223 protein-coding genes, 13 tRNA genes and 7 pseudogenes (2 of these 243 only partly in view) are annotated in these 220,702 nt (G+C 58.8%); 154 read left to right on the forward strand and 89 right to left on the reverse strand.

Features of this window, described 5'->3' with window-relative positions; all coding sequences use genetic code 11:
• On the reverse strand, positions 1-332 hold the beginning of the coding sequence (locus EV281_RS01635) for an NAD kinase (protein WP_132651225.1). Its footprint begins 442 nt before the window's first position; the window shows 332 of its 774 coding nt (coding positions 1-332); the start codon lies at positions 330-332; its stop codon lies off the left edge, out of view.
• 263 nt (positions 333-595) lie between these two features.
• Between EV281_RS01635 and EV281_RS01640 the strand changes: the two genes are divergently transcribed.
• A tRNA-Thr gene (locus tag EV281_RS01640) sits at positions 596-671 on the forward strand.
• A 107-nt stretch (positions 672-778) separates the two neighbouring features.
• A complete protein-coding gene (locus EV281_RS01645) occupies positions 779-1,126 on the forward strand; it encodes a hypothetical protein (protein WP_132651226.1) in 348 nt (115 codons plus the stop codon).
• A gap of 249 nt (positions 1,127-1,375) precedes the next feature.
• On the opposite strand, the gene EV281_RS30995 is transcribed toward EV281_RS01645, so the two are convergent.
• The 3 genes from EV281_RS30995 to rlmB form a co-directional block, all read right to left on the reverse strand.
• Positions 1,376-1,513 (reverse strand): hypothetical protein, encoded by a 138-nt coding sequence (locus EV281_RS30995; protein ID WP_165911821.1) that lies wholly within the window; start codon positions 1,511-1,513, stop codon positions 1,376-1,378.
• A 68-nt stretch (positions 1,514-1,581) separates the two neighbouring features.
• On the reverse strand, positions 1,582-1,737 hold the full coding sequence (locus tag EV281_RS31000) for a hypothetical protein (protein WP_165911822.1): 156 nt from the start codon (positions 1,735-1,737) through the stop codon (positions 1,582-1,584).
• A gap of 182 nt (positions 1,738-1,919) precedes the next feature.
• Positions 1,920-2,810, reverse strand: coding sequence for a 23S rRNA (guanosine(2251)-2'-O)-methyltransferase RlmB (gene rlmB / locus EV281_RS01655; protein WP_132651227.1), 891 nt, complete (start codon positions 2,808-2,810; stop codon positions 1,920-1,922).
• A gap of 204 nt (positions 2,811-3,014) precedes the next feature.
• Here rlmB and EV281_RS01660 point away from each other — a divergent pair.
• The 14 genes from EV281_RS01660 to rpoC all read left to right on the forward strand — a co-directional run bounded on the left by EV281_RS01660 (position 3,015) and on the right by rpoC (position 18,756).
• Positions 3,015-3,099, forward strand: a tRNA-Tyr gene (locus tag EV281_RS01660).
• A 24-nt stretch (positions 3,100-3,123) separates the two neighbouring features.
• Positions 3,124-3,197 (forward strand) — tRNA-Gly (locus EV281_RS01665).
• Positions 3,198-3,537: 340 nt separating this feature from the next.
• Positions 3,538-4,713, forward strand: coding sequence for an elongation factor Tu (gene tuf, locus EV281_RS01670; protein WP_112706399.1), 1,176 nt, complete (start codon positions 3,538-3,540; stop codon positions 4,711-4,713).
• Positions 4,714-4,917: 204 nt separating this feature from the next.
• Complete coding sequence (locus EV281_RS31980; protein WP_281026248.1) at positions 4,918-5,052, forward strand: hypothetical protein; 135 nt, start codon at positions 4,918-4,920, stop codon at positions 5,050-5,052.
• Positions 5,053-5,222: 170 nt separating this feature from the next.
• A complete protein-coding gene (locus tag EV281_RS01675; RefSeq protein ID WP_132651228.1) occupies positions 5,223-6,116 on the forward strand; it encodes an NAD(P)-dependent oxidoreductase in 894 nt (297 codons plus the stop codon).
• Positions 6,117-6,332: 216 nt separating this feature from the next.
• A tRNA-Trp gene (locus tag EV281_RS01680) sits at positions 6,333-6,408 on the forward strand.
• A 192-nt stretch (positions 6,409-6,600) separates the two neighbouring features.
• A complete protein-coding gene (gene secE, locus EV281_RS01685) occupies positions 6,601-6,801 on the forward strand; it encodes a preprotein translocase subunit SecE (protein WP_112571949.1) in 201 nt (66 codons plus the stop codon).
• A gap of 17 nt (positions 6,802-6,818) precedes the next feature.
• On the forward strand, positions 6,819-7,349 hold the full coding sequence (nusG, locus tag EV281_RS01690) for a transcription termination/antitermination protein NusG (protein WP_007817111.1): 531 nt from the start codon (positions 6,819-6,821) through the stop codon (positions 7,347-7,349).
• A 177-nt stretch (positions 7,350-7,526) separates the two neighbouring features.
• Positions 7,527-7,958: a 50S ribosomal protein L11 gene (gene rplK / locus EV281_RS01695; RefSeq protein WP_037110089.1), complete on the forward strand. Its 432-nt coding sequence runs from the start codon at positions 7,527-7,529 to the stop codon at positions 7,956-7,958.
• 4 nt (positions 7,959-7,962) lie between these two features.
• Positions 7,963-8,664 carry a 50S ribosomal protein L1 gene (rplA, locus tag EV281_RS01700; protein WP_132651229.1) on the forward strand — a complete coding sequence of 234 codons (702 nt, stop codon included), beginning with the start codon at positions 7,963-7,965 and terminating at the stop codon, positions 8,662-8,664.
• 331 nt (positions 8,665-8,995) lie between these two features.
• On the forward strand, positions 8,996-9,514 hold the full coding sequence (gene rplJ / locus EV281_RS01705; RefSeq protein WP_132651230.1) for a 50S ribosomal protein L10: 519 nt from the start codon (positions 8,996-8,998) through the stop codon (positions 9,512-9,514).
• 57 nt (positions 9,515-9,571) lie between these two features.
• Positions 9,572-9,955, forward strand: coding sequence for a 50S ribosomal protein L7/L12 (gene rplL, locus EV281_RS01710; RefSeq protein ID WP_112571942.1), 384 nt, complete (start codon positions 9,572-9,574; stop codon positions 9,953-9,955).
• Positions 9,956-10,214: 259 nt separating this feature from the next.
• The gene (gene rpoB, locus EV281_RS01715) at positions 10,215-14,354 is read left to right on the forward strand and encodes a DNA-directed RNA polymerase subunit beta (RefSeq protein WP_132651231.1); all 4,140 of its coding nucleotides are present in this window, start codon (positions 10,215-10,217) and stop codon (positions 14,352-14,354) included.
• Between the two features lie 190 nt (positions 14,355-14,544).
• On the forward strand, positions 14,545-18,756 hold the full coding sequence (gene rpoC / locus EV281_RS01720; protein ID WP_132651232.1) for a DNA-directed RNA polymerase subunit beta': 4,212 nt from the start codon (positions 14,545-14,547) through the stop codon (positions 18,754-18,756).
• A 248-nt stretch (positions 18,757-19,004) separates the two neighbouring features.
• Here rpoC and EV281_RS01725 read toward each other — a convergent pair whose 3' ends face one another.
• The gene (locus tag EV281_RS01725) at positions 19,005-19,298 is read right to left on the reverse strand and encodes a transcriptional regulator (protein WP_132651233.1); all 294 of its coding nucleotides are present in this window, start codon (positions 19,296-19,298) and stop codon (positions 19,005-19,007) included.
• A 495-nt stretch (positions 19,299-19,793) separates the two neighbouring features.
• Here EV281_RS01725 and rpsL point away from each other — a divergent pair, with 495 nt between their 5' ends.
• The 31 genes from rpsL to rplQ all read left to right on the forward strand — a co-directional run bounded on the left by rpsL (position 19,794) and on the right by rplQ (position 39,171).
• The gene (rpsL, locus tag EV281_RS01730) at positions 19,794-20,165 is read left to right on the forward strand and encodes a 30S ribosomal protein S12 (RefSeq protein ID WP_003547537.1); all 372 of its coding nucleotides are present in this window, start codon (positions 19,794-19,796) and stop codon (positions 20,163-20,165) included.
• A 106-nt stretch (positions 20,166-20,271) separates the two neighbouring features.
• A complete protein-coding gene (gene rpsG / locus EV281_RS01735) occupies positions 20,272-20,742 on the forward strand; it encodes a 30S ribosomal protein S7 (protein ID WP_112571934.1) in 471 nt (156 codons plus the stop codon).
• 29 nt (positions 20,743-20,771) lie between these two features.
• A complete protein-coding gene (fusA, locus tag EV281_RS01740; protein WP_132651234.1) occupies positions 20,772-22,871 on the forward strand; it encodes an elongation factor G in 2,100 nt (699 codons plus the stop codon).
• A 66-nt stretch (positions 22,872-22,937) separates the two neighbouring features.
• A complete protein-coding gene (gene tuf / locus EV281_RS01745) occupies positions 22,938-24,113 on the forward strand; it encodes an elongation factor Tu (protein WP_112706399.1) in 1,176 nt (391 codons plus the stop codon).
• Between the two features lie 305 nt (positions 24,114-24,418).
• Entirely contained in the window at positions 24,419-24,727 is a 309-nt protein-coding gene (gene rpsJ / locus EV281_RS01750; RefSeq protein WP_003547547.1) for a 30S ribosomal protein S10, read from the forward strand.
• 33 nt (positions 24,728-24,760) lie between these two features.
• Positions 24,761-25,402: a 50S ribosomal protein L3 gene (rplC, locus tag EV281_RS01755; RefSeq protein ID WP_132651235.1), complete on the forward strand. Its 642-nt coding sequence runs from the start codon at positions 24,761-24,763 to the stop codon at positions 25,400-25,402.
• 13 nt (positions 25,403-25,415) lie between these two features.
• Entirely contained in the window at positions 25,416-26,036 is a 621-nt protein-coding gene (rplD, locus tag EV281_RS01760; RefSeq protein WP_132651236.1) for a 50S ribosomal protein L4, read from the forward strand.
• A complete protein-coding gene (locus EV281_RS01765; protein ID WP_132651237.1) occupies positions 26,033-26,326 on the forward strand; it encodes a 50S ribosomal protein L23 in 294 nt (97 codons plus the stop codon). Before rplD ends, EV281_RS01765 begins: the two co-directional genes overlap by 4 nt.
• Positions 26,327-26,337: 11 nt before the next feature.
• Positions 26,338-27,174, forward strand: coding sequence for a 50S ribosomal protein L2 (gene rplB, locus EV281_RS01770; RefSeq protein WP_132651238.1), 837 nt, complete (start codon positions 26,338-26,340; stop codon positions 27,172-27,174).
• 15 nt (positions 27,175-27,189) lie between these two features.
• Entirely contained in the window at positions 27,190-27,468 is a 279-nt protein-coding gene (rpsS, locus tag EV281_RS01775) for a 30S ribosomal protein S19 (protein WP_007531666.1), read from the forward strand.
• A 2-nt stretch (positions 27,469-27,470) separates the two neighbouring features.
• Positions 27,471-27,860 carry a 50S ribosomal protein L22 gene (rplV, locus tag EV281_RS01780; RefSeq protein WP_112572307.1) on the forward strand — a complete coding sequence of 130 codons (390 nt, stop codon included), beginning with the start codon at positions 27,471-27,473 and terminating at the stop codon, positions 27,858-27,860.
• Positions 27,860-28,594, forward strand: a complete 735-nt coding sequence (gene rpsC / locus EV281_RS01785; RefSeq protein ID WP_132651239.1) for a 30S ribosomal protein S3 — start codon at positions 27,860-27,862, stop codon at positions 28,592-28,594. The genes rplV and rpsC overlap by 1 nt, the downstream gene beginning before the upstream one ends.
• Before the next feature lie 38 nt (positions 28,595-28,632).
• Positions 28,633-29,046: a 50S ribosomal protein L16 gene (gene rplP, locus EV281_RS01790; protein ID WP_003573792.1), complete on the forward strand. Its 414-nt coding sequence runs from the start codon at positions 28,633-28,635 to the stop codon at positions 29,044-29,046.
• A gap of 12 nt (positions 29,047-29,058) precedes the next feature.
• A complete protein-coding gene (gene rpmC, locus EV281_RS01795) occupies positions 29,059-29,259 on the forward strand; it encodes a 50S ribosomal protein L29 (RefSeq protein ID WP_007531673.1) in 201 nt (66 codons plus the stop codon).
• 12 nt (positions 29,260-29,271) lie between these two features.
• Positions 29,272-29,511, forward strand: a complete 240-nt coding sequence (gene rpsQ, locus EV281_RS01800) for a 30S ribosomal protein S17 (RefSeq protein ID WP_132651240.1) — start codon at positions 29,272-29,274, stop codon at positions 29,509-29,511.
• Between the two features lie 261 nt (positions 29,512-29,772).
• Positions 29,773-30,141: a 50S ribosomal protein L14 gene (rplN, locus tag EV281_RS01805; protein WP_003573790.1), complete on the forward strand. Its 369-nt coding sequence runs from the start codon at positions 29,773-29,775 to the stop codon at positions 30,139-30,141.
• Between the two features lie 12 nt (positions 30,142-30,153).
• On the forward strand, positions 30,154-30,462 hold the full coding sequence (rplX, locus tag EV281_RS01810) for a 50S ribosomal protein L24 (RefSeq protein ID WP_132651241.1): 309 nt from the start codon (positions 30,154-30,156) through the stop codon (positions 30,460-30,462).
• Positions 30,455-31,012: a 50S ribosomal protein L5 gene (gene rplE / locus EV281_RS01815; protein WP_132651242.1), complete on the forward strand. Its 558-nt coding sequence runs from the start codon at positions 30,455-30,457 to the stop codon at positions 31,010-31,012. Before rplX ends, rplE begins: the two co-directional genes overlap by 8 nt.
• 32 nt (positions 31,013-31,044) lie before the next feature.
• Positions 31,045-31,350: a 30S ribosomal protein S14 gene (rpsN, locus tag EV281_RS01820; protein WP_018115514.1), complete on the forward strand. Its 306-nt coding sequence runs from the start codon at positions 31,045-31,047 to the stop codon at positions 31,348-31,350.
• A gap of 12 nt (positions 31,351-31,362) precedes the next feature.
• On the forward strand, positions 31,363-31,761 hold the full coding sequence (gene rpsH / locus EV281_RS01825; RefSeq protein ID WP_112572299.1) for a 30S ribosomal protein S8: 399 nt from the start codon (positions 31,363-31,365) through the stop codon (positions 31,759-31,761).
• A gap of 41 nt (positions 31,762-31,802) precedes the next feature.
• The gene (gene rplF, locus EV281_RS01830; RefSeq protein WP_132651243.1) at positions 31,803-32,336 is read left to right on the forward strand and encodes a 50S ribosomal protein L6; all 534 of its coding nucleotides are present in this window, start codon (positions 31,803-31,805) and stop codon (positions 32,334-32,336) included.
• A gap of 12 nt (positions 32,337-32,348) precedes the next feature.
• Positions 32,349-32,711: a 50S ribosomal protein L18 gene (gene rplR / locus EV281_RS01835; RefSeq protein ID WP_132651244.1), complete on the forward strand. Its 363-nt coding sequence runs from the start codon at positions 32,349-32,351 to the stop codon at positions 32,709-32,711.
• A gap of 131 nt (positions 32,712-32,842) precedes the next feature.
• A complete protein-coding gene (rpsE, locus tag EV281_RS01840) occupies positions 32,843-33,412 on the forward strand; it encodes a 30S ribosomal protein S5 (RefSeq protein WP_112572295.1) in 570 nt (189 codons plus the stop codon).
• Between the two features lie 13 nt (positions 33,413-33,425).
• Positions 33,426-33,635 (forward strand): 50S ribosomal protein L30, encoded by a 210-nt coding sequence (rpmD, locus tag EV281_RS01845; RefSeq protein WP_007812887.1) that lies wholly within the window; start codon positions 33,426-33,428, stop codon positions 33,633-33,635.
• 16 nt (positions 33,636-33,651) lie between these two features.
• Positions 33,652-34,125 carry a 50S ribosomal protein L15 gene (rplO, locus tag EV281_RS01850; protein WP_132651245.1) on the forward strand — a complete coding sequence of 158 codons (474 nt, stop codon included), beginning with the start codon at positions 33,652-33,654 and terminating at the stop codon, positions 34,123-34,125.
• Positions 34,126-34,360: 235 nt separating this feature from the next.
• On the forward strand, positions 34,361-35,701 hold the full coding sequence (secY, locus tag EV281_RS01855; protein ID WP_132651246.1) for a preprotein translocase subunit SecY: 1,341 nt from the start codon (positions 34,361-34,363) through the stop codon (positions 35,699-35,701).
• On the forward strand, positions 35,698-36,348 hold the full coding sequence (locus EV281_RS01860) for an adenylate kinase (RefSeq protein WP_132651247.1): 651 nt from the start codon (positions 35,698-35,700) through the stop codon (positions 36,346-36,348). Before secY ends, EV281_RS01860 begins: the two co-directional genes overlap by 4 nt.
• Before the next feature lie 220 nt (positions 36,349-36,568).
• Positions 36,569-36,937, forward strand: a complete 369-nt coding sequence (gene rpsM, locus EV281_RS01865; protein WP_066875641.1) for a 30S ribosomal protein S13 — start codon at positions 36,569-36,571, stop codon at positions 36,935-36,937.
• 133 nt (positions 36,938-37,070) lie between these two features.
• Positions 37,071-37,460 carry a 30S ribosomal protein S11 gene (gene rpsK / locus EV281_RS01870; RefSeq protein WP_003547577.1) on the forward strand — a complete coding sequence of 130 codons (390 nt, stop codon included), beginning with the start codon at positions 37,071-37,073 and terminating at the stop codon, positions 37,458-37,460.
• Between the two features lie 97 nt (positions 37,461-37,557).
• Complete coding sequence (locus EV281_RS01875) at positions 37,558-38,568, forward strand: DNA-directed RNA polymerase subunit alpha (protein ID WP_018115507.1); 1,011 nt, start codon at positions 37,558-37,560, stop codon at positions 38,566-38,568.
• A 180-nt stretch (positions 38,569-38,748) separates the two neighbouring features.
• Entirely contained in the window at positions 38,749-39,171 is a 423-nt protein-coding gene (gene rplQ / locus EV281_RS01880; protein ID WP_112572283.1) for a 50S ribosomal protein L17, read from the forward strand.
• Positions 39,172-39,410: 239 nt separating this feature from the next.
• Here rplQ and EV281_RS01885 read toward each other — a convergent pair whose 3' ends face one another.
• Together EV281_RS01885 and EV281_RS01890 are read right to left on the reverse strand one after the other, a co-directional pair.
• Positions 39,411-39,758: a YciI family protein gene (locus EV281_RS01885; RefSeq protein WP_132651248.1), complete on the reverse strand. Its 348-nt coding sequence runs from the start codon at positions 39,756-39,758 to the stop codon at positions 39,411-39,413.
• A 778-nt stretch (positions 39,759-40,536) separates the two neighbouring features.
• Positions 40,537-41,406, reverse strand: coding sequence for a DUF817 domain-containing protein (locus tag EV281_RS01890; RefSeq protein WP_132651249.1), 870 nt, complete (start codon positions 41,404-41,406; stop codon positions 40,537-40,539).
• Positions 41,407-41,542: 136 nt separating this feature from the next.
• Here EV281_RS01890 and EV281_RS01895 point away from each other — a divergent pair, with 136 nt between their 5' ends.
• Positions 41,543-41,950, forward strand: a complete 408-nt coding sequence (locus tag EV281_RS01895; protein ID WP_184327090.1) for a DUF2809 domain-containing protein — start codon at positions 41,543-41,545, stop codon at positions 41,948-41,950.
• Here the strand turns inward: EV281_RS01895 and msrQ are convergent.
• Positions 41,936-42,598 carry a protein-methionine-sulfoxide reductase heme-binding subunit MsrQ gene (msrQ, locus tag EV281_RS01900; RefSeq protein WP_132651251.1) on the reverse strand — a complete coding sequence of 221 codons (663 nt, stop codon included), beginning with the start codon at positions 42,596-42,598 and terminating at the stop codon, positions 41,936-41,938. The genes EV281_RS01895 and msrQ overlap by 15 nt on opposite strands.
• Positions 42,598-43,545: a protein-methionine-sulfoxide reductase catalytic subunit MsrP gene (gene msrP, locus EV281_RS01905; RefSeq protein WP_132651252.1), complete on the reverse strand. Its 948-nt coding sequence runs from the start codon at positions 43,543-43,545 to the stop codon at positions 42,598-42,600. The genes msrQ and msrP overlap by 1 nt, the downstream gene beginning before the upstream one ends.
• Positions 43,546-43,868: 323 nt before the next feature.
• Here msrP and ilvD point away from each other — a divergent pair, with 323 nt between their 5' ends.
• Positions 43,869-45,707 (forward strand): dihydroxy-acid dehydratase, encoded by a 1,839-nt coding sequence (gene ilvD, locus EV281_RS01910; protein ID WP_132651253.1) that lies wholly within the window; start codon positions 43,869-43,871, stop codon positions 45,705-45,707.
• Positions 45,708-45,763: 56 nt separating this feature from the next.
• Here the strand turns inward: ilvD and EV281_RS01915 are convergent, their stop codons facing one another.
• Positions 45,764-46,168, reverse strand: a complete 405-nt coding sequence (locus EV281_RS01915; RefSeq protein ID WP_132651254.1) for a GFA family protein — start codon at positions 46,166-46,168, stop codon at positions 45,764-45,766.
• 75 nt (positions 46,169-46,243) lie between these two features.
• Between EV281_RS01915 and EV281_RS01920 the strand changes: the two genes are divergently transcribed.
• Entirely contained in the window at positions 46,244-46,696 is a 453-nt protein-coding gene (locus EV281_RS01920) for a MarR family winged helix-turn-helix transcriptional regulator (RefSeq protein WP_132651255.1), read from the forward strand.
• Positions 46,697-46,708: 12 nt separating this feature from the next.
• Here the strand turns inward: EV281_RS01920 and EV281_RS01925 are convergent, their stop codons facing one another.
• On the reverse strand, positions 46,709-47,023 hold the full coding sequence (locus EV281_RS01925) for a hypothetical protein (protein WP_245508226.1): 315 nt from the start codon (positions 47,021-47,023) through the stop codon (positions 46,709-46,711).
• Between the two features lie 313 nt (positions 47,024-47,336).
• On the opposite strand from EV281_RS01925, the gene EV281_RS01930 reads away from it, so the two are divergent.
• Positions 47,337-48,737, forward strand: coding sequence for a DegQ family serine endoprotease (locus EV281_RS01930; RefSeq protein ID WP_132651257.1), 1,401 nt, complete (start codon positions 47,337-47,339; stop codon positions 48,735-48,737).
• A complete protein-coding gene (locus EV281_RS01935; protein WP_132651258.1) occupies positions 48,734-50,050 on the forward strand; it encodes a replication-associated recombination protein A in 1,317 nt (438 codons plus the stop codon). The genes EV281_RS01930 and EV281_RS01935 overlap by 4 nt, the downstream gene beginning before the upstream one ends.
• Positions 50,051-50,067: 17 nt before the next feature.
• On the opposite strand, the gene EV281_RS01940 is transcribed toward EV281_RS01935, so the two are convergent.
• From EV281_RS01940 to EV281_RS01950, 3 genes are all read right to left on the reverse strand, one after another.
• Positions 50,068-50,370 carry a DUF1883 domain-containing protein gene (locus EV281_RS01940; RefSeq protein ID WP_132651259.1) on the reverse strand — a complete coding sequence of 101 codons (303 nt, stop codon included), beginning with the start codon at positions 50,368-50,370 and terminating at the stop codon, positions 50,068-50,070.
• 290 nt (positions 50,371-50,660) lie between these two features.
• Positions 50,661-51,665, reverse strand: coding sequence for a 2-dehydropantoate 2-reductase (locus tag EV281_RS01945; RefSeq protein WP_132651260.1), 1,005 nt, complete (start codon positions 51,663-51,665; stop codon positions 50,661-50,663).
• A gap of 152 nt (positions 51,666-51,817) precedes the next feature.
• A complete protein-coding gene (locus tag EV281_RS01950; protein ID WP_132651261.1) occupies positions 51,818-52,657 on the reverse strand; it encodes an oxidoreductase in 840 nt (279 codons plus the stop codon).
• A gap of 122 nt (positions 52,658-52,779) precedes the next feature.
• Here EV281_RS01950 and EV281_RS01955 point away from each other — a divergent pair, with 122 nt between their 5' ends.
• Together EV281_RS01955 and EV281_RS01960 are read left to right on the forward strand one after the other, a co-directional pair.
• On the forward strand, positions 52,780-53,667 hold the full coding sequence (locus tag EV281_RS01955) for a LysR family transcriptional regulator (RefSeq protein WP_132651262.1): 888 nt from the start codon (positions 52,780-52,782) through the stop codon (positions 53,665-53,667).
• A 303-nt stretch (positions 53,668-53,970) separates the two neighbouring features.
• A complete protein-coding gene (locus tag EV281_RS01960) occupies positions 53,971-54,942 on the forward strand; it encodes an alpha/beta hydrolase (RefSeq protein ID WP_245508227.1) in 972 nt (323 codons plus the stop codon).
• Positions 54,943-54,979: 37 nt separating this feature from the next.
• Here the strand turns inward: EV281_RS01960 and EV281_RS01965 are convergent.
• Positions 54,980-55,242 (reverse strand): annotated as a pseudogene (locus tag EV281_RS01965) (peroxidase); the annotation flags it as partial.
• Between the two features lie 103 nt (positions 55,243-55,345).
• Here EV281_RS01965 and EV281_RS31520 point away from each other — a divergent pair.
• The 3 genes from EV281_RS31520 (at position 55,346) to EV281_RS01980 (ending at position 57,776) form a co-directional block, all read left to right on the forward strand.
• Complete coding sequence (locus EV281_RS31520; protein ID WP_132651264.1) at positions 55,346-55,534, forward strand: hypothetical protein; 189 nt, start codon at positions 55,346-55,348, stop codon at positions 55,532-55,534.
• 280 nt (positions 55,535-55,814) lie between these two features.
• Complete coding sequence (locus EV281_RS01975; protein ID WP_132651978.1) at positions 55,815-56,804, forward strand: aldo/keto reductase; 990 nt, start codon at positions 55,815-55,817, stop codon at positions 56,802-56,804.
• Positions 56,805-57,092: 288 nt separating this feature from the next.
• Positions 57,093-57,776, forward strand: coding sequence for a DUF2270 domain-containing protein (locus EV281_RS01980; RefSeq protein ID WP_245508228.1), 684 nt, complete (start codon positions 57,093-57,095; stop codon positions 57,774-57,776).
• A 267-nt stretch (positions 57,777-58,043) separates the two neighbouring features.
• On the opposite strand, the gene EV281_RS01985 is transcribed toward EV281_RS01980, so the two are convergent.
• The 5 genes from EV281_RS01985 to EV281_RS02005 form a co-directional block, all read right to left on the reverse strand.
• Positions 58,044-61,856 carry a vitamin B12-dependent ribonucleotide reductase gene (locus tag EV281_RS01985; protein ID WP_132651266.1) on the reverse strand — a complete coding sequence of 1,271 codons (3,813 nt, stop codon included), beginning with the start codon at positions 61,854-61,856 and terminating at the stop codon, positions 58,044-58,046.
• A gap of 585 nt (positions 61,857-62,441) precedes the next feature.
• Positions 62,442-63,032: a hypothetical protein gene (locus EV281_RS01990; protein ID WP_132651267.1), complete on the reverse strand. Its 591-nt coding sequence runs from the start codon at positions 63,030-63,032 to the stop codon at positions 62,442-62,444.
• A gap of 138 nt (positions 63,033-63,170) precedes the next feature.
• Positions 63,171-63,668, reverse strand: a complete 498-nt coding sequence (gpt, locus tag EV281_RS01995) for a xanthine phosphoribosyltransferase (protein WP_132651268.1) — start codon at positions 63,666-63,668, stop codon at positions 63,171-63,173.
• A 167-nt stretch (positions 63,669-63,835) separates the two neighbouring features.
• Complete coding sequence (locus tag EV281_RS02000; protein WP_132651269.1) at positions 63,836-64,672, reverse strand: universal stress protein; 837 nt, start codon at positions 64,670-64,672, stop codon at positions 63,836-63,838.
• A gap of 105 nt (positions 64,673-64,777) precedes the next feature.
• Positions 64,778-65,533 (reverse strand): competence/damage-inducible protein A, encoded by a 756-nt coding sequence (locus EV281_RS02005; RefSeq protein WP_132651270.1) that lies wholly within the window; start codon positions 65,531-65,533, stop codon positions 64,778-64,780.
• Between the two features lie 220 nt (positions 65,534-65,753).
• Here EV281_RS02005 and wrbA point away from each other — a divergent pair, with 220 nt between their 5' ends.
• The 3 genes from wrbA to EV281_RS02020 all read left to right on the forward strand — a co-directional run bounded on the left by wrbA (position 65,754) and on the right by EV281_RS02020 (position 68,547).
• A complete protein-coding gene (gene wrbA, locus EV281_RS02010; RefSeq protein WP_132651271.1) occupies positions 65,754-66,350 on the forward strand; it encodes an NAD(P)H:quinone oxidoreductase type IV in 597 nt (198 codons plus the stop codon).
• A gap of 126 nt (positions 66,351-66,476) precedes the next feature.
• Positions 66,477-66,562: transfer RNA gene (locus EV281_RS02015), tRNA-Leu, on the forward strand.
• A 200-nt stretch (positions 66,563-66,762) separates the two neighbouring features.
• The gene (locus EV281_RS02020; protein ID WP_132651272.1) at positions 66,763-68,547 is read left to right on the forward strand and encodes an adenylate/guanylate cyclase domain-containing protein; all 1,785 of its coding nucleotides are present in this window, start codon (positions 66,763-66,765) and stop codon (positions 68,545-68,547) included.
• Positions 68,548-69,001: 454 nt separating this feature from the next.
• On the opposite strand, the pseudogene EV281_RS02025 reads toward EV281_RS02020, so the two are convergent.
• Positions 69,002-69,256 (reverse strand): annotated as a pseudogene (locus tag EV281_RS02025) (MGMT family protein); the annotation flags it as partial.
• Between the two features lie 215 nt (positions 69,257-69,471).
• Positions 69,472-69,849, reverse strand: coding sequence for a VanZ family protein (locus EV281_RS02030; protein WP_132651273.1), 378 nt, complete (start codon positions 69,847-69,849; stop codon positions 69,472-69,474).
• Positions 69,850-70,035: 186 nt separating this feature from the next.
• On the opposite strand from EV281_RS02030, the gene ilvA reads away from it, so the two are divergent.
• The 4 genes and pseudogenes from ilvA to EV281_RS32045 all read left to right on the forward strand — a co-directional run.
• Positions 70,036-71,286, forward strand: a complete 1,251-nt coding sequence (ilvA, locus tag EV281_RS02035) for a threonine ammonia-lyase (protein ID WP_132651274.1) — start codon at positions 70,036-70,038, stop codon at positions 71,284-71,286.
• A gap of 36 nt (positions 71,287-71,322) precedes the next feature.
• Positions 71,323-71,652, forward strand: coding sequence for an HlyU family transcriptional regulator (locus EV281_RS02040; RefSeq protein WP_132651275.1), 330 nt, complete (start codon positions 71,323-71,325; stop codon positions 71,650-71,652).
• Positions 71,653-71,886: 234 nt separating this feature from the next.
• Complete coding sequence (locus tag EV281_RS02045) at positions 71,887-73,158, forward strand: GGDEF domain-containing protein (RefSeq protein WP_132651276.1); 1,272 nt, start codon at positions 71,887-71,889, stop codon at positions 73,156-73,158.
• A gap of 61 nt (positions 73,159-73,219) precedes the next feature.
• Positions 73,220-73,324, forward strand: a pseudogene (locus tag EV281_RS32045) (TetR/AcrR family transcriptional regulator); the annotation flags it as partial.
• A 50-nt stretch (positions 73,325-73,374) separates the two neighbouring features.
• Here the strand turns inward: EV281_RS32045 and EV281_RS02055 are convergent.
• Positions 73,375-73,989: an FMN-dependent NADH-azoreductase gene (locus EV281_RS02055; protein WP_132651277.1), complete on the reverse strand. Its 615-nt coding sequence runs from the start codon at positions 73,987-73,989 to the stop codon at positions 73,375-73,377.
• 141 nt (positions 73,990-74,130) lie between these two features.
• Here EV281_RS02055 and EV281_RS02060 point away from each other — a divergent pair, with 141 nt between their 5' ends.
• A complete protein-coding gene (locus tag EV281_RS02060; protein ID WP_132651278.1) occupies positions 74,131-75,099 on the forward strand; it encodes a LysR family transcriptional regulator in 969 nt (322 codons plus the stop codon).
• A gap of 74 nt (positions 75,100-75,173) precedes the next feature.
• Here the strand turns inward: EV281_RS02060 and EV281_RS02065 are convergent, their stop codons facing one another.
• From EV281_RS02065 to EV281_RS02080, 4 genes and pseudogenes are all read right to left on the reverse strand, one after another.
• A complete protein-coding gene (locus EV281_RS02065; RefSeq protein ID WP_132651279.1) occupies positions 75,174-77,162 on the reverse strand; it encodes a bifunctional 2',3'-cyclic-nucleotide 2'-phosphodiesterase/3'-nucleotidase in 1,989 nt (662 codons plus the stop codon).
• Positions 77,163-77,301: 139 nt separating this feature from the next.
• Positions 77,302-77,616: pseudogene (locus tag EV281_RS02070) on the reverse strand (PilZ domain-containing protein); the annotation flags it as partial.
• 86 nt (positions 77,617-77,702) lie between these two features.
• Positions 77,703-78,584 (reverse strand): DMT family transporter, encoded by an 882-nt coding sequence (locus EV281_RS02075; RefSeq protein ID WP_132651281.1) that lies wholly within the window; start codon positions 78,582-78,584, stop codon positions 77,703-77,705.
• Positions 78,585-78,654: 70 nt separating this feature from the next.
• Positions 78,655-79,116: an Lrp/AsnC family transcriptional regulator gene (locus tag EV281_RS02080; protein WP_132651282.1), complete on the reverse strand. Its 462-nt coding sequence runs from the start codon at positions 79,114-79,116 to the stop codon at positions 78,655-78,657.
• A 159-nt stretch (positions 79,117-79,275) separates the two neighbouring features.
• On the opposite strand from EV281_RS02080, the gene ald reads away from it, so the two are divergent.
• The gene (ald, locus tag EV281_RS02085; protein ID WP_132651283.1) at positions 79,276-80,394 is read left to right on the forward strand and encodes an alanine dehydrogenase; all 1,119 of its coding nucleotides are present in this window, start codon (positions 79,276-79,278) and stop codon (positions 80,392-80,394) included.
• Positions 80,395-80,410: 16 nt separating this feature from the next.
• Here ald and EV281_RS02090 read toward each other — a convergent pair whose 3' ends face one another.
• From EV281_RS02090 to EV281_RS02110, 5 genes are all read right to left on the reverse strand, one after another.
• Complete coding sequence (locus EV281_RS02090; protein WP_132651284.1) at positions 80,411-80,920, reverse strand: DUF1203 domain-containing protein; 510 nt, start codon at positions 80,918-80,920, stop codon at positions 80,411-80,413.
• A 104-nt stretch (positions 80,921-81,024) separates the two neighbouring features.
• Positions 81,025-81,585 (reverse strand): GNAT family N-acetyltransferase, encoded by a 561-nt coding sequence (locus EV281_RS02095; RefSeq protein WP_132651285.1) that lies wholly within the window; start codon positions 81,583-81,585, stop codon positions 81,025-81,027.
• A 5-nt stretch (positions 81,586-81,590) separates the two neighbouring features.
• A complete protein-coding gene (gene sseA, locus EV281_RS02100; RefSeq protein WP_132651286.1) occupies positions 81,591-82,460 on the reverse strand; it encodes a 3-mercaptopyruvate sulfurtransferase in 870 nt (289 codons plus the stop codon).
• 17 nt (positions 82,461-82,477) lie between these two features.
• Complete coding sequence (locus EV281_RS02105; protein ID WP_132651287.1) at positions 82,478-83,215, reverse strand: alanyl-tRNA editing protein; 738 nt, start codon at positions 83,213-83,215, stop codon at positions 82,478-82,480.
• A 6-nt stretch (positions 83,216-83,221) separates the two neighbouring features.
• Positions 83,222-84,262 carry a cysteine synthase A gene (locus EV281_RS02110; RefSeq protein WP_132651288.1) on the reverse strand — a complete coding sequence of 347 codons (1,041 nt, stop codon included), beginning with the start codon at positions 84,260-84,262 and terminating at the stop codon, positions 83,222-83,224.
• Between the two features lie 195 nt (positions 84,263-84,457).
• Here EV281_RS02110 and EV281_RS02115 point away from each other — a divergent pair.
• Positions 84,458-84,607 (forward strand): annotated as a pseudogene (locus EV281_RS02115) (transcriptional regulator); the annotation flags it as partial.
• Positions 84,608-84,705: 98 nt separating this feature from the next.
• A complete protein-coding gene (locus tag EV281_RS02120) occupies positions 84,706-85,539 on the forward strand; it encodes an SDR family NAD(P)-dependent oxidoreductase (protein WP_132651289.1) in 834 nt (277 codons plus the stop codon).
• Positions 85,540-85,781: 242 nt separating this feature from the next.
• Here EV281_RS02120 and EV281_RS02125 read toward each other — a convergent pair whose 3' ends face one another.
• Positions 85,782-86,108, reverse strand: a complete 327-nt coding sequence (locus EV281_RS02125; RefSeq protein WP_132651290.1) for a hypothetical protein — start codon at positions 86,106-86,108, stop codon at positions 85,782-85,784.
• A gap of 232 nt (positions 86,109-86,340) precedes the next feature.
• Here EV281_RS02125 and EV281_RS02130 point away from each other — a divergent pair, with 232 nt between their 5' ends.
• From EV281_RS02130 to EV281_RS02140, 3 genes are all read left to right on the forward strand, one after another.
• Positions 86,341-86,928: an alpha/beta hydrolase gene (locus tag EV281_RS02130; protein WP_132651291.1), complete on the forward strand. Its 588-nt coding sequence runs from the start codon at positions 86,341-86,343 to the stop codon at positions 86,926-86,928.
• An 87-nt stretch (positions 86,929-87,015) separates the two neighbouring features.
• Positions 87,016-87,579 carry a methylated-DNA--[protein]-cysteine S-methyltransferase gene (locus EV281_RS02135; RefSeq protein WP_132651292.1) on the forward strand — a complete coding sequence of 188 codons (564 nt, stop codon included), beginning with the start codon at positions 87,016-87,018 and terminating at the stop codon, positions 87,577-87,579.
• 176 nt (positions 87,580-87,755) lie between these two features.
• Positions 87,756-88,415, forward strand: coding sequence for a peroxiredoxin (locus tag EV281_RS02140; protein ID WP_132651293.1), 660 nt, complete (start codon positions 87,756-87,758; stop codon positions 88,413-88,415).
• Positions 88,416-88,700: 285 nt separating this feature from the next.
• Here EV281_RS02140 and EV281_RS02145 read toward each other — a convergent pair whose 3' ends face one another.
• The 6 genes from EV281_RS02145 to EV281_RS02170 all read right to left on the reverse strand — a co-directional run bounded on the left by EV281_RS02145 (position 88,701) and on the right by EV281_RS02170 (position 92,646).
• Positions 88,701-89,243: a nuclear transport factor 2 family protein gene (locus EV281_RS02145; protein ID WP_132651294.1), complete on the reverse strand. Its 543-nt coding sequence runs from the start codon at positions 89,241-89,243 to the stop codon at positions 88,701-88,703.
• Between the two features lie 75 nt (positions 89,244-89,318).
• A complete protein-coding gene (locus tag EV281_RS02150; protein WP_132651295.1) occupies positions 89,319-90,122 on the reverse strand; it encodes an SDR family oxidoreductase in 804 nt (267 codons plus the stop codon).
• Between the two features lie 41 nt (positions 90,123-90,163).
• The gene (locus EV281_RS02155) at positions 90,164-90,565 is read right to left on the reverse strand and encodes a heme-binding protein (RefSeq protein ID WP_132651296.1); all 402 of its coding nucleotides are present in this window, start codon (positions 90,563-90,565) and stop codon (positions 90,164-90,166) included.
• A gap of 165 nt (positions 90,566-90,730) precedes the next feature.
• Positions 90,731-91,618, reverse strand: a complete 888-nt coding sequence (locus tag EV281_RS02160; RefSeq protein ID WP_132651297.1) for an AraC family transcriptional regulator — start codon at positions 91,616-91,618, stop codon at positions 90,731-90,733.
• Between the two features lie 413 nt (positions 91,619-92,031).
• A complete protein-coding gene (locus EV281_RS31525) occupies positions 92,032-92,259 on the reverse strand; it encodes a hypothetical protein (RefSeq protein WP_132651298.1) in 228 nt (75 codons plus the stop codon).
• Positions 92,260-92,571: 312 nt separating this feature from the next.
• Positions 92,572-92,646 (reverse strand) — tRNA-Asn (locus EV281_RS02170).
• A 118-nt stretch (positions 92,647-92,764) separates the two neighbouring features.
• On the opposite strand from EV281_RS02170, the gene EV281_RS31530 reads away from it, so the two are divergent.
• Complete coding sequence (locus EV281_RS31530; protein WP_132651299.1) at positions 92,765-93,058, forward strand: hypothetical protein; 294 nt, start codon at positions 92,765-92,767, stop codon at positions 93,056-93,058.
• A gap of 87 nt (positions 93,059-93,145) precedes the next feature.
• Here the strand turns inward: EV281_RS31530 and EV281_RS02180 are convergent, their stop codons facing one another.
• A complete protein-coding gene (locus tag EV281_RS02180) occupies positions 93,146-93,535 on the reverse strand; it encodes a KTSC domain-containing protein (RefSeq protein WP_132651300.1) in 390 nt (129 codons plus the stop codon).
• A gap of 448 nt (positions 93,536-93,983) precedes the next feature.
• Here EV281_RS02180 and EV281_RS02185 point away from each other — a divergent pair.
• Positions 93,984-94,057 (forward strand) — tRNA-Cys (locus EV281_RS02185).
• A 69-nt stretch (positions 94,058-94,126) separates the two neighbouring features.
• Here EV281_RS02185 and EV281_RS02190 read toward each other — a convergent pair.
• Complete coding sequence (locus EV281_RS02190; protein ID WP_132651301.1) at positions 94,127-94,417, reverse strand: hypothetical protein; 291 nt, start codon at positions 94,415-94,417, stop codon at positions 94,127-94,129.
• 434 nt (positions 94,418-94,851) lie between these two features.
• On the opposite strand from EV281_RS02190, the gene EV281_RS02195 reads away from it, so the two are divergent.
• The 6 genes from EV281_RS02195 to exoR all read left to right on the forward strand — a co-directional run bounded on the left by EV281_RS02195 (position 94,852) and on the right by exoR (position 102,773).
• Positions 94,852-95,517, forward strand: coding sequence for a protein-L-isoaspartate O-methyltransferase (locus tag EV281_RS02195; protein ID WP_184327088.1), 666 nt, complete (start codon positions 94,852-94,854; stop codon positions 95,515-95,517).
• Positions 95,518-95,749: 232 nt separating this feature from the next.
• Positions 95,750-96,649 carry a DUF2497 domain-containing protein gene (locus EV281_RS02200; protein WP_132651302.1) on the forward strand — a complete coding sequence of 300 codons (900 nt, stop codon included), beginning with the start codon at positions 95,750-95,752 and terminating at the stop codon, positions 96,647-96,649.
• Between the two features lie 119 nt (positions 96,650-96,768).
• Positions 96,769-99,612: a valine--tRNA ligase gene (locus EV281_RS02205; RefSeq protein ID WP_132651303.1), complete on the forward strand. Its 2,844-nt coding sequence runs from the start codon at positions 96,769-96,771 to the stop codon at positions 99,610-99,612.
• 388 nt (positions 99,613-100,000) lie between these two features.
• Positions 100,001-101,254 carry an OmpP1/FadL family transporter gene (locus EV281_RS02210; protein WP_132651304.1) on the forward strand — a complete coding sequence of 418 codons (1,254 nt, stop codon included), beginning with the start codon at positions 100,001-100,003 and terminating at the stop codon, positions 101,252-101,254.
• 231 nt (positions 101,255-101,485) lie between these two features.
• Positions 101,486-101,950, forward strand: coding sequence for a hypothetical protein (locus EV281_RS31535; RefSeq protein ID WP_245508203.1), 465 nt, complete (start codon positions 101,486-101,488; stop codon positions 101,948-101,950).
• A 19-nt stretch (positions 101,951-101,969) separates the two neighbouring features.
• Positions 101,970-102,773 (forward strand): exopolysaccharide production regulator ExoR, encoded by an 804-nt coding sequence (exoR, locus tag EV281_RS02220; protein WP_132651305.1) that lies wholly within the window; start codon positions 101,970-101,972, stop codon positions 102,771-102,773.
• 74 nt (positions 102,774-102,847) lie between these two features.
• On the opposite strand, the gene xth is transcribed toward exoR, so the two are convergent.
• Both xth and erpA read right to left on the reverse strand, forming a co-directional pair.
• Positions 102,848-103,639 (reverse strand): exodeoxyribonuclease III, encoded by a 792-nt coding sequence (xth, locus tag EV281_RS02225; RefSeq protein ID WP_132651306.1) that lies wholly within the window; start codon positions 103,637-103,639, stop codon positions 102,848-102,850.
• A gap of 124 nt (positions 103,640-103,763) precedes the next feature.
• Positions 103,764-104,096 (reverse strand): iron-sulfur cluster insertion protein ErpA, encoded by a 333-nt coding sequence (erpA, locus tag EV281_RS02230; protein ID WP_132651307.1) that lies wholly within the window; start codon positions 104,094-104,096, stop codon positions 103,764-103,766.
• Positions 104,097-104,316: 220 nt separating this feature from the next.
• Between erpA and EV281_RS02235 the strand changes: the two genes are divergently transcribed.
• The 13 genes from EV281_RS02235 (at position 104,317) to EV281_RS02295 (ending at position 119,947) form a co-directional block, all read left to right on the forward strand.
• On the forward strand, positions 104,317-105,534 hold the full coding sequence (locus tag EV281_RS02235) for a deoxyguanosinetriphosphate triphosphohydrolase (protein ID WP_132651308.1): 1,218 nt from the start codon (positions 104,317-104,319) through the stop codon (positions 105,532-105,534).
• A gap of 62 nt (positions 105,535-105,596) precedes the next feature.
• Positions 105,597-107,354, forward strand: a complete 1,758-nt coding sequence (argS, locus tag EV281_RS02240; protein ID WP_132651309.1) for an arginine--tRNA ligase — start codon at positions 105,597-105,599, stop codon at positions 107,352-107,354.
• A gap of 61 nt (positions 107,355-107,415) precedes the next feature.
• A complete protein-coding gene (locus tag EV281_RS02245; protein ID WP_132651310.1) occupies positions 107,416-110,694 on the forward strand; it encodes an SPOR domain-containing protein in 3,279 nt (1,092 codons plus the stop codon).
• 109 nt (positions 110,695-110,803) lie between these two features.
• Positions 110,804-111,817, forward strand: coding sequence for a beta-N-acetylhexosaminidase (nagZ, locus tag EV281_RS02250; protein WP_132651311.1), 1,014 nt, complete (start codon positions 110,804-110,806; stop codon positions 111,815-111,817).
• 25 nt (positions 111,818-111,842) lie between these two features.
• Positions 111,843-112,703, forward strand: coding sequence for a ScpA family protein (locus EV281_RS02255; protein ID WP_132651312.1), 861 nt, complete (start codon positions 111,843-111,845; stop codon positions 112,701-112,703).
• 20 nt (positions 112,704-112,723) lie between these two features.
• On the forward strand, positions 112,724-113,407 hold the full coding sequence (scpB, locus tag EV281_RS02260; RefSeq protein WP_132651981.1) for an SMC-Scp complex subunit ScpB: 684 nt from the start codon (positions 112,724-112,726) through the stop codon (positions 113,405-113,407).
• A 183-nt stretch (positions 113,408-113,590) separates the two neighbouring features.
• Positions 113,591-113,782 carry a twin-arginine translocase TatA/TatE family subunit gene (locus tag EV281_RS02265; protein WP_132651313.1) on the forward strand — a complete coding sequence of 64 codons (192 nt, stop codon included), beginning with the start codon at positions 113,591-113,593 and terminating at the stop codon, positions 113,780-113,782.
• Positions 113,783-113,833: 51 nt separating this feature from the next.
• Positions 113,834-114,460, forward strand: coding sequence for a Sec-independent protein translocase protein TatB (gene tatB, locus EV281_RS02270; RefSeq protein WP_132651314.1), 627 nt, complete (start codon positions 113,834-113,836; stop codon positions 114,458-114,460).
• Positions 114,457-115,284: a twin-arginine translocase subunit TatC gene (gene tatC, locus EV281_RS02275; protein WP_132651315.1), complete on the forward strand. Its 828-nt coding sequence runs from the start codon at positions 114,457-114,459 to the stop codon at positions 115,282-115,284. Before tatB ends, tatC begins: the two co-directional genes overlap by 4 nt.
• Positions 115,285-115,378: 94 nt before the next feature.
• Positions 115,379-116,662: a serine--tRNA ligase gene (gene serS, locus EV281_RS02280; RefSeq protein WP_132651316.1), complete on the forward strand. Its 1,284-nt coding sequence runs from the start codon at positions 115,379-115,381 to the stop codon at positions 116,660-116,662.
• 4 nt (positions 116,663-116,666) lie between these two features.
• A complete protein-coding gene (surE, locus tag EV281_RS02285; RefSeq protein WP_132651317.1) occupies positions 116,667-117,440 on the forward strand; it encodes a 5'/3'-nucleotidase SurE in 774 nt (257 codons plus the stop codon).
• Positions 117,437-118,090 (forward strand): protein-L-isoaspartate(D-aspartate) O-methyltransferase, encoded by a 654-nt coding sequence (locus EV281_RS02290; protein ID WP_132651318.1) that lies wholly within the window; start codon positions 117,437-117,439, stop codon positions 118,088-118,090. The genes surE and EV281_RS02290 overlap by 4 nt, the downstream gene beginning before the upstream one ends.
• A 243-nt stretch (positions 118,091-118,333) precedes the next feature.
• Positions 118,334-119,947, forward strand: a complete 1,614-nt coding sequence (locus EV281_RS02295; protein WP_132651319.1) for a peptidoglycan DD-metalloendopeptidase family protein — start codon at positions 118,334-118,336, stop codon at positions 119,945-119,947.
• A 130-nt stretch (positions 119,948-120,077) separates the two neighbouring features.
• Here the strand turns inward: EV281_RS02295 and EV281_RS02300 are convergent, their stop codons facing one another.
• Complete coding sequence (locus EV281_RS02300; protein WP_132651320.1) at positions 120,078-120,950, reverse strand: ATP-binding protein; 873 nt, start codon at positions 120,948-120,950, stop codon at positions 120,078-120,080.
• A 209-nt stretch (positions 120,951-121,159) separates the two neighbouring features.
• On the opposite strand from EV281_RS02300, the gene yajC reads away from it, so the two are divergent.
• The 5 genes from yajC to EV281_RS02325 all read left to right on the forward strand — a co-directional run bounded on the left by yajC (position 121,160) and on the right by EV281_RS02325 (position 125,849).
• Entirely contained in the window at positions 121,160-121,507 is a 348-nt protein-coding gene (gene yajC, locus EV281_RS02305; RefSeq protein WP_132651321.1) for a preprotein translocase subunit YajC, read from the forward strand.
• 43 nt (positions 121,508-121,550) lie between these two features.
• The gene (gene secDF / locus EV281_RS02310; protein ID WP_132651322.1) at positions 121,551-124,070 is read left to right on the forward strand and encodes a protein translocase subunit SecDF; all 2,520 of its coding nucleotides are present in this window, start codon (positions 121,551-121,553) and stop codon (positions 124,068-124,070) included.
• Positions 124,071-124,074: 4 nt separating this feature from the next.
• Entirely contained in the window at positions 124,075-124,461 is a 387-nt protein-coding gene (locus EV281_RS02315) for an Mth938-like domain-containing protein (RefSeq protein ID WP_132651323.1), read from the forward strand.
• A gap of 2 nt (positions 124,462-124,463) precedes the next feature.
• Positions 124,464-125,312, forward strand: a complete 849-nt coding sequence (locus EV281_RS02320) for a phytoene/squalene synthase family protein (RefSeq protein ID WP_132651324.1) — start codon at positions 124,464-124,466, stop codon at positions 125,310-125,312.
• Between the two features lie 69 nt (positions 125,313-125,381).
• Entirely contained in the window at positions 125,382-125,849 is a 468-nt protein-coding gene (locus EV281_RS02325) for a hypothetical protein (protein ID WP_132651325.1), read from the forward strand.
• A 41-nt stretch (positions 125,850-125,890) separates the two neighbouring features.
• Here EV281_RS02325 and trmFO read toward each other — a convergent pair whose 3' ends face one another.
• The 5 genes from trmFO to EV281_RS02350 all read right to left on the reverse strand — a co-directional run bounded on the left by trmFO (position 125,891) and on the right by EV281_RS02350 (position 128,669).
• Positions 125,891-127,324 carry a methylenetetrahydrofolate--tRNA-(uracil(54)-C(5))-methyltransferase (FADH(2)-oxidizing) TrmFO gene (trmFO, locus tag EV281_RS02330; protein WP_132651326.1) on the reverse strand — a complete coding sequence of 478 codons (1,434 nt, stop codon included), beginning with the start codon at positions 127,322-127,324 and terminating at the stop codon, positions 125,891-125,893.
• A 76-nt stretch (positions 127,325-127,400) separates the two neighbouring features.
• A complete protein-coding gene (locus EV281_RS02335) occupies positions 127,401-127,715 on the reverse strand; it encodes a hypothetical protein (protein WP_132651327.1) in 315 nt (104 codons plus the stop codon).
• Positions 127,716-127,719: 4 nt separating this feature from the next.
• On the reverse strand, positions 127,720-127,959 hold the full coding sequence (locus EV281_RS02340; protein WP_132651328.1) for a hypothetical protein: 240 nt from the start codon (positions 127,957-127,959) through the stop codon (positions 127,720-127,722).
• A gap of 124 nt (positions 127,960-128,083) precedes the next feature.
• Positions 128,084-128,227: a DUF1127 domain-containing protein gene (locus EV281_RS02345; protein WP_112568191.1), complete on the reverse strand. Its 144-nt coding sequence runs from the start codon at positions 128,225-128,227 to the stop codon at positions 128,084-128,086.
• A gap of 295 nt (positions 128,228-128,522) precedes the next feature.
• Entirely contained in the window at positions 128,523-128,669 is a 147-nt protein-coding gene (locus EV281_RS02350; protein ID WP_132651329.1) for a DUF1127 domain-containing protein, read from the reverse strand.
• Between the two features lie 853 nt (positions 128,670-129,522).
• Between EV281_RS02350 and EV281_RS02355 the strand changes: the two genes are divergently transcribed.
• The 4 genes from EV281_RS02355 (at position 129,523) to tig (ending at position 133,130) form a co-directional block, all read left to right on the forward strand.
• On the forward strand, positions 129,523-130,626 hold the full coding sequence (locus tag EV281_RS02355) for a DUF2157 domain-containing protein (protein ID WP_132651330.1): 1,104 nt from the start codon (positions 129,523-129,525) through the stop codon (positions 130,624-130,626).
• Entirely contained in the window at positions 130,623-131,213 is a 591-nt protein-coding gene (locus tag EV281_RS02360; protein WP_132651331.1) for a GDYXXLXY domain-containing protein, read from the forward strand. Before EV281_RS02355 ends, EV281_RS02360 begins: the two co-directional genes overlap by 4 nt.
• A 154-nt stretch (positions 131,214-131,367) precedes the next feature.
• Positions 131,368-131,452 (forward strand) — tRNA-Leu (locus EV281_RS02365).
• Between the two features lie 187 nt (positions 131,453-131,639).
• Positions 131,640-133,130 carry a trigger factor gene (gene tig / locus EV281_RS02370; RefSeq protein ID WP_132651332.1) on the forward strand — a complete coding sequence of 497 codons (1,491 nt, stop codon included), beginning with the start codon at positions 131,640-131,642 and terminating at the stop codon, positions 133,128-133,130.
• Between the two features lie 90 nt (positions 133,131-133,220).
• Here tig and EV281_RS02375 read toward each other — a convergent pair whose 3' ends face one another.
• The 4 genes from EV281_RS02375 to EV281_RS02390 form a co-directional block, all read right to left on the reverse strand.
• A complete protein-coding gene (locus EV281_RS02375; RefSeq protein ID WP_132651333.1) occupies positions 133,221-135,002 on the reverse strand; it encodes a radical SAM protein in 1,782 nt (593 codons plus the stop codon).
• A 290-nt stretch (positions 135,003-135,292) separates the two neighbouring features.
• Positions 135,293-136,699 carry a Si-specific NAD(P)(+) transhydrogenase gene (gene sthA / locus EV281_RS02380; RefSeq protein WP_132651334.1) on the reverse strand — a complete coding sequence of 469 codons (1,407 nt, stop codon included), beginning with the start codon at positions 136,697-136,699 and terminating at the stop codon, positions 135,293-135,295.
• Between the two features lie 97 nt (positions 136,700-136,796).
• A complete protein-coding gene (locus tag EV281_RS02385; RefSeq protein WP_245508204.1) occupies positions 136,797-137,336 on the reverse strand; it encodes a dual specificity protein phosphatase family protein in 540 nt (179 codons plus the stop codon).
• A 345-nt stretch (positions 137,337-137,681) separates the two neighbouring features.
• The gene (locus EV281_RS02390) at positions 137,682-138,641 is read right to left on the reverse strand and encodes an aldo/keto reductase (protein WP_132651336.1); all 960 of its coding nucleotides are present in this window, start codon (positions 138,639-138,641) and stop codon (positions 137,682-137,684) included.
• 171 nt (positions 138,642-138,812) lie between these two features.
• On the opposite strand from EV281_RS02390, the gene EV281_RS02395 reads away from it, so the two are divergent.
• Positions 138,813-139,712, forward strand: a complete 900-nt coding sequence (locus EV281_RS02395) for an AraC family transcriptional regulator (protein WP_132651337.1) — start codon at positions 138,813-138,815, stop codon at positions 139,710-139,712.
• 66 nt (positions 139,713-139,778) lie between these two features.
• Here the strand turns inward: EV281_RS02395 and radC are convergent.
• Together radC and map are read right to left on the reverse strand one after the other, a co-directional pair.
• Positions 139,779-140,553 (reverse strand): annotated as a pseudogene (radC, locus tag EV281_RS02400) (DNA repair protein RadC).
• 47 nt (positions 140,554-140,600) lie between these two features.
• Positions 140,601-141,437, reverse strand: a complete 837-nt coding sequence (map, locus tag EV281_RS02405) for a type I methionyl aminopeptidase (RefSeq protein ID WP_132651338.1) — start codon at positions 141,435-141,437, stop codon at positions 140,601-140,603.
• A 247-nt stretch (positions 141,438-141,684) separates the two neighbouring features.
• Between map and EV281_RS02410 the strand changes: the two genes are divergently transcribed.
• The 3 genes from EV281_RS02410 to EV281_RS02415 all read left to right on the forward strand — a co-directional run bounded on the left by EV281_RS02410 (position 141,685) and on the right by EV281_RS02415 (position 142,964).
• On the forward strand, positions 141,685-142,344 hold the full coding sequence (locus EV281_RS02410) for a TetR/AcrR family transcriptional regulator (RefSeq protein ID WP_132651339.1): 660 nt from the start codon (positions 141,685-141,687) through the stop codon (positions 142,342-142,344).
• Between the two features lie 120 nt (positions 142,345-142,464).
• Positions 142,465-142,638, forward strand: a complete 174-nt coding sequence (locus EV281_RS31005; RefSeq protein WP_165911824.1) for a hypothetical protein — start codon at positions 142,465-142,467, stop codon at positions 142,636-142,638.
• A complete protein-coding gene (locus tag EV281_RS02415) occupies positions 142,635-142,964 on the forward strand; it encodes a DUF6105 family protein (RefSeq protein WP_132651340.1) in 330 nt (109 codons plus the stop codon). Before EV281_RS31005 ends, EV281_RS02415 begins: the two co-directional genes overlap by 4 nt.
• Here EV281_RS02415 and ruvX read toward each other — a convergent pair.
• Positions 142,904-143,395: a Holliday junction resolvase RuvX gene (ruvX, locus tag EV281_RS02420; RefSeq protein ID WP_132651341.1), complete on the reverse strand. Its 492-nt coding sequence runs from the start codon at positions 143,393-143,395 to the stop codon at positions 142,904-142,906. The two genes, EV281_RS02415 and ruvX, sit on opposite strands and share 61 nt — an antisense overlap.
• Positions 143,396-143,570: 175 nt before the next feature.
• Here ruvX and EV281_RS02425 point away from each other — a divergent pair, with 175 nt between their 5' ends.
• From EV281_RS02425 to EV281_RS02440, 4 genes are all read left to right on the forward strand, one after another.
• Positions 143,571-144,275 (forward strand): metal-dependent hydrolase, encoded by a 705-nt coding sequence (locus EV281_RS02425; protein ID WP_132651342.1) that lies wholly within the window; start codon positions 143,571-143,573, stop codon positions 144,273-144,275.
• A gap of 125 nt (positions 144,276-144,400) precedes the next feature.
• Positions 144,401-144,688, forward strand: a complete 288-nt coding sequence (gene gatC, locus EV281_RS02430) for an Asp-tRNA(Asn)/Glu-tRNA(Gln) amidotransferase subunit GatC (RefSeq protein ID WP_132651343.1) — start codon at positions 144,401-144,403, stop codon at positions 144,686-144,688.
• Positions 144,689-144,747: 59 nt separating this feature from the next.
• Positions 144,748-146,229 carry an Asp-tRNA(Asn)/Glu-tRNA(Gln) amidotransferase subunit GatA gene (gene gatA / locus EV281_RS02435; RefSeq protein WP_132651344.1) on the forward strand — a complete coding sequence of 494 codons (1,482 nt, stop codon included), beginning with the start codon at positions 144,748-144,750 and terminating at the stop codon, positions 146,227-146,229.
• Positions 146,230-146,436: 207 nt separating this feature from the next.
• Positions 146,437-146,712: a hypothetical protein gene (locus tag EV281_RS02440; RefSeq protein WP_132651345.1), complete on the forward strand. Its 276-nt coding sequence runs from the start codon at positions 146,437-146,439 to the stop codon at positions 146,710-146,712.
• A gap of 51 nt (positions 146,713-146,763) precedes the next feature.
• Here EV281_RS02440 and EV281_RS02445 read toward each other — a convergent pair whose 3' ends face one another.
• Positions 146,764-147,021, reverse strand: coding sequence for a YjhX family toxin (locus EV281_RS02445; RefSeq protein ID WP_132651346.1), 258 nt, complete (start codon positions 147,019-147,021; stop codon positions 146,764-146,766).
• A gap of 319 nt (positions 147,022-147,340) precedes the next feature.
• On the opposite strand from EV281_RS02445, the gene EV281_RS02450 reads away from it, so the two are divergent.
• The 6 genes from EV281_RS02450 (at position 147,341) to EV281_RS02475 (ending at position 151,531) form a co-directional block, all read left to right on the forward strand.
• Entirely contained in the window at positions 147,341-147,850 is a 510-nt protein-coding gene (locus EV281_RS02450; RefSeq protein WP_132651347.1) for a GNAT family N-acetyltransferase, read from the forward strand.
• Between the two features lie 76 nt (positions 147,851-147,926).
• Positions 147,927-149,432, forward strand: a complete 1,506-nt coding sequence (gene gatB, locus EV281_RS02455) for an Asp-tRNA(Asn)/Glu-tRNA(Gln) amidotransferase subunit GatB (protein WP_132651348.1) — start codon at positions 147,927-147,929, stop codon at positions 149,430-149,432.
• Positions 149,433-149,497: 65 nt separating this feature from the next.
• Positions 149,498-150,004 (forward strand): GNAT family N-acetyltransferase, encoded by a 507-nt coding sequence (locus EV281_RS02460; RefSeq protein ID WP_132651349.1) that lies wholly within the window; start codon positions 149,498-149,500, stop codon positions 150,002-150,004.
• 1 nt (position 150,005) lies between these two features.
• Complete coding sequence (locus EV281_RS02465) at positions 150,006-150,473, forward strand: GNAT family N-acetyltransferase (RefSeq protein WP_132651350.1); 468 nt, start codon at positions 150,006-150,008, stop codon at positions 150,471-150,473.
• A 103-nt stretch (positions 150,474-150,576) separates the two neighbouring features.
• Entirely contained in the window at positions 150,577-150,972 is a 396-nt protein-coding gene (locus tag EV281_RS02470; RefSeq protein ID WP_132651351.1) for an NADH:ubiquinone oxidoreductase subunit NDUFA12, read from the forward strand.
• 118 nt (positions 150,973-151,090) lie between these two features.
• Positions 151,091-151,531, forward strand: a complete 441-nt coding sequence (locus EV281_RS02475; RefSeq protein ID WP_132651352.1) for a DUF2155 domain-containing protein — start codon at positions 151,091-151,093, stop codon at positions 151,529-151,531.
• 110 nt (positions 151,532-151,641) lie between these two features.
• Here the strand turns inward: EV281_RS02475 and EV281_RS02480 are convergent, their stop codons facing one another.
• The 5 genes from EV281_RS02480 to aroQ form a co-directional block, all read right to left on the reverse strand.
• Positions 151,642-152,571 carry a DUF2167 domain-containing protein gene (locus EV281_RS02480; RefSeq protein WP_132651353.1) on the reverse strand — a complete coding sequence of 310 codons (930 nt, stop codon included), beginning with the start codon at positions 152,569-152,571 and terminating at the stop codon, positions 151,642-151,644.
• Between the two features lie 74 nt (positions 152,572-152,645).
• Positions 152,646-153,263, reverse strand: a complete 618-nt coding sequence (gene aat, locus EV281_RS02485) for a leucyl/phenylalanyl-tRNA--protein transferase (RefSeq protein ID WP_132651354.1) — start codon at positions 153,261-153,263, stop codon at positions 152,646-152,648.
• Positions 153,264-153,270: 7 nt separating this feature from the next.
• A complete protein-coding gene (gene accC, locus EV281_RS02490; protein ID WP_132651355.1) occupies positions 153,271-154,623 on the reverse strand; it encodes an acetyl-CoA carboxylase biotin carboxylase subunit in 1,353 nt (450 codons plus the stop codon).
• Positions 154,624-154,633: 10 nt separating this feature from the next.
• The gene (gene accB / locus EV281_RS02495; RefSeq protein WP_132651356.1) at positions 154,634-155,110 is read right to left on the reverse strand and encodes an acetyl-CoA carboxylase biotin carboxyl carrier protein; all 477 of its coding nucleotides are present in this window, start codon (positions 155,108-155,110) and stop codon (positions 154,634-154,636) included.
• 21 nt (positions 155,111-155,131) lie between these two features.
• Positions 155,132-155,569, reverse strand: a complete 438-nt coding sequence (aroQ, locus tag EV281_RS02500) for a type II 3-dehydroquinate dehydratase (RefSeq protein WP_132651357.1) — start codon at positions 155,567-155,569, stop codon at positions 155,132-155,134.
• A 402-nt stretch (positions 155,570-155,971) separates the two neighbouring features.
• Here aroQ and EV281_RS02505 point away from each other — a divergent pair, with 402 nt between their 5' ends.
• Together EV281_RS02505 and EV281_RS02510 are read left to right on the forward strand one after the other, a co-directional pair.
• Positions 155,972-156,640, forward strand: a complete 669-nt coding sequence (locus EV281_RS02505) for a response regulator (RefSeq protein ID WP_132651358.1) — start codon at positions 155,972-155,974, stop codon at positions 156,638-156,640.
• Positions 156,630-158,030, forward strand: a complete 1,401-nt coding sequence (locus EV281_RS02510) for a sensor histidine kinase (RefSeq protein WP_132651359.1) — start codon at positions 156,630-156,632, stop codon at positions 158,028-158,030. The genes EV281_RS02505 and EV281_RS02510 overlap by 11 nt, the downstream gene beginning before the upstream one ends.
• A gap of 103 nt (positions 158,031-158,133) precedes the next feature.
• Here the strand turns inward: EV281_RS02510 and EV281_RS02515 are convergent, their stop codons facing one another.
• From EV281_RS02515 to EV281_RS02530, 4 genes are all read right to left on the reverse strand, one after another.
• Positions 158,134-159,015, reverse strand: coding sequence for an ABC transporter permease (locus EV281_RS02515; protein WP_132651360.1), 882 nt, complete (start codon positions 159,013-159,015; stop codon positions 158,134-158,136).
• Between the two features lie 12 nt (positions 159,016-159,027).
• Positions 159,028-159,846, reverse strand: coding sequence for an ABC transporter ATP-binding protein (locus EV281_RS02520; RefSeq protein WP_132651361.1), 819 nt, complete (start codon positions 159,844-159,846; stop codon positions 159,028-159,030).
• A gap of 96 nt (positions 159,847-159,942) precedes the next feature.
• Positions 159,943-160,956, reverse strand: coding sequence for an ABC transporter substrate-binding protein (locus EV281_RS02525; protein WP_132651362.1), 1,014 nt, complete (start codon positions 160,954-160,956; stop codon positions 159,943-159,945).
• A 288-nt stretch (positions 160,957-161,244) separates the two neighbouring features.
• Positions 161,245-162,003, reverse strand: a complete 759-nt coding sequence (locus EV281_RS02530; RefSeq protein ID WP_132651363.1) for a DsbA family protein — start codon at positions 162,001-162,003, stop codon at positions 161,245-161,247.
• Between the two features lie 205 nt (positions 162,004-162,208).
• Between EV281_RS02530 and EV281_RS02535 the strand changes: the two genes are divergently transcribed.
• Positions 162,209-163,366: an aminotransferase class I/II-fold pyridoxal phosphate-dependent enzyme gene (locus tag EV281_RS02535; protein ID WP_132651364.1), complete on the forward strand. Its 1,158-nt coding sequence runs from the start codon at positions 162,209-162,211 to the stop codon at positions 163,364-163,366.
• A 7-nt stretch (positions 163,367-163,373) separates the two neighbouring features.
• On the opposite strand, the gene EV281_RS02540 is transcribed toward EV281_RS02535, so the two are convergent.
• Both EV281_RS02540 and EV281_RS02545 read right to left on the reverse strand, forming a co-directional pair.
• Positions 163,374-164,165 (reverse strand): aldolase, encoded by a 792-nt coding sequence (locus tag EV281_RS02540; protein ID WP_132651365.1) that lies wholly within the window; start codon positions 164,163-164,165, stop codon positions 163,374-163,376.
• A 22-nt stretch (positions 164,166-164,187) separates the two neighbouring features.
• The gene (locus tag EV281_RS02545; RefSeq protein WP_132651366.1) at positions 164,188-164,889 is read right to left on the reverse strand and encodes a haloacid dehalogenase type II; all 702 of its coding nucleotides are present in this window, start codon (positions 164,887-164,889) and stop codon (positions 164,188-164,190) included.
• An 87-nt stretch (positions 164,890-164,976) separates the two neighbouring features.
• On the opposite strand from EV281_RS02545, the gene EV281_RS02550 reads away from it, so the two are divergent.
• Positions 164,977-165,828, forward strand: a complete 852-nt coding sequence (locus EV281_RS02550; protein WP_132651367.1) for a LysR family transcriptional regulator — start codon at positions 164,977-164,979, stop codon at positions 165,826-165,828.
• Here EV281_RS02550 and EV281_RS02555 read toward each other — a convergent pair.
• Positions 165,825-167,162, reverse strand: coding sequence for a tlde1 domain-containing protein (locus EV281_RS02555; protein WP_132651368.1), 1,338 nt, complete (start codon positions 167,160-167,162; stop codon positions 165,825-165,827). The two genes, EV281_RS02550 and EV281_RS02555, sit on opposite strands and share 4 nt — an antisense overlap.
• Before the next feature lie 273 nt (positions 167,163-167,435).
• On the reverse strand, positions 167,436-169,265 hold the full coding sequence (gene phaC / locus EV281_RS02560) for a class I poly(R)-hydroxyalkanoic acid synthase (RefSeq protein ID WP_132651369.1): 1,830 nt from the start codon (positions 169,263-169,265) through the stop codon (positions 167,436-167,438).
• 148 nt (positions 169,266-169,413) lie between these two features.
• On the opposite strand from phaC, the gene EV281_RS02565 reads away from it, so the two are divergent.
• The 4 genes from EV281_RS02565 (at position 169,414) to recJ (ending at position 174,904) form a co-directional block, all read left to right on the forward strand.
• Positions 169,414-169,836 carry a hypothetical protein gene (locus tag EV281_RS02565; protein WP_132651370.1) on the forward strand — a complete coding sequence of 141 codons (423 nt, stop codon included), beginning with the start codon at positions 169,414-169,416 and terminating at the stop codon, positions 169,834-169,836.
• 223 nt (positions 169,837-170,059) lie between these two features.
• Entirely contained in the window at positions 170,060-171,277 is a 1,218-nt protein-coding gene (locus EV281_RS02570) for an LL-diaminopimelate aminotransferase (RefSeq protein WP_132651371.1), read from the forward strand.
• A gap of 65 nt (positions 171,278-171,342) precedes the next feature.
• Entirely contained in the window at positions 171,343-172,668 is a 1,326-nt protein-coding gene (locus EV281_RS02575) for a homoserine dehydrogenase (RefSeq protein WP_132651372.1), read from the forward strand.
• A 433-nt stretch (positions 172,669-173,101) separates the two neighbouring features.
• Positions 173,102-174,904 (forward strand): single-stranded-DNA-specific exonuclease RecJ, encoded by a 1,803-nt coding sequence (recJ, locus tag EV281_RS02580; RefSeq protein WP_132651373.1) that lies wholly within the window; start codon positions 173,102-173,104, stop codon positions 174,902-174,904.
• Positions 174,905-175,159: 255 nt separating this feature from the next.
• Here the strand turns inward: recJ and EV281_RS02585 are convergent.
• From EV281_RS02585 to gloA, 5 genes are all read right to left on the reverse strand, one after another.
• Positions 175,160-175,234 (reverse strand) — tRNA-Glu (locus tag EV281_RS02585).
• A gap of 156 nt (positions 175,235-175,390) precedes the next feature.
• Positions 175,391-175,465: transfer RNA gene (locus EV281_RS02590), tRNA-Glu, on the reverse strand.
• Between the two features lie 75 nt (positions 175,466-175,540).
• A tRNA-Glu gene (locus EV281_RS02595) sits at positions 175,541-175,615 on the reverse strand.
• A gap of 195 nt (positions 175,616-175,810) precedes the next feature.
• Complete coding sequence (locus EV281_RS02600) at positions 175,811-176,902, reverse strand: D-Ala-D-Ala carboxypeptidase family metallohydrolase (protein WP_245508205.1); 1,092 nt, start codon at positions 176,900-176,902, stop codon at positions 175,811-175,813.
• Between the two features lie 96 nt (positions 176,903-176,998).
• Complete coding sequence (gene gloA, locus EV281_RS02605) at positions 176,999-177,439, reverse strand: lactoylglutathione lyase (protein WP_132651374.1); 441 nt, start codon at positions 177,437-177,439, stop codon at positions 176,999-177,001.
• Positions 177,440-177,632: 193 nt separating this feature from the next.
• Between gloA and EV281_RS02610 the strand changes: the two genes are divergently transcribed.
• The 5 genes from EV281_RS02610 to EV281_RS02630 all read left to right on the forward strand — a co-directional run bounded on the left by EV281_RS02610 (position 177,633) and on the right by EV281_RS02630 (position 179,922).
• Complete coding sequence (locus tag EV281_RS02610) at positions 177,633-178,211, forward strand: cold-shock protein (RefSeq protein ID WP_132651375.1); 579 nt, start codon at positions 177,633-177,635, stop codon at positions 178,209-178,211.
• Positions 178,211-178,699 (forward strand): DUF192 domain-containing protein, encoded by a 489-nt coding sequence (locus EV281_RS02615; protein WP_132651376.1) that lies wholly within the window; start codon positions 178,211-178,213, stop codon positions 178,697-178,699. Before EV281_RS02610 ends, EV281_RS02615 begins: the two co-directional genes overlap by 1 nt.
• 83 nt (positions 178,700-178,782) lie before the next feature.
• A tRNA-Pro gene (locus EV281_RS02620) sits at positions 178,783-178,859 on the forward strand.
• A gap of 624 nt (positions 178,860-179,483) precedes the next feature.
• The gene (locus EV281_RS02625; RefSeq protein ID WP_132651377.1) at positions 179,484-179,789 is read left to right on the forward strand and encodes an ETC complex I subunit; all 306 of its coding nucleotides are present in this window, start codon (positions 179,484-179,486) and stop codon (positions 179,787-179,789) included.
• A 56-nt stretch (positions 179,790-179,845) separates the two neighbouring features.
• Positions 179,846-179,922: transfer RNA gene (locus EV281_RS02630), tRNA-Arg, on the forward strand.
• A gap of 43 nt (positions 179,923-179,965) precedes the next feature.
• Here the strand turns inward: EV281_RS02630 and EV281_RS02635 are convergent.
• Both EV281_RS02635 and EV281_RS02640 read right to left on the reverse strand, forming a co-directional pair.
• Positions 179,966-181,142 (reverse strand): annotated as a pseudogene (locus EV281_RS02635) (IS481 family transposase).
• Positions 181,143-181,354: 212 nt separating this feature from the next.
• Complete coding sequence (locus tag EV281_RS02640; RefSeq protein WP_132651378.1) at positions 181,355-181,879, reverse strand: DUF992 domain-containing protein; 525 nt, start codon at positions 181,877-181,879, stop codon at positions 181,355-181,357.
• A gap of 186 nt (positions 181,880-182,065) precedes the next feature.
• Here EV281_RS02640 and EV281_RS31010 point away from each other — a divergent pair, with 186 nt between their 5' ends.
• A complete protein-coding gene (locus EV281_RS31010) occupies positions 182,066-182,239 on the forward strand; it encodes a hypothetical protein (RefSeq protein ID WP_165911825.1) in 174 nt (57 codons plus the stop codon).
• Positions 182,240-182,343: 104 nt separating this feature from the next.
• Here the strand turns inward: EV281_RS31010 and EV281_RS02645 are convergent, their stop codons facing one another.
• From EV281_RS02645 to EV281_RS02660, 4 genes are all read right to left on the reverse strand, one after another.
• The gene (locus tag EV281_RS02645) at positions 182,344-183,117 is read right to left on the reverse strand and encodes an amino acid ABC transporter ATP-binding protein (RefSeq protein ID WP_132651379.1); all 774 of its coding nucleotides are present in this window, start codon (positions 183,115-183,117) and stop codon (positions 182,344-182,346) included.
• A 15-nt stretch (positions 183,118-183,132) separates the two neighbouring features.
• Positions 183,133-184,278, reverse strand: coding sequence for an amino acid ABC transporter permease (locus EV281_RS02650; protein WP_132651380.1), 1,146 nt, complete (start codon positions 184,276-184,278; stop codon positions 183,133-183,135).
• Position 184,279: 1 nt separating this feature from the next.
• The gene (locus tag EV281_RS02655; protein ID WP_132651983.1) at positions 184,280-185,482 is read right to left on the reverse strand and encodes an amino acid ABC transporter permease; all 1,203 of its coding nucleotides are present in this window, start codon (positions 185,480-185,482) and stop codon (positions 184,280-184,282) included.
• Positions 185,483-185,582: 100 nt separating this feature from the next.
• Entirely contained in the window at positions 185,583-186,608 is a 1,026-nt protein-coding gene (locus EV281_RS02660) for an amino acid ABC transporter substrate-binding protein (RefSeq protein ID WP_132651381.1), read from the reverse strand.
• Between the two features lie 377 nt (positions 186,609-186,985).
• On the opposite strand from EV281_RS02660, the gene EV281_RS02665 reads away from it, so the two are divergent.
• Entirely contained in the window at positions 186,986-188,176 is a 1,191-nt protein-coding gene (locus tag EV281_RS02665) for a cystathionine beta-lyase (RefSeq protein ID WP_132651382.1), read from the forward strand.
• A gap of 15 nt (positions 188,177-188,191) precedes the next feature.
• On the opposite strand, the gene EV281_RS02670 is transcribed toward EV281_RS02665, so the two are convergent.
• Both EV281_RS02670 and EV281_RS02675 read right to left on the reverse strand, forming a co-directional pair.
• Complete coding sequence (locus EV281_RS02670) at positions 188,192-189,340, reverse strand: FAD-dependent monooxygenase (protein ID WP_132651383.1); 1,149 nt, start codon at positions 189,338-189,340, stop codon at positions 188,192-188,194.
• A 26-nt stretch (positions 189,341-189,366) separates the two neighbouring features.
• Positions 189,367-189,612 (reverse strand): zinc-finger domain-containing protein, encoded by a 246-nt coding sequence (locus tag EV281_RS02675; RefSeq protein ID WP_007827409.1) that lies wholly within the window; start codon positions 189,610-189,612, stop codon positions 189,367-189,369.
• Between the two features lie 146 nt (positions 189,613-189,758).
• On the opposite strand from EV281_RS02675, the gene EV281_RS02680 reads away from it, so the two are divergent.
• The 6 genes from EV281_RS02680 to clpA all read left to right on the forward strand — a co-directional run bounded on the left by EV281_RS02680 (position 189,759) and on the right by clpA (position 195,620).
• A complete protein-coding gene (locus tag EV281_RS02680; RefSeq protein ID WP_132651384.1) occupies positions 189,759-190,544 on the forward strand; it encodes an alpha/beta hydrolase in 786 nt (261 codons plus the stop codon).
• A 131-nt stretch (positions 190,545-190,675) separates the two neighbouring features.
• Positions 190,676-191,509: a serine O-acetyltransferase gene (cysE, locus tag EV281_RS02685; RefSeq protein WP_132651385.1), complete on the forward strand. Its 834-nt coding sequence runs from the start codon at positions 190,676-190,678 to the stop codon at positions 191,507-191,509.
• A gap of 136 nt (positions 191,510-191,645) precedes the next feature.
• Positions 191,646-191,849 (forward strand): DUF3126 family protein, encoded by a 204-nt coding sequence (locus tag EV281_RS02690; protein WP_132651386.1) that lies wholly within the window; start codon positions 191,646-191,648, stop codon positions 191,847-191,849.
• A gap of 289 nt (positions 191,850-192,138) precedes the next feature.
• Positions 192,139-192,507, forward strand: a complete 369-nt coding sequence (locus tag EV281_RS02695; protein WP_132651387.1) for a phasin family protein — start codon at positions 192,139-192,141, stop codon at positions 192,505-192,507.
• A gap of 262 nt (positions 192,508-192,769) precedes the next feature.
• Complete coding sequence (clpS, locus tag EV281_RS02700) at positions 192,770-193,123, forward strand: ATP-dependent Clp protease adapter ClpS (protein ID WP_112568291.1); 354 nt, start codon at positions 192,770-192,772, stop codon at positions 193,121-193,123.
• A 10-nt stretch (positions 193,124-193,133) separates the two neighbouring features.
• Positions 193,134-195,620: an ATP-dependent Clp protease ATP-binding subunit ClpA gene (clpA, locus tag EV281_RS02705; protein WP_132651388.1), complete on the forward strand. Its 2,487-nt coding sequence runs from the start codon at positions 193,134-193,136 to the stop codon at positions 195,618-195,620.
• Between the two features lie 90 nt (positions 195,621-195,710).
• Here clpA and EV281_RS02710 read toward each other — a convergent pair whose 3' ends face one another.
• The 4 genes from EV281_RS02710 to EV281_RS02725 all read right to left on the reverse strand — a co-directional run bounded on the left by EV281_RS02710 (position 195,711) and on the right by EV281_RS02725 (position 198,661).
• Positions 195,711-196,139 carry an HIT family protein gene (locus EV281_RS02710; RefSeq protein WP_132651389.1) on the reverse strand — a complete coding sequence of 143 codons (429 nt, stop codon included), beginning with the start codon at positions 196,137-196,139 and terminating at the stop codon, positions 195,711-195,713.
• Positions 196,140-196,193: 54 nt separating this feature from the next.
• Complete coding sequence (locus EV281_RS02715) at positions 196,194-197,396, reverse strand: GNAT family N-acetyltransferase (protein ID WP_132651390.1); 1,203 nt, start codon at positions 197,394-197,396, stop codon at positions 196,194-196,196.
• Positions 197,397-197,474: 78 nt separating this feature from the next.
• Positions 197,475-198,194 (reverse strand): glycerophosphodiester phosphodiesterase, encoded by a 720-nt coding sequence (locus EV281_RS02720; RefSeq protein ID WP_132651391.1) that lies wholly within the window; start codon positions 198,192-198,194, stop codon positions 197,475-197,477.
• Complete coding sequence (locus tag EV281_RS02725) at positions 198,194-198,661, reverse strand: RidA family protein (protein WP_132651392.1); 468 nt, start codon at positions 198,659-198,661, stop codon at positions 198,194-198,196. The genes EV281_RS02720 and EV281_RS02725 overlap by 1 nt, the downstream gene beginning before the upstream one ends.
• 150 nt (positions 198,662-198,811) lie before the next feature.
• Here EV281_RS02725 and EV281_RS02730 point away from each other — a divergent pair, with 150 nt between their 5' ends.
• The 14 genes from EV281_RS02730 to lpxB all read left to right on the forward strand — a co-directional run bounded on the left by EV281_RS02730 (position 198,812) and on the right by lpxB (position 213,290).
• A complete protein-coding gene (locus EV281_RS02730; RefSeq protein ID WP_132651393.1) occupies positions 198,812-199,651 on the forward strand; it encodes a cell envelope integrity EipB family protein in 840 nt (279 codons plus the stop codon).
• 528 nt (positions 199,652-200,179) lie between these two features.
• A complete protein-coding gene (gene rpsB / locus EV281_RS02735) occupies positions 200,180-200,947 on the forward strand; it encodes a 30S ribosomal protein S2 (protein ID WP_132651394.1) in 768 nt (255 codons plus the stop codon).
• 240 nt (positions 200,948-201,187) lie between these two features.
• On the forward strand, positions 201,188-202,114 hold the full coding sequence (tsf, locus tag EV281_RS02740) for a translation elongation factor Ts (RefSeq protein WP_132651395.1): 927 nt from the start codon (positions 201,188-201,190) through the stop codon (positions 202,112-202,114).
• A gap of 95 nt (positions 202,115-202,209) precedes the next feature.
• On the forward strand, positions 202,210-202,932 hold the full coding sequence (gene pyrH / locus EV281_RS02745) for a UMP kinase (protein WP_132651396.1): 723 nt from the start codon (positions 202,210-202,212) through the stop codon (positions 202,930-202,932).
• 51 nt (positions 202,933-202,983) lie between these two features.
• Positions 202,984-203,544, forward strand: a complete 561-nt coding sequence (gene frr / locus EV281_RS02750) for a ribosome recycling factor (RefSeq protein ID WP_132651397.1) — start codon at positions 202,984-202,986, stop codon at positions 203,542-203,544.
• A 37-nt stretch (positions 203,545-203,581) separates the two neighbouring features.
• Entirely contained in the window at positions 203,582-204,325 is a 744-nt protein-coding gene (locus EV281_RS02755) for an isoprenyl transferase (protein ID WP_132651398.1), read from the forward strand.
• Positions 204,325-205,155, forward strand: coding sequence for a phosphatidate cytidylyltransferase (locus EV281_RS02760; RefSeq protein WP_132651399.1), 831 nt, complete (start codon positions 204,325-204,327; stop codon positions 205,153-205,155). Before EV281_RS02755 ends, EV281_RS02760 begins: the two co-directional genes overlap by 1 nt.
• Positions 205,156-205,184: 29 nt before the next feature.
• Positions 205,185-206,318 (forward strand): RIP metalloprotease RseP, encoded by a 1,134-nt coding sequence (rseP, locus tag EV281_RS02765; protein ID WP_132651400.1) that lies wholly within the window; start codon positions 205,185-205,187, stop codon positions 206,316-206,318.
• Between the two features lie 197 nt (positions 206,319-206,515).
• Positions 206,516-208,852 (forward strand): outer membrane protein assembly factor BamA, encoded by a 2,337-nt coding sequence (bamA, locus tag EV281_RS02770; protein WP_132651984.1) that lies wholly within the window; start codon positions 206,516-206,518, stop codon positions 208,850-208,852.
• A gap of 50 nt (positions 208,853-208,902) precedes the next feature.
• A complete protein-coding gene (lpxD, locus tag EV281_RS02775) occupies positions 208,903-209,964 on the forward strand; it encodes a UDP-3-O-(3-hydroxymyristoyl)glucosamine N-acyltransferase (protein WP_132651401.1) in 1,062 nt (353 codons plus the stop codon).
• Positions 209,957-210,424 carry a 3-hydroxyacyl-ACP dehydratase FabZ gene (fabZ, locus tag EV281_RS02780; protein WP_132651402.1) on the forward strand — a complete coding sequence of 156 codons (468 nt, stop codon included), beginning with the start codon at positions 209,957-209,959 and terminating at the stop codon, positions 210,422-210,424. Before lpxD ends, fabZ begins: the two co-directional genes overlap by 8 nt.
• On the forward strand, positions 210,421-211,239 hold the full coding sequence (gene lpxA / locus EV281_RS02785; RefSeq protein WP_165911826.1) for an acyl-ACP--UDP-N-acetylglucosamine O-acyltransferase: 819 nt from the start codon (positions 210,421-210,423) through the stop codon (positions 211,237-211,239). Before fabZ ends, lpxA begins: the two co-directional genes overlap by 4 nt.
• 3 nt (positions 211,240-211,242) lie before the next feature.
• Positions 211,243-212,124 carry an LpxI family protein gene (locus EV281_RS02790; protein WP_132651403.1) on the forward strand — a complete coding sequence of 294 codons (882 nt, stop codon included), beginning with the start codon at positions 211,243-211,245 and terminating at the stop codon, positions 212,122-212,124.
• Positions 212,121-213,290 carry a lipid-A-disaccharide synthase gene (gene lpxB, locus EV281_RS02795; protein WP_132651404.1) on the forward strand — a complete coding sequence of 390 codons (1,170 nt, stop codon included), beginning with the start codon at positions 212,121-212,123 and terminating at the stop codon, positions 213,288-213,290. The genes EV281_RS02790 and lpxB overlap by 4 nt, the downstream gene beginning before the upstream one ends.
• 35 nt (positions 213,291-213,325) lie before the next feature.
• Here the strand turns inward: lpxB and gltA are convergent, their stop codons facing one another.
• Entirely contained in the window at positions 213,326-214,615 is a 1,290-nt protein-coding gene (gene gltA / locus EV281_RS02800; RefSeq protein WP_132651405.1) for a citrate synthase, read from the reverse strand.
• A gap of 343 nt (positions 214,616-214,958) precedes the next feature.
• Between gltA and EV281_RS02805 the strand changes: the two genes are divergently transcribed.
• Complete coding sequence (locus tag EV281_RS02805) at positions 214,959-217,334, forward strand: ComEC/Rec2 family competence protein (protein WP_245508206.1); 2,376 nt, start codon at positions 214,959-214,961, stop codon at positions 217,332-217,334.
• On the opposite strand, the gene lexA is transcribed toward EV281_RS02805, so the two are convergent.
• Positions 217,315-218,040, reverse strand: a complete 726-nt coding sequence (lexA, locus tag EV281_RS02810; protein WP_132651407.1) for a transcriptional repressor LexA — start codon at positions 218,038-218,040, stop codon at positions 217,315-217,317. The genes EV281_RS02805 and lexA overlap by 20 nt on opposite strands.
• A 196-nt stretch (positions 218,041-218,236) precedes the next feature.
• Between lexA and EV281_RS02815 the strand changes: the two genes are divergently transcribed.
• The 3 genes from EV281_RS02815 to eno all read left to right on the forward strand — a co-directional run.
• Positions 218,237-219,124, forward strand: a complete 888-nt coding sequence (locus tag EV281_RS02815) for a VOC family protein (protein WP_132651408.1) — start codon at positions 218,237-218,239, stop codon at positions 219,122-219,124.
• Positions 219,121-219,966: a 3-deoxy-8-phosphooctulonate synthase gene (gene kdsA / locus EV281_RS02820; protein ID WP_132651409.1), complete on the forward strand. Its 846-nt coding sequence runs from the start codon at positions 219,121-219,123 to the stop codon at positions 219,964-219,966. The genes EV281_RS02815 and kdsA overlap by 4 nt, the downstream gene beginning before the upstream one ends.
• 141 nt (positions 219,967-220,107) lie before the next feature.
• Positions 220,108-220,702: the 5' end (the start) of a phosphopyruvate hydratase gene (eno, locus tag EV281_RS02825; protein ID WP_132651410.1), read on the forward strand. 680 nt of this gene lie beyond the right edge of the window; 595 of the gene's 1,275 nt are visible here — the first part of the coding sequence; its start codon is at positions 220,108-220,110; the stop codon falls past the right edge of the window.

The raw sequence follows: 220,702 nt of genomic DNA on the forward strand, positions 1-220,702 counted from the left end.
GATGATTTGCTGCCGTCGGCATTGGTGGTCGTCATCTTCAGCGGATGAAACGCATTTTCCACAGCGGCACAGATGCGGTCCTGCAGATCTGTCGTCTTATAGTCATTCATCAGAAAGCCGACCGAGCCGCAATTCATGCCATAGACGAGCTTACCGCTGTTCATCGTGCTGTGCAGCGTCTGGAGCATGAAGCCGTCTCCACCGAGCGCGACGATCACATCGGCCTCATTGGCGGGGACATCGCCATAGAGGCGAATCAGTTCGTCCCGCGCGGCGAGGGCTTCTGCGGTCGGCGAGGCGATAAAAGAAAGCGTCTGAAATGAACGGCCCATGCAATGCCCTTTGTTATGCTGCTCTAGCTAAAGGATAAAGGGCTTGTACGACAAGACGTTTTGCGTTGCGATGAAGTTCGAACGATCTCCAGGCGCGGATAAATCTGCCGTCGATTTTGATCGGGAACAGGTCGGCGTGGGGCGAGGCATGTTTTAGCAGGCCGCAGCGCCAATTAATATCCGACTGTGGATAGCCTCATCGAGGCGCCGGATAAGCCAAATTTTCTTTACAAAAGATCAGAATCTGCTACTTCGCAGCCATTGCCCTTGTAGCTCAGTTGGTAGAGCACCTGATTTGTAATCAGGGGGTCGCGGGTTCGAACCCTGCCGGGGGCACCATCTTTCCAGGCAAACTTCATGATATGAACAGAGACTGAAGAGCCGATTCAGGGGCAATTCAGACGCGCTCGGCCATTCTCACTTCATCAGAAATGAGGAAGTGAGCCATGAGGATCTCCAGTTTTCTCCTAGCAGCCGTCCTTTCGGCCGGTACTTTGTTTTCCGCCGTCGCCCCGGCTGCGGCTGTCCCTCTCGACCGTCAAGCCATCTCGCTACATGGCGACGTAATCCAGACCCGCGGCGGTGATCGGGATTGGGGAGGCCGCGATCGTGATGATCGCGATTGGGATGATCGCTATGACTGGGGCGAGCGTCGCCATTGGCGTGAACGTCGCTACTGGCGCCCGGCCTGGGGCTATGAGCGCCGCTGGAGCCCGTGGCAGGAAGAGCGCTGGCGTGAACGTCAATATTGGCGGCGCCATCAGGGTGGACCCTATTGGCTCTATCGGGGCTGAGGGCTGACGCAGACTGGCCATTTTCGAATCCGAACAAATCCCGTCGCAAGCTTGACGTCTTGCGACGGGATTTTCGCGTGTTCTCCAATTGCCGTATGCAAATATTATTGACTGGTGGTCAGCCAATGAGCCGGAATCGTAAAAGAGGTAGGCAAGCAGGACTCCGGTGACTGGGAAGGCAAGCTAGCGATCGGGGCAAAAGCCTGCGCGTCCTTCGCCTCTTTCGATAAAGCGATCTGACATCAAGTTTCACTTCTGCGCGGCCTCGTTCACGCTCGATTCGATTTTGGTGCCGTTGCCGGTCTGTCCGGCACCGGACGGAGACATGATCGCGATGCTGAGCACCGAGACTATCATGACGGCAACGACGGCAATCATCAGACGCATGAACGTTCAAATCCCTGTTTGTCTTGAGGGGATTAAACGTCGGACGGCTTTTGAGGGTTCCGTGTTGGCTACTGGGCCGGCTGGGAGGTATTTGCTGGCGCCGTGGGTGCCAGCGGGTCCGGCTGCCGGATCGGGTGCGATTTGTCCACCCAGATGATACTCAGAATGATCAAGACGAAGACCGCGATGAAGAGAACTCCGAAGATCAGCGGCCGAAGTGCCATAATGCGGATTTCCTTCTTACCTGCGCCCCTGGAAAAGAAGTGTCGCCGAGCGCATTGATCGGCCGGCTTTTCCAAGGCAAATATGGACCATGAGTAGAGGCGTTCAACCGCAAGCGCGGGAATCCTTGCCTGTTTCCACGACATATTAGCGGTCGCTGCCTGAGAAAAGCCGGCGCTTGTACCTATGCCTTCAGATGCAGGCGTGCTGCATAGAGGGCTATCGCCGCGGCATTTGATACGTTCAGCGATTTGATGGCGCCAGGCATGTCGAGACGGGCGAGCGCATTGACGGTCTCGCGGGTTTTCTGCCGCAGGCCCTTGCCTTCCGAACCGAGCACCAAGGCAACCCGATCTCCCGAGAAAGTGCCTTCAAGCGGCGTCGGCCCTTCCGAATCGAGGCCGATGGTAAAGAAGCCAAGCTTGTGCAACTCACCGAGCGCATCGGAAAGATTGGTGATCTGTATATAAGGTATGAGTTCCAAGGCGCCGGATGCGGATTTTGCAAGCACGCCGGATTCGGTCGGACTATGTCTCTGGGTGGTGATAACCGCGCCGGCACTGAACGCCACTGCCGAGCGCATGATCGCGCCGACATTGTGCGGATCGGTCACCTGGTCGAGCACGAGAAGCAGCGGGCTGTCCTTCAGCGCTTCCAGCCGCCGGACGGGCAGCGGCCGCGTTTCCAGCATCACGCCCTGGTGAATTGCCTCCGGGTCGAGCACCTTGTCGATATCATGAGGCGAAACCACTTCGACAGGAATGCCGATTGCGTCCGGATTGATCTCCAGTCGCGCAAGCGCGTTTTGTGTCACCGACAGCTTGATGTTCTTGCGCTCGGGGTTTTCAAGCGCGGCGCGAACGGTATGAAGACCGTAAAGGAAAACCTGATCGGGCGCGAGCGCCGGCGGCCTCCAGTCGTCCGCTCCGCGCTTGCGCTTCTGTGGTGCGGGGGTCGGAATTTCACCGCGCTCGCGCTTGGCGTCGCGGTGCGCGCGCCGGAGCGTTGCGTAATGCGTGTCCTTTGCGGACTTGTCGGTGGCGGGCTTTCCGCCGGATTTGTTATCTTTGCTCATGCGGCTTTATAACGATGGCGCTTGTTGCCGCATAGGCCCTCTTTCGTATGCCGGCTTTCAACAGGCGTTGAAATTTTTCCTGTCTTTTCCATTGTCATCGTGTTGACAGACTGAAATCGTCCGGTCATATACGCGGCGCAGACGACGGGGCGGCAACGCTTCAACGTCTGACGAACTTGGTCTCACGATCCGGACGAAACGACTGGAGAGATGCCCGAGTGGTTAAAGGGGACGGACTGTAAATCCGTTGGCTCAGCCTACGTTGGTTCAAATCCAACTCTCTCCACCATTCGTCACTGGATCGGACCATCCCGCGGGTATAGCTCAATGGTAGAGCAGCAGCCTTCCAAGCTGAATACGCGGGTTCGATTCCCGCTACCCGCTCCATCTGTTTCCCTCTCGTCGAATACTTATCGTATCGGTTCGCACCCGAACCGGACGGTTTGCTTTGCCGGCATCCCGTGATGATAGCCAAAATGAGCACCGTCCGCTCGAGCTTGGATGAGATGCAAGCCCGGATCTTCTGTCGATTTCCCTTGGGATTTCAGTTGTTTTGGGAAGGCCGCGGCCGAATCACCTTGAGAGTTGCGAATTATCGCCCATATGCGCTGACAGGCCTAGAATGGCGTCTGCAATTAAGTCTTGCGCAATTTCGCCGAAAGCCTTAAACGGCGGCACTAAACCGGTTCGCCGGGGTCACCCATTTACGTCCACAGGAAGCATTCAAATGGCAAAGAGTAAGTTTGAGCGCAACAAGCCGCACGTCAACATTGGCACGATCGGCCACGTTGACCACGGCAAGACGTCTCTGACGGCAGCGATCACGAAGTACTTCGGTGAATTCAAGGCGTATGACCAGATCGACGCAGCGCCGGAAGAAAAGGCACGCGGCATCACCATTTCGACGGCTCACGTCGAGTATGAGACGGCCAACCGTCACTATGCGCACGTCGACTGCCCCGGCCACGCTGACTATGTGAAGAACATGATCACGGGTGCGGCGCAGATGGACGGCGCGATCCTGGTTTGCTCGGCTGCTGACGGCCCGATGCCGCAGACGCGCGAGCACATCCTGCTTGCCCGCCAGGTTGGCGTTCCGGCGATTGTCGTGTTCCTCAACAAGGTCGACCAGGTTGACGACGCCGAACTGCTCGAGCTCGTCGAACTGGAAGTTCGCGAACTCCTGTCGTCCTACGACTTCCCGGGCGACGACATCCCGGTCGTCAAGGGTTCGGCCCTTGCAGCTCTTGAAGACAGCGACAAGAAGATCGGCGAAGACGCGATCCGCGAGCTGATGGCTCAGGTTGACGCCTACATCCCGACGCCTGAGCGTCCGATCGACCAGCCGTTCCTGATGCCGATCGAAGACGTGTTCTCGATCTCCGGCCGTGGTACGGTTGTGACGGGCCGTGTCGAGCGTGGCATCATCAAGGTTGGTGAAGAAGTCGAGATCGTCGGCATCCGTCCGACGTCGAAGACGACGGTGACCGGCGTTGAAATGTTCCGCAAGCTGCTCGACCAGGGCCAGGCTGGCGACAACATCGGTGCTCTGGTTCGCGGTGTGAACCGTGACGGCGTCGAGCGTGGCCAGATTCTGTGCAAGCCGGGCTCTGTCAAGCCGCACAAGAAGTTCAAGGCCGAAGCCTATATCCTGACGAAGGAAGAAGGCGGCCGTCATACGCCGTTCTTCACGAACTACCGTCCGCAGTTCTACTTCCGCACGACGGACGTCACCGGCATCGTGACGCTTCCGGAAGGCACGGAAATGGTCATGCCTGGCGACAACGTCACGGTTGACGTCGAGCTGATCGTTCCGATCGCGATGGAAGAAAAGCTTCGCTTCGCCATCCGCGAAGGCGGCCGCACCGTCGGTGCAGGCATCGTCGCTGCTATCGTCGAGTAATCTCGGGATAACCCTGATTAAGGAAAAACCTCGCTGGAAACGGCGGGGTTTTTTCGTTTCTAATGACTGTCCGCCCGTTCATGAGATGTTGTAAAAATATCGTTAAAATTAGCTCACGCGACAATTTATTCATCTCACGTTCAGAAAGCGTTTTGTGATCCGGCATTTTTGGTTCAGACTCCTTCCTGTAGAAAGGAGAGTAGGATGATTCACAAAGCCACATTCGTTGCGACGATTTTCGCGATGTATGTTTTTACGATGTTTTTCATCGCTGCAATTCCACAGGAAGTAGTTCAGGCAGCTGGCGCGCAGATAGACGAAGTAAGCGTCATTAAGTAACTGCGTAGCAAATCGCCGGGGCGTCCGGCGATGATTGAAATGGCAGGACAGGTGCTTCCGGTGGGAGTGCCTGGCCGGGGTAGGTTTGAACCTGCCGACGAGACGCTCGCTTGCTCTTCACGCGGAAGAGTTTATCTATGCCTCCGATTTCATGACGCGGAGGATATTCCATGAAGAAGCGCATCCTATTCACCGGCGGTTCTGGCAAGGCCGGACGCCACGCCGTGCCGTGGCTCGTCAATGCCGGTTACGAGGTTCACAACGTCGATCTCGTGCCGCTGGAAAGCCCCGGCGTCACCAATCTCATCGCCGACATCACCGATAGCGGCCAGATGTTCAACGCGCTCTCCATGCATCGGGATTTTCCGGATCTGGATGCGGGGAAGGGCGTGCAGCCCTTCGATGCCGTCGTGCATTTCGCTGCGGTGCCGCGCATCCTCATCAGGCCCGACAATGAGACATTCCGCATCAACACGATGGGCACTTACAATGTCATCGAGGCGGCGGTGAAGCTCGGCATCAAGAAGATCATCGTCGCCTCGAGCGAGACTACCTACGGTGTCTGCTTTGCCGAAGGTCACCGGGACTTCCACCAGTTCCCGCTCGAGGAAGATTATGATGTCAACCCGATGGATTCCTACGGTCTCTCCAAGGTTTTGAACGAGAAGACGGCGCGCGCTTTTGCCGAACGTTCGGGTTTTGATATCTACGCTCTGCGCATCGGCAATGTCATCGAGCCGCATGAGTACGAGAAGTTCCCGACCTATTTCGCCAATCCCGAAATGCGCAAGCGCATCGCCTGGAGCTATATCGATGCGCGCGATCTCGGCCAGATCGTCCATCTCTGCATTCAGAAGGATGGGTTGGGTTTCCAGGTTTTCAACGCGGCCAACGACACTGTCTCTGCAAACACGCCATCGAAGGAACTCGCCAAGCGCTTCTTCCCGAACGTGCCTTTCGCCCGCGAGATCGGCGAATATGAAGGCCTGCTGTCTAATAGAAAGATTCGCGAAGTGCTCGGCTTCAAGGAAGAGCACGACTGGCGCAAATACGTGAAAGTTTGAGATTTCACTTGGAAAAGGCGTCGCGACCTGACGCGCTCAATTCGCGTCAGACCGCCAAATGCGCCATTGTTAGCCGCTTCTTCCGATTGCTCGCGGAGAATGGTTCTGAAAATCGAAAATCGCTCTTGCATATCCTGAGCCGCCGTCTTAAAGGGAGCGCCATGCTTTACACGGGGTTGACGGTCGCAAGGCCAAACGGCTGAATGCAAAGCGTAAAGGGGTATAGCTCAGTTGGTAGAGCGGCGGTCTCCAAAACCGCAGGTCGGGGGTTCGAGCCCCTCTGCCCCTGCCATTTTCCTTGAACGGACAGCGCGGACGTGAACGCAGCGTTCCGGCGGGGATTGCGTATATGGCAACAAATTTCGTTAAACGGCGGTTTCCCTCTTGTGTATTCGGAAATCGATGTTTATTTAGGGTTCAACAGACACGCGGTGCGTGGGGCTGATAGTTTCAGCTTTACGCGCCGTAATTGCGTGGGCAGTCGATGGCATCCAAATCCAATCCATTCGCGTTTCTGCAGCAGGTCCGCACGGAGACGTCTAAAGTTACTTGGCCGTCGCGCCGCGAGACCATGATCTCGACGGTCATGGTGCTTGTTATGGTTGTTTTTGCTGCGCTGTTTTTCTTTGCCGCCGACCAGCTCATTGGCTGGGCGCTGAGCTACGTGCTCAATACCGGCAACTGATACGGGTGGAGATGAAAATGGCGGCACGTTGGTACATCGTCCACGCATATTCCAATTTTGAAAAGAAGGTCGCTGAAGACATCGAGAACAAGGCTCGCCAGAAGGGGCTTGAGCATCTGTTCGAAAAGATCCTCGTGCCGACCGAAAAGGTGGTGGAAGTGCGCCGTGGCCGTAAGGTCGATTCCGAGCGCAAGTTCTTCCCGGGCTATGTCATGGTTCGCGCCAACCTGACGGATGAGGCCTATCACCTGATCAAGAATACGCCGAAGGTCACGGGCTTCCTTGGCTCTGACAATAAGCCGGTTCCGATTCCGGATTCTGAAGCCGAGCGCATCCTCGGTCAGGTTCAGGAAGGTGTCGAGCGTCCGAAGGCTTCCGTTACCTTCGAAATCGGCGAGCAGGTTCGCGTTTCCGATGGTCCGTTCGCATCGTTCAATGGCACGGTTCAGGATGTGGACGAAGAGCGTTCCCGCCTGAAAGTGGAAGTGTCGATCTTCGGTCGCGCTACCCCGGTTGAACTGGAATACGCTCAGGTCGAGAAGGTTTGATTTTTCGAGATCGGGCATCGGTAAGTGTTTGCTGATGTCCGGGCGGCAAATGCCGCATCGCGTGGAAGGTGAGGGGTCTTAGCCGGGCCTCAAGGATCCGAACCACGCAACCGCAGCCGCCGGAGCGATCCGGCATCAAGGGCCGGGCGACCGGCCGTCAGTGAAAGGCAGAGAGATATGGCTAAGAAAGTTGCAGGCCAGCTCAAGCTGCAGGTCAAGGCAGGATCGGCAAACCCGTCCCCGCCGATTGGCCCGGCACTTGGTCAGCGTGGCATTAACATCATGGAATTCTGCAAGTCGTTCAACGCGGCTACGCAGGAAATGGAAAAAGGTATGCCGATCCCGGTCGTCATCACCTATTACCAGGACAAGTCCTTCACCTTCGTCATGAAGCAGCCGCCGGTCAGCTACTTCCTGAAGAAGGAAGCCAAGATCCAGTCCGGTTCCAAGACGCCGGGCAAGGGCGCAAAGGCTGGTTCCCTCACCAAGGCTCAGATCAAGACGATCGCCGAAGCCAAGATGAAGGACCTGAACGCAGCAGATATCGAAGGTGCAATGGCGATGATCGAGGGCTCTGCCCGCGCCATGGGCCTGGAAGTGGTGGGTTAAGACCATGGCAGGCAAGCGCACTCAGAAGATCAACGAAGGTGTTGATCCGACCAAGCTCTACGCTCTGACGACCGCCATCGGCATGGTCAAGGAACGTGCCGTCGCGAAGTTCGACGAAACCGTAGAAATTTCGATGAACCTCGGTGTTGACCCGCGTCACGCAGACCAGATGGTCCGCGGCGTCGTCAACCTGCCGAATGGCACCGGCCGTACGGTTCGCGTCGCTGTTTTCGCCCGTGGCGTCAAGGCTGACGAAGCCAAGGCTGCCGGCGCAGACGTCGTTGGCGCAGAAGATCTCGTTGAAATCGTCCAGGGCGGCAAGATCGACTTCGATCGCTGCATCGCGACCCCGGACATGATGCCGCTCGTCGGCCGCCTCGGTAAGGTTCTCGGCCCGCGCGGCATGATGCCGAACCCGAAGGTCGGTACGGTTACGATGGATGTCGCTGGTGCCGTCAAGGCTTCCAAGGGCGGCGCCGTCGAGTTCCGCGTCGAAAAGGCTGGTATCGTTCACGCCGGCATCGGCAAGGCATCCTTCGATGCCAAGGCTCTGGAAGAAAACATCCGCGCCTTCGCTGACGCCGTCATCAAGGCAAAGCCGGCTGGCGCCAAGGGCAACTACGTCAAGCGCGTAGCGCTCTCCTCGACCATGGGTCCGGGCGTCAAGATCGAAGTCGGCTCGGTCACCGCAGCGCCGGCTGCTTAAGTTTCATCGGGCGTCAGTCCGATTGTAAAGAATTCCGGCCTCGTAAGGGGCCGGGATATTCCGGAGAAATCCGGAATCCTGTCCGAGATTGCAGGTGGTTATCCCTTAATCACTTTTGCCTGCATGAGACGGGTAAGACCCGAATTGCATGAAGTTCTGCTTCTAGGAAATCGGTTCGAGCCTTGGATGCCTTGTGTCTTCCTTGCCTTAAGTGGCGCGGAGCGCGAGGGGACAGGATCCTCAAGCGTCGCTTGGGATCGCTTCTGATCCCGGGAGGCAAAAGGCAACCCGGCGGGTCCGTTCAAATGGTCCCGCCAACTGGAGATAGGCAGTGGAAAGAGCGGAAAAACGCGAATTCGTCACGGAACTGAACGAAGTCTTCAAGGCTTCGGGCTCGGTTGTCGTGGCCCACTATGCTGGTGCTACAGTCGCGCAGATGAACGATTTTCGTTCCAAGATGCGCGCTGCTGGCGGCACCGTCAAAGTCGCGAAGAACCGCCTGGCCAAAATTGCCCTTCAGGGTACGGAAGCGGAAGGGATGTCCAATCTCTTCAAGGGTCAGACGCTCATTGCATACAGCGCCGATCCGGTCACCGCTCCGAAGGTCGTCATGGATTTCGCCAAGACCAACGACAAGATCGTGGTTCTCGGCGGCGCCATGGGCACGACAACGCTGAACGCCGAAGGTGTCAAGTCGCTTGCGACCCTGCCTTCGCTGGACGAACTGCGTGCGAAGCTGCTGGGCATGATCCAGACTCCGGCTACCCGCATTGCAGGCGTTGTTGCAGCACCGGCAAGCCAGCTTGCTCGCGTGTTCTCGGCCTACGCCAAGAAGGACGAAGCCGCTTAAGGCGGTTTTTCGCTGTACATACTCAACAGTTCGAACCGAACAAAAGGAACTAGAAAAATGGCTGATCTCGCAAAGATCGTTGAAGACCTCTCCTCGCTGACCGTCCTGGAAGCTGCTGAGCTTTCCAAGCTGCTCGAAGAAAAGTGGGGCGTTTCCGCCGCTGCTCCGGTAGCTGTCGCTGCCGTTGCCGGTGGTGCAGGCGGTGCAGCTGCTCCGGCTGAAGAAGAAAAGACCGAGTTCGACGTCATCCTCACGGATGCCGGCGCCAACAAGATCAACGTCATCAAGGAAGTCCGCGGCATCACCGGTCTCGGCCTCAAGGAAGCCAAGGACCTCGTCGAAGGTGCTCCGAAGGCTGTCAAGGAAGGCGTTTCCAAGGCTGAAGCCGCTGACATCAAGAAGAAGCTTGAAGACGCTGGCGCAAAGGCCGACGTCAAGTAATCTTGAACTGCACTTGGGAGGCGGTATTTACTGCCTCCCATTTGCCGTTTTTCTGAACGAATTACCCAAAAGCCGCGTGAAAACGGCTTTTGGGTAATGGGTTCTTCAAGAGCATGGTCTCGAACCGAGGCGCCAAGGCAATCCGGCCTGGCCGTCTCGGGAGGTGGGACGAGGTTGAACTACTCATTGATTGACGGGGTCGACTGGCCATCGGTTCCCGTCCGTTGCAGGCCCGGATGCAATTTTTGAAGGAGCGACGATGGCTCAGACCCTTTCGTTCAATGGTCGCAGGCGCGTACGCAAGTTTTTTGGTAAAATCCCCGAAGTCGCAGAAATGCCGAACCTCATCGAGGTTCAGAAGGCATCCTACGATCAGTTTCTAATGGTTGAAGAGCCCAAGGGCGGTCGTCCCGACGAGGGCCTTCAGGCTGTTTTCAAGTCCGTTTTCCCGATCACCGATTTCTCCGGCGCTTCCATGCTGGAGTTCGTGTCCTATGAATTCGAACCGCCGAAGTTCGACGTCGACGAATGCCGTCAGCGCGACCTGACCTATGCCGCGCCGCTGAAGGTTACTCTCCGTCTCATCGTGTTCGATATCGATGAGGATACCGGCGCGAAGTCGATCAAGGACATCAAGGAACAGTCCGTCTACATGGGCGACATGCCGCTTATGACGAACAACGGTACGTTCATCGTGAACGGCACTGAGCGCGTGATCGTGTCCCAGATGCACCGTTCGCCGGGCGTCTTTTTCGATCATGACAAGGGCAAGAGTCATTCTTCCGGCAAGCTGCTGTTTGCTGCCCGCGTGATCCCGTATCGCGGTTCCTGGCTCGATATCGAATTCGACGCCAAGGATATCGTCTATGCCCGCATCGACCGCCGTCGTAAGATTCCGGTGACGTCGCTGCTGATGGCCCTCGGCATGGATGGCGAGGAAATCCTCGATACCTTCTACACGAAGTCGCTCTACAAGCGCGACGGCGAAGGCTGGCGCATTCCCTTCAAGCCGGAAACGCTGAAGGGTGCAAAGGCGATCACCGAAATGGTCGACGCCGATACCGGCGAGGTCGTTGTCGAAGCCGGCAAGAAGCTGACCCCGCGTCTGCTCCGCCAGCTCTCCGACAAGGGTCTGAAGGCCCTCAAGGCGACCGACGACGATCTCTACGGCAACTACCTGGCCGAAGACGTCGTCAACTACCAGACGGGTGAGATCTATCTCGAAGCCGGCGATGAAATCGACGAGAAGACGCTGGCTATCATCCTCGCCAACCACTTCGACGAAATCCCGGTTCTCGGCATCGACCACATCAATGTCGGCGCCTACATCCGCAATACGCTCGCAGCAGACAAGAACGAGAACCGCCAGGACGCTCTGTTCGACATCTACCGCGTCATGCGTCCGGGTGAACCGCCGACCATGGAATCGGCCGAAGCCATGTTCAACTCGCTGTTCTTCGATGCGGAGCGTTACGACCTCTCCGCCGTCGGCCGCGTAAAGATGAACATGCGCCTCGACCTCAACGTCGAGGATACCGTTCGCATCCTGCGCAAGGACGACATCCTGGCCGTGGTCAAGATGCTCGTCGAACTGCGCGACGGCAAGGGCGAGATCGACGACATCGACAACCTCGGCAACCGCCGCGTCCGCTCGGTCGGCGAGCTGATGGAGAACCAGTACCGTCTCGGCCTGCTCCGCATGGAGCGTGCGATCAAGGAACGCATGTCCTCGATCGAAATCGACACGGTCATGCCGCAGGACCTGATCAACGCCAAGCCGGCTGCTGCGGCCGTCCGCGAATTCTTTGGCTCCTCGCAGCTGTCGCAGTTCATGGACCAGGTGAACCCGCTGTCGGAAATCACCCACAAGCGCCGTCTCTCGGCTCTTGGCCCGGGTGGTCTGACCCGCGAGCGCGCCGGCTTCGAAGTCCGCGACGTTCATCCGACGCACTACGGCCGTATTTGCCCGATTGAAACGCCGGAAGGCCCGAACATCGGCCTGATCAACTCGCTGGCAACCTTCGCACGCGTCAACAAGTACGGCTTCATCGAAAGCCCGTACCGCCGCATCGTCGATGGCAAAGTGACCAATGACGTGCTTTACCTCTCCGCCATGGAAGAGGCGAAGTACTACGTTGCCCAGGCCAACGCTGAATTGGCTTCGGACGGCTCCTTCGTCGACGAATTTGTCGTCTGCCGTCACGCCGGCGAAGTGATGCTCGCCCCGCGCGACAGCATGAACCTGATGGACGTCTCACCGAAGCAGGTCGTTTCGGTCGCTGCCGCCCTCATCCCGTTCCTGGAAAACGACGACGCCAACCGCGCTCTCATGGGCTCGAACATGCAGCGTCAGGCCGTTCCGCTGCTGCGCGCTGAAGCGCCGTTCGTCGGCACCGGCATGGAACCGGTCGTCGCCCGCGACTCCGGTGCTGCCATCGGTGCACGCCGCGGCGGTGTTGTCGACCAGGTCGATGCGACGCGTATTGTTATCCGCGCCACGGAAGACCTCGAAGCCGGCAAGTCCGGTGTCGATATCTACCGCCTGCAGAAGTTCCAGCGTTCGAACCAGAACACCTGCGTCAACCAGCGTCCGCTGGTCACCGTCGGTGACGTGGTCAACCGCGGCGACATCCTCGCCGACGGTCCGTCCACGGACCTGGGCGACTTGGCTCTCGGCCGCAACGCGCTCGTCGCGTTCATGCCTTGGAACGGCTACAACTACGAAGACTCGATCCTGATGTCGGAACGGATCGTTGCCGATGACGTGTTCACCTCCATCCACATCGAAGAATTCGAAGTGATGGCACGCGACACCAAGCTTGGTCCGGAAGAAATCACGCGCGACATTCCGAACGTTTCGGAAGAAGCGCTGAAGAATCTCGACGAAGCCGGTATTGTCTATATCGGCGCCGAAGTTCAGCCGGGCGATATCCTCGTCGGCAAGATCACGCCGAAGGGCGAAAGCCCGATGACGCCGGAAGAAAAGCTCCTGCGCGCCATTTTCGGTGAAAAGGCATCCGACGTACGCGACACGTCCATGCGCATGCCGCCCGGCACGTACGGCACGATCGTCGAAGTGCGCGTCTTCAACCGCCACGGTGTTGAAAAGGACGAGCGCGCGATGGCAATCGAGCGCGAAGAGATCGAGCGTCTTGCAAAGGACCGCGACGACGAACAGGCGATCCTCGACCGTAACGTCTACGGCCGTCTGATCGACATGCTGCGCGGTCAGACCTCCATTGCCGGCCCGAAGGGCTTCAAGAAGGGCACCGAGCTCTCGAACGCCGTCGTGTCCGAATATCCCCGCTCGCAGTGGTGGATGTTCGCCGTCGAAGACGAAAAGGTCCAGAGCGAACTCGAAGCACTCCGCGGCCAGTACGACGAATCCAAGTCGCGCCTCGAACAGCGCTTCATGGACAAGGTCGAAAAGGTCCAGCGCGGCGACGAAATGCCTCCGGGCGTCATGAAGATGGTCAAGGTCTTCGTCGCTGTTAAGCGCAAGATCCAGCCTGGCGACAAGATGGCAGGCCGTCACGGTAATAAGGGTGTCGTATCGCGCATCGTTCCGGTCGAAGACATGCCGTTCCTCGAAGACGGCACGCATGTCGATATCTGCTTGAACCCGCTCGGCGTGCCTTCTCGCATGAACGTTGGCCAGATCCTCGAGACCCATCTTGCATGGGCTTGCGCAGGCATGGGCAAGAAGATCGGCGAGCTGCTCGAAGAGTATCGCAAGACCATGGACATCACCGACCTGAAGCGCGAGCTGACGGACGTGTATGCTTCCCAGGCCAAGGACGAAGTCGCCAACTTCGATGATGCATCGCTCGTCAAGCTGGCTGAACAGTCCCGCAAGGGCGTCTCTATCGCAACGCCGGTCTTCGACGGTGCGCATGAGCCGGACGTTGCCTCGATGCTGAAGAAGGCAGGTCTGCACGAGTCCGGTCAGTCGGTTCTGTACGACGGCCGTACCGGCGAGCCCTTCGACCGTAAGGTTACTGTCGGCTACATGTATATGATCAAGCTGAACCACCTGGTCGACGACAAGATCCACGCTCGTTCGATCGGCCCATACTCGCTCGTTACCCAGCAGCCGCTGGGCGGCAAGGCACAGTTCGGCGGCCAGCGCTTCGGCGAAATGGAAGTCTGGGCGCTTGAAGCCTACGGCGCAGCTTACACGCTGCAGGAAATGCTGACGGTAAAGTCGGACGACGTGGCCGGCCGCACCAAGGTTTACGAAGCGATCGTCCGTGGCGACGACACCTTCGAGGCTGGTATTCCGGAAAGCTTCAACGTTCTCGTCAAGGAAATGCGCTCGCTGGGTCTCTCGGTCGAGCTCGAAAATTCCAAGGTCGAGGACGTGCAGCCCGCGAGCCAGCTGCCGGACGCTGCCGAATAACCAACTGATAGGGTGTGCGCTCTTTGGAAGAGCGCACACCGTTCCCGCCATGGCCCCGTAACGTGTCGGCCGGGCAGGGAACGCTCCGCCGCATTCTGCGGTTATTGTCGTTTAAGCGATGGCGCGGCTCCCGGGAATTTGCCGCCAACCTCGCAAGCTAAGGGCGCTTTCGCCCATGAAGGAGACAGGCATGAACCAAGAGGTCATGAATCTTTTCAATCCGCAGGTGCCTGCACAGAACTTCGATTCCATCCGGATTTCGATCGCTTCTCCGGAGAAGATTCTTTCCTGGTCTTACGGCGAGATCAAGAAGCCGGAAACCATCAACTACCGTACGTTCAAGCCGGAACGCGACGGTCTCTTCTGCGCGCGCATCTTCGGACCGATCAAGGACTATGAGTGCTTGTGCGGCAAGTACAAGCGCATGAAGTACAAGGGCATCATCTGCGAAAAGTGCGGCGTCGAAGTTACGCTGTCGCGCGTTCGCCGTGAGCGCATGGGCCATATCGAGCTCGCCGCTCCCGTTGCCCACATTTGGTTCCTGAAGTCGCTGCCATCACGCATTTCCACGCTGCTCGACATGACGCTGAAGGATGTCGAGCGCGTCCTCTACTTCGAACATTACATCGTCACTGAGCCGGGTCTCACCGCTCTCAAGGAGCACCAGCTCCTGACGGAAGAAGAGTACATGCTCGCCGTCGACGAATATGGTGAAGACCAGTTCACGGCCATGATCGGTGCGGAAGCCATCTACGAGATGCTGGCATCGATGAATCTCGAAAAGATCGCTGGCGATTTGCGCTCCGAGCTTGCCGACACCACGTCGGATCTCAAGCAGAAGAAGCTGATGAAGCGTCTGAAGATCGTCGAGAACTTCATGGAATCCGGCAATCGTCCGGAATGGATGATCATGAAGGTCGTTCCGGTGATCCCACCGGATCTGCGTCCGCTCGTTCCGCTGGACGGCGGTCGTTTCGCGACGTCTGATCTGAACGATCTCTATCGTCGTGTCATCAACCGTAACAATCGTCTGAAGCGCCTCATCGAACTGCGCGCACCGGGCATCATCATCCGTAACGAAAAGCGCATGCTGCAGGAATCTGTCGATGCGCTCTTCGACAACGGCCGTCGTGGTCGCGTCATCACCGGCGCCAACAAGCGTCCGCTGAAGTCGCTGTCCGACATGCTCAAGGGCAAGCAGGGCCGCTTCCGTCAGAACCTGCTCGGTAAGCGCGTCGATTATTCCGGCCGTTCGGTCATCGTGACCGGTCCGGAACTGAAGCTGCATCAGTGCGGTCTGCCGAAGAAGATGGCGCTCGAGCTCTTCAAGCCGTTTATCTACGCCCGCCTCGACGCCAAGGGTTACTCCTCGACCGTCAAGCAGGCCAAGAAGCTGGTTGAAAAGGAAAAGCCAGAAGTCTGGGATATCCTCGACGAGGTCATCCGCGAGCATCCGGTTCTGCTGAACCGTGCGCCGACGCTGCACCGCCTAGGCATCCAGGCCTTCGAACCCATCCTGGTCGAAGGCAAGGCTATCCAGCTGCACCCGCTCGTCTGCACCGCCTTCAACGCCGACTTCGACGGTGACCAGATGGCCGTTCACGTGCCGCTGTCGCTCGAAGCCCAGCTCGAAGCCCGCGTCCTGATGATGTCGACCAACAACATCCTGCACCCGGCAAACGGCGCGCCGATCATCGTCCCGTCGCAGGACATGGTTCTCGGCCTCTACTACCTCTCGATCGTGAACCAGAACGAGCCGGGCGAAGGCATGGCCTTCTCAGACCTCGGCGAGTTGCATCATGCGCTCGAAAACAAGGTCGTCACGCTGCATACCAAGATCCGCGGCCGCTTCAAGTCGATCGGTGAGGACGGCAAGCCCTACTCGAAGATCTATGAGACGACGCCGGGCCGCCTGCTCATCGGCGAACTTCTGCCGAAGAATGGCAAGGTGACCTTCGACATCTGCAACCAGGAAATGACTAAGAAGAACATTTCCAGGATGATCGACACGGTCTATCGTCACTGCGGCCAGAAGGACACGGTCATCTTCTGCGACCGCATCATGCAGCTCGGTTTCACCCATGCCTGCCGCGCCGGCATTTCGTTCGGCAAGGACGACATGGTCATTCCGGAAACGAAGGCGAAGATCGTTGCCGACACCGAAAACCTGGTGAAGGAATACGAGCAGCAGTACAACGACGGTCTGATCACCCAGGGCGAAAAGTACAACAAGGTCGTTGACGCTTGGGGCAAGGCCACGGAGAAGGTCGCCGAAGACATGATGGCCCGCATTAAGGCCGTCGAGTTCGACGATAAGACTGGTCGCCAGAAGCCGATGAACGCCATCTATATGATGTCGCACTCGGGTGCGCGTGGTTCTCCGAACCAGATGCGTCAGCTGGGCGGTATGCGCGGCCTCATGGCCAAGCCGTCGGGTGAAATCATCGAGACGCCGATCATCTCGAACTTCAAGGAAGGCCTGACCGTCAACGAGTACTTCAACTCGACGCACGGCGCCCGTAAGGGTCTGGCAGACACCGCCTTGAAGACTGCAAACTCCGGTTACCTGACTCGCCGTCTCGTGGACGTCGCGCAGGACTGCATCGTCACGCACATCGATTGCGGTACCGAATCCGGCCTCACCATGACCGCCATCGTCGATGCCGGTCAGGTCGTTGCTTCGCTCGGCGCTCGCATCCTCGGCCGTACGGCTCTCGACAACATCGACCATCCGGTCACCGGCGAACGTATCGTCGATGCCGGCAAGATGATCCTCGAGCCCGATGTCGCCGAGATCGAGAAGGCTGGTATCCAGTCGATCCGCATTCGTTCGGCACTGACCTGCGAAATCCAGACGGGCGTTTGCTCGGTCTGCTACGGCCGCGACCTTGCTCGCGGTACGCCGGTCAACATGGGTGAAGCTGTTGGCGTTATCGCCGCTCAGTCGATCGGCGAACCGGGCACGCAGCTTACCATGCGTACGTTCCACCTTGGTGGTACGGCAACCGTGGTCGACCAGTCATTCCTGGAAGCCTCGTACGAAGGTACGGTGCAGATCAAGAACCGCAACGTATTGCGCAACTCCGAAGGCAGCCTCGTTGCCATGGGCCGCAACATGACCGTCCAGATCCTGGACGAGCGTGGCGTGGAACGCTCTTCGCAGCGTGTCGCCTACGGTTCGAAGCTGCATGTCGACGAAGGCGACAAGGTCAAGCGCGGTCAGCGTCTGGCGGAGTGGGATCCTTACACCCGTCCGATGATGACGGAAGTGGCCGGTACGGTTCAGTTCGAAGACGTCATCGACGGTCTCTCGGTTCTCGAAGCGACCGACGAATCCACTGGCATCACCAAGCGTCAGGTTATCGACTGGCGCTCGACCCCGCGCGGTTCGGATCTGAAGCCGGCAATCGTCATCAAGGATGCCAGCGGCAATGTCGCGAAGCTGTCCCGCGGTGGTGAAGCCCGCTTCCTGCTCTCGGTCGATGCGATCCTCTCCGTCGAGCCGGGCCAGAAGGTCTCGCAGGGTGACGTTCTTGCCCGTTCTCCGCTGGAAAGCGCCAAGACCAAGGACATCACCGGTGGTCTGCCGCGCGTCGCAGAGCTGTTCGAAGCCCGTCGTCCGAAGGACCATGCCATCATCGCTGAGATCGATGGTACGATCCGCCTCGGTCGCGACTATAAGAACAAGCGCCGCGTCATCATCGAGCCGGCAGAAGACGGTGTCGAGCCTGTCGAGTACCTGATCCCGAAGGGCAAGCCCTTCCATCTTCAGGACGGCGACTATATCGAAAAGGGTGATTACATCCTCGACGGTAACCCGGCTCCGCACGACATCCTGGCGATCAAGGGCGTGGAAGCATTGGCTTCCTACCTCGTCAACGAAATCCAGGAAGTCTATCGTCTCCAGGGCGTTGTCATCAACGACAAGCACATCGAAGTGATTGTCCGTCAGATGCTGCAGAAGGTGGAAATCACCGATGCAGGCGACTCGACTTATATCGTCGGCGACAATGTCGACCGCATCGAACTGGAAGACGTCAACGACCAGCTCATCGAGGAAGGCAAGAAGCCTGCCCGTGGCGAGCCGGTTCTGCTCGGCATCACCAAGGCATCGCTGCAGACCCCGTCCTTCATCTCGGCCGCTTCCTTCCAGGAAACGACCAAGGTGCTGACGGAAGCTGCGATCGCCGGCAAGACCGACGGCCTGCAGGGCCTGAAGGAAAACGTCATCGTTGGCCGCCTGATCCCGGCCGGTACCGGTGGCACCATGACCCAGATCCGCCGCATCGCGACGGCTCGCGACGACCTAATCCTGGAAGAGCGCCGCAAGGGCTCGGGTGCAGGCGCCGCAACCCCGATGTTGCAGGATATGGCAAACGAAAACGCCCCGGCTGCCGAATAACAGGCAGCCCTGCATTTCGACATACGAAGCCGTCCGGAGAAATCCGGGCGGCTTTTCCTTATCCGGGAATGTCACTGAGAGTGGGACGTCAGGCAGTTGTGTGGCATGGCCCCAATGGTGGTCGGGACGAAATAGCCGAGGCAGATGAAGGGCTCGCCGCCCTCATTGATGTCGACCAGAATGGAGGGGTGAGGGCAGGAGGGCGAGGCCCCGCGCCGGTGCGCAGGCCCCCTTCTTTATATACAGGCTTAACTGAAGCGGATGATCGAGACTTCGCCTTCGAGTGCACCCTGATAGGCTGAGGCATGCGGTTCTTCGGAGGGCACTTCGGTCAGCATGCCGATCTGGTCGAGATCGGCTTCGATGAAGCCCTCTTCGGCGAGTGCGTTCAAGGCCTCGCGCACAGCGCTGTCATCATCGGGGGCCTTCAACATGACGTGCAGATCCACACCCTCGCTCGTATCGGATTCGTAGCCTTTACCGATGATGATGAAGATCATCGGCCCGTCGAAATTGTTATCGTTATCCGGTGTCCCGATCATCCTATTGTCCTTCGGCTCTCTGAGAATCGCACTATGCAGAATCCATATAGGGGCTTGATATCTGCAGTCACCGATTCCTATCTGTTTTTGCCGCAATGCCCAAGTTTATCTTGCCGGGCGGCCTCAATCCAACTAGAGAGCCTCGAAACAACGCGTTTCCAGGGCTTCTGGCGCCTTGGTGCCGGAGATTATTTCTTAACCGGCCTTGACGAGCAGGGCGGAAACCAGTAGTACGCCCGCCATCGGATCCCATGTGAGGTTTGGCTGTTCGGGGCGACGCGCCCTGAAGATCGCCTCAAACAAGGTTCTAAACGCACGTTGAAGTCATGATGCTGCACGCATGACGCACCTTTTGCGTCCTCTGCTCTATGTGGTCCATCTGCGGAAGCGGATCGGGCCATATTTTGCGCATTGAGGGAAAATATGTGTGGCAATGCCGGAAACGGCGAAGTTCGAGCCCGCAAGGGTACTGAGACAAACGTAAGGGATGGTTGAATGCCTACCGTAAACCAGCTGATCCGCAAGCCTCGTCAGGCGAACGTAAAGCGTAATAAGGTTCCCGCTCTCCAGGAGAACCCGCAGAAGCGCGGTGTTTGCACCCGCGTTTATACCACGACGCCGAAAAAGCCGAACTCGGCTCTGCGTAAGGTCGCAAAGATCCGCCTGACCAATGGCTTCGAAGTCATTGGTTACATTCCCGGCGAAGGTCATAACCTTCAGGAACACTCCGTCGTTATGATCCGTGGCGGCCGCGTCAAGGACCTTCCGGGTGTCCGTTACCACATCATCCGCGGCGTTCTCGATACCCAGGGTGTCAAGAACCGCAAGCAGCGCCGTTCCAAGTACGGTGCGAAGCGTCCGAAGTAATTTCGCCCCGGGCGATACCGCCCGGATAGGCTTGAACGTGAAATCCCGGCGCTGCGCGAGGTCCTCCGCGTGGTAGAGCGCCTTAACAGTTGAAGAGACGAGAAGTATGTCCCGACGTCATAAAGCAGAAAAGCGCGAGATCAATCCGGACCCGAAGTTCGGTGACCTCGTTGTTACGAAGTTCATGAATGCCATCATGCTGGACGGCAAGAAGTCTGTCGCTGAAAGCATCGTATACGGCGCATTTGACTCCGTGCAGAACAAGTCGAAGCAGGAACCGCTGACGGTTTTCCATTCCGCGCTCGACAACATTGCTCCGCACGTAGAAGTCCGTTCGCGCCGCGTCGGTGGTGCGACCTATCAGGTTCCGGTCGACGTTCGTCCGGAGCGCCGTCAGGCTCTTGCTATTCGCTGGCTGATCGCTGCCGCTCGCAAGCGCAATGAAACCACCATGATCGATCGTCTTTCGGGCGAACTTCTCGACGCATCCAACAATCGCGGTTCCGCGGTTAAGAAGCGCGAAGACACGCACAAGATGGCAGACGCCAACCGCGCGTTCTCGCATTATCGCTGGTAATCCCGAACGATATCGAAAGGCAGTCCATTATGGCTCGCGAATATAAGATCGAAGACTACCGCAATTTCGGTATCATGGCGCACATCGACGCCGGCAAGACCACGACGACCGAGCGTATCCTTTACTACACCGGCAAGTCGCACAAGATCGGTGAAGTCCACGATGGCGCAGCCACGATGGACTGGATGGAGCAGGAGCAGGAACGCGGCATCACGATTACGTCCGCTGCGACCACGACCTTCTGGAAGGGCCGTGACGGCAAGACCCGCCGCTTCAACATCATCGACACCCCCGGCCACGTCGACTTCACCATCGAAGTCGAGCGTTCGCTGCGCGTTCTCGACGGCGCCATCGCGTTGCTCGATGCCAACGCTGGTGTTGAGCCGCAGACCGAAACCGTCTGGCGCCAGGCTGAGAAGTATCATGTTCCGCGCATGATCTTCTGCAACAAGATGGACAAGACCGGTGCGGACTTCTACCGCTCTGTCGAAATGATCAAGACCCGTCTCGGCGCCACCGCCGTCGTCATGCAGCTGCCGATCGGCGCTGAAAGCGACTTCAAGGGCGTTGTCGATCTGGTCGAGATGAACGCTCTGATCTGGCGCGACGAATCTCTCGGCGCCCAGTGGGACGTCGTTGAGATCCCGGACGACCTGAAGGCCAAGGCTGAAGAATATCGCGAAAAGCTGATCGAGACGGTTGTCGAAATCGATGAAGCTGCGATGGAAGCCTACCTCGAAGGTGTCATGCCGGACAACGACAAGATCCGCGAACTCGTTCGTCGCGGCACGATCGACGTCAAGTTCCATCCGATGTTCTGCGGCACCGCCTTCAAGAACAAGGGCGTTCAGCCGCTGCTCGACGCCGTTGTCGACTACCTGCCATCGCCGCTCGACATTCCCGCGATCAAGGGCATCGACTTCAAGACCGAAGCCGAAATCGAGCGTCATGCAGATGACTCCGAGCCGCTCTCCATGCTCGCGTTCAAGATCATGAACGACCCCTTCGTCGGTTCGCTGACCTTCGCCCGCATCTATTCGGGCAAGCTCGAAAAGGGCGTTTCCGTTCTGAACACTGTCAAGGACAAGCGTGAGCGTGTCGGCCGCATGCTGCAGATGCACTCCAACTCGCGTGAAGATATCGAAGAAGCCTTTGCAGGCGACATCGTTGCTCTCGCAGGCCTCAAGGAAACCACTACGGGTGACACGCTGTGCGACCCGCTGAAGCCGGTTATCCTCGAGCGCATGGAGTTCCCGGAGCCGGTCATCCAGATCGCTATCGAGCCGAAGTCCAAGGGCGACCAGGAAAAGATGGGCCTCGCGCTCAACCGCTTGGCAGCCGAAGATCCGTCCTTCCGCGTGAAGACGGACCAGGAATCAGGTCAGACGATCATCGCCGGCATGGGCGAACTGCATCTCGACATCATCGTCGACCGCATGCGTCGTGAGTTCAAGGTTGAAGCAAACGTCGGTGCGCCGCAGGTTGCTTACCGCGAAACCATCACGCGCCAGACCGAAGAAGACTACACGCACAAGAAGCAGACCGGCGGTACCGGCCAGTTCGCGCGCGTCAAGATCATCTTCGAACCGAACCCGGATGGCGAAGATTTCAAGTTCGAATCCAAGATCGTCGGTGGTGCTGTTCCGAAGGAATACATCCCGGGCGTTCAGAAGGGTATCGAAAGCGTTCTGTCCTCCGGTCCGCTGGCTGGCTTCCCGATGCTCGGCGTCAAGGCGACGCTCGTCGACGGCGCCTTCCACGACGTTGACTCGTCGGTCCTGGCGTTCGAAATCGCAGCCCGCGCTTGCTTCCGTGAAGCGGCAAAGAAGGCCGGCGCTCAGCTCCTCGAGCCGATGATGAAGGTCGAAGTCGTCACCCCGGAAGATTACGTCGGTGACGTTATCGGCGACCTGAACTCGCGCCGTGGTCAGATCCAGGGTCAGGAACAGCGCGGCATCGCGATCGTCATCAGCGCCAACGTTCCGCTGGCGAACATGTTCAAGTACGTCGATAACCTGCGCTCCATGTCGCAGGGCCGCGCACAGTACACGATGACCTTCGACCACTACGCGCCGGTCCCGTCGAACGTCGCGACCGAAATCCAGGCAAAGTATTCCGGTCAGAAGTGACCGGAATACCAATTGACCGACAACAAGAATTAGCGCCCCTCGGGGCCAAAGAATGGAGAGCCGAAAATGGCAAAGAGTAAGTTTGAGCGCAACAAGCCGCACGTCAACATTGGCACGATCGGCCACGTTGACCACGGCAAGACGTCTCTGACGGCAGCGATCACGAAGTACTTCGGTGAATTCAAGGCGTATGACCAGATCGACGCAGCGCCGGAAGAAAAGGCACGCGGCATCACCATTTCGACGGCTCACGTCGAGTATGAGACGGCCAACCGTCACTATGCGCACGTCGACTGCCCCGGCCACGCTGACTATGTGAAGAACATGATCACGGGTGCGGCGCAGATGGACGGCGCGATCCTGGTTTGCTCGGCTGCTGACGGCCCGATGCCGCAGACGCGCGAGCACATCCTGCTTGCCCGCCAGGTTGGCGTTCCGGCGATTGTCGTGTTCCTCAACAAGGTCGACCAGGTTGACGACGCCGAACTGCTCGAGCTCGTCGAACTGGAAGTTCGCGAACTCCTGTCGTCCTACGACTTCCCGGGCGACGACATCCCGGTCGTCAAGGGTTCGGCCCTTGCAGCTCTTGAAGACAGCGACAAGAAGATCGGCGAAGACGCGATCCGCGAGCTGATGGCTCAGGTTGACGCCTACATCCCGACGCCTGAGCGTCCGATCGACCAGCCGTTCCTGATGCCGATCGAAGACGTGTTCTCGATCTCCGGCCGTGGTACGGTTGTGACGGGCCGTGTCGAGCGTGGCATCATCAAGGTTGGTGAAGAAGTCGAGATCGTCGGCATCCGTCCGACGTCGAAGACGACGGTGACCGGCGTTGAAATGTTCCGCAAGCTGCTCGACCAGGGCCAGGCTGGCGACAACATCGGTGCTCTGGTTCGCGGTGTGAACCGTGACGGCGTCGAGCGTGGCCAGATTCTGTGCAAGCCGGGCTCTGTCAAGCCGCACAAGAAGTTCAAGGCCGAAGCCTATATCCTGACGAAGGAAGAAGGCGGCCGTCATACGCCGTTCTTCACGAACTACCGTCCGCAGTTCTACTTCCGCACGACGGACGTCACCGGCATCGTGACGCTTCCGGAAGGCACGGAAATGGTCATGCCTGGCGACAACGTCACGGTTGACGTCGAGCTGATCGTTCCGATCGCGATGGAAGAAAAGCTTCGCTTCGCCATCCGCGAAGGCGGCCGCACCGTCGGTGCAGGCATCGTCGCTGCTATCGTCGAATAATTCCTTCGGCTGCTCCGGCGGGCAGCCGATTCGATGACATTATTATGATGCAAGCGGCGCAAGCCGCTTGCTTATTACACAGAAATGTTGCAAATGGCGCGCGAGCGCGATTTGCGTACCGCTTTGGATAACGAGGCGGCGACTACAACAACCAATAAGGTGGGCTAAAAGGCCCTGAAGACTGGATAGGGACGCCGCTGTCGGCGCCCTCTCGATCTTTGAAACCGGTGGTCCGCCTTAGGAAGAAAGAACAACCCGTGTCTTGTTGAGAGACATGAGGAAAACAAACACAAGGATAACGTCGAATGAACGGCCAAAATATCCGCATTCGCCTGAAGGCGTTCGATCACCGGATTCTCGATGCTTCCACGCGCGAGATCGTGTCGACGGCGAAGCGCACCGGTGCAAGCGTCCGGGGCCCCGTTCCGCTTCCGACCCGCATCGAGAAGTTTACGGTCAACCGGTCCCCGCACATCGACAAGAAGAGCCGCGAACAGTTCGAGATGCGCACGCATAAGCGCCTGCTCGACATCGTAGACCCGACCCCGCAGACGGTAGACGCGCTGATGAAGCTCGATCTCGCCGCCGGTGTCGATGTTGAGATCAAGCTCTGAGCTTGCTCGAGCTGAGTTGGAAGGATTGAACCGATGCGTTCAGGTGTGATTGCACAGAAGGTGGGAATGACCCGCGTCTACAACGACGCCGGCGAGCATGTCCCGGTAACGGTACTGCGTTTGGATGGCTGCCAGGTCGTAGCCCAGCGCACCGTAGAAAAGAATGGCTATACCGCGCTTCAGCTCGGTGCTGGCCAGGCCAAGGTAAAGAACACGTCCAAGGCCATGCGCGGCAACTTCGCCGTCGCAAACGTTGAGCCGAAGGCCAAGCTGCAGGAATTCCGTGTTTCGGAAGACAACCTGCTCGACATTGGCACTGAGCTCAAGGCTGGTCACTTTGCTGCTGGTCAGCTCGTCGATGTCACCGGCACGACGATCGGTAAGGGCTTTGCCGGCGCCATGAAGCGCCACGGCTTCGGCGGTCTGCGCGCCACGCACGGTGTGTCTGTTTCGCACCGCTCGCATGGTTCGACGGGTTCGCGCCAGGATCCGGGCAAGGTTTTCAAGAACAAGAAGATGGCTGGTCACATGGGCCAGACGCGCGTGACGACGCAGAACCTTGAAGTGGTTTCGACCGACGAAGATCGCGGTCTGATCCTGATCAAGGGTGCAGTACCCGGTTCCAAGGGTGCCTGGATCATCGTGCGCGACGCCGTCAAGTCGGCAGCGAAGTAAGGGAGCCAGACCAATGGAATTGAACGTCAAGACCCTCGAGGGAAAAGACGCTGGGAAGGTTTCCCTTTCTGATGCGATTTTCGGTCTCGAGCCCCGCGAAGACATCCTTGCCCGCGTAGTTCGCTGGCAGCTTGCGAAGAAGCAGCAGGGCACGCACCAGGCAAAGGGCCGCGCGGACGTTTCGCGCACCGGCGCCAAGATGTACAAGCAGAAGGGTACGGGCCGCGCTCGTCACCATTCGGCTCGCGCTCCGCAGTTCCGCGGCGGTGGTAAGGCCCACGGCCCGGTCGCTCGCAGCCACGAGCACGACCTTCCGAAGAAGGTTCGCGCACTCGGCCTGCGCCACGCGCTTTCTGCCAAGATCAAGGCTGACGAACTGATCATCATCGATGATCTCGTCGCCAAGGAAGCAAAGACCAAGGCTCTCGCCGGCGTATTCGCGTCGCTGGGCCTGACCAACGCCCTCTTCATTGGCGGCGCCGAGCTCGACGGCAACTTCAAGCTCGCGGCCCAGAACATCCCGAACGTGGATGTTCTGCCGATCCAGGGCATCAACGTTTACGACATCGTCCGCCGCGGCAAGCTCGTGCTTTCCAAGGCTGCCGTTGAAGCGCTAGAGGAGCGATTCAAGTGACCGATCTTCGCCACTACGATGTGATCGTTTCTCCTGCGATCACCGAAAAGTCCACGCTGGTATCGGAAAACAACCAGGTTGTTTTCAATGTCGCCAAGAAGGCGACGAAGCCGGAAATCAAGGCTGCAGTCGAGGCGCTCTTCGGCGTCAAGGTCACGGCCGTCAACACCCTGCTGCGCAAGGGCAAGACCCGTCGTTTCCGCGGTTTTGTCGGCAAGCAGCAGGACGTGAAGAAGGCTGTCGTGACGTTGGCTGAAGGCCAGTCGATCGACGTCTCCACCGGTCTCTGAGGAATAAAAAGATGGCATTGAAAACTTTCAATCCGACGACCCCGAGCCAGCGTCAGCTGGTCATCGTTGATCGCTCCTCGCTCTACAAGGGCAAGCCGGTTAAGGCACTGACCGAAGGTCTGACCAAGAGCGGCGGCCGTAACAACCTCGGCCGCATCACTGCCCGCTTCATCGGCGGCGGTCACAAGCGCAGCTACCGTCTGGTCGACTTCAAGCGTCGCAAGTTCGACGTTGAAGGCACGGTCGAGCGTATCGAATACGACCCGAACCGTACGGCATTCATCGCGCTCATCAGCTATGCCGATGGCGAGCAGGCCTACATCATTGCTCCGCAGCGTCTTGCTGCCGGCGACAAGGTCATCGCTTCCGACAAGGCTGTCGACGTCAAGCCTGGCAACACGATGCCGCTGCAGTACATTCCGGTCGGCTCCATCATCCATAACGTGGAAATGAAGCCGGGCAAGGGTGGCCAGATCGCTCGCTCCGCCGGTTCCTACGCACAGCTCGTCGGCCGTGACGCAGGTATGGCTATCCTTCGCCTGAACTCTGGCGAACAGCGCCTCGTGAATGGCATCTGCCTTGCTTCAATCGGTGCCGTTTCCAACCCCGATCATGCCAACATCAACGACGGCAAGGCCGGTCGTACCGTTTGGCGCGGCAAGCGTCCGCACAACCGCGGTGTCGTCATGAACCCTGTCGACCACCCGCACGGTGGTGGTGAAGGCCGTACCTCTGGTGGTCGCCATCCGGTGACCCCTTGGGGCAAGCCGACCAAGGGCAAGCGCACCCGGTCGAACAAGTCGACCGACAAGTTCATTATGCGTTCGCGTCATCAGCGCAAGAAGTAAGAGAGGAAGTCCTCAATGGCTCGTTCAGTATGGAAAGGTCCGTTTGTTGACGGCTATCTTCTCAAGAAGGCTGAGAAGGTTCGTGAAGGCGGACGTGCAGAAGTAATCAAGATCTGGAGCCGTCGCTCCACGATCCTGCCGCAGTTCGTCGGTCTCACCTTCGGCGTCTACAACGGCAGCAAGCATGTTCCGGTCAGCGTCAACGAAGACATGGTCGGCCACAAATTCGGTGAATTCTCTCCGACCCGTACCTACTACGGTCACGGCGCGGACAAGAAGGCAAAGAGGAAGTAACAATGGGCAAGGCAAAAGCCGAACGCCGGCTGAAGGACAACGAGGCGCAAGCAGTCGCCCGTACGCTCCGCGTCAGCCCACAGAAGCTCAACCTGGTTGCCGCGGCTATCCGCGGCAAGAAGGTCGATCGTGCACTCGCCGAGCTGGAATTCTCCCGCAAGCGCATCGCAGGCGCCGTCAAGAAGACGCTCGAATCTGCGATCGCCAACGCCGAGAACAACCATGACCTCGACGTCGACGCCCTCGTCGTCGCCGAAGCCTATGTCGGCAAGTCGATCGTCATGAAGCGCTTCCACGCTCGCGGCCGCGGCCGCGCATCGCGTATCGAACGTCCGTTCGCTCACCTGACGATCGTCGTTCGTGAAGTGCAGGCACAAGAGGAGGCCGCATAATGGGTCAGAAAATCAATCCGATTGGTTTCCGTCTTGGCATCAACCGTACCTGGGATAGCCGCTGGTTTGCGGACAATGCCGAGTACGGCCAGCTCCTGCACGAAGACCTGAAGATGCGTAAGTTCATCATGAGCGAACTGAAGCAGGCTGGTATCGCAAAGGTGGTCATCGAACGTCCGCACAAGAAGTGCCGCGTCACGATCCACTCGGCCCGTCCGGGCCTGATCATTGGCCGTAAGGGCGCCGACATCGACAAGCTCCGCAAGAAGCTGTCGGAAATGACGAACTCCGAAACGCACCTCAACATCGTTGAAGTGCGCAAGCCGGAAATCGACGCAACGCTCGTTGCTCAGTCGATCGCCCAGCAGCTCGAGCGCCGCGTGGCTTTCCGCCGCGCCATGAAGCGCGCCGTTCAGTCTGCGATGCGTCTTGGCGCCGAAGGCATCAAGATCACCTGCGCCGGCCGTCTCGGCGGTGCAGAAATCGCTCGTACGGAATGGTACCGCGAAGGCCGCGTTCCGCTGCACACCCTGCGCGCTGACATCGACTACGGTACGGCTGAAGCCGAAACCGCATTCGGTATCTGCGGCATCAAGGTCTGGATCTTCAAGGGCGAAATCCTTGAGCACGATCCGATGGCTTCCGAACGCCGCGCGCTGGAAGGCGACGCACAGGGCCCGGCAAGCCGCGAACGCGACCGTGGCGATCGTCGCCGCGAACGCGACAACGCGTAATTAGCGCTGGCGAAAGATAAGCTCGGAGAAGTTAGAAAATGTTGCAGCCAAAGCGTACTAAGTATCGCAAGCAGTTCAAGGGCCGCATCAAGGGCGTAGCCAAGGGCGGTTCTGACCTGGCCTTCGGCGAATTCGGCCTGAAGGCTCAGGAGCCGAACCGCGTTAACGCACGTGAGATCGAAGCGGCCCGCCGCGCGATCACGCGTTACATGAAGCGCGCCGGCCGTGTTTGGATCCGCGTGTTCCCGGACGTACCGGTAACCGCAAAGCCTACCGAAGTCCGTATGGGTAAGGGTAAGGGTTCCGTGGAATACTGGGCATGCAAGGTCAAGCCCGGTCGTATGATGTTCGAGATCGACGGTGTCTCCGAGGAAATCGCGCGTGAAGCGCTCCGCCTCGGCTCGGCCAAGCTCTCGGTCAAGACGCGCTTCGTTCAGCGCATCGCAGAGTAAGGAGAAGGCACGATGAAAGCCGAAGAAGTACGCGGCCTCACGGCCGACCAGCTCAAGGACAAGCTTGCTGACCTGAAGAAGGAGCAGTTCAACCTGCGCTTCCAGAAGGCAACCGGCCAGCTGGAAAAGTCCTCGCGCATCAACGAAGTCCGCAAGGACATCGCACGCGTCAAAACCATTGCCCGCCAGAAGGCGGCAGAAGCAAAGGCTTAAAGGAAGAAAAACATGCCGAAGCGCATTCTGCAGGGCGTCGTGGTTGGTGACAAGAACGAGAAGACTGTCGTAGTTCGTGTTGAGCGTCGTTTCGCTCATCCGCTGCTGCAGAAGACCGTTCGTCGCTCCAAGAAGTACAAGGCTCACGACGAAAACAACCAGTACAAGATCGGCGATATCGTCTCCATCGAGGAGTGCGCACCGATCTCCAAGGACAAGCGCTGGACGGTCGTTTCCGCCCAGGTGAAGTAAGAATTTCGCGCGAGGCCTTGCGTCTCGCGGAAATTTCTGTATGAAGCAGCGTCGGAACGCTCGAATGCCGGGCGTTCTTTTGCTTTGAGCGCACGGAAGGTCCCGTTTGGGAAACCACCCTGGCAACGATCTACCCCGCGCTATTCAAGCTATTGCCGTGTTTTCGCTGTCCTTGTGACGAGCGGCCGGCAGACATTTTTCATAAGCCGGAAGAGGGGGCTTTGCCCAACCATTCCGGTAAGAACAAGAAGGCGACCTGATATGATTCAGATGCAAACAAACCTCGACGTGGCGGATAATTCCGGCGCACGTCGTGTCATGTGCATCAAGGTGCTGGGCGGCTCGAAGCGCAAGTATGCCTCGATCGGCGACGTCATCGTCGTTTCGATCAAGGAAGCTATTCCGCGCGGCCGTGTGAAGAAGGGTGACGTGATGAAGGCGGTTGTCGTTCGCACCGCCAAGGACATCCGTCGTCCGGATGGCTCCGTCATCCGCTTCGACACCAACGCAGCAGTCCTCATCGACAACAAGAAAGAGCCGATCGGCACCCGTATCTTCGGACCGGTTCCGCGCGAACTGCGCGCTAAGAACCACATGAAGATCATCTCGCTGGCTCCCGAAGTACTGTAAGGAGCGAGAACGATGCAGAAGATTCGTAAGGGCGACAAGGTCGTCATGCTCGCAGGCAAGGACAAGGGCCGCACTGGCGAAGTGCTCCAGGTTCTGCCGAAGGAAGATCGCGCCGTCGTTCGCGGCGTTAACGTCGTGAAGCGCCACCAGCGCCAGACGCAGACCCAGGAAGCCGGTATCATTTCCAAGGAAGCTCCGGTCCACCTGTCCAACGTCGCAATCGTCGACAAGGACGGCAAGCCGACCCGCGTCGGTTTCAAGGTTGTTGACGGCAAGAAGGTCCGCGTGGCCAAGCGTTCGGGAGATGTGATCGATGGCTGAGGCAAAGTACGAGCCGCGGCTCAAGAAGGAATATGTTGAGCGGATCCGCAAGGCGCTGCAGGAGAAGTACTCCTACACGAACGAGATGATGATCCCGAAGCTCGACAAGATCGTAATCAACATGGGTGTTGGCGAAGCCACGGCTGACTCGAAGAAGCCGAGCGTTGCTGCTGCCGACCTGGCTGCCATCGCTGGCCAGAAGCCGGTCATCACCCGTGCACGCAACTCCATCGCAGGCTTCAAGGTCCGCGAAAACATGCCGATCGGCGCAAAGGTAACCCTGCGCGGCGCCCGCATGTACGAGTTCCTGGATCGCCTGGTCAACATCGCGCTTCCGCGCGTTCGCGACTTCCGCGGCCTGAACCCGAAGAGCTTTGACGGCCGTGGCAACTTCGCCATGGGCATCAAGGAGCACATTGTGTTCCCTGAAATCAACTACGACAAGGTTGATCAGATGTGGGGCATGGACATCATCGTTTGCACGACGGCCAAGACCGACGACGAAGCTCGCACGCTCCTCACGGAGTTCAGCTTCCCGTTCCGTCACTAACCGTAACGACGAGCGTAGAAAAGGAACCTGACATGGCGAAGACAAGCGCAGTTGAAAAGAACAAGCGCCGCCGTAATACGGTCGCAAACCAGGCTGCCAAGCGTGCAGCTCTGAAGGCGATCATCATGAACCAGGCTCTTCCGATCGAAGAGCGGTTCAAGGCCTCGATCAAGCTGGCATCCCTGCCGCGCGACGGATCGAAGACCCGCATTCGCAACCGTTGCGAAGTGTCCGGTCGTCCGCGCGCTTATTACCGTAAACTGCGTATGTCGCGTATCGCGCTGCGCGAACTGGGCAATCTCGGCAAGGTGCCGGGCATCGTCAAGTCGAGCTGGTAAGGAGCAGGTTAGATGACAATGACTGATCCGTTGGGCGATATGCTCACCCGCATCCGCAACGGTGCTTCGCGTCGCAAGTCGTCGGTTTCGACACCTGCTTCCAAGCTCCGTGCGCGTGTTCTCGATGTGCTCCAGGCCGAAGGCTACATCCGTGGCTACTCCGTCGTCGATTTCGGCAACGGCAAGTCCGAGCTCAACATCGAACTCAAGTACTATGAAGGCGCATCGGTGATCCGCGAGATCGGCCGTGTGTCCAAGCCGGGCCGCCGGGTTTATGTCTCGGTCAAGTCCATTCCGCAGGTCGCGAACGGCCTCGGCATCACCATCCTTTCGACCCCGAAGGGCGTGATGGCCGATCACCAGGCTCGCGAACAGAACGTTGGTGGCGAGGTTCTCTGCTCGGTCTTCTAAGACAGGGCAGGGTCTCCATAGCGAACAGACAGGATAGAAACATGTCTCGTATCGGTAAGAAGCCCGTTCAGGTGCCTGCTGGGATCACGGCTACGGTCGATGGCCAGAAGGTTTCCGCTAAGGGCCCGAAGGGCGAGCTGTTTTTCGTCGCGAATGATGAAATCAGCGTCAAGCTCGAAAACAATGCGGTCGTCGTAATGCCGCTTTCCCAGACGAAGGATGCTCGTTCGAAGTGGGGCATGTCCCGCACGATGATCGAAAACATCTTCAAGGGCGTCAAGGACGGCTACGAGCGCAAGCTCGAAATCAACGGCGTTGGTTACCGCGCCGCTATGCAGGGCAAGAACCTGCAACTGGCTCTCGGCTTCAGCCACGACGTGGTCTATGAGCCGCCGCAGGGCATCACGATCGCTGTGCCGAAGCCGACGGAAATCGTCGTCACCGGCATCAATAAGCAGCAGGTCGGTCAAGTTGCCGCCGAAATCCGCGAATACCGCGGTCCGGAACCCTACAAGGGCAAGGGCGTCAAGTATGCCGAAGAGCGGATTGTCCGCAAAGAAGGCAAGAAGAAGTAAGGATCACGCGAAATGGCTAGCAGGAAAGAAGCACTTGCACGTCGCGCCAACCGCGTGCGCCGTCATCTCAAGTCGGTGGCCAATGGCCGTCCGCGCCTGTCGGTTCATCGCTCGTCGAAGAACATCTACGCACAGGTCATCGACGATGTTGCCGGCAAGACGCTTGCCGCGGCATCGACCCTCGACAAGGATCTGCGCGGTTCTCTGAAGACCGGTGCCGACACCGCAGCAGCTGCCCTCGTCGGCAAGCTGGTTGCAGAGCGCGCCTCCAAGGCAGGCGTCACCGAGGTCGTATTTGACCGTGGCGCCTTCATCTATCACGGCCGTATCAAGGCCCTGGCAGAAGCAGCCCGCGAAGGCGGTCTGACCTTCTAATCAGTTTCCGGCCGAGACTTTCAAAAAGCCTCGGCCGGATTTCACGGACCGCAGATCGTTCCCTCTGGGAAGCCGATGCGGTCCTCGTTTTGTTTGCCGATTGCACCCGGAAAAGAAAAAGGAAGAGGACAATGGCACAGGAAAGAAGGCCGCAGCGGGAAGACCGCCAGAGCCGTGAAGAGCGCGATAGCGAATTCGTCGACAAGCTGGTCGCGATCAACCGCGTCGCAAAGGTCGTCAAGGGTGGCCGTCGCTTCGGTTTCGCCGCTCTCGTCGTCGTTGGCGACCAGAAGGGCCGCGTAGGCTTCGGTCATGGCAAGGCGCGCGAAGTGCCGGAAGCTATCCGCAAGGCTACGGAAAGCGCAAAGCGCGACATGATCTTCGTACCGCTGCGTGACGGCCGTACGCTGCATCACGACGTTCATGGCCGTCATGGCGCGGGCAAGGTTCTGCTGCGCTCGGCCAAGGTCGGTACCGGTATCATCGCCGGTGGTCCGATGCGCGCCGTTTTCGAAACGCTCGGCGTCCACGACGTCGTCGCCAAGTCGACCGGTTCGTCGAACCCCTACAACATGGTTCGCGCCACCTTCGACGCTCTGAAGCACCAGGTTCACCCGAAGGACATCGCAGCACAGCGCGGCATCAAGTATGCTACGCTCCAGGCTCGCCGTGCCGCTTCTGGCAACGCCTCTGAAGAATAAGAGGAGCTGACCAATGGCCAAGGCTACCAAGAAGGCTGAAGCGAAGACTGTCACGATCGAACAGATCGGCAGCCCGATTCGCCGTCCGGACGTCCAGCAGCGCACGCTGATCGGTCTCGGACTGAACAAGATGCACCGTCGTCGCACGCTGGAAGATACTCCGGCTGTTCGCGGGATGATCCGTGCAGTCCAGCATCTCGTTCGCGTTGTCGACGAGAAGTGAGACCGGAGTAACGCTCATGAAACTCAATGAAATCAAGGATAACGAAGGCTCTACCCACAGCCGCAAGCGCCTCGGCCGCGGTATCGGCTCGGGCTCCGGCAAGACCGGCGGTCGCGGTGTAAAGGGTCAGAAGTCCCGTTCGGGTGTCGCCATCAACGGCTTCGAAGGCGGTCAGATGCCCATCTACCGTCGCCTGCCGAAGCGCGGCTTCAACAACATCTTCGCAGCCGACTACGTTGTCGTATCGCTGGCACGCATCCAGGCTGCCGTCGATGCCGGAAAGCTCGACGCGAAGGCGACCGTTGATGCAGCTGCTCTGAAGGCCGCCGGCGTCATCCGCCGCGCCAAGGACGGCGTTCGCGTTCTCGCCGATGGCGATCTCAAGGCCAAGATCACGCTCGAAGTTGCAGGCGCTTCCAAGTCTGCCGTCGAGAAGATCGAAAAGGCTGGCGGCAAGGTAACGCTTCTTTCTGCCGCAGCGGCAGAATAATAAACTGATGATATATCGCCCGGGGTGCTTCACACCGGGCGATTTTGCTCCCATATGTGAGCCTCACAAAAACCTTCTTGAACGCATCCGCGTCGGGGCGGTAAGACTGGAAACGAGGGTGAGGCATCGGGTTGCGCCAGCGATCCATCCGAAGCCCGGTTTTTAAAAGAAATTCATACTGATTCTGGTGCCGGCCGACTCGAGAGCGCCCGGAATTGGTAGCGCGGAGAAACGCATGGCTTCTGCAGCGGAACAACTGGCTTCAAACCTCAATTTTTCTACCTTCGCCAAAGCCGAGGATCTTAAGAAGCGCCTGTGGTTCACACTGGCAGCTCTCCTCGTCTACCGGCTGGGCACCCATATCCCGCTTCCAGGCCTCAATCCGCAGGCCTATGCCCAGGCATTTCAGGGGCAGGCCGGCGGCATTCTCGGCCTCTTCAACATGTTCTCGGGCGGCGCCGTGCAGCGCATGGCGATCTTCGCGCTCGGCATCATGCCCTACATCTCCGCCTCGATCATCGTGCAGCTCATGACCTCGGTCGTGCCGGCGCTCGAAAACCTGAAGAAGGAAGGCGAGCAGGGGCGCAAGATCATCAACCAGTATACCCGCTACGGCACGGTAATCCTCGGCGCGCTGCAGGCCTACGGCATTGCCGTCGGTCTCGAGAGTGGCAATGGCCTTGTTGTCGATCCGGGCTGGTTCTTCCGCATTTCGACCGTTTTGACGCTGCTCGGCGGCACCATGTTCCTGATGTGGCTTGGTGAGCAGATCACCTCGCGCGGCATCGGCAACGGCATCTCGCTGATCATCTTCGCCGGCATCGCGGCAGGTCTGCCGACCGCTCTTGCCGGTACGCTGGAACTCGGCCGCACCGGTGCACTGTCGACGACGCTTATCCTGGCCGTCATCGTCGTTGCGATCGCCGTCATCGGCGTCATCGTCTTCGTCGAACGTGCGCAGCGCCGTCTGCTGATCCAGTATCCAAAGCGTCAGGTCGGCAACCGCATGTTCCAGGGCGACACGTCGCACCTGCCGCTGAAGCTGAACACTTCGGGCGTTATTCCGGCGATCTTCGCATCCTCGCTGCTGCTACTGCCGGCGACGGTTGCAGGCTTTGCCAGCACGACGGCGATGCCTGCCTGGGCAACATCGATTGTTGCTGCCCTCGGCCACGGTCAGCCGCTCTACATGGTGCTCTATGCGTGCCTCATCGCCTTCTTCGCCTTCTTCTATACGGCTATCGTCTTCAATCCGAAGGACACGGCCGATAACCTGAAGAAGCATGGCGGCTTCATCCCCGGCATCCGCCCGGGCGATCGTACCGCCGAATATATCGACTACGTGCTGACCCGTATCACGGTGCTCGGCGCAATCTATCTCGTCTTCGTCTGCATCCTTCCCGAGATTCTGGTGTCGCAAACCGGCATTCCATTATCCCTTGGTGGGACTTCGCTTTTGATCGTGGTTAGCGTAACTCTTGATACGGTGGCGCAGATCCAGGGCCATCTGATCGCACAGCAGTACGAAGGCCTGATCAAGAAATCGAAGTTGCGAGGAGGAAAGAGGGGGCGATGAGACTTATACTTTTGGGGCCGCCGGGCGCGGGTAAGGGGACCCAGGCTCAGCGGATCGTGGAAAAGTACGGTATTCCGCAGCTTTCCACGGGTGATATGCTGCGCGCCGCCGTCCAGGCCGGTACTGAAGTCGGCAAGCGCGCCAAGGCTGTCATGGACGCCGGAAATCTGGTCTCTGACGAGATTGTCAACGCCATCGTCTCCGAGCGAATCGATCAACCCGATTGCGCCAACGGTTTTATCCTCGATGGCTTCCCGCGCACGCTGGTGCAGGCGGATGCCACCGAGGCGATGCTGAAAGCCAAAGGTATCGATCTCTCGGTTGTCATTGAATTCCGTGTTGACGACAAGGAACTGGTCCGCCGCGTGGCAGGCCGTTACTCCTGCGCCCAGTGCGGCACCGTCTACCACGACACGGACAAGATCCCGGTCAAGGAAGGCGTTTGCGACAAGTGCGGTTCGACCCACTTCAAGCGTCGGCCCGATGACAATGCCGAGACCATGACCAAGCGTCTCGAGGTCTACTACAAGGAAACCTCGCCGCTGATCGGCTACTACTACGCCAAGGGCAAGCTCAAGTCCGTCGATGGTATGGCCGAGATCGATCAGGTTACGACCGAGATCGAAGGCATTCTTTCCAAGCTTTAAAGGCTTAGAAAATAAACTTGGCGGGGCCGGTTGCTTTTTTGCACTGATTCCGCTAAACCGCGCCAACTCGCGACATTCCCTGCGATCGGCGCGGATTTCCCGAAGGAAATCCGGGTTCGATCGTTTTGTGATGTTGAGAACCCGAATTTGAACGAGCGGCCCTAGGCTGCATAACGAAGCCCTATTGCCGGATGGCAACTGGAATGCAAGGAGAACAGGCGTGGCACGTATCGCTGGCGTCAACATCCCGACTGCAAAGCGCGTCGTCATCGCGCTGACCTACATTCACGGGATCGGTCCGAAATTCGCGCAGGAGATCATTGAAAAGGTCGGTATTCCGGCTGATCGCCGCGTTCATCAGCTGACGGATGCTGAAGTCCTTCAGATCCGCGAAACCATCGACCGTGACTATCAGGTCGAGGGCGATCTTCGTCGCGAAACCGCGATGAACATCAAGCGTCTGATGGACCTCGGCTGCTATCGCGGCCTGCGTCACCGTCGTGGCCTTCCGGTCCGCGGTCAGCGCACGCACACCAATGCCCGTACCCGCAAGGGTCCGGCAAAGGCGATCGCTGGTAAGAAGAAGTAATTTCCGGGAAACCGGAGAGGGGAGGCTGGCGGTCTGCGCCGGCCTCTTTTGAGTTTGGAGCGGCGCCATACAGGGGCCGTTCCGGTGTAGCCGCTGGGATTACGGCGGTGAAGAGATCCAAGAAAGGAATACTATGGCTAAGGAAGCCGTCCGCGTTCGCCGTCGCGAGCGTAAGAATATCTCGTCGGGTGTCGCTCACGTCAACTCGACCTTCAACAACACGATGATCACCATCACTGACGCGCAGGGCAATGCGATTGCCTGGTCGTCTGCTGGCGCCAAGGGCTTCAAGGGCTCGCGCAAGTCGACCCCGTTCGCTGCCCAGATCGCTGCCGAAGACTGCGCCAAGAAGGCTCAGGAACATGGCATGAAGTCGCTGGAAGTCGAAGTTTGCGGCCCGGGTTCCGGTCGTGAATCGGCTCTGCGCGCGCTCCAGGCTGCCGGTTTCATGATTACGTCCATCCGCGACGTGACCCCGATTCCGCACAATGGCTGCCGTCCGCGCAAGAAGCGCCGCGTCTGATCATCGCTATCGTCACCGGTGAGCGCCACAGCGCTCCCGGTGGTTTTCAAGCTCGGTTGCCACGATTGGATGGTGGCAACGAACGGAAGGCAAAATCATGATTCAGAAGAACTGGCAGGAATTGATCAAGCCGAACAAGGTGGAGTTCTCTTCGAGCTCGCGCACCAAGGCGACTCTCGTTGCAGAGCCGCTCGAGCGCGGTTTCGGCCTCACCCTCGGCAACGCGCTGCGTCGCGTTCTGCTCTCCTCTTTGCGCGGTGCCGCTGTTACGGCCGTGCAGATCGACGGCGTGCTGCATGAATTCTCCTCGATCCCGGGCGTCCGCGAAGACGTTACGGACATCGTGCTCAACATCAAGGAAATCGCCATCAAGATGGATGGCGACGATGCAAAGCGCATGGTCGTGCGCAAGCAAGGTCCAGGCGTTGTAACAGCTGGCGACATTCAGACGGTCGGCGATATCGAAATCCTCAACCCCGAGCATGTCATCTGCACGCTCGACGAGGGTGCAGAAATCCGCATGGAGTTCACCGTCAATAACGGCAAGGGCTATGTCCCGGCCGAGCGCAATCGTGCGGAAGATGCTCCGATCGGCCTCATCCCGGTCGATAGCCTCTATTCGCCGGTCAAGAAGGTGTCCTACAAGGTTGAAAACACCCGCGAAGGACAGGTTCTCGACTACGACAAGCTGACCATGACCATCGAAACCGATGGCTCTGTTTCCGGCGAAGATGCCGTCGCTTTCGCGGCTCGCATCCTGCAGGACCAGCTTGGCGTCTTCGTCAACTTCGACGAACCGCAGAAGGAAGCCGAAGAAGAAGCAGTCACCGAACTGGCCTTCAACCCGGCGCTCCTCAAGAAGGTGGACGAGCTCGAACTGTCTGTTCGTTCGGCAAACTGCCTGAAGAACGACAATATCGTCTACATCGGCGACCTTATTCAGAAGACCGAAGCAGAAATGCTCCGCACCCCGAACTTTGGTCGCAAGTCGCTGAACGAAATCAAGGAAGTTCTCGCTTCCATGGGCCTGCACCTCGGCATGGAAGTGCCGGCATGGCCGCCCGAGAACATTGAAGATCTCGCAAAGCGTTACGAAGACCAGTACTGAGCGGCGTGAGGAAAAGTGTGAAGCGGTTTCCCGCCCGCACGCCGATCGCAAGAACATAACAAAAAGGCAGGCTCTTTACGGCTGCCTTTCCCCGTCAAACAGCAGGCCTATCGCCTGCATGTGCCAGGAAACGGCAGGCCCGGTAACGAAGTAAGGGCACTGCATTAAAGGAGAATAGCAATGCGCCACGCAAAGGCCGGCCGCAAGCTGAATAGAACCGCAAGCCATCGCAAGGCAATGTTTGCCAACATGGCTGCTTCGCTCATTACCCATGAGCAGATCGTAACGACACTGCCGAAGGCGAAGGAAATCCGCCCGATCGTCGAGAAGCTCGTCACCCTCGGCAAGCGCGGCGACCTGCACGCTCGTCGTCAGGCGATCTCGCAGATCAAGGACGCTGCTGTCGTTTCGAAGCTCTTCGACACGATCGCTTCGCGCTACGCAACCCGCAATGGCGGTTACCTGCGTATCATGAAGGCCGGCTTCCGCCAGGGCGACAACGCTGCTCTTGCCGTCATCGAATTCGTTGATCGCGACACCTACGCGAAGGGCGCAGCCGACAAGGCCCGCGTCGCTGCTGAAGAGCAGTCTGTCGCCGCCTGATATTTTCCGTCTTCGGAAAGCAGAAAAGCCGGGCCCTGAGCCCGGCTTTTTCGTAGGCAATAGAATACTGGCAGACCGTTTTTCGCTCAGGTAGCACAACCGATCGATCGTCGCCGACCTGGCATCAAGGGCGGCTTAATGACATTGCGCATGCCGCAACGATCCCAGCCGCGCCATAGCGGCGTCTCATTTCAGAACTCGAACGACATAGCCTACAGAAGTAGCCGGGCGCTTCGAATCTAAAAACCAGCAGTCTCTCGCACCTCGATCGCCCCCATCCGAGCGAGTGGGTCCCGCTCTGCAATCTCCATTGCCTCCGCAAGGTTCTTCGCTTCAATGAGCAGGAAACCACCCAGATGCTCCTTGGTCTCTGCGAAGGGCCCGTCACTCCAACTGACCTTGCCGGCGCGAACGCGCAGTGTCTTTGCAGACTTTGGGTCGGCAAGCGCGTTGGAGGCGAGATAGTGGCCTGACCGTTTGAGGTCTTCATTGGAAGCCAGGGACGCCCGGTCGATCTCGGCCCATTCCTCCTTGCTGGCGGCATCAGCAAGAGTTTGATCGATATAGAAGAGGCAGAGGTAGCGCATTGGTTTCTCCATGGTGCTGTCGATGTTAGTCGCTTTGGGAGGCCACGCTTCGACAAAGGGCAAAAAAGAATCCTGCCACGGACTCACTTGGGCTCCGGCTCGCGTCTCCGGGGCTTTTGGCCCCAGCCCTCTGATCGTCTGGACAGAGAGCAAACCATTCTGCGGTTTTCCCGGTCGAGATTTCCGGGGACACCAAGCCGACGTCAAGGAGCAGACGAGCGTCAAACCGCGAAAGTTTGCTCAAGCTTCGGCGGTACCTTCGCTGATGCTTCAGCAGTATCCAAACGGCTTGCATGGTGCGCACGACACTGATGTGCTGCGACTGTAATTGGACTTGTTCGGAGTGCTCAACGGAAACCATAGTTGTCTCTCTTTCTTCGACTGGCTCACCCTTAGTCGAAGGCGACTGGCCGAAATCGACACGCCGCTTTCAGGAGCTTGATCCGCGCAGGCGACAAGACGGGTGCGCGGACCATAGGGCATCGTTTGATGCGTGACACGATCTTGAGGGAATAGAGTCGGCCGATCTGCAGGGCTTTGCTAAGGTGCTTCCCACAACGGCATTGCGTCCCCGACCAACGGTGCCCTTCAATGCCTTGCTGAAGATTTCAGACCGCGCCACTACGCCACCTGCGCACTCGACGACTGTCACCTCGCTGGAGGAGGTGTCCTGACCGTCGACTGTGGGCGAGCAGCGGCGACCTGCATATAGACGGGCTCTGCCCGGATTCGGCGGTTGCATCTACAGAGGCGCTGGCTCGTTGCCCATTTTTTGAGTTCATTCCGGCACGTGAATCTTGCTTTTGATGTGCTTAAGGTTTGCGACGATCGTAAACGTCATGATGACCAGCAGGCACCATGAACTCCATTTGCCGATATGGACGCTTGACCACGCGCCGATCTGGTTTGGATAGCGCCACACGCCGAAGAATGTGCTGATGTTTTCCGCAAGCCAGATGAAGAAGCCAATCAGGACGAAGGCGAGAAGCAGCGGCATCTTCCGATCCTGATCATACGGCCTGAAGACGACGGTGGTGCGCGCATAGAGACCAAGCGTGCATGCGGCGATGTACCAACGGTAGTCGCCGATATAGTGGTGGGTGAAGAAGTTGGCGTAGATCGCCAGTGCCATGAGCCCGGCCATCCAGTAGGATGGATGATGTCTCACGCGCAGATCGAAAAGGCGCCAGGCCTGAATGACATAGCTGCCGACGGCCGCATACATGAATCCGGAAAAGAGCGGGACGCCAAACAGCTTCGTATAGGCGAAATCCGGATAGCTCCACGACTGGATGCCGCTCGATGTCTTGAAGACCTCAAGCGCGAAACCAACCAGATGAAAGACCGAGATCGCCTTCAATTCGTCGATGGTTTCGAGCTTTGCCCAAACCATCCATACCTGGATCGCAAGAGCGATGACCAGCAGCAGATCATAGCGCGGGATACCAACGATACCGGCACGCGGAACCAGGAAGATCGACAGAAAAAAGAGGCCTGCAAAAAGGCAGGCCCGGGCTTCCTTGGCGACAAAATAGAAGAGTTCGACGACAAAGCGTTCGATCCCACTACATTTAAAATCGGCCGGTGGATCGATCAGGTGCTTGTCTAGTAAAGGAAGTAATCCTTGAAGCGTGGCGGCTTTTGGCATGTTCTGCGAGACCCCCAGACCGGTTGAAGCTATCAATCGCGGCTGCGCAAGGATGGCGCAGGCTTGATAACTTGCTGCTTCGCAATTAGCCGTTCAAATCAGTTGAGATTGTGGTGGTCAACCGGCGTTGCGCAGAATGATTCAAGGCTTACAGTTCCAGCGTTTTATGGCGCTGCTGCTCATCATCATTTGCGGCTTGACGCTAAGGCGTTTCGGTTATGCGGTCGATCTGCCGTTCTCCATCGTCAAATATGGGGGCTCACTGCTTTGGGGATCGATGGTTTATTTCCTGGTGGCCTTTGCAGTTGCAACTCTCGCAAGCGTTCGGCCCGCAGCAATTGCCGTCATGGCATTGCTCGTCGCCACAGGCGTTGAGCTGTTCCGGCTCTACCACACGCCTTGGCTCGACGGCTTTCGATTGACAATGACCGGTGCCTTGCTGCTCGGGCGGGTCTTCTCGCCCTGGAATATCGCAGCATATGCGATCGGGATCGCGGCCGCCTGCATGCTTGATCCGATCCGCAAGTCGTCACGAAGCCGATGATGCCACGGCGCGGCTGCCACGCGCCCGTCCTTGGCCATTCTTCCGGCTCCGCCCGATCGGCTTATAAGAACGGTAGAGAATCAGAGCGATGATCAGGCCAACATAGATATACTGCTCGAGATCGAGGATCTTCGTCGACAGGGCGAAGTGTACCGCAGCTGAGGCCGCGATGATGTAGACGAGGCGGTGCAGCCAGATCCAGTTCTTGCCGAGCCTGCGGATCGAATAATTGTTCGAGGTGACGGCAAGCGGAACGAGCATTGCCAACGCACCCATGCCGAACATGATGAACGGACGCTTCACCACGTCGTCGATGACGGCAGAAATATCCAGCGCTTGGTCTAGCACCATATAGACGGTGAAGTGCATCAGCGCGTAGTAAAAGGTCAGAAGACCAAGCGCGCGGCGATAGCGCAGGTAATTCCAGCCCAGAAGATCGCGGGCAGGAGTGATCGCAAGCGTCAGGATCAGGAAGCGGATGGTCCAGATGCCGAGAAAGAGCTCGAACGTTTTGACCGGATCGGCGCCAAGCCGGTCTGTCGCGCCGAGATAGAAATTCCAGGCCGCGGGCACGAGCCCAATCGCGTAGAGCAGCCAGACGGAAGCCGGCTGCCAGCGCTTCGGAATGGCAAGCGAAAACGCCGCCATCAGAAATTCGCCCTCAAATCCATGCCCGAGTAGAGGCTGGCAACTTCGTCGGCATAGCCGTTGAAGGGCAGGGTGGGATGACGGCTGGCACCGAAGAAGCCGCTTTCGCCGATCCGCCGTTCCGTAGCCTGACTCCAGCGCGGATGATCGACGTCAGGATTCACGTTGGCATAAAAGCCATATTCCTGAGCATTCGTCACCTGCCAGGTGTTCTTCGGCTGCTGCTCGACAAGCGAGATGCGGACGATCGACTTGATGCCCTTGAAACCGTATTTCCAGGGAACGACGAGGCGCACCGGCGCTCCGTTCTGGTTTGGCAGCGTTTCGCCGTAGAGGCCGACGGCAAGCAGCGTCAGCGGGTGACGGGCTTCGTCCATGCGCAGCCCCTCGACATAAGGCCAGTCGAGCGACTGGAAGAAGCCGCCCTGACCCGGCATTTCCTCCGGCCGCACAATGGTTTCGAAGGCAACATATTTGGCGCTGCCCTGCGGCTCCACCTTGTCGAGAAGCGCTGACAGAGGAAAGCCGTTCCACGGAATGACCATCGACCAGGCTTCCACGCAGCGCATGCGGTAGACGCGCTCCTCGATCGGGAATTCCTTCATCAGCGCTTCGATATCGAAGGTGCCAGGTTTGTTGACCAGGCCGTCGACCTTGATCGTCCATGGCAGCGGCTTGAACTTGTCGGAAAGCGCTGCGGGGTCGCCCTTGTCGAGGCCGAATTCGTAAAAATTGTTGTAGCTGGTCACGTCCTTGATCGGCGTGAGCTTATCATCGACCGTGTACTTGCTCTTGACGGTCGAAAGCGCGGCCGCGCTCGCCCTGCCGGCGCCGTAAAGCGATATGGCCCCAAGCGTTGCGGCACCGAGAAACTCCCGACGCTTCAGATAGACATTGCGCGGCGTGATATCCGACGAGCGGATCTTGGGTGGACGATAGGCTGCCATAGCGAGTTCCTCTTGGGCGGGGGTGGCCCGTGTGAATCCCTAAACGCAGATTACGCGTTTCGCATTAGTGTGTATGCCTTGAATCCTAGGCGCGAAAAGCCAATTTTTTGTGTTCGGCCGTGATGGAATAGACCGTAACAAATATGCGCTGGCATCCGTATACGACTGATGGCGCACCCGTACCGGTTTTGGCCATCCCGGTAGTGACAGGTTGAAACGATTGGATTAGGACAATTCCAAAAAGCGGCGATCGTCCGGCCTTCGCAAATCCTTTTGCCGCCCCGCATCGCCTGAAAATTCCTGGATATTGAGGGAAGACACCGATGCCAGCTTATCGTTCCAGAACCACGACCCACGGCCGTAACATGGCGGGCGCGCGCGGCCTTTGGCGCGCAACGGGCATGAAGGATTCGGATTTCGGCAAGCCGATCATCGCCGTGGTCAATTCCTTCACTCAGTTCGTGCCCGGCCACGTTCACCTCAAGGATCTCGGCCAGCTCGTCGCCCGCGAAATCGAGGCGGCCGGCGGCGTCGCCAAGGAGTTCAACACGATCGCCGTCGACGACGGTATCGCCATGGGCCATGACGGCATGCTCTATTCGCTGCCTTCGCGCGAACTGATCGCCGACAGCGTTGAATACATGGTCAATGCCCACTGTGCCGACGCCATGGTCTGCATCTCCAATTGCGACAAGATCACCCCCGGCATGTTGATGGCTTCGCTGCGCCTCAACATACCCACCGTCTTCGTCTCCGGCGGTCCGATGGAGGCCGGCAAGGTCGTCCTGCATGGCAAGACCCATGCGCTCGATCTCGTCGACGCCATGGTCGCTGCGGCCGATGACAAGATCTCCGACGACGACGTCAAGGTTATCGAGCGGTCGGCCTGTCCGACCTGCGGTTCGTGCTCCGGCATGTTTACCGCAAATTCCATGAACTGCCTGACCGAGGCCCTTGGCCTGTCGTTGCCCGGCAACGGCTCGACACTTGCCACCCATGCCGACCGCAAGCGCCTCTTCGTCGAAGCCGGCCACCTGATCGTCGATCTCGCTCGTCGTTATTACGAGCAGGAGGACGAGAAGGTCCTGCCGCGCGCAATTGCCTCCAAGCAGGCCTTCGAGAATGCCATGGCGCTCGATATTGCCATGGGCGGCTCCACCAACACGGTTCTGCATATTCTGGCGGCTGCCCATGAGGGCGAGGTGGATTTCACCATGGCCGACATCGATGCCTTGTCGCGCCGCGTTCCCTGCCTTTCCAAGGTCGCGCCGGCCAAGTCCGACGTCCACATGGAAGACGTCCATCGCGCGGGCGGCATCATGTCGATTCTCGGCGAACTGGATAAGGGCGGCCTTCTCAATCGCGACTGCCCGACCGTCCATGCCGAGACGCTGGGCGACGCGATCGACCGCTGGGACATCACCCGCACCAACAGCGAGACGGTCCGCAAATTCTATCGCGCTGCTCCGGGCGGCATCCCGACCCAGATTGCCTTCAGCCAGGAGGCACGCTGGGACGAACTCGATACCGACCGTGTTGGTGGCGTCATCCGCTCGGTCGAACATCCGTTCTCGAAGGATGGCGGCCTTGCCGTTCTCAAGGGCAATCTGGCCCTCGACGGCTGCATCGTGAAGACCGCCGGTGTGGATGAATCGATCCTGAAATTTTCCGGTCCGGCCAAGGTCTTCGAGAGCCAGGATGCGGCCGTCAAGGGCATCCTTGGCAATGAGGTCGTCGCCGGTGATGTTGTCGTCATTCGCTACGAAGGCCCGAAGGGTGGCCCCGGCATGCAGGAAATGCTCTATCCGACGAGCTACCTGAAGTCGAAGGGCCTCGGCAAGGCTTGCGCGCTGATCACCGATGGCCGCTTCTCGGGCGGTACCTCGGGCCTTTCCATCGGCCATGTCTCGCCGGAAGCGGCCAACGGCGGCACGATCGGTCTCGTGCGCCAGGGCGATATGATCGATATCGATATCCCGAACCGCACGATCAGCCTGCGCATCAGCGATACCGAACTTACCGCGCGCCGTGCCGAACAGGATCAGAAGGGCTGGCATCCGGCCGAAGCGCGCAAGCGCAACGTCTCGACAGCGCTCAAGGCCTATGCAGCCTTCGCAACCAGCGCCGACCGCGGCGCCGTTCGTGACCTGAACGCTCGCTGAGTCGAATAGCTGCTCAGATCTAAGACCCGCTGATTAAGTCAGCGGGTCTTTCGTTTTCAGAGATGCCGTGTTTCGGCCGGCACGGTCCACCAGCTGTTGTTCCGGCCGTCGAAATATTGCACCGGCGCTTCCGCAAGCTCGGCGGGATCGAGATCGTCAAGGCATGCGAGATTGATCGATACATAGGCGCCGCCAACCGCCTCGACATAACCATCGCCATAGGCCGCGACGCCGCAATTGGCGCAGAAGCGATGATGGCCGGAGAATGTGCCGAACTGATAGTCGCTGATGCCGGTCTCTTCGCAAAGCAGCCGGAAATCTTCGGGCTTGATATTGGCACCCCAATAGCGGCGCTTCCAGCAGATCGAGCAGTTGCACTTTCCCGTCCCGGCCTGAAGATCGATATCCGCCTCGTAGCGGATCCGGCCGCAATGGCAGCTTCCGTGATAGGTCTTCTTCATGCGCACCTCCTTGCGTATCGTTGCATCATATGACAACATATTGTCATTAACTATGAATGACAATATGTTGTCAATATGTCGAAAGAACGTACGCCTGAGGGCGATGCCTTTGCCGCACTGTCGATCGCAGTGCTCCGCCTTTCTGCCCATCTGCAGGCAGAAGGCGATGCGCTTGCCAAACCCGCTGGGCAGACCAGCGCGCGCTGGCAGGTGCTCGCTGCGGCTGACCACGCCCCCATGTCGGTTGCCGATGCAGCGCGTACCCTCGGCCTTGCGCGCCAAGGCGTGCAACGGATCGCCGATCTTCTTGAAGGCGAGGGGTTGATTGCCTATCGCGCCAACCCGGTCCATCAGCGCGCCAAGCTGATGGAATTGACTGATGCGGGAAAGAGAGTGCTTGCCGATATCTCCGCCCGTCAGGCGGTTTGGGCAAACGCACACGGTGCCGCTTGTGGCGAGGAGCGGCTGCGCCACGCCACCAGCCTCATCAACCAGATAATTGCCAGTTTCCAGGGCAGCAGAGATTAGGACCAAACGTCCTCAGAGCGGACGATTGATGTTCTTGTAGGTCTCGTCCAGCTGCTTCAACCGCTCCTGATAAGCGGCACCAATGCAGGCCGCATCGCCGCCGCACGCCTGCCGCTTCTTCAGCCATGCTGTCTGCTCGTCCTGCAGTGTACCGCGCGAGCCCATGGCCAGCAGGCCGGACAACAACTCGAAGGTCGTCACCATCTTTATATCGGCGTCGTTGAGCGATCGGTTCTCACAGATCACCTTCTCATCCGGCTGCAGCTCCTTTGCATCGCAGTCGAAGCTCGCTGCCAGCGCGCCGTGCGGCGCAAACGCGAGAAGCATCGCACAGACTGCGGCGGATTGAATGATGGTCTTCATGATCTCTCCCACTGCAAGGGCACTTCGTTTCCGCTTTACGGCAAAGATGATGCAGGTCGGTTCTGTGGCAAGGATCAAACCCATTCGCGGCCTTCAAGGCGGTGTCTCTGGTCGGTGACTGCTCGCTGCTTTTAGACTTAAATATCAGTAACCTACTTCACTTTCCTGATTCAGATTCCCATAGCCGTATTGCACGATCTTCCATGCTTCCGCCCTCTTTCCTTTCTAGCGTCGGGCGCTACAACGTTTTTCTAGAGAGCATTTCAAAAGGATTCCCATGCAAGGCCTGTTCAAACACGCCTCCGTTTCCCTTCTGGCATTGACGCTTCTGCTGCCGGCGGCAGCTTTGGCGCAGACAAAGACCGTGCCGGAAAGCCAGATGCAGATGCAGCTTTCCTTCGCGCCGCTGGTCAAACAGACCACGGGCGCCGTCGTGAATGTCTATGCTGAGAAGACCATTCAGCGACAGTCGCCTTTTGCCGGCGATCCCTTCTTCGAGCAGTTCTTCGGCCAGCAGATGCCGAACCGCTCCGAGAAGCAGTCTTCGCTCGGCTCCGGCGTCATCGTCGAGGCGAATGGCACTGTCGTGACCAACAACCACGTCATCGAAGGCGCCGACGATATCAAGGTGGCCCTGTCCGATGGCCGCGAGTTTCCCTGCAAGGTCGTTCTTCGCGACGATCGCGTCGATCTGGCCGTGCTGAAGATCGATAGCAAGGCCGATTTCCCGACGCTGCCGATCGGCAATTCCGATGCGGTGGAGGTCGGTGACCTCGTACTGGCGATCGGCAATCCCTTCGGTGTCGGCCAGACCGTGACGAGCGGCATTGTTTCTGCTCTTGCCCGCAATCAGGTCGTCAAGAACGAGTTCGGCTTCTTCATTCAGACGGATGCCTCGATCAATCCGGGCAATTCCGGCGGCGCGCTGATGAACATGAAGGGCGAGCTGATCGGCATCAACACGGCGATCTTCTCGCGAGGCGGTGGTTCGAACGGTATCGGCTTTGCCATTCCCGCCAACCTCGTGAAGGTCTTCCTCGCCTCGGCCGATTCCGGCGTCAAATCCTTCGAACGACCCTATATCGGCGCAAGCTTTGATCCGGTGACGTCGGAGGTTGCCGACGCACTTGGCCTTGATAAGGCGCGCGGCGCACTGATCGCCAAGGTTACGGCAAATAGCCCGGCAGCCAAGGCAGGCCTCAAGGTGGGCGAAATCGTTACCGCCGTTGACGGCATCGCCGTAGAGCATCCAGATGCGCTCCTCTACCGCCTGACGACGGCCGGCCTCGGTAAGACTGTCAATCTGACGGTCATGGAGAATGGGCGTGCGCAGCAGGTGGCCCTCGCTCTTGTCCGCGCGCCGGAGACCCAGCCTCGCGATCAGCGCACGATCGGTGGACGTACGCCCTTTACCGGCGCGGTCGTGGAAAACCTTTCGCCGCGTGTGGCCGACGAACTGAGGATGCCGCTCGATTCAACGGGTGTCGTCATTTCCGACGTTGCAGCGGATTCTCCCGCTGCCCGGCTCGGTTTCGAGCCGAAGGATATCATCGTTTCTATCAATGGGGCCGAAGTGAAAACCAGCCGTGACCTGCAGGAGATCGCCGATTCCGACCCCGGCCTCTGGCGGGTCGAGATCGAGCGCGATGGTCAGCGTATCAGGCAGTTCTTCCGATGAGTGACGATCTCTTCGCGCCGCGTGTTCCGGAAGAGGTCGCCAGTCGGCGGCCGCTTGCCGATCGCCTGCGGCCGAAGACGCTTGGAGAGGTCACCGGTCAGGAGCATCTGACCGGTGAGGACGGCGTTCTGCGCCGGATGATCGACAGCGGTTCGCTCGGCTCTATGATTTTTTGGGGCCCGCCCGGCACCGGCAAGACGACGGTCGCGCGGCTGCTGTCCGGAGAAGCCGGTCTGGCATTCGAACAGATCTCGGCGATCTTTTCCGGCGTCGCCGATCTGAAGAAAGTCTTCGAAGCAGCTCGCATGCGCCGCATGGATGGCCGCCAGACGCTGCTCTTCGTTGATGAGATTCATCGCTTCAACCGCGCTCAGCAGGATAGTTTCCTACCGGTCATGGAGGACGGCACCGTCATCCTCGTCGGCGCGACAACAGAGAACCCATCCTTCGAACTCAATGCCGCTCTGCTGTCGCGCGCCCGCGTGCTGACATTCAAGTCGCATGACGAGCAGAGCCTTGAGGAACTGCTGAAGCGCGCAGAGGCTGCCGAGAGCAGATCGTTGCCTTTGACCGAGGATGCGCGCGCCAGCCTGATCCGCATGGCCGACGGAGATGGTCGCGCCGTGCTGACGTTGGCCGAGGAAGTCTGGCGCGCTGCCCGCCAAGGCGAGACCTTCGATACCGAGGGCCTGACGCGCATCGTCCAGCGTCGCGCGCCCGTCTATGACAAGGCACAGGACGGTCACTACAATCTGATCTCTGCACTTCACAAATCGGTCCGCGGTTCCGATCCGGATGCCGCGCTCTATTATCTCGCCCGCATGTTCGATGCCGGCGAGGACCCGCTCTACCTTGGCCGACGGCTGGTACGCATGGCGGTGGAGGATATCGGTCTTGCCGATCCGCAGGCGCTGGTAATCTGCAATGCCGCCAAGGATGCCTATGACTATCTCGGTTCGCCGGAAGGTGAATTGGCACTGGCAGAAGCCTGCGTCTATCTCGCGACCGCACCGAAATCGAACGCGGTCTATACTGCCTTCAAGGCTGCGACCATGGCTGCGAAGCAGAATGGTTCGCTCCTGCCGCCGAAGCACATCCTGAACGCGCCGACAAAGCTGATGAAGGGCGAGGGATATGGCGAAGGCTACCGCTACGACCACGACGAGCCGGACGCCTTTTCAGGCCAGGATTATTTTCCGGAGAAAATGGGCCGCCAGACTTTCTACGATCCGCCCGAACGCGGTTTCGAACGCGAGATCCGCAAGCGGCTGGATTGGTGGGCGAAGCTTCGCAAGGAGCGCAATCCGCGCTGAGAGCGGACCGCGTGAATTCAGGCGCGTCTCTGCGCGCTGGGGGCGTTGATCAGCTTGACGGAGGAATCCGCCAACCCATGATGGCCTTCCATGTCGACGACGACATGCCAGTGACCGCTTTCGGGAATGGCGAGCTTGACGGGTGACTTGCGCGCGACACCGCCGATATACTTGAAATCGAGCACTTCGGTGAAGCGCTGGAAATTTGGCGCCGTCATCAGCCGCACATTGTTCACGGCGCTCAGCGACACCTCGATGATCGTTCCAGCGCGCTGTTCCTTAAGATCATAATGGGTGAAGCGGAAGTTTGGTTTCGGCATCGGTCTCGCGGCATATGAAGTCTCTGCAGGTGAGACTCTATCAGCGCGGCAGTTAAGGAAAGGTTGGAAACTCCCGTCGTGTTGCCGTTCCCGTTGTCTCAAAATGGCAGGAACGGCACCGTATTTAGTGGATGTTACCGGCGCTACGCGCAAGAGGTGCAAAATCGAGCACCATGCCTGCGGTCGCGCGGCAGATCTCATCCGGATTGTGGTCGCACTCTTCCGCAGTGAAATGGAGGGCCGCGGCTTCGTTGATGAAGAGACCGCCGAATCGCATAAAGAGGCGGCCATCAACCGCCGCGCTGGTTTTCCTTGTCGAGCTGTGTGACGAGCGCCATGATCACCTCGGAAACGGGTGTCGGCACGTTGGCAATGCGTCCGAGCGCGACAACCATGCCCACGAGCGGCACGATCTCCAAAGCCTTGCCGGCCAGCAGATCCTGCAGCATTGATGTGCGCACCGGGCCGATGTGGCGTGACTGCTGCAGTCTCTCTTCGATCGTGATGCTGAATGTTGCACCAAGGGCACCACCGACGGCGCGCACTTCGTTCATGATCTTGCCGACCATGTCGAACAGCGCGGGATCGGCCATGATATCGGTCATCAAGGCCCGCGTCAGGGCGCTGATCGGGTTGAATGCCGCATTGCCCATCAGCTTGCTCCAGATCTCATCGCGAATCCGCGGCGTGGTGGAGACATTGAGGCCGGCCTTGGCAAAGAGACTGGCAATGGTTTCGAGATCAGCCGACATGTCGCCGGAGGGTTCGCCAAGCACGAAGCGGCCGTTGTTGGAAAGGCGGATTTCACCGGGGTTGACGACCTCCGCGCCCTGCAGCGCCACGCAGCCGATCACCCGTTCCGGCCCAATCAGCCGCCACAGCTTGCCGCCGGGATCGAGTTCGTCGAACTGCAGCTCGGCTTGGCCGCTTTGCGTATCACGGTGGAAATACCACCAGGGTATTCCGTTCAGCACCATGACGACACGGGTGCCGTCCTTCAGCAGCGCCGCCATGCCTTCCGCTGCCGGGCCGAGCTGATGGCCCTTGAGGCCGGTGATGATGAGGTCCTGCGGCGGCAGCGTAGTGGGATCATCGGTTGCTGTAACCCTCACATTGATCGGTTTGTCAGCATCGGCTTCATGCAGAGAAAGCCCGTTCTTGCGGATCGCTTCCAGATGCGCGCCGCGCGCAACGACGGAAACAGTCGCGTCGTCGCCGAGCCGGCTTGCAAGCTTGACGGCAATCGCTCCTCCCAGGGCACCGGCCCCATAGATACAGATAGATGTGCTCGCCATGCCTGCCTCTTCCTGTTCGTGATGACGCGGTAGACATAGGCCATTGCGGTGCTAGGGGCGAATGAGAATCTTGCCATCTCGACAATCTTCACGCCAAAATGAAAACAAGCGCGCCGGCGCGCGCTTGTCGTTGCGGAGAGATCAGAGCTTCTTTAAGCGGTCGGCCCGAAGTCCGTGGAGACGGCGAGCGCGCGCCACTGGGCAAGTTCCTTTTCCACACTGGCATGTTCTTCCTCGATCTTGGCGACCGTATCGCTACCGAAAGGCATGCGCAGCGGCGGGTTGGCGGCGTTGACCATTTCGATGATTCCTGCGGTCAGCTTCGCCGGGTCGCCGGGCTGGGCATGGTTGGCGCTGGCTGCGAAGTCGCGCATGTTGCCGGCCGGCGTTCCAACATAATCGGGGATGGAGGCCGGGCTGATCGCCAGCGAGGTGTCATGCAGAAAGTCAGTGCGGAAGAAGCCGGGCTCGATGATCGTGACCTTGATGCCGAAAGGCTCGACTTCGGTCGCCAGCGATTCCGACAGGCCCTCGACGGCAAACTTCGTGGAGCCATAGACACCCCAGCCCGGGAAGCCGGCATAACCGCCGATCGACGAGAAGTTCAGGATATGGCCCGAACGCTGACGGCGCATGTAGGGCAGTACGGCGCGGGTGACCTTCAAGAGGCCGAAGACGTTGGTGGCGTAGATCTTCTCGATCTCCTCGGCCGTTGCCTCTTCGACGGCGCCGAGCAGGCCGTAGCCGGCATTGTTGGCGAGGATATCGATCCGACCGAAGCGGGCAACGGCTGCTGCTGCTGCTTCCCTGGCCTGTTCCTCATTGGTGACGTCCAGAGCGATGGCGAGCAGGTTCGGATGATCGCCGAACTGTTCGGTTATGGCCTTCGGATTGCGGGCGGTGGCAACGACAGCGTCGCCAGTAGCAAGAGCGTCTTTGGTCATCAGCGCGCCGAAACCGCGCGATGCACCTGTGATCAACCAGACTTTCATGACAATTCCCTTCCTTCGATTGTTTGTTTCAGCAGTTCGTTGCTGACAGGAGGAATTTGACGCAAATCTAGCTCATGTATAAGATTTGTTATTTATGAGATTATGATGAGCAGCATTCAGCAATGAGAGCGACCGAATTGTCCGAAATGGCAGCTTTCGCCGCTGTCGCCAGACACAAGAGCTTCCGCAAGGCGGGGGAGGAGAGGGGCGTTACCGCCTCTGCAATTAGCCACGCGGTCCTCAATCTGGAGGATCGCATCGGCATCCGTCTCTTGAACCGCACGACCCGCAGCGTCTCGCTGACGGAAGCCGGTGAACTTCTGCAGTCACATCTCGATCCGGCCTTCGGTGAGATCAACTCGGCGCTCGATGCGCTGAACCGCTATCGGGAAACGCCCTTCGGCCGGGTGCGCATCAATGTCGGCAATTCCATCGCGCCCTTCGTCGTCGGTCAGATCATCGGACCGCTTCTAATGAACAATCCCAACCTGCAGCTCGAAATCGCCGCAACGGACAGGCTGGTGGATATCGTCGAAGAAGGTTTCGATGGCGGCATCCGCTTCGGTGAGCGCGTCACGGAGGGCATGATCGCCGTTCGCATCAAGCCGCGCCTGCGCCTCGTCGTCGTCGGCGCACCCGCCTATTTCGAAACCCGGCCAAAGCCGCAGACGCCGCATGACCTGAAGCGGCATATCTGCATCCAGAATATGTTCCCTTCGGGCGCACGTTACCCCTGGGATTTCGAAAGGAATGGCCAGGCGATTACCTTCCATCCGACCGGTCCGCTCGCCCTCGACGACCACGAGCTGATGACTTCGGCAGCACTCAGCGGCGTCGCGCTCGCGTATGTCTGGGAGGGCAGGGTGGCGCCGCTGATTGCAAGCGGTCAGCTCATCCAGGTGCTGGACGAATGGTGTCAGCCGGAAGAGCCGCTGTATCTCTATTATCCGAGCCGCCGGCATATCTCCGCGGGCTTCCGCACGGTGATCGATGCGATCCGGGGCGACTGAGCGTCAAAGCGTCCGAAATTCCAGCGGGTAGATGACATCCTCTCCGATTGTCGGATCGGTGCGGCGCACGTCATTGGATTATGAACCCGGAGCCTTTCCTGGTCAGAATGCTTCAATCTGATCACGAAAAGGCTCCCGGTGATCTGTCAAAACTCCCTTTTGACTCTCGGTGGCGAACTGGCGAAGATGCGCCGCAGAAAAGCAAGATCAGCGCCGGAGGGGCGAATGAGAAAGCCGTATTTTTCCGCTTGGGATCGATGGAAAGCGGAATGTCGTATAGGACTGCTGTCGGCGCTTGCCGGCATGGTGCTGTCTGCTTTTCCGCTGGAAATATCGGCACAGGAAATGCCGGCACAATCGCCGACTTCCCAGGAGCAGGTCGAAAAGCTGCTTTCGCGCTGGAAAGAACATTTCAAGAATGCTGAGACGCTGCGGGACCGTCGCACCGCCTTTCGCGATTTAATGGATTCGCTGCCGGAGCCGACACGCATCCAGATCCGGCATGTCGATGCCGGCGGCGTCGATGCTGAACTCATGTGGCCGGCGCGCCTTCACCATCCGATCGGCCGCCGCGCGATCCTTTTTATCCATGGCGGTGGCTTCTACAGTGGCTCCATCCGCACCCACAGCCTGCTTGCCGGCTCACTCGCGAAGGCCGCTTCCAGCGATGTGCTGCTCATCGATTACCGGCGGGCGCCGGAATACAGCTATCCCGCGCAAGCCAATGATGCCTTGAGCGCCTACCGCTACCTGCTCGACAGCGGCTACAGCAACGGAAACATCATTATTGTCGGGGACGGCGCGGGCGGCAATCTCGCGCTCGAGACGGTGCTGCGGCAGATGCGCTCCAGACAGCCGCTGCCAGCAGCCGTCGTGGCGCTCAGCCCGATCACCGATCTGTCGCTATCGGGTGCATCTGTCACGGCCAATGCCGCCAAGGATCGGGTCGTGGACAAGACTGTGCTGGAGGCACTGCGCAAGGCGTATCTCGGCAACAATTCCGCGACGGATCCCGAGGTTTCACCGCTTTATGCCAGTCTCTCCGGTTTTCCGCCCTTGCTGCTGCAGGTCGGTTCCGACGAGTTGCTGCTCGACGATACGCTGAGGTTTGCCGACAAAGCGCAGAAGGCGGGCGTCGATGTGACGACGCAAGTCTGGCCAGGAATGCCGCATCAATGGCAACTTTTCCCATCCCTGCTTGAAGACGCCGACAAGGCGGGCCAGAAGATCGCCGAATTCGCGGTCGCGCATTTTGCGGATCCACCGGAGGAGTAGGCCGCGGGCGCACGTCCGGATAGTTCGCAACGCCTGCTCAGTGGCCTGAATTCAACCCTTCGATCGGCCGGCCGATGGTCAAACTTTGTCGCAACTTGGGATCGAGCCGTTCGGCATAGACGTGATCGGGCGCAGCCCCCAGTGCATCCAGCATCTTCGAGAAGAAACAGCGCGCCGCCGCCGCTGCGGTCACGTCGAAGATCTCGGCATCGCTCAAAAAACACCAGCCACTCCGCTGCCATCGCCCTGACATGAAATACCGGAAGTCTAATCTCTGCGGGCCTGTGCAAATGACGAAATCTTGATCGACAACGCCGTTCTCGGAGCGCCGGACTGGCCTATTTTATTAGCCGGAGCGGATATGCGCCGCGTTCCGGTCGCCGATTAGATGGGGGTGGATCAGATGTTCCAATTTCGAAAACTGTTGGCAGCAGGGGCGGCTGTCATCGTGCTGGCTACGATATCGTCCTGCACGACGAGCTCAGATAGTTCGATCCAGACCGGCTCTGTCGGTTACGGGCAAAGCGCCGACTTCGGGCTCCGACCGGCGTGCCTGGGCGGATTCGGCAACGATAGGCCCTGCAGTTATTGACAAATAGCTTGGCGGTCAGATGAGCTTCCGGAAATGATCGGGCGCTGGATCGGCGCGGAACCGGAAGCGGGACGGCGGATGTTGCCATCGAAGCCGTTGAAAATAATATGATATTGCCAGATGAGCAGAGACGATGCGAAAGGACGTAGTTTCCTTTCATGCGGAGCTTCGCATATCGTTGCCGATGACATATAGTGCAAGAAATCGATAATCACTCGATCACACGACGCCGACCTCGGTCCAGAGGCGGCACATTTTCATAACCTATGGGAGCTGCATGATGGATTATCGTCGTCTAGGGAAGTCGGGTCTGCAAGTGAGTGAATTCTCCTTCGGATCGTGGGTCACCTTCGGCAAGCAGGTCAATGGCGGCGACGCCATCGACCTCATGAGGCTTGCCTACGACAATGGGGTGAATTTCTTCGACAATGCGGAAGGATATGAAAGCGGCAAGTCCGAAATTGTCATGGGTGAGGCGCTGAAGTCGCTCGGCTGGAGCCGCGATAGCTACATCGTATCCAGCAAGGTGTTCTGGGGAGGACAGAAGCCGACGCAGCGGGGCCTGTCGCGCAAGCACGTGACAGACGCCTGCCACGCGGCTCTCAAAAGGCTTCAGGTCGATTATCTCGACCTCTACTTCTGCCACCGCCCGGATATCGATACGCCGATCGAGGAAACCGTCCGCGCGATGCACGATCTCGTCGCCCAGGGGAAGGTGCTCTATTGGGGAACGTCAGAATGGTCCGCGCAGCAGCTGACGGAAGCCTATGCCGTTGCCCGAGACCTCCGCGTCACGCCGCCGACCATGGAACAGCCGCAGTATAATATCTTCGAACGCCAGAAGGTCGAATCTGACTATCTGCCGCTCTACGATTTGATCGGCCTCGGCACAACCATCTGGTCGCCGCTCGCCTCAGGCGTGCTCACCGGCAAATATAATGATGGCATTCCGGCCGACAGCCGCATGAATCTGCCTGGCTATGAATGGCTGAAGGAACGGTGGTCCACCGACGCCGCCCGCGCCCAGCTCGCCCAGGTTCGCGAGCTGGCCAAGCTCGCGAACGAGATCGGTCTCTCGATCACCCATCTCGCGCTTCTGTGGTGCCTCGCCAACAAAAACGTCTCGACCGTCATTCTCGGGGCTTCGCGCGCGAGCCAATTGCAGGACAACCTCGCGGCCCTCTCGCACAAGGACAAGATAACGGCAGACGTGTTGGAGCGGATCGACAGCATCGTCGGAAACAAGCCGGAAGCACCGCGTCGTTTCTAATCCTCTTGGACGGGGCCAAGCTTATCCGGCCCCTTCAGTATTCCGATATGAAAATGGCCGGACCTTTCGGGTCCGGCCATTTCAATTTCCAGCACGCTTCAGTGACCGCGCTTGAAACGAGTGGCGGCTTAAGGCGCTTGAATGGCTTTTGCGATCGTTGGGTTGAAGGAGCAAGATATTTATTCCCAGCAGCGGCGGGCCATAAGACCGTTGCGAGAAAGAAGCATATGCGAGGAGGAAACGACGATGGCCACCGAGCTCACGACATCCCATCTCCTGGATAGTGCCATGGACATCAAACCGCCGCCGCTACCCACGACGACGGGGGAGATCACCAACACGCTGAACCATTATTATCGTGGCGAACTCGCGCGGATGACCAGTTGGCGGGACCGCATCGACCGAACGTCGAACTGGGCGATTACCGTCGTGGCGGCGCTGCTCTCCGTGTCCTTGTCGACACCAACGTCTCATCATGGCGTGTTGCTGTTTGGCATGATGCTGATCACATTGCTGCTGATGATCGAGGCGCGGCGTTATCGCTTCTTCGATGTTTATCGGGCGCGGGTGCGGCAACTGGAGCGCAGCTATTTTGCGCAGATTCTGATGCCCGAAGCCGAGCTCAATCCCGATTGGGCGCAATCGATTGCCAAGAGCCTGCGTGCACCGCGGCTTCTCCTCGGCTATTTCGAGGCTATGCAGCGGCGACTGCGGCGGAATTATTGCTGGATGTACGCGATCCTGCTGATGGCATGGATCTTGAAGATCTCGACGCCAAAGCTGCAGGCGGAAGGCGCGTCGCAAGAGCTGGCACATTCGTGGAGCTATATTGTCGACAATGCGGCACTCGGACCGATTCCCGGCTGGCCGGTGATCGCGATCGTGGTTATCTTCTATGCCGTTATTCTCTACGGCACATTACGCCGCAAGTTGGACGACGGTGATTTTCCCCATGGTGAAGCGCATGTCTGATTGTTTGGCAATGCCGGACTGATGCAGGATGAATTCTCCGTTCACCGCCCGCCATTCGGTCGCCGAAATCAGCCGGCGGTGAACATAGCTGCATCACCCTACAGTCATGTTTCTCGCTATGGTGATCGGTCGTCGCCCCCATGATGTTTGAGTGGGCACGACACCGATACGAAAATGGCCGGACTTTTTGGGTCCGGCCATTTCAATTTCTATCTCATTTCAATGACCGCGCTTCAAACCAGTGGCGGCCAAGGATTTCCGAAAAAATCAGCTGCAGCCGCTGGTCGCACCGCACGTGTCGCACTTCTCGCAGGTGCCGTTGCGCACCATCGTGAAGTTCTGGCACTCGCTGCACATATTGCCCGTGTAGCCCTGCATGATCGAGCGGGCGCGGCGTTCGGCTTCCACCTTCTTGGCTTCCGTCTTGGCGGTTGCAGCGTCGGCTGCAGCCTTGTCGGAGAAGAGGGCGGTTGCGTCGTTACCGGCTTCTTCGAGCACTTCTTCGGCAATCTCCTCGGCCAGTTCCTTGGCGCGCTCTTCATAATCGCGCTTGAAGGCGACGATTTCGGAGGTGGAGATGGCGGCTGTCGGCTCCAGCTTGCGGGCGGCTGCACCCGCAAACGAGGTTACCGAGCCGGTCGAGGAGGCGCGGGCAGGGGCTGCCGTTGCTGCACCCTTCGGCTCGCCGAGCTGACGGTCGCTGCCGGTGTTCGAGACCAGCGTCGGTTTGTAGCCGCGGGTCCAGCCAGTCGAGACGAGGTTCGTCTTGCCTTCCTGGATACCCTTGCCGAGCGCCGTATTGGAGAAGTCGGACGTATCGACATGGGCCAAATCGTGGCGGCCGAGATAGGAGACGGCGAGTTCGCGGAACACGTAGTCGAGGATCGACGTGGCGTTCTTGATCGCATCATTGCCGATAACGATGCCGGCCGGTTCGAACTTGGTGAAGGTGAAGGCCTCCACATATTCTTCCAGCGGCACGCCGTATTGCAGGCCGAGCGAGATGGCGATGGCGAAGTTGTTCATCATTGCACGGAAGGCCGCACCTTCTTTGTGCATATCGATGAAGATTTCGCCGAGGCGGCCGTCGCCGAATTCGCCGGTGCGGAGGTAAACCTTGTGACCCCCGACGGCAGCCTTCTGGGTGTAGCCCTGACGGCGATTCGGCAGCTTCTCGCGTTCGCGGGAAACACGCTCGATCACCTTCTCGATGATCTTCTCGGTGACCGTCACGGCCTGGGCAGCGAGCGGCTGCTGGATCAGATCTTCGAGCGCATCCTCGTCGTTGTCGTCCTCGATCAGCGATGCGTTGAGCGGCTGGGACAGCTTCGAACCGTCACGGTAGAGGGCATTCGCCTTCAGGCCGAGCTTCCAGGACAGCATGTAGGCATTCTTGCAATCCTCGACGGTTGCCTCGTTCGGCATGTTGATCGTCTTGGAGATTGCACCGGAGATAAAGGGCTGGGCAGCCGCCATCATGCGGATATGGCTTTCGACCGAGAGGTAACGCTTGCCGATCTTGCCGCAGGGATTGGCGCAATCGAAGACCGGCAGGTGTTCCTTCTTAAGGAAGGGTGCGCCTTCCAGCGTCATCGCACCGCAAACGTGGATGTTGGCGGCCTCGATGTCCTTCTTCGAGAAGCCGATATGCTCGAGCAGGCTGAAGCTCACGTCGGCGAGTTGCTCGTCGGAGACCTTCAGGATGGTCTTTAGGAAGTCGGCGCCGAGCGTCCACTGGTTGAAGACGAACTTGATGTCGAAGGCGCTCTTCAGAGCCGCATTGACGGCTTCCACTTTCTCGTCGGTGAAGCCCTTGGCCTTCAGCGTCGAGGGGTTGATGGCCGGCGCCTGGTTCAGGTTGCCGTGGCCGACAGCATAAGCTTCGATCTCGGCGATCTGGCTTTCGGAATAGCCGAGCGTGCGCAGCGCATCCGGAACGGCGCGGTTGATGATCTTGAAATAGCCGCCGCCGGCGAGCTTCTTGAACTTCACCAGCGCGAAGTCAGGCTCGATGCCGGTCGTGTCGCAATCCATGACGAGGCCGATCGTGCCGGTCGGGGCGATGACCGAGACCTGCGCGTTGCGGTAGCCGTGTTTCTCGCCGAGTTCGAGCGCCTTGTCCCAGGCCGACATGGCATGAGCCGCAAGATCCTGATCCGGGTTTTCCTGATGGATCAGCGCGACCGGGTTGACCGAGAGAGCCTCGTAACCAGTGTTCTCACCATGAGCGGCGCGGCGATGGTTGCGGATAACGCGCAGCATGTGCTCGCGGTTCGGCTCGTAGTTCGGGAACGGGCCAAGTTCGGCAGCCATTTCGGCCGAGGTTGCGTAGCAGATGCCGGTCATGATCGCCGTCAGCGAGCCCGCAATGGCGCGGCCTTCGGCGCTGTCATAGGGGATGCCTGAGGACATCAGCAGGCCGCCGATATTGGCGTAGCCGAGGCCGAGCGTACGATATTCGTAGGAGAGTTCGGCGATGCGCTTCGACGGGAACTGCGCCATCATGACAGAGATTTCGAGCACGACGGTCCACAGGCGAACGGCATGTTCATAATCGCCGATATTGATGCGCTTGGTGGCCTTGTCCTTGAACTGCAGGAGGTTCAGCGAGGCAAGGTTGCAGGCCGTGTCGTCGAGGAACATATATTCCGAGCACGGGTTCGAGCCGCGGATCGGGCCACCGGCCGGCGACGTGTGCCAGTCGTTCATCGTCGTGTTGAAGTGGATGCCCGGATCGGCCGATGCCCAGGCGGCGTAAGATATCGTTTCCCAGAGGTCGCGGGCCTTCAGCGTCTTCATCACCCTTCCGTCCTTGCGGGCGGTCAGGTTCCAGTCGCCATCTTCTTCGACGGCGCGCAGGAAGTCGTCCTTGATCGAGACGGAGTTGTTGGAGTTCTGGCCGGAGACGGTGAGATAGGCTTCCGAATCCCAGTCCGTGTCGTAGGTCTTGAACTCCATGTCCTTGTAGCCCTGGCGGGCGAACTGGATGACACGCTGGACGTAGTTCTCCGGAACCTGGTCCTTCTTGGCAGCGCGGATTTCGCGCTTCAGGGCCGGGTTCTTGGCCGGGTCGAAGCAATCGCCATTGTCGGCTTCGCAATTGACGCAGGCCCTCATGATCGCCTTCAGATGCTTGGCAACGACCTTGGAGCCGGTCACGAGAGCGGCGACCTTCTGCTCTTCCTTGACCTTCCAGTTGATATATTCCTCGATATCGGGATGGTCGATGTCGACGACGACCATCTTGGCCGCACGACGGGTCGTGCCGCCCGACTTGATGGCGCCGGCAGCGCGGTCGCCGATCTTCAGAAAGCTCATCAGGCCGGAGGAACGGCCGCCGCCGGAAAGCTTTTCGCCTTCGCCGCGCAGCATGGAGAAGTTGGAGCCGGTGCCCGAGCCGTACTTGAAGAGTCGGGCTTCACGCACCCAGAGGTCCATGATGCCGCCTTCGTTGACGAGGTCGTCTTCGACGGACTGGATGAAGCAGGCATGTGGCTGCGGATGTTCGTAGGCCGACTTGGACTTCGTGATCTTGCCGGTGAAGGGATCGACATAGAAATGGCCCTGGCCGGGGCCGTCGATGCCATAGGCCCAGTGCAGGCCGGTGTTGAACCATTGCGGGGAGTTCGGCGCGACGCGCTGGGTGGCGAGCATGTAGGCAAGCTCGTCCTTGAAGGCTGCTGCGTCTTCTTCGGAAGAGAAGTAGCCGCCCTTCCAGCCCCAGTAGGTCCAGGTGCCGGCAAGACGATCGAAAACCTGGCGGGCGTCGGTTTCCGAGCCGGTCTGTTCATCCTTCGGCAGGCCTTTCAACGCCGCGTCATCGGCAACGGAGCGCCACAGGAAAGAGGGGACATCATTCTCTTCGACCTTCTTCAGGCGGGCAGGGACGCCGGCCTTGCGGAAATACTTCTGCGCCAGAACGTCGGTTGCGACCTGCGAGAACTGCGCGGGCACGTCGATATTTTCGAGGCGGAAGACGATCGACCCATCCGGGTTCTTGATCTCACTCGTCGCCTTGCGGAATTCGATATCCGCATAGGCGCCTTGACCAGCCTTCGTAAACCGACGTTCGATGCGCATTTTCTCTAACCTCGTGTTGGCACCCGAAAGGGCGCAAAGTTCCCTTCCGGCTACACGTTGTCCCTTCGTGCAGCCGGTGCTCGTTCCGTCTTGTGACAGGATGTCATCCGGAGATCACTTTCCTGTATCTTGTGGTGAGGCTGGCTGCAAACGCTAAATATAGTGTTAACAGCTAATTTTTACCAGTCCCCGATGCCGCTTTTTGAGGCTGGAAAAAGGCGCAAAAGATCTATCCGGCGCGACCGCCCCCTGACGGCACAACACCCTGATTCCGCGTCCAATTTTCTTAAAGAGAACCGGGCTCGTTACTTCCGGTCCAGTCGCCGCCGCAACATCTTTGCCATTAAGTTTGAATCAGCTGATTCCGTCAAGGGGTGGAATGTAACCGAATGCTAACCACAACATCTTGTGGATGCGCGTGTGAAGACTGGGGAAAGTCCCAGTAAGCCAGAAAATACAAGGACTTGCGGGAACGGTCTGCCAAGGCGAAGGGCCGACTGTCAAAAAAATCGGCTGCGTCAAAAGTTAGGATGGCTTTTGCGATGGAATTGCGCATGCCGATTCGTTCAAGGAAATCAGCGCCTTCTAGAGGGCGTCAATGGCGATCGTGACGGTCGCCGTGCCGATCGGCTCGCCTCTTTCGTCGGTGACCACGAAGCTTGCCTGAGTCTCGAGGCGCTGAGTCGACTCGTTACGCTCAGCCTGGCTGATATAGATATCCCGCGAACCAACGGCGAAGGTTTTCAGAAACTTATCCTCGTCACCCTGCCAATAGTCAGTGGTGACGATGCTCTGGCCGACATTCAACCCGTGGCAGTCGGTGACGAAAAACTCGAGGATCGTCCCCTGCGAATCGTCCTGCTTCGACTTGAGGTAATGCGAGATGGGTTTCGCCATCAGTGCCTTGACCATCTGCAAGTCGCCCTGTGCGACCTCCGCCCGATAGGTCTCGTCGAGCACGAGCATGTCCATTTCGCTGACATCGCGGAATTTTGCGTTTTGTTCCTCGATCGCCTTTACAACGACAGGAGCCCCGACCATCGGCCGGATGAGCGTCTCCACATAGTCGTGCACGACACTGACATAGGCCGGCTCCGCCCCAGCGGGCACATGGGGAAACACACATCCGATAAGCCCGAGGGCGGCTGCCGTTCGAAACTTGCCCCAGCATGCCATTGCGCTTCCCCAACCGCATTCAGCTCAACCCTTGCCCAGTCTTTTGCGACCGGTAGTTGTCCGAACCTATGCTGATAAAATAAAGCGAACGTTACCGGCTGACTGCAGGATTATCCGTACAGCGTGTCTTCGAGTGACTTAACCGCGTGCGCCCTTGGCAATAGGTTCCTGGTAGGTGAAGCCCATATCCCATGGGAAATAGATCCAGGTGTCCTGGCTGACTTCGGTGATGAAAGTATCGATTGTTGGTACACCCTTCGGCTTGGCGTAGACACAGGCGAAATGCGCCTTCGGCAGCATGCCGCGAACCTGGGCGGCAGTCTTGCCGGTATCCGTCAGATCGTCGACGACAAGCACACCTTCGCCGCCATTATCAGCGAGTTCCGGCGCAATGCCCTTCAGTACCACCATGTCGCCCTGGTTGGTGTAATCATGATAGGAGGCAATGCAGACGGTTTCGATCAAACGGATATTCAGTTCTCGCGAAATGATCGCCGCCGGAACAAGGCCGCCGCGGGTAATGCAGACGATCGCCTTGAATTCCTGGTTGAGGCCGGCGAGCCGCCAGGCGAGTGCGCGCGCATCGCGGTGAAACTGATCCCAGGAAACGGGGAAGGCTTTATCAGGAAGGGACATCGGGCTGCTCCGCGGCATGAAAGAACACACGCCGTTTGCCGGCGACCGTATGAACGTCGACAGGCAGAACGCAAATCGCGCAGCCGGAACTGCGCGATGGATGCCGAAGCCAATGTCATCGGTCGCCGCAATTAGCGGAATTTCGGGGCAAAACGCAAGAGCAGCGTTTAACGCGACAGCAATGTGAGTGCCGTCATCGACTGCAGCAAGGTCTTTGTCGTGCCGCCGAAGATCGCCTGCCAGAGCCGGGAATGCGTATAGGCGCCCATGACCAGAAGATCGATGCTGTTGTCCGAAAGCCGGTTTTCGATCACATGAGAGGCGTGCCTGTCACCGCTTTCGGCCGTGGCGAGTGTCACGTTGACGCCATGGCGGGCAAGTGTGGCGGCAATATCGGCGCCCGTCGCCGAATGTTTTGCCGTCTCGACCGGATCGACGGAGAAAATCTCTACTGCTTCGGCAGTCCGAAGGATCGGCAGGGCATCGAAGGTGGCACGTGTGGCCTCCTTTGAGCCGTTCCAGGCAATCAGCACGCGCTTGATCGGTTTCGGCTGGCGGATGATGTAGGGGATCATCAGAACGGGCCTGCCGCTTTCGAACAGAAACTCGTCGACATCCACATGGCTGTCGGAAGGTCTTGCCGGGTCGGCCTGCGAGGCGATCAGCAGATCGGCGCTGCGAGCGGTTTCAATCAGCGGCGCCGAGCCGTATCCCGTCGATGTGGCAAAGGCACGCCATTCCAAGGACGCGCCGGAAGCGTTGCCACGGGCGCGGAAGATCCGCTCGACCTCGACAGTTTCGGAATGAGCCATATCCTGAAGCGCCTGGACGGCGACCGGATCGGGAATTTCCATCGGTGCTACCAGCGGCACAGCGGCAATCGTTTCGGCATGCAGGCCGATGACATGGGCGCTGCTTTCCGCGGCAAGGGCAAAAGCGAAGTCGGCGACAGCGCCGCTATTATCTGCTGTATCCAGAATGGCGAGAATGGTTTTATAAGACATATCAATTCTCCTTTGCGGCTGAAATGATGGCCGGCGAGGAATGAATGCGTCGGGCAGCGCGGCGGTTCCTTGACCGGGATCAAGACCGCTCACTGCCTGATGGTTCTAGGCAATGTCCTTTCTGCGTCTGATATCCTCGATCATGGCACGAACATCTGCACCGGCGGCCTCGACCACCTCCTGCGAGCGACCGCGCACCACGATTTCAGTGGAAAATGTCTGCCCAACATACCGCGGATAGGACCCGATGCTGGTTTCCGGATGCGCCTTCTGGATCGCCGCCAGCGGCGTGCCGATCTCGCCTTCGCCGTAGGGACAGGCGATGGCGAGCGAGACGACGGGCGTGCCGGTCCTTAGCGTCGGCAGCACATTGTCGACCATCGCCTGGAAGACCTGTGGGACACCGGCCATCACATAGACATTGCCGATGACAAAGCCGGGTGCAGTCGAGACCGGATTGGCGATATGTGCGGCACCGCGCGGCATGCGGGCCATGCGCTGGCGGGCCTCTGTGAATTCCATTTCGCGGCGCTTATACATTTCTGCAAGCAGCGCCATCGCCGCCGGATCGTGCTCGCAGGGCACGCCGAATGCCTTTGAGACCGCGTCCGCAGTGATGTCGTCATGCGTAGGCCCAATGCCGCCAGAGGTGAAGACATAGTCGTATTTGTCCCGAAGCGCATTCAGCGCCTCGACGATTGCATCCTCTTCGTCGGCGACTATGCGCACCTGCTTCAGGTCAATGCCGGAAATGGTCAGCATATCGGCGAGGTGGCCGATATTCTTGTCCTTGGTGCGGCCGGAAAGAAGCTCGTCGCCGATGGCTAGCATGGCGGCAGTAACGACGGTCTCATTGCTCATGGGGATATTCCGTGGTGTGAAGCTCGCAGATAGGTAGCGCCGTTTGACTGCTTTGCAAACGGCAAAGCGGAAAACCCGTCCAATCGAAAGCAAAACGGCAAGTGAAATTTCGTCTATAGACGGTGAACAGTGAGTTCTTCGACGCGGGACTATGTTGAACCGGATGCCCTGCTAGAACGGTCGTGGTCACGAAATTCAACCAGTCCTGATGGAGATAACAATGGCGAAGATTCTCGTCCTCTACTACTCGGCTTACGGTCACATCGAAACCATGGCTTACGCCGTAGCCGAAGGCGCAAGGTCCGCCGGCGCTGATGTCGTCGTTAAGCGCGTTCCGGAACTGGTTTCCGAAGAAGTCGCCAAGGCTTCCCACTACAAGCTCGATCAGGCAGCGCCGATCGCCACCGTCGACGAACTGCCCGACTACGACGCGATCATCGTCGGCGCCGGCACGCGTTTCGGCACGGTTGCATCGCAGATGCGCAACTTCTGGGACCAGACGGGCGGCCTGTGGTTCACCGGCAAGCTCGTCGGCAAGGTCGGCTCGATGTTCACTTCCTCCGCGACGCAGCACGGCGGCCAGGAATCGACGATCCTCGGCTTCGTTCCGACCTTCCTTCATCAGGGTATGGCTTATGTCGGCCTTCCCTATGCATTCCAGGGCCAGATGGGCACGGAAGAGGTCAAGGGCGGCTCGCCCTACGGCGCATCCACCATCACCAACGGCGACGGCTCTCGCCAGCCGTCGGCAATCGAGCTCGACGCGGCCAGGTATCAGGGCGCACACGTCGCCAAAATTGCTGCAAAGCTCGCTTAAGCTTAGCCAAAAATCGCTTTCTGAGACGGCGGTCCTCCAGGCCGCCGTTTTATTTCGAAGCAATGCAGGGATCGCCCGCAAAACAAAACTTGACGAATCCGCCTAAGTCGTTGATCTGGACGGCGCGCGAGCGTGGCGAAACTGGTAGACGCAAGGGACTTAAAATCCCTCGGCCTTAGGCTATACGGGTTCGATCCCCGTCGCTCGCACCACATTGAATTATCGTTCAAAAAGTAGCTTATCCTCCTTCGAACAGAAATCCCGCTATTTCCTCAGGGGGGCATCCGAAGCGCTGGCTGCTCATATCATCAGGGGACGCTAATTTAGATAGGCGATCGCAACGGCCTGCGGTAAAATGGCTTGAGGCCGCCAATTCCGGTCTGGTCACGGCGAACCCTTTGCTGGCAAATCTATGAAACAAAGACTAGCAGCAGTTCTGGCCGCCGACATGGCAGGCTATAGCCGACTGATGGAGGCGGACGAAGCAGGCACGCTCGCTCGCCTCAGAACCCATCGCATAGAGTTGATCGACCCTGCCGTCGCCAAAAATGAGGGCCGCATCATCAAGACGACGGGCGACGGCATGCTGGTCGAATTCCAGAGTGTGACCGACGCTGTCAGATGCGCCGTCGAAATCCAGCAGCGCATGAAACGGCGCAATTCCGACGTGCCGCAGGATCGACGGATCGAATTCCGGATCGGCATCAATGTCGGCGATATCATTTTCGACGACGATGACATTTTCGGCGACGGTGTGAACATAGCCGCGCGCGTCGAACAAATGGCCGATGTCGGAGGTATCTGCATCACGGCCGCGGTAGCGACGCAAATCGCCGACCGACTTGAAGTGGCCATCGAGGACCTTGGCGAGAAGGCACTGAAGAATATCAGCCGTCCGGTTCACCTTTATCGGGTCGGGGTCGACGACACCGTCCTGGCGGCCGCGGCGGATGCCGCGGACGGCAAGCGGACCGCTTCCAAACCCACGATCGTCGTTCTTCCCTTTAATAACATGAGCGGTGATCCCGAACAGGAGTTCTTTGCCGACGGTCTGACCGAGGATATCCTCACCGAACTGTCGCGCCGCCACGAGCTCTTCGTCATCTCGCGCAACTCCAGCTTCGTCTACAAGAACCAACCCGTCAATGTGCGCGAGGTGGCAGAGAAGCTCGGCGCCCAGTACTTGGTCGAAGGCAGCGTAAGGAAAATCGGCGACAGGGTGCGCGTCACGGTCCAGTTGATCGATGCTGTCAACGATGCTCATGTCTGGGCGGACAAATACGACCGCAGACTCGACGACATTTTCGCCATCCAGGACGAGGTGACTGCCGCGATCGCCGCCACGCTTCCCGGCCGCGTCGAAGCGGCCCAGCGAGACCAACTCGCCCGCACGAAGCCGGCAAACATGGCCGCCTACGAATGTGTGCTCGCGGCCAAGGTGCTGCACCATAGAAGCAGCGCCCCGGACAATGAGCAAGCCCAGACGCTGATCGGCAGGGCCATAGAGATCGACCCAGGCTATGCGCATGCTCATGCCTGGCGGGCTTGCATCCTCGGGCAGGCCTGGGTGAACGACTGGTGCAGTGACAAGGATGCGGTCTGGGCGCAAGTCAACTCCGAGCTGGAGCGGGCGCTTTCGCTCGACGACAACGACGCCGACGTGCATCGCATTCTCGCCGCGGTCAATGTCAACAACAACCAACTGACGACGGCACGCTATCATCAGGAGCGCGCCCTCTCGCTCAACCCCAATTACGACCTGGTGGTGGTTCAGCAGGGTGAGTTGCTGACCTGGCTCGGCCGGCCGGAAGAAGGAGTCGAATGGATCCGCAAGGCCATGCGGCTCAACCCGCATCATCCGGCACGTTTTTGGAGCCACCTCGGAAAGGCCCACTTCACCGCCCGGCAATATGGCGAGGCGATCGAGGCATTCATGCATCTTTCCGCCATGGACCACGTCCAGCACGCTTTCGTGGCGGCCTGCTATGGCTGGCTTGGCGACGATATTGCCGCATCTGCACATTTGAAGCAGGTCAAAGCGCTTGCGCCCGACTTCGGCATCAAGCCGTTCCTTGCTACGCTGCACTACACCCAAGAATCCGATACGCAGCATATTCGCGAGGGGCTCATCAAGGCGGGTGCCGGCGAGTTCGTTTCAGCGGCCAGCGACTTGGAAAAACGCAGGAACCTTGGCTGAATTCCACATCTACTGAGCGCTGACTTAAGTAGAGCCTCGCGCGTCTGTAATAACTCCATCAAGGCGGAGATGCCCCCGCATCAGGGACGATTGAAAACACCGGGGACCCGCTTAATCCGTCCGGTTCTATACCATGCTAACTTAAGATCCCTCAGCCTTAGGCTATACGGTTCGATCCCCGTCGCTTGCACTCTCTTTATAAATCCGTTCGAATATGCTTGTATAATGTGAATAAACCATAGGCAGCGCTTGTCTATGGCCTCAACGGTGCAAAAAATGTAGGCACTGTGCGGTTGAGTAAGTATTGTCTTAGTGGGAGTAAGGCGATGGTTTACGACTGGGATGGAGCAAGGACGCGGCGCATCAGACTTTTCAAGATGAGCGCGCTTCTACTCTTGGGAACAGCGGTGGCAGCGGTGCCCCTCTTCTTCTGGGCCTTGCAGTTGCGCGGATACTAAACAGATTTGAGGTGACTGAGCCGATGCTCACGCGCCAGCAGGTCGCGCTTTCGCTTGAAGCCCCAGCGGTAGCCGGAGGTCGAGCCGTCCTTCTTGATGACGCGGTGACATGGCACGAGAATGGCTATCGGGTTTGAAGCAATTGCTTCGGTTACGTCTCGGGCATCGCGCGTGCCCAAATTAGCCGCCAGCGCACCATAATTCGTCGTCTCACCCATGGGAATGGTACACAGCATCGACCAGACCTTGGTCTGGTACGGAGTCCCCGTTCAAACGAAAAAGAGGCCCGCACTGGAAGCGCGGACTCTAGTCCGGAGCGGAAAGTGGACAGCTGCCGCGCATGGAGTCGGCAAGCAGCAAAAGCTGCGGTCAGGCAGACTTGACGTCGATCGGATCGAGCTGGAGCAGAAACGCCGCGGTGCCGCTGGCCGTGCAACTGCGTAGGCTCAGACGTCCCTGTCTAGCTTTAGCGTCGAACAAACCCCGCAGCGGCATTCGCTACCGTTTTTGTCTCACGCCATTTATTGAAAGCCCAGCCGGCGAGCAGGCCGAGTGCGGCGCCCATGGCCTTGACGCCCGCATCGTGAAGGCGCGGATGCCGGGTCGGCGACAGATATTGCAGATATTCGATCGCCAGGGCGCCGAAGATCAGCAGCACTGCGACTGTTTTCCAGTGCTTCGGATAGGCCAAAGAAAAAGCAAGTCCGGCGGCCAAGTAAGCCGCGGCCCGATCGATATCGGGTGTCTCTATCGTGTTCGGCCGCAATTCGATCGGCGAAACTGTCACGAACAGGATGAAGGCGAGAAGAAGCCACGCCAGCGGCTTTACGATCTTGGGTGTCATTAGACGTTCATATTGGCGAATGCTATGTGCCATCAAGTTAAAAGCGGTTCACACCGGCGTAATCTGATGACTCGCTTAAGGAAGCCTTTCATCGAGCGAACGACAAAAGGCGCAAACGGGCTTCTTTCCGCTGGCTGGCTGTGTCATAGCGGCGGCTGGATTTTTTTGAAGAATGGACGAACGCCCGTGACGAAACACGATGTCGAAGGCGCCGAAGAGGCGATGCGCAGCCTTTTCCCCGCGACGCCGCTGCAGCTCAATGATCATCTGTCCGCGCGTTATGGAGCCGATATCTGGCTGAAGCGCGAGGATCTTTCGCCGGTGAGATCCTACAAGATCCGCGGCGCGTTCAATTTCTTCCGCAAGGCGATCGCCGAAGGGGCGGGCGACAAGACTTTCGTCTGCGCCTCCGCCGGCAATCACGCGCAGGGTTTTGCCTTCGTCTGCCGCCATTTCGGCGTTCCCGGCGTCGTTTTCATGCCGGTCACCACACCGCAGCAGAAGATCGACAAGACCCGCATGTTCGGCGCCGGCTTTATCACCATCGAACTCATCGGCGATTTCTTCGACCAGTGCTATCAGGCTGCCCGCGATCGCGTCGAGGCAATCGGTGGCGTCATGGTGCCGCCCTTCGACCATGCCGATATCATCGAGGGTCAGGCGACGGTCGCCGCGGAAATCATGCAGCAACTCCCCGAGGGCGTCGTACCCGATTTGGTCGTGCTGCCAGTCGGCGGCGGCGGTCTTGCTGCCGGTATCACCGGCTTTCTCGACGGCGTTGTGCTGCAATCCGGCTTCGTCTTTGCCGAGCCAGCCGGCGCGCCGAGCCTGCACCGCAGCCTTGAGGCAGGGCAGGTGGTCACGCTTCCCAAGGTCGACAATTTCGTCGATGGCGCAGCGGTCGCCCGCATTGGCGACCTGAATTTCGCAGCATTGAAAGACTTTTCGGTCGATCAGGTCAGGCTGATGCCCGAGAACGCCATCTGCGTCACCATCCAGGAGATGTTGAACGTTGAAGGCGTGGTGTTGGAGCCTGCCGGCGCTCTGTCTCTGACGGCAATCGCCGCGATGGATCGCGAGGCCATAAAGGGCAAGACGATCGTTGCAGTCGTCTCGGGCGGCAATTTCGATTTCGAGCGGCTGCCGGACGTCAAGGAAAGGGCCATGCGCCACGCCGGCTTGAAGAAATACTTCATCCTGCGCCTCGCCCAGCGTCCTGGCGCTCTGCGCGATTTCCTCAATCTTCTTGGACCGCATGACGATATCGCCCGCTTCGAATATCTCAAGAAATCGGCGCGCAATTTCGGTTCAATCCTGATCGGCATCGAGACGACGACTCCAGAGAATTTCACGACGCTGGTCGCGAATTTCGAAAGCGCCGGCATGGGCTTCGAGGACATCACCGAAAACGAGATCCTCGCAAATCTGATCATTTGACTTTGCGTCAACTGCACTGCGTGCTAAAGGCGGATCATGGCTTCGTTCCTTTCAAATATTCTCTCTGTCTTCACCGGGGGCAGCAAATCCTCGAGCGAGGCGGCTGCGGGTCCTTCCGGCGAGCCGCAGCTCTATGGCGATTGCACCATCTACGCGGAGCCGCAAAAGGAAGGCGGCCAGTATCGTTTGGCCGGTCGCATTGAAAAGAAAGTTGGCGAGGACGTTTTGGTGCGCAAGTTCATCCGCGCCGATCTCTTCTCTTCATCCGATGATGCAATCGAATGCACCGTGCGCAAGGCGCAGCAGATTATCGATCAGCATGGTCCATCGCTTTTCAGCGACGGCGAGAAGCTTCGGCAGGTCTGAGGATTAGCCGGACAAGCCCCGTCGGCCTGGCGTTTCCCATTGTTTTTCAAAACTATGACAGCATTTCCGTGACGGAAACCGCTGGCTTGCTCACCTAATCTTAAAGGATTGTAGCGAAGGTGGCGCCTGCAGGGTTTGCAGGGTGCCGCTTGTGTTTGAGCTTTCCGGACTATCGACCAGAAGACCCGCCGCGGCGGCTATGGCTCTTTGGCGCGGTCCTGTAGTCGGAGGGCCGTGATGGAGCTCTTCAACGCCGCTCTCTTCATCGTCCAAGCCGTCGGTTACTTCGTGCTGATGGTCAGCCTCCTGCATTTTCGCCTGCGCCTTGGATTGGGTGTTTTCCTGACGGCGCTCGGCGTCATGCATTTCATGGAAACTTACCTTGCCGCGGTCTTCTATGTTTCCCTGCCTTTCGGGGATGTCTCGCCGGGGTCTTCGATCTTCTTTTCCGGCAAGCTGATGATGATCCTCATGCTCTACCGGCAGGAGGATGCGGCGACGGTCCGTCAGCCGATCTACGGTCTCTTTATCGGCAATCTTCTAACCGTCGGCATTGCCTGGGTACTGCAGCTTCATCAGCCGCTGGAACTGTCGCCTGGTCATCCGGCAGACGTCAACTTCCTGAAAGATATGGGCTGGCTGATGGTCTGGGGTACGGCAATCCTATACCTCGACTCGCTCGGTATCATCCTGCTCTATGAGAAGCTCGGTGATTACATGCGTCGGCGGGTGGTGCTGCGCTTCATGATTGCAGGCCTCGTACTTCTGACGTTTGACCAGATCTGCTTCTTCAGTGGCCTCCATTATTTCGTAGGCGTGCCGACGACGGCCTTCTGGGCCGGTTGGAAAGCGAAGATGCTGGCGGTCTGCCTCTATTCTCTGATGTTTGCGATCTACGAATATCATGTCCGCCGGGACGGCGTTGCTGCCTCGGCCCGCTCGATCGGCGATCTCTTTGGTGATCTGACATTCCGAGAGCGCTACAATGATCTTCTGGAACGAACCGGCCGCGATATGCTGACCGGCGTCTATGATCGCAGCCGGATGGAGCTTGAGGCGCCGTTGATGGTGCAAGAAGCACTTCGGCAGGGTCAGTATGCGACGGTTCTCATCATCGATGCCGACCATTTCAAAGACGTCAATGACGGCTTCGGCCATCTGCAAGGTGACGAGGTTCTGAGGGCCATTGCCTCCAGGCTTGGAACGACGCTCCGCTCCAGCGATCGTGTCTTCCGCTTTGGCGGCGAAGAGTTCGTGGCCGTCTGCCCCGGCACAAACCATGAGGAAGCGCTGCTGCTTGCCGAACGCTTGCGGTGGACGATCGCGACCAGTGTAAAAACACCCAACGATGCGCCGATATCGGTCAGCATAGGGGTCGCAACCGCCGACGAAGATGGTGAGAGCTTCACGGCGCTGCTTTCGGCAGCGGATGGGCGCCTGTACGAGGCAAAGAAGAGCGGCCGTAATCGTGTCGTCGGTCGCTCTGGAGTGGTCAAAGTCAGCTAGCCGCGGTCACGCCGCGCGAAAGATCTTGGCGCCGGAGGGCGCGTTCGTCATGCCGCCATCTATGATCGGCGCAGTCGGCCTTGCGCGCATTGTCGATGACGAAAAATTCTCCGACGAAATCCTGGAGACGGTTCGTTCCTTCGTCGGTGACTTCGCGGCAAAATGAAAGGGCCGGCATTGCGCTGGCCCCTCGAGTGGAACTTTTGAATTTGTCGATTAGGCAGCGAGCGCGAGTTCTTCGACGCGCGACTTGGCAGCGCCGATCGCCTTTTCAGCTGCTTCCGCACCGAAAGCCAGACCTTCGACATAGATGGTTTCGATATCGGTGATGCCGAGGAAACCGAGAACCGACTTCAGGTAGGGAACGGCATGGTTCATGCCAGCAGCCGGACCTTCAGAGTAAACACCGCCCGAAGCAAGCACGATGTAGAGCTTCTTGCCGGTGGCCAGCCCAACCGGGCCGCTCTCCGTGTACTTGAAGGTCAGGCCGGCGCGGGCCACATTATCGATCCAGGTCTTGAGCGACGAATAGATATTGAAGTTGATGAGGCCGGTGCCGATGACGATGCTGTCGGATGCCAGGAGTTCGCTGACCAGTTCGTCGGAGGTCCTGACGGCGGCGGCTTCCTGGGCAGTGCGGGCTTCCGGCGGCTTACGGATGGCGGCGGTGAACAGGTCATCGATATGCGGCAGCGGATTTGCGGCGAGGTCGCGGCGAACGATGACGCTGCCCGGGTTCTGGCTCTTGAGTTTGTCGGCCAGTTCGGCAGCGATCTGAGTGGAAAGAGATTCCGACCGTGGGCTGGACGTCAGAAGAAGAATGGAAGACATGATTGAATTTCCTCTCGAATTGGGTTTCAGCGGCCGCTTGGGAGCGGCAAACCGCTGTGTTCGAGAGAACAAATAAGGCTGGCGTGATATCGAAAAAACTGGGATAATGTCGATCGAAACTATCGATGTATTGGATGGAAGATGCTTCCCAACCCGACACTGGATCAATTGCAGGTTTTCCTGATGGTCGCCGAAACCGGCAGCTTTTCGGCGGCATCGCGCGTGCTGAATCGCGCACAGTCGGTCATCAGCTATACGATCGCCAATCTGGAAGCCCAGCTCGAAGTGACGCTCTTCGAGCGTTCCGGCGCCCGCCAGCCGAAACTGACGGATGCCGGCAAGGCGATGCTGGAGGATGCCCGCCGGCTGATGGCTGACCTCGAAGTCATGCGCGCCCGCGTGAAGAGCATGAAGCAGGGGCTGGAAGCCGAGCTTTCTCTGGCGACCAGCACCATGGTGCCTGCCAATGCCGTCATGATGGTGTTGCGCGAATTTCGCGAAAAATTCCCGGGTGTTGCGCTGAACCTGAATGTCGGTGAGCTTGGCATGGTCATGGACATGGTCATGAACGACAAGGCCGATATCGGGATCGGCGGCGCGTTGCTGCGACAGGACGATTCGCTCATTGCCGAAAAGATCGGCTACTCGTTCATGGTGCCCGTGGTGGCCCCCGATCATCCGCTGGCGAGTATCGGCCGCCCGCTGATGCTCGCCGATGTGCGCGAAGAGATCCAGCTTGTGGTTTCGGATGCTTCAGGTCTGACCAACGGCAGGGATTTCAATGTCCTGTCTTATAGGACATGGCGCGTCAGCGATATAGCGACCAAGCATCAGCTCATCAAGGGTGGTCTCGGTTGGGGCGGCCTGCCGGTTGCGGTCGTTGGAGACGACATCATGAAGGGCAATCTGGTTGCCCTCAAGCTTGATGCCTACGAGCAGGGCGAATATCCGATCTACGCCATGCGCAAGGCCGCCAATCCCCCAGGCCCTGCCGGCCAATGGCTGATCGAGGCCTTCCGTCGCCGGCTTGCCATGTGCCCAAGCCATGGCGAAATGATCAACATGCTTGGTATCGACGGGGTGCACGCGATGCCGGAGGCTGCCGAATAGGGTCGCTTCGCCGGCTTTAGCGTTCGACAGATGGAAATGGAGCGCGGTTTCAGCCGAAGCCGCGCTCTTTCTGATTAGAGAACCAGCCTGAACTTCGCAAAACCTTCGGCACCTTCGCCGGCATCCTCTATCTTCACGCTCTTGACGTCGGCGAGGTACTGCTTGGCCTTGGGGCTGCTTTCGAACATGACGGTCGTACCGGGCAGGGGCTTGAAGGTCCAGTTGCCATCGGCAGAGGGATTGATCGTGCCCTGATCATGAACATAGCGGACGATGACATCGCGGTTGGTATCGGGTGCCTGAAAGATCACCTTGTCGGAGGCGATTTCCGGGAAGTTGCCGCCACCGCCGGCGCGGTAGTTGTTGGAGACGACGACGAATTTCTGCGCCGAATCGATCGGCTTGCCCTCGAAGGCGAGGCTCTGGATGCGGTTCGCGTTCGGATTGACCGCCTTGCCTGACGAATCATATTTCGCCGGCTGCGACAGGTCGATCTGATAGGTCACGCCATCGATCACATCGAAATTGTAGGACGGGAAATCATTGTTCAGGAGGGCTGCGTCCTTCGAGCCGGGTTCGATGTGATTGAACATGCCGGCCGACATTTCCAGCCACTCCTTCACCTGCGCGCCGGTAATGGCGACGGCCTGAACCGTGTTCGGATAGAGATAGAGGTCGGCGACATTCTTGATGGCGATATCGCCGGCGGGAACATCCGTATAATAGTCTGCACCGCCGCGGCCGCCGGCCTTGAACGGCGCTGCCGCCGACAGAACCGGCAAATCCTTGAACTGCGTATCGGCAAGCATCTGCTTGATGTACCAGGTCTGAGCCTGTGAAACGATCTGCACCGAGGGGTCGTCGGCGACCAGGGCAAAATAGGAATAGAGCGGTGCCGAGGTCTTGCCGACAGGCGTGCGGACATAGGCGAGTGTTGCCTCATGCTCGGCCTTGGCGGCGGCGACGACTTCCTTCTTGTCGGCAACATCGGCAACGACCTTCTTCTTGTCGTCGCGGTGGTAGATCGGCCGTGCTTCGGAGGTGAAGTCGACGATCTTCCAGCTGTTGCCGTCCTTCTCCAGCAGAAGATCGATCAGGCCGAGATGCGAGCCCCAGAAGCCAGCCATGACGGCGGGCTTGCCGTGCAGCGTGCCCTTGACCGGATCGGCATTGGCAATGCCATCCCAGGTCTTCGGACCGGGGAAGACGAGATGCTGGTGTCCGGTGAAGATCGCATCGATCCCCTCGACGGCGGCAAGGTGCAGCGAGGCATTTTCCATCTTCTCGGACGGGCCGGAGCCATCGATGCCAGAATGCGAAAGTGCGATGACGATATCGGCGCCGGCTTCCTTCATGGCCGGCACCCAGGCCTTGGCCGCCTCGACGATATCGCGGGTCTGCGCCTTGCCTTCGAGGTTCTTGATATCCCACAGCATGATCTGCGGCGGCACGAAACCGATGAAGCCGATCTTGACCGGGCTTTCATTGCCGGCGCCATCCTTGATCTGCTTTTCGACGATGATGTAGGGCTTGAAGAACAGGTCGTCCTGCCTCGGATTGGAGGCGAGCTGGCCCTTGGTCAGGTTGGCGCAGACGAAGGGGAAGTTCGCGCCGTTCAGCACCTTGAACATGAAGTCCAGGCCGTAATTGAATTCGTGGTTTCCGAGCGTGCCGACGGTATAACCGAGCGTGTTCATCGCCTTGACGACCGGATGGACGTCGCCGTCCTTCATGCCGTGCTGATAGGCCATGTAATCGCCCATCGGATTGCCCTGCAGCACGTCGCCATTGTCGATCAGCAGCGAGTTGATCGCTTCCGCGCGAATCGTGTCGATGATCGTTGCCGTACGCGACAGGCCCATCGTGTCGTTCGGTTTGTCGGCATAATAGTCATAAGGGAAGACGTTGACGTGAATGTCGGTCGTCTCCATCAGCCGCAAATGTGCCTGGTTGGCAGCAGCGCGGGCGCTGAACGGGTGCAGCAGAACAAGAGCGGAAGTGGCGGCGAGTCCGCCGAGCAGAGAACGGCGGCTCATTGCAGGCACATCGAAAATGGAAGACATGGAAACACTCCTTTGGACATCATGCATCATCCGGTTCGATGAACTTAGAACGATCGGCAAAGGAGTACATCGCGAAAATGACAGAAGAGCAACGGTGCCGCGAAAGCTGCACCGTTTGAGAGCCTTAGCGGACGCGCGGCACGTCGCGATGGAAGAAGCGGAAGTAGGAGGCTACGAGCGCACGTGCATTGGAATTGACGTCGAACTGAATGCCGACGCGGCCATTATGCGTCCAGCGGATGACGCCTTCGAGCAGGCCGAGATTCTCGGCTTCGATGCGCACCTTGCTGCCCGAGGCCGCATAAAGCGGCGCTTTGACCTCGAGTGCCGCACCGGTTGCGGAAATATCGAGGATGCGGGCATCCACTTGGTTGTTCAGATAACGGATCTTGCCGAAAACACGGCAGCTCCTTCGGTCGGCCTTCCGGGCAATGATCTTGAGATTGCGTGTCATGCTTATCCCTGTGACGAATTCGGGAAAAGCATAGGAGCGGAAGATTGAGATGCCTTTAGGCGCTTACTTAAAATTGCTGCGAAAACTCAATTCGGCACGGCCGCACGCCGCGCCACGACATGTTCACGCCAGACTGTAAAGATGCCGGCTGCGACAACGATCAGAGAACCCACGATCATGTTAAGGGTCAGCGTTTCCCCGTAGATCAGCACACCGAGGATGGAGGCATAGACGAGCTGGATATAGGTGAGCGGCTGAACTGCGGCGGCATCGAGCATGTCGTAGGCGCGGATCAGGAAATAGTGGCTCGACGTGCCGGTCAGGCAGACAGCGAGCATCCACATCCAGTCCCATCCATGTATTGGCGTCCAGTAAAAAGGGCCGGCAAGCGTCATGACCGCGGCACCGACGATACCTGTATAAAAGAAGCTCGTCATCGCCGAATCCTGCCGGCTCACAAAACGTGTTGCGATCACGTAGAGCGCGAAGTTGAAGCAGGAGATGACCGCGACTAGCAGATTCACATCGAAGAATCCGCCTTCCGGTTTCAGGATCAGCAGCACACCGAGAAGACCGACGCCAATAGCGGTCCAGCGGCGCCAGCCGACTCGCTCGCCAAGGAGCGGAATAGCAAGCAGCGCGACGATGATGGGGGTGGCGGCAAAGATCGCCTGCGAGTGAGCAAGGCCGATCAGCGCAAAGCAGGTGATTGCCAGCACCACCTGCGCGGCAAGCAGAACGCCGCGCGAAATCTGAAGAAAGGGGTGTTTTGTGCGGGAGGTGGCGGCGATTCCGCCACGCATCTTCGAAGCCAGAACCAGGGTGAAGAGGCCGAAGGCCCAATAGCGCACCATCGTCACGAAGATAGGCGAATAGGAGGAAGCCAGATGCTTCGAGATCGCATCCTGCGCCGAAAAGATCGTCAGCGCCAGGAGCAGAAAGATATAACCGTGGGTCTTGGATTTCATGTCTTGCCGTCGAAGCGGGAGAGGGCCGCAACATCAAGCTAGGGCAGGATTTCACGGGCTTTGCAAGGGCTCAGAGGCCAACATTCGGCCTGTCGATGATTTCGCGCAGCGCAAAGCTCGAATTGATCTTCACCACATGCGGCAGCGCCGAAAGCCAGTCGCGATGGATGCGCTCGTAGTCTTCAAGATCGCGGGCGGCAACCCGCAGGATATAATCGTACTCGCCTGACATCAAATAGCAGACGAGAACGTTCGGACAGCGTTTCACCGCCATCTCGAATTCCGATAGGGTCTTGGCGAACTGACCGGATAGCGATATGTGCACGATGGCGATCATCTTGTAGTCCAGCGCCTTGTGCGAAAGCCGAGCATGATAACCGCCGATGACGCCGCTCTTTTCAAGAATATCAAGCCGCCGCGAACAGGCAGAAGGCGATAGCCCCACCTTGTCCGCAAGCTCCGTATTGGTGATACGCGCATTGATCTGCAGCGCCCTCAGAATCGCAAGATCGATATTATCGAGGTCGGACATTCGAAGAACCTTCGAAAAATAGATAATCAACGCAATAATCTTCGAAATTTGGTTGTCGCGCAAATCCTATTTGCAAGGACATTTCGCGGCCGCGGTGGTTGGATCTCAGGGCCAAGAAAACGTTCCGCGCAATGCGGACATAAAATGAGAGGAACGCGAATGCGTGTCGGTTGCCCGAAGGAAATCAAGAACCATGAATATCGCGTCGGTCTGACGCCGGCTTCGGTGAGAGAATATGTCGCCCACGGCCATGAGGTCTGGGTGGAAAGCAAGGCTGGTGCCGGCATTGGTGCCGATGACGCCGCCTATGTGGCTGCTGGCGCGAAAATCGCCGCCTCCGCCAAAGATATCTTCGAAAAGTGCGATATGATCGTCAAGGTCAAGGAGCCCCAGCCTTCGGAATGGGCGCAGCTCCGTGACGGTCAGCTCCTTTACACCTACCTGCATCTTGCGCCGGATCCGGAACAGACCAAGGGCTTGCTCGCGTCGGGCGTTACGGCCATCGCTTACGAGACGGTGACCGACGACCGAGGCGGTCTGCCGCTGTTGGCACCGATGTCCGAAGTCGCCGGTCGTCTTTCGATCCAGGCCGGCGCGACCGCGCTGCAGAAGGCCAATGGTGGCCTTGGCATCCTGCTAGGCGGTGTGCCCGGCGTTCTCCCGGCCAGGGTCGCGATTATTGGCGGCGGTGTCGTCGGTCTGCATGCGGCCAAGATGGCCGCCGGTCTCGGCGCCGATGTCAGCATCCTCGATAAGTCGCTGCCGCGCCTGCGCCAGCTCGACGATATCTTCAACGGCCGCATCCACACGCGCTATTCAAGCATTCAGGCGTTGGAGGAAGAAGTATTCTCCGCCGATCTCGTCATCGGCGCTGTCCTGATCCCTGGTGCCGCCGCGCCGAAACTCGTCACCCGCGAAATGCTCTCCGGTATGAAGAAGGGGTCCGTCATTGTCGACGTCGCCATTGACCAGGGCGGCTGCTTCGAAACCTCGCATGCGACGACGCATTCGGAGCCGACTTATGTCGTCGAAGGCGTCGTACATTATTGCGTCGCCAACATGCCGGGCGCTGTCCCCGTTACCTCTGCCCATGCGCTGAACAATGCGACGCTGGTCCACGGTCTGGCGCTCGCCGATCGCGGTCTGCGCGCCATCGCCGAGGACAAGCACCTGCGCAATGGCCTCAACGTCCACCGGGGGCGCATCACCAACAAGCCGGTCGCCGATGCACTTGGTTATGAAGCCATCGCTCCGGAAAGCGCGCTCAACGTCGCGTAAGGCAACTAACTCAAGGTCAGGTGAGGGCGCCGGTTTCCACAAGGGCCGGCGCCATTACTTTGTCGATCCGGCACTGATAGCAATTGTTGCGCGCTGAGCGCACATGCACATAGGCAATGCCGGTCCGGGCGAGCAGATCAGCCGCATAGGCAGGAATTCTTTCGATTGGCGTGACCGCTCCGGTGCCGTAGACGATCCTGTCGTCTTCACCATAACCGCGGACGATGAAATCCGGGCTCGTGGTCAGCACGGGAGGCAGAATCTCGTCGGCGGAATAGCGCTGGCAAGGCTGCTTATGCAGGAAGATCGGTCCGGTCTCGGCATAGGGCTGCAGCTCTGAAAAGGGCCGATAGGCAAAGACGAGCAGTTCTTCTCCGGCGCCGATATTTCGCAGGCAGTGACGGCAGGGATGGCCCGGACCATCGGAGATCATGGTCTCCGGCAAACGATCATAGGCGTCGCGGCCGCCGCTCCAGAGCGTTTCTGCATCTGTTGTCGGCATTGCGGAAAACCGGATGCTGGTCATGGCAAATCTCCTTATGAGCTTTGCCATAGTGTCTGCGCTGAAACTCACCCGAGCCACCCGATTCTTGCCTGAATCGGCAAGGCCTGGGTTCGGGTGCAATGCAATCAGCCTCTTCTGGCTAGTTCCAGCAATTCCTTGTCGCTCAGCGGCCTGACGATTGCGGTCCCAGTGGAGACGGGAGAGAAGCCAAACATCTGATAGAGCTGCAATGCGCGCGGATGATCAAGATTATTGGTCGTCGTCGTGACCCTCTTCGGGTTCAACGTCCAGATGGCATAGAGTGCCTGGAGCAGGAACCATTTGCCGATGCCGAGGCCGAGCGCGTGCTCGATGAGCCCGAAATGCGAGAGCTCGATCGTATCCGCGTCCTCGCAAAGATATTCGTAGAAGCCGGCCGGTGCGCCATTGACGTAGAGGACGCTAATATTGTTGCGCTTATCATGCAGCGCTGCGGCCAGCTCTTCGTCGCTCATCCTCAGCCGATCGACCCATTGCCAGCGCGCACCGACTTGCCGATAGAGATAACGATAGAAGGCGAGCGGAATGCCCGGCGCCCGCATGATCGCAGTCTGGATGTTGACGGGCACAGGCAGGCTTGCCTTCGGCGGTGCAACCATTTCAAGCCGCGTGATATGGGCCTTGAGCGAGGCGGGCGTCTTTCCCATGGGCGTCAGGCTTTGACCGGTTCCGGCGGTCCGGTAACGACAGGCGTATCCTCTCGGCTGCCCCATTCGCTCCAGGAGCCGTCATAGAGCTTGTTGTCGGTATGCCCCAGCGATTCCAGCGCCAGCGTGATGATGGCAGCCGTAATGCCCGAACCACAGGAGGTGACGACTGGCTTGGAAAGGTCGATGCCAGCATCCTCGATCGTCTGCTTCAGTTCGGGCAGTGACTTGAAGCGGCCTTGATTGGCAAAGACGCCTGATGGCAGGCTGCGGGCGCCGGGCATATGACCGGAGCGCATGCCGGCACGCGGTTCCGGCTCGGTTGCTGCGAAACGGCCGGCGCTGCGGGCATCGGCGATCTGCAGGGCAGCGCTGGAAACGATATCGCGCATCTGGTCGAGATAGACGACGCGGCTTGCATCATAATTTGTCGTGAAGGTTGCCGGGACATAGTGCGGCACTTCTGTCTCGAGCGGCCGTCCCTCAGCTTTCCAGCCGTCGAGGCCGCCATCGAGCACGAAGACGTTTTTCGCGCCCATTACCCGGAACAGCCACCAGACGCGCGGCGAGGCGAACATGCCGATACCGTCATAGACGACGATGCGGTCGTTCTCGCTGATGCCGAGCTTGCCGACTTCCGCGGCGAAATAATCGGGCGAGGGGATCGTGTGCGGCAGGTTCGACGAGTGGTCGGCGATCTTGTCCTGATCGAAACGGATCGCGCCCGGAATATGGCCGGCGGCATATTCGGCATCGGCATCGCGTTTCTGCGCCGGAAGATAGAAGGATGCGTCGAGGACGCGCAGATCGGGCTTGCCGAGTTCAGCTTGCAGCCAGTCGGCAGCGACGACAAAACGGCTCTTGATCTCGCTCATGATGATCCCCCCAGATATCAAGCTTCATCGCCGGGTGTGCCGAAGCGAATGCGGAAGCGCCGGTTCTCTTTGCCCTTCTTCTCGATCTTGGCAATATGAATTTGACCAACTTCCTGTGTTTCAGAAACATGCGTGCCGCCGCAGGGCTGGCTGTCAACAGCGGAATTTTCGCCGATGCAAACGAGGCTGACACGGCCGAGGCCGACAGGCGGGCGCACATTCTTCGATTTGACGATACCAGGATTGGCGGCAAGTTCCTCATCCGTAATCCATTGAACATAGACCGGATGGTTCTGGTTGACGAGGTCCATCAGCTTGGCCGTCACTTCATCCTTATCGATCGTGTCGGTCATGTCAAAATCGACACGGCTTTCATCCTCGCCGACGGCAGCGCCGGTAATCGGATAGGGGCAGACGACGGAGAGCAGATGGCAGGCCGTGTGCATGCGCATCAGCTTGTAGCGGCGCGGCCAGTCGATATGCAACACCAGCTTTTCGCCGGTTTCCGGTCGCGCCTGGCCTTCCAGCGGTACATGAATGACCATGTCCTTGGTGGCGCCATGCTTTGCCAGAGTAAGCTCTATCTTAGAGCCGTCGGTGCGTTCGAAGAAGCCGGTATCACCCGGTTGTCCGCCAGATGTTGCGTAGAAGCACGTCTGATCCAGTTCGATGCCGCCGTCTTCATGAACGGCCGTGACGACCGCTTCACATGTGGAGAGATAGAAGTCGTCACGGTAGAGGGCATTGACTGGCATCGGTTCTCACGCTGCAGGTTCGTAGGGTATCTTGATGTCCGTCGAGCCCACCATCCATGCAGGAATGGGAAGACCCTTGGATAACAGGAAGTCCGGATTGAAGAGCTTGGACTGATAGCGATTGCCATAGTCGCAGAGGATCGTCACAACCGTATGGCCGGGACCGAGGTCCCGGGCAAGACGCACCGCGCCGGCAATGTTGATTGCGGTAGAGCCCCCAAGGCAAAGCCCCTCGTGCTCGACCAGATCGAAGAGGTAGGGAAGCGATTCAGCATCGGTGACGTGGTAGGAGAAATCGGGCGTGAAGCCTTCAAGATTGGCGGTAATGCGTCCCTGTCCGATGCCTTCGGTGATCGATGAGCCCTCGGATTTCAATGCGCCGTTTTTGTAGAACTCGTAGAGCGCCGCACCCTCGGGATCAGCGATGCCGATCTTGATGTCCTTGTTGAAGCTCCTCAGACCGGCCGCAACTCCGGCAAGCGTGCCGCCGGAGCCGACTGAGCAGATGAAGCCGTCGATCTTGCCGTCAGTATCTTTCCAGATTTCAGGTGCGGTGGTTTCGATATGCGCTTGGCGGTTGGCGACATTGTCGAACTGATTGGCCCAGATCGCGCCGTTCGGCTCGCTCTTGGCGAGCTGTTCGGCGAGGCGCCCCGAAACCTTCACATAATTGTTAGGGTTCTTGTAAGGCACGGCCGGAACTTCAACGAGCTCGGCGCCCAGCAGGCGCAGCGCGTCCTTCTTTTCCTGGCTCTGGGTCTCCGGAATAACGATGACGGTGCGATAGCCGAGCGCCTTTGCGACGACCGTCAGGCCGATGCCGGTGTTGCCCGCCGTGCCCTCGACGATGACGCCGCCGGGCTTGAGCAGCCCCTTCTTCTCCGCATCACGGATGATGTAGAGCGCCGCACGGTCCTTCACCGACTGTCCGGGGTTCAGGAACTCGGCCTTGCCGAGGATAGTGCAGCCGGTCGCCTCGGAAACACCCTTGAGCTTGATGAGGGGCGTATTGCCGATAGCCTCGATTACGGAGGGGTGGAAGGTCATGGAATCTGCCTCGTTTACGCATAGTTTAGGAACGGTCTTTTCCCTTCACAAGGCGGCATTGGCAAGAAATCCTATTCCATGCCTCTGGAGCCCGCGATAAAATTAGTCTTCCATTTCCAGCCTTTCGTCGTCTCCGCGCAAGCGGTGATCCGAAGATTGACTCCAGCCGCTCTTCCAACGCTGCCGTCACGTCGTGGGCCGGGAGATATCTCGGTTGCCGACGCGGCCGTCAACCATCGTCCTGTCGCGGAAAAGGAGCGGCCTTGCATTGCCTTTGCCGTTTCGGATGGACCGATCAACCTCACTGGCCCCTTCCGGCAGATCATCGGCGACCTCATCGGCTGAAAGCAGCCACAATGCTGTGATAGAGCCATGGTCCCGGGAGAGATGAGGAGCTTCCGGGCCTGTTTTCGAGCTCATATCGGCAGACCGGAGGAAGTGTCATGCGCAATTTTATCGCTCGCCCGGAACATGGCATCGTCTGGATTTCCGGTGCAAGCTCGGGAATAGGGCGCGCGCTGGCGCTAAAGCTTGCAGGCGAGGGATACAGGGTCGCGGCCACTGCCCGTAATCACGCAAAACTGGTGGAATTGCAAGTCGAGGCAGCCGGCTTGCCCGGCAGCATCATCGTTCTCGATGGCGATGTTACTGATGCCGAGGACATGGAACATGTCATGGCCTCGATCGAATACGAACAGGGTGCGCTCGCCATGGCGATCCTCTGTGCGGGCGTCTTTCGCCCTGTCCACGGCGAGGATCTGAACCGAGCCGATTTCGAACAGACATTCGCGGTCAACCTATCTGGTGTCGTCAATTGTCTGCTGCCGGCCATCAGCCATATGAAGGCGAAAGGGCAGGGGCAGATCGCCATCGTTTCCTCGGCGACCGGCTACACCGGATTACCGACCAGTGCAGCTTATGGCGCGACCAAAGCGGCTCTGATCAACATGGCCGAAAGCCTGAAGTTCGATCTCGACAAGATCGGCATCCGCATCCAGCTCATCAATCCGGGCTTCATTGACACGCCTGCGATACGAAAGAACGGCTTTCCGATGCCAGCACTGATCTCGCCGGAGACGGCCGCCGAGCGCATTGCAGCGGGTCTCAAATCTCAGGCTTTCGAGATCGCCTTCCCAAGGCGCTTCACCTATGTACTGAAGCTCCTGCGGATTTTGCCTTATGGTCTCTATTTCGCAATGGTGAACCGCTTCACCGGCTGGCGTGATCGGCCGTTGAACACTGGTCACCGAACGGTGACGGCGCATCCAGCGGAATGATCAGTTGCACGAAAAGAGCACCTGCCGCACATCGATATCGTGGGGCGCGGAACCCTGCCTTGCAATAGAACAGGTAGAATTCCCAGAGCCGCTTGAACCGGTCCTCGAACGACGAACGCTAGATTCATCCAGCGGCTTCTGTAAGCAGGCCGACGGTGGATCATCGGACCAGGAGTTTCATGAGGCGGACACGAAAAAGGCCGGTCGAGCCGGCCTCTCTCCAGGATCGGGTCTTTGCCCGATCAATTGTCGTGTTCACGGCATACCTCGCTGATCGAAGCGCCGCTTTCGCCGCCGCGCGTATCGACGCCCGTATTCTGCTGCGGCATTCCCGGGCATTCGATTGCCTGACCGCCGCCGATGCTCTGCGTAGTGGTCGGGTCTACCGGGCTGGTGGGAACCGGATGGATGCCATTGCTGTCACTCGTATAATCGGACGAGTAATTGCCCGAGCCCGGGTCCGTGGAACCGCCATTGGTCGGGCCGATAGTGTCCGGATTGGATTGGGCAAATGCCGATGACGCCATGCCGATGGCAAGCAGCGATGCGGCGATAAGAGATTTAGGCATGAGGACTATCCTCCTTCGATTTTCATCTTTTGGTGGCCTTTCCTTAACCCCTCAGGGAACTGCTTGTTCCGAAATTTGATCGGAGCGGTTGAGGCGATAGTGACTTCTGCGATGGATTTTCCAGCTTTGACGTGGGTTTTGGAGCTTTGTTCCTTTTAGTCTATAAAAACTATGGATAATTCTGGCGAGGATGCGAAGCGGCAGATTGCTGCGCTTTCGCCAGGAGAAAGCCATGACAAAAATCCTGATCGTGCCGGGCCTGTTCGGTTCCGGCGAGGGGCATTGGCAGCACTATTGGATGAGCGATGTGCCGCAGAGCCGGATGATCGGACAGGACGACTGGAACCACGCGCGCCTGGACCATTGGATGGACCGGCTGGAGCAGGCGCTGTTGGAGGCTGGAGAAGCCTATATCGTTGCCCATAGCCTCGGCTGCATCCTGACGGCGAGGCTCGCCGGCAGGCCGCTTGGTCATCGAGTAAAGGGAGCACTTCTGGTCGCCCCTTGTGATCTTCCGGCAACGGAGCGACTGCATCCCGGCTCGCTCGCCTTCGGCCCCATGCCGACAACCCCGCTTCCGTTTCCGAGCCTCACCGTCGGCAGTCTCGACGACAAATACATGTCGCTCGACCGCTTGAGCTTCTATGCCCGTCTCTGGAAAACCGAGGTCCGCAATATCGGTCTCGCAGGTCATATCAACATCGCCAGCGGTTTTGGCCGCTGGACCGGCGGCTATGCATTGCTCGATGCGGTAAAAGGCAAGGCGAAGGCAAAGAGGCCACAAATATACACGCTCGCTGCGACTGCCGCATCTGCGTGATGCTTTATCGAGACACGCGCAAGAAATGGGTTGAACTTAAGCTTCCGCGGTACGATTCTTGTATCCGACGGAATGCGAGGCTTCACCATGGCTCAGAAAGTGCACCAATATCTGATCTTCGAAACCGCCGGCGGCTTTTGCGGCATTGCCTGGAGCGATGGCGGCGTGACACGATTCCAGCTGCCGACGAAGAGCGCCGAGTCGACCGAACGCCTGTTGTTGCGCCGTTTGCCAGTTGCTGAACCTGGCGCACCGACGCCGCAAATTCTGGAAGCGGTTTCTGCGGTGAAGCGCTACTTCGAAGGCGAGGAAGTCGATTTCTCTAGCGTAGCCGTCGATCTCGACGGTCAGGACGCATTTTTCCGAGATATTTATGTAGCCGCACGCCGCCTCGGCTGGGGTCGCACGACGACTTACGGCACGCTGGCGAAGGAGCTAGGCGCAGGACCGGAAGCGGCGCGAGATGTGGGCCAGGCGATGGCGAAGAACCCCGTCGCGCTCATCATTCCCTGCCATCGCGTGCTTGCCGCCGGCGGCAAGATCGGTGGGTTTTCGGCACCCGGCGGTTCGACCTCCAAGCTTCGCATGTTGGAACTCGAAGGCGTGCATGTCGGCCCGCCGCCGTCTGCCCAGCAATCCCTGGATTTTTGAAAGTACTAATCCGATTGGGTTTCATGCGATTCTTGCCTGCAGGGAATAATATTCCAAGGCCGCCCGTTTCTGGGAAGGCTTTAGTTTGACCTGGGTAAGCACAGCTCTGTAGATAGTTGACAGCGCGCAGACTTGCCTGCGAGTGTTCAAATAACGCGCCAGCTGGAGGGCACACCATGAGCTTACGTATCAACGATATCGCTCCCGATTTCACCGCCGACACCACACAAGGCCCCATTCAGTTCCATGACTGGATAGGCAACGGCTGGGCCGTGCTCTTCTCGCATCCGAAGAACTTCACGCCGGTCTGCACGACCGAGCTTGGCACCATGGCTGGCCTCGAGGGCGAGTTCAAAAAGCGCGGTGTCAAGATCATCGGCATTTCCGTCGATCCAGTCGAAAGCCATGTTAAATGGAAAAACGACATCAGGACGGCGACCGGCTTCGACGTCGAATATCCGCTGATCGGCGACAAGGACCTCAAGGTCGCCAAGCTCTACGACATGCTGCCCGCCGGCGCTGGCGACAGCTCCGAAGGCCGCACGCCTGCCGACAACGCCACCGTGCGATCGGTCTTCGTCATCGGCCCGGACAAGAAGATCAAACTGATCCTCACTTACCCGATGACGACAGGTCGCAATTTCAATGAAATCCTGCGCGCCATCGATTCCATCCAGCTGACCGCCAAACACCAGGTTGCGACGCCGGCCAACTGGAACCAGGGCGACGATGTCATCATCACCGCAGCCGTCACCAACGAGGATGCGATTGCCCGCTTCGGTTCCTTTGATACGGTTCTGCCCTATCTCCGAAAGACCAAGCAGCCGTCTGCATGAGTTCGTTCCTGCGCTGATGCTATGATTGAATCAAAAGACGCCTCGGTTTCCGGGGCGTTTTTCGGCGCGCCGCTAAATCCATATTCGACCCGTACGGCTTTTTCATTCCCTGTTTGCTGGAAGTGATGCTTGCGTCGGCGAGACCGGCTGCGAAAAACGCAAATGCTGCAACACGCCGACCACGATGGTGATGATATCTGTAGGCAAGGTAATCTCCATTGATTCCCAATGGAGATTACGCCGTTTTTAATTCGTATCGTTCGAGCGAGATCAAGTTCTGCCGGCCTATTCAGACGGCGTCACGCGGGTCCAGAAATCGTTGAATGCGACCGAATCAAAGAAGGCCGAGGCTCGGATGATACGGTCGTCGCGCATGTCGAGGAACCAGGCGTAGGTATTGACGTAGGGTTTGCCGTCGCGGGCGATGCCGCGAGCGTCGAAAAAGACGATCACAGTGTCGCCGTCGGCATAGACGTTGCGGATCGCTGGCTTCAACGGCGCCTTCATGCGGGCATTGAACGGGCGGATCACCTCGCTCAGGAATGCCTCGCGGCTCGGGTAGGTTTTCGATGCCAGCGAATAACCTTCGATCGTCCAGCGGACATCGTCGGCGAGCAGGTCATAGGGGCTGCCTGTGCCGGCCGCCCAGGCTTCAAAGCCAGCCTCGACGGTCGCCTTGTTGCGGCGTTCGGTTTCGGTCGGCGTCTGCGACGCAGCGCGGGCTTCAAGCCCAAAAAGCGCGAGGATGGCGGCGGCGATGCCGAGGGTAGCGTTGAAGATGCGGCGGGCAGGAGATGCCGGGCTGCGGACGGTTGCGTTTGCGGTAATGGACTTGGCTTTCCTCCAGGAGTTGGATCGGTGTCACGGCACCCGGTGGTGGGGTGCCGTGCACGGTGCTCCGCTTCAGATCCGGTTTTCCCAGGCTTTCAGCTGGTGGTCCTTCAGCATGTCCTCGATGACCTTCGGAACGACGTTGCGGAACTTGCCGGTATCGGCAGGCACAATCTCGATCATCCGGTCGATCATTTCCTTCGGGTCCATCTTGCCTTCGGGAGTGGCGAAGAAGTCGTCGAAGCCCTTGCGCAGATCGGCTCGCTTGGTGAAGTTCTTACTGTCGTCCAGCCAGCGGAACGGATTATCGGCCATCGTCTCGTTATAGCCGGTGTAATAGGCGCCCGGATTGATCGTCTGGACCTTGATGCCGTAGGGGCCGAGTTCCTGCTGCAGCGCTTCTGCGATCGATTCCAGAGCGTGTTTGGTGGAGACATAGGTGCCCCAGTTGGCCGGGGTGAACAGGCCGCCCATCGACGAGGTGAAGACCACCTTGCCCTTCTTGCCCTGCCGCACCCATTTCTGCACGACGCCCTGGGTCAGCGTGAGCGGCAGGAAGAGGTTGACTTCGTAATTCTTGCGCACGAGCTCGACCGGAATTTCCCAGACCGGGCCGGCTTCACCCATACCGGCATTGTTCCACAGCACATCGAAGTCAAAGCCCTGCGCCTGTTTGATGTCGTAGGGATCGGTGAGGTCGAGGCGCTCGACGCGGAAATCCTTCAGGCCGAGGGCCGCAGCTTCTTCGCGCAGCGGCGTGACCTGCGACGAAACCTGCGTCGTCGCGATGATGTTATGGCCATTCTTGGCCATGCCGATGGCGGCCGCCTTGCCGAAGCCGGAGCCTGCGCCGGTGATGAGAATGGTCTTGGTCATAGTAACTTCCTTTCGATGTGCTTGGGGTTGAAAAAGGTCGTTCAGACCGCGAGGGCGGCCGCGGCAGCTTGGGCAATTTCGAGATCCTGAGCGACGGCTCCTCCGGACACGCCGACAGCCCCGATCACGATTTTGCGTCCATCGGTGAGAGGAATGCCGCCGGCAAAGACGACGAGGCCGCCATTGGTCTGCTCCAGGCCGAACGAAGTGCCGCCGGGTTTGCAGAATTCGCCGATTGTTTCGGTACGCATGGAAAACAGCGCAGCCGTCCGGGCCTTGCTGACGGCGATGTCGATGGAGCCGAGCAGGGCGCCATCCATGCGCACGAAAGCCTTCATGTGAGCGCCGGCATCGAGCACGGCGATATTGGCCGCAACGCCGATTTCTTTTGCCCGCGCCTCGCCTGCCGCGATCACGCTCCGGGCTTCTTCAGCGGTAATCATATCCCTGTCTCCTCCGTTCGTCCGGGGGCTCCCCCGTTCGGCGAGACAGGTGTAGGCCGTAAGGGGCGTTGCCGTATTTCCATCTCTTGCTGCACTATGCGCAGATCTTGCGCTCGGATGGACGCGCAGAGTGGATCGGCGAACGCGTCAGGAGGACGGATATCGCTAGGAGGTGAATAGCGTGCGGTACTGGCCAGGTGTCAGGCCGGTCATCTTGCGGAAGACGCGGGTGAAGTTGGCCTGCGAGCCGAAGCCTGTGTCGATAGCGATTTGTACAAGCGAAGACTGCGTGAGCCGCAGCTTCTGCTTAGCCGCCTCGACTCGTCGCTCGGTGACGTAGCGATGTGGGGCAAAGCCGGTGGCCGCGCGAAACACGCGGGAAAAGTGAAAGGGACTGAGGCAGGCCTCCGCTGCAAGATCATCGAGCGAGATTTCGGCCGCGATGCGCGCCTCTATGAAATCGAGGACGCGCCTCAGCCTTTTCGGATCGATGGTTGGCGTCCGCGTAGGCGGACGCCAGCGGACTGACGAATAGGTGCCGAGCAAATGCGCCGCCAGAGCCAGCTGGATCCCGTCGAGAAACATCCGGTCTGTCGCTTCGAGTTTTCGGTTCAGCACACCGCGAAAGAGCTCACCGAGCTGTAAAACCACCGGATCAGGAACTCCGCCTGCGTAGGCGAGGCGCACTCTCGCCGGATCGATGTCGAAATTCGAAAGCGCTGTCTCACCGACGAGTGACGGCGGCAGGAAGATGTGAAGGGACTCAGGCATGGTGCCAACGATTTCCACATCGCTCTCATTGACTCCCGCTGGACAGACCCATGCGATGCCCGGGCGGGCGATAGCCTCCCGACCGCGGCCGTCACCAGTCCACCTGATCTTCGACTGCCCGGAGAGGAGCACGGCTATTTCCGTGCATTCGAGTGTAAGGTCGATCTGCCAGCCCGGATCGAAACGCCGGAGCTCGACCTGCAGCCCCGAGCAGTCGACAAGCCCGCCCACTCGCTCACTGGTCCGATATTTTCTGTCCCCTTGCGATGCGTCGAAATCCATGTCGCATCCTCGCCTTGAAGATAGGCCTGAAAAATTTGAATTAATCAGTATCGGCGGCCGATTGCTGCCGCCACGCTGCATCAGCCTGAAGTTCTATAATGAATATTCTCCAGCGAAAGCTGTGGTTGCCAGGCGCTGGCATGCAGTCCGGATTTTGACAAAAAAAACCAAGCGAGTGCAAGTGTCGTAGCCCAAAGTGGTACTGCCAGCATCTTGGTGGCTTCAGCCCCTGCGGACAAGTGCTTCAACGTCACTGAAGGAAGTGCCAGGCGTCAGTGCTAGAGCACTTGAGGTCGCCGCATATCACCTGGTCGCCTTGTACCGAATAGTTTGGGAGGATAAGTCAACGCTCTAACAAATAAATTGAAGCGGCATTTGCCCGCAATAAGAGACCGGTCAAGCGATCAAGAGCGTCATGAATAGGCACCAAAAGCCAAGAGAAGTGCGCCGACTACTATGATCGCGAGGGCTTGCCAGTTTTGGGATATTCCTAGGAACCGGATGCCTTGGTGCCGCGGCTCTAGCGTGCTGCCGCCTCGGGACATTTGATGCGGCTCACTCGATCGTCGATGAAGCGTCGATGAAAAGAAAAAGAGTAGTCCGCCAATTATAAGAGCGGCACCGATCAAGACAGCCCACATCGTAGCCTCCGCTGGCGACAAGCCTTTGGGTTAAACCAGATTCGGACTTGTTGGTTCCGCCTTGGCCGAGGGCAGGTATCGGTACTGCTGCTCACGTAGCCGGACGCCAGGGCGGCCTGCCCCGAGTAATTGCCGTCGAAAAATCGGATGCCAGCGGCCTCAGGTGCAGGGTCGATGCCAGTAGATAGCGACCTAATGACTTATCTAGAGGAGCCAAGCCACGAAAAATGCGTTTCAAAAGCGGGATGGGAAGTGGGGAAGAAAGCGCCTGCTTCGGATTACTCAACGAAAACAGGCGCTTATCTGAGAAACTGGCTCCCCGGGCCGGATTCGAACCGGCGACCTGTCGATTAACAGTCGAATGCTCTACCGCTGAGCTACCAGGGATCACCGCTTGGCCGCGGCGTGAGCGGGGTAATACAAATGCTTTCCCGATTTGCCAAGCAGTTTTTTCAAAAAAATGAAATGAGCTTGTATTTGCGGCGCTTGCGCCCATCTCTTGTGGATGACTAGCAGGGAAAATAGGCCGAAAAAGGCCGGAAAAACGCATTTCGGGATCGATCACCAGCAGGGCAAGCTGGTTCTCGGCTCGTTGCGGATACCTATGCCGCGCTCGCGCATTGCACGCATGACAACCGGAACGCTGCTCATTTTCGGTGGCATTCTTGGCTTTTTGCCCGTTCTTGGCTTCTGGATGCTGCCGCTGGGCTTCCTCCTATTGTCGCACGACCTGCCGATCGCACGCAGATGGCGCCGACGTGCTGCCGTCTGGTGGCATCGCCGAAAGGACCCTGCCTGACGTCTTCAGAGAACGCCACAATCGCCAAGCCGGCGATGGGGCGTGCCGGCAGAATAACAGCGACCGGTCGTCCGGCATTTTGGTTCGTCACTGTGGAGAGACAACAGGGCCTTCGATAGAGGCAGGAGCGCCTGTTCCAGACGCCGTGATCTCAGACAGGTTGATTGGCAATTCGCCATTTTCCTCAAGTGCCGTTGCCGTGATCACGAGTGCGCCGATGATAAATATCAAGAGCTTCACCCTATGAGAACTGGAGGGGGCTTTCCTCCGCCAGCGGGATTGGACGCGCGACGGCTCCAGATAATACTTATAGTAAAATTCCGGATCGTCTGTTTCGACGAGATTGCCGTAGACATGAGGCAGCACCCCGTCATGCCGCACCGATCGGCCACCGGCAAATTTGATATGGAGGACTTGGGCTTCCGGGTCGTAGGATGCAGCCCGAATCTGTTTGGAATTCAAAGGCACCCAGTTCATTTCCGCTCCTATCTCTCCCAGGAGGAGGATGGGATGACGATGCTGAAAGTCAAGGTAAGAATTTTTTGATAACGCTTCAGAAGAATTTCCGAATTATCTAATATATTTCAAGAGAAATCGTCGCCATCACCGCAAGCGACGCTTGAAGAATAGTATAGGTGATAGGCTGCATTTCGCCTATTGCACAATCTGGAGCGCCGGGAAGCCCGCTCGAGCGAATTTTAGCCTAATTTTTGTTTCGACCGGCTCGAATACTCGGCGGAACGGGCCTTTTGCCATCAGATACGAGGGCGGCTGCGTCGCCACCTTCGGCGCTCAATTGACCCTCATTTGTACGAGCCCGATGTGGCCAGAGTTTGAAATTACAGAAAATGTTTTTGGAAAGCCCTCTTGCGATTTCGTTGCGATCATTCTAAACGCTCGCCACGGCTAGGTTGATAGCCTGTGAGGCCTCGTGGCGGAGTGGTGACGCAGAGGACTGCAAATCCTTGTACCCCGGTTCAATTCCGGGCGAGGCCTCCAAAATTTCCCAACGACAGAGAATTCTGCCGCGCTTCTCAATAAGACGCCGCAGCGGCCTCGCAATTCTATTTACCAGATGCCGGGGAGCTGGGTGAAATCGAATTGGGCTGGGTTGATACCGATCAGAGAATACAGCGCCCGCAATCCGCCGCTACGCAGCCCCGCCAGATAGCCCGTATCGTCACTGGCCATTTCATTTTCTATCCGCACTTCAGGCCCGAGCAGTCGCTGCAGCGACTGGACTGAGATACGCGTGAAATTGCGGATGTCGCCGCTTTTGAATTTCACAAGCAGCAACCGCGCTTCCGGATTGTAGTGAAGCGCTTCAATGTCTGGCGAGTGAATGGCGAATGTTTGCATGCTGCCAACCTAGCGAAAGCCAGGGCTGGCGCAACAATATGGTTGATATAAAGTTAATGACGCAATCGATTGTCCCGCCTGATCCGACGCGGCAAGCCGGGATTTATGCGGACTGTGCGGTCCGTTCAGGTCTTCCTGCCGTCCAGCAGCCCGCAGCAGAATATGCCGACAAGCGCTGCGACGATGAAAAAGTCGAACAGCGTGAAATATTCCAGAACGGCAGACATGGCCTGCTCCTCCTCATTTCCTCCAATCACAATAATATCATGGAGTCCCTGTTTGTTCCACGCAGAAGTTGCAGCTTCCGCTTTTCACCTGTTGCATGCGGGGAGGGGTCTGCGGGATTCTTCAGGCGGCGCTCCGGCAAGCCTTGAAAGCATCCGTGCCGGCGATTAAGAGACGAGAGACAGAACCGCTTTCATCGGCGAGAGGATATGATGGATTTCGAAGCAGCACGCGCAAAGATGGTCGACAACCAGATCCGCACCACGGACGTTACCTCGCATTCCGTGCTGACGGCCTTCCTTACCGTCCCGCGCGAGGCATTCGTCCCGGAAAAGGCGAAGGTGCTGGCCTATATCGACAATGATATCGAAATCGCACCGGCTTCTGCCGGAAATCCCGGCCGGTTCCTCATGGAGGCGTCTCCGCTCGCCAAGCTGCTGCAGCTTGCCGCCATCACCAAGGAAGATGCCGTTCTCGAAGTCGGTGCGGGCACGGGTTATGCCTCCGCGCTGCTGTCGCAGATCGCGGGCTCCGTCGTGGCGCTTGAATCGGACGAATCCCTCGCTGCTCAGGCCAAAGCAAATCTCGCTGGTTATCCCAATGTGCAGGTTGTGACCGGCGCGCTTGAAAAGGGCAATACCGCCGGCGCTCCGTATGATCTGATCTTCATCAACGGTTCGGTCGAAGAGGTCCCCGCGGCGCTGCTCAGCCAGTTGCAGGATGGCGGTCGCCTGGTCGCTGTACAGGGCTATGGCAATGCGGCCCGCGCCAAGGTCTTCGTCAGCGAGCGCGGTGCTGTTTCAGAAAACGTGTTCTTCAATGCTTCGGTCAAGCCGCTGCCCGGTTTCGCCAAAGCTCGCGAATTCGTATTTTAAGACGTTTCCACGGCGGTCTTATTGAGCGGGCGCCGTGGGCGCCCGTTTTTGTTTTCGGCAGTCAAAAAAGCCTTCACAGACTTCGCTTACACTTGGGTAACAAAACTGTGCATGGCTGCATTTGTTTGATTCGCGCTGATTTTTTTCCCCCTTGGGGTATTCTAAGGTCAGGGTGATTCGGATGCATGCTCCACGCCGTCCGGTCGTTGTTTAAGGGATAACGGGGATAGATATGGCTCAGCCAGGTGTAGCGCGTGAACCGTCCATGGAAGAGATACTGGCCTCCATTCGCCAGATCATCGAAAGCAATGAGCCAGGCGCTGGAAAGGCGATCTCCGCTTCGCTTCCTCCCGTTTACGGTGCGGAAGAAGAAAATGACTCTGAAATCCATCTAACGGTTGACGACGCCTATGCTGGTGTCGAGTTTCCGGAGCCGCCCGCACTGCGTCCCGATCCGCGATTTGTCGCTGCAAATTCTGCCGGAACGGCGCCTGAGCCGGAAATGCCAGCCCGTGCCATGTCGCTTGCCGATGTCGCAGCCCGAGTCCGCGCTGCTTCCGAGCGTAGCACAGTCCAGGCCGGTCAGGCTCTCCATGAGATACCCCAGCAGTTCCGTGAGCCGCAGCCGCAATTCGAGCGTCAGTCGGCCTACGAAGCGCCGCGCGCAGCTGCCGCCCCGCGCCCGGTCGAGCCGGCTCACGCTCCCCGCGTTGCCCCGATTGCTCCCGTCGCCCAATACGAATATGCACCGGAGTCTGCCCCGGTCTTTGCGGAGCCACGCCTGCCCGAGGTTCCGCAGCCTGAAATCGTCGAGGAGGCGCCTGCGCTTCCCGTTGTCGAGAAGCGCGTCGAGCCGGTATCTTTCGAGCCTGCCGAACTTGCGCCTGCGCGCGTCGCAGAAGAGGTTCAGCCGTCGCTTCTGTCACAAAACACAGGCCTGCAGGTCGCCCGCTCTTTTGAAGAGCTTGCTGCGGCCATCGATGGTGCCGCCGAGCGGCGCTCGCTCGATGAGATCGCCGAAGACATGCTGCGTCCTATGCTGCGCGAGTGGCTGGACGACAATCTGCCGACGCTCGTCGAACGCCTCGTGCGGGAGGAAATCGAACGGGTGGCGCGCGGCCCGCGCCGCTGATCGGAACCGCTTTTTCCAGACAAGAGCCGCTCCGGTCTCCGGGGCGGCTTTTTTATTGACTTGGCCGTAGCCATCCTATTTACAAAACGCCCATCCTCGAACCTCGAATTGGTCAGAAAATGCTCGAAAAGACCTACGATTCCGCCGCCGTCGAACCGAAAATCGCCGCGAAATGGGATGAGGCCGATGCCTTCCGCGCCGGCGCCAATGCAAAGCCGGGCGCCGAAAGCTTCACCATCGTCATTCCGCCGCCGAATGTCACCGGTTCGCTGCACATGGGCCACGCGCTCAACAATACGCTGCAGGACGTCATGGTGCGGTTCGAGCGCATGCGGGGCAAGGACGTGCTCTGGCAGCCGGGCATGGATCATGCCGGCATTGCCACGCAGATGGTCGTCGAGCGCAAGCTGATGGAGCAGCAGCTTCCCGGCCGCCGAGACATGGGCCGCGACGCCTTCATCGAAAAGGTCTGGGAGTGGAAGGGCGAATCGGGCGGCCTGATCTTCAATCAGCTGAAGCGTCTCGGCGCTTCCTGCGACTGGTCGCGTGAGCGCTTCACCATGGATGAGGGCTTGTCGCAGGCAGTACTCGAAGTCTTCGTCACGCTCTACAAGGAAGGGCTGATCTACAAGGACAAGCGCCTCGTCAACTGGGATCCCAAGCTCCTGACGGCGATCTCTGATCTTGAGGTCGAACAGCATGAGATCAAGGGCAATCTCTGGCACTTGCGCTATCCACTGGAGCCGGGAGTCACCTATCAGTATCCCATCGCTTTCGATGAAGAGGGCAAGCCGACCGAATGGGAAACCCGCGATTATCTGGTTGTCGCAACCACGCGTCCAGAGACGATGCTTGGCGACACCGGCGTTGCGGTCAATCCTGACGACGAGCGCTACAAGTCGATAGTTGGCAAGCATGTTATGCTGCCGATCGTCGGCCGCCGCATTCCGATCGTCGCTGATAACTACGCCGACCCCAATGCCGGTACCGGTGCTGTCAAGGTTACGCCTGCGCATGACTTCAACGACTTTGAAGTCGGTAAGCGGGCCGGCCTGCGCGCGATCAACATCATGAACATCGACGGTACAATCACCATCAAGGACAACGAAGATTTCCTCGAAGGACTCGATCATCCGGCCGCCCTGCACGGCGCCTGGGATCGCCTCGAAGGTCAAGATCGTTTCTATGCCCGCAAGATCATCGTCGAAATCTTCGAGGAAGCCGGCCTGCTCGACAAGATCGAGCCGCACAAGCACATGGTTCCGCATGGCGACCGTGGCGGCGTGCCGATCGAGCCGCGCTTGACCGAGCAATGGTACGTCGATGCCAAGACGCTGGCCGAGCCGGCGATCGCCTCCGTTCGCGAAGGCCGCACCAATTTCGTGCCGAAGAACTGGGAAAAGACCTATTACGAGTGGATGGAAAACATCCAGCCTTGGTGCGTCTCGCGCCAGCTCTGGTGGGGCCATCAGATCCCGGCCTGGTATGGTCCTGACGGTCAGGTCTTTGTCGAAAAGACCGAGGAAGAGGCGCTGCAGGCCGCCATTCAGCATTATCTCTCGCATGAAGGCCCGATGAAGGCCTTCGTTCAGGACAAGCTGGAGAATTTCCAGCCTGGAGAAATCCTGACGCGCGACGAAGACGTACTCGACACCTGGTTCTCTTCGGCCCTCTGGCCATTCTCGACGCTCGGCTGGCCAGACAAGACGCCGGAGCTCGAGCGCTACTATCCGACCAGCGTGCTCGTCACCGGCTTCGATATCATCTTCTTCTGGGTCGCCCGCATGATGATGATGTCGCTGCATTTCATGAAGGATGAAGAAGACAACCCGGTCGAGCCCTTCCACACCGTCTACGTCCATGCCCTGGTGCGCGACAAGAACGGGCAGAAGATGTCGAAGTCGAAGGGCAACGTCATCGACCCGCTCGAACTGATCGACGAATATGGTGCGGATGCGTTACGCTTCACGCTGGCGATCATGGCCGCACAGGGCCGTGACGTGAAGCTCGACCCGGCGCGCATCGCCGGTTACCGCAACTTTGGCACTAAGCTCTGGAACGCCACACGCTTTGCTGAAATGAACGGTGCCAAGAGCGATCCGCATTTCGTGCCGGAAGCCGCAGAGCTCACCATCAATCGCTGGATTCTGACGGAGCTTGCTCGAACGGAACGTGACGTTACGGAAGCTCTCGAAGCCTACCGCTTTAACGATGCCGCCAGTGCGCTCTATCGTTTCGTCTGGAACCAGTTTTGCGATTGGTATCTGGAGCTTCTGAAGCCGGTCTTCAGCGGTGAGGATGACGGCGCCAAGGCCGAAGCTCAGGCCTGCAGCGCCTACGTTCTGGAAGAGATCTACAAGCTGTTGCATCCCTTCATGCCCTTCATGACCGAGGAACTCTGGGCGCATACGGCGGGTGAGGGGGCAGAACGGGACGGTCTTCTCTGCCATGCCGAATGGCCGTCGCCCTCTTACGCCGACGATGCCTCGGCTGATGAGATCAATTGGCTGATCGACCTCGTTTCCGGCATCCGCTCTGTCCGCTCGGAAATGAACGTACCGCCGTCGGCCACCGCGCCGCTCGTAGTCGTTGGTGCCAACAGCCTGACCCGGGAACGGTTGTTCCGTCACGACGCAGCCATCAAGCGCCTAGCGCGTGTCGAGGCCATTTCGCTGGCGGAAACTGCACCGAAGGGTGCTGCCCAGATCATCGTCGCGGAGGCGACCGCCTGCCTGCCACTCGGTAATCTGATCGACCTTGCGGCGGAAAAGAGCCGTCTTGAAAAGGCGATCGCCAAGGCCGATGGCGAAATCGCGCGCATTGATGGCAAGCTGTCGAATGAGAGGTTCGTCGCCAATGCCAATCCGGAAGTGGTGGAAGCCGAGCGCGAACGCCACTCTGAACTGATGGGCCAGATCCAAAGTCTGAAGACTGCTTTAGCGCGAGTTAGCGAGGCGGGATAATCGCGGTTAACGGGTAAACCATCTCGAGGCGCGCTCCCATGGGGCGCGCCTTTTGCGTTCCAAAAGTATGATGATTCGTGAAAAATGAGCCGTTGTGGCAGCGCGGCCTGTGGATATCACCCGTTTGGAGGAGGTCAGACGCGAAAACTGCCACTGTTGTCAGTTTGATACAGCTTCTACCCTTGATGGAATGAGAATCTAATCGGCCCCTGAAAAATGACGGGTAGAAGAATAGAATTTTATCTATGTGATTTTTTGACGTGCCCGTCAATCATTTACGTAAATTAGCCATAACTCAACTTCGTGGCGCGCCGGGCCGTTTCGTTGCGATTTATTAAGTTCACTAGCACAGTGTGGTTAGATCAATTGCTGGAGTGGGGGAGACACGATGGCATCGCGTATGTTTTTCAAGGGCGTAACATCGCTCATCATTGTTTCGGCACTCGCTTCACCGTCCTTTGCAGGTGGTCTGGAGCGCGGCGGCTATAATATCGATCAGTTGTTTGATACGTCGCCATTTTCGTTTCAGTCGGGCGTCATCTATGTGATGCCGCAACGCAAGTTGAAGAACGCGCAGGACGTTGATCCCTCAAACGGATTGGGTAATAACGGCCTCGGCGGCGGCTCGACCTCTGCAGATGACACAGCCGACTACGCCATTCCTTATGTCGGGATCAAAGGCGGTTATGGGCCGGTGGACTGCCTTGTCGACTATTCACAGCCATTCGGCGGTCATTCCGATCCTGGCGCAGGCTGGGTTGGTGCACAGAACAACATCGAAACAAAAATTACCACTGACAACTACGGTGCAACCTGCTCCTACAGGTTTGATGTCGGTCAGGGTCAGTTGCGCATCATCGGCGGTGCGTTCTATCAGGAAGTGGAAGGCTTCAAGGAACGCTATGTCGTCAACCCGGCTCTCTTCGGTCTTCCCGGCAACGGAACCGGCCGCCTGGAACTGAGTGATGAAAGCTGGGGCTGGCGAGCAGGTGTCGCCTATGAGATCCCGGAATATGCCTTTCGCGCGAGCCTCGTCTATAATAGCCGTGTCGATTACGACAATTTGACCGGTACCGTCGATCTCCGTCAGGTTCCTGCCGCGCTCGTCCCGCTTTATGGTGGAGTCATTACCGATGTATCGGGTGCTGCCGAGGCTCCCGATTCCCTCGAGTTCAAGCTGCAATCAGGTATCGCTCCGGACTGGCTGGCATTCGGTTCGGTAAAATGGACGAACTGGAGCGTGCTGCAGTCCGTGCAATTCTGCCCGACCAATGCCCTCCTTCCATGCCCCGCAGGTGGTCTGGCTTCGCTGGATCTTCACTACCGTGATGGCTGGACGCTCACGGGGGGCGTTGGTCACAAGTTCAACGATCAGTGGGCCGGTGCCCTGAGCCTGACTTGGGATCGCGGCACAAGCCAAGGATACGGGTCTCAGACCGATAGCTGGACGATCGGTCTCGGCGCTGCCTACACTCCGACGGATAATATCGAATGGCGCGTGGCCGGCGCACTAGGCATTTTGACGAGCGGATCGTCCGGAACAGTTGTTTCCGATGGCATCACCTACGGCGACGATGTTCATTATTCCTTCGGCAACGATCTGGTTGCTGCGTTGTCGACTAGCATAAAGGTCAAGTTTTAATTCTCCAACTTGAAGAATTGAGGAACCCGGCAAGGCCGGGCTCTTCTTTGTCCGGCGTCATTAATCATTCCATCTTCTCGATCTCGTTTTGTGACGATTCAGCAACACTTTCTTACGACGGTTCGCATATGGTGTCTCCCGGGCGAATTTGTCCATTTCCCGCCACAAAGAGGGCGCAGCGATATTAGCGGGCGAGGAGATGACAAGCGTAGAGTGTGCGTAAGCAGTAGCATGGTTCGAATTTTTTCCGGTAACGCCAGACATTGCGACAGCAGGGGTGAAAAGCCAGCGGCAGCGACCGTTTTGCTTTCCGCCGAAGGCCTTTCCGGCCAGGAATCCGTATCCTCGGTAGTGTTGCAGATTCACGACTTTCGGTCATTTTCGTTCCCTCGGCATGACGCATTGTCCACTGCGGATGGTAGCGATACCGGTTTGGTCACATTTGCTGTTTACGAAGACGATAAAGGCGAACGGGCGGAGACCCGGGTCGCAGAGGGAGTACCGCAGGCATTGCATGCGGACCGTGTCGGAAGCCGGATGGTTCGCAAAGATGTGCTGGTTTTGAATAAGGGGCATGGGGCTGGAAGCGAAGCGGGTAAAGGGGCCATGGAGCCCGCCGCGGGATCGCTCGCCTGGAAGGAATGCATCCACGCGGGCAGAACGGCAAAAAAAGCCGCCGCCAGGCGTCTGGGATGAACGAAAGAAACCGGTAGAGATGGTAACGTCCGAGTTCAGATTGTTCAAATTCATGCTGGTCAGCATGTCGATGGCCGTTTCCCTGGCTTTAGCCTGTCCGGTCCTGGCATTCGATATCAAGACAGGCGTTACGAAGGAATCAGGACCCTTCGATCTCTTCAAATTCGGTTTCAAGGCATACAAGAACGGTCAGAAGGAAGAAGCGGTCGAGGCTTACAAATACGCCGCTGAAAAGGGCCATACCGGTTCGCGCTGGGCGCTCGCCAACATGTATGCCGACGGTGACGGCGTGGCGCAGGATGATTTCGAAGCCTTCAAGATCTACAGCGAGATCGCACAGCAGGGCGTGGAGCCTGGTTCGGAAGACACCGGCTTCTTCATCAATGCGCTACTGTCGCTTGCCAATTATTACAAGCACGGCATTGCCGGCAGCCCGGTGAAGATCGATCTCAATCAGGCCCGCCAGCTCTATTTCCAGGTTGCTTCCACGTTCGGCGTGCCCGAGGCGCAGTTCCAGCTTGCGCAGATGATGCTCGCAGGCGAGGGCGGCAGCGCCAACATCAATCAGGCCAAGAAATGGCTCAACCAGGCCCGCAAGAGTGGCCACCCCGGTGCCATGGCGGTGTTCGGCAACATCCTTTTCGATGAAGGCCAGTCTGCTCGCGGTCTTGCGCTGATGACGGCGGCTCTCGACCGTTGCAAGCCGAAGGATTGCAGTTGGATGCAGTCGCTGCAGGAAGATGCCTTCTCGGTCGCCAGCGAAGCGGATCGCCGCACGGCCATATCCTTGTCGCACTCCATCGCGACCGGTTCGGACGACTGAGCTTGCGGGCAACTCCAGCAAAAGTGCACAGCGCTTTTGCGTCCGAAATCTCGTAAAATCGAAACTCTTTGATCTCAGGCAGCGAAATCGAAGTGAGCCACGACAGGCACGTGGTCGGATGGTTTTTCCCAGGCGCGCACATGCTTTTCGATTGCCGCTGACGTCATGCGGTCGGCGGCTTCCGGCGACAGCATCAGATGGTCGATGCGGATACCATTGTTCTTCTGCCAGGCGCCAGCCTGATAGTCCCAGAAGGAATAGAGTGCCGTTGCATCGGTTGTAGAACGCACCGCGTCCACGAGCCCGAGATTTTCCAGCCGGCGGAAGGATGCACGTGTTTGCGGCAGGAACAGCGCGTCGCTTGCCCAGACCTTCGGGTCGAAGCAATCATGCGGCTCGGGAATGACGTTGTAGTCGCCGGCGAGAATAAAAATTTCCTCGAATTCGAGGCGTTCAACCGCGAATTTGCGCAGACGCTCCATCCAGGCGAGTTTGTAGGGATATTTTTCCGTTTCCGGTGGGTTGCCGTTTGGCAGATAGAGGCAGCAGACGCGGGCCACCTTATTGTCGGGCAGCGAGAACACGGCTTCGAGGAATCGCGCCTGCTCATCGAGCGGATCGCCCGGCAGTCCACGATTGACTTCGGATGGCGAGCTTTTGGAAAGAATGGCGACCCCGTTGAAGCCCTTCTGCCCATGCGTTTCCACATGGTAGCCCAGCGCCTCGATTTCGAGTCGCGGGAAGCCGTCGTCAACCGTCTTGATTTCCTGCAGGCAGACGATGTCAGGATTGGAATCCCTCAGCCATTGCGTGAGGTTGTCGATCCGCGCCTTGACGCCGTTGATGTTCCAGGTCGCGATCTTCATGGTTTCCATCCTGCTCACTGTCTTGACCGCTCTTGTATCGCGGTCCAGCGCTTGCGGACAAGACAGGAAACCGGTCGGAAGAAAATCTTCGACCGGTTATTATGTGGAAAGAAGGGACGTCGGATCAGATCGCGAAGCTGGTGCCGCAGCCGCAGCTTGCCACTGCATTCGGGTTCTTGATCTGGAAGGACTGGCCGAGCAAGTTGTCGACGAAATCGATCTCGGAGCCGGCCATATAGACCAGCGAGAGACTGTCGATCAGCACCTTGGCACTGTTTTTCTCAATGACGAGATCGTCGTCTGCGGCAGCATCCGCAAGATCGAACTTATAGGAAAAGCCGGAACAGCCGCCGCCTTCGACGGAGACGCGCAAGGCGCTCTTCCCGGGATCGCTGCCGACAATGGCGGCAATCCGCTTTGCCGCGGCATCGGAAACAGTTACATTCGCTTCAGTCATTTTTCCTCCTGCCGGGGTCAAGATCCGGAGAGAATCCATTTTAGACGTTTGATGTTCAAACGCATGATATCAAAGAGACTTATCATGTTCCTTCGGTAAAGAACAGGATCTAGCGAAGTGGCCGAAAAAGCGCCTCTTTGCCGTTTCTATGAGCTATAGGTATGAAGAGCGGAAGGCGGCGTCAATGGGCAAGGCCGCGAAGCGTTAGTGACGGTGAAGAATGACCTTCGACAGGCAGGCATTGGGTTTCGGCTATGGGGAACGAGCGGTCTATTCGGCGGACCCCTGGAATTCGCGTGGACGCCTCTATCCCGAGAGCGGCAGCCCGACACGCTCCGACTTCCAGCGAGACCGCGACCGCATCGTCCATACAACGGCTTTTCGCCGGCTGAAGCACAAGACGCAGGTCTTCATCGCCCAGGACGGCGACCATTACCGTACCCGCCTGACACACACGATCGAGGTGGCACAGATCGCGCGTGCACTTGCCCGCGCCTTGAAGATCGACGAGGACCTCGCCGAAGGTGTGGCGCTTGTCCACGATTTCGGCCATACACCCTTCGGCCATACCGGCGAGGATGCGCTGCACGAAGAGTTGCTGCCCTATGGCGGCTTCGACCACAACGCTCAATCCTTGCGCATCGTCACCAAACTCGAGCGGCGTTATGCCGAATTCGACGGCATTAACCTGACCTGGGAAAGCCTCGAAGGTCTCGTCAAGCACAATGGTCCGCTGTTGACAGCCGATGGCGTCGGCACGCGCGGGCCGGTACCGCAGCCGATCCTAGACTATTGCGAGTTGCACGATCTGGAGCTTGCGAGCTATGCAAGCCTGGAGGCCCAAGTGGCAGCGATCGCCGACGACATCGCTTACAATACGCATGATATCGATGACGGCCTGCGCTCGGGTTATCTGAATTTCGAAATGCTGGAGGAAATTCCGTTCCTCTCCGGGCTGATGGCCGAAGTGAGAGAGCGCTATCCGCATCTGGAGCCCAGCCGCTTCACGCATGAAATCATGCGCCGCCAGATTACACGCATGGTCGAGGACGTCATCGGCGTGGCGCAAAAGCGCCTCGCAGCACTGAAACCGCAGAGCGCCGACGATATCCGCAAAGCGGATCACGTGATCGCGACGTTTTCGGACGAGATGGCCGAAACCGACAGGCAGATCAAGGCGATGCTCTTCAAGCGTATCTATCGAAATCCCGACATCATGCGTATCCGCGCCGGTGCAGCCCAGATCGTCAAGGATCTCTTCGGTGCCTACATGGCCAATCCGAAGGAAATGCAAAGCCATTACTGGGTAGATCATATCGCCGGTCTGTCGGACGCACCGAAAGCGCGGCATGTGGGCGATTATCTGGCCGGCATGACAGACACCTATGCCATTAGTGCCCACAGGCGATTGTTTGACCACACTCCGGATTTGCGATAGGCAGCGGGCGCCCGGCAGCCGCCGGCAACCCTATTGGCACAGCCTGTGCATGGAAGAGTGCGATGAACCTTTTTACCGATTTTGAAGCCAGGATTAAAAACGCCCTTGAACAGCTCGATCTGGTCAAGGAAAAGCGATCCGAGCTCGATTTCGGCCGCATTGCTGTCGAGCCGCCGCGTGATGCGAGCCATGGTGATGTCGCGACCAACGCCGCCATGGTGCTTGCCAAGCCACTCGGTACCAATCCGCGTGCACTGGCTGAAATCATCATCGCCAAGCTGCAGGAAGACGTTGACGTCGCCGAGGTTTCGGTCGCCGGTCCGGGCTTCATCAATATCAGGCTTTCCGTCGGCTACTGGCAACGCCTGCTGGGCTCGATGATCCAGTCCGGCACCAACTATGGCCGTTCGGGTCTGGGGCAGGGGCGGAAGGTGAATGTCGAATATGTTTCGGCCAATCCGACCGGCCCGATGCACGTCGGCCATTGCCGTGGCGCCGTCGTCGGCGACGCGCTGGCGAACCTTCTTGCCTTTGCCGGCTACGATGTCGTCAAGGAGTACTACATCAACGACGCCGGCTCACAGATTGACGTGCTCGCGCGCTCGGTCTTCCTGCGCTACCGCGAAGCCCTGGGCGAGAAGATCGGCGAGATCCCGTCCGGCCTCTATCCCGGCGACTATCTGGTCCCAGTCGGCGAATCGCTTGCCTCGGAATATGGGGTGCGCCTTCACAATATGTCGGAAGAGCAGTGGATGCCGATCGTCAAAGATCGGGCCATCGAGATGATGATGGCGATGATCCGCGAGGATCTCGACGCCCTCAATGTTCATCATGACGTCTTTTTCTCCGAGCGCACGTTGCATGCCAACGGCGCGGCCGCGATCCGCACCGCCATCAATGACCTGACCTTCAAGGGCTATGTCTACAAGGGCACGCTGCCGCCGCCGAAGGGCCAGTTGCCCGAGGACTGGGAAGACCGCGAACAGACGCTCTTCCGTTCGACCGAGGTCGGTGACGATATCGATCGCGCGCTCATCAAGTCGGATGGCTCTTACACCTATTTCGCCGCCGACGTCGCCTACTTCAAGAACAAGTTCGACCGCCGCTTCGATGAGATGATCTACGTGCTTGGCGCCGACCATGGCGGCTACGTCAAGCGCCTCGAGGCGGTCGCGCGCGCTGTTTCTGACGGTAAGGCGAAGCTGACGGTGCTGCTTTGCCAGCTCGTCAAGCTTTACCGTGATGGCGAGCCGGTGAAGATGTCGAAGCGTTCGGGCGATTTTGTCACATTGCGCGATGTCGTCGAAGAAGTCGGACGTGATTCGGTCCGCTTCATGATGCTCTATCGCAAGAATTCCGAGCCGCTTGACTTCGATTTCGCCAAAGTAACGGAGCAGTCCAAAGATAATCCGGTCTTTTACGTGCAGTACGCCCACGCCCGCTGCATGTCTGTCTTCCGGCAGGCGAGGGAGGCGTTCCCCGATCTCGTGTCGACACCGGAGATTCTGGCACAATCCGTTGCAGGCATTACGGATTCGGCCGAATTGCAGCTAATCGCCAAGGCTGCGGAATTCCCGCGTATTGTTGAAAGTGCAGCCCAGTCTCAGGAGCCGCATCGTATCGCTTTTTACCTGTATGATCTTGCCAGCGCCTTCCATGCACACTGGAACAAAGGTAAAGATCAGACAGAATTACGATTTGTTAACGATAAGAACCGAGAATCGAGTATTGCCAGACTTGGGCTGGTGTACGCCGTCGCGTCGGTTTTGAAGTCGGGACTTGCCATTACAGGCACTGCCGCACCGGACGAAATGCGATAACGTCACCATTTCCCCACAATGCGCTGGCACTTGGGTGTTTGCGTTTTTGAGTGGGATGGGCATGGCTGATAAACGACTTGCGTATGACACGCGTGGAAAAGACGAAATGTTTGCCGACGATGATCCGTTGGCAGAACTCGCTCGAATCGTTGGCTTTGAACCCCGCGTCGCGGCCAATACGGTAAGCGAACCCGAACGGCAGGAGCCGGCTCTTGATCTCGAGGACGAGCTTCTCCGCGAATTTGAGCGTTATGATACGCCGCGTCCCCTGGCAGCCCTCGATCACCCGGCAGATCCAGTTGCCCAGGAAGTTGATACCTACGACTATGTTGAGCCCGTCCAGGATGAGGTACCCTCGATCGGCGAGGAACTCGATCGGTCCGTCGCGACCGATTTCGAGACGCCCATCGTCGAGCCGGAGCTTCCGGAAGCAGCTGCTGCCGCCCCTGAGGTGGAGGCGCCCGAGCCGGTTGCGCCCGCTTGGGACGTGCCTGTCGCAACCGATTGGACGCCCGCCCCGTCCAAGCCTGCCGCTGTTCCAGTGGAGCCTCCGGTTACTTTCACAGCCTATGGCGGCGCCCGCGATCTGATCGAGGAGCTGGAGCTTTCCATCGGCGGTGCTCTTCCTCCCGAGCCGGTCGTTCAGCCGCCGGCGAAGGCCCCGCAGTGGTCGGCTGCCAGCATTCGATTGCCGCTTGCCAATTTCCACGCGCCGCGCCGCGAGGAGCCGGTCGTTGAGGCGCCGGTTGTTGAGCCGGCTCCGGTTGAAGCTTTCGTAGCCGAGCCGGCATTCACGGTCGAGCCCGAAGTGGTTGCGCCCGATGTCGCAGAAGAGCCTCTGCCGATCGCCGCCGCCGAAGCTGCGGATTTCGAGCCGGCTGCGGCATCCTTCGGCTTTCCGGCCGAGATCGATCGCCATGAGATGGTCCCCCTCCCGGAGCAGCCCGTCGCATCGTTCGAAGAGGTTGCAGCCTTCGAAGAGCCGGCCGAGCCGGCTAACTCCGGTTTCGATCTGATCGCGGCTGCAGCCGAAGGTGATGTTCATCCGGATGCCGCGCTCACCGAAGCACCGCCGGAGCCTGCCTTCGATGCCGACGCCTTCGATCTTGATGATCTGTTGGCAGATGTTTCTCGTTATCCGGTACCGCAGCGCGCTTCGTCACCCGTCGGGTCTGAGCCTGTCGCCACTGTACCTGAGCCTGTCGTCGCGCCGCCGGCACAGCAGTCCGCGCCGGTTCCTGCTGCTCCCGTCTTCGAATCGCCAGTGTTCGAGGCCCCCGTATTTGAAGCGCCTGTCTTTGAGGCGCCCGCTGCTCGCGCTCCGGTGCAGCCGACAGTCATTGCGCCTGTGCCGATGAGCCGCGCGACGCCGGTTCTTCGCCAGCCCGAAGCGCCGAAGCCGGTGGTTCGGGCTCCGATGGAACCGATCTCGCCGCCCATCGCACCTGCGCCTGTCGTCGCCCGCCAGCCGGAACAGGAAACTGAAGATTCCTTCGCCGGTCATGATTTCGAGCTGGATCTTGCCGGTATCGAACTGGAGCTCGCCGATCTCGACTTCTCCGAGCCGCCGGCTCCGCAGCCGGAGGCCGCGGCCGAACCCGTTCGAGTTGCGCCTGTGGTCGCAGCCCAGCCTGCGCCGCGTCCTCAGCCGGCGCCGGTTTTCGTTCCGGAGCCGCAGCCTGCTCCAGTCAGCTATGCCAAGCCGGCACCGGCAGGTGAGTCCACCGACGATCTGCCCTTCGATCCGTCGATGATCTCCGATCCGGAAGATCGTCCCGAAACGGTCGAGGACATGCATGTTCCGACGCTGCCGCCAGTGGAGCACCCGGAACCGGTCGCTAAGACCGCCGACTTCGATTTCGATCTCGATGCGGAGATTGCGAGCTTCTTCGAGCCCGCCAAACGGCAGGAGAAGACGCCACCCACTCCGGCTTGGGCGCCCCCGGCCACTCCGGCTGCTGCCGCTGTCGCCAAGCCGGCAAACTCTGTCTTTGCCGACGGCCTTGATGATTTCGAACGTGCCCTGGAAGAAGACTTTCGCCGCAGCGTGCGTGAGCCGGTCGAGCGCCGTGAAAATGTTTCCGAAGTCCATATCGAGTCCGCAAGCCAGACGGCGGATTTCAACCGTGCGCGCTCTATGCGCCGTCTCTTGGCCGCAGCCGCCTTGCTGGTCGTTTTTGCCGGCGGCGCCTACGGTGTCTATAGTTGGGTCTCCAACGGTCCCGGCTTGAGCATCGTCAGCTCCGGCGAGCCGCGCGTCATCGCCGCCGACAAGGATCCGGTGAAGGTCGTTCCCGAGAATCCGGGCGGCAAGACCGTGCCGAACCAGGATAAGGCCGTCTACGACCGGGTCGCAGGTGCTGCCGAAGAGCCGAAGCAGAAGGCACTCGTCTCCTCCGATGAGGCGCCGGTTGATGTCGTCCAGCGTACGCTGACGCCCGAAGTCTCGCCCGATGACGATGAAGGCAGTGCTGACCCGATCATGCCGACTGCCGTCGGCGAAACGCAGGATCCGCGCCTGCTGCCCGATCACAGTGCGACTGCAGATGCCTCCGCTTCCGGTGACGATGCGGCGCCGTCCGTTTCGCCCCGCAAGGTCCGTACGATGATCGTCAAGCCGGACGGCACGCTGGTCGCCCGCGAAGAGCCGGCGCCCGCCGAAAAATCCGCCCCGGCTAATGAAGTGGCATCGGCGGCCAATCCCGCCCAGCCAGCTACGACGCCATCTGCCGCGAGCTTCCCGGCAAGCACCGGCAATCAGACCGCTTCCGCAGCGCTTCCGCCTGTCGGGACGCCGCCTGTAGGCCAGCCGGCTCAGACGGCGGCAAAGGTAGCCGAAGTGAACGCCGCCAATGCGAACCAGGTCGATCCCCCGGTTCGCCCGGTGAAAACGACGCCGGTCACCGACGCAGCCTCGGCTGCGACGACCGATACCGCGCCCGTTCCGACGGCCCGCCCGGTTGATCAGCCGGTCAATGTCGTCGGCACAGTGACCGAGAATGGCAACGTTCGCCCGACGGCTCAGCAGAAGCCGACACAGGTTGCTTCCGCAACGCCGCCAGCCGCCGCTGCACAGCCGGCTCCCGCCGTAGCAGCCGGCGGGTATGGCATCCAGATCGCATCGCTGCCGTCAGAGGATGAGGCGAAGAAATCCTATGCCAGCCTGTCGAAGAAGTTCGCCGGCGTACTCAGTGGCCGCGCGTACGAAATCCGTAAGGCGGATATCGCCGGCAAGGGCACCTTCTATCGCGTCCGCATCCCGGCCGGCTCGAAGGACGAAGCTGCAGCTCTTTGCGAGCAATATCGCTCCGCCGGTGGTAGCTGCCTGATCTCCAAATAAGCACTTTGGCTTTCTTCATCAGGACGGCGGGGTTGTCTCGCCGTTCTTTTTTTGTGGGGCCGCGCTTGACCTCGCTCGCATTTCGCCGAATGGCCCTTATGATTCGGGTATGACCGAATCAAAAGCAATGATCCTTGGCTGCAGCGGCCTCAAGCTGACCGAAGAAGAAAAGGCCTTTTACCGGGCCGAGCGGCCGTGGGGCTTCATCCTCTTCGGACGAAACATTTCCGAAGCACGACAGATCAGCGATCTCGTTGCCGAATTGCGCGACTGCGTCGGCTGGCACGCTCCCGTGCTGATCGATCAGGAGGGGGGGCGCGTCCAACGCATCCGTCCGCCGATCCTGCAGCACTATCCGCCTGGGCAGGCGCTTGGCGATCTCTATCGCCGCGACCGGGCTCTTGGCTTGCGCGCCGCATGGCTGATGTCGCGCCTGCATGCCTTCGATCTCCAGAGGTTCGGCATCAATATCGATTGTCTGCCGGTGCTCGATGTGCCGGTTGAGGGCAGCAGCAATGTCATCGGTAACAGGGCCTACGGCGGCGATCCGGCGACCGTTACGGAGATGGGCAGGTCGGCCGCCGAAGGGCTGAAAGCCGGCGGCCTGCTGCCGGTCATGAAGCACATGCCGGGCCACGGACGCGGCTTTGCGGATTCGCATCTTGAACTGCCCGTCGTCACGGTCTCTCGTGAAGAACTGGAAGCCCATGACTTCCCGCCCTTCATCGCGATGAAAGATGAGTTGATGGCAATGACCTGCCATGTCGTCTTCACGGCGATCGACCCGGACAACCCGGCAACAACCTCTCGCAAGGTGATTGATCAGGTAATCCGCGGCGAAATCGGCTTCAAGGGATTGTTGCTCTCTGACGATACTTCGATGAATGCGCTTTCGGGCACGATCGGCGAACGTGCGGCGAATATCATTGCGGGCGGGTGCGATATCGTGCTGCACTGCAATGGTGATATGGACGAGATGCGTCAGGTCGTGGCAAATGTGCCGCAGCTGGCAGGTCTTGCCCGCGAGCGTGCGCAGGCGGTCGAGGAAGGGTTCCCCACACCGGATGCAACCGACGAGGCGACGATAAGGGCAGAATTCGACGCCATGTTTGCGTCAGCTTGAGCAGAGGCCGGAGAGGCAGGGTAAGGTGAACACGATCAAGGGCACGGAGCGGTCTCAGGCGGCGTCAACGCCGATGGACAAACTGTGGCAGGAGAACGGTTCAGAGCGCGCCAGCCATGAGCCGGCGCTGGTGATCGACGTCGCTGGGTTCGAAGGTCCGCTCGACCTGCTGCTTTATCTGGCCCGCAACCAGAAGGTCGATCTATCGCGCATTTCGGTTCTGGCCCTTGCCGAACAATATCTGCAGTTCATCGAAAGCGCGAGGCGTATCCGCATCGAGCTTGCCGCCGACTATCTCGTCATGGCAGCTTGGCTTGCCTACCTGAAATCGCGGCTGCTGATCCCGCAGCAGGTCAAGGATGACGGCCCCTCGGGCGAGGAAATGGCCGCAACGCTTGCCTTCCGTCTGAAGCGGCTGGAGGCGATGCGTCAGGTGGCCGACGGTCTCGTCAATCGCAACCGGCTCGGCCGCGATATCTTCGCCCGTGGCGCACCCGAGCATATTCCGGACCGCCAGCAATCCGCCTATGACGCCAATCTCTACGATCTGTTGAGCGCCTATGCGGCCTTGCGTCAGCGCCATGCGATCACCCAGGTAACGATCGAGCGGCGCAATGTCTGGTCGCTCACCGATGCTCGCGAACTGCTGACCCAGATGATAGGCGATATCGTCGACTGGACGGCGCTTGAACAATATCTGCTGCGCTATCTCGCAAGTCCCGCCGAGCGCGTCACCGCCGTCGCCAGCGCCTTCGCCGCCTCACTGGAACTCGTGCGCGAAGGCAAGCTCGAAATACGTCAGGACGGCGCCTTCGAGCCGATCTATATGCGCCGAGGGGCGAAACATGCCACCCTGCGGGTGGTTGAACAGGAGCAGTCGGATTGATCGACGCGGAAGATGATGAGATGGAAGGCGAGGGCTCTGCCCGCGATCTGCAGGCAGAAATAGAGGCTGAACGCATAGCCGAGGCGCTGGTTTTCGCTTCCGCCCAGCCGGTATCCGAAGGTTTCATCACCGAGCGCTTGCCAAAAGGATTCAACGCGCATGAGATCATGCTGCGCCTGAAGGAGCAGTATGCTCCCCGTGGCGTCAATCTCGTACAGGTTGACAATGCATGGGCTTTCCGTACCGCCGCCGATCTCTCCTTCGTCATTCGTCGTGACGAGAACGAGGTGAAGAAGCTCTCGCGTGCTGCGCTGGAAGTGCTTGCCATAATCGCCTATCACCAGCCGGTGACGCGCGCCGAGATCGAGGATATCAGAGGCGTTCAGACCTCCCGCGGTACGCTTGATGTGCTGATGGAGGCGGGCTGGGTGCGTTTTCGTGGCCGCCGCCGCACGCCCGGCCGTCCGGTCACGCTTGGCACCACGCGAGATTTTCTCGACCATTTCGGCCTGGAGGAATTGCGCGACTTGCCGGGCCTGGAAGAGCTGAAAGGCGCCGGCCTGCTGTCCGGCCGCATCCCCGCCAATTTCAACATTCCTTCGCCGCTCATGAACGATGAACTGACTGAGGACGAGGATCCGATCACACAGATGGATCTCGAGGAACTCGGGCTGCTTGCGCCCGGCGGCGCCTCAGAGGAATAGCGAAGGTTGGTCTTGCTTTTGCCACGCCCGCGCAAAACAATGTCGATCACGACTTTTCGATAGACGAATGGCTTGTCACAAAGGCCGATACCGTGACATTAAGCTCAATCCAGAAGGATTGATGTTGGAAACCGGATCGGAAATTCTTACATCGAGGGAACACCGCAACAGGGAGTATGCGTAATGGGTTCTTTTAGCATGTGGCACTGGTTGATCGTTCTGGTCATCGTGCTGTTGTTGTTTGGTCGCGGCAAGATTCCGGAATTGATGGGCGACGTTGCCAAGGGCATCAAGAGCTTCAAGAAGGGCATGAACGACGAAGACGCGCCGGAAACCGCAAAGACCGTCGATCACAAGGCCGACGAAACGAAATAACCACGTACGGGAAAGGGCGCAGCCCCCGCGCCGCCCGTTCAGGAGCCTTGCATGTTCGATATTGGCTGGACCGAACTCTTGGTTATCGCGGTCGTACTGATCGTGGTCGTCGGTCCGAAGGATCTGCCGCCGATGCTGCGCGCTTTTGGCAAGATGACGGCCCGTGCCCGCAAGGTCGCGGGTGAATTTCGTGCCCAGTTCGACGAAGCGCTGCGCGAAGCCGAGCTTGACGATGTGCGCCGCACGATTAGCGACGCCCAGAAACTCAATCCGGTCAATAGCCTGCGCGAGGCGATGAACCCGCTGCGCCAGATGGGCAACGAGATCAAGGCCGACCTGCAGAACGCGACGAGGGTCGACACGCCGGCAGAGCAGGGTGCTGAGAACAAGACGGAAATGCCACTCTCAGACGTCTCTGCGCCGGCGCCGTCCCTGAGCCTGCCCGAAACGCCGCCGGTCGTCCCAGCACCGCAGCCGGTCGCTGCTGCGGCCGCGGCACCGGTCGCCGTGGTTGAAAAGCCGAAGGCGGTACGCAAGCCGCGCGTGAAGGCGGCAGACAAGGCCGATGCGGCTGCGTCGGCCGCAGCACCCGTCGAGAAGCCGAAGCGTGTCGCGGCAACCAAGAAGCCGACGGAAGTCAAAAAGCCGGCCGCCAAAAAGAAGAAGGATGAGGCATGAGCGGTGATATCGAAGACAAGCCGCAGCCGTTGATCGAACACCTGATGGAGCTGCGCACGCGGCTCATCTGGTCGATTGCTGCATTCTTCATCGCCTTCATCGTGTGCTTCATTTTCGCCAAGCACATCTTCAACTACCTCGTCTATCCCTACAAGCTAGCCGTCAGCTGGGCTCATCTCGATGTCGAGAAGGCGCAGCTTATCTATACCGCGCCGCAGGAGTTCTTCTTCACGCAGGTCAAGGTCGCCATGTTCGGCGGCCTCGTGATCGCTTTCCCGATCATCGCCGCGCAGATCTACAAATTTGTGGCTCCCGGCCTCTACAAGAACGAACGTCAGGCCTTCCTGCCGTTCCTGATCGCTTCGCCGATCCTGTTCCTCATGGGTGGCGCGCTGGTTTATTTCTTCTTCACACCGATGGTCATGTGGTTCTTCCTGTCGATGCAGCAGGCGCCGGGCCACGATGAAGTGGCGATCTCGCTTCTGCCGAAGGTTTCGGAATACCTGAGCCTCATCATGACGCTGGTCTTCTCCTTCGGCCTCGTCTTCCAGTTGCCGGTCATCACCACGCTTCTGGCTCGTGTCGGCCTTCTGACGTCGCAGTGGCTCGCCGAAAAGCGCAAATTCGCGATCGTGCTCGCTTTCGTGGTGGCGGCTGTCCTGACGCCGCCCGACCCGATGTCCCAGATCGGTCTTGCGCTGCCGACGATCCTTCTCTACGAGATTTCCATCTACGCGGCACGACTCGTGGAGCGTCAGCGTTCACAGCAGGCGCTTGAAGAGGCCAGCGAATCCTCTGATGTCGCCAAGACGGACAGCGTCTGAGCGGTTCGCGATCCTTTCTTGAGTTCTGCCGTTTCCCATCCGGTCGGGGTTTTCTCCGACCGGTTCATGTCTGTTGAAACGATCTGGAACGACGATGCTCGATATCAAATGGATCCGTGAGAATCCCGAGGCTCTCGATGCCGCTCTTGCCAAGCGCGGCGCGCAACCTCTGTCGCAATCTCTCATCGCCCTTGACGAGAAGCGCCGCTCCGCCGTGCAGAAGGCCCAGGACCTGCTTTCCCGCCGCAACGCCGCCTCCAAGGAGATCGGTGCTGCCATGGCGCAGAAGAATACCGAGCTTGCCGACAAGCTGAAGGCCGAGGTCGCCGAGATCAAGGAAACGCTGCCGGCTGCCGAAGAGGAAGAGCGTGCGCTTTCGGCCGAACTCAATGACCAGCTCTCGCGCATTCCGAATATCCCGCTTGACGACGTGCCTGTTGGCAAGGATGAGCACGACAATGTCGTCACCCGCATCGTCGGCGAAAAGCCGCGCTGGAACCATACGCCGAAGGAGCATTTCGAGATCGGCGAAGCCCTTGGCTATATGGATTTCGAACGTGCCGCCAAGCTTTCCGGTTCGCGCTTCACGGTCCTGACCAGCCAATTAGCCAAGCTTGAACGTGCGCTCGGTCAGTTCATGATCGATTTGCACACGACCGAACACGGCTATACCGAAGTATCCTCGCCGCTGATGGTCCGTGACGAAGCCGTCTATGGCACGGCTCAGCTGCCGAAATTCGCAGAAGACCTATTCCGCACCACCGATGGCCGCTGGCTGATCCCGACGGCGGAAGTGACGCTCACCAACCTGGTGCGCGAGGAAATCCTCGACCAGGAAAAACTGCCATTGCGGTTTACCGCGCTCACTCCCTCCTTCCGTTCGGAGGCGGGTTCGGCCGGCCGCGATACCCGCGGTATGCTGCGCCAGCACCAATTCTGGAAGTGCGAACTCGTTTCGATCACCGATGCCGAGAGCTCGATTGCCGAGCACGAGCGCATGACTGCCTGCGCTGAAGAAGTGCTGAAGCGCCTCGGCCTGCATTTCCGCACCATGACGCTCTGCACCGGCGATATGGGCTTCGGCTCGCGTAAGACCTACGACCTCGAAGTCTGGCTGCCCGGACAGAACACCTTCCGGGAGATCTCGTCTTGCTCTGTCTGCGGCGATTTCCAGGCACGGCGCATGAATGCCCGCTATCGTGGCAAGGACGACAAGGCGACGAAGTTCGTTCATACGCTGAACGGCTCCGGCACGGCGGTCGGCCGCTGCCTGATCGCAGTTCTCGAAAATTATCTGAACGAGGATGGCTCGGTCACGATTCCGGACGTTTTGCTGCCCTACATGGGCGGCCTGACGAAGATCGAACGGGCGGCCTGAAGCAATGCGCATCCTGCTGACGAATGACGATGGTATCCATGCCGAAGGCTTGGGTGTGCTGGAACGGATCGCAGGGGCGCTGTCGGACGATGTATGGATCGTCGCTCCCGAAACCGACCAGAGCGGCCTTGCTCATTCGCTCAGCCTTTCGGAGCCGCTCAGGCTCCGAAAGATTTCGGACAAGCATTATGCGTTGCGCGGCACACCGACCGATTGCGTCATCATGGGCATCAAGCAGGTGCTCGATATCAAGCCGGATCTCGTATTGTCGGGGGTCAATTCCGGCTCCAATGTCGCCGACGATGTGACCTATTCCGGCACGATTGCCGGTGCCATCGAGGGCACGATGCAGGGCGTGCGCTCCTTTGCGCTGAGCCAGGCCTACATCTATGATAACGGCACCCGCATCCTGCCCTGGGATGTGTGCGAGGCGCATGCCCCGGCGCTGCTCGAAAAGCTGCTGACGGTCGATCAGCCGGAGGGCACCTTCCTGAACCTCAACTTCCCGAACTGTCGTCCTGACGAAGTCGAGGGCGTTGAAGTGACCGCGCAGGGCAAGCTTGCCTTCAACCTGCAGGTTGATGCACGCACCGATGGCCGCGGATTTCCCTATTACTGGCTGAAATTCGGTGAACGCGCCGGTGCCTTTACCGAAGGAAGCGATATTCACGCTCTCAAGCATAAGAAGATTTCGGTAACACCTTTGAAACTGGATCTGACCGATTATTCCGTGATGGACCGCGTGGCGCGGGCCCTCGGACACGGAGGAAAGGGTTGACGGCAAAACTGGCCGAGAAGGAAGGCTTCGCAGCGCTCGTCTTGAGATTGCGCGCGGAAGGTATTTCCGACATTGATTTGCTGACGGCTGTCGAGCAGACGCCGCGCTCGCTCTTCGTGCCGCCGCAATTCGTCGAAAACGCCTATTCCAGCCGCACGATTCCCATCGAGTGCGGTTCCTTTCTCGAAGGTGTCGATTTCGCTGTCCGTCTTCTGCACCATCTGAAGGTTCGCCCCGGCCAGCGCGTCCTCGAAATCGGCACTGGGAGCGGCTTCACCGCGGCTATCATCGGTCGTATTGCGGAACGCGTGCTGACGGTCGATCGCTACAAGACACTGACGCTCTCGGCTCAGCGTCGCATGGAAGCCCTCAGCCTGCGTAGCGTCATCATCCGTCAGGCCGACGGCAGCAACGGTATGCAAGGCGAGGGCACTTTCGACCGCATCCTGGTCACGGCTGCCTTCAATTCCATGCCGCGCTTTTATGCCGATCAGCTTGTATCCGGCGGCTCCATGATTGCGCCGCTGATGATCTCCGAGAATGAATGCCGCATGGTGCGACTGACGAAGACCGGCAGCCGCTTTGAGCGGGAAGAGCTCTTCGATGCTCCCTATCTGCCGATCGTTCCCCGCCTCGCGTCGCAGCTTTAAGCACGCCGCCCAAAGGTGCAGCGATTTTGCGGTCAAACAAAGAAAGCGCAAGCGAATCCGAAGGATCGCGACATGCCTTAGACCTGCCGTCCGCAAAGCCCGGCAGGTTATAAGTTTTCGCCCGCAAACTTATGGTTATCAAGTTCTCAAAAATATAGCACTGATTCCAGCGCCTTAACCGCATGGTAACACTAACGCGCTTTAATAGATTCACAAATGGTTGCGTTCTAAGTGGGTCGAGTCATGCGTTTCAGTCTTTCGCCGAAGTTCGGGAAGTCGGCCGGTAATTTTCTGGTCGTCGCCTTGCTGGCGAGTGCAGCAACGGGCTGCAGCTCCGATGTCACACGTTTCGGCAGTCTGTTTTCCTCCTCCGGGCAGGATCAGATCACGACGAATTCGATCCCGCACAGGAGCTTCAACGGGCCGCAGGGCGATCCTGTGCCGCGCGCCGATCTTGGCGGCTCGGCCATGCAGCCCGCCTATGCTCAGAATAATGCGATAAATCAGCCTTATCAGGGGCGCCCGAGCTACAATCCGATCGCTACCCCAGGCTCCAGTGCACGCATGGCATCCGCGCCGATTTCCGTTCAGCGCACCGAACTTGCGCCGCCGAGCGCTGGACCTGTTTCTCCGCGGCAGCGGGAACGGGAGGTCGCTCTCGCCCAGCCCTTCCCCGCCGCGCCGAAGCCCGACCGTATTGCTCCGGCAGGCGCGAATGCGCCGAGAATTACTCCCGATACATTGACAACAGGCACGACGCCGAAGGTTTCCGGCTGGTCGGCAACCAATGCACCCTCGGTCACGCTGCGTCCGGGTGAAAACATCGCTGTCCTCTCCCGCCGTTATGGCGTCCCGGAAAAAGAAATCCTGCGCGTCAACAATCTGAAGACGGCTTCCGCCGCCCAGCCCGGCCAGGCGATCCTCATTCCGACCTTCAATGGCGGTAACAATCCCGCCAAGGCCTCGTCCCAGTCCGCCGATCTTTCCAAGCCCGGCAACTTGCCGCAGCCGACGAAGGGCCAGGAGCAGAAGGTTGCTGTTATTCCCGGCGCCAACTCTGCCCGCGACAAGACTGTCGCAAGTGCTGACCCGACAGGGAAAGCTCCTCCGGCAGGCGGCAAGAACCCGAATGGCGCTGTCGGCACCTATACCGTCAAGCAGGGTGACTCGCTTGCCAAGATCGCCAAGGCGACGGGCGCCAACATCGACGATATCAAGACGGCCAACAATCTGTCGGCAAGCTCGATCCGCATCGGCCAGGAACTGAAGATCCCGAACGGCCAGGGGTCTGCAGACACGATCAAGACCGCCTCTATCCCGGCACAGAAGGTCGAGCAGGCGAAGCCTGACCAACCGGCTGCCGCTCCGGTCCAGACGGCTTCCGTACAGCCGGCGCCCTATAAGGCTCCCGCCGCCACACAGACGGTCGATGACGTCGAGAAGAAGTCCGATGTCAGCGCAGCCGCTCCGGAAGCCACCGGTATCGGCAAGTATCGCTGGCCGGTTCGCGGCCAGGTGATCGCCGCCTACGGTGCCAACGTCAACGGCAGCCGCAACGACGGTATCGACATCTCGGTTCCGCAGGGCACGCCGATCAAGGCCGCCGAAAACGGCGTCGTCATCTATGCCGGCAACGGCCTGAAGGAACTCGGCAATACGGTTCTCGTCCGCCACGACGACGGCACCGTCACCGTCTACGGCAATGCCGACACGCTGAGCGTCGCCCGCGGCCAGAAGATCCAACGCGGCCAGACCGTCGCCGTGTCGGGCATGAGCGGCAACGTCAAGCAGCCACAGGTCCACTTCGAGGTCCGCAAGGATGCGTCTCCGGTCAACCCCATGACATTCCTCGAGTAGGGATTTTTCTTGAATAGCTGACATTTCCTGAGCAGGTAGAGCGTCTCAGGAAAGTGCAAAAGCCCGGTCATCAGCCGGGCTTTTGTCGTTTCGACGCAAATCGCGCACGGTTTGCCGCTCAGAGGGATGTTCAGGCGCGATCGAGATGAATGCGCAGACGACCGGCCAGATCCTGGATATATTGCCAGGCGACACGGCCGGAGCGGGCGCCTCGGGTCGTCGCCCATTCCAGCGCCTCGGCATGCATCTTTTCGCGCTCGAGGTCGAGCTTGAAATGCTCGGCATAACCGTCGACCATCGTCAGATAATCCTCTTGGCTGCACTTGTGGAAGCCGAGCCATAGCCCGAAGCGATCGGAGAGCGAGACCTTTTCCTCGACGGCTTCGGACGGATTGATCGCCGTCGACTGCTCGTTCTCCATCATGTGACGCGGCAGCAGGTGGCGCCGGTTGGAGGTGGCATAGAACAGCACATTGTCCGGACGGCCTTCGACACCGCCGTCGAGCGCCGCCTTGAGTGATTTATAGGCAGTATCATCGTGGTCGAAGGAGAGGTCGTCACAGAAGACGATGACCCGGTGGGGCGTGTCCTTGAGCAGGTCGAGAAGCGTCGGCAGGCTGGCAATATCCTCGCGATGCACTTCGACGAGCTTCAGCGACACGCCGCTCTCACGGCGTACGTCTTCGTGCACGGCCTTGACGAGAGAGGACTTGCCCATGCCGCGCGCGCCCCAGAGCAGGACGTTGTTGGCCGCGTAGCCCTCGGCAAAACGCACCGTATTTTCATGCAGAATGTCGCGCACATGATCGACGCCGCGAATGAGCTTCAGCGCCACGCGATTGGGGCGCTTGACGGGCTGCAGATGCTGGCGGGCAGGGGACCAGACGAAGCAGTCAGCGGCGTTCCAATCGTTGGCCGCAGGTGCGGGTCCGGCCAGCCGTTCGACTGCATCCGCAAGCCTCCTCAGCTCCTCAAACAGAAGACTATTGATTTCCTCGGCCATCGGGTGCCTCCTTCATAAATTGCAGCGATAATCCGCTTTCGTTTTTTTGATGCCGGGTAGCATGGCCTTTCCACAGCGGAAAGGTTATGAGGCAGCGGAATTGGTACGGTTTCCGGCTGTTTTTGTTGCATTCATCAGGGCTGCAACTATATTCCGGCGACTTGAAAAGAGAGGCGGGGTTCCGCCGCCCACAGCCTGAGGAGCTTAGCATGTTTATCACCCCGGCATTTGCCCAGAGCGCAACTGACGCCACGAGCGCTTTCGGCGGCTCAGGCTTTGAAATGATCATCCTTTTCGTGCCGCTCATGGTGGTCTGGTATTTCCTGCTCATCCGCCCGCAGCGTGCGCAGGCCAAGAGGCGTGAGGAAACCTTGAAGGCGATCCGCCGCGGCGACCAGATCGTCACCGGCGGTGGCCTCGTCGGCAAGGTCACGAAGGTCGTCGACGAAAAGGAAGTGGAAGTCGAAATCGCTGAAGGCGTGCGCGTGCGCATCGTTCGTACCGGCATTTCCGAAGTCCGCGTGAAGGGCGAGCCTGTGAAGGCTGACGCTGCGTAATATGCGATAGCAATCCCCGCCGGATCGGAAGATAGTCGAGAGAATGCACCATTTTTCGCGCTTGAAAACACTTCTGATCTGGCTGATCGCGATTGCCGCTATCGTCGTTGCTGCGCCGAATCTTCTGAGCCCGGCGCAGCCTTCCTCTTTGCCGGCCTGGCTCCGGCACGACCGCGTTACTCTCGGTCTCGATCTGCAGGGCGGTTCTCGTGTCGTACTGCGCCTCGAACGCTCGGACATTATCAGGAACCGACTGGAGGCAACGGTTGCCAGCGTTCGCGACAAGCTCCGTGGCGCCGACATCCGCTATACGGGTCTCACCGGAACCGCGCAGACAGTAACGGTCAAGGTCACCGATACGGCCCAGCTTCAGACTGCAGCCGATCTCCTGAAACCGCTGGCATCGGCAAATATCTTGCTGCAGCAGAGCAATGACGGCCAGTTGACGCTGCAGATCTCTGATAAGGCGATCGATGCCGATACCGCCGCAGCGCAGACCCGCTCGCTCGATATTGTCGGCCGCCGCATTGCCGGTTTCGGCAAGGAGAATTTCACCGTTCTTCCTGATGGGAACGATCGTGTTGCGGTGCAGGTGTTGGGCTCGGTCGATGCCGAACGGCTGAAAAACCTGCTGAATGAACCGGCTTCACTTTCCTTCCATCTGATCGATGAAAGCATGAGCGGCCAGCAGGCGCTTGCCGGTCGCTGGCCTGCGACATCGCAGGTGCTCTATTCGCTGGACGATCCGCCGGTCCCCTATCTCGTCGATCGCACGGTGATAGCGACAGGCGCCGATTTTGTCGAAGTCGATACGAAGACCGACCCGCAGACCCAGGACAGCGCAATCGTCTATCGTCTGAATGCCGAGGCGACGAAGCGTCTGGCGCAGGCAACGTCCGCCAATGTCGGAAAACACCTCGCCATCGTCTTCGATGATCAGGTCATGGCAAATCCGGTCATCGAGGCGCCGATTACAGACGGAGGCGGTGAGATATCGGCCAATTTCTCCGAGGAGGGCGTTCAGGACCTGGCCGTGATGCTTCGCGCCGGCGCGCTGCCGGCAACATTGACCTCAGTGGAAGAGCGTACCGTCAGCCCGGTCTTCGGCTCGGAATCTGTTGTCTCCGGCCTGATTGCCGGCATTGTCGCTGTCGTGCTGGTCGCGGCGCTGATGATTGCGCTCTACCGCATGCTCGGCATCATTGCTGTCGTGTCGCTCGCCTTCAATCTGGTGTTGATCGTCGCGGTGCTGAGTGTTGCCGGTGCAATACTGACTCTTCCGGGCATTGCCGGCCTTGTGCTGATTGTCGGCATGGCGGTGGATTCCAACGTTCTGATCTACGAACGCATCCGCGAAGAGGAGAGGGCGCCGCATACGACCTTTGCCCAGGCCGTTGAAAGAGGCTTCTCGCGCGCGTTCCATACCATCGTCGATGCCAATGTCACGATCTTCATTGCCGCCGTCATTTTGTTTTTCGTCGGCAGCGAATCTATCCGTGGTTTCGCCGTGACCCTGGCCGTCGGCATTCTCACGACGATCCTGACAGCCTTCACGCTGACGCGCGGCTTTGTGGCCGCATGGCTGGCGCAGCGCCATCCGCGCCACCTGCCGAAGAGCGCGCTCACCAGCCTGTTCGAACACGCCCATATTCGTTTCATGGGCATTCGCCGCTATGTCTTCACAGCATCGGCTGTGCTTTGCATCGCCGCTATGCTCGCCTTTGCGACGGTCGGACTGCAACTCGGTATCGACTTCACCGGCGGTTCGCTGATTGAGGTCAAGGCGAAGCAGGGCAACGCTGACATTGCTGATCTGAGTGCCCGCCTAAACGAGTTGAACCTTGGCGAAGTGCGCGTCGAGCGCACGGGCGATGCGACCAGTGCTCTGATCCGTGTCGGCTCGCAGGAAGGCGGAGAAAATGCCGAGCAATCGGTCGCGACCTTCATCCGTGGCGAGCTCGCCGAGGATTACGATTTCCGCCGCGTCGAAGTCGTCGGGCCGGCTGTTTCCGGCGAGCTGACGATGCTGGCAACGATTGGTATCCTCGCCTCGCTGTTTGCTATCCTGATCTATATCTGGATCCGCTTCGAATGGCAGTTTGCGATCGGCGCGATTGTCGCCACGCTGCACGATGTCATCATCATGCTCGGTCTCTTCGTGATAACAGGCATGGAATTCAATCTGACGAGTGTCGCAGCCCTTCTGACCGTCGTCGGCTACTCGCTGAATGATACCGTCGTCGTCTATGATCGCATGCGCGAAAACCTGAAGCGCTATAGGAAGATGCCGTTGCCGATCCTGATCGATGCGGCGATTAACCAGACGCTCTCACGCACCATTCTGACGGCCGCCACGACGCTGCTTGCGCTGCTTGCGCTCTATATCTTCGGCGGCGCTGTCATCCGCTCGTTCACATTCACCATGCTCTTCGGCGTTGCGCTCGGAACATTCTCCTCCATCTATATAGCAGCGCCCGTCCTCATCATCTTCCGGCTTCGTCGGAACATGAACGATGAGGATGAGGGCGATGTCAGCATGAAATCCGGCAAGCCGGCGGTATAGGCACATGGCAAAAGGCATTGAAATCCGCGACGCCCATTTCCCGGGGCGCGCACCCATCGACACCTATGGCAATGGCGGCTTCCGCTTTGCGGATATGTCGCATCGCGGCTCCATCCTCTGCTTGCCGTCGGGCATTCACGGCTGGGATATGGACATGGAAAAGCCGTTGTCGGTCGAGAATTTCCGCCGTGTGCTCGACGAAGCCGCCGATATCGAAGTGCTGTTGGTCGGTACCGGCACGGAACTTCGCCGCCTGCCAGAGGAACTGCGCACCGCCCTCAGGGCACGGGGTATCTCTTCCGATCCGATGAGCACGGGTGCCGCCGTGCGCACCTTCAACATCATGCTTGCTGAACAGCGTGCCGTCGCAGCCGCCCTCATTGCGGTCTGATCATGGCCGATCCGAAGACGAACCAGGATATCAGCCTGGCGATGCTGCGCGATACCGATCGTGACCGCTATCTTGCGTGCCTCCTATCGCCTGAAGACAAGCGCGGTGCGCTCGCCGCGCTCTATGCCTTCAATGCCGAGCTCGCTCGCATCCGTGATCTCGTCCACGAGCCGCTGCCAGGCGAAATCCGCATGCAGTACTGGCGCGATCTTCTGGAAGGCAATGCGCACGGCTCGACCGACGCCAATCCACTCGCCGCAGCCCTTCTTTCGGCCGTCGAGATGTATCGGCTTCCCCGGCAGACGCTCGTCCACATGATCGAAGCCCGGATCTTCGATCTCTATGACGATCCGATGGAAAGCCGCACGTCGCTGGAGGGCTACGCGGGCGAAACCGCCTCGGCACTCATCCAGCTTGCTGGTCTCATTCTTTCCCCGGAAGAGGCGATGAAATCCGCCGATGCCGCCGGTCACGCCGGAGTGGCGCAGGCGATCTCTGGCATGCTGCTCCTGATGCCGCTCCATCAGCGCCGCGGCCAAGTCTATATTCCACTCGAAATTCTCTCGGCGACAGGCCTCGACCGGGAGACTTTCCTCGCCGGCTCCGACAAGCCGCGCATATCTGCAGCGATCGAAGCCTTTGCGGGGCTCGGCCGCGATCATCTTGCAAAGGCGAGGGCGTCTGTCCTGCCGGCGTCGGTGCTCCCCGCTTTCCTGCCAGTGGCGCTTGCGGAGCCGGTGCTGATCAAAGCGCAGAAACGCGGCGCTGCCATTCTGGAGGCATCGTTGCAGGAGCCGCAATGGCGCCGCCAGATGCGGATGGCCTTTGCCGGCATGCGCAAGAAAATCTGACGGCGGTCAAACTCGCGCAAGTCTCGCGCGTTATGTCAGGCAAAACCCCATCTTGAACGGAGAAACCGCGTGGGCATTATCGTCTGGTGCGTTCTTTTCGCCATCGTCATCTTCATAGCCTTCGTGGCAACGCGCATGGCGGCCCAGAACAAGGAAGATGGTCTGCACGACACGGGCCTTGCCATTATCGAGTTCGGCCGCGCATTCCCGAATGAAGCGATCCGCCAGCTTCAGGCGACTGCGGACGGTCAGGCCGTCTTCGTGCGTCTGCACGACAATAAGGCGGGCTTCATGCGCAACATGTCGCGGCATTTTGCCTGCCATCTGATCGAGCCGGGCACGGTGCGGGTTTTGGCCTCTGAAACCGGCAGGGGGCTTAGCATCGAATTTGTAAACGCCTCTCATCACAACGGCACTTACGAGTTCGCCTCTGCCAAGGAGGCCTCAGAAGTTTCGCTCTGGCTGCTCGGCAACTATATTGCCGAGCCGGATAAGGAGCTGCCTGCGCCGAACACGTCGGCGGCGAACGGTCACTAAGCACATCCAGCTGCCTAGCAGTTTTTACTAAATCCTTTGTCTCAAGCGCTCTCTGCGAGCTTGATATCGTGGCCCAGCCAGGCGGCGCAATCTGCAAGCGCCCGCTTGGCAATCAGCTGCCGCTTCATGATTGTCTTGTCCTTGCCGCGAAAGCGCTTGACACCTTCGGGCTTGACGATCGAACCCGGCTGCAATTCCGGAAACAGCCCAAAATTGATATTCATTGGCTGGAACGAGCGCTTGCCGGGCTCCTCGTCAGTCACGAGATGGCCGCCCGTAATGTGGCCGAGCAGCGAGCCGAGCGCGGTCGTCGCAGGAGGGAGCGAAACCGTCTCGCCCTTGCGTTCGGCGGCTGCAAAGCGGCCAGCCATCAGGCCCACGCTTGCACTTTCGACGTAACCTTCGCAGCCGGTGATCTGGCCGGCAAAACGCAGGCCCGGGCGCGATTTCAGCATCAGCGAAGGATCGAGAAGAGTCGGGGAGTTGATATAGGTGTTGCGGTGCAGGCCGCCGAGCCGGGCGAATTCGGCATTCTCCAGGCCCGGGATCAGGCGGAAGATTTCGGCTTGCGCGCCATATTTCAACTTCGTCTGGAAGCCGACCATGTTGTAAAGCGTGCCGAGCGCATTGTCCTGGCGGAGCTGCACGACGGCATAGGCCTTCACGGCGGGATTATGCGCATTGGTAAGCCCCATCGGCTTCATCGGCCCATGGCGCAACGTCTCTCGTCCGCGCTCGGCCATCACCTCGATCGGCAGGCAGCCGTCGAAATAGGGCGTGCCCTCCCATTCCTTGAAGCCGACTGTGTCGCCCGCTATCAGCGCGTCGACGAAGCGATTGTACTGCTCCTCGGTCATCGGACAGTTGATATAGTCCTTGCCCGTGCCGCCGGGACCGACTTTGTCGTAGCGCGACTGATACCAACAGATATCCATGTCGATGCTGTCGCGATAGACGATCGGAGCAATGGCGTCGAAGAAGGCGAGCGAATCCTCGCCGGTTTCGGCCTGAATGGCGCTCGCCAGCGACGGCGCAGTCAGCGGGCCGGTGGCAATAATGGCCTGGTCCCATTCCTTCGGCGGCAGACCCGAAATCTCTTCGCGGACGACCGTGATCAGCGGATGGTCGTGGATCGCTTTTGTCACTGCCTCCGAAAAGCCATCGCGATCGACGGCGAGTGCGCCACCAGCAGGGACCTGGTGCTTGTCGGCGGAGGCCATGATCAGCGAGCCCGCCATGCGCATTTCCGCATGGATCACACCGACCGCATTGCTGGTCGCGTCGTCGGAGCGGAAGGAGTTTGAGCAAACGAGTTCAGCAAGACCGTCGGTCTTGTGCGCATCCGTGCCGCGTACGCCACGCATTTCATGCAGGATGACGGGCACGCCGGCGTTGGCGATCTGCCATGCGGCTTCCGAGCCGGCAAGCCCGCCGCCGATCACGTGAACAGGAGAGTAGGAGGAGTTCTGGGTCATTGGCGGCTGATATCACGCCGGGGAGCACGATCCAACAGCGGAATCGAAGACCGCGCCAGCCTGCGCCGCAACGTGATCAACTTTGTTCGCGCGTTCCAGGTGATGTTTCGCGCTGATCCGCATCTTCCAGATCGGCGTCGACAATGTAGGAATCACCGTGCTCTCGCGCCGCCTCACGCCGCGCGGCAAGGTTTGGAAGATCGTCCGGGGCGGTCTCTTCCGTATGTTCGTTGAAACGATCGATCTCACCTTTTGCCGACGGTGCACCCTTGCGCCTTGCGTTCAGGCGTCGAGAGGCTTCGTCCGCAATCTCGCGCCGACGCGCATCCGCTGCCGGACTGTCTTCTGCCCGGGCATCGTCAGTTGCTTCTTCCAAAATAGCTCTGGCCATGATGTCACCTCCAGAAACGGCGTGTATCGACGGATTGGCGTCCGAGCAGATAGCCGATGCCGAACGCAAGCACGCCGATGCCGACAACGACGGAGCTTGCAGTATGGGGATGGTCGGCGGCCCCCGTTGCGACGGCCTGCACCTCGCGCCTGACGGCAGACGCGGTGTTCGACGCCGCTTTTCGAATGCCCTCAGGCTTGTTCTCGGGGCGGCCAGTAAAACCGGCATTGAGTTTGATTGCCATGCTGGTCTCCTTTCGTGAAGGAGAACTGTCAGAACGCGGTAGGGTTCCGACGAAGATGCGGGCACACCCAAAAACGAAAACGGCGCCTGATGGCGCCGTCTTAGAAAACAATTCGTTCGCTGTATTAGCGGAACGAACGGGACGCGATGTTGCGGATGTCGTAACGGCTGACGCCGATATCGGCGAGCGTCTGGTTAGACAGGTTGCCAAGTTCGTTGAGCGTGCGGCGGTAGCTAATCCAGCTCTTTGCAATGCGGATCGGGTTCATAGTTTTTTCCTCGAATGTCTCTCTGCAGGCAGCGGGATCGCTGTCTCTGCGGTTGATATCTATATAATCGAGGTTCCCCGTATTGTGCAGTGCAAATAAAAGGCGTCTGCTATGCAATTGTGCAATCTGGTGCTCGCTAATTATGCAGAGCGCGATTTTTGAGCGAGGCAGATCAATTAATACATCCGCAACCTTTGCGGCACTTTCGCGGACGCGAAAAAGAAAACGCCCGCTGCAAGGGCAGCAGGCGTTTTGGGAAGGTAATCTGCTTGGGAGGAGCAGCGATTACCTGTACTTAGCGGGCGGCAGCTTCGCGAGCAACGCGATGGATGTCCGAGCGGTCGATACCGAGGTCATGCAATTCGCGGTTGGTCATGCGGCCGAGTTCAGTAACGGTCTGACGATACTTGCGCCAGTTGTTGAAAGAGCGAGTGAAGTTCATGTTAATCCCCTTTCCTAGGGCTTGGTCCTGCCAGCAGCCAACCCTTCGGCGCTGACCTCTATTTGATGACCAGAATATATGTTGCGCCGCGAAGAACTAACAGAGCCAAGATTTCAAGCCACCTATGCGCAATTCGCAGAGCTCAGGCTGGAATTTACACGCTTTGGCCATTTTCTGGTCAACGAATAGGCAGAATGATTTTTCCCGGTTCCCGCGTTTCGCGGATCGATATTTGGCCGGCCGTAATCGTCGTGATCGGCCTTTTCTCCCGATCGCGCCTTTTCCCTCATGCCCCGGCGATGGATGGCAAAGTGAGTTCAAAATCTGTCCTACCGGCTCCTTGGCCCGGCTTAACGATTGCCAAACCTCTTATGGCCTTGAGAGCCCTGGAGCGCAACGAGCTAATCGTTTAACCACCTGTTAAGCAAAACGCCCACCGGGGGAGGATCCGGCGGGCGTCATGATGGTGACTGGCAACTGGGAGGAGGAGTGTTGCCAGTCTATCGCAGGGCGCTGGGAGGAGGAGTGCGCGTCTGCGAATCTCGTCACGGACATATCGTCCGTAGGCAGCCGGAAAACCGGGCCGGGGCGCCATCCCCGTGCTTCGACATCAGGTAAATAGTATGACTTTTGATTGTTTTGCAGTGCAATATAATCATGAGGGCTATGCGATTCATGCATGCCTATCCTGCATTGATCATATAGTAGCGCCGACGCGGTTAGTGTTTCGTTAACGGCTGATCCAAGTTAGACCAATGAGGAATCTGCATATTTTAAATACCGGCGTTTCCGTGCGCCGATCCTGCGCTATAAATGCGTAAGCCGAAGATGGCGGATCATTGCGGGGGAGAGCATGTATCGCGGCAGGTTGGAGCGGGATCTTTCGCTCTGGGTGGAGAAGGGGCTTCTGCAGGAAGATACGGTAGGGACCCTGCTAGCCGAATATGATGCGCGTCCGGCAAGTTTCAGCCTCGGTCGCGTGCTCATGGGGCTGGCGGCTGTGTTGCTTGGCGCCGCCCTATTGCTGCTCGTCGCTTCAAACTGGGAGTATATACCGCGCCTTGTGCGCGTCGGCCTGATGCTGACGCTCATCTGGTCGGTCCATGTTGGTGCTGCACTTCTTCTTATGCGCGGCGCGCTCGCCACCGCCAACGGTCTGCTCATCATCGGTGCGCTGAGCTTCGGCGGCGCCATTTCCCTTGTCGGCCAGATGTATCATCTCTCGGGCGACGAACAGACGGTCATGTATCTCTGGTTTGGCGTGGCGACCGTTTCGGCGATTCTGTTCCGCTCGGCTGCGGTGACGGTTGTCGCCGGCTTCCTCTCATGGGGCTCCTTTGCAGTTTATCTCCAGAATTACGATACGCGTTGGTATGGAGTTGGCCCCTATGCGCCGCTTGTGATGGCCGCCGTAGTCATCGGGCTTGTGCGCTATACTGGCGCAGACAGGGCGCGCCATCTCGCTTATCTGCTGGTGGTCGGCTGGCTCGCCTGGCTCTATGTGGTGACTGACGAGGTCTCCGTTGCGATCAGCTTCGCGGTTCTCGGCATGGCGGCTTTCCTGCTGACCGCCTTGCCCGTCCACGCGATTTCCACACTGGTGCGAACGGCGGGTGCTGCGCCGGCATTCTATAGTTTTCTTGTCGCCATCATGGGATTGTTCCTGCTGCATGCTGAAATGGACGAGGGCAGTCGTATGGTCGTGATAGGCCTGCTGACGCTGGCGGCCGCTGTGGTGGCGATCGTCGTGCATGGCCGGGACAATGGTGCGGTTCGCTACCTGGCGTATGGCGCCTTCGCCGGCGAAATGCTGTATCTGGCCTCGGTGACGGTCGGCACAATTTTGGGCACGTCTAGCCTCTTCCTGTTCTCGGGCCTTGTGGTCGCGGCCGTCGCCTGGGTCGTCATCCGCCTTGAAAAACGCTTTGCATCGGGCCGCGTGGAGGAACGCGCATGAGTTTTACCTTCGCAAGACCACAAGGCGGTCGCTTCTATATTGTCGCTGCGATCCTCGTCGCCGGCTTGCAGACGCTTATCCTTGGTTACAGCATCCAGAGCCGCGCGTCGATCTTGGCAAATGGTACCGAGGTGCAGCTCAAGACGGCGCCTGTGGATCCGCGTGATTTCCTGCGCGGCGACTATGTGGTGCTGAACTACGACATATCCTCTGTGCCGGTTTCGACAGTGACAGGCGGTATTCCGGCGGACGCGGGCGAGCAGACCCTGTGGGTTCGCCTCAAACGCCAGCCGGACGGCTTCTGGGGTATCGTCGAATCGTCGTTCAAGGAATTGCCGGCAGCAGCAGAGACGGTCGTTCTGCGCAGCCTGCCTTTCTACAGCTACGGTCCCAACAACGGGGAAACCATACGCGTCGAATACGGAATCGAGCGCTGTTACGTACCGGAGGGCGAGGGCAAGCCGCTGGAGGAGGCCCGCAATGATGGCACCGTTTCGATTACCGTCAGCGTTTCATCGTCAGGTACTGCACAGATCCGCAGCCTGATGGTGGACGGTAAGCCGGCCTATGAAGAGCCGCTCTACTGAGAGGCGAGGCGGGTGATGGGAAGGGCGCGCTTTAGCCCGCAAATCCCTGTCATTTACTGTTCATTTTTCCTTTGCCTGTTCTAAATCGGGTGATATAGAGACGCCGCGCTCCGGAAGGCCTCATGCGCAGGCATATGCATGCGGTTTTGGGAACGCGGGTATGGTGAAATTGGTAGACACGCCAGATTTAGGTTCTGGTGCCGCAAGGCGTGGGAGTTCAAGTCTCTCTACCCGCACCAAGCTGCCTTGCAGGGCGGGAGGACTGGAACTTAGTTGTCCCGGATACCCGGAAAGCGAGTGCGGTTCCGTCTCGAACGGAACGAACAGGAATTGAGAAAAAGCCACGCGCGGCAGTTGGCCGGCGTCGTGCTCACCGAAACGAACGGCGTCTGGGCACGGCCGCCACGGAAATGAAGGTAGGAAGACATGCAGGTTATCGAAACGCTCGCTGAAGGGCTGAAGCGCGAAATCAAGGTCGTTATCCCGGCCAAGGACATGGAAAGCAAGCTGAACGAGCGCCTCGCCGACGTAAAGGACAAGGTTCGCATCAACGGCTTCCGTCCGGGCAAGGTTCCGGCCGCTCACCTCAAGAAGGTCTACGGCAAGTCCCTCATGGCCGATCTCGTCAACGAGATCGTTCGCGACCAACCGACCCAGATCCTGTCCAGCCGTGGCGAAAAGTCGGCTACTCAGCCGGAAATCAACATGACGGAAGACAAGGACGAGGCGGAAAAGATCCTCGCTGCCCAGCAGGATTTCGAATTCACCCTGTCCTATGAAGTTCTCCCGCCGATCGAACTGAAGTCCAACAAGGGCATCAAGGTCACGCGTGAAGTCGTCGATATCTCCGACGACGAAGTTAACGAGCAGGTTCTGAAGGTCGCTGAAAGCGCCCGCGACTACGCCGAAAAAAAGGGCAAGGCTGCCAACGGCGACCGCGTTAAGATGGATTATGTCGGCAAGGTCGATGGCGTTGCCTTCGACGGCGGCACCGATCAGGACGCCGAACTGGTTCTAGGCTCCGGCCGCTTCATCCCGGGCTTCGAAGACCAGCTCGTCGGCGTCAAGGCGGGCGACGAGAAAACCATCACCGTAACTTTCCCGGCCGACTACCCGGCCAAAAACCTCGCCGGCAAGGAAGCCACCTTCGATGTCACCGTCAAGGAAGTTGCTGCTCCGGCTGACGTCGAGATCAACGACGAACTCGCCAAGAAGCTCGGCCTCGAATCTGCCGACCGTTTGAAGGAAATCGTCCGCGGCCAGATCGAATCCCAGTACGGTTCGCTGACGCGCCAGAAGCTGAAGCGCCAGATCCTCGACCAGCTCGACGAGATGTACAAGTTCGAAACCCCGTCCAAGCTCGTCGAAGCCGAATATAACGGCATCTGGAGCCAGGTCAGCAACGACCTCGCCCAGTCCGGCAAGACCTTCGAAGATGAGGACACGACCGAAGAGCAGGCTCGCGAAGAGTACCAGAAGCTCGCCGAGCGCCGCGTGCGTCTCGGCCTCGTTCTCTCCGAAATCGGCGAAAAGGCTGGCGTCGAAGTTTCCGAAGACGAAATGCAGCGCGCGATTTATGAGCAGCTGCGCCAGTACCCGGGCCAGGAAAAGCAGATCCTCGAGTTCTTCCGCAGCCAGCCGGGTGCCGCCGCTTCGATCCGCGCTCCGATCTTCGAAGAAAAGGTCATCGACCACCTGCTGACCGAAATCGACGTCACCGACAAGAAGGTGACGAAGGAAGAACTGCTCGCCGATGAAGAAGGCGAAGCTTCTGAAAAGGCTGCCACCAAGAAGGCCGCTCCGAAGAAGAAGGCTGCCAAGGCTGAATCTTCTGCAGACGCTGCTGAAGGCGAAGAAGCTGCACCGAAGAAGAAGGCCGCTCCGAAGAAGAAGGCTTCCGAAGACAGCGCCGAATAATCGGCTCTTCCGGATTGAGATCAAAAAGCCCTGCCGCTTGCGGCAGGGCTTTTTTGTTGACCCTTTGAAACCAGGCAGGCGATCTACCGGTCAGATGGCTTTGTGAGCGTGAGTCAGTTCGGCAACTTTCTTGATGTGGCTGACGGCAGCAGTGCCGCCGGCGGTCTTGGTGAAGAGGTCGAGAACGTCCTCATCATCGTCACCAACCGGCGTCAGGGCCTTGTCTGCGTAGGTCTTGGCATCGGTTTTGCGCGCAATCAGGAAGGCCGAAACGCTGAGATTGATAATCGTGCCGGCGAGCGAGACGTGCTTGCGGATCGTGTCGAAGGTAAATCGCGGCCAGAACAGCAGCGGGTGCTCGCGCTTCAGGCCCGGGCGCCGCTCCGAAGGATGCTTCAGGCGCAGAAGGCCGCTCTGTAGCGGATGAACGTTTTCAAGCGGCACAGTGGTCGCAAACGAGACCAGGACTTTGACGAGGCTGCTCAGCCTGATGCCGGTTGCCGCGCCGCGGCGCAGCAGTGTCTTCATATGGTCAGGCGAGTAATAGAGCGACCAGGCCTCCTGATAGATGTCTTCCCACTCCTGCTTGCTCATCTTCGGATGGGCAGTGCAGACATGCTCGACATCGTAGATATTGAGATCGGGGTCCATCTCGACACCCTTTTTCCAGAGAACCTGATGGTCTTCCGAGCCGGGAAGGGGTGTCAGAACGAAGAATTCGATGACATCGAGCGGTAGTTCTTCCTGAATGATCCTGATGTCGCGGCGGATCGATTGCGGGGTGTCGGCCGGGAAGCCAAGAATGTAGCCGGCGAGCGTCATGATACCCTGCGCCTTCCAGGCCAGTAGCATCTTGCGGTATTCGGTGATCTTGTTCTGATTTTTCTTGGCAGCGGTCAGATTGTCCGGATTGACGTTTTCGAGGCCAATGAAAACACGAGTGACGCCGGCACGCTTCGATTTTTCGATGAAGTTCGGGATCTTGTGGCAAAGCGTATCCACCTGGATCATCAGACCGAGCGGAATGCCGTCCCTTTCCCGAAGCTCGATCAACCGATCGAAGATCGCTTCCCAATCCTTGTTGCGGGCGAAATTATCGTCGGTGATGAAGAACTTATGGATGCCCTGCGCCCAGTTCATGCGCACCAGCTTCTCGACGTCGTCGGCCGAGCGGAAACGGGATTTGCGGCCCTGTACGTTGATGATCGTGCAGAAGGAGCATTGATAAGGACAGCCACGGCCCGCGTCGAAACTGGTGCTGAGGCCGAGCGTGCGCTGGATATTGTCCTTCGGCAGGAAAGGCACCGGCGTGCCGCCGATCCCCGGAAGATCGTTCATGAAATTATAAAGCGGTTTCAATTCACCGGCGGCCGCATCGCGCAGCACGAGCTCCAGCCGTCCTTCGGCCTCGCCGGCAAACATCGAAACCCCCATCTTGCGGCATTCCTCGAGGCCGATCGCATCGCCGTCGAGCATCGACAGGCATCCCGAGATATGAAAGCCACCCATCGAGACAGGCAGTCCGGCATCGCGGAACGGCCGGGCGATATCGAGCGCGCGGGGATACTGGTTGGATTGAACGCCGACGAGCGCAACCATCCCGAAGTCGCCATGGCGCTTGAACCGGGAGAGCAGCGCCTCAAAATCGATGCGTGTATTGGTCTCGTCGATGACTGTGATGTCGATCGCGGTATCGGCGCCAAGAATTTGCCGTTCGGCACAGTCGGCGGCAATCCCATAAATGGCTGCCAGCGAATTGGAGGGAATCATCGCCCGCCACCAGCGGATCACATAGCCGTCGTCGTCATAGTGCGACGGCTTTATCAGGATGAGCTGGAACCGCCTGCGAGCAGCCGCTGAAATATCGGGCAAAATATCTATCTTTCGTTGTGGGCTGTGTACCCGCGGTACCGCAGACCGGTCAAAGACATCGACTGTCGAAAGGCGTGCACCCATACTTGGGAAGGCAATAACGAAAACGCAATAGAACGAAGCCGGGGTGCGGGTAGCCGGAGCTTACCAATATCTTTTGGCATAGGATATAGGTAGTTGGCACAGGCACACACAACAGTTGGCCAAAAGATCCACTGTTTTCTAATAAATATTATATATCAGGAATTTAATGTGTGTAAGCCGAGGGGCGAGGGTAAGCTCTTGCTCTCTCAGAGTTCAGATTTTATGTCGCCCATGCGGTTCCACGCGTCGAGGCCGGCAATCTTGTAGGCTTCGGCGAGCGTCGGGTAGTTGAAGGTATTCTCGACGAAATATTCGACGGTGCCCTTCAGGTTCAGCACGGCCTGGCCGATATGTACGAGCTCGGTGGCGCCTTCGCCGACGATGTGCACGCCGAGAAGGCGGCGCGTCTTCAGGGAGAAGATCAGCTTCAGCAGACCCGTGTCGAGGCCCATGATGTGGCCGCGCGATGTCTCCCGGAAACGGGCAATGCCGCATTCATAGGGGATGCCGCGCTCTTTCATTTCCTCTTCCGTCAGACCGCAGGTGGAAATTTCCGGCACGGCGTAGATACCGTAAGGGAAATATTTCTGGGGCTCCTTCGCAACCGCGCCGATGGCGACGCGGGCGGCAATCCGGCCCTGCTCCATCGAGGTCGAGGCAAGGCTCGGGAAGCCGACAACATCGCCGGCGGCATAGATGTTCGGAACCGAGGTCTGGAAAGTCTCAGGATTGACCTTCAGGCGTCCACGGCTGTCGGCTTCGATGCCGACCGCCTGGAGGTTCAGCGTATCGGTAGCGCCCATACGGCCGGCGGCAAAAAGCACCATGTCGGTCACGAGATGACGGCCATTATCGAGCGTCAGCTGGACCTTGCCGTTCTCGAGCCGCTCCACCTTTTCGGCTTTCGTACCGAGGAGCAGCTTCATGTTGCGGTCGCGCAGCTGATAGGTGAAATCCTCGACGATTTCCTTGTCGATGAAGTCGAGCATGGTCGACTTGGGATCGATCACAGTCACGGCCGTATCCAGAGCCGAAAAGATCGTTGCATATTCGATCCCGATGACGCCGGCGCCGATGACGACCATCGTGCGCGGCAGGTCCTCGATATCGAGCAATTCGTCGCTGTCGAGCACGGTCCTGTTGTCGAAAGGTATGTAATCCGGCCGGAAGGGCTTCGTGCCGACGGCAAGCAGAATGCTGGCGCCGCTCACCGTCATCGTTTCACCGTCGTCCTTGATCACTTGCAGCGTATTGGCGTCGATGAAACTTGCCTTGCCGCGGACGTGCTGGACGCGGTTGCGGGCGAACTGATGTTCAAGCACTTCGACTTCATGATCAAGCGTGATCAGCAGACGGCGGCGCAGGTCTTCGGCGCTGATTTCCTGCTTCACCCGGTAGCTGCGGCCGTAGAAGCCGCGCTCGCGCCAACCGGAAAGATTGAGCGCAGTCTCTCGTAGCGTTTTCGAAGGGATCGTGCCGGTGTGGACGGACACGCCGCCGACGCGTTTTCCCGCCTCGATGACCAGCACTTTCTTGCCGAGTTTTGCAGCCTGGATTGCGCCACGGCGCCCTGCCGGGCCGCTGCCCACTACCACGAGATCGTACTGGAACATCCTTTAGCCCCGAGTTGGAATTGGAATCATTTGCGACGCGAAATGTCGCGCGTTCATCGGTAGCCGGTCAATGTTACAGTTTGTACTCCGATGACGTTTACGAGTTCGAAAAGCCGAATAGTGGCTCAAGTCTTTCGAAGGTCTCGTCCATTGCATAGGCGCCGATAAAGAAGAGCGACAGATGACCGTAGGTCAGCGAAATCTGCGATTCCGCTGCCATCTCGCCACCCTTGGCAACGCCGGCAACATAAATGGCTGAAGCGAGGCCCGTCCGGTCCGCGCCAGCCTTGCAATGAATGAGCAGCGGCTTCGGCGCAGCCGCCATGATCGCCATGAGCTGGCGACCTTCCTCGACGCTGAGCTCTTTCGTGGCCGACATGCGGAAATCGATATGCTGGACATTGAGCCCCTTGGCTGCCGCAACTTCATCGTCGTACCAGGCCTTGCCGCTGCTGTCACCGCGCAGGTTCAATACGGACTTGATGCCATATTCCTTGACCAATTCGCCAAGCTTGGCAGGAGAGGGCTGGGCCGAGCGATAAACCTGGCCTTCGACGACTGCATGCACATTGGTGGAAAGCTGCAGATAGGCGAGATAGACACCGGTCACAGCCAGCAGCAGAAGCGTCAGCCGCATCAGCCCTCGCAGAGTTGGCCTGTATAAACGACCCGGAGAAAAGCCCATAATTGCCCCACGAGGTTGACTGTGATCCAGTTTGGAGAACGCCAAAAATGGCTTTTTCAAGCCTTAGCCGGATTCTTATATCAGATGCAGCCTTCTGAGGCTCGCCTGTCCGTTTTTGCCGATGATAATATGAGCATGGATCGGTGGATACGCCACTGCGGCAGCGTCTTGCTTACTTTAGAGACGCAAAGACCGTGCTGTCTTGCTGTTGCGGAAACCGATGACCTGAAATAGCGGCCGGGCAGCTTCCCACGGGAAGCGGCCAGATCCGCACCTGCCGAGAGCGGCGGTCGAGGCTTAGACTTGCATCTCTTGCTCCCATAAGCCGCGCGTATTCACGTTTGCGGCATCAGCAAGAGCTTCCAGTTCCGCGATGTCGTCGCTGGTGAGCGTAATGCTGATGGCTCGGACCATACCATCGACATGATGGGGCTTAGTGACGCCGATGATCGGCGTCGTGCCCTTGGCGATGGCCCATGCAGTCGCGACATCGGGTGCTGCTGCACCCTGGCTCTCGCCGATCGAAGTGAGTTTATCCGTCAGGGCCTTCAACTGAGCCAGCATTCCATTGTAAATCTTCCCTCGGCTGCTGCCTTCCGGCAGCGGGTTCTCGGTGCTATACTTGCCGGTCAGCGCGCCTTGTTCCAGCACCATATAGGCGAAGAACGGAATGCCGCGGTTGCGGCAGTAATCCAGGATTCCGGCCTGCTCAGAGCTGCGGTAGAGAAGGCTATAGTGGTTCTGGATGGCTTCGACCCGGAATCCGGCTTCGCCCAGGATCCGGTCGGCGAGCTTGATTTCGCTCAGATTGTGATTCGAGACGCCGACATGTTTGACCTTCCCGCTCTTCAGCAACGGAATCAGGTGCGGCGTCCACCGCGGCACATCCGCTGGATTGTGAATCCAGTAAAGGTCGATGTAATCGGTGCCGAGGTTGGCCAGACTCTGTTCCAGCATGTCCGCCACCGGATCGTCGCCGGTTCCCGCGATCCGCGGGTTGAACTTCGTGGAGAGCTGGTAGTCCCTGCGGGCATAGCGCTTCAGTAGGTCTCCGAGTACGGTTTCTGAACGGCCCATGCCGTACACGAGGGCGGTATCCCACAAGGTAAACCCGGCCGCATGTGCCTTGTCCGCGAGCTCCTGCAGGCCAGCCTGCGTGAGGTTGCTGCCAAAGTAGCCGTCGCCAGTCTCGCCGCTGTCGCCCCAGGCCCAGGTGCCTAGCGCAACCGTGGGGGTCTTCAGACTATCCGATGTCATGTTCGCTCCATACTTGTTCTGCTACCCGGTTTGCTGTGACCCAGGCGCCGCTGACATTGTGGTGCGCGGCGACGCCGAGCCGTTAGCCTGATGCGCCAGAATTCCTGCCCAATCCTCCAGAAGCCGCGGTTTGCATTGCCGTCCTGCCACGCGCGTGCGATGGTCCTATTCATGGAAAAGCTCACAGAAATCGCGGCCGCAATTGTCCGGCACGTCTCGAAGGATGGCTTCCACGCCACACCCATCGAACGCGTGACGCTTGTTCGATCCTCCACGGTTACGATGCCGATGCCGAATGTTTACAGGCCGCAACTGTGCCTCGTCGTGCAGGGGCACAAGCAGGTCACGCTAGGCGACCGCGTCTTCAGTTATTCACCGGGGCGCTATGGGATCGTGACCCACGACCTGCCGGCGATAGGCCATGTGATCGAGGCGACTCCAGACAAGCCATATCTGTGCCTGTATCTCGATTTCGATCCGGTCATGCTGGGGGAGTTGGCGTTGCGCGTGCCGCCGCCGCGGGGGGCGCCATCCCCGCCCATAGCCAAGACGGTGTCCGACGCCGGCACCGATCTGCTCGACGCGGTGCTACGCCTGCTGCGTCTGCTCGACAATCCAGCAGCGCTGCCTGTGCTCGGGCCGCTAGCCGAGCAAGAAATTCTCTATCATCTGCTCGCTGGCCCGGATGGCGCCAGAATGCGCCACATCACATCCGGCCAGGGCCGGGTGGCCCAAGTCGGCCGCGCCATCGCCTGGATCCAACAGAACTTCCGGAAACGGTTCAGCATCGAGCGGCTTGCCGCCGAAACAGGCATGAGTCCGTCGAGCCTGCATGAACATTTTCGTGCCGTGACGGCGATGACGCCGCTGCAATTCCAAAAGCAACTCAGGCTGCAGGACGCGCGCAGCCTTATGCTGGTTCAGGACTTCGACGTCACGACTGCCGCCTTCCACGTGGGTTACGAAAGCCCGTCGCAGTTCAGTCGCGAATATCGCCGCCATTTTGGAGAACCACCGGCGCGCGACATAGCCCGCTTGCGCGCTGCGCCGGGTTTGGCAGTGGTAGCTTGAATTCAGCCTCTCCGGATGAAGCTGGGGCAAACTCGGTGACAGTGCACGCGGTCCTCGCAACGTGTCTTACGAGAGCAGCCGCAGCGCCCTGAAGCTGACGTGGCCGTTCTTGCCGATGATAATGTGATCGTGAATGGCGATGCCCAGAGGCGCGGCCGTGTCGATGATCGTCTTCGTCATGTCGATATCGGCGCGCGACGGCGTCGGATCACCCGACGGGTGATTGTGGACCAGAATCAGCGCCGTCGCCGAAAGCTCGAGTGCCCGCTTCACCACCTCGCGCGGATAGACAGGTGTGGTCTACCGTTCCGCGCCCCTGCACCTCATCTGCAATCAGTGCGTTGCGCTTGTCGAGGAAGAGAATACGGAACTGCTCGCGCGCTTCATGCGCCATGGCCGCATGACAATATTGGATGACCGACGACCAGGAAGAAAGCACCTCCTTGCCCTTGAGCTCGCTCTTCAATGTACGGTGGGCGATTGTTGAGATCAGCTTCAGGTCGAGCGCCACGGTCTCTCCGACGCCCTTTACTTCCTGCAGCAGTGCTATCGGTGCGCCGAACACACCCGATAGCGAGCCGAAGCGCTCGATCAGTGCCTTGGCGATCGGTTTCGTGTCCCGGCGCGGGATCAGTCGGAAAAGCAGGAGTTCGAGGATTTCGTAATCGGCAAGCGCCGCATCACCGTGTTCGCGAAAGCGGCTGCGCAGCCTCTCGCGGTGGCCGTGATAATGCTCTTCCTTCGCAGGCTGCGCGGGCAGGGCGCTCTTCTTGCCGATGGCGGGTTTTGCGAAAAATGCCCGTTCGTCGATGACGACATCCTCATCCACGTTCAAAGGCAATTCATCATCGCCGGTCTGCGGAACGGGGCCTTTCGCCATTGATGATGTCACCTGTTGAGCGGCGGCAGGCCGGGCCGGTCGAGACCGGCAGGCGAAAGCGTAAAGATCTCGCAACCGTTCGCAGTGACGCCGACCGTGTGTTCGTACTGCGCCGAAAGCGAGCGGTCGCGCGTCACGGCGGTCCAGCCGTCTGCCAGCACCTTCACATGCGGCCGCCCGAGATTGATCATCGGCTCGATGGTAAAGATCATGCCTTCGCGCATTTCCGGCCCTTCATTGGCGCGGCCGTAATGCAGGATATTCGGCGAATCGTGGAAGAGGCGGCCGACACCATGGCCGCAGAAATCGCGCACGACCGAGCAACGCTCGGCTTCAGCATAGGTCTGGATCGCTTCGCCGATCGCACCGGTGCGTGCGCCAGGGTGGACTGCGGCGATCCCGCGCATCAGCGATTCATAGGTCACTTCCAGCAGACGTTCGGCAGCACGCTTGATCTGCCCGACCGGATACATCCGGCTCGAATCCCCATGCCAGCCATCGACGACGAAGGTCACATCGATGTTGACGATATCACCTTCGCGCAGCGGCTTGTCATCGGGAATGCCGTGACAGGCGACGTGGTTGATCGAAGTACACGTGGACTTCGTGTAGCCGCGATAGTTCAGCGTTGCCGGATAGGCGCCATGATCCATGCCGAATTCGAAAACGAAGCGGTCGATTTCATTGGTTGCGAGGCCGGGCTTGACGACATCGGCGAGCGCATCGAGGCAACGTGCGGTCAATTGGCACGCGTTGCGCATCCCCTCGAATGCTTCAGTTCCATAAAGCCTGATGGCGCCGGTATTTTTCGGTGGCGCGATTGCGGCTTCGATATAATTTACCATAGCAAGGCCTTAGCAGAAATTGTCGTCTCTTTTCATAATGCAGCTACGCCGGGTTCGTCCATCGCGATCAACCGCATGGGTAAGATTTCTCGGGCGCACTATACCGGATGAATAATGCCGCCAGGCCCCCGGCCAGCGTCAGCACAGTAGTGTACCATCAATATCCACAGTCTTCTCAATTAGATAGGATTGTAGGCGGAAAATTCCACTGGTACTCACCGATTGGTGACAGACCGGGGTTGACCGAATGCTGAATGAAACTGCCGTGGCCGCACTCGAACAGACGAATGCCGCTGAGCCCGAAAAGCGTATCCGTGACAGAAGCGCCACGGAACGTGCCATCCTGAAGGCCGCCAAGAACCTGCTGGCCGAAGAGGGTTTCCAGAATTTCGGCATCAATGCCGTTGCACGCCGCGCCGGCTGTGACAAGCAGCTCATCTACCGCTATTACGGTGGTCTTGATGGTCTCGTAGACGCGATAGGCACCGATCTCGGCAACTGGGTCAAGGACCGCATCCCCGAAGATACCGGCGGCATGTTCCTCTTGACCTATGGTGATCTCATGGAGCGCCTGTCGCTGCTTTTCCTGCAAGCGCTCCGCGACGATCCGCTGATGCGCCGCATCGTCGCCTGGGAGGTGTCCGAAAATACCGAACAGGTCAAGCGTCTTTCAGAAGCGCGTTCGAAGGCGCTGGGCCAGTGGCTCGATCGCATGCGTGGTTCGCTGACGCCGCCGAAGGGCGTCGATACCGCCGCCGTCAACGCGCTGATCTTCGCTTCTATACAGCATCTCGTGCTCGCCGCCGCAGCCGGCGGGCAATGCGCCGGTCTGGTCCTGAAGAACGGCAAGGACTGGGAGAAGGCGGCAGGTGCGTTGAAGCGGTTGGTGCGCGGCGTTTACGGCTGAACAATCCACAGCCGGCGTCTGCCTGTTAACCTTAACAAATGGTTTACATTGCGTGGTCAGGGGTAACCGGCCAGTGTGGTCCTCAGTAGAAATGTAACGAGTGTGGACCCGAGTTCAGCCATGGGAACCAAAATCGCCAGAACCGCGTTGCTTGTCGCGGCGATGATGTTTTTCGCTGTGCTGGCGCTGGATATTGCCGTGCCCGCGCTCGTTCTCTGCATCATGGCATCGTCGGTCTGGCTCGTTTCTCTTGATATGCCGGTCCTGCGCAAGCACGAAGGAGAGGCCGCATGAAGTGGTTTCTGATCTTCTGGGCCGGTCCGATCGTCTTCCTGGCGGGCTGGTATTGGCTTTCCTATTACGATCTGAACTTCGGCATCTTCATGCTGACGCGGCAGGTCCACGACCTGACCTTCCAGGTTTACGGCAAGGTGCTCGGCCTGCCGCCGGAGGAAATTCCGCCACTGGTTGCCCGCGCCATCGCCGTCGACAGCCTCGTCGTCTTCGCCATCATGGGCTTCCGCAAACGCCATCGGATTTCGGCATGGTGGAAGGCACGTCACGCCTCGGTGTCGTCCGCCGATCTCGCCAGCAAGGAAAGCCTGTCGAGCGCTCCTTGAAGAATGAAGCTCGCAGCCGCCGAATCGATACGTTCGGCGCGTTTTGCCCGCGAAACATCCATTTCCAGCAGGGCCCGTTCTGCCGCGACCGTCGATAGCCGCTCATCCCAATAGACAAAGGGAAGAGCGGTCTTCTGCTCCATGTTACGCACGAAGGCGCGCGTGGCCTGCACTCGCGGCCCCGCTGATCCATCCATGTTCATGGGCAGGCCGATCACGAAGGCCGCGACCTTCTCTTTCGCGGCGAAGGCCAGCAGGGTCTCGGCATCGATTGCGAATTTCTCGCGTCTGATGACCGGACGCGGTGTCGCGAAGCGGCGCCCGAGATCGGACATGGCAAGCCCGATGGTCTTCGTGCCGAGATCGAGGCCGGCGATTGCCTGTCCGGGGCCGAGCGTTCCGGCCAGTTCCTCGATCGTCAGCACCGTCATTACCGTGTCATCCCGTCAAAAGAAATTGAAGTTCCTGCCGCTTTTCTTTGCGGCCATATCGGCTATGTCCTTAGAGCAATTCCAGAAAAAGTGCGAAGCGGTTTCCGACCGGGACTGCTTTAAACCAGTCCGACCCCGAAATCGTCTTTTGCATCACGTAATAAAGGAGACTTTCATGAAGATCACCTGGCTCGGCCATTCTGCTTTCCGTATCGAGACAAAAGCCGCCAAAATCCTGATCGATCCCTTCCTGACCCATAATTCGTCCTTTGCCGGTCAGGACATCAAGGATGTGACCAACGGCATCACCCATATCCTGCTTACTCATGGCCATGGCGATCATCTCGGTGATACGGTGCTGATCGCCAAAGAGACCGGCGCCGTCGTTCTCGCCAACGCCGATCTCGCTTCCTGGCTCGGCACCAAGGGTGTCGGGAAGCTGGAAATGGGCAATACCGGCGGCACGGTCTCGCTCGACAGCTTTACCGCGACCTTCACCAATGCGCTGCATTCCTCCGCTCAGATGACGGAGGATGGAGTCTCTCATTCGCTCGGCAACGCGAACGGCCTGATGCTGCATTTCGACGATGAACCGAGCCTTTTCCATATGGGCGATACAGATATCTTCTCCGACATGGCGCTGATCGACGAACTGCATCAGCCGGATATCGGTATCGTGCCGGTCGGCGACCGCTTCACCATGGGCGGCGCGGTGGCGGCTCTTGCCTGCCAGCGCTACTTCAACTTCAAGACCGCTGTTCCCTGCCACTACGGAACTTTCCCGATTATCGACCAGACGCCGGAAAAGTTCATAGCCGGCATGGAAGCATCGAAGACGCAAGTAAAGGCGCCGAAGCCCGGCGAAAGCCTGCTGCTCTGATGCGCAACTCCTCGAATCCAGGTCGATTTGAGGGGAGGAATTCTGCGCTGCCGAAAAGGCAAACCCGTTGCACAGGACGGACATGGTCTTTATAGCGATAGGAAAATTCCTATCCGGAGTATGCCATGTCCGTCGATCTCGCCACCGTTAAGCGCGTCGCGCGCCTTGCCCGCATTGCCGTCTCGGAAGAAGAGGCAAATCGCATGGTCGGTGAATTGAATGGCATCCTCGGCTTTGTCGAGCAGCTTTCCGAGGTAAATGTCGAAGGCGTCGAGGCCATGACCTCGGTGACGCCGATGGAAATGAAGAAGCGCGCCGATGTCGTCGATGACGGCAACAAGGCTGCCGATATCGTTGCCAATGCCCCCGTGAGCGACCACAATTTCTTCCTGGTGCCGAAAGTCGTCGAATAAGGCTTTGACCGCCTCTTTCCGACCCCTGTTGCCATTTCCAGATCTGAAGCGAAAACACGATGAGCGAACTTACCAGCCTGACCATTGCCGAAGCCCGCCAAAAGCTGCGCGCCAAGGAAATCACCGCAACCGAATTGACCGAAGCCTATATTTCGGCGATCGACGCGGCCAATGGCCAGCTCAACGCCTACATCAAGGTCACGCCGGACCTTGCGCGCGTCATGGCGAAGAATTCCGACGAGCGCATCGCGGCTGGCAAGGCAGGCGATCTCGAAGGCATTCCGCTGGGCATCAAGGACCTGTTCGCAACAGTCGGCGTGCATACCCAGGCCTGCAGCCATATTCTCGATGGTTTCGAGCCGCGCTACGAATCGACCGTGACCCAGAACCTCTGGGACGACGGCGCCGTCATGCTCGGCAAGCTGAACATGGACGAGTTTGCGATGGGCTCCTCTAACGAGACCTCGCATTATGGCGCTGTCATCAACCCCTGGCGTGCCGCTGGCTCGAACCAGCAGCTGGTACCTGGCGGTTCTTCCGGCGGTTCGGCTGCAGCCGTTGCCGCCCATCTCTGCGCCGGCGCCACCGCGACCGATACTGGCGGCTCGATCCGCCAGCCTGCAGCATTTACCGGGACCGTCGGCATCAAACCTACTTACGGTCGCTGCTCGCGCTGGGGCACGGTTGCCTTCGCTTCCTCGCTCGATCAGGCCGGCCCGATTGCCCGCGACGTTCGCGACGCAGCAATCCTGCTGAAATCGATGGCAAGCGTCGATGCCAAGGATACGACCTCGGTTGATCTGCCGGTTCCGGATTACGAAGCTGCCATCGGCCAGTCGCTGAAGGGCATGAAGATCGGTATTCCCAACGAATATCGCGTCGACGGCATGCCGGACGAGATCGAGGCCATCTGGCAGCAAGGCATTGCCTGGTTGAAGGATGCCGGCGCCGAAATCGTCAACATCTCGCTGCCGCACACCAAATATGCGCTGCCGGCCTATTATATCGTGGCACCCGCTGAGGCTTCTTCGAACCTCGCCCGTTATGACGGTGTTCGCTATGGTCTACGCGTCGACGGTAAGGACATCGTCGACATGTATGAGAAGACACGTGCCGCCGGCTTCGGCCAGGAAGTCAAGCGCCGTATCATGATCGGCACCTATGTTCTGTCCGCCGGTTACTACGACGCCTATTACCTGCGCGCCCAGAAGGTGCGCACCCTAATCAAGCGCGACTTCGAACTCGCCTTCGATGCCGGTGTCGACGCCATCCTGACTCCGGCGACCCCATCGTCTGCTTTCGGCGTTGCCGACGAGAACCTGGCTTCCGATCCGGTGAAGATGTACCTGAACGACATCTTCACAGTCACGGTCAACATGGCCGGGCTGCCCGGCATTGCCGTTCCCGCCGGCCTCGATCACAAGGGTCTGCCGCTCGGCTTGCAGCTCATCGGCAAGGCTTTCGACGAGGAGACGCTCTTCAAGACTGCCCATGTTATCGAACAGGCGGCTGGCAAGTTTACGCCGGCCAAGTGGTGGTAGCAAGCCTAACGATCCGTAGAGATTGCTGACGCCGACCAGAAGATGGTCGGCGTTGTTGATTCTGCTGATGAACGCTACGCGTTCGCTTCTCAACACGGCGGATTGATGAACGACATCATCAATCTCCGCGACTGAAGAAAAGCGGGCGCCGTCTCGGATTTCGAGGCGGCGACTGTTATAGAATGAGGACTTTGCAGGGAGGGCCTCATGCCGAAACAGGATCTTGCGCGGTTGATCGAGGCCTTTGATCGCCTCGCGGCCAAAGGTTTCAAAATGGGTGCGGAGTGGGAGGCAGTTCATGAGATCTGCCAGAACCACGAGGGCGAACAGCGGTTCGACTGGGGGCATGCACTCTGTCATCGGGTCGAAGGTGACGACTGGAATGCCGGCTACTGGTATCGCCGCGCCGGCAAGACGATCGGCACCGGCACGATCGCGGAAGAGTGGGCAGCGATGCGCACAGAACTTTCGGAAAAGCTTTGAAATCGCCTTGGCCGCGCAACGATTTCGTCACGCGGCCAGGTTCTTGTCATTCTATCGATTATCGAGTTGCGACCTGACCAGCTGCAGCCCTCTTTCGGTAATCCGATAAGGCTGGCCGGCAGATGACTTGATCGCCTTCAGCCGCTTCAGCCTGCGGAAAAGCTCCAGACCGAAGCCAGGATAGACCCAGCCATCACGGGTGAAGCAGCTCACCGTTTCAATCTTCTTGTTGTCGTCGCGGGTAATTTCGATACGGCCACCCTGGGCCATAAGGTGCAGGATGCGCTGTTCTGCGCGCGAGATGTCCATTGCTGTTGATCCGGAAACGCGCCTCCATGGAGGCGCACGAAAACGATTTGGCGATCGGGCTTAGCCGATACGCCGCGGCTTCGTTTTTCAGGCCCATGCACGCGAGGCTGTGCTCGCGGGCAGGGCCTTTACCGGGACTCAGACAGGTTAGACATAAAACACCTCTGGCGTGGTTTTTATCATCAGCCGCAGTCCGGTCAAGCGGAAGGCAGGATTTGAAAAGCCGCGGATAAATGCGCTTTGGCTCGATATCTCATTGGAGGGACTGGAAAGTTGCCCGACTCAATGGTCTACTCCCTGTTGTAGAGCGGAGATGCCATTGATCCACATTCGCAATGCCCGCGAAGGCGAAACGGAACTCTTGAGTGAAATCGGCTTGCGAGCCTGGCAAAGAGCGATGGCATTGATCGGTGAATCGGACGCCATGACGGACGGAGCCCGCAGCGCTTTCCGGACCTTTGTGGACAATAATTGGCTGACCGTCACCGTCATCGAGCAGAACGGACAGGTTGCCGGTTGGGCTGCGCGCGAAGGGCTGGACGAGACGATTTCCGATTTCTGGATCGACCCGACCTTCAACCGACAGGGGCTGGGCACTGCGCTGCTGGAGCGCATCGAGACCGATATTTTCGAGCAAGGTTTCGAGAAAGCGGCGATGCAGACCCATTCGGGAAATTCCGAGGCAATCGCCTTCTTCCAGAAGCATGGTTACGCGATCCACTGGCTCTCGGTCGCCTACAATCCGAAGCTGGACCGTGACGTGCCCTCTGTAGGGCTCACGAAACATCTCGGCCCGCAGGAACCGGAAGCCTATGGTCCCGGTTTCTAACCGCTGAAAGCCTTGCACCGGCAAGCCATTTCCTTTACCTCACCAGTTGAAAAGAACAGCCTTCGAAGAGCATCTCATGACCATTGTCGACGTTCGCACGCCTGATCCGAAACGTTATATCCCCGGCGCCACCGGCGATTGGGAAGTCATCATCGGTATGGAAGTCCATGCCCAGGTGCTCTCCAATTCCAAGCTGTTTTCCGGCGCTTCGACGGAATTCGGTCGGCCGCAGAATTCGAACGTATCGCTCGTCGACGCTGCCATGCCCGGCATGCTGCCCGTCATTAACGAGGAATGTGTCAAGCAGGCAGTGCGCACCGGCCTCGGTCTGAAGGCGCAGATCAACAAGCGCTCAGTCTTCGATCGTAAGAACTATTTCTATCCGGACCTGCCGCAGGGCTACCAGATCTCCCAGTATAAGGACCCGATCGTCGGCGAAGGCAAGATTGTGATCTCGCTCGGCCCGGATCGTCAGGGCCAGTTCGAGGATATCGAAATCGGCATCGAGCGCCTGCATCTGGAACAGGATGCCGGCAAGTCGATGCACGACCAGCATCCGACCATGTCATATGTGGATCTCAATCGTTCCGGCGTGGCACTGATGGAAATCGTCTCCAAGCCGGATATGCGCAGCTCCGACGAGGCCAAGGCCTACATGACGAAGCTGCGCTCCATCGTGCGGTATCTCGGCACCTGCGACGGTAACATGGACGAGGGCTCCATGCGCGCCGACGTCAACGTCTCGGTGCGCCGCCCGGGCGAGCCTTTCGGCACGCGCTGCGAAATCAAGAACGTCAACTCTATCCGCTTCATCGGTCAGGCGATCGAATTCGAAGCCCGTCGGCAGATTGGTATTCTCGAGGATGGGGGCACGATCGATCAGGAAACCCGCCTGTTCGACGCAAACAAGGGCGAGACGCGTTCCATGCGTACCAAGGAAGATGCGCATGACTATCGCTATTTCCCCGATCCGGACCTTCTGCCGCTCGAATTCGATGACGCCTTCATCAGCGATCTCGCCCAGCATCTGCCGGAACTGCCTGACGACAAGAAGGAGCGTTTCGTTCGCGAGCTCGGACTCTCGATCTACGATGCCTCCGTGCTCGTCTCGGAAAAGGCGATTGCCGATTACTTCGAGGCCGTTGCCGAAGGTCGCGACGGCAAGACGGCTGCCAACTGGGTCATCAACGATTTGCTCGGCGCCCTGAATCGAACCGGAAAGGATATCGAGGAAACGCCGGTTTCTCCGGCCCAGCTCGGTGCCATCATCGACCTCATCAAGGCCGAGACCATCTCCGGCAAGATCGCCAAAGATGTTTTCGAGATCATTCTCAACGAATGCGGTGACCCTGCGGAGATCGTCGAAAGCCGCGGCCTGAAGCAGGTGACGGATACAGGCGCGATCGAAAAGGCCGTCGACGAGATCATCGCGGCCAACCCGGATCAGGTCGCCAAGGTCAAGGCGAAACCGACGCTTGCCGGCTGGTTCGTCGGTCAGGTCATGAAGGCGACCGGCGGCAAGGCCAACCCGCAGGCGGTGCAGGCCCTCGTCAAGGCCAAGCTCGGTATCGAGGAAGAATAGTCGACGACCGCTCGGTTGAACGGCGCGAAGCGGTTTCGGGATACTGATGCCGCAAGGAGAAGGTCTTGGTTTATTTCGTCCGTACGGCCAGCGAGCGCGATCTGGAAAAAGTCCGCGCCCTGCTGGTCGAGAGTTTCCATGCTGTCTATGACGCCGGCCATGGCGTCGCAAAAGTTAACGAACTCGTTGCCAATCTCTTTTCGCCGGCGGCTCTGAAGGCGCGGCTCACGAAGAAAAATGCCGAATTCCTCGTTGCCGACGACGGCCGGGATATCGGCGGCATGGGTTATGCAGCGATGTCATCCGAGATGACGAAGACAGTCATGCTGCACCTTCTCTATGTGAAGCCGGATTTGCAGCGCCAGGGCATCGGCCGCGATATCTTCGCCGAGCTCGAAACCTGCTTTCCGGATGCCGAGATCATGCGGCTGGAAGTGGAGGTTCAGAATCACGAAGCCGTCCATTTCTACACACGGCTCGGTTTCGTCGAAGCCGGCCGCAACGAGAACAGCGGTCCCGGCCAATCCGGTATTCCGACGCTGGTTTTCGAAAAGGCGCTCGAGCTCCACTGATATGACATTCGGTGACATCATCATCCGCCAGGCGCGTGAAGCCGATCTGCAGGCTTTGATCGCCATGTTTGCTGCCGATCCGCTCGGTGGCCATGGGGATACGACCGATCCAGAGGCCTATCCGGAATACGCCCGCGCCTTTGCGGCGATCGCAGCCTCGCCCGATCAGATGCTTTATGTCGCCGAACGGGATGGTGATGTCGTCGGCACCTTTCAGACAATTGTCACCACCTCGCTCAACGCGCGCGGTTCATCCGCCATGATCATCGAGGCCGTGCAGACCCGGGCTGATATGCGGGGGCAGGGCATCGGTGCTCAGATGATCGAATTTGCCATTGCCGAGGCGAAAAGTCGCGGCGTGCGGCTCGTCCAGCTGACATCGAATGCAGTGCGTAAGGACGCCCATCGTTTCTATGAAAGGCTGGGTTTCAAACCGTCGCATCTCGGTTTCAAGATGGCTCTGAAATGACCCGAGTTTAGGCGGGAATCACTGGACAATTCGGCTTGGCGGCGGCATAAGCGGAAAAGCCTATCTGCTTTCGTCCGCGTCCTGCGGCCACGAGGATAAAGACATGATGAAGTTCCTTCTGCACACCTTCACCTGGTGGAACAACTACACTTTTGGCACGCTGTTCGCCCTTCGCGGTTTCAAGCGCGTCGGTGAAGACGAGTTCGGCAATGTCTATTATGAAGGCGGTCTTTCCTCTTACGGCCTGCCGAAGCGTTGGGTGATCTACAAGGGTTATGCGGAGGCCTCCGCCATTCCTCCGGGCTGGCATGGCTGGATGCATCACCGCACCGACGTTCCGCCGTCGAAGGAAAATTACGTTGCCAGGGAATGGCAGAAGCCGCACCGCGCGAACCCGACGGGTTCGCCGCAGGCTTACCGCCCTCCGGGTTCTCTGGCTGCGACCGGCGAACGTCCGCGCGTAACCGGCGACTACGACGCGTGGACGCCGGGCAACTGAGCATCAAGCATTGGATTGCGGGGGCCCGCCCCGCGCTTTGGCCACAATTGACCTTTACCCGCAGGGTGGCCGCAATTGCTGCGGCCATGAACCTGATACGTGCTGGAGACGGGTAGATATGAAGCTTTCCCTGCGAAACATGGTCCTGCCGGCTGCGGGAACTGTATCGCTGTTGGCGCTTTCCGCCGGGCTTCTTTCCACTCCGGCAAACGCGGCTCGCATCGACAATCCAGTCGCAGTCTTCTCCGGCCTGGACAAGATCACTGGGCGTATCACAACCTTCGACGTCTATGTCAACGAAACGGTCCAGTTCGGCGCCCTGCAGGTGACGCCGAAGGCCTGTTATTCGCGCGACCAGTCGGAAGCCCAGAAGATTGACGGTTTCGTCGAAGTCGATGAGATCACGCTGGACCGCAAGATCCGCCGAATCTTTACGGGCTGGATGTTTGCCGACAGCCCCGGCCTTAACGCCGTCGAGCATCCGATCTACGACGTGTGGCTGAAGGATTGCAAGCAGAACTCAGATGTCCCTCCGCCGGATAGCGCCGGCGTAAAGTAAAAGCGGAGGCGCGGCATCAGCCACTTTCGGCCCAAGATATTTCGGCGAGATGATCGGCGGGCCGCGTTTCGCACGACACCTGTTCAATGCGACACACCACAGGCTGTAATTTATGCGTTGGGCGTTTTCTTGCCCGTAAAGAGCCTCTTCACAAAGCTCACCGCGCCGCCGAATACCACAAATACCAGGATCCACGCCTTTTTGAGGAAGGCAGCAGCGATTGCCAGCAGACCGACCTTTGCTGCAACCTTGGCACCGGCGCCTGCTGCGATCATCCCCGCCATCCCGTAGGCAGCGATCTTGTCGCCATCCACGTGATCGTTATAGGCCATTCCCTTGTCAAACTGCACGAGCTTCGTCACGGAAGGAATGGCAGTCTCGATCTCTTTCAGCTGTTCGAGGCCCGCAACGAAATCGAACTGAAATACGCCTTCACGGCCCAGCGTGCGAACGGAATAGTTCAGCGTATGCTGCGCGTTTCCGTTCTCATTGAACAGCAGATCGCGCGCCCAGTGCAAGGCATGCGCGGACTGGTCGTAATGCGGGGCAGAGGCCCACCCGAAGAGGGTAACTGTGGGAAAGCCCTGCTTCTGTCGCTCGGCATTTTTCTCGGCGATCGAATCCTTGATGTTCTGCAGCAGCTCATCATAATCGATCGTCTGTGCGTCGGCATCCGACACGTAGCCATCTGCGCTGTATTCGATCACCGAACCCCATGCGCCAGCCTCAGTCGGGGCATATTGTGCAGGAAATAACATACCGAGCGCATCAGCAGCCGACCCCGGAGGGTTTCCCCAGATATCGACGAGCACCGTCTTCGTATCTTCGGAGCTGAGGTAATAAAAGCCAGCGGGGACGTTCAGTGTCGCCTTGGCAGCCGGCAGCCTGATCGCTCCTTGCTGGAAATCGAGCTTTCCCAGAACCTGCTTTTCCTCATCGGAAAAATCGGTCTTGTTCGGAAACATTTCCCGGTAGGGGCGGGCATTGGCCACGCTGGCAACCAGGGCGAAAAGCAGTGCTGCCGCAAAATATCGCTTCAAAATTCCATCCTCCAATGTATTTCGACCTTAATCAGTTCGACCGAAAAATCAACGTAAGGATGAAATATTCAACCTTAAAACTGCAGGTGCGGTGATTCCATCGCCTCGGCGAGCAGCAGAGCATAATCCGCCTTGGGCACGTCGATTGCTCCGAACGTCTTCAGATGCTCTGTCGTGAATTGCGTGTCGAGCAGCGTGAAGTGCTTTTCTCGCAGACGCTCTACCAGATGAACGAGACAGATCTTCGAAGCATCGGTTCGCCGTGAAAACATGCTCTCTCCGAAGAAAGCCGAACCAAGCGAAACGCCGTAGAGCCCGCCGACGAGTTCTTCATCGTCCCAGGCTTCGACCGAATGGGCGTGCCCCATTCGATGCAGGGCAGAATAGAGGGTCTTGATGGTTTCGTTGATCCAGGTGCTCGGACGATCGGATGTCTCCTGTGCGCAAGCAACAATGACAGCATCGAAATCGCTGTTGAAGCGGATATCGAATGGCTTCCGACGGATCGTCTTTCGAAGGCTTTTGGAAACGTGAAAACGCTCGTCGAGCGGCAAGACACCGCGGACATCAGGTTCGACCCAGAAGATCTCAGGGTCGTCTGCGGATTCGGCCATTGGGAAGAGGCCAATCGAATAGGCGCGCAGGAGAATCTCAGGGGTAATGCCCGGTGATTTCCTGCGCACTCCCGCCATTCCTGTCCTATGCCGCCGGCTTGCTGTCCTCGAGATACTTTTCCAGCCAATGGATATCGTAGTCGCCATTGGCGATATCTTGGTTGGAAACGAGATCCTGGAACAGTGGCAGCGTTGTCTTGATCCCGTCAACGACAAATTCATCGAGCGCACGGCGTAGTCGCATCATGCATTCGACGCGTGTACGACCATGGACGATCAGCTTGCCGATGAGGCTGTCGTAATAAGGCGGAATCTTATAGCCCTGATAGGCGCCCGAATCGATGCGTACGCCAAGGCCACCCGGTGCGTGGAAATGTGTGATCGTGCCGGGCGAGGGCACGAAGGTGCGTGCATCCTCGGCATTGATACGGCATTCGATGGCATGGCCATGGAAGTTTACTTCATCCTGCGTGACCGAAAGACCGCCGCCGGAGGCGACACGGATCTGCTCATGCACGAGATCGATGCCGGTGATCGCTTCCGTTACTGGATGCTCCACCTGCAGACGGGTGTTCATTTCGATGAAATAGAACTCGCCATTTTCATAGAGGAATTCGATAGTCCCGGCACCGCGATATTTCAATTTCTTCATGGCGTCGGCGCAGATCTGGCCAATCTTCATGCGCTGTTCAACATTGAGGGCAGGAGAATTTGCCTCTTCCCAGACCTTCTGGTGACGGCGCTGGAGCGAGCAGTCGCGTTCGCCGAGATGGATCGCATTGCCCTCGCCATCGCCGAATACCTGGATTTCGATATGGCGGGGCTTTTCGAGGTACTTTTCCATATACACGGCGTCATTGCCGAAAGCGGCAAGCGCTTCCGTGCGGGCCGTCGACCAGGCCACGATCAGATCTGCTTCGGTCTTGGCAACCTTCATGCCGCGCCCGCCACCGCCGGCCGTCGCCTTGATCAGCACCGGATAGCCGATCAGAGCAGCCGTCTTCAGCGCATCCTCCTCGGTCTTCACTTCACCGTCGGAGCCCGGAACGACTGGAATGCCGAGTTCCAACGCGGTGGTCTTGGCAGTGATTTTGTCGCCCATGATGCGGATATGTTCAGCCGTCGGGCCGATGAAGGTGATGCCGTGGGCTTCGAGAATATCGGCGAACTTGGCATTTTCCGACAGGAACCCGTAGCCCGGATGCACGGCGTCAGCGCCGGTGATTTCGCACGCCGCGACGATCTGATGGATGTTGAGATAGCTTTCGCGCGACGGCGGCGGGCCGATGCACACACTTTCGTCGGCAAGGCGCACATGCATGGCATCTGCATCGGCCGTCGAATGCACGGCCACGCTTGCAATGCCGAGCTCCTTGCAGGCGCGCAGCACGCGAAGGGCGATCTCGCCGCGGTTGGCTATGAGGATCTTCGAGATCATGGCTGAAGCCTTATTCGATGACGACGAGCGGCTGGCCGTATTCGACGGGCGAACCGTCTTCGACGAGGATTTCCGTGACCTTGCCGGACTTCGGCGAGGGGATCTGGTTCATCGTCTTCATCGCTTCGATGATGATCAGCGTCTGGCCCTCCTTGACCGTGGCGCCGACTTCGATGAACGGGCTCGCGCCGGGAGCCGGTGCCATATAGGCTGTGCCGACCATCGGCGCGTTGACCGTGTTCGCCGGGTTACGGCCTGCCGTCGCAGCCGGGGCAGCCGCCGTAGCCGGAGCTGCTGCAACCGCAGCCGGCGCTGCATAGGCAGGGCCTGCGATCGGCGCCTGGATATACTGGGTCGTGCCTGCACGCGAAACGCGGATACGCAGATCTTCCTGCTCGACCTCGATCTCAGTTAGATCCGTGTCCTTCAGGATGTTGGCAAGATCGCGGATCAGTGCCTGATCGATACCGGATTTCTTTTCAGCCATGAGTGTTGCCCTGTCTTCTTTTTATGCTGTGATGTTCTTCAGCGCGTTGAGCGCCAGGATGTAGCTGTAAGGCCCAAAGCCGCAGATTACGCCCTTGCACGCCGGCGCGATCATTGACTTGTGGCGGAATTCCTCCCGAGCATGCACGTTCGATATATGCAGCTCGATGACGGGAATGGAAATGGCGCGGATAGCATCATGTAGCGCGACCGACGTGTGCGTATAGGCGCCCGCATTGATGGCAACGCCGACGGCCTTTTCATCCGCTTCGTGGAACCAGTCCACAAGCGTGCCCTCGTGATTGCTTTGGCGGAAATCGATGTCGAAACCGAGTTCGCGGCCTGCGGCCTTGCAGTCCGTCTCAATGTCCTTGAGCGTCTTGCCGCCATATATGCCAGGTTCTCGTTTGCCCAGCATATTCAGGTTGGGCCCGTTCAGGACAAAAATCGTTTGCGTCATCGAATGTTCCGTTTGGCGCACCGGCTCTGGATCCTCTCTGGATCAGGCAACCGTCACGCGGTTCACTGTATTCATCGTGCCCTGTGGCAGCCTCTCGGCGGCAAAGGCACGGGAATGCGCGAGCGCCACCTATAGACTCCGCGCGGGCTTATTGAAAGCCCTTACAGAATCGGCAGCAAACCTCGGGCTATGTTTGTCCACATGGCTGAAACGCTTCGATTCAGGCGAATTGATGAGCGCTCCCCGAAGCGTTCGTTGGGAGAGGTTTGGCAATGCGATCTGTTGAACTGGGTGGGAGGGGCCATCGCCGGATACTTCCTGGCGGCGAGGCAATCGTGCATCCGGTTCGAACGGCGAAGCTCCGAGCTTCAGCACACTGCTTCCGCGTGCTAAGGAGAACGAATGAGACTGCTCGTGGTGGAGGACAACAAGGATCTTGCGGCCTGGCTGGGTAAAGCCCTGCGGCAGGCACAGTATGCGGTCGATATTGCCCATGACGGCGAGGACGCCGAGCATATGCTGAAGGTGGCCGAATACTCCGCGATGATCCTCGATCTTTCGCTGCCGAAGCTTGACGGACTGACGCTCTTGAAAAGGCTGAGGCAATCAGGCAGCAAGTTGCCGGTCATTATCCTCACGGCGAATGCGAGCCTGGATGGCCGTGTGAGTGGGTTGGACAGCGGCGCCGACGATTATCTCGCCAAGCCTTTCGAGATCGCGGAGCTTGAAGCACGGATCCGTGCGGTCGTACGCCGCGGGCAGGACCGGGCATCGTCCGAGATCGTCATCGGCGATTTGCTTTTCTCGGGAGGCACGCGGCAGTTTTTCGTCGCGGGCGAGCCTTTGCAACTGACGCCGCGGGAATATGGCGTCCTTGAACAGCTTGTGATGAAGGCAGGTACTACCGTTTCCAAAGCCGCTCTGTCCGAAGGCGTGTTCGGTTTCGATGATGAGGCTGACCCGAGCGCCATCGAGATATACGTCCATAGGCTTCGAAAAAAGCTTGAAGGCAGCTCGGTTCAGATCGCAACTTTGCGCGGGCTTGGTTACTTGCTCAGATATGTCCAGTAGCTTGCTCCAGAAGGTCGGTGCGACCGTCGTTCAACTCAGCAAAAGTCTTCGGGTGCAACTGCTCTGCTGGGTTCTGCTCACCTTGTTCGGAGCTATTGGTTTCAATCTCTACGACAGCTTCTGGACGGCGGATGCGACGGCAAAGCTCGTTACAGATCGGACGCTCCTGGCTTCGGCCCGCGCGATCGCAGAGGCTGTCCGTGTCGATGAGGGTGGTAACACGCAGGTGGACGTACCGCCTGCCGCGCTCGAAATGTTCGATACCGGCTTTGGCGATCGTGTTTTCTATCAGGTCATAACGCCATGGGGCAGCCTGGTGAGCGGCTTTCCCGACATGCCGTTGCCGGCTATCCAGCGTGTCGGCGAGGATCGAATATTCCACGGCGCCGACGTCCGTATCATGATGCTCGACCATCCGGTCGTCGGCCTGCCGGGCGATGGCGCAATCTCCGTTACGGTCGCGGTCACGCACAATAGCCAGTACGCCATGCGACGGCAGCTCTGGCTTTCCGATTTCTCGAAACAGTTCATCCTCGTCTTCGTCGCGAGCCTCGTCACCATACTCGGGCTTCAAAGGGGCCTTGCCCCGGCCCTCAGGCTAAGGGATGCCGTGCGCGAGCGCGGCCGCAATCGCCTTGATCCCCTGCCGCCCGAGATGGTGCAGACGGAGCTCCAACCGCTGGTCCACGCGTTGAACGATCATATGGAGCGCGTCCAGGGCCAAATGGCGGCGCAACGCCGGTTCGTGTCGAATGCCGCTCATCAGCTGCGTACACCTCTCGCGCTGATATCGACGCAGGCAAGTGTTGCCGCACGCGAGAAGGATGCCGATCGCCGCGATGAGGCGCTTGCCGCCCTGCGCGATAGCACCAGGCAGATTTCGCGTCTCGCAAGCCAGCTTCTGACCTTGTCGCGCGCAGAACCGGGAAGCCGCCGGCCGCGGGCCGACGCGACCGATTTGAGCAGGGCGGCTCGCGAAATCCTGGAGGTGTATGCCGAGGAGGCGCTGAGGCGTTATATCGATGTAGGTCTCGAAGCAGACGGCCCTGTCGTCGTTGAAGGCGACGGGACGATGTTGCGCGAAATGCTGGTCAACCTCATCGACAATGCGATCCGGTATACTCGCCCGAACGGCCGGGTCACCGTTGCGGTGAGACAGGCGGACGGGCAGGCGATCGTCACGGTCGAAGACAATGGACCGGGCATTCCGGAGGCCGAGCGTGCGCAGGTCTTCGAGCGATTCTACCGGATCATCGGGACAGAAGCCGAGGGGAGCGGTCTCGGTCTTTCCATCGTTCGCGAAGTTGTCGATGGTGCTGGCGGTAATGTCACGCTCTCGGAAGCCGACGGCGGCGGTCTCGTCGTTACCGTGCGACTCCCGATCAAATGAAGCCAAGCCTGAAAAACAACCGAGTCAGAAATGAAAGAAGGCCGGGCAACTACTAGCCCGGCCTTCGCTTCGTTCGATCTGCCTTGGGAGGACGACGATCGTTTTACTGCGTGTCTATGTGTTGTTGCGGACGCCATTTCGCAAGACGGTTCTCGATCAGCGTCATGATGAACTCGGCAAAGAGCGTGACGACCATGACAAGTAGGATCGCTGCGAACATGCCGGCCGCGTCGAACGTGCCCTTGGCGATCGAGATGAGCTGGCCGATGCCGAAGCGGGCACCGACGAATTCGCCGACGATTGCGCCGATGATGGCGAAGCCGAAAGAAACGTGCAGGCTTGCAAATATCCAGCTCATCGCCGAGGGAATGACGACCGTACGCGTGACCTGCCAGTCGGAAGCACCAAGGATTCGTGCATTGGCGATCATGTTGCGGTCGGCTTCTCGCACGCCCTGGAAGGCGTTCGCAAAGACGACGAAAAAGACCATGATGAAGGCGAGCGCCACCTTGGACGGCAGGCCCAGACCCATGATCATGATGAAAATCGGCGCAAGCACGACGCGCGGGATCGAGTTGATGGCCTTGATGTAGACGGAGAAGATATCCGACAGGAAACGGTTGCGGCCGAGGCCGATACCGACGAAGACGCCGGTGATCGAGCCCGCGAAGAAGCCGATCAGCGCCTCTTCCATCGTCACCCAAAGATTATACCAGAGTGAGCCTTCCGTCGTGCCTTCGGTCGCCCATTCGTAAAGGCGTTGAAGCACGCCGCTTGGGCTGGAATAGAAGAACGGATCGATCCACTGCATGTTGGAAGAGAGCTCCCACATGCCGATGACGAAGACCAGGATAGCGATCTGCCAGAAGCGCACGAGCGTGTTGCGCCGGCGTATCGCTTTCATTGCGGAGGCTTCGATCTCGGCATCTGAGGTGCCCGGGCGAAACAGGGTGGCCGAACCGGCCTCGAAAGTCGTGTGTGCCATGATATCCTCCCGTCAAGCCGCTTCGCTTGCGCGGCGGTAGCTGGTTTCGACCTCTTCGCGCAGGTCCTCCCAAATCGTCTTGCAGTAGTCGATGAAGCTCTGCTCGTAGCGGATCTCCGAAACGACGCGTGGGCGGGGAAGATCGATCGGGTAGACCGACTTGACCGTGGCAGGGCCAGCAGTGAGTACATAGACCTTGTCAGCAAGCGCCACGGCCTCTTCGAGGTCGTGGGTGACGAAGACCACGGAAGCCTTGCGTTCGGCCCAGAGCTTCAGCAGTTCTTCATGCATGACCGTGCGGGTCTGCACGTCGAGCGCCGAGAAGGGCTCGTCCATCAGTAGGATTTCCGGCTCATTGATAAAGGTCTGCGCCAGCGAGACCCGCTTGCGCATGCCGCCTGACAGCTGATGGGGGTAGTGATGGAGGAACTTCGAAAGACCGACGCGGGCGAGCCAATCGCGGGCGCTTTTTTCTGCCTCGGTGCGCGACTTGCCGCGAAACAGCGGGCCGGCCATGACGTTCTCGATGACGTTCTTCCAGGGAAAGAGCGCATCCGTCTGGAAGGCAAAGCCGACACGCGGGTCGATGCCGGTGATCGGTCCGCCCATGAGGCGAACTTCGCCGGCCGAGGGGCGGGCGAGGCCTGTCACGAGATTGAGCGTCGTCGATTTGCCGCAGCCGGTCGGGCCTACGACGGCGACGAACTCGCCACGGGCAACTGTCATGTTGAAATCACGCAAGGCTGTCAGCGACTTGCCGGTTGGCGAGACGAAACGACGGCTGACATTGATCAGCTCGATCGCCGGAATCTGGTTGTTGTCCTGTTGCATGGTGAAACCTGAGGCGTGCTTTCAGGGCGCGTGCACGCGATGCCCATGATCGAACGGACGCCGCTTCCGATTTGAGCCGGAAGCAGCGCGACGGCCTTACTTGACGTTCTTGACGAATTCCGTCGTATAGGTCTTGGAAAGGTCGATCTGCTTGCCTTTCACGTTCTTGGAGAACTCCGAGAGCACGGCAAGCACGGTCTTTGGACCATCTTCCGGCATGACGCCGTCTGGCGTGAACATGCCCTTGCCCTCGTCGAGAGCCTTGATATAGCCGTCCTTGTCACCGACGTAGAAATCTTTCGGCATCTTGTCGGCGATATCGGCGGCAGAATGCGTGTTGATGTATTTCAGTGTCTTGACGAAGGCATTGGCGAGTTTCTGAGCCTCGTCCTTATGCGCATCGACCCAGGCGGTTTCCATATAGAGCGAGGCGGCCGGGTAGGTGCCGCCGAGTGCCTGGCGGGTCGCTTCCACGGTGCGCATGTCGACGAGAACGTTTGCCTCGCCGGTCTTGACCATGCGCGAGATCGTCGGCTCGGTCGTCATGCCGGCCTGGATCTGGTCTTGCTGCATGGCGGCGATGAAGGTGCCGCCGGCGCCGACCGGGACGGTGACGACGTCGCCCGGCTGCAGGCCAGCCTTGGACGCCATGAAGAGAGTGAGAAAGTTGGTAGACGAGCCGAGACCGGTGACGCCGAGACTCTTGCCCTTGAAATCGGCCGGCGACTTGATCTCGGGATGCTTGCTCGAGACCATCTCTACTTCGCCCGGTGCCTGGCTGAACTGGACGATGGATTCGACGAACTTGCCCTTGGCCTGCAGGTCAACGCAATGATCGTAGAAGCCGACGACGCCCTGGACGGCGCCGGCCAGAAGCTGGTTTTCGGCATCGACGCCGGCCGCTTCGTTCAGCAGCTCGACATCGAGTCCTTCGTCCTTGAAGTAGCCGAGCGATTCGGCGAGCTTGGCGGGCAGATAGATCTGCTTCTCATAGCCGCCGACCATGATGGTGATCTTGTCGGCTGCGTTTGCGCCGCTCGCAACAAAGGATGACGCGGCAAGAAGAGCGGAAAAAGCGACGGTGTGAAAAAGGCTGCGTGAAGAACGCATGGAAATCTCCTCCTGATGATCCAAATGCATCGTCGTCTCGTCACCTTGACCGTGTCTCCTCCACGATGCTGCCTTTTTCTATGGGGTTGAAGCTTTCAACTAGCTTTCAGGCGATTACTTGTTTCAAAGCCCCAACCGAGTTGTGACCGAAAACCTCGGCCAGCTTTGGACAAGCCGAAGTCTTCCGTCCGCAGAACGTGAGAGTTCTGCGTAATGCCGTTCAGGAGGTTATACATACTGATCGGGTGCTGGCTGGAGCCGCAATTCACGCTCCGCGCGATCAGGCGGTTAGCAACTCGTCTTGCCGCAGGCCCGCATGTTCTTCACCTTGGCTTCGAGATCGTCGAGGCCGACGGCGCCGGGCACCATTTCGGTGCCGATCACATAGGACGGTGTGCCGCTGATGCCGAGATTCGCCGCAAGCTGATAGGTCGTCTGTACGATATCGTCGTTCGGGTTCTTTTTCATCTCAGCGCGGATCTTGTCTTCGCTGACGCCAAGGGAAGAGGCGACCTGCATTGCGGTGTCTTCGGAGGCGCGGCCATCGCTGCCGAGCAGTGCGACGTGGAAATCACCGTATTTTTCCGGCGCAAGCCGGCGGAAAGCATCGGCCACGCGGTGCGCGGCAACCGAATCCGGGCCGAGGATCGGGAATTCCTTCAGCACGAAGCGGACATTCTTGTCCTGCTTCAACAGCGCCTGCATGTCGGGCAGGGCGTGGCGGCAATAGGTGCAGTTATAATCGAAGAACTCGACGACCGTGACATCGCCCTTCGGGTTGCCGAGCGTCACGTCATATTTGGAATCGAAGATGCCGTCGGTGTTGTTCTCGATCGCCATGGTGGCCTTCACCTGCTGGGCCATCTGCTGCTTCTTCTGCAGCGCGTCCTGCACGTCGAGCATGATCTCCGGATTTTCGATCAGATACTGCTTGATGAATTCGCCAAGTTCCTTCTTCTGCTGATCATCGAATGCGAACGCTTGAGCTGGAAGGACGATGGAGGCTGCAAGCGCGAGCGCAGTGAGCGTTTTGGAGAAGAAGGCCATGGTATCCTCGTCGTCGGCTGATGGATTCTCGAAGCGGAAATACCATCGCCGGGTTAATGGGCTTGGATGCGTCGGATCAAAGTACGGCGCGTCGGGCCGCCATCAAACAGGAATTTTCCTCCGATCCAAGCCCTCGCGGGATTGTGATGAGCCGATTATTGCGGCAATTGTCTGGCCGTTAGTTTGAGCTACTCAGGAAGTGATCTTGTTTTCCATCTCGAAACGCAGCGAAGTCGAACCGTTCCACGCCATGGATGTTCTGGCCGAAGCGACGAAACGACGAGCGGCCGGTCACCCTGTCATTTCCATGGCAGTCGGCCAGCCCTCGCATCCAGCACCTCAAGCAGCCCTTGAAGCCGCCCGCGCCGCGCTTGTCGAAGGGAGGCTCGGTTACACGGATGCGCTCGGCACAGCCCAGTTGAAACACGGGCTTGCCAAGCACTATCGCGACCGCCACGGTCTTGAGATCGATCCTGCGCGTATTGCGATCACCACCGGTTCGTCGGCTGCTTTCAATCTCGCCTTCCTGTCGCTTTTCGACGCTGGCGATGCCGTCGCGATCGCCCGGCCGGGCTATCCCGCCTACCGCAACATCCTCGGTGCCCTTGGCCTTGATGTGGTCGAAGTGCCCGTCACATCAGAAACGCATTTCACATTGACGCCAGAAAGCCTCGAAGCGATCCAGGCGCAAAAGGGCGTCAAGCTGAAGGGCGTGCTGCTTGCAAGCCCGGCAAATCCCACCGGCACGGTGACCGGCCGCGAAGGCCTGAAAGCACTTGCTATCTACTGCGACGCCAACGACATCGCCTTCATCTCGGATGAGATTTATCACGGCCTGACCTTTGCCGGGGAAGAGACGAGCGCGCTGGAGCTGACGGATGAGGCGATCGTCATCAACTCATTCTCCAAATATTACTGCATGACCGGTTGGCGCATCGGTTGGATGGTGCTGCCTGAGCGGCTGTCGCGTCCGATCGAGCGTGTCGCCCAGAGCCTCTATATCTCTCCGCCGGAGCTTTCGCAGATCGCCGCTACCGCCGCGCTTGGTGCCAGCCACGAGCTGGATGGCGTCAAGGCAAGTTATGCCGCCAACCGCGACCTGCTGCTCGACCGCCTGCCGAAGATGGGCCTTGCGACCGCGTCACCGATGGACGGTGCATTCTACGCCTATGTCGATGTCTCGCGCTTCACCAATGACAGCATGGACTTCGCACGGCGCATGTTGGCGGAGATCAATGTCGCCGCCACGCCTGGCCTCGATTTCGACCCGGTTGAAGGGCCGCGCACCCTGCGTATGTCTTACGCTGGTTCGGAGGCCGAGATCGCCGAGGCGTTGGAGCGCATCGGCGCCTGGCTGAAATAGGCACGATTCAGGTCCGATATTCCGGCGCTTGCCGGTCGAGGACGCGTCTGACGCTTTCGAGATGCAGGCGCGCACTTTCAGGATCGCCTTCGCGCATCTGCCTGGCCGCCTGTTCGGCAATTTCGGTCGGCACGGAGATCAGCGACCGCCCGGTGCTCATCGCCTTAAGTTGAACCTCCGCGGCACGCTCCAGGTAGTAGAGGTCGTCCCAGGCCTCGGCGATATTGGGTGCGCAGACCATCACGCCATGGTTCTTCATGAACAGGATGTCCTTGTCACCGAGTACCGTGGCAATCCTGTCGCCTTCGCGCTCATCGAGCGCCAGTCCGTTATAGTTTTCATCGACGGCGACACGGCCGTAAAATTTCAGGGCCGTCTGTCCGGCCCAGACGAAGGGGTCACCTTCGACCATGCTGAGCGCTGTGGCATTCGGCATGTGGGTATGGAACGCTGCACCGACGCGTGGAGACATCTTGTGCAGGCGGGCATGAATGAAGAAGGCGGTTGCTTCAGGCACACCGTCGCCAGCGACGACATTGCCTTCGAAATCGCAGATCAACAGCGACGAGGCGGTGGCCTCCTGAAAGGCCCAGCCAAGCCTGTTGACCAGGAAGAGATCTGAATGGCCTGGCACGACGGCGGAGAAATGATTGCAGATGCCTTCCTCGAGCCCGAGCCGCGCAGCCATCCTGAGGCACGCTGCCAGCTCGACACGTGCCTGCCAGATTTCTTCCGTATCGAGCGGCAGGTTTCGCAGGGTCGTCTGATGTCCCGTCGCCAGGTTCAGTTCATGGGCCATGTCTTGTCTCCAATAGCGTCAATTACATCCAGCCGTTTGCGGCAAATAGGCCAGGTACCTTGTCGAGCGTCGGCACGATTTCGTTGGGGCGGTAGTCGCTGAGCGGCTTGCGGCCGGTGCCGCGATCCACCCAGATCGTACGAAAACCGAGTTCGCGCGCCGCGGCAAGGTCAAGATGCGGGCTCGCGCAGATATGCACGAGATCATCCATGCCAATGCCGAGCGTCTTCCAGGCATGCCGGAAGATCTGTGGCGACGGCTTGTAGGCTTCAGCCCGTTCCGCGGTGATCACCCGGTCAACAAAGCCGCCGAGCTGGGCGACATTGCCGGCAATGATCGCGTCGTCGGTATTGGAAATGATGGCAAGGCGGAAACCGGCCCCTTTCAACTTGCCGAGCGTAGCGACGACTTCGGGGAAGGGTGGCATCCCGCCAATCGAGGACGTCAAAAGATCGGCATCGGCAGGATCGAACGGCAGTCCGAATTCTCTCATTGCCAACTCGAGCGCAAGCGCTGCCACCTGCTTGAAGGACCGGTGCGGCTTCTGCTCTTCCAACTCGTGTTCATGGCGATCATAGACGGCGATGAAGGCGGTCTGGTCGATGTCGCCACCCTTGGCGGACAGGATCGCATCCATGGCGGCGAGCAGCCCTTCATCCCATTGGATCAGCGTACCGTAACAATCGAAGGTCAGCCAGGTCGGCCGGTTTCCGGGAAGTGTCATCTCTCGTCTCCATGATTTGCCTCATGTTGACAAAGATGCAGCTCATTGAGAAATTAAATGTCGAAATCATTGGCATTGGAAAATCGAATGAGCTTCGCTTTCGACCTCGATCTTCTTCGCACCTTCGCGGTCGTGGTCGACTCCGGCGGCTTTACGCGTGCGGCAGAGCGCATTCATCTGACCCAGTCCACTGTCAGTCAGCAGATCAAGAAACTTGAGGCTAATATCGGCCACAGCCTGCTCTTGCGGGACAAGTCGACCGGCGGCGTCCAGACGACGGAAGAGGGTGAAGTGCTCTTGAGTTATGCGCGGCGTCTGTTGGCGACGGCGGAAGAGGCGATGGACGTCATGCGTAAGCCCTCTGCACCCAAGACCGTGCGCCTTGGTGTTCCCGAGGACTTTGCCGGCCGCAGGCTTATCGATCTTCTCTCCGGCTTTTCGGCTGCCTCGCCGCACATAAGGCTCGACACCGTCAGCGGATGGAGCATAGCGCTTCGCCGCCTTCTCGACGCCGGTGACATCGATCTGGCACTGATCAAACGAGAACCTGGCGATGGCGCCTGTCTGGCCAGCTGGACGGAGGAGCTGGTCTGGGTCGAGAGCATGAGCCGGCCCATCAAGGATGCGACGGTGCCGCTTGCGGTTTTTCCTGTGGGATGCATCTATCGTGAACGGGCGATCCGCTTCATCGAGCGCAGTGGTCGGCGTTGGCGCATCGCCTATACGAGCCAGGGTTTGATGGGCGTTCAGGCCGCAGTTGCTTCCGGCCTTGGCATAAGCCTGCTGCCGTCGGATGCGGTCCTGCCGGAACATCGCCAGCTTGCCGCGGTCGACGGGTTCGATCCGCAACCGGCCTCCGAACTTGCGCTTGTCAGGGGAAAGCTGCGCCTCTCGGCGGAGAGCCGATCGCTTGCCGATTTCCTCGCGGACAATCTTTAGGAGCGCGAGGAGAAGAGCGAAGCGAGTGTCGAAGCCGGCTTGTTGTTCATCCGCGGCACAACGACGAGCTGGCGGATTTCGCCGCGCCTGTAGGCGGCGAGGAAGCGCTTATAATCCTTGAAGGAAACGCAGCCGTTGGAATCGCCGTTCTTGCCAAGCATGTAGGTGTGCGCCAACAGACCGACGCGGTTGAAGATCGCGTCCGAACCCTGCACCGGTGTTAGACGAATGGCCGCGACGCCATGGAACAGAGCTTCACGCATCGTCAGGTTATAGGTGTGCGGCGGCGTCGGTCCGCGCATCTTCTGATCAATATAGCGCGGATTGTCACGCATCTTTCCCAGACCAGAATGGGCCTCCAGCCGCTCGCCGTTCGGCAAATAGACGGTAGCGTTTTCGATGTCGTATATCGCGACACCGGCGCGCAGGCGCGGTGAAAAGACCGGCTTGTCATAGCGCGGCACGGCATCGTCGTCGTCATCCTCGATCGGCGAATTCGGCTTGGCATAGGCAAGCACAGGCTCAGCCGCGCGCTGAGAACCCCTGGAGGCCGGCGCCGGTTTGCCGACGAGGCCGTCAGGCCGCGCCATCGGCAGCGGTACGGAATCCTCATCGGGTGCAAGAACCAAATCGAAAGGCTGTGGACTGCCGTCTGCCTCGGCAACTTCCACCTCTGTCGGTTTATCGGCGGTAGGAGCGGCAGCGCGGTTGACCGGCGTCGGCTCGATGGGAGCAGGCATTACACGGGGTCCGGCTTCGGCAAGGGCGAGCATGGCCGGCATTTCTGCGGCAGCGACAGCTTCCTTGGACGGAATGATGATCCGGTCGGCATCATCGTCGGCAGAAGCGGTCTCGACGACGGTTGCCGGCGCCTTTAGCGTGTCTTCCTTGTGGAAGCGCGGATTATCGGAGACGGCAACCGGCTGAAGTTGCGCGACGGCAACGGGCAGACGGTTGGTCTTCGCAAGCGCCAGGGCTGCATTCGAGGCAGCCGATGTCTTCTCGGCATGCGACTGGATCAACTGTGCCGTCAGAGGCACAACCGGCTTGGCATCGAATGCCGCCAGGCGTGACGCTTTGTTCACGTGGATCAGGCGCTTATGCACGACGGCAACAGGTGTTGCCCTCGGTGCCGCCGTGACGCGAGCAATCTCCTTTTGTGAGGAGAACGGCACCGACACGGATTGCATCGTTGCAACAGTGCCGATAAGCCACGTGGAGGTCAAAAGTCCGGCGATTGCGATGCCGGTAAGAAAGCTGCGAGATCTGCCCAAACGAACAGCGGATCCGCCAAAAGGGGCGACGTCATTGAACGTCCCTACTGCAAACGCCATACTCTACTCGTCTTCCAGAACTCGCTACGCAGGCCGGCAACACTGACAACTGATCAATGCCGGAGCCGCTAACTGCCCAAAAAGGCCGAATTTGGGCCTTTCCGCGTCATGCGACCGTTTCTTAAGGATGACGAACTATGGTTTCCAATTGGTTTACAGGCGCGGCGTTCGGCTTCGATTGTCGCAAAAAGAGACGGAATATTTTAGCAAAAGCTATTTTTCAAAGGCGGGCAGCTGCCCGATTATCGTCGCTCGGTGAGAGGCGATTCGGTGTCAGCTCCGCGCCATCACATAGCTGCCGGGAGCTTCCTCGATGGCATTGAGCGCAGTGCCGCCGGGATTGCGCGCCGCAACGCGCTTGTTTTCCTGCGCTTCGATCCAGGCATGCCAGTGCGGCCACCAGGAGCCTGTCGTTTCCTTTGCCTTGGCAAGCCAGGCGTCATAGTCGCCCTTGGCCGGACCACCGGTCCAGAACTGGTACTTGTTCTTGTCGGGCGGGTTGACGACGCCTGCAATATGGCCGGAGCCAGCGACGACGAACTGCACCTTACCGCCGAAGAACTGGCTGCCGAGGAAGACAGACTTGGCCGGCGCAATATGATCCTCGCGCGTCGCAAGGTTGTAGATCGGGATTTTGACGTTTTTCAGCGAGATGGTCTTGCCGTCGAGGACCATCTCATCCCTTGTCAGCGCATTCCTGAGATAGCAGTTGCGCAGGTAGAAGGCATGATTGGCCGCTGCCATGCGCGTAGAATCGGCATTCCAAAACAGCAAGTCGAAGGGCAGGGGTTCCTGGCCCTTCAGATAATTGTTGACGAAATAGGGCCAGATGAGCTCGCTCGCCCGGAGCATATTGAAGGCCGTCGACATGCGCGACCCGTCGAGATAGCCGAGCTCTTGCATATGCGCTTCCAATGCCTGAAGCTGCTCCTCGTCGACGAAGACCTTGAGGTCGCCAGCATGGGTGAAATCGACCTGCGTGGTAAAGAGCGTCGCGCTCTTGATACGCTTGTTCTTCTCTTGCGCATGCAGGGCCAGCGTGGCAGCGAGTAGCGTGCCGCCGACGCAGTAGCCGATGGCGTTGACCTCTTTCTCACCGGTCGACTTCTCCACCGTCTCCAACGCGAAATCGACGCCTTCCCTTGCGTAAGCAGTCCAGTCTTTGAGAGCATGACGGCTATCGGGATTGACCCAGGAGATAACGAAGACGGTATGTCCCTGATCCACGCACCATTTGATGAAGGATTTCTCTGGGTTGAGATCGAGAATATAAAACTTGTTGATCCACGGCGGGCAGATCAGCAACGGCCGCTTCAGCACAGTTTCCGTTGACGGCTCATACTGGATGATCTGGCAGATCTCATTCTGAGCAATTACCTTGCCCGGCGTCAGCGCCATATCGCGGCCGACGGCAAATTTGGTCATATCGGTCTGGCGTAGCCGCAATTCGCCGTGGCCGGCAATGATATCTTCGGTCAGCATCTTCATGCCGCGCACGAGATTCTCGCCGCTGGTCGCTATGGTCTCGCGGTAGACCTGCGGATTGGTGATCACGAAATTCGTGGGCGAGAGCGCGGCTGTGATCTGTTTCACATAGAAGCCGGCCTTGTGCTTCGTGTGCTCGTCCAGTCCCTCGGTTTCGGCAACGAGCTTTTCAGCCCAGTCAGCGGTGACGAAATAAACCTGCTTTAGAAATTCGAAGAAGGGGTTCTTCTGCCAGTCCTCATCGGCAAAGCGCTTGTCCTTGCGCTCGACCTCCCGTTCGACCGTCTCGCCCTGGATGCGCTGCATCGAGCGCATCCAGATGCCGAAGAAGGAGGTCATGAGCTGCGTCTGCGCTTCGAACGTGCGGCGTGGATCGGAGATCCAGTATTCCGTCACCCTGGAGAGCGTCTTCACCATGTCGGTGACGGGCTCGACGACCGTATCGGAGATTTCGCCGCGCTCGCGTGGGGCGAGCCACGCCGAAGCTGCCTTGCCGAGGTTTTCGAGAGCGCGGGCGAAGTTCATTGCCATGGCCTCAGGATCCTTCAGGAGATAGGGATCGAGATCCTTGGCGTCGAAACCCAGCTTGGCACCATTCTCCTGTTTGCTGTCGGTCACGCATTTCCTCCGGCGGCAGCACCCATTGTTTATTCGTTGTACATCTGCTGCGTTGAAGAAAACAAGTTCCGCTCGCCCGCTCTCATGCTATTGCTTTGTCGCTGCGACGAATTTAACAGTCGAAGCAGGCAGGATTGGATCATCAGGCATGACGACGACAGGCATTGGGCAAATCGCGACCTTCACCCGCACCGCAGCAATCTGCGCGGCGGCCGCGGCCACGGCCTTCGCGCTTGCCGGGTGCAACAAGACCGCCGAGGAGAAGAAGGCTTTCGCCCAGCGTATGGCTGCGCCGACTGCAGTTGTCATGCCGGCCTCCAAGGGCGAACCCGTCGAAGGCGGTCTCAACAAGGCGCCGGATGGTTATCCGACATTCGGCGCTCCGCTGACGGCCGCCAACGTGCAGATGAGCGACGAGCAGGCGGCCGAACTTCAGCATCAGCTGACGGCCCTTAGCGCCAAGCGTCGGGCAGGCACCATCTCGGAAGCGGAATATCAGCGCCGCGTTGCCGAGATGCGAAAGCTGGCCGCCGAGCATGGGGCCGACACGCTCTCTGAAATCACCAAATAAGCCTTGCCTTTAAGGCGATTTGGACGCAAAGCCTTCCGGATGGATCGGAAGATTCAATTTTCCCGATAATGCGCTTCACGCGCGGCCTCTCCGTCAAAGATTTGCCGCGCAGCTTGAGTTCAAGAGGAATACGGCGCTGCGAGTCTGAAGCTCGTATCGCAGATGCCGGGAGACGGAACGAGCTTCGACGCGGTCGACTAGCCGCATTTCCATGGGGAAAGAGATGGAAGAGTTTCACAAAGTCCGGCGTTTGCCGCCTTACGTTTTCGAACAGGTCAACCGTTTGAAAGCGAGCGCGCGAGCGGGCGGGGCCGATATCATCGATCTCGGCATGGGGAACCCTGACCTTCCGACGCCCCAGGCGATCGTCGACAAGCTCTGCGAAGTCGTCCAGGACCCGCGCACCCATCGCTATTCGTCTTCCAAGGGCATTCCCGGCCTGCGCCGTGCCCAAGCTGCCTATTATGCCCGTCGATTCGGCGTGAAGCTGAATCCGGACACGCAGGTGGTCGCCACTCTCGGCTCCAAGGAAGGCTTCGCCAATATGGCGCAGGCGATCACCGCGCCGGGCGACGTCATTCTCTGCCCGAACCCGACCTATCCGATCCATGCCTTCGGCTTCCTGATGGCCGGCGGCGTGATCCGTTCGATGTCGGTCGAGCCGGACGAAAGCTTTTTCCCGCCGCTCGAGCGCGCCGTACGTCATTCGATCCCGAAGCCGCTGGCGCTCATCCTGAACTATCCGTCGAACCCGACGGCTTTCGTGGCAACCCTCGACTTCTACAAGGAGGTCGTGGCCTTCGCGAAGAAGCACGACATCATCGTGCTTTCGGACCTCGCTTACTCGGAAATCTATTTCGATGGCGAGCCGCCACCGTCGGTTCTGCAGGTTCCGGGCGCAATGGATGTGACGGTTGAATTCACCTCCATGTCCAAGACCTTCTCCATGCCCGGCTGGCGCATGGGCTTCGCAGTCGGCAACGAACGCTTGATTGCGGCGCTGACGCGCGTGAAGTCCTACCTCGATTATGGTGCCTTCACCCCGATTCAGGTTGCGGCGACCCACGCTCTGAACGGCGACGGATCCGACATTGCGGAAGTCCGCAACGTGTACAAGCGCCGTCGGGATGTCATGGTCGAAAGCTTCGGCAAGGCTGGTTTCGAAGTACCACCGCCGGCTGCCACCATGTTCGCCTGGGCGAAGATCCCGGAGAAGTTCCGTCATCTCGGCTCGCTGGAATTTTCGAAGCTCTTGGTCGAGAAGGCCGACGTCGCCGTGGCCCCCGGTATCGGCTTCGGCGAGCAGGGTGACGACTACGTCCGTCTGGCGCTTGTCGAGAACGAACACCGCATCCGTCAGGCTGCGCGCAACATCAAGAAGTTCATGTCGACGGCAGACGAGACGATGCACAACGTCATCTCGCTCAACGCCCACCGTTAATTCCAACCTTGAAGACAGCCGCAGAATCTGCGGCTGTCTCTCACCAGACATTTCAGGATCGATCCATGGCAGATGCCCTCAAAATCGGCATTGCGGGCTTGGGTACCGTTGGTGCCTCGCTTGTTCGCATCATCGAGCAGAAGAGCAACGAACTTGCAGTCACCTGCGGCCGCCCGATGATGATTACGGCAGTTTCGGCGCGCGACCGCACGAAGGACCGTGGCATCGATCTGACCGGCATCACCTGGTACGAGCGTCCTGAAGAACTGGCCGAGAAGGCCGATATCGACGTTTTCGTCGAGCTGATCGGCGGCGCTGAAGGTGCTGCCAACATCGCCGTTCGCACGGCTCTTTCCCGCGGTCTCCATGTGGTGACTGCCAACAAGGCGCTGCTTGCCTATCACGGCGTCGATCTCGCAACGATCGCCGAGGAAAAGGGTTCGCTCCTGAACTTCGAAGCGGCTGTCGCCGGCGGTATCCCTGTTATCAAGGCGCTGCGTGAATCGCTGACGGGCAACACGATCTCGCGCGTCTACGGTATCATGAACGGCACCTGCAACTACATCCTCACCAAGATGGAGAAGGAAGGCCTGTCTTTTGCCGATTGCCTGAAGGAAGCCCAGCGTCTCGGTTACGCCGAGGCTGATCCGGCCTTCGACATCGAAGGCAATGACACCGCCCACAAGCTTTCGATCCTCACGACGCTCGCCTTCGGCAACAGGATCGCTGCAGACGATATCTATCTCGAAGGCATCACCAATATTTCGATCGAGGATATCCGCGCGGCAGCTGATCTCGGCTACCGCATCAAGCTGCTTGGTGTTGCCCAGCGCACGGATACCGGCATCGAGCAGCGCGTGCATCCGACCATGGTGCCCGTCGATTCGGTCATCGCCCAGGTCGATGGTGTCACAAATGCGGTCGCAATCGAATCTGATATCCTCGGTGAACTCCTGATGGTTGGCCCGGGAGCCGGCGGCAATGCCACAGCATCCTCGGTGCTGGGTGATATCGCCGACATCGCCAAGAGCCAGCCCGGCGCCCAGCGCGTTCCCGCCCTCGGCCATCCGGCGAAATCGCTGGAGCCTTATCGCAAGGCACAGATCCAGAGCCACGAGGGAGGCTATTTCATCCGCCTGACCGTTCTCGACCGCACTGGCGTTTTCGCCAGTGTCGCCACGCGCATGGCGGAAAACCACATTTCGCTGGAATCGATCGTCCAGCGTTCCAAACAGCATCTGGCGCCGTCGCACCACCAGACGATCATCCTCGTCACCCATGCGACGATGGAGGATTCCGTGCGCAAGGCTGTCGCCGCAATCAAGGAAGAGGGCTACCTCGTTGGAGAGCCGCAGGTCATCCGCATCGAACGCCCGAAGGAAGAAACCTGACGCTTTGTTTCAGTGTGGAGCAGGTAAGCCCATCTGGAGTCGGCCGGACAGGTTTTCTGTTGTTAATCAAAGCACTTTGCCAAAAAATATATTAACAGCTGTGCAGATATAGATATATTCAACCTGGGAGCGGCTGGAGTCGTGGGTTGAGGAATATAGAGCATACGCATGATCATGTTCGAACGGAGATCGAGAGTCCGCGAGCCGGCTTGCCCACGGCTGATCCGGCGCTTAGAGCAGCCCTTGAGTGCGAGGGGCAGCGGGGGCGGAATTGGGCGACACTCCTGATCCTGCTCTCGATCGTCTTCGTCCAGGTGCTTATCATCGGCTTCGTCATCTGGGCCATTTTCTGGTAATCCACAGGCCTGAAATCACCGCTTTGCTATCCGGTCCGCATCTGTAAAAAGGGCAGATGATGAAAGCGGAGTTTGGCATGGCAGATCTGGTCGATCCGGTACCGCGCGCCTTTCTGGGGGTCGAAAAATCCGTACTCGACAATCGCTGGGTTTCACGTCTCGACCAGGCGGGGCAGAACCGGGCGCTCGCCATGTCGCAGATGCACGGACTGCCGGACCTGATCGCCCGCGTGCTCGCCGGGCGCGGCGTGACGGTGGATGAGGCTGTCGAATTCCTCGATCCGACGATCCGTAGCCTTATGCCCGATCCCCACAGGCTAACCGACTGCGAAAAGGCTGCGAGGCGCCTTGCAGAAGCGATCCGTGCGGGCGGACCTGTGGCGATTTTCGGTGATTACGACGTCGATGGCGCTGCATCCTCGGCGCTTATGTATCGCTTCCTGACGCATTTCGGCGTCAAGGCGCATATCTACATCCCCGACCGCATCTTCGAAGGTTATGGCCCCAATCCGACTGCCATCAATCAGCTGATCGATAACGGCGCGAGGCTGATCGTAACGGTCGATTGCGGCTCCACCAGTCATGAGGCGCTGGCGGCTGCCGCGGATCGCAGCATCGACGTCGTTGTCATTGATCACCACCAGGTGGCGCACGAGCTGCCGCCCTGCCATTCCCTCGTCAATCCAAACCGCGAAGACGATCTTTCCGGACTGGGGCATCTCTGCGCGGCGGGTGTCGTCTTCATGGTGCTCGTGGCGACGCTGCGCCTGCTGCGCGAAGCTGGCGACAAGCGCATTCTCGCGATCGATCTCCTTCAGTGGCTGGATATCGTTGCCCTCGCGACTGTCTGCGATGTCGTGCCTCTCAAAGGGCTCAACCGCGCCTATGTGGTCAAGGGGTTGGTCGCTGCGCGTCACCAGAGCAATGCCGGTCTTGCGGCACTCTTCCGCAAAGCGGGTCTGGCAGGGCCGGTGACACCCTATCATTTCGGCTTCCTGATCGGCCCGCGCATCAACGCCGGCGGGCGAATCGGCGACGCGGCACTCGGAAGCCGCCTGCTCACGCTGGATGACGCTGCGCAGGCCGAAGACATCGCCCAGCGTCTCGACGAGCTCAATCGCGAGCGCCAGGCTATGGAAGCCATCATGCTGCAGGAGGCTGAGGCCGAAGCGCTTGCCGAATATGGAGACGGCGAGGGCGCTTCCGTCATCGTCACCGCGCATGAGAAATGGCACCCTGGCATCGTTGGCCTGATTGCTGCGCGTCTCAAAGAGAAGTTCAAGCGTCCCGCGTTCGCCATCGCCTTCGATCCGTCGGGCAGGGGCACCGGTTCAGGCCGCTCGATCAATGGCTTCGACATGGGCAGGATGGTACGATCGGCAGTCGATGAAGGATTGCTCATCAAAGGCGGTGGCCATGCCATGGCGGCCGGCCTGACCGTTGAGCGTGGCAAGCTCGGCCTGCTACGGGCTTTCTTCACCGAGAAGGCGCAGAAGACGGTGGCCGCCCTTGTCGCCAACGAAACGCTGAAAATCGATGGTGCCATCGCCGCAAGCGGCGCAACGATCGAGCTCATCGACCGTCTGGAAACAGCCGGTCCCTATGGTTCTGGACATTCCCAGCCGGTCTTTGCCGTGCCGGCGCATCGTGTGCGTGATTCCCGCCTCGTCGGCGAGCGGCATGTGAAGGTGACCCTTGAAGCCATGGATGGCGCGCGTCTCGACGGCATCGCCTTCAGGGCCGCCGAAACCCCGCTCGGCAACCTGCTTCTCAATTCTCGCGGCGCCAACCTGCATGTTGCAGGCTCGCTCGGTGCCGAGCATTACCAGGGCTCGCGCCGCATCCAGCTGCGTATCAGCGACGGCGCCCCGGCCAAGTGACCGGCGAAGAATCCTTGGCCTGAACAGAGATCAGGCCGGTGGTGGCCGGGAAAGGGGCGCTTTTCTGCGAAGGCGAGTAACCAGCCCTCAAACCTGGACCTTCCGAAACGGTGCGGGGGAAGGTGCGGATTTTCGCGCTGCGGAAACGGTGCCTGATGTAGGTCGGCTCACGACCTCCGCTCATCTATTCGCATGGCACAATAATGGGCGCCACTAAACAACTTTATGAAAAGACAGGGATATAATGAAGGAGAGTGGCACGCCCTAGGGGAGTCGAACCCCTCTTTACAGAATGAAAATCTGTCGTCCTAACCGATAGACGAAGGGCGCGTGCTCTGTGGTGGCGCCCTTATAGTCAGCACCTTTGTGCGCCGCAAGCGGCAAAATGAGAATTTTTTATGGGATTATGCAGTTTTTTTCTGAGCTTGTGGAAAAGCCGAAGACAGTCGCCTTATTGTCCTTCACGGTGCCGTCAGCGGCTGATGTTGGTACGCCCTAGGGGAGTCGAACCCCTCTTTACAGAATGAGAATCTGTCGTCCTAACCGATAGACGAAGGGCGCACGCTCTAGCTCAGATAGGAACGAGAAGCATGGTCCGCAAGCCGCTGATATAACGTCTGACTGGATGGGAAGGAGTGGCACGCCCTAGGGGAGTCGAACCCCTCTTTACAGAATGAAAATCTGTCGTCCTAACCGATAGACGAAGGGCGCGTGCTGTGGTGGCGCCCTTATAGTCAGGCACTTCCGATCCCGCAAGCGGCAAATTCGAAATTTTTCAAAAAAATGACAGTCCGTTCTCGCTTGTGGAGAATAAAGATTATTGCAGCCAAATCAAAGGGCTGTGGCCACCATTGAAAATCAGGTGCCAGCCGTTTCCCTTACGTCATGCTGTTCAAGAGCTGAAAGTCAAATGGCCCTTGCCGAAGCAATCGGCGTGCTCTTGCGGCCGCAGCCCCAGTTCCAGTCGCGGACATTGCCGGTGTCCAGATGGACCGAATCCGTATGACAATAGGTGCCAACGCCGCCACGGTCCGGCAGGGAGCGAATATATTGGGCGATATCCCATTTGCTGACGCCGTCGATCTGGATATCGGCGGCTTCGCAGCTCTTGTGCATCGATTCTTCGGCGCCGCCGACTTCACGGTTATGCTGCGGATCGCGGTAGCCCGATGTCACGACGACCGGCTTGCCGAAATGAGTCTCGACTGTTTTGATGATCCGCATGAGGTCGGGCTTGAAGCAGCCAACCTGGACGCTGTCGTTCTGCACGTGCAGGCCATTCGGTGCAATACGTGTCATACCCGGCAGTGATGCCTTCTGCAGGAGCCCGGAAAGGCTGCTGAGCAGGTTCTGCTTGGGCGCGCTGTAGAGTGCATTCGTCGTCGATCCCGGAATGTTTTCGCCGGCAAGCGAGGCGGTCTGCAAGGGCGCAGCTTTCGTGCTTGTATTCTCTGATGATTGCTGCGGCGGCATCTCGCCTTGCTGTGGCTGTGGAGGCATGCTGAACACGCTCGATCTTGGGCCGGCACCCTGCGGTGCATAAGCACTCGGCTGAATGACCGTCGAGGTGGAATTGTTCTGCGGCATCGGCTGATGATCGGAAAAGATGCTCATCGCCTGCGCGTTGATTCGCGTCGACTGCATGACGAGTCCGCCGATATTGGCCGGCTGTTGCGGTTGCATGGCCGGATCGGCGGGCGCGGCCGCAGGAGCCGCATTCGGATCCTGCGCTGCGACCTGCGGATCGACACCGGAGACATTCGTCAGCATCGGGTCGCGATAGGGTTGTTTCGACATGGTGGAGGATGCGGCTGGCATTGCCGCTGCCAGGCGCGGCGCTGGCTGTTCCGCTGATGCGGCGGGCGTGGCGACCGCGGCCGAATCAAGTGCCTTCTTGTCGGAAACGCAACTGGAAAGCGCCAGGACAGAGCCGGCGATCAGCAAAGCACCGACAGCCTGCCGGCTCGGAAGGGCAATCCGCTTATTATTTCTGGTCAACCGAGAAATCTCCGGTGAATGCGGAAGGCGCAAGAATGCGCGCTTCCGTTAAGACAGAGCCGGAGAATGCCCTGTGAAGCTTGCCTGCAGCTTGGCTTACCAGGAGCCGGTATTGGCCATGGAGAGCCAGGGTTCGGCCGGAGCCAATTTCTCGCCCTTCTGCAGGATCTCGATCGAGATGCCATCAGGTGAGCGCACAAAAGCCATGTTGCCGTCGCGCGGAGGGCGGTTAATCGTAATACCGTTGTCCATCAACTTCTGACAGATCGCGTAGATATCATCCACCTCATAGGCGAGGTGACCGAAATTGCGTCCTCCAGTATAATCTTCCGCGTCCCAGTTGTAGGTGAGTTCGAGGCAGGGAGTCTTTTCGCTACGGGCACGGTCGATATCGTCCCGAGCAGCCAGGAAAACGAGCGTGAAGCGGCCCTTTTCGTTATCATGGCGGCGGATTTCCTCGAGACCGAACAGGGTGCAGTAAAAATGGAGGGAGGCGTCGAGATCTTTGACGCGAACCATGGTGTGGAGATAACGCATTTTGTTTCCTCTCTCTTTTCAGGCTAGCCCGTCTGGGTAATAGACGCCAGTTTCGGGCAAGTCATCGCGATAAAATGTACAGTTGGGAATAACCGAAAACTAGGACTTGCGCTTATCCGTTACCAAGATGTTAATCTTGATTTCAAGAATCAGTTAACCGTAACAGTGTGACGCGTATTGAGGGGCTGGCGACATGGCTGACAGGATTTCATCGAACGGCTTTACCGACCTTGAGGAATTGTCGGGGGAACCGGTCGACCTCGTTGAAATCACCGGCGTGGTGAAATGGTTCGATGTTGCCAAGGGTTTTGGCTTCATCGTTCCCGACAACGGCATGCAGGATGTCTTGCTGCACGTTACCTGCCTGCGCCGCGACGGCTACCAGACCATTCTCGAAGGCACCCGCATCGTCGCTCTTATCCAACGTCGTGAGCGCGGCTACCAGGCCTTCAAAATTCTTTCGATGGATCAGTCGACGGCCGTCCATCCCTCGCAGATGCCGCCGGTCCGCACCCATGTACAGGTCACGGCCACCAGTGGCCTCGAGCGCGCACTGGTGAAATGGTTCAACCGCACCAAGGGCTTCGGCTTTCTGACGCGCGGCGAGGGCACGGAAGATATCTTCGTACACATGGAAACGCTCCGCCGTTTCGGCCTTACCGAACTGCGCCCCGGGCAGGTGGTGCTGGTGCGCTTCGGCGATGGCGAAAAGGGCCTGATGGCCGCCGAGATTCATCCTGACGTTCCGAGTCCGGTGGGTCGGTCTCACTGATGAGCGGCCTATTCTCTGTTGCGATAATCAGAAGCGCCTTGATGGCGCTTTTTTTCATGGTCGCCCTGCCGGCATTCGCCCAGCAGGATATGCACTTCAATAGAGAGCCGCTGATTATCCAGACGGCTGCCGGCAGGATGCTGCATTTTAGCGTAGAGATCGCCGCCACGGATGACCAGCGAGCCCATGGCCTGATGTTTCGCAAGGCGATGGCCGAAGACGCCGGCATGATTTTCGATTTTGGCATATCGCGGCGCGTCACCATGTGGATGGAAAATACCGTACTGCCGCTCGATATGCTCTTTGCCGACGATCGAGGCGTTATCACCCATATCAAGGAAGACGCCACGCCCTTTTCCCGCGACATCATCGATTCGATGGGTGAGGTTCGCTATGTGGTCGAACTGAACGCCGGTATTGCCCGCAAGCTGAATATCCGCCCCGGTGATCGCATTGTTAGCGCCACCACGACAAAAAAGGCGAAATAAGCCTGTGAAAACTGCCGGCCAAGGTGGATTTATGGGGTTGCTAGGGCAGAGGGAAGCGTGTATTCCCGCTGCCATCAAAGGCTCGGAGTGTAGCGCAGTCTGGTAGCGCATCTGGTTTGGGACCAGAGGGTCGGGAGTTCGAATCTCTCCACTCCGACCATTTTCCCGATATCTTCCGCAATTTGAGATTGGCTTTGCCGCTCGTCGTGCCTTCTGCTTACGGGACGTTTTTTTGCTCAGGAAGCTTTTCGGTCAGGAAGATTCGTAGCCGTTCACGCCGCAAAACACGCCTGCAAAGGCGTGATTCAGCCTTGGGCAAGCAGGCCGAGATATTGAGCATAGCTGATCGCTGCGTAGAAAAACGCAGTGATGCTTGCTCCTATCATGATGGCATGGAATTCTGCAGAGGATCTCATAGCTTGCACCCGTGTCATAACGGTTGGCCGACACCCTAGTCGCCTATACCGGTCATAACAATTGGAAGGCAATCAAAACATGCAACAATCCGAAACATTTCGGAGTGTGCGACAGGATTGCCCGCTTATCCGCACCCGGCTGCGATAGGGCTGCGCCTTACGCGCTTTGCGTATAATAACGCGCGGTGCAGCATTCGGTTTCCCTATCGGCCGATGCTGCCTGAGTGGCGCTTTTTCCTTGAAAAAACGGGGATTCGCGGATAAGCAAAAATTCACTTCCCGCTGCCATCTTTGGTATGGAAGCAAGCCATACCCAGGCTGAGTATAGCACAAGCGGGCGTTGCCCGCATATCGGAGGCACTGCAGTCATGTCTGCTAAGATCTATCGTCCGGCCAAGACCGCAATGCAGTCCGGTAAGGCAAAGACCCATCTCTGGGTGCTGGAATTCGATCAGGAGCAGCCGCGAAAGATCGATCCCATCATGGGCTACACGTCTTCGGGCGATATGCGCCAGCAGCTGAAGCTGACCTTCGAATCGCAGGAACTTGCCGAAGCCTATGCCAAGCGCAACGGCATCGAATATCGCGTAATCGCACCGAAGGATCCCGCACGCCAGGTCGTCGCGTATCCAGACAATTTCCGCTATACCCGTACCCAGCCCTGGACGCACTAATCCGCCTGCGGATTCGAGATAGAAATACCGATGTCGCAATTAGGCGACATGCAGATGGCCCCTTAGCTCAACTGGATAGAGCAGCTGCCTTCTAAGCAGCAGGTCGCAGGTTCGAGTCCTGCAGGGGTCGCCACCGTTCCTCTGTCCGACCCGGAGACATAGGTAACAGATTGTCCCTAAGACATGGGTGACAACCTCGTGCCGAACGGGTTGTCGATGGTTTGCAATGTCCTCTGTTCCAGATCGATATATCCGAGATCATAGCGCAAGAAGCTGACGAGCCAAATGCCGTCGTCGACCTCCTTGAGGCCGAGCCTCTGACCGGCCATGACGGTTGAGATGTTGATCTTCTTGCGATGGATGCACAGACGGCCGCAGTTGGTGACGATGGCATCGCGGTCGTGGAAGGGATAGCTGGTCTCGGGCAGCCCCTCATAGGGTCGCGGCGAAGCCTTGTAGACGTCGGCCGGGACCTTCATCGACAGGGCCTCATGCGGTCTTTCGGTGTTGAATTCGCTGACGAACGCGTCGAAGCGCATTTGCTGCTGGAGAATATTGCGTCCTGGCGGACGGGTGGCTTCTTTCTTCAGCGTCAGATGCATGCGTTCATGGCGGCCATTCTCCTGCGGGTGGCCGGGGCGAATGCGTTCGAAGGCGACACCGAGCCTGAGCCACCAGACCGACAATTTCGAGAGATTGTAGAGCCCTTTGGGGCTGGCGAATGGCAGGCCGTTGTCGGAACGAATGGCAAGCGGAAGCCCACGCTCGGCAAAGACTCGCCGGAAGGCATCGAAGACGCCGCGTTCGTGGGTTGTCTCGAAGGCCTCGCAGCACAGGAGATAGCGCGAAGCCTGGTCGGTGATCGTCAGGGGGTAACAATATCTGCCGTCGCCCAGCTTGAACTCGCCCTTGAAGTCGGCGCACCAAAGATCGTTGGGGCCGACGGCTATCGAGAGCGTCGTGCGCCCGGTTCCTCTTGCGGGCCTGGCTCACAAGGCCGTATCGGTCGAGCACCGCGTGCACCGTGCTTCTGGCCGGGATGCGCACGTCGCCGGCCAGACGGCGGACCAGGAGCTCGCGGATCTTGCGCGCGCCTCAGTGCGGCTTGTCTTGTCTGCAGCGCACGATCATCGCCTCAACCGGCTCGGGCAATTGATTGGCATAGCGCACCGGTCGCCGCGACCGGTCCGTCAGGGCCTCCAGCCCGTCCTCCTTGTAGCGATTGAAGATCTTGTAGCCGGTCTTGCGCGAGATCCCGAACGACCGGCAAACCTCGCTCATCTCTTCGCCCTCCAGCAACCGGGCGACAAATCGAAGACGCTCATCCATGACCGAAGTCTCTCTCCACGGCATCAACACCTCCCGCAAAAAACGAAAAGTGTTACCCATGTCTCCGGTACAAATCGTCACCTATCTCTCAGGCCGGGCACTCAAAAGTTTGCAGTTTCCTGAATATGAGCTGCGGATTTCTCTTCGCGGCGGGAGACGATTTCGGGAATAAATGACGGCTGGCCGCACGATCACTATATCGTGCGGCCAGCCTGCGGTTCTCCAACCTTGCCGACTTAGCTTGCGGGTGTAAGCGTCAAGGACGTGCCTGTTGCGGCAACATTGACACCGAGCTGGCCGGTGACGCTGATGACCTGCAGATGGATCGATCCGGAGGTGCCGCCGAATAGCACGTTGGTGCCGATGCCGCCAACCAGCGTGGCTTCCGCGGTTGCGCCCTGGTAGAGACCGGCCAGCGAGCCGCGATGATAGCCGGCTGTCGGTGCAAAGACCGCCCAGAGCAGGCGACCACGCGTGGTGAAGCCGAGATCGACGCCAAACTTCCGCAGCGCGCCGGTGTAATGTTCAGGCGCTTCGCTATTGCTCGTCGGCTGAAAGACGCAATCGATCTGCTTGGCGGAGCCGAGCACATAACCGATGCCGCCGCCGATATCGCAAGCGAGGTAGCCGATCTTGACGCCCCCGCTCACATCAGGCTCGATAGGCGGGCTCCTCCGTACCAGATCCGCTGCACTGGCGCTCATCGCGAATGCCTGAAGCAACGAAGCTGCTGCGATTGTGGTCGCGATCATCTTTTTCATTTCCGTCTCCTTTGGATATGGCACGAAAGATATAGCGCCGGCTTTGTCATAACCAAGGCGGTAAATTATCTGCCTTCATTTTGGTTCCAGCTGTTGCCTGTGCGACGCTGCCGCTGGCATCTTTGATGGAACCGTATCCGCCTGCATCGGTTGTCCAGATGTCCATTTCAAACAATGGAGATCGGAATGAGCAAGACCAATGTAGACGACATCCGCAAGCGCTCGGAGCGGCAGGTGGAGAATACCAGTGCCGGAGGACACCTTGGCGGGACTTATTTCGGCCAGCAGCCGGACGGAAAAACAGCCTCTTCCAGTAGTACCGAGGCGCGGAAGTCCCGTGCGAATGACGGAAGCAACTGACAGAGATGCTTGTGACCGTCGCAGCCGCTTCAGGAAGCCGTAGCTGCCACGCTCTTAGCTTCCGCCGGCCATCAGCCGGCGGGCTTTATTCCATATATGTTCGATCAGTGCAGGATCTGGCTGAGGAATAGCTTTGTGCGTTCGTGCTGCGGATTGTCGAAGAACTCGGCCGGCGAATTCTGCTCGACGATCTGGCCCTGATCCATGAAGATAACCCGGTTCGCGACCTGACGGGCAAAGCCCATTTCGTGCGTGACGCAAAGCATGGTCATGCCTTCCTCGGCAAGGCCCACCATCGTGTCCAATACTTCCTTGATCATTTCCGGATCGAGTGCCGAGGTCGGCTCGTCGAACAGCATGATCTTCGGGTTCATACAGAGCGAGCGTGCAATCGCGACGCGCTGCTGCTGACCACCCGACAGCTGGCCCGGATATTTATTAGCCTGCTCGGGGATCTTGACGCGTTTCAGGAAATGCATGGCGATTTCTTCCGCCTGCTTCTTCGGCATCTTGCGCACCCAGATCGGCGCGAGCGTGCAGTTTTCCAGGATCGTCAGATGCGGGAAGAGGTTGAAGTGCTGGAACACCATGCCGACTTCGCGGCGCACTTCGTCGATCTTCTTGAGGTCGTTGGTAAGCTCCGTGCCGTCGACGATGATCTGGCCTTTCTGATGCTCTTCCAGACGGTTGATGCAGCGGATCATCGTCGACTTGCCCGAACCCGACGGACCGGCAATGACGATGCGCTCGCCGCGCATGACCTTCAGGTTGATGTCACGAAGAACGTGGAAATCCCCGTACCACTTGTTCATGTTGATGATCTCGACGGCAACTTCGGTCGTCGACACGGTCAACTTCTTTGTCTGGGCTTCTGCCATTGCGTGTTCCTGTTCTTATCGTTTGTGGCCGGTGTCGAGATGACGTTCCATGAATGCTGAATAGCGCGACATGCCGAAGCAGAAAAGCCAGAAGGTAAAGCCGGCGAAAATCAGCCCGGACAGCGGCGTCACAGCGGTTGCCCAGTTCGCATCAGTAAAATTGAGGCGAACGATGCCGAGCAGGTCGAACATGCTGATGATCGACACCAGCGAGGTGTCCTTGAACATGCCGATAAAGGTGTTGACGATGCCGGGGATGACCAGCTTGATCGCCTGCGGCATGATGATCAGCCGTATCTTCTGCCAGTAGCCGAGGCCGAGCGAATCTGCGCCCTCGAACTGACCCTTCGGAATGGCTTGAAGTCCGCCACGAATGACCTCGGCCATATAGGCGGAGGCGAAGATCGATACACCCACGATCGCACGCAGCAGCTTGTCCACCGTCCAGCCCGCCGGCAGGAACAGCGGCAGCACGACGCTTGCCATGAACAGTACGGTGATGAGCGGCACCCCGCGCACGACTTCGATGAAGATGACGCAGACCATGCGGATGACCGGCATTTTCGAGCGTCGTCCAAGCGCCAGCAAAATGCCGACCGGGAAGGACACGACGATCCCGACGAAGGAAAGCACCAGCGTTACCATTAGTCCGCCCCAGAGCGGGGTCTCCACGGTTTCGAGGCCAAAGCCGCCGTAGAGCAGGACGAAGGAGACGATCGGCAACACGATGAAAAGCAGGACGGCGTTCAGGCCCTTGCGCGGCACCGATGGGATGAGCATCGGCACGAGCAACAGCACAAAGAGAATGCCGACCAATGTCGGCCGCCAGCGCTCGTTGAGCGGATACCGCCCATACATGAATTGGTCGAACTTGGCGTTGACGAAGGCCCAACAGGCCCCGCTCCAGCCATCCGGTTGGATACCACCCTGTACAGTCGTGGCGCAGAAGGTGCGGTCCGGACCGCTCCAGACCGCCTGCACGAACAACCAGTTGATCGCATGCGGCAGCGCCCAGCCGAGGAAGGCCAGTGCCAAAATGGTGAAGATGATATCCTTCGGCGTCGCAAGCAGGTTGCGGCGTATCCAGGCGCCCGCTCCCTTTTCGCCCGGGGGAGGCGGTTCCTGTGCCAGCATGGTGGTTCTGACGAAACTGTCGCTCATCTTATCTCTCCACCAATGCCATCTTGGCGTTGAACCAGTTCATCAGCAGCGAGGTCACGATGCTGATGGCGAGATAGATGACCATCCAGATGAGAATCACTTCGACGGCCTGACCGGTCTGGTTCAGCGTCGTGCTGCCGACGGCAACGAGATCGGCAAAACCGATGGCGATCGCCAGCGACGAGTTCTTGGTGAGGTTCAGATACTGACTGCTCAGCGGCGGAATAATGATACGGAAGGCCTGCGGAATGACCACCAGCCGTGTGATCGATGAAGGATGCAGGCCAAGTGCGGCTGCTGCCTCCGTCTGGCCTTTCGGCACGCCTCGGATACCAGAGCGCACAATTTCGGCGATGAAGGCAGCCGTGTAGAAGGAAAGCGCCAGGAACAGCGACATGAATTCTGGGCCGACCACGGAACCGCCGCTCAGATTGAACTTGCCGGCGACTGGAAAATCGAAGGAAAGCGGCGCACCTGCGAGCAGGAAGGCAATGAGCGGCAGGCCGATGATGAGGCCGACCGAGGCCCAGATCGTGTGGAACGGCTGGCCGGTCGCAGCCTGCCGGCGATGTGCCCAGCGGGCAATCACGATTGTGGCGATGATCGCAATGATGAAGGCAATACCCACGAACCAGAAGTTCTCTCCGAAGATCGGTTTCGGGAAGGAAAGACCGCGATTGTTGAGGTACGAGCCGAAGGGCAGATGCAGCGATTCACGGGCATTGGGCAGGACCGCCAGAACGCCAGAATACCAGAAGAAAATCACAAGCAGCGGCGGAATATTGCGGAAGACCTCCACGTAAACGGTGCAGAGCTTGGCGATCAGCCAGTTCCGTGACAGGCGGCCGATACCGACGATGAAGCCGATGATCGTCGCAGTGATGATGCCGGTGACCGCGATCAGCAGCGTGTTCAGGAAGCCGACGAGAAGCGCGCGGCCATAGGTCGAATCGCTCGAATAGGCGATCAGCGACTGGCCGACTTCAAAACCGGCGCGGCCATTCAGAAAGCCGAAACCCGATGCGATGTTGGCGCGTGCAAGATTGACGGCCGTGTTGTGTGCAACAGACCAAATGAAGGCAACCAGCAATATGATGGTAAGAGCTTGGAAGAAGATGCCCCGAACGTTCGGGTCGTAAAGGGCGGACTGAAAACTCCAGCCGCTCTTGGGTATAGGTGTTCGATCCGCAACCTGATGCGTCATGCCTGGCCAATTCCCCACGTTATGCGCTCCTTTTCGGAGCTTTTTTATAGAGGAGGAAAGGCGGTCGCCCGCCTTTCCGGCTTTTCATGCGTCGCGCCGACTAGCGAACCGGCGGAGCGTACTGAATGCCGCCCTTATTCCAAAGAGCATTGAGGCCGCGTGCGATCTTCAGCGGGCTGCCCTGGCCGATGTTCTTCTCGAAGACTTCGCCATAGTTGCCGACGTTCTTGACGATATTGTAGGCCCAGTCGTTCGTCAGGCCGAGGTCGGTACCGATCTTCGTATCGGCTTCAACGCCGAGGAAGCGCTTGATATCCGGGTTGGGTGAGTTCTTCATCTCGTCGACATTGGCCTTTGTGATGCCGAACTCTTCGGCGTTGATCATCGCATAGCCGACCCAGCTGACAATATCGAACCACTGGTCGTCACCCTGGCGAACGGCCGGAGCGAGCGGCTCCTTGGAGATGATTTCCGGCAGGATCATGTGTTCGTCGGGGTTTTTCAGCGTCAGACGCAGCGAGTAGAGGCCCGACTGGTCGGTCGTGTAGACGTCGCAACGGCCGGAGTCGTAGGCGGCGTTGACTTCGTCAAGCTTCTCGAAGACCACCGGGTTGTACTGCAGGTTGTTGGCCTTGAAGTAGTCGGCGAGGTTGAGTTCGGTCGTGGTGCCCGACTGAACGCAGACGGATGCGCCGGAGAGTTCGAGCGCCGACTTCACGTTCAGGCTCTTGCGAACCATGAAGCCCTGGCCGTCATAGTAGTTGACGTAGCGGAAGTTCAGGCCGAGAGCGGTGTCGCGGTTGATTGACCACGTCGTGTTACGAGCGAGCACGTCGATTTCGCCCGACTGAAGGGCCGGGAAGCGGTTTGCAGCGCTGAGGGGGGTGAACTTCACCTTGTTGGGGTCACCGAAGACTGCAGCGGAAATTGCGCGGCAGAAATCGACGTCGAAGCCCGACCAGTTGCCGGACGCGTCAGGGGCAGCAAAGCCGGCGAGACCGGTGTTGACGCCGCATTGGATGAAACCTTTTGCCTTTACGTCTGCGAGAGTCGTGGCCGAAGCGGCCGAAGCGCCAAGAACGAAAACTGCTGCGCCGACTGCTGCGGACAGGAGCTTGTACTTCATTTTTCCCAACCTTTTTCCGTTGTCTTATCTTTATCTTTTCGGGGAGTGGCCGGCTTAAAATTACCCGCTTACCTCCCCGTTTCCCCGCAACCCTCCCGGCGCGAGTGGGTCTATCACAGTCGCAAATGTCACTATGGTCAAGTGTCGCGGCCGATAATTGCGGGAAATTTCAGCATTTTGGTAGATTACGCCGTACGCACGAGCATTTGGCTAGAAATTGAGCGCCAAGGTGACGAAAAATAGCGCGGAAATCCCGAAATAAAGGCCGCCGGTTTCATAGGGTGAAATATGACGTCAAGTTGTAGGGGTTGACCCCGATGGCGACGGGGTTCAAAAGTTCGGCCTTTGCATACCCTCGCCAAAAGGCCATTTCCCACATGAAAGATCTAGACAGTCTCCTGCCGGGCGCCGGCGTAAACACCCGTCTTTCCCACATCGGCTACGATCCCACCGATTACCACGGATTCGTCAACCCGCCGGTGGTGCGCGCTTCTACAGTGCTCTTTCCCAATGCCAAGTCCATGGAGACGCGCGACAAGAAGTATACCTACGGCACGCGCGGTACGCCGACGACCGATGCCCTTGCCGAAGCGATCAACGCGCTCGAAGGCTCTGCCGGCACGGTGCTGGTGCCCTCCGGCCTTGCCGCCGTCACGGTCGCAGTGCTTGCCTATGCGGCGACGGGCGATCATATGCTCGTGGTCGATTCCGTCTACGGCCCGACACGTCATTTCTGCGATACGATGTTGAAGCGTATGGGTGTCGAGGTTGACTACTTCGATCCGGCGATCGGCGCTTCAATCGAAACGCTGATCAAGCCGAATACCACGGTCGTGCTGACCGAGGCTCCTGGCTCCAATACCTTCGAAATGCAAGACATCCCGGCCATCGCGGCTGTGGCACACAAGCACAATGCCGTCGTGCTGATGGACAATACCTGGGCCACGCCTCTTTATTTCCGCCCGCTGGATCACGGCGTCGATGTCTCCATCCATGCCTCGACTAAATATCCATCGGGTCATTCCGACATTCTGATGGGGACCATCTCCGCCAACGCCGAACACTGGCCGCGACTGATCGACGCGCATGGCACGCTCGGCCTCTGTGGAGCGCCAGATGATTCCTACCAGATCCTGCGCGGCCTTCGCACCATGGGCATCCGGCTGGAGCGCCACTACGAAAGCGCACTGGCGATCGCTACCTGGCTGGAAAATCGCGAAGAAGTTGCCCGCGTCCTACATCCGGCCCTGCCGAGCTTCCCGTCGCACCACATCTGGAAGCGCGACTTCAAGGGTGCCAGCGGCATCTTCTCTTTCGTGCTCAAGGCCGGTGATGCGCAGAAGGCCAAGCCGAAGGCGCACGCCTTCCTCGATGCGCTTTCCTATTTTGGACTGGGCTATTCCTGGGGTGGCTATGAAAGCCTTGCCGTGCTGGTCAATCTCTCGGACCGGAAAATCGCCAAGGCGCCTGCCGAAGGTCCGGTTATTCGCCTGCAGATCGGGCTCGAAGATATCGTTGACCTCAAGGCCGATATCGAGCGCGGTTTTGCCGCCGCCAACGCCGTCTGATTAGCCGCCATCTGGTCAGCCGATCGGGCGGTAACCGTAGATCCAGTCGAGATCCGCCGCGAGGCTCTGCGGTGGTTTCAGCGACAGCACGATGTCACGGCCGAGACGGATCGGGCCGCGCGCATGATAGGCAAAGCGATTGAAGGCGCCCCGTTGACGCAGCTTCGTGATGCGCGGCGTGCGATGTCTTTCGAAGACAGAAATGGCTTCCGAAACCGGGCGGGTGGCAAGGAAGGCCGCAAGCTCGAAGGCATCCTCGATCGCCATCGCCGCGCCCTGCGCTGCAAAGGGCATCATTGCATGCGCAGCATCGCCGATCAGCACGGTTTTGTCTCCATCCTGCCATCTGCCTGGTGTCGCCTCGAAGAGCGGCCAGAAGGTAATGTCATTCCGGTCTCTCAATAACTCCACAATCGCTGGGTGCCAGCGCCGGAAGCGGGACTGCAGAAGCTCCTGCTGCGCCAGCGTCGGCTGACCCTGCCAGGCCTCCGGCGCGATATTGCCGGCGGTGATCGCCACCATATTGAAGCCGCCGGTTTCCTTGAGCGGGTAGCAGACCATATGCGCCGAGGAGCCGAGCAGCGCTGAAACGCTCGCCCTGTCGACAAGGCCCGGTGCCGCGGCCTCCGCGATAGTGAAGCGGAAGGCGATATTTCCGGAAAAGCGGGGGGCAGGGGCGCCCGCTATTGCCTGCCGTAATCTCGACCAGACGCCATCCGCACCGACAATCACATCGGCCGGGCGTCGACCCAACGGCAGATCCGATTCGAAACGCGTGCCGAGATGCAGCGTGCACAGCGGATTGGCGAAAACTGCATCCAAAAGGGCCTTCTGAAGCGTCTTACGGTGCAGGACGCCGTAGGGCGCTCCCCAGCGATTCCGGGCGAAACTTCCCACAGGCACTGCCGCGAGCTCACGCAGAGAGCTGCCGGACATCAGCCGGATGGATTGCGGCTCGAGCCAGAGACTCGTCAGCCCTTCGAGCACGCCAAGCTCGGAAAGCACGCGCGATGCGTTGGGGGAAATCTGCAAGCCGGCGCCGACTTCGGCAAGCTCAGGCGCCTGTTCAAAAATATCGGAGCTGATGCCGCGTCTTGCGAGCGCAAGAGCGGCCGTCAGGCCCGCAATTCCAGCGCCGATGATGGCGGCATGTTCGACCGGCATTGGACGTCCGATCTAACGAGGCGACTTTACGCTGCCTTGACGTGGAAGACGCAGCCGGGCGGGTTGGTCTGGTTGGACTTCAGCGAAGCATTGTAGCGATAAAGGGTCGAGCAGTAAGAGCAAACCTTCTCGTTGTCATCACCCATATCGATGAAGATATGTGGATGGTCGAAGGGAGCGGATGCGCCGGTGCACATGAATTCCTTGACACCGACTTCGATAACCCGGTGACCGCCGTCGTTCTGGAAGTGGGGAATGCTATGGCCGGCCATGTCTGTCTCCGAATGCTTTGAAATTCTGCGCGGACCTTATAGGCCTTCGAAGCAAAAGTGTAGTGCCAAAGCATGGCTCAGTTGCGAGTTTTTGGCTTCACGCTGAAAGGCCGCTCGACTATGGTCGCCGCAAAAAGGACGGCCCAATGAACCTTAATACGCCTGCATTTTCAAGCTTCACTCACGATGGATTAAAACTCGCCTTTTTCGATGAAGGCGATCCATCCGGCCCGCCGGTGTTGCTGATCCACGGTTTTGCCTCCTCGGCCAATGTCAACTGGGTTCATCCGGGCTGGCTGAAGACGCTCGGCGACGCCGGCTATCGCGTAATCGCCATCGACAACAGGGGGCATGGCGCCAGCGACAAGCCGCGCGACGCCGAAGCTTATAGGCCGTGGTTGATGGCAGGCGATGCGATCGCTCTGCTTGATCATCTCGGCATTCCCGAAGCCAATCTGATGGGTTATTCCATGGGCGCGCGCATCTCCGTCTTTGCAGCGCTCGCCCATCCGCATCGCGTTCGTTCGCTGGTGCTCGGCGGTCTCGGTATCGGCATGACGGACGGGGTGGGTGACTGGGACCCGATCGCCGATGCGCTGCTTGCGCCCTCGCTGGCCGACGTCACCCATCAGCGCGGCCAGATGTTCCGCGCCTTTGCCGACCAGACGAAGAGTGATCGCCAGGCGCTTGCCGCCTGCATCAAGGGTTCGCGCGATCTGGTTGCCCGCGCCGACATGGGCAAGATCGACGTGCCCACGCTGATCGGCGTTGGAACGAAAGACGACATTGCCGGTTCTCCTCAGGAGCTTGCGGCGCTGATGCCGGATGCCGAAGCGTTGGATATTCCGGGCCGTGACCACATGCTCGCCGTCGGTGACCGAGTATTCAAGAAGGCGGTGCTGGAGTTCTACGCCAGGGTTGCCGTTGGCTGATGTCACCGGCAGGTGACATAAACGTGATTTCAGGAAAAACGCGCTAAACTTGCGTGCCCGAGGCACCCATTTATGTTATCGGCGTTTTCCTCTATATAATCGCATTCCAACGGGAAATGAGGAGACCGGCAATGGTCGCGAAGACGGATATCCGCACGCTGGACGCAGCCCATCCGCTGAAGGTGATGGATCCCATCTGGGATAGCCTGCGCGAAGAAGCGCGCCTTGCCGCGGAAAGCGATCCGGTGCTGGCCGCCTTCCTCTATTCGACGGTGATCAATCATCGCTCGCTCGAAGAATGCGTCATTCACCGCATATGCGAGCGTCTCGACCATCCCGATATGCAGGCAAATCTCCTGCGCCAGACCTTCGAGGAAATGCTTGAGGATTGGCCGGAATGGGGCTCGATCCTGCGCGTGGACATCCAAGCAGTTTATGACCGCGACCCCGCCTGCTTGCGCTTCATGGAAGCCGTTCTCTACTTCAAGGGTTTCCACGCGCTGCAAACGCATCGGCTGGCACATTGGTTGCTGAACCGCGGCCGTCGCGATTTTGCACTTTACTTGCAGAGCCGTTCCTCCAGCGTCTTCCAGACGGACATCAACCCCGCCGCCCGCATCGGCAAGGGCATCTTCCTCGACCACGCGACCGGCCTCGTCGTCGGCGAAACGGCCGTCATTGGCGACAATGTGTCCATCCTGCACGGCGTGACGCTCGGCGGTACCGGTAAGGAAGGCGCTGACCGTCATCCGAAGATCGGCACGGGCGTGCTGATTGGCGCAGGCGCAAAGATACTTGGCAATATCGAGATCGGCTTCTGCTCGCGCGTTGCCGCCGGTTCCGTCGTGCTGAAGCCGGTTCCTCCGAAGACCACGGTAGCAGGCGTGCCTGCCAAGGTCGTCGGTGAGGCGGGCTGCTCAGAACCAGCGCGCATCATGGATCAGGTAATCGGCGCCGATATCTGAACTTTCATTGGAAAAATGGGAAAAACTGCCTAAATCCTGGCAGGGAGCGTGGTTGCTAATACGATCTCGCAACCTTTACAGCGCTGCTTTACCTGTGCAAGAAGCGGCCAACGAGATCGCTTACGGAGATGAAAGAGTGAAGCCTGAAGAAATCAAGAAACTCGACGCCTATTTCAAACGCACGCTGAACCCGCAGATGGTGGTGAAGGCGCGTCCGCGCAAAAATGACTCCGCGGAAGTCTATCTCGGCGAAGAATTTCTCGGCGTCATCTATATCGATGATGAAGACGGCGACCGGTCCTACAATTTCTCGATGGCTATCCTCGACGTCGATCTCTGACCATTTATGACCTCATCGAAAAGCCGGGCATCGCTAGCTGATGTCCGGCTTTTTTAGCGTTATGGAATGCTAATCCATCCCGGTGTTAAAATTTCTGATAATCTTCTGGTTGCAGCCACCTGATATATTTTAGCAAAATCAATAAAAGACGAACGTGCCCGGAAAACCGGTCTTTCACGCCGATGCTTGGCGCAACTACTGGATGTTTTGCGTCGCACAAGACTACTTGACTCTTTGTGCGTTGCAGCTACCCTTTGCTCACAACAGCCAACTGGAGGATGGTGTGGCCATGTTCAATTTCGAAGACGCAAACCGGAAGAGCAAGGAAGCAGTGGATACCATGCTCAAAACCTATTCTGATACCGCCAAGGGGTTCCAGGCGATCGCCTCTGAGGCCGCCGATTATTCCAAGAAGTCCTTCCAGGATGCTGTCACCCATTTCGAGACGCTGTCGGGCGTAAAGAGCTTCGAGGCTGCCTTCGAACTGCAGAGCAACTATGCAAAGTCGTCCTATGAGGCTTTCGTTGCCGAGGCGACCAAGCTCGGCGAAATGTATGCCGACCTTGCCAAAAATGCTTATAAGCCCTACGAAGCACCGATGGCCGCTGCTGCGGCAAAAGTTTCGAAGGCCGCTCCGGTAACCCCCGCAGCCGCATAAATCTTGTGGCGCACTGCGCGCCGCCTATTGAAAATCAAAGACCGGCACCGCATTTGCGGCCGGTCTTTTTTGTTTCCTGAAGCACTCCCGGTTTTTACGCAGACTTTTTTGGCCTTTGCGTCAAGTCCTGCGGAATTGTGATTGCAGTCAAAAACAAGGGGCTTAAAATCGCTCCATTATGAACTACCTTAGTGTTTCAGATATTCGGCGGGAAAGCACACCTCCCATGCTGCCTGCCGGATTGATTGAGGAATGAATGACAATGATCGCCAGACCGATCCGGATGCAGAACGATAGCGAAAGGAACGGGGACAACGGAAATCGCGGAACCTCGGTCATCACACGCACCAAGCCGAAGACCAAGAAACCTAATCTCTATCGCGTACTGCTCTTGAATGACGACTACACCCCAATGGAATTCGTCATCCATATCCTGGAGCGTTTTTTTCAGAAGGATCGAGAAAGTGCCACCCGCATCATGCTGCATGTCCACAACCACGGCGTCGGCGAATGCGGAATATTCACATACGAGGTAGCGGAAACAAAGGTGAGTCAGGTGATGGATTTTGCCAGGCAGCACCAGCATCCGCTGCAATGCGTCATGGAAAAGAAGTGAGGAACTGAACGTGCCAACATTTTCGCCTAGTCTTGAGAAGGCGCTCCATCAGGCACTGACTTTTGCCAACGAGCGGCATCACGAATATGCGACGCTCGAGCATCTGCTGCTCGCCCTGATCGACGATGCCGATGCGGCCGCGGTCATGGGTGCTTGCAATGTCGACCTCGACGCACTCCGTAAAACACTCCTGGAATACGTCGATAACGAACTCTCCAACCTGGTCACCGGTTATGACGAGGACTCCAAGCCGACTTCCGGCTTCCAGCGCGTCATCCAGCGCGCGGTGATCCACGTCCAGTCTTCCGGCCGCGAGGAAGTGACCGGCGCCAACGTGCTCGTCGCGATCTTCGCCGAGCGCGAAAGCCATGCTGCTTATTTCCTGCAGGAGCAGGAAATGACCCGCTACGACGCGGTCAACTACATCTCCCACGGCATCGGCAAGCGCCCCGGCGCCTCCGAAAGTCGTCCGCCGCGCGGTGCGGAAGAAGAGTCCGAATCCAAGCCGACCGCACGTGGCAACGAGGAGGAAGGCGGGTCGAAGAAGCAGCAGGATGCGCTGAAGGCTTACTGCGTGAACCTCAACGAAAAGGCCAAAGGCGGCAAGATCGACCCGCTGATCGGCCGCAACGCAGAGGTGAACCGTACCATCCAGATCCTGTGCCGCCGCTCCAAGAACAACCCGCTTTATGTTGGTGATCCCGGCGTCGGCAAGACGGCTATTGCCGAAGGCCTCGCCAAGCGCATTGTCGAAGGCAAGGTACCCGAGGCTTTGGCCGACGCAACGATCTTCTCGCTCGACATGGGCACGCTGCTCGCTGGCACCCGCTATCGCGGTGACTTCGAAGAGCGTCTGAAGCAGGTCGTCAAGGAACTGGAAGAATATCCGGGTGCCGTGCTCTTCATCGACGAGATCCACACCGTCATCGGTGCCGGAGCGACGTCTGGCGGCGCAATGGATGCCTCGAACCTGTTGAAGCCGGCTCTGTCTTCGGGTGCGATCCGCTGCATCGGTTCGACCACCTATAAGGAATACCGCCAGTTCTTCGAGAAGGACCGGGCTCTGGTCCGCCGCTTCCAGAAGATCGACGTCAACGAGCCGTCCATCGATGATGCGATCGAGATTATGAAGGGCCTGAAGCCCTATTTCGAAGAATACCATCATCTGCGCTACTCGAACGAGGCGATCAAGACTGCCGTCGAGCTTTCGGCCCGTTACATTTCGGACCGCAAGCTCCCGGACAAGGCCATCGACGTCATCGATGAGACCGGTGCCGCCCAGATGCTGCTCCCGCCGTCCAGGCGCCGCAAGCTGATCACCGAAAAGGAGATCGAAGCGACGATCGCGACGATGGCGCGCATTCCGGCGAAAACCGTCTCGAAGGACGACGAAGCCGTTCTTGCCAATCTCGAGCAGGAATTGCGCTCGGTGGTCTATGGTCAGGATGTGGCAATCGAAGCCCTGTCCACCTCGATCAAGCTGGCGCGTGCGGGTCTTCGCGAGCCGAACAAGCCGATCGGCGCCTATGTCTTCTCCGGCCCGACCGGCGTCGGCAAGACGGAGGTCGCCAAGCAGCTTGCTGCCTCGCTCGGAGTCGAAATACTCCGCTTCGATATGTCGGAATACATGGAGCGGCATACGGTTTCCCGTCTGCTCGGTGCACCTCCCGGCTATGTCGGCTTCGACCAGGGCGGCCTCTTGACCGATGGCGTCGACCAGCATCCGCATTGCGTGGTCCTGCTCGACGAAATCGAGAAAGCGCATCCGGATATTTATAATATCCTGCTGCAGGTTATGGACCATGGCACGCTGACCGACCACAATGGCAAGAAGATCGATTTCCGTAACGTCATCCTGATCATGACGACCAACGCGGGTGCTTCGGAAATGGCTAAGGCCGCCATCGGCTTCGGTTCGTCCAAGCGCACCGGTGAGGACGAAGAGGCTCTGACTCGCCTGTTCACACCGGAGTTCCGCAACCGCCTCGACGCGATCATCCCGTTCGCGGCGCTGCCGACGGCCGTCATCCACAAGGTCGTGCAGAAGTTCATCATGCAGCTGGAAGCTCAGCTTTCCGAACGCAACGTCACCTTCGACCTGCACGAGGATGCGATCGCCTGGCTGTCTGAAAAGGGTTACGACGAGAAGATGGGCGCCCGCCCGCTATCCCGTGTGATCCAGGAAAACATCAAGAAGCCGCTGGCGAACGAAATCCTCTTTGGCAAGCTGAAGAAGGGCGGCGTCGTCAACGTCACCGTTGGTCCGAAGGAAGACGGCAAGCCTGGCCTCATCCTGGAAGCGATTCCGGATACGGCGCCTATCAAGCCGAAGCCGGAAGCCGAACTGGTTCATCCGGAAGCGGTCGATGAAGATGGTGAGCTGAAGACCAAGCCGGTCAAGAAGACAAAGGCCAAGACCGTGCCACGGCCTGAACCGGAAGTTCGCGACGCCCCCAAGAAGGGCTCGACGGTTCCGAAGGTCCCGCGCAAGAAGTAAGCCTTCGACGCTAGAGAATAAAAAAGGCCGTTGAAAGCGGCCTTTTTTATTTGCGTTAAAACATATCGCGCAAATCTGGCGGTATCTGCGTTACGCGAGTTCGGCCTTGATCTTCTCGGCATTGGCCGCCAGCACTGCGCCATCTTCCATCCTGCCGGAATGAGGCTTCAGCGCCACGCCCTCATGCCGTGGAATGACATGGAAGTGCAGATGGAAGACTGTCTGACCTGCTGCCGGCTCGTTGAATTGTGCGATGAAGACGCCATCGGCGTCGAAGGCGTCCTTCACCGCATTCGCGACTTTCTGGACGACCGTGATCGTATGGGAAAGGGAGGCCGGGTCGGCATCGAAGATATTGCGGGAAGGCGCCTTCGGCAGCACCAGAACATGGCCCGGCGCCTGCGGCATCACATCCATGAAGACAAGGGTCTTGTCGTCTTCGTAGACGCGATGCGACGGGATCTCGCCGCGCAGAATCTTGGCGAAGATGTTGTTGTCGTCATAGGCGGCGCTGGTCATGGCGAAATCTCCTCGTGTTTGCCTTGATCGCGTAGCGCGGCGGGGGCAATCGCGTCAATCCTCCTGCAGACGCTTGCCCTTGCGGAAAGGTGTATGCTCGCTCAGCATCTCATTCATATATTCGACATCCTCGCGCTCACGCTTAAGATAGTCGGCAACTGCGCGGCGCAACCCCGCATGGGCAATATAGTGCGCCGAATGTGTTGTCACCGGCAGGTAACCACGCGCAAGCTTATGTTCGCCCTGCGCCCCCGCCTCCACCCTCTTCAGGCCTTTTTCAAGGGCGAAATCGATCGCCTGATGGTAGCAGACCTCGAAATGCAGGAAAGGGTGATCCTCGATGCAGCCCCAGTGCCGTCCGTAGAGCGTATCGCCGCCGATGAAGTTAATGGCGCCGGCTATATAACGGCCATCGCGTTTAGCCATCACCAGCAGGACGTCGTCGGCCATGCGTTCGCCGATCAGCGAATAGAATTTACGCGTCAGATACGGCCGGCCCCATTTGCGGCCTCCCGTATCCATGTAGAAGGCGAAGAACTGGTCCCAGATGCCTTCAGTCAAATCCTTGCCCGTCAACCAATCGATGGTAATGCCGTTTTCGACGGCTGCCCGCCGCTCCTTGCGCAGCGCCTTGCGCTTGCGGGAGGCCAGCGTTTCCAGGAACGCGTCGTGATTAGCGTACCCTTCATTGATGAAATGGAACTGCTTGTCCGTGCGATGCAGATAGCCGTCGGTTTCGAAGACCGACATCTCCTCCTTGGGCACGAAGGTGATATGGGCCGAGGAAATATCGAGGCGGCGCACGACCTCCTTAAGGCTTTCCGCCATGGCATTCTGAAGCGGAAGGCGCGCAAAGCCTTCTGCCACGAGCAGGCGAGGGCCGGTTGCGGGCGTGAAGGGGATCGAGCATTGCAGCTTCGGATAATAGCTGCCGCCGGCGCGTTCAAAGGCGTCGGCCCAGCCGTGGTCGAAGACATATTCGCCCTGGCTGTGGTTCTTGAGATAGCCGGGCAGGGCACCGACCAGTTCACCCTTGCCCGTCTCCAGAAGCATATGATGGCCGAGCCAGCCGGTCTGCGCAGTGGCCGAGCCGGATTCTTCCAGCGACGAGAGAAAGGCATGCGAAACGAAGGGGTTATACGCGATGGTATCGCAGCCCCTCGACGCCCCCGAAAGCCTGGACCAGCGCTCGGGAGAGATTTCGGTGAATGATCGCTCGATGCGAATGGAAAGTTCGTCTGACGATTCGTCTGTCATGAAGCAATGCGAAGCCGTTGGGAGGAGGGAGCGGGCTCCCTCCCTAGTCTGCGCATGATCTTGTCGAAAAAGCGAGCGTCAAACTGCCGCGCGCGGATCGAAGCCTTCGAAAGTCATCTGGTCGGCGTGGTCGAAAGTCCGCTTGCGTGCCTCTTCGTCGCGCACCGTCCATGTGATAACCGGAACGCCGCAATCGCGCTGAGTGGTGATGAACGGGTTCGGCAGGTCGCCATAGTAATAGGAGATGAAGTCGAGACCGAGCCTCATCGCCTTCTCATGCGTGGCATATTCCTCCGGCGTATTGCCGTTGGCCGTCAGACCGACCGGGTAGGGCGCGTTGAGATCCTTGAGGTCCTTCAGCAGCCAATGGTCGAAGCTCATCAGCGCGACTTTGCCTTCATAGCCCTCAAGCACTTCCAAAACGGTTTCGGCAAAGCCTTCATCGTCGGCATCACGCCCCTTGAGTTCCAGCACCAGCGGGACCTTGCCCTGGACGAGATCGAGGAGCTGCTTCAGCGTCGGCACCTTGTCCTTGGTGCCGCCGACGGCGATCAGTCCGAGCTCCCCAGAAGTCCGCTCACGTACGTCCCCCTTGAGATTGCAGAGACGTTCCAAATCTTCATCGTGAAAAATGACCGGAACGCCGTCAGAGGCGTAATGCAAGTCGCATTCGATGGCAAAGCCCGCTTCGACGGCGCGTGAAAAAGCCGACAGCGTATTTTCCCAGATGGCATTGTTGAGGTCGTGGTAGCCGCGATGTGCAATCGGCAGCTCTTTGATCCATGCGGCATTCGTCATTATGCGATTTCCATGATAGCATCGATTTCGACTGCGGCACCGAGCGGCAGGGCTGCCATGCCGACCGCGGCGCGGGCATGTTTGCCGGCTTCGCCGAGCACGCCGGCGATCAGGTTCGAGGCACCGTTGATGACAAGGTGCTGCTCGATGAATTCAGGCGCCGAGGCGACGAAGCCGTTGAGCTTGATAACGCGGCGGATGCGGCCGAGGTCGCCGCCAAGCGCTGCCTTTGCCTGCGCGAGAATGTTGATGGCGCAAAGCTCGGCGGCGCGTTGGCCGGCAGCAACATCGACATCCTTGCCGAGATGGCCCGACACGGCGACCTTGCCGGCTTCGAGCGGCAGCTGGCCGGAAATGGTCAGAAGATTGCCGCTGATGACATAGGGGACATAGTTGGCGGCAGGTGCTGCAGCTTCGGGCAGGGTTATCCCCATTTCCGACAGTCGCGCGGCGATTTGATCGGACATTTTCGTCTCCGCTTTTGTTGTCAATTCTTCAAAAATTAGGCATCAAGACTAGAATCTTTAATGTGACAGTTTCGAGCCTCGACTTGGCCGCCTCGATTTGGCCGAAACAGTTCTTATAACATCGCGGACGAGTTCAACAGGAGTTAATGAATGTTCCGATCGTCACTTGCCGCTCTTCTCCTCGCAAGCGTTTACGCCAATGCATCGGCGGCCGCGCCGGCGACGAGTGCTGCGATCGCGACCGGGCTCGTCGCTCACCGCGCCGTCTATGACCTGGAGCTGAAGGACGCTTCGGAGCGCTCCGGCATTTCCGCCATGTACGGCCGCATGGTCTATGAGTTCGACGGCAACTACTGCGAAGGCTTCACCACCAATTTCCGCTTCGTCACCCAAATTGACACCGGCGATAGCGTGCGCGTCAGTGATCAGCAGACAAAGACTTTCGAAAGCCTGAAGGATGGCAAGTTCACCTTCGATACCAAGTCCTTCACCGACGACCAACTCGACAAGGAAGTCAACGGCGCAGCCGAGGACAAGCCGGAGGGTGTGAAGGTCGATCTCACGCAGCCGGCCAATCGCGAACTGCAGCTCGCCGAAAGCCGCTTTCCGACGGAGCACATGCTCGATGTCATCCAGAACGCCAAGGACGGCAAGCGCTTCTTCGAGGCTCGCGTTTTCGACGGTTCCGACGATGGCGACAAATCCCTGGTGACCACGACCATCGTCGGCAAGCTGGAAACCCCGGTTACGGATGAGGCCGATGCCGGCAATGCCGGCCAGTTCTCCAAGACGGCATTCTGGCCGGTGACGATTTCCTATTTCAACGAGAACGCCAAATCCGATACGCTGCCCGTCTACCGCATGTCTTTCAAGCTCTATGAGAATGGCATTACGCGGGATCTGACGATGGATTACGGCGATTTCGTCTTGACTGGCAAGCTCTCGAAACTCGAGCTCCTCGACAAAAAGCCCGCGCCGACCTGCCAGTAAGGCAGCTTCTGCGATAAGCTTAAGCACCTGTTATAAAACAGTATTTCTAGGTCAGCTAAGCTGTCGCCCCGCAGATGAGTCTTCGCGGGCCGGCCTTTGTGGAAATCTGCCTTTCCGGTCCTGCATAGTGGAAGGCCCATTTGCTCCGACAATGGGTTTGTAATTCGTTAGACTAATTGCGCCACAAGCCGAGAAAGACGAGCGGTACCGATCTCGCAACTGTCCAGAATGCTTCCCTGCCGGTCGAGATCGATGCCGTGCTGCCGATTCCGGATGTAGGCGTGATGCTGTCGCTATTGAACATGCTGGCAAGTTGAGGCGCTAGCGTCTATATAGTTGCCACACGGATCCAGGCAGATTTTTTGCCGCAAGCCTTGCTTTTGCAGAAAATCGAATGTAAGGCCACGCGCATTCCACACGTAAGGCATGGGATCGTCCGGGAGAAATCCGGCTTTTCCGCCCGGTGGCATCTTCGAAGAGGATGCTGTTCGCCTTGCGGAGGTTCAACCGGAAAAGGAGTAACAAGGCATGGCATTGCCTGATTTTTCTATGCGCCAGCTGCTTGAGGCAGGCGTCCACTTCGGTCACCAGACGCACCGCTGGAACCCGAAGATGAAGCCGTACATTTTCGGCGATCGTAACAACATCCACATCATCGACCTGGCTCAGACCGTTCCGATGCTGTCGCGCGCCCTGCAGGTCGTCTCCGACACCGTTGCCCGTGGCGGCCGCGTTCTTTTCGTCGGCACCAAGCGCCAGGCTTCCGAGCTGATCGCTGACTCGGCCAAGCGTTCTGCCCAGTACTACGTCAACTCGCGTTGGCTCGGCGGCATGATGACGAACTGGAAGACGATCTCCAACTCGATCCAGCGCTTGCGCAAACTCGACGAAATCCTCGCCTCCGAGCAGTCCGGCTACTCCAAGAAGGAGCGCCTGAACCTCGAGCGCGAGCGCGAAAAGCTCGACAAGGCTCTCGGCGGTATCAAGGACATGGGCGGCACGCCGGACCTGATGTTCATCATCGACACCAACAAGGAAAAGATCGCGATCGACGAAGCCAAGCGCCTCGGCATCCCGGTCGTCGCCATCATCGACTCGAACTGCGATCCGGACCTGATCGACTATCCGATCCCGGGCAACGACGACGCTTCGCGCGCCATCGCTCTCTACTGCGATCTCATCGCCCGCGCTGCGATCGATGGTATTGCTCGTCAGCAGAGCGGATCTGGCCGCGACCTCGGCGCATCGACGGAAGTTCCGTTCGAGCCGGCGCTCGATGAGGCAGCCGAAGCCTGATAAAAGCGGGTGGAGCAAAGCTCCGCCCAAGCTTGCAGAGATTGGGGAAGGCCGCTCGCGACTCTCAGAAGTTCGGCGGCCTTGCCTGTTTCAGGCGGAAGCTGTGACTGCTTTTGCCGACGTGAGTTCTGTTATGACGCGTCTTCATAACGCTGTCATACATACAGGTACATTTCGTGCCTCAATCCGGTGCCGCACCGCGTTCTGCGGGCCACCGTATAAACCGACAAGAGGAAGCTTATGACCGAGATTACGGCTGCACTGGTGAAGGAACTGCGCGAAAAGTCCGGCGCAGGTATGATGGACTGCAAGAAGGCGCTGACCGAAACGAACGGCGATATCGAAGCAGCGATCGACTGGCTGCGCGCCAAGGGGATCTCCAAGGCCGACAAGAAATCCGGCCGCGCCGCCGCTGAAGGCCTGGTTGCCATCGCCGGCGCCGGTCACAAGGCTGTTGTCATCGAACTCAACTCCGAAACCGACTTCGTTGCCCGTAACGATGCCTTCCAGGATCTCGCTCGCGGCATTGCCGAAGTTGCGCTCTCCACCGACGGCACGGTCGAAGCCATTTCGGCTGCGACCTATCCGGCATCCGGCAAGCCGGTCGCCGACACCATCAAGGAAGCGATCGCAACCATTGGCGAGAACATGACGCTTCGTCGCGCGGCCAAGCTGGAAGTCGAGCACGGCGTCGTGGCGACCTATATCCATAACGCTGCCGGCGACGGCATCGGCAAGCTCGGCGTTCTCGTCGCGCTGAAGTCGGTCGGTGACAAGGCTGTTCTGAGCTCGATCGGCCGCCAGGTTGCCATGCACATTGCTGCGACCAACCCGCTGGCGATCCGTGCTGAAGAAGTCGATGCTGCCGTCGCTGAACGCGAACGCAACGTCTTCATTGAGCAGTCCCGCGAATCCGGCAAGCCGGAAGCCATTATCGAGAAGATGGTCGAGGGCCGGATGCGCAAGTTCTTCGAGGAAGTCGCTCTTCTCTCGCAGTCTTTCGTCATCAACCCGGACCTGACGGTTGGAGCTGCCATCAAGGCAGCCGAAAAGGAAGCCGGCGCTGCAATCGAGGTCGTCGGCATGGCTCGCCTGCTTCTCGGCGAAGGTGTCGAGAAGGAAGAGTCCGACTTCGCAGCCGAAGTCGCGGCTGTCGCCAAGGGCTGATCCTTCAGCCATATTTGGGAAAACCGAAGGGCATCGCGTGACAACGCGATGCCCTTCGTGTATCGGGCATTTGCGGCAATTTACGAGGAGCCAACATGACGTCGGAACCAATCTATAAACGTGTTCTACTCAAGGCTTCCGGGGAAGCCATGATGGGTGCCCAGGGTTTCGGGATCGATGTTGCGGTGGCAGACCGTATTGCGTCTGACATTGCCGATGCAAGGCAGATGGGCGTCGAAGTCGGCGTGGTTATCGGCGGCGGTAACATCTTTCGCGGCGTGGCCGTTGCATCCAAGGGCGGCGATCGCGTCACTGGCGATCACATGGGCATGCTCGGCACCGTCATCAACGCGCTGGCGCTGGCAACATCGCTGCGCAAGCTGAACATTGACACGGTGGTTCTGTCGGCAATCTCCATGCCGGAAATTTGCGAAAGCTTCTCGCAGCGCGCCACGCTCTATCACCTGTCGCTTGGCCGGGTGGTGATCTTCGCAGGCGGCACTGGCAATCCCTTCTTCACAACTGATTCTGCTGCGGCACTTCGCGCCGCCGAAATGGGCGCTGAGGCGATCTTCAAGGGCACGCAGGTGGATGGCATTTATACCGCCGACCCGAAGAAGGATCCGACTGCGACTCGTTTCGACCACTTGAGCCATAAGGAAGTTCTGGACAGGGGCCTTGCCGTGATGGATGTCGCAGCCGTTGCGCTGGCGCGAGAAAATTCCATTCCGATCATTGTTTTCTCGATCCACGAGAAGGGGCGTTTTGGTGAAATCTTGACGGGCGGTGGTCTCAAGACCATCGTATCCGACAACTGATAGGGGGCTGTGCCGCTGCAGGCGCAAATCCTCTGAGACGGGAGCATAGACATGAGTGAAGGTATCGACGTCAAGGAACTGAAGCGCCGCATGGACGGTGCCGTTTCCGCGTTCAAGAGCGACATTGCATCGCTGCGCACTGGCCGAGCTTCGGCAAATATTCTCGATCCGGTGACGATCGAAGCCTATGGTTCGCGCATGCCGCTGAATCAGGTTGCCAATATTACCGTGCCCGAGCCGCGCATGCTGACGGTATCCGTCTGGGACAAGAGCATGGTCGGCGCCGTAGACCGAGCGATCCGCGAATCGAATCTCGGCCTGAATCCGATCGTCGACGGCCAGAACCTTCGCATTCCGCTGCCGGAGCTCAACGAGGAGCGCCGCAAGTCGCTCGTTAAGGTGGCGCACGACTATGCTGAAAAGAGCAAGGTTGCGATTCGCCATGTTCGTCGCGACGGCATGGACGGCCTTAAGAAAGCCGAAAAGGATGGCGTAATCGGTCAGGACGAAAGCCGGGCACAGTCGGACCGCGTCCAGAAAATGACGGATGAGACGATTTTGGAAATCGACCGCTTGCTTGGCGAGAAAGAAAAGGAAATCATGCAAGTCTAGTATACTTGCGTCCCCGCCAAGAAAGACCGGACGGAAAATGTCGGAAACCTCATTTTTGACTGCGCCAGAACATGTTGCGATCATTATGGATGGCAACGGTCGTTGGGCAAAGCAGCGCGGCCTGCCGCGGACGATGGGACACCGCAGGGCGGTCGAGACCGTTCGCCAGACCGTACGCACGGCCGGCGATCTTGGCATCAAGTATCTGACGCTTTTTGCCTTTTCGTCAGAGAACTGGCGTCGTCCGGAGGCCGAGGTCAGTGATCTTCTCGGCCTGCTGAAGGCCTTCATCCGCAGCGATCTCGCCGAACTGCATCGGCAGAATGTGCGCATCAAGGTGATCGGCGACCGTGTCAACCTGCGCAGCGACATCCTCAAGCTTCTGCTCGAAGCCGAGGAGACGACCAAGGCCAATACGGCGCTGACACTCGTCATCGCCTTCAACTACGGCTCCCGCGACGAGATCGCCCGCGCCATGGTGAGTCTCGCCAATGATGTGGAGGCGGGGCGTCTCAGATCGCAGGATATTACGCCGGCGCTGATCAACGCCCGGCTCGATACGGCCGGCATCCCCGATCCCGATCTCATCATCCGCACCAGCGGCGAGGAGCGGCTCTCAAATTTCCTGCTGTGGCAGGCTGCCTATTCGGAATTCGTTTTTCTGCCAGAATATTGGCCGGATTTCAGCCGGGAGCTCTTCCTTTCGGCGCTTGAGAAATTCGCCTCGCGTGATCGCCGTTTCGGCGGGCTGTCCGCGCAGGCTGCCGCAGTGAACACCTGATGAAGCAGGAACTGAAGCTCCGCATCGTTTCAGGCCTGATTCTCGCGATCATCGTTCTTGCCGCCACCTGGTATGGCGGCTTCGTTTTTCGCATCCTGGCGGCAGTGATCGCGCTTCTGATCTATTACGAATGGTCGACGATCACAGGCATCGCGCGCGACCCGGCCACAAACGTGCTCGGCTGGGCGGGTGAGGTGCTGGTCGCCCTGCTCGTTCTGGCCGGCGTGTTCGAATATGCGTTGGGGATGCTGATTGCTCTGACCGCGGTCGGCATCGCCATGATCTTCCTGCACCGTGCCAGCCGGTGGTTCGCGCCGGGGCTTTTATATGCCGGCGGCACCGGGCTGGCGCTTGCCGCAATCCGCGGTGATGATATCGTTGGCCTCTATGCGATGCTCTTCATCTTCGCCGTGGTCTGGGCGACCGATATTCTCGCCTATTTTGTCGGGCGCGCGGTTGGCGGGCCAAAGCTTGCTCCGCGCATATCGCCCGGCAAGACCTGGTCGGGGGCGGTGGGTGGCGCCATTTCGGCCGTAATTGCCGGAGCCATCCTCGTCCATTTCCTGATTCCGCAAGCCTTGGATCGCGCCGCGGTGATCGCGCTCATTCTGTCCGCTTTCAGTCAGTCGGGCGATCTCTTCGAAAGCTTCATCAAGCGAAAATTCGGCGTGAAGGACTCCAGCCGTCTCATTCCGGGGCATGGTGGCGTCATGGACCGTGTCGATGGACTGATTTTCGCCTGTTTTTCAGCGTTCTTGCTTGCTGGCCTTTTTTCGCTGATAAAGGGGAGTGGAGCGACGTCGCTCGGTGCGGCATTGTTCGGCCTTTGATCATTACGGCCAGATAGAAGAAGGAACTCATGGAAGCGGTGACCGGCATATTCGGTTTTTTGACGGGTTACATCGTCCCCTTCGTCATTGTGCTGTCACTGCTCGTCTTCGTGCATGAGATGGGCCACTATCTCGTCGGGCGCTGGAGCGGCATCCGTATCCTCGCCTTCTCGGTCGGCTTCGGCCCGGAGATTGCCGGTTTCACCGATCGCCACGGAACGCGCTGGAAGATCTCAGCCATTCCGCTCGGCGGCTACGTGCGTTTTTTCGGCGACGAGGATGCCTCCAGCAAGCCGGATACGGACAGGCTCGCCGCGATGACGGACGAGGAGCGCGAGCGTTCCTTCGCCGGCGCAAAGCTGTGGAAACGTGCCGCAACCGTCGCAGCCGGTCCGATTGCCAATTTTATCCTCGCCATTGCCATCTTCACGGTCCTTTTCGCGATCTATGGCCGCACGGTGTCAGATCCTGTCGTCGCCGAAGTGAAGCCGGATAGTGCCGCGGCGGCAGCCGGCGTACTTCCGGGCGACCTCCTCGTCTCGATCGACGGTACCAAGGTTCAGACCTTCGACGATGTGCGTCGTTATGTCAGCATCCGTCCGAACCAGAACATCGTCGTGACTGTCGAGCGCAACGGCGAAAAGATGGATTTGCCGATGGTGCCGCAGCGCACCGATATCACCGACCAGTTCGGCAACAAGATCGAGGTCGGCCTGATCGGAATCGTCACGAACGAAGAGGTGGGGCACTTCCGTCTACAGACCTTCACGCCGCTTGAAGCGCTGCATGAGGGTGTGACTCAGACCTGGCACATCGTGACCGGCACCTTCAAATATATCGGCAATCTGCTCACTGGATCGATGAAAGCCGATCAATTGGGTGGTCCGATCCGCGTGGCGCAAGCTTCGGGCCAGATGGCTACGCTTGGAATAGGCGCGTTACTGCAGCTTGCAGCGGTTTTGTCGGTTTCGATTGGATTGCTGAATTTGATGCCGGTTCCGGTACTTGATGGCGGCCACCTGATGTTCTATGCGGTGGAAGCGGTCAGGGGAAGGCCGCTTGGTTCTTCGGCTCAGGAAATTGCGTTTCGCATTGGCCTGGCCATGGTGCTTACATTAATGGTTTTTGCGACCTGGAATGACATTAGCGCGCTCATCGGCTAGCGCGTAAGAGTGAGAGAAAATTACTGTTTATTTACGATGTTTCAAAGCTGTAGTGGCGAATGGGTCACGCTTCGAAATGAAGTAAACAGAAATTAACTGGCTCCCTTGCTTGTATGTCAAAAGCGGGTAAAACGACACACGTGGCCGGAATCGGGGCTCCCCGAGACCGGAGACGAGGGAAAAAGGTAATGGGTGAAATGAAGGCTGGTTCAAGGTTTTTGAACGCAGTATCGGCGATTGCGCTGTCTGCTGGTGTTGTTGTTTCTGGCGCAGGTGCTCTGACTTTCGTTTCGGCTACGGCTGCGGAAGCTGCTGTCATTCAGCGGATTGACGTCCATGGTGCAAATCGCGTCGGTGCCGAAGCTGTTCGGTCGAACCTTACCATTACCCCCGGCAAGAGCTTCTCCAATACCGATATCGATGACTCGGTGAAGCAGCTTTACGGCACCGGTTATTTCTCCGACGTCAAGATTTCGGTTTCCGGTAGCACGCTCGTCGTCAACGTTCAGGAAGCGCAGCTCGTTAATCAGGTGGTCTTCAACGGCAACCGCAAGGTCAAGGACGACAAGCTGGCAGCTGTCGTCAAGACGCATGCCGCCGGTCCTTATAGCGATGCGCAGATCCAGTCCGACATCGCCGCCATCAAGGAAGCCTATGCCGCGACCGGCCGCAGTGAAGTCGAAGTGACGACGCAGGTCGTTCCGCTCGGTGAAGGCCGCGTCAATCTTGCTTTCGTCATCAATGAAGGCGACCGCACCAAGATTGATGCTATCAATTTCGTCGGCAATCATGCCTACAGTGCCGGCCGTCTTGCCGCCGTCATCCAGACCAAGCGTTCGAACTTCCTCTCGTTCCTTACCCGCAAGGACGTTTATAACGAGGACAAGCTGCACGCTGACGAAGACGCGCTGCGCCAGTTCTATTACAATCGCGGTTATGCCGACATGCGCATCGTCTCTTCCGATGCCGCTTTCGACGAAGCGACGAACAAGTACACGCTGACCTTTAATATTGAGGAAGGCCCGCGTTACGATTTTGGCGCGGTCAGCGTCCAGTCGACTGTTGAAGGTGTCGATGCCCAGCAGCTGCAGTCGCTCGTCAAGACTCGCGAAGGTCAGGTCTACAGCGCCAAGGAAGTCCAGAAGTCCATCGAGGCGATTTCGGATCAGGTTGCTTCGGCCGGTTATCCCTTCGCGCGCGTCACGCCACGCGGCAACCGCGACCTGAATAACAATACGATCGGTGTCGAATATCTCGTCGATCAGGGCGAGCGCGCCTATGTCGAACGTATCGAAATCCGCGGCAACAGCCGCACGCGCGACTACGTTATCCGCCGCGAGTTCGATCTCAGCGAAGGCGATGCCTTCAACCAGCAGATGATCACCCGCGCAAAGCGCCGCCTCGAAGCGCTCGGCTACTTCTCCTCGGTCAATATCTCGACCCAGCCCGGCAGTTCGCCTGACCGTGTCGTCATCGTTGTCGATGTGCAGGATCAGTCGACCGGCTCGTTCGGTATTGGTGCCGGTTATGCAGCGGGCGGCGACGGTCTGCTTCTCGAAGCTTCGATCGAAGAAAAGAACTTCCTCGGCCGCGGCCAGTATATCCGTGTTTCCGCCGGTGGTGGTGAGGAAGGTTCCCGTGCTTACGGTATTAACTTCACCGAGCCCTACTTCCTCGGTTATCGCCTCGCCGCCGGTTTCGACGTCAATCACAGTGAAACGTCGAGCAACGACAACTACGACTATCAGGAAACCAGCGTGGTCCTGCGCGTAACGGCGCCGATCACGGAAGATCTGGCGACGACGTTCCGCTATAACTACAAACAGATGAAGTATGATTCCAGCGGCGATCTGAGCGATCTGTCCGCTACGTATCAAAACTTGGTCGAGGACAGCCCGTGGACTCGTTCGTCGGTGTCTCAGACGCTGACTTACAACACACTGGATGACACCGTCTTGCCGCGTGAGGGTATCTACGCTACCGCGACGCAGGAAATTGCCGGCCTTGGCGGCGACTCCCAATATTACAAGATTTATGGTAAAGCCCGTTATTACCATCTGCTCGCTGACGACGCCGACATTATCGGTTCGCTCTCCGCATCGGCGGGTTACGTCGTGGGCTTCGGCGATCACCTGAATGTCTTTGACCAGTTTACGCTGACCAATTCCGATATCCGCGGCTTCGAGAACAAGGGCATCGGCCCACGCATCACCAACCCGGACGATCCGCTGGGCGGTACGACTTACTTCACGGCGTCTGCTGAAGCGACGTTCCCGATGCCGGGCTTCCCGCGCGACTTCAACCTGCGCGGCGCCGTCTTCGCGGATGCCGGCACGCTGTTCGGCAACGATGTCGAGCTTCTTGGTTCGGATACTGCAGAGGGTACGGACGCGCAGCTGCGTGCTTCTGTCGGTCTTGGCCTGATCTGGCAGTCGCCCTTCGGTGCTCTGCGTGTCGATTACGCCATCCCGGTCGTGAAGGAAGACTTCGACAAGACCCAGCGCTTCAAGTTTGGCATTAACAATCAATTCTGATATCGGCAGTCCGGAACTGTAAATTTCAATTCCGTTCTGGAGTTTTGCCGATGGAGCAAAATAGTTTTTTTCTGCCCCATGAAGGTGTGAAGCTTGTTGAGCTAGCACAATTTCTTGGGGCAGAGCTTGGCAATTCCTCACATGGCGATGTCATCATCCGCTCTGTCTCTCCGATAGCGAGAGCGCGGAAGGGCGATATCTGTTATATCCTCTCTCGTCGCAACCGTGACGAGTTGTTGAGTTGTGAAGCTTCGGCCGTGATCTGCGACAAGGCACTGGCGGAGTTGGTGCCGTCGCATATCCCTGTGCTGATTTCCTCCAATCCGCATGCGGCCTTCGCGATGGCCGGCGGGTATCTTTATCCCGCCGCTCTGAAGCCGGTGACCTTTTCGTCCGGGGAGACGGAAATTGCACCCAGTGCCATCGTCGATCCGACCGCGCGACTTGAGAAGGGCGTGATTGTCGAGCCGATGGCGATTATCGGCCCCGGTGCTGAGATCGGGGAAGGCACGCGTATCGGCGCTCAGTCGATCATCGGCCCCAATGTCAAGATCGGCCGCAATGGATCGATTGCAACGGGTGTAAGCATCCTCTGCGCACTCATCGGCAATGGTGTGATCATCCATAACGGCGTTCGGATTGGCCAGGACGGGTTCGGCTATGCGCCGGGTCCGCGTGGCATGATCAAGATCGTGCAGATCGGTCGCGTGATCATTCAGGACAATGTCGAGATCGGCGCCAATACGACAATCGATCGCGGTGCTATGGACGACACCGTCATTGGCGAGGGGACCAAGATCGACAATCAGGTTCAGGTCGGACACAACGTGCGCATCGGCCGTCATTGCGCCATCGTTTCACAGGTCGGTCTTGCTGGTAGCACGATTGTCGGCGATGGCGTGCAGATCGGTGGTCAGGTCGGCCTGAAGGGCCATATCACCATTGGCGACGGCGTGCAGATCGCTGCAAAAAGTGGTGTGATGACAGACCTTGCTGCGGGTGGCCGCTATGGCGGAATACCTGCACGTCCTCTAAATGAATATTTGAAAGAAGTCGCCCAGCTCATGGCAAAATCCGGAGCGCGCGGAAAAAAGGGGAGCAAGAATGACTGAGGAAACAGCCAGCACGCTTTCTTCGGCGGACATCATGGAGATCATGAAGCTGCTGCCGCATCGCTATCCGTTTCTGATGGTCGACAAGATCATTGACATCGACGGCGACAACGCCGCTGTGGGTATCAAAAATGTGACAGTCAACGAGCCGCATTTCACCGGCCACTTCCCGGAAGCGCCGATTATGCCGGGTGTTCTGCTGGTCGAAGGCATGGCACAAACTGCGGGTGCGATTTGTGCCAAGAAGGAAGGTCAGACCGGCAATCTCGTTTACTTCATGACGATCGACAACGCCCGCTTTCGTAAGCCGGTCGTGCCGGGCGACCGCGTTGAATTTCACGTTCAGAAAATCAAACAACGCGGTAATATCTGGAAATTCCATTGCGACGCAAAGGTCGATGGCGCGCTTGTCGCCGAGGCTGATATTGGCGCGATGATCGTACGTAAGGACAACGCATGAGCATGATTGCCGAAAGCGCCAGAATTCACCCGATGGCCGTGGTCGAGGACGGCGCGACGATCGGTGAAGGCGTGGTCATCGGCCCGTTCTGCCATGTTGGTCCCAAGGTTACGCTTCACGACAATGTCGAACTGATCAGCCACGTGGTTGTTCTCGGCGTGACGACCGTCGGCGCCGGCACGCGGATATTTCCTTCGGCTGTGATCGGCGGCGACTCGCAGAGCGCTCGCCATAGCCACGTCGATACGACGTTGATCATCGGGCGTAACTGCACCATCCGCGAAGGCGTTACGATGAATACCGGCACCGTTGAACATGGTGGCTCTACCATTGTCGGCGACAACAGCCTGTTCCTTGCCTATTCGCATGTCGCGCATGATTGCCGGGTCGGCAACCATGTCATCATGTCGAATAACGTCATGCTGGCTGGCCACGTGACCATTGGCGACCACGCGATCATCAGCGGTGGCGCGGCCGTGCATCAGTTTACCCGCGTCGGCAAATACGCTTTCGTCGGTGGCCTTTCCGCCGTCAGTTACGATGTCATCCCCTATGGCATGCTGAACGGCAACCCTGGTATCCTCGGCGGTCTCAACGTTGTCGGAATGACGCGTGCCGGCATTGATCGGGCTGTCATTCATACGGTTCGCCGCGCCTATAAGGCGATCTTTGAGGGTGCCGGTTCGATCCGCGAGAATGCTGCCCAGATTCGCGATGAGTATGCCGATTGCGAGCAGGTGATCGAGATCCTTGATTTCATCGCCGCCGAAAGCGATCGCGCGCTGTCTTCGCCGAGCCGGGGGCAGAAGGGCTGATCTGTGGCTTCCGCTGGCGACTCCGCTGAAGGCCGGCTGGCGATCATTGCCGGGGGTGGTCTTCTCCCGTCCTATGTCGCCGAGGCTGCACGTTCAGCTGGCGAAAACCCTGTCATCGTCGTTCTGAAGGACGAAGGCGATCGTCGCTGGGATGGCTTTGACCACGCCACGATCGGTATTGGTGATTTCGCCGCCCTGGACGGGCTTTTCAAGAAATATCGCATAGACCGCGTCGTCATGTCGGGCAGCGTGCGCCGCCGGCCCGAATGGCGTGAGGTACGGCCGACGCTGCGCATACTGGCCAAAGTACCAGCAGCCATCCGCACGCTGCTTTCCGGAGGCGACGATACCGTTCTGCAGATGGTGATCAAGCTGATAGAGGGACGAGGTTTGCGCGTCGTCGGTGCCCATGAGATTGCACCGGATTTGCTGGCAGCTGCAGGTCCCCTTGGCGCTGTTTCGCCGAACGAAGAGGATCGTCGTGATATAGAACGCGCAGCCAATGCGGCGGAGGTGCTTGGTGGTCTGGATATTGGCCAGGGCGCGGTCTCGATAGGCGGACGCATCGTCGCAGTCGAGGGCGTCGAGGGCACAGACGGCATGCTTGACCGCGTAGCGATGCTCAGAGCAGCAGGCCGTATTTCGCCACGCCGGCGCGGCGTGCTGGTCAAGCTTTGCAAGCCGCAGCAGGATATCCGAGCTGATTTGCCGGCGATCGGTGTGTCCACCGTGCTCAATGCCAAAGCCGCAGGGCTTGCAGGCGTGGCAATCGAAGCCGGTCGGTCGTTGGTGCTCGATCGCGACGCTCTCATCAAGGCGGCGGACGAGAACGCTCTTTTTGTCTGCGGTATCGACAAGGGCTTACCGGGATGGGGACTTCAATGAATGACAGACCGCTGAAGATTGCCGTCATTGCCGGCGAAGTCTCCGGCGATCTCTTAGGCGCTGATCTCATTGCCGGGCTCAAGAGAATCCGCCCCGGATCGATAGAGCTGGTTGGTGTCGGCGGCGAGGGTCTGCAAAGTCAAGGATTGAAATCGCTCTTCGATTTTTCCGAGCTTTCTATCATGGGCATCACGCAGGTGCTGGCAAAGCTGCCGAAGCTCTGGTCGCTCATTCGCCAGACGACGGCCGCGATCATTGCGGCGAAGCCGGATATCCTCCTCATCATCGACAGCCCCGATTTTACCCATCGGGTTGCAAGGCGCGTGCGCACGGCACTGCCTGACTTGCCCGTCGTCAACTATGTCTGTCCGAGTGTCTGGGCATGGAAGGAATATCGGGCCCAGCGCATGCTCGCTTATGTCGATCATGTGCTGGCGGTGCTCCCGTTTGAGCCAGCAGCAATGCAGCGCCTCAATGGACCGGCGACCACTTATGTCGGACATCGCCTGATTGCTGATCCAGCCCTTCTGGAGACGCGTCGCCTGCGTGACGGTCGGCAGCCCGGCAACGGCACGATCCTGCTTCTTCCCGGCTCGCGTTCCTCTGAAATCAAGAAGCTTCTGCCCTATTTCGAGGTTGCAGCCCAGGAACTCGTCGCCCGCAATGGCCCGATGCGGTTCATTCTGCCGACCGTGGCGCACAAGGAAGCCCTTGTGCGAGAAATAACGGCGGGATGGACGGTCAAGCCTGACATCGTCGTCGGTGCCGAGGCGAAGTGGAAAGCTTTCGCAGAAGCCGATGCGGCCATGGCGGCATCCGGCACCGTTATCCTCGAACTGGCGCTTGCCGATGTACCCGTCGTTTCTGCCTACAAGGTGGACTGGATCATGCGCATGCTGACATCGGGCATCAAGACCTGGACTGGCGCGCTGCCGAACCTGATTGCCGACTACGCGGTCGTGCCGGAATATCTGAACGATATTGTTCGCGGCGCAAGCCTTGCGCGTTGGATGGAACGACTGTCGGCCGACACCTACCAGCTCAAAGCGATGAAGGAAGGCTACGAGCTCATCTGGCAGCGCATGCAGACTGAGAGGCCGCCTGGCGAACACGCGGCGCAGATCCTCCTCGATGTTCTAGCCAACAAAAAACCCGGCCATTTCTGAACTGACCGGGTTTTCTTTTTGCTTTGTCGCAGCGCCTAGCGCTTGGAAACCGGCACGTAATCGCGCTTCGGTTCGCCGATATAGAGCTGGCGCGGACGGCCGATACGCTGTTCCGGATCTTCGATCATTTCGTTCCACTGTGCGATCCAGCCGACGGTGCGGGCCAGAGCAAAGAGTACGGTGAACATGGTCGTGGGGAAGCCAAGGGCCTTCAGGGTGATGCCGGAGTAGAAGTCGATATTCGGATAGAGCTTCTTCTCGATGAAATATTCATCGGTCAGAGCGATGCGCTCCAGTTCCATTGCGACTTCGAGAAGCGGATCGTCCTTGATGCCGAGTTCGCCGAGAACTTCATGCGTCGTCTTCTGCATGATCTTGGCGCGCGGATCGTAGTTCTTATAGACGCGATGACCGAAGCCCATCAGGCGGAAGGGATCATTCTTGTCCTTAGCGCGGGCGATATATTCCGGAATGCGGTCAACCGAGCCAATTTCCGTCAGCATGTTGAGGGCTGCTTCATTGGCGCCGCCGTGAGCCGGGCCCCAGAGGCAGGCAATACCTGCGGCAATGCAGGCGAACGGGTTTGCACCCGACGAACCAGCGAGACGGACCGTCGAGGTCGATGCGTTCTGCTCATGGTCGGCATGCAGGATGAAGATGCGGTCCATGGCCCGCGCAAGCACCGGATTGACGACATATTCTTCGCAAGGGACGGCAAAGCACATGCGCAGGAAGTTAGATGCGTAATCCAGATCGTTCTTCGGATAAACGAAGGGCTGGCCGATATGGTATTTATAGGCCATAGCGGCAAGCGTCGGCATCTTGGCGATCATGCGCAGGCTGGCAACCATGCGCTGGTGCGGATCGGTGATGTCTGTCGAGTCATGATAGAATGCCGAGAGCGCGCCGACACAGCCACACATGACAGCCATCGGATGCGCGTCGCGGCGGAAGCCGGTGAAGAAGCGGCTCATCTGTTCGTGCACCATCGTGTGGTGCGTGACCCGGTAGTCAAAGTCCTTCTTCTGAGCGGCCGTCGGCAGTTCGCCGTAGAGCAGCAGATAGCAGACTTCCAGGAAGTCGCCGTGCTCGGCAAGTTGCTCGATCGGATAGCCACGATGCAGCAGAACGCCCTCGTCACCGTCGATATAGGTGATCTTCGATTCACAGGATGCGGTCGACGTAAAACCCGGGTCGTACGTGAAGGAGGCTGTGTTCTTGTAGAGTGCACCGATGTCGATGACGTCGGGCCCGACCGTGCCTTTTCGAACGGCGAGGTCGACTGATTTGTCACCGATTTTGATTGTAGCGCTTTGATCCGTCATGCTGATCCTCCGGGGTGGCGGTTGGCGCCGCAAAAGCGCCATAAGGGTTAAGCGTCCTAACCGATAGCTATATGATCGGGAAGCTAATGCCAAGTTACCCTGATGCCATTTTGTGCATCGCGGCATCATCTTTTAGGCACTGCAGCGATGATCTGCATGCATATCAGAACACTATGATTTGGCTGGTTTTTTTGCTCCAGCAGAATTTTCCTCCTATTTCAATCGATTATTGTTTGCGCGTTTTCATCCCAGGTTGCATTCTGCTGGTATCCGGGGGCGGGTCCAGACGATTATGACGGGGTTCGAGACAAGAGAACGGCAGGCCCAGTCCATCGATGAAAAGATGGATTTTGTTGCTGTCGGTCCGCGCGCCATTGTCACGCAACCGGCGCGGACGCAGGCATCAGTCCCGTTTCGATGGCGATTGTCAGCCGCTGCGAAACGATGCGTCGAGTCGTCGATGCGGATGGTGTCGGAAGAGGCGGGGCATGGCCGCCTTGTCCTGTTCTCGCCGGTCTTTCTCGGGGCAGGTGCCGCAACCTGGTTTTTGATGGCTGCGGATTTTCCGGCCACGTCGGCTTTGCTCTGCCTGCTTGTTCTCGTCATTGCTGTTACGCTCTGCGGATATGAGCGCCCAAAGCTACAGGCGACGCTGATGGCCGTCCTTCTCTTTGTTGGAGGAATGCTTTCGGCACAGATCGAAACTTGGCGGGCTCGGACAGTCATCCTCGATTCCGCGGTGACGACGACCGTCACTGGCCGTGTCGAACGCCGCGAAGGTGATGGGCCGGGGCGCTGGCGTTATATTCTTGGCGTCAGCCGAACGGATGCCCCTGAGGTCAAGCGTCCGCCTGAACGCATTTCGGTGCTCGTACGCGGTGCCAAAGAGGCTTTCGAGCTCGGCGCCGTTATCGAGGGCCGGGCACGCCTGACGCCTCCGGCGGGACCAGCCCTCCCGCAGCTATATGACTTTGCCTTCGGCGCCTACTACGATGGGATAGGTGCCAACGGCTTTTTCTACGGTGCGCCGAAGGAGGTTGCATCGCAACCGGTGCAAGAGGGATCGGTTGGTGAGGTCGTCCTTGAATGGCTCTTTCGTCTCAGAAGTGGCATTGGCGATCGCATCCGTTCCGTCCTGCCCGGCGATACCGGCGCCTTTGCTGCCTCTCTTGTTACCGATGAGCGACGCGCAATCTCCGATGAAACGACCGAGGCGCTGCGGCAATCGGGGCTTGCCCATATCGTTGCAATTTCCGGCCTCAACATGGCGTTGTCGGCCGGAATCTTCTATGTCGGTCTGCGCGTCATTCTCAGCCTGTTTGCGAGCGTTGCCCAGGCCTGGCCGACGAAGAAGATCGCCGCAGCCGGTGCGCTTGCCGCAGTGACGGCCTATTATCTGATCTCTGGCTTTGCCGTATCCGCCGAACGCGCCTTCATCATGATGGCGATCATGCTGATTGCCGTCTTTTTTGATCGGCCGTCGATCAGCCTCAGAAACGTAGCCCTATCCGCTCTCGTAATTCTTGCAGTCTCGCCATCTGAAGTGCTCGGGCCAAGCTTCCAGATGTCCTTTGCCGCAACGCTTGCCCTGGTTGCCGGCTACGATCTCTGGAAAGGGCGGCCAATGCGAGAGAATGCCCTCGCCAAATTGCCGATCATGAAACCTCTTTTCATGATCGGGGGCTTTTTTGGCGGCATCTTTCTGACCTCGCTGATTGGCGGCTTCTCGACCGCACTATTCTCGATCGAACATTTCCATCGGCTGAGCACTTACGGATTACCCGCAAACCTTGCGGCCATGCCAGTCATTTCCTTCATTGTCATGCCGTCCGGCATGATGGCGATGCTGCTGATGCCCTTCGGCCTCGACGGTCCGCTTTGGCAGATCACGGGATTCGGTCTCGATCTTGTGATCAAGATCGCAAAGACGGTATCGGATTGGGGCGGCAACATAGATGTAGGCCGTTTGCCCGGCTGGTACTTCCCGACGGCAGTCTTCGGCTTCCTGCTGTTGACGCTGCTCAAAAGCCGGCTGCGGCACGCCGGAACGGCGATCGTCGCGGCCTCAACGCTAACTGTTGCGCTGCTGCCGGGAAACTCTGCACCTGATGTCGCCATCGCCGAAGACGGCGGTTTGGTCGCTGTCGTTGATGGTGAGGCGATGGCTTCGAACCGCGAAAAACCGCCTTCCTTCATCTTTCAGCAATGGCAGCGGGCACTTGCGATCGAGGAGCACCAGAAGCCGATCATGATCACGGATGCCAACGCGCCCGCTGCGCCGGAAGGCAAAAGATTGAAGTTCTCGCCAGATCAGCTGGATGAATCCAGAGAGGTGATGATACAGGCTGTGGCCACCGGCCCGCCGTTGCGCTTCACCTGCCTGAAGGGTGCCTGGTGTACAGTCTCGCTCAAGAATGGGAAGCAACTAACGGTCATCAATAACGCAGCCTATCTCGGACCTGCCTGCGATACGGCGGATATCGTCGTCACGCCTGTTCACCTGCGGTTTGACCGCTGCCGCTCCGGCGCAATGCTTTTCACCGGCGAGACGCTGCGCAAAACGGGTTCAGTTGAACTTCGTTTCACTGATAAGGGGCTGCAGGTAGCAACCGCATTCGATACCTTACTGCGACCCTGGATGCGCCACCGCGCCTATGATTGGCGCAGCGATACATTTGCTGACGACAGACCGTCACCGATCAGTGATAGCGGCGAATAAGCCCAACGAGTTTGCCCTGTACCTTGACGCGATCCGGCGGGAAGATGCGTGTCTCGTAGGCAGGGTTTGCAGCTTCGAGTGCAATCGATGCGCCCTTGCGGCGGAAGCGCTTGAGCGTCGCTTCCTCGTCATCGACGAGTGCCACGACGATATCGCCTGGATTGGCTGTGCTGCCGTTGCGGATGATGACCGTGTCGCCATCGAAGATGCCGGCTTCGATCATCGAGTCGCCGCGAACTTCGAGCGCATAATGTTCGCCCGAGCCCAGCATGTCGGAGGAAACGGTAATGTCGTGTGTGTTGTTCTGGATTGCCGAGATCGGCACGCCGGCAGCGATCCGACCCATGACCGGCACGGAGACGGCATTGCCATTGTCGGCAACAGGTGCCGGCTTTGCCGGAGCGGGAGGCGCAACATGCTGCGGCTTGCCAAGGCTGCCTTCTATGACGCTTGGCGAAAAGCCGCGCCGCGGCTGCAGGCTCGGGTTATAGGCTTCCGGCAATTTGATGACTTCGAGCGCACGCGCCCGGTTCGGAAGCCGGCGAATGAAGCCGCGTTCTTCGAGCGCGGTGATCAGCCGGTGAATGCCGGATTTCGATGCCAGATCCAGGGCATCCTTCATCTCGTCGAAAGATGGCGGAACGCCGGATTCCTTCATCCTTTCATGAATGAAAAGAAGAAGTTCCTGTTGTTTGCGCGTGAGCATGGCGTATACCCCAGTATTGAAACAAATCCAGAACAGACACTATATGTTCCATATGTGTTCCGCAAGTGGCTAAATTTTCGTAAAACTTCTGTTCATTCTGCTGAGAATTTTATTTTTATCGCCGGAAAAGCCATCCGGCCTTGCTTCGGAACGCCTGTCGAAGCACATCATCCTGACGATGGCAGGAGAGCAGCTGATGACCCAAGACACGTATCCGATCGATCATCTCGTTTTGCCGGTTACCGACATTGCGCTCGCACGCGAAAGGCTGGGCAAACTGGGCTTCACCGTCGCGCCGGATGCACGTCATCCCTTCGGCACGGAAAATGCCTGCGTTTTCTTCGCGGACAAAACCTACCTCGAGCCGTTGGGCGTTGCGAGTGTCGAAGAGAGCGAGAGGACGGCGCGGAGAGGCAACGTCTTCACCGCCCGCAACCAGGCTTTTCGCTTCCGGTGCGGCAGCGAGGGACTGTCTGCCATCGCCTTCAGTACAAGGGATGCCAAGCACGATCATGCTCGATTCGTTAAGGGCGGCGTCAGTGCCGGATCCGTGTTGCAGTTCGAGCGCCCCGTAAAAATGCCTGATGATGCCGAAAGCGTTGCTGGCTTCCGGCTTGCCTTCGCCGGCGATCTCAGGGCGCCGGATTTCTTCCTCTTCGCCGTTGAACGCATCAACCCGCTGCCAGCCGACCGGGGTGCGCTGGAGGCGCATGCCAACGGCGTGACCGGCATTGCCGAAATTGTGCTTGGGGCGCCGGAGCCTACGGCCTTCAGCGAATTCGTTACTGCGACGGTAAAAGCCACCTCTGTCGAGGAAACGAGTTTTGGGCTCGACGTGTCCACCGATAACGCAAAGATCAGTCTGATGACCCCGGAGGGGTTGGAGGCCTATTTCGATTTGGTCACGCCGGATACGGATCGCGGCCTGCGTGGCCGGGCGATCCTCTTTGCTGTCGGCGATCGGACAGTGACAGAAGCGCATTTGGCTGCTAACGGGGTGACCTATACACGCAAGGGCAACCGTATTCTGGTGGAGCCCGCGCCCGGCCAGGGCGTGCTCTTCGCTTTCGAGGAAACATCATGAGCACCAATACCAATTCCGTGGTGACGGTCGGCGAGGGTGCCGGCAAGGTCACCTTCTCCAACACCGGCCGCCTGTCGCTGATCGCTGGTGCCTGCGAACTGGAAAGCCGCGATCACGCGTTCATGGTTGCCGGGACCCTGAAGGAGCTTTGCGCCAAGCTCGGCATCGGCCTCGTCTACAAGACCTCTTTCGACAAGGCGAACCGCTCGTCCCTGTCGAGCAAGCGCGGCGTCGGCCTTGAGAAAGGGCTGGAAATCTTTGCCGATCTGAAGAAGGAACTCGGCATTCCGGTTCTGACTGACATCCATAATGAAGAACAATGCGTCGAAGTGGCCAAGGTCGTCGATATTCTGCAGATACCCGCCTTCCTGTCCCGCCAGACGGATCTTTTGGTGGCCGCCGCCAAGACCGGCCGCGTTATCAATGTCAAGAAGGGCCAGTTTCTGGCGCCCTGGGATATGAAGAACGTCCTTGGCAAGCTGAACCAGAGCGGCAATCCCAACATCCTGCTCTGCGAACGCGGCGCGTCCTTCGGCTATAATACGCTGGTCTCCGACATGCGTTCCCTGCCGATCATGGCAGCAACGAGTGCGCCGGTCATCTTCGACGCCACGCACTCGGTCCAGCAGCCGGGCGGGCAGGGGGAAACGTCCGGGGGAGAGCGGCAATTCGTGGAAACGCTGGCACGTGCGGCCGTGGCTGTCGGCGTCGCCGGCGTCTTCATCGAAACCCATCAGGATCCCGACAATGCGCCCTGCGACGGCCCCAACATGGTCTACCTCAGGGACATGCCGCGGCTTCTGGAAAAGCTCCTGGCCTTCGACGCGGTTGCCAAGCGCTGACAGTCAAAAGCCTGACATGATCGTGCTATAGCGACGATCAGAGATGCAGGTCGAACGTGTCGCAAACCGCCATTGTAATTTGCGCACCTTCGATTAAGACGGTTTCAAACGATTTATCCACCCACCGAGCAGGAAAAAACCATGACTGCAATTACCGATATCATCGCCCGCGAGATTCTCGATAGCCGTGGTAACCCCACCGTCGAGGTCGATGTCTATCTCGAAGACGGTAGCATGGGCCGTGCAGCTGTTCCCTCGGGTGCGTCGACGGGGGCGCATGAAGCCGTCGAAGTGCGCGATGGCGGCAAGCGCTATCTCGGCAAGGGTGTCGAAAAGGCTGTGGAAGCCGCCAACACGGAAATCTTCGATGCGATCGGCGGTATCGACGCTGAAAACCAGATCCAGATCGACAAGATCATGATCGAACTCGACGGCACGCCGAACAAGTCGCGCCTTGGCGCCAACGCCATCCTCGGCGTTTCGCTCGCCGTCGCCAAGGCTGCCGCGCAGGCTGCCGGCCTGCCGCTCTATCGTTACGTTGGCGGCGCTTCCGCAAGCGTCTTGCCGGTTCCGATGATGAACATCATCAACGGTGGTGCGCATGCCGACAACCCGATCGACTTCCAGGAATTCATGATTCTGCCGGTCGGCGCAGATTCGCTCCGCGAAGCTGTCCGCATGGGTTCGGAAGTTTTCCATACGCTCAAGAAGGAACTGGCTGCCCAGGGTCACAATA

This window comes from Rhizobium sp. BK418, from assembly GCF_004341105.1.
Taxonomy (GTDB): Bacteria; Pseudomonadota; Alphaproteobacteria; order Rhizobiales; family Rhizobiaceae; genus Rhizobium.

What these genes read in the sequence shown, in the direction of transcription:
- argS (WP_132651309.1), top strand. Translation starts at nt 105,597, where the DNA reads ATGAACCTTTTTACCGATTTTGAAGCCAGGATTAAAAACGCCCTTGAA.
- EV281_RS02390 (WP_132651336.1), bottom strand. Translation starts at nt 138,641, where the DNA reads ATGACATCGGATAGTCTGAAGACCCCCACGGTTGCGCTAGGCACCTGG.
- tsf (WP_132651395.1), top strand. Translation starts at nt 201,188, where the DNA reads ATGACCGAGATTACGGCTGCACTGGTGAAGGAACTGCGCGAAAAGTCC.
- rpsH (WP_112572299.1), top strand. Translation starts at nt 31,363, where the DNA reads ATGACAATGACTGATCCGTTGGGCGATATGCTCACCCGCATCCGCAAC.
- lpxD (WP_132651401.1), top strand. Translation starts at nt 208,903, where the DNA reads ATGGAGCAAAATAGTTTTTTTCTGCCCCATGAAGGTGTGAAGCTTGTT.
- rpmD (WP_007812887.1), top strand. Translation starts at nt 33,426, where the DNA reads ATGGCCAAGGCTACCAAGAAGGCTGAAGCGAAGACTGTCACGATCGAA.
- EV281_RS02160 (WP_132651297.1), bottom strand. Translation starts at nt 91,618, where the DNA reads ATGGATTTCGACGCATCGCAAGGGGACAGAAAATATCGGACCAGTGAG.
- tuf (WP_112706399.1), top strand. Translation starts at nt 3,538, where the DNA reads ATGGCAAAGAGTAAGTTTGAGCGCAACAAGCCGCACGTCAACATTGGC.
- sseA (WP_132651286.1), bottom strand. Translation starts at nt 82,460, where the DNA reads ATGAGCGAGATCAAGAGCCGTTTTGTCGTCGCTGCCGACTGGCTGCAA.
- ruvX (WP_132651341.1), bottom strand. Translation starts at nt 143,395, where the DNA reads ATGACGGTGCTGACGATCGAGGAACTGGCCGGAACGCTCGGCCCCGGA.
- yajC (WP_132651321.1), top strand. Translation starts at nt 121,160, where the DNA reads ATGTTTATCACCCCGGCATTTGCCCAGAGCGCAACTGACGCCACGAGC.
- EV281_RS02315 (WP_132651323.1), top strand. Translation starts at nt 124,075, where the DNA reads ATGGCAAAAGGCATTGAAATCCGCGACGCCCATTTCCCGGGGCGCGCA.
- rplQ (WP_112572283.1), top strand. Translation starts at nt 38,749, where the DNA reads ATGCGCCACGCAAAGGCCGGCCGCAAGCTGAATAGAACCGCAAGCCAT.
- rplN (WP_003573790.1), top strand. Translation starts at nt 29,773, where the DNA reads ATGATTCAGATGCAAACAAACCTCGACGTGGCGGATAATTCCGGCGCA.
- EV281_RS02555 (WP_132651368.1), bottom strand. Translation starts at nt 167,162, where the DNA reads ATGGCGTTTGCAGTAGGGACGTTCAATGACGTCGCCCCTTTTGGCGGA.
- gatC (WP_132651343.1), top strand. Translation starts at nt 144,401, where the DNA reads ATGTCCGTCGATCTCGCCACCGTTAAGCGCGTCGCGCGCCTTGCCCGC.
- rplR (WP_132651244.1), top strand. Translation starts at nt 32,349, where the DNA reads ATGGCTAGCAGGAAAGAAGCACTTGCACGTCGCGCCAACCGCGTGCGC.
- surE (WP_132651317.1), top strand. Translation starts at nt 116,667, where the DNA reads ATGCGCATCCTGCTGACGAATGACGATGGTATCCATGCCGAAGGCTTG.
- rplV (WP_112572307.1), top strand. Translation starts at nt 27,471, where the DNA reads ATGGGCAAGGCAAAAGCCGAACGCCGGCTGAAGGACAACGAGGCGCAA.
- cysE (WP_132651385.1), top strand. Translation starts at nt 190,676, where the DNA reads ATGGTCGCGAAGACGGATATCCGCACGCTGGACGCAGCCCATCCGCTG.
- rplE (WP_132651242.1), top strand. Translation starts at nt 30,455, where the DNA reads ATGGCTGAGGCAAAGTACGAGCCGCGGCTCAAGAAGGAATATGTTGAG.
- EV281_RS02725 (WP_132651392.1), bottom strand. Translation starts at nt 198,661, where the DNA reads ATGTCCGATCAAATCGCCGCGCGACTGTCGGAAATGGGGATAACCCTG.
- EV281_RS02155 (WP_132651296.1), bottom strand. Translation starts at nt 90,565, where the DNA reads ATGATTACCGCTGAAGAAGCCCGGAGCGTGATCGCGGCAGGCGAGGCG.
- EV281_RS01990 (WP_132651267.1), bottom strand. Translation starts at nt 63,032, where the DNA reads ATGGCATGCTGGGGCAAGTTTCGAACGGCAGCCGCCCTCGGGCTTATC.
- EV281_RS31000 (WP_165911822.1), bottom strand. Translation starts at nt 1,737, where the DNA reads ATGGCACTTCGGCCGCTGATCTTCGGAGTTCTCTTCATCGCGGTCTTC.
- EV281_RS02060 (WP_132651278.1), top strand. Translation starts at nt 74,131, where the DNA reads ATGCTTCCCAACCCGACACTGGATCAATTGCAGGTTTTCCTGATGGTC.
- tatB (WP_132651314.1), top strand. Translation starts at nt 113,834, where the DNA reads ATGTTCGATATTGGCTGGACCGAACTCTTGGTTATCGCGGTCGTACTG.
- EV281_RS02040 (WP_132651275.1), top strand. Translation starts at nt 71,323, where the DNA reads ATGGCTTCGTTCCTTTCAAATATTCTCTCTGTCTTCACCGGGGGCAGC.
- EV281_RS02195 (WP_184327088.1), top strand. Translation starts at nt 94,852, where the DNA reads ATGATGGATTTCGAAGCAGCACGCGCAAAGATGGTCGACAACCAGATC.
- rpsG (WP_112571934.1), top strand. Translation starts at nt 20,272, where the DNA reads ATGTCCCGACGTCATAAAGCAGAAAAGCGCGAGATCAATCCGGACCCG.
- serS (WP_132651316.1), top strand. Translation starts at nt 115,379, where the DNA reads ATGCTCGATATCAAATGGATCCGTGAGAATCCCGAGGCTCTCGATGCC.
- map (WP_132651338.1), bottom strand. Translation starts at nt 141,437, where the DNA reads ATGGTAAATTATATCGAAGCCGCAATCGCGCCACCGAAAAATACCGGC.
- rpsE (WP_112572295.1), top strand. Translation starts at nt 32,843, where the DNA reads ATGGCACAGGAAAGAAGGCCGCAGCGGGAAGACCGCCAGAGCCGTGAA.
- rplB (WP_132651238.1), top strand. Translation starts at nt 26,338, where the DNA reads ATGGCATTGAAAACTTTCAATCCGACGACCCCGAGCCAGCGTCAGCTG.
- rpsJ (WP_003547547.1), top strand. Translation starts at nt 24,419, where the DNA reads ATGAACGGCCAAAATATCCGCATTCGCCTGAAGGCGTTCGATCACCGG.
- EV281_RS01960 (WP_245508227.1), top strand. Translation starts at nt 53,971, where the DNA reads ATGGTGCTGTCTGCTTTTCCGCTGGAAATATCGGCACAGGAAATGCCG.
- EV281_RS02200 (WP_132651302.1), top strand. Translation starts at nt 95,750, where the DNA reads ATGGCTCAGCCAGGTGTAGCGCGTGAACCGTCCATGGAAGAGATACTG.
- EV281_RS02650 (WP_132651380.1), bottom strand. Translation starts at nt 184,278, where the DNA reads ATGAGCGACAGTTTCGTCAGAACCACCATGCTGGCACAGGAACCGCCT.
- EV281_RS02120 (WP_132651289.1), top strand. Translation starts at nt 84,706, where the DNA reads ATGCGCAATTTTATCGCTCGCCCGGAACATGGCATCGTCTGGATTTCC.
- tig (WP_132651332.1), top strand. Translation starts at nt 131,640, where the DNA reads ATGCAGGTTATCGAAACGCTCGCTGAAGGGCTGAAGCGCGAAATCAAG.
- EV281_RS01860 (WP_132651247.1), top strand. Translation starts at nt 35,698, where the DNA reads ATGAGACTTATACTTTTGGGGCCGCCGGGCGCGGGTAAGGGGACCCAG.
- rpoB (WP_132651231.1), top strand. Translation starts at nt 10,215, where the DNA reads ATGGCTCAGACCCTTTCGTTCAATGGTCGCAGGCGCGTACGCAAGTTT.
- EV281_RS02110 (WP_132651288.1), bottom strand. Translation starts at nt 84,262, where the DNA reads ATGACCTTCCACCCCTCCGTAATCGAGGCTATCGGCAATACGCCCCTC.
- EV281_RS02470 (WP_132651351.1), top strand. Translation starts at nt 150,577, where the DNA reads ATGATGAAGTTCCTTCTGCACACCTTCACCTGGTGGAACAACTACACT.
- EV281_RS01890 (WP_132651249.1), bottom strand. Translation starts at nt 41,406, where the DNA reads ATGCCAAAAGCCGCCACGCTTCAAGGATTACTTCCTTTACTAGACAAG.
- EV281_RS02660 (WP_132651381.1), bottom strand. Translation starts at nt 186,608, where the DNA reads ATGAAGTACAAGCTCCTGTCCGCAGCAGTCGGCGCAGCAGTTTTCGTT.
- EV281_RS31010 (WP_165911825.1), top strand. Translation starts at nt 182,066, where the DNA reads ATGAGCAAGACCAATGTAGACGACATCCGCAAGCGCTCGGAGCGGCAG.
- frr (WP_132651397.1), top strand. Translation starts at nt 202,984, where the DNA reads ATGAGTGAAGGTATCGACGTCAAGGAACTGAAGCGCCGCATGGACGGT.
- rplO (WP_132651245.1), top strand. Translation starts at nt 33,652, where the DNA reads ATGAAACTCAATGAAATCAAGGATAACGAAGGCTCTACCCACAGCCGC.
- rpsC (WP_132651239.1), top strand. Translation starts at nt 27,860, where the DNA reads ATGGGTCAGAAAATCAATCCGATTGGTTTCCGTCTTGGCATCAACCGT.
- pyrH (WP_132651396.1), top strand. Translation starts at nt 202,210, where the DNA reads ATGACGTCGGAACCAATCTATAAACGTGTTCTACTCAAGGCTTCCGGG.
- rseP (WP_132651400.1), top strand. Translation starts at nt 205,185, where the DNA reads ATGGAAGCGGTGACCGGCATATTCGGTTTTTTGACGGGTTACATCGTC.
- accB (WP_132651356.1), bottom strand. Translation starts at nt 155,110, where the DNA reads ATGGCTGAAAAGAAATCCGGTATCGATCAGGCACTGATCCGCGATCTT.
- EV281_RS02510 (WP_132651359.1), top strand. Translation starts at nt 156,630, where the DNA reads ATGTCCAGTAGCTTGCTCCAGAAGGTCGGTGCGACCGTCGTTCAACTC.
- EV281_RS02360 (WP_132651331.1), top strand. Translation starts at nt 130,623, where the DNA reads ATGAGTTTTACCTTCGCAAGACCACAAGGCGGTCGCTTCTATATTGTC.
- wrbA (WP_132651271.1), top strand. Translation starts at nt 65,754, where the DNA reads ATGGCGAAGATTCTCGTCCTCTACTACTCGGCTTACGGTCACATCGAA.
- EV281_RS01885 (WP_132651248.1), bottom strand. Translation starts at nt 39,758, where the DNA reads ATGCGCTACCTCTGCCTCTTCTATATCGATCAAACTCTTGCTGATGCC.
- EV281_RS02395 (WP_132651337.1), top strand. Translation starts at nt 138,813, where the DNA reads ATGGAAAAGCTCACAGAAATCGCGGCCGCAATTGTCCGGCACGTCTCG.
- EV281_RS01940 (WP_132651259.1), bottom strand. Translation starts at nt 50,370, where the DNA reads ATGCCGAAACCAAACTTCCGCTTCACCCATTATGATCTTAAGGAACAG.
- EV281_RS02610 (WP_132651375.1), top strand. Translation starts at nt 177,633, where the DNA reads ATGGCTGACAGGATTTCATCGAACGGCTTTACCGACCTTGAGGAATTG.
- EV281_RS02655 (WP_132651983.1), bottom strand. Translation starts at nt 185,482, where the DNA reads ATGACGCATCAGGTTGCGGATCGAACACCTATACCCAAGAGCGGCTGG.
- EV281_RS02335 (WP_132651327.1), bottom strand. Translation starts at nt 127,715, where the DNA reads ATGGCCAGAGCTATTTTGGAAGAAGCAACTGACGATGCCCGGGCAGAA.
- EV281_RS02815 (WP_132651408.1), top strand. Translation starts at nt 218,237, where the DNA reads ATGACCCAAGACACGTATCCGATCGATCATCTCGTTTTGCCGGTTACC.
- EV281_RS02075 (WP_132651281.1), bottom strand. Translation starts at nt 78,584, where the DNA reads ATGAAATCCAAGACCCACGGTTATATCTTTCTGCTCCTGGCGCTGACG.
- EV281_RS02210 (WP_132651304.1), top strand. Translation starts at nt 100,001, where the DNA reads ATGGCATCGCGTATGTTTTTCAAGGGCGTAACATCGCTCATCATTGTT.
- EV281_RS02425 (WP_132651342.1), top strand. Translation starts at nt 143,571, where the DNA reads ATGAAGATCACCTGGCTCGGCCATTCTGCTTTCCGTATCGAGACAAAA.
- tatC (WP_132651315.1), top strand. Translation starts at nt 114,457, where the DNA reads ATGAGCGGTGATATCGAAGACAAGCCGCAGCCGTTGATCGAACACCTG.
- EV281_RS02645 (WP_132651379.1), bottom strand. Translation starts at nt 183,117, where the DNA reads ATGGCAGAAGCCCAGACAAAGAAGTTGACCGTGTCGACGACCGAAGTT.
- EV281_RS02640 (WP_132651378.1), bottom strand. Translation starts at nt 181,879, where the DNA reads ATGAAAAAGATGATCGCGACCACAATCGCAGCAGCTTCGTTGCTTCAG.
- EV281_RS02065 (WP_132651279.1), bottom strand. Translation starts at nt 77,162, where the DNA reads ATGTCTTCCATTTTCGATGTGCCTGCAATGAGCCGCCGTTCTCTGCTC.
- EV281_RS02625 (WP_132651377.1), top strand. Translation starts at nt 179,484, where the DNA reads ATGTCTGCTAAGATCTATCGTCCGGCCAAGACCGCAATGCAGTCCGGT.
- EV281_RS01935 (WP_132651258.1), top strand. Translation starts at nt 48,734, where the DNA reads ATGAGTGACGATCTCTTCGCGCCGCGTGTTCCGGAAGAGGTCGCCAGT.
- EV281_RS02670 (WP_132651383.1), bottom strand. Translation starts at nt 189,340, where the DNA reads ATGCCGGTCGAACATGCCGCCATCATCGGCGCTGGAATTGCGGGCCTG.
- EV281_RS31520 (WP_132651264.1), top strand. Translation starts at nt 55,346, where the DNA reads ATGTTCCAATTTCGAAAACTGTTGGCAGCAGGGGCGGCTGTCATCGTG.
- EV281_RS02675 (WP_007827409.1), bottom strand. Translation starts at nt 189,612, where the DNA reads ATGGCCGGCCATAGCATTCCCCACTTCCAGAACGACGGCGGTCACCGG.
- EV281_RS02695 (WP_132651387.1), top strand. Translation starts at nt 192,139, where the DNA reads ATGTTCAATTTCGAAGACGCAAACCGGAAGAGCAAGGAAGCAGTGGAT.
- EV281_RS02730 (WP_132651393.1), top strand. Translation starts at nt 198,812, where the DNA reads ATGTTCCGATCGTCACTTGCCGCTCTTCTCCTCGCAAGCGTTTACGCC.
- EV281_RS02020 (WP_132651272.1), top strand. Translation starts at nt 66,763, where the DNA reads ATGAAACAAAGACTAGCAGCAGTTCTGGCCGCCGACATGGCAGGCTAT.
- secY (WP_132651246.1), top strand. Translation starts at nt 34,361, where the DNA reads ATGGCTTCTGCAGCGGAACAACTGGCTTCAAACCTCAATTTTTCTACC.
- rpmC (WP_007531673.1), top strand. Translation starts at nt 29,059, where the DNA reads ATGAAAGCCGAAGAAGTACGCGGCCTCACGGCCGACCAGCTCAAGGAC.
- EV281_RS02150 (WP_132651295.1), bottom strand. Translation starts at nt 90,122, where the DNA reads ATGACCAAGACCATTCTCATCACCGGCGCAGGCTCCGGCTTCGGCAAG.
- clpS (WP_112568291.1), top strand. Translation starts at nt 192,770, where the DNA reads ATGATCGCCAGACCGATCCGGATGCAGAACGATAGCGAAAGGAACGGG.
- aat (WP_132651354.1), bottom strand. Translation starts at nt 153,263, where the DNA reads ATGGCGGGAGTGCGCAGGAAATCACCGGGCATTACCCCTGAGATTCTC.
- EV281_RS31525 (WP_132651298.1), bottom strand. Translation starts at nt 92,259, where the DNA reads ATGTGGGCTGTCTTGATCGGTGCCGCTCTTATAATTGGCGGACTACTC.
- EV281_RS31530 (WP_132651299.1), top strand. Translation starts at nt 92,765, where the DNA reads ATGACTAGCAGGGAAAATAGGCCGAAAAAGGCCGGAAAAACGCATTTC.
- EV281_RS02525 (WP_132651362.1), bottom strand. Translation starts at nt 160,956, where the DNA reads ATGCGTTCTTCACGCAGCCTTTTTCACACCGTCGCTTTTTCCGCTCTT.
- secE (WP_112571949.1), top strand. Translation starts at nt 6,601, where the DNA reads ATGGCATCCAAATCCAATCCATTCGCGTTTCTGCAGCAGGTCCGCACG.
- EV281_RS02805 (WP_245508206.1), top strand. Translation starts at nt 214,959, where the DNA reads ATGGATTTTGTTGCTGTCGGTCCGCGCGCCATTGTCACGCAACCGGCG.
- EV281_RS01975 (WP_132651978.1), top strand. Translation starts at nt 55,815, where the DNA reads ATGGATTATCGTCGTCTAGGGAAGTCGGGTCTGCAAGTGAGTGAATTC.
- gatB (WP_132651348.1), top strand. Translation starts at nt 147,927, where the DNA reads ATGACCATTGTCGACGTTCGCACGCCTGATCCGAAACGTTATATCCCC.
- EV281_RS02615 (WP_132651376.1), top strand. Translation starts at nt 178,211, where the DNA reads ATGAGCGGCCTATTCTCTGTTGCGATAATCAGAAGCGCCTTGATGGCG.
- exoR (WP_132651305.1), top strand. Translation starts at nt 101,970, where the DNA reads ATGGTAACGTCCGAGTTCAGATTGTTCAAATTCATGCTGGTCAGCATG.
- ald (WP_132651283.1), top strand. Translation starts at nt 79,276, where the DNA reads ATGCGTGTCGGTTGCCCGAAGGAAATCAAGAACCATGAATATCGCGTC.
- erpA (WP_132651307.1), bottom strand. Translation starts at nt 104,096, where the DNA reads ATGACTGAAGCGAATGTAACTGTTTCCGATGCCGCGGCAAAGCGGATT.
- EV281_RS02235 (WP_132651308.1), top strand. Translation starts at nt 104,317, where the DNA reads ATGACCTTCGACAGGCAGGCATTGGGTTTCGGCTATGGGGAACGAGCG.
- fusA (WP_132651234.1), top strand. Translation starts at nt 20,772, where the DNA reads ATGGCTCGCGAATATAAGATCGAAGACTACCGCAATTTCGGTATCATG.
- EV281_RS01915 (WP_132651254.1), bottom strand. Translation starts at nt 46,168, where the DNA reads ATGAAGAAGACCTATCACGGAAGCTGCCATTGCGGCCGGATCCGCTAC.
- EV281_RS02300 (WP_132651320.1), bottom strand. Translation starts at nt 120,950, where the DNA reads ATGGCCGAGGAAATCAATAGTCTTCTGTTTGAGGAGCTGAGGAGGCTT.
- nagZ (WP_132651311.1), top strand. Translation starts at nt 110,804, where the DNA reads ATGACCGAATCAAAAGCAATGATCCTTGGCTGCAGCGGCCTCAAGCTG.
- EV281_RS01895 (WP_184327090.1), top strand. Translation starts at nt 41,543, where the DNA reads ATGATTCAAGGCTTACAGTTCCAGCGTTTTATGGCGCTGCTGCTCATC.
- EV281_RS02190 (WP_132651301.1), bottom strand. Translation starts at nt 94,417, where the DNA reads ATGCAAACATTCGCCATTCACTCGCCAGACATTGAAGCGCTTCACTAC.
- msrP (WP_132651252.1), bottom strand. Translation starts at nt 43,545, where the DNA reads ATGGCAGCCTATCGTCCACCCAAGATCCGCTCGTCGGATATCACGCCG.
- EV281_RS02545 (WP_132651366.1), bottom strand. Translation starts at nt 164,889, where the DNA reads ATGACACTTCCCGGAAACCGGCCGACCTGGCTGACCTTCGATTGTTAC.
- rplX (WP_132651241.1), top strand. Translation starts at nt 30,154, where the DNA reads ATGCAGAAGATTCGTAAGGGCGACAAGGTCGTCATGCTCGCAGGCAAG.
- rplD (WP_132651236.1), top strand. Translation starts at nt 25,416, where the DNA reads ATGGAATTGAACGTCAAGACCCTCGAGGGAAAAGACGCTGGGAAGGTT.
- EV281_RS31005 (WP_165911824.1), top strand. Translation starts at nt 142,465, where the DNA reads ATGGGAACCAAAATCGCCAGAACCGCGTTGCTTGTCGCGGCGATGATG.
- EV281_RS02540 (WP_132651365.1), bottom strand. Translation starts at nt 164,165, where the DNA reads ATGGCCCATGAACTGAACCTGGCGACGGGACATCAGACGACCCTGCGA.
- rplL (WP_112571942.1), top strand. Translation starts at nt 9,572, where the DNA reads ATGGCTGATCTCGCAAAGATCGTTGAAGACCTCTCCTCGCTGACCGTC.
- EV281_RS01930 (WP_132651257.1), top strand. Translation starts at nt 47,337, where the DNA reads ATGCAAGGCCTGTTCAAACACGCCTCCGTTTCCCTTCTGGCATTGACG.
- accC (WP_132651355.1), bottom strand. Translation starts at nt 154,623, where the DNA reads ATGATCTCGAAGATCCTCATAGCCAACCGCGGCGAGATCGCCCTTCGC.
- EV281_RS02715 (WP_132651390.1), bottom strand. Translation starts at nt 197,396, where the DNA reads ATGACAGACGAATCGTCAGACGAACTTTCCATTCGCATCGAGCGATCA.
- recJ (WP_132651373.1), top strand. Translation starts at nt 173,102, where the DNA reads ATGGCAGATCTGGTCGATCCGGTACCGCGCGCCTTTCTGGGGGTCGAA.
- EV281_RS02415 (WP_132651340.1), top strand. Translation starts at nt 142,635, where the DNA reads ATGAAGTGGTTTCTGATCTTCTGGGCCGGTCCGATCGTCTTCCTGGCG.
- EV281_RS01950 (WP_132651261.1), bottom strand. Translation starts at nt 52,657, where the DNA reads ATGAAAGTCTGGTTGATCACAGGTGCATCGCGCGGTTTCGGCGCGCTG.
- EV281_RS31980 (WP_281026248.1), top strand. Translation starts at nt 4,918, where the DNA reads ATGATTCACAAAGCCACATTCGTTGCGACGATTTTCGCGATGTATGTT.
- EV281_RS02055 (WP_132651277.1), bottom strand. Translation starts at nt 73,989, where the DNA reads ATGTCTTCCATTCTTCTTCTGACGTCCAGCCCACGGTCGGAATCTCTT.
- lexA (WP_132651407.1), bottom strand. Translation starts at nt 218,040, where the DNA reads ATGCTCACGCGCAAACAACAGGAACTTCTTCTTTTCATTCATGAAAGG.
- EV281_RS02345 (WP_112568191.1), bottom strand. Translation starts at nt 128,227, where the DNA reads ATGAACCCGATCCGCATTGCAAAGAGCTGGATTAGCTACCGCCGCACG.
- EV281_RS01875 (WP_018115507.1), top strand. Translation starts at nt 37,558, where the DNA reads ATGATTCAGAAGAACTGGCAGGAATTGATCAAGCCGAACAAGGTGGAG.
- rpoC (WP_132651232.1), top strand. Translation starts at nt 14,545, where the DNA reads ATGAACCAAGAGGTCATGAATCTTTTCAATCCGCAGGTGCCTGCACAG.
- EV281_RS02520 (WP_132651361.1), bottom strand. Translation starts at nt 159,846, where the DNA reads ATGCAACAGGACAACAACCAGATTCCGGCGATCGAGCTGATCAATGTC.
- EV281_RS02570 (WP_132651371.1), top strand. Translation starts at nt 170,060, where the DNA reads ATGGAAGAGTTTCACAAAGTCCGGCGTTTGCCGCCTTACGTTTTCGAA.
- EV281_RS02760 (WP_132651399.1), top strand. Translation starts at nt 204,325, where the DNA reads ATGAAGCAGGAACTGAAGCTCCGCATCGTTTCAGGCCTGATTCTCGCG.
- lpxB (WP_132651404.1), top strand. Translation starts at nt 212,121, where the DNA reads ATGAATGACAGACCGCTGAAGATTGCCGTCATTGCCGGCGAAGTCTCC.
- gltA (WP_132651405.1), bottom strand. Translation starts at nt 214,615, where the DNA reads ATGACGGATCAAAGCGCTACAATCAAAATCGGTGACAAATCAGTCGAC.
- EV281_RS02030 (WP_132651273.1), bottom strand. Translation starts at nt 69,849, where the DNA reads ATGACACCCAAGATCGTAAAGCCGCTGGCGTGGCTTCTTCTCGCCTTC.
- EV281_RS02000 (WP_132651269.1), bottom strand. Translation starts at nt 64,672, where the DNA reads ATGTCTTATAAAACCATTCTCGCCATTCTGGATACAGCAGATAATAGC.
- lpxA (WP_165911826.1), top strand. Translation starts at nt 210,421, where the DNA reads ATGAGCATGATTGCCGAAAGCGCCAGAATTCACCCGATGGCCGTGGTC.
- gatA (WP_132651344.1), top strand. Translation starts at nt 144,748, where the DNA reads ATGAGCGAACTTACCAGCCTGACCATTGCCGAAGCCCGCCAAAAGCTG.
- EV281_RS02575 (WP_132651372.1), top strand. Translation starts at nt 171,343, where the DNA reads ATGGCAGATGCCCTCAAAATCGGCATTGCGGGCTTGGGTACCGTTGGT.
- sthA (WP_132651334.1), bottom strand. Translation starts at nt 136,699, where the DNA reads ATGTTCCAGTACGATCTCGTGGTAGTGGGCAGCGGCCCGGCAGGGCGC.
- rplK (WP_037110089.1), top strand. Translation starts at nt 7,527, where the DNA reads ATGGCTAAGAAAGTTGCAGGCCAGCTCAAGCTGCAGGTCAAGGCAGGA.
- EV281_RS02465 (WP_132651350.1), top strand. Translation starts at nt 150,006, where the DNA reads ATGACATTCGGTGACATCATCATCCGCCAGGCGCGTGAAGCCGATCTG.
- EV281_RS01645 (WP_132651226.1), top strand. Translation starts at nt 779, where the DNA reads ATGAGGATCTCCAGTTTTCTCCTAGCAGCCGTCCTTTCGGCCGGTACT.
- rplA (WP_132651229.1), top strand. Translation starts at nt 7,963, where the DNA reads ATGGCAGGCAAGCGCACTCAGAAGATCAACGAAGGTGTTGATCCGACC.
- EV281_RS01925 (WP_245508226.1), bottom strand. Translation starts at nt 47,023, where the DNA reads ATGCTTCTCGCGTTTGCGCCGCACGGCGCGCTGGCAGCGAGCTTCGAC.
- rlmB (WP_132651227.1), bottom strand. Translation starts at nt 2,810, where the DNA reads ATGAGCAAAGATAACAAATCCGGCGGAAAGCCCGCCACCGACAAGTCC.
- EV281_RS02565 (WP_132651370.1), top strand. Translation starts at nt 169,414, where the DNA reads ATGACGACGACAGGCATTGGGCAAATCGCGACCTTCACCCGCACCGCA.
- EV281_RS02130 (WP_132651291.1), top strand. Translation starts at nt 86,341, where the DNA reads ATGACAAAAATCCTGATCGTGCCGGGCCTGTTCGGTTCCGGCGAGGGG.
- ilvD (WP_132651253.1), top strand. Translation starts at nt 43,869, where the DNA reads ATGCCAGCTTATCGTTCCAGAACCACGACCCACGGCCGTAACATGGCG.
- EV281_RS01985 (WP_132651266.1), bottom strand. Translation starts at nt 61,856, where the DNA reads ATGCGCATCGAACGTCGGTTTACGAAGGCTGGTCAAGGCGCCTATGCG.
- gpt (WP_132651268.1), bottom strand. Translation starts at nt 63,668, where the DNA reads ATGTCCCTTCCTGATAAAGCCTTCCCCGTTTCCTGGGATCAGTTTCAC.
- fabZ (WP_132651402.1), top strand. Translation starts at nt 209,957, where the DNA reads ATGACTGAGGAAACAGCCAGCACGCTTTCTTCGGCGGACATCATGGAG.
- EV281_RS02295 (WP_132651319.1), top strand. Translation starts at nt 118,334, where the DNA reads ATGCGTTTCAGTCTTTCGCCGAAGTTCGGGAAGTCGGCCGGTAATTTT.
- EV281_RS30995 (WP_165911821.1), bottom strand. Translation starts at nt 1,513, where the DNA reads ATGCGTCTGATGATTGCCGTCGTTGCCGTCATGATAGTCTCGGTGCTC.
- EV281_RS01955 (WP_132651262.1), top strand. Translation starts at nt 52,780, where the DNA reads ATGAGAGCGACCGAATTGTCCGAAATGGCAGCTTTCGCCGCTGTCGCC.
- EV281_RS02180 (WP_132651300.1), bottom strand. Translation starts at nt 93,535, where the DNA reads ATGAACTGGGTGCCTTTGAATTCCAAACAGATTCGGGCTGCATCCTAC.
- EV281_RS02515 (WP_132651360.1), bottom strand. Translation starts at nt 159,015, where the DNA reads ATGGCACACACGACTTTCGAGGCCGGTTCGGCCACCCTGTTTCGCCCG.
- EV281_RS02665 (WP_132651382.1), top strand. Translation starts at nt 186,986, where the DNA reads ATGAAAGATCTAGACAGTCTCCTGCCGGGCGCCGGCGTAAACACCCGT.
- EV281_RS02550 (WP_132651367.1), top strand. Translation starts at nt 164,977, where the DNA reads ATGAGCTTCGCTTTCGACCTCGATCTTCTTCGCACCTTCGCGGTCGTG.
- rplP (WP_003573792.1), top strand. Translation starts at nt 28,633, where the DNA reads ATGTTGCAGCCAAAGCGTACTAAGTATCGCAAGCAGTTCAAGGGCCGC.
- EV281_RS31535 (WP_245508203.1), top strand. Translation starts at nt 101,486, where the DNA reads ATGGTTCGAATTTTTTCCGGTAACGCCAGACATTGCGACAGCAGGGGT.
- EV281_RS02125 (WP_132651290.1), bottom strand. Translation starts at nt 86,108, where the DNA reads ATGCCTAAATCTCTTATCGCCGCATCGCTGCTTGCCATCGGCATGGCG.
- msrQ (WP_132651251.1), bottom strand. Translation starts at nt 42,598, where the DNA reads ATGGCGGCGTTTTCGCTTGCCATTCCGAAGCGCTGGCAGCCGGCTTCC.
- trmFO (WP_132651326.1), bottom strand. Translation starts at nt 127,324, where the DNA reads ATGACCCAGAACTCCTCCTACTCTCCTGTTCACGTGATCGGCGGCGGG.
- rpsK (WP_003547577.1), top strand. Translation starts at nt 37,071, where the DNA reads ATGGCTAAGGAAGCCGTCCGCGTTCGCCGTCGCGAGCGTAAGAATATC.
- EV281_RS02245 (WP_132651310.1), top strand. Translation starts at nt 107,416, where the DNA reads ATGGCTGATAAACGACTTGCGTATGACACGCGTGGAAAAGACGAAATG.
- rpsB (WP_132651394.1), top strand. Translation starts at nt 200,180, where the DNA reads ATGGCATTGCCTGATTTTTCTATGCGCCAGCTGCTTGAGGCAGGCGTC.
- rpsQ (WP_132651240.1), top strand. Translation starts at nt 29,272, where the DNA reads ATGCCGAAGCGCATTCTGCAGGGCGTCGTGGTTGGTGACAAGAACGAG.
- EV281_RS02710 (WP_132651389.1), bottom strand. Translation starts at nt 196,139, where the DNA reads ATGACCAGCGCCGCCTATGACGACAACAACATCTTCGCCAAGATTCTG.
- EV281_RS02385 (WP_245508204.1), bottom strand. Translation starts at nt 137,336, where the DNA reads ATGCGGCTGACGCTTCTGCTGCTGGCTGTGACCGGTGTCTATCTCGCC.
- EV281_RS02475 (WP_132651352.1), top strand. Translation starts at nt 151,091, where the DNA reads ATGAAGCTTTCCCTGCGAAACATGGTCCTGCCGGCTGCGGGAACTGTA.
- scpB (WP_132651981.1), top strand. Translation starts at nt 112,724, where the DNA reads ATGGAAGGCGAGGGCTCTGCCCGCGATCTGCAGGCAGAAATAGAGGCT.
- EV281_RS02135 (WP_132651292.1), top strand. Translation starts at nt 87,016, where the DNA reads ATGGCTCAGAAAGTGCACCAATATCTGATCTTCGAAACCGCCGGCGGC.
- bamA (WP_132651984.1), top strand. Translation starts at nt 206,516, where the DNA reads ATGAAGGCTGGTTCAAGGTTTTTGAACGCAGTATCGGCGATTGCGCTG.
- EV281_RS02340 (WP_132651328.1), bottom strand. Translation starts at nt 127,959, where the DNA reads ATGGCAATCAAACTCAATGCCGGTTTTACTGGCCGCCCCGAGAACAAG.
- EV281_RS02320 (WP_132651324.1), top strand. Translation starts at nt 124,464, where the DNA reads ATGGCCGATCCGAAGACGAACCAGGATATCAGCCTGGCGATGCTGCGC.
- EV281_RS01675 (WP_132651228.1), top strand. Translation starts at nt 5,223, where the DNA reads ATGAAGAAGCGCATCCTATTCACCGGCGGTTCTGGCAAGGCCGGACGC.
- EV281_RS02105 (WP_132651287.1), bottom strand. Translation starts at nt 83,215, where the DNA reads ATGCCAGTCAATGCCCTCTACCGTGACGACTTCTATCTCTCCACATGT.
- rpsN (WP_018115514.1), top strand. Translation starts at nt 31,045, where the DNA reads ATGGCGAAGACAAGCGCAGTTGAAAAGAACAAGCGCCGCCGTAATACG.
- EV281_RS01920 (WP_132651255.1), top strand. Translation starts at nt 46,244, where the DNA reads ATGTCGAAAGAACGTACGCCTGAGGGCGATGCCTTTGCCGCACTGTCG.
- EV281_RS02095 (WP_132651285.1), bottom strand. Translation starts at nt 81,585, where the DNA reads ATGGGAAAGACGCCCGCCTCGCTCAAGGCCCATATCACGCGGCTTGAA.
- EV281_RS02410 (WP_132651339.1), top strand. Translation starts at nt 141,685, where the DNA reads ATGCTGAATGAAACTGCCGTGGCCGCACTCGAACAGACGAATGCCGCT.
- rpsS (WP_007531666.1), top strand. Translation starts at nt 27,190, where the DNA reads ATGGCTCGTTCAGTATGGAAAGGTCCGTTTGTTGACGGCTATCTTCTC.
- EV281_RS02505 (WP_132651358.1), top strand. Translation starts at nt 155,972, where the DNA reads ATGAGACTGCTCGTGGTGGAGGACAACAAGGATCTTGCGGCCTGGCTG.
- secDF (WP_132651322.1), top strand. Translation starts at nt 121,551, where the DNA reads ATGCACCATTTTTCGCGCTTGAAAACACTTCTGATCTGGCTGATCGCG.
- EV281_RS02205 (WP_132651303.1), top strand. Translation starts at nt 96,769, where the DNA reads ATGCTCGAAAAGACCTACGATTCCGCCGCCGTCGAACCGAAAATCGCC.
- xth (WP_132651306.1), bottom strand. Translation starts at nt 103,639, where the DNA reads ATGAAGATCGCGACCTGGAACATCAACGGCGTCAAGGCGCGGATCGAC.
- rplC (WP_132651235.1), top strand. Translation starts at nt 24,761, where the DNA reads ATGCGTTCAGGTGTGATTGCACAGAAGGTGGGAATGACCCGCGTCTAC.
- tuf (WP_112706399.1), top strand. Translation starts at nt 22,938, where the DNA reads ATGGCAAAGAGTAAGTTTGAGCGCAACAAGCCGCACGTCAACATTGGC.
- EV281_RS02005 (WP_132651270.1), bottom strand. Translation starts at nt 65,533, where the DNA reads ATGAGCAATGAGACCGTCGTTACTGCCGCCATGCTAGCCATCGGCGAC.
- EV281_RS02445 (WP_132651346.1), bottom strand. Translation starts at nt 147,021, where the DNA reads ATGGACATCTCGCGCGCAGAACAGCGCATCCTGCACCTTATGGCCCAG.
- EV281_RS01945 (WP_132651260.1), bottom strand. Translation starts at nt 51,665, where the DNA reads ATGGCGAGCACATCTATCTGTATCTATGGGGCCGGTGCCCTGGGAGGA.
- gloA (WP_132651374.1), bottom strand. Translation starts at nt 177,439, where the DNA reads ATGCGTTATCTCCACACCATGGTTCGCGTCAAAGATCTCGACGCCTCC.
- EV281_RS02530 (WP_132651363.1), bottom strand. Translation starts at nt 162,003, where the DNA reads ATGGCCTTCTTCTCCAAAACGCTCACTGCGCTCGCGCTTGCAGCCTCC.
- EV281_RS02090 (WP_132651284.1), bottom strand. Translation starts at nt 80,920, where the DNA reads ATGACCAGCATCCGGTTTTCCGCAATGCCGACAACAGATGCAGAAACG.
- EV281_RS02440 (WP_132651345.1), top strand. Translation starts at nt 146,437, where the DNA reads ATGCCGAAACAGGATCTTGCGCGGTTGATCGAGGCCTTTGATCGCCTC.
- EV281_RS02720 (WP_132651391.1), bottom strand. Translation starts at nt 198,194, where the DNA reads ATGACGAATGCCGCATGGATCAAAGAGCTGCCGATTGCACATCGCGGC.
- EV281_RS02755 (WP_132651398.1), top strand. Translation starts at nt 203,582, where the DNA reads ATGTCGGAAACCTCATTTTTGACTGCGCCAGAACATGTTGCGATCATT.
- EV281_RS02680 (WP_132651384.1), top strand. Translation starts at nt 189,759, where the DNA reads ATGAACCTTAATACGCCTGCATTTTCAAGCTTCACTCACGATGGATTA.
- EV281_RS01725 (WP_132651233.1), bottom strand. Translation starts at nt 19,298, where the DNA reads ATGATCGGGACACCGGATAACGATAACAATTTCGACGGGCCGATGATC.
- aroQ (WP_132651357.1), bottom strand. Translation starts at nt 155,569, where the DNA reads ATGACGCAAACGATTTTTGTCCTGAACGGGCCCAACCTGAATATGCTG.
- EV281_RS02140 (WP_132651293.1), top strand. Translation starts at nt 87,756, where the DNA reads ATGAGCTTACGTATCAACGATATCGCTCCCGATTTCACCGCCGACACC.
- rpsL (WP_003547537.1), top strand. Translation starts at nt 19,794, where the DNA reads ATGCCTACCGTAAACCAGCTGATCCGCAAGCCTCGTCAGGCGAACGTA.
- EV281_RS02355 (WP_132651330.1), top strand. Translation starts at nt 129,523, where the DNA reads ATGTATCGCGGCAGGTTGGAGCGGGATCTTTCGCTCTGGGTGGAGAAG.
- EV281_RS01980 (WP_245508228.1), top strand. Translation starts at nt 57,093, where the DNA reads ATGGACATCAAACCGCCGCCGCTACCCACGACGACGGGGGAGATCACC.
- EV281_RS02350 (WP_132651329.1), bottom strand. Translation starts at nt 128,669, where the DNA reads ATGAACTTCACTCGCTCTTTCAACAACTGGCGCAAGTATCGTCAGACC.
- EV281_RS02265 (WP_132651313.1), top strand. Translation starts at nt 113,591, where the DNA reads ATGGGTTCTTTTAGCATGTGGCACTGGTTGATCGTTCTGGTCATCGTG.
- EV281_RS02080 (WP_132651282.1), bottom strand. Translation starts at nt 79,116, where the DNA reads ATGTCCGACCTCGATAATATCGATCTTGCGATTCTGAGGGCGCTGCAG.
- rplF (WP_132651243.1), top strand. Translation starts at nt 31,803, where the DNA reads ATGTCTCGTATCGGTAAGAAGCCCGTTCAGGTGCCTGCTGGGATCACG.
- nusG (WP_007817111.1), top strand. Translation starts at nt 6,819, where the DNA reads ATGGCGGCACGTTGGTACATCGTCCACGCATATTCCAATTTTGAAAAG.
- kdsA (WP_132651409.1), top strand. Translation starts at nt 219,121, where the DNA reads ATGAGCACCAATACCAATTCCGTGGTGACGGTCGGCGAGGGTGCCGGC.